The 230,686-nt window shown below is 42.4% G+C and carries 216 protein-coding genes, 1 tRNA gene and 5 pseudogenes (1 of these 222 cut by a window edge); 159 read left to right on the top strand and 63 right to left on the bottom strand.

Annotation, left to right across the window (positions count from 1 at the left end; all coding sequences use genetic code 11):
• Positions 1–324: the 3' portion of an Rrf2 family transcriptional regulator gene (locus WA279_RS15530; RefSeq protein WP_003235720.1), read on the top strand. It extends 78 nt beyond the left edge of the window; the window shows 324 of its 402 coding nt (coding positions 79–402); its start codon lies beyond the left edge, outside the window; the stop codon is at positions 322–324.
• Positions 325–391: 67 nt separating this feature from the next.
• Entirely contained in the window at positions 392–1,033 is a 642-nt protein-coding gene (locus WA279_RS15525; RefSeq protein ID WP_336155922.1) for an NAD(P)-dependent oxidoreductase, read from the top strand.
• Positions 1,034–1,067: 34 nt separating this feature from the next.
• On the opposite strand, the gene WA279_RS15520 is transcribed toward WA279_RS15525, so the two are convergent.
• Entirely contained in the window at positions 1,068–1,451 is a 384-nt protein-coding gene (locus WA279_RS15520) for a DUF5362 family protein (RefSeq protein WP_003227738.1), read from the bottom strand.
• Between the two features lie 144 nt (positions 1,452–1,595).
• Between WA279_RS15520 and mta the strand changes: the two genes are divergently transcribed.
• A complete protein-coding gene (mta, locus tag WA279_RS15515) occupies positions 1,596–2,369 on the top strand; it encodes a transcriptional activator Mta (protein WP_336155920.1) in 774 nt (257 codons plus the stop codon).
• Between the two features lie 23 nt (positions 2,370–2,392).
• Here the strand turns inward: mta and cls are convergent, their stop codons facing one another.
• Complete coding sequence (gene cls / locus WA279_RS15510; RefSeq protein WP_003243311.1) at positions 2,393–3,841, bottom strand: cardiolipin synthase; 1,449 nt, start codon at positions 3,839–3,841, stop codon at positions 2,393–2,395.
• Positions 3,842–4,083: 242 nt separating this feature from the next.
• Here cls and WA279_RS15505 point away from each other — a divergent pair, with 242 nt between their 5' ends.
• Positions 4,084–4,518 carry a DUF5392 family protein gene (locus WA279_RS15505; protein ID WP_268548866.1) on the top strand — a complete coding sequence of 145 codons (435 nt, stop codon included), beginning with the start codon at positions 4,084–4,086 and terminating at the stop codon, positions 4,516–4,518.
• On the opposite strand, the gene WA279_RS15500 is transcribed toward WA279_RS15505, so the two are convergent.
• From WA279_RS15500 to WA279_RS15490, 3 genes are all read right to left on the bottom strand, one after another.
• Complete coding sequence (locus WA279_RS15500; protein WP_003227748.1) at positions 4,515–4,646, bottom strand: hypothetical protein; 132 nt, start codon at positions 4,644–4,646, stop codon at positions 4,515–4,517. The two genes, WA279_RS15505 and WA279_RS15500, sit on opposite strands and share 4 nt — an antisense overlap.
• Before the next feature lie 157 nt (positions 4,647–4,803).
• Positions 4,804–5,322 carry a DUF5362 family protein gene (locus tag WA279_RS15495; RefSeq protein ID WP_336155919.1) on the bottom strand — a complete coding sequence of 173 codons (519 nt, stop codon included), beginning with the start codon at positions 5,320–5,322 and terminating at the stop codon, positions 4,804–4,806.
• Entirely contained in the window at positions 5,319–5,810 is a 492-nt protein-coding gene (locus WA279_RS15490) for a GNAT family N-acetyltransferase (RefSeq protein ID WP_077671153.1), read from the bottom strand. The genes WA279_RS15495 and WA279_RS15490 overlap by 4 nt, the downstream gene beginning before the upstream one ends.
• A 140-nt stretch (positions 5,811–5,950) precedes the next feature.
• Here WA279_RS15490 and spoIIQ point away from each other — a divergent pair, with 140 nt between their 5' ends.
• A complete protein-coding gene (gene spoIIQ / locus WA279_RS15485; protein WP_014481160.1) occupies positions 5,951–6,823 on the top strand; it encodes a stage II sporulation protein spoIIQ in 873 nt (290 codons plus the stop codon).
• A gap of 110 nt (positions 6,824–6,933) precedes the next feature.
• Positions 6,934–7,356 carry a VanZ family protein gene (locus WA279_RS15480; RefSeq protein WP_024573493.1) on the top strand — a complete coding sequence of 141 codons (423 nt, stop codon included), beginning with the start codon at positions 6,934–6,936 and terminating at the stop codon, positions 7,354–7,356.
• A 40-nt stretch (positions 7,357–7,396) separates the two neighbouring features.
• On the opposite strand, the gene bcrC is transcribed toward WA279_RS15480, so the two are convergent.
• From bcrC to amtB, 3 genes are all read right to left on the bottom strand, one after another.
• Positions 7,397–7,978, bottom strand: a complete 582-nt coding sequence (bcrC, locus tag WA279_RS15475; RefSeq protein ID WP_327846340.1) for an undecaprenyl-diphosphate phosphatase BcrC — start codon at positions 7,976–7,978, stop codon at positions 7,397–7,399.
• A gap of 180 nt (positions 7,979–8,158) precedes the next feature.
• Positions 8,159–8,509: a P-II family nitrogen regulator gene (locus WA279_RS15470; protein ID WP_003221829.1), complete on the bottom strand. Its 351-nt coding sequence runs from the start codon at positions 8,507–8,509 to the stop codon at positions 8,159–8,161.
• A gap of 11 nt (positions 8,510–8,520) precedes the next feature.
• A complete protein-coding gene (gene amtB / locus WA279_RS15465; RefSeq protein WP_003227757.1) occupies positions 8,521–9,735 on the bottom strand; it encodes an ammonium transporter AmtB in 1,215 nt (404 codons plus the stop codon).
• A gap of 280 nt (positions 9,736–10,015) precedes the next feature.
• Between amtB and WA279_RS15460 the strand changes: the two genes are divergently transcribed.
• The 5 genes from WA279_RS15460 (at position 10,016) to WA279_RS15440 (ending at position 15,753) form a co-directional block, all read left to right on the top strand.
• Entirely contained in the window at positions 10,016–10,480 is a 465-nt protein-coding gene (locus WA279_RS15460) for a hypothetical protein (RefSeq protein WP_003244424.1), read from the top strand.
• Positions 10,481–10,663: 183 nt separating this feature from the next.
• Positions 10,664–11,233 (top strand): hydrolase, encoded by a 570-nt coding sequence (locus WA279_RS15455; protein WP_003227761.1) that lies wholly within the window; start codon positions 10,664–10,666, stop codon positions 11,231–11,233.
• Positions 11,233–12,591 carry an MFS transporter gene (locus WA279_RS15450; RefSeq protein WP_133954626.1) on the top strand — a complete coding sequence of 453 codons (1,359 nt, stop codon included), beginning with the start codon at positions 11,233–11,235 and terminating at the stop codon, positions 12,589–12,591. Before WA279_RS15455 ends, WA279_RS15450 begins: the two co-directional genes overlap by 1 nt.
• Before the next feature lie 178 nt (positions 12,592–12,769).
• The gene (gene pucI, locus WA279_RS15445; protein ID WP_336155914.1) at positions 12,770–14,242 is read left to right on the top strand and encodes an allantoin permease; all 1,473 of its coding nucleotides are present in this window, start codon (positions 12,770–12,772) and stop codon (positions 14,240–14,242) included.
• A gap of 104 nt (positions 14,243–14,346) precedes the next feature.
• Complete coding sequence (locus WA279_RS15440; protein ID WP_336155949.1) at positions 14,347–15,753, top strand: right-handed parallel beta-helix repeat-containing protein; 1,407 nt, start codon at positions 14,347–14,349, stop codon at positions 15,751–15,753.
• Positions 15,754–15,834: 81 nt separating this feature from the next.
• Here WA279_RS15440 and WA279_RS15435 read toward each other — a convergent pair whose 3' ends face one another.
• Positions 15,835–17,025, bottom strand: coding sequence for an MFS transporter (locus WA279_RS15435; RefSeq protein ID WP_003227769.1), 1,191 nt, complete (start codon positions 17,023–17,025; stop codon positions 15,835–15,837).
• A gap of 21 nt (positions 17,026–17,046) precedes the next feature.
• Positions 17,047–17,460, bottom strand: coding sequence for a MarR family winged helix-turn-helix transcriptional regulator (locus WA279_RS15430; RefSeq protein ID WP_003227771.1), 414 nt, complete (start codon positions 17,458–17,460; stop codon positions 17,047–17,049).
• A gap of 224 nt (positions 17,461–17,684) precedes the next feature.
• Between WA279_RS15430 and WA279_RS15425 the strand changes: the two genes are divergently transcribed.
• The 5 genes from WA279_RS15425 to flhP all read left to right on the top strand — a co-directional run bounded on the left by WA279_RS15425 (position 17,685) and on the right by flhP (position 21,076).
• On the top strand, positions 17,685–17,795 hold the full coding sequence (locus WA279_RS15425; RefSeq protein WP_010886628.1) for a protein usd: 111 nt from the start codon (positions 17,685–17,687) through the stop codon (positions 17,793–17,795).
• Positions 17,796–17,809: 14 nt separating this feature from the next.
• Complete coding sequence (spoIIID, locus tag WA279_RS15420) at positions 17,810–18,091, top strand: sporulation transcriptional regulator SpoIIID (RefSeq protein ID WP_003221804.1); 282 nt, start codon at positions 17,810–17,812, stop codon at positions 18,089–18,091.
• 165 nt (positions 18,092–18,256) lie between these two features.
• Positions 18,257–19,258 (top strand): cell shape-determining protein Mbl, encoded by a 1,002-nt coding sequence (gene mbl / locus WA279_RS15415; protein ID WP_003227776.1) that lies wholly within the window; start codon positions 18,257–18,259, stop codon positions 19,256–19,258.
• 162 nt (positions 19,259–19,420) lie between these two features.
• The gene (flhO, locus tag WA279_RS15410) at positions 19,421–20,233 is read left to right on the top strand and encodes a flagellar hook-basal body complex protein FlhO (protein ID WP_336155912.1); all 813 of its coding nucleotides are present in this window, start codon (positions 19,421–19,423) and stop codon (positions 20,231–20,233) included.
• A 33-nt stretch (positions 20,234–20,266) separates the two neighbouring features.
• Positions 20,267–21,076: a flagellar hook-basal body complex protein FlhP gene (gene flhP, locus WA279_RS15405; protein WP_336155910.1), complete on the top strand. Its 810-nt coding sequence runs from the start codon at positions 20,267–20,269 to the stop codon at positions 21,074–21,076.
• A gap of 22 nt (positions 21,077–21,098) precedes the next feature.
• On the opposite strand, the gene rapD is transcribed toward flhP, so the two are convergent.
• Positions 21,099–22,163, bottom strand: coding sequence for an aspartate phosphatase RapD (rapD, locus tag WA279_RS15400; RefSeq protein WP_014478211.1), 1,065 nt, complete (start codon positions 22,161–22,163; stop codon positions 21,099–21,101).
• 191 nt (positions 22,164–22,354) lie between these two features.
• Between rapD and fabZ the strand changes: the two genes are divergently transcribed.
• Together fabZ and mscL are read left to right on the top strand one after the other, a co-directional pair.
• Positions 22,355–22,780 (top strand): 3-hydroxyacyl-ACP dehydratase FabZ, encoded by a 426-nt coding sequence (gene fabZ / locus WA279_RS15395; protein ID WP_003221796.1) that lies wholly within the window; start codon positions 22,355–22,357, stop codon positions 22,778–22,780.
• A gap of 72 nt (positions 22,781–22,852) precedes the next feature.
• Positions 22,853–23,248 carry a large conductance mechanosensitive channel protein MscL gene (mscL, locus tag WA279_RS15390; RefSeq protein ID WP_021445844.1) on the top strand — a complete coding sequence of 132 codons (396 nt, stop codon included), beginning with the start codon at positions 22,853–22,855 and terminating at the stop codon, positions 23,246–23,248.
• A gap of 46 nt (positions 23,249–23,294) precedes the next feature.
• Here mscL and WA279_RS15385 read toward each other — a convergent pair whose 3' ends face one another.
• Both WA279_RS15385 and WA279_RS15380 read right to left on the bottom strand, forming a co-directional pair.
• Positions 23,295–24,266 (bottom strand): histidine kinase, encoded by a 972-nt coding sequence (locus WA279_RS15385; RefSeq protein ID WP_336155948.1) that lies wholly within the window; start codon positions 24,264–24,266, stop codon positions 23,295–23,297.
• A 177-nt stretch (positions 24,267–24,443) separates the two neighbouring features.
• Positions 24,444–25,757: pseudogene (locus WA279_RS15380) on the bottom strand (sensor histidine kinase); the annotation flags it as partial.
• 806 nt (positions 25,758–26,563) lie between these two features.
• On the opposite strand from WA279_RS15380, the gene WA279_RS15375 reads away from it, so the two are divergent.
• From WA279_RS15375 to WA279_RS15365, 3 genes are all read left to right on the top strand, one after another.
• On the top strand, positions 26,564–27,640 hold the full coding sequence (locus WA279_RS15375) for a response regulator (RefSeq protein WP_336155907.1): 1,077 nt from the start codon (positions 26,564–26,566) through the stop codon (positions 27,638–27,640).
• Positions 27,641–27,959: 319 nt separating this feature from the next.
• The gene (locus tag WA279_RS15370) at positions 27,960–33,923 is read left to right on the top strand and encodes a SpaA isopeptide-forming pilin-related protein (protein WP_336155906.1); all 5,964 of its coding nucleotides are present in this window, start codon (positions 27,960–27,962) and stop codon (positions 33,921–33,923) included.
• A 103-nt stretch (positions 33,924–34,026) separates the two neighbouring features.
• Positions 34,027–34,665 (top strand): class A sortase, encoded by a 639-nt coding sequence (locus WA279_RS15365; RefSeq protein ID WP_227058209.1) that lies wholly within the window; start codon positions 34,027–34,029, stop codon positions 34,663–34,665.
• 139 nt (positions 34,666–34,804) lie between these two features.
• Here WA279_RS15365 and WA279_RS15360 read toward each other — a convergent pair whose 3' ends face one another.
• Positions 34,805–35,215, bottom strand: coding sequence for a YwpF-like family protein (locus tag WA279_RS15360; RefSeq protein ID WP_003227794.1), 411 nt, complete (start codon positions 35,213–35,215; stop codon positions 34,805–34,807).
• Positions 35,216–35,389: 174 nt separating this feature from the next.
• On the opposite strand from WA279_RS15360, the gene ywpG reads away from it, so the two are divergent.
• The 4 genes from ywpG to ywpJ all read left to right on the top strand — a co-directional run bounded on the left by ywpG (position 35,390) and on the right by ywpJ (position 38,055).
• A complete protein-coding gene (gene ywpG, locus WA279_RS15355) occupies positions 35,390–35,773 on the top strand; it encodes a DynA interaction protein YwpG (RefSeq protein ID WP_014478204.1) in 384 nt (127 codons plus the stop codon).
• Positions 35,774–35,849: 76 nt separating this feature from the next.
• Entirely contained in the window at positions 35,850–36,191 is a 342-nt protein-coding gene (gene ssbB, locus WA279_RS15350; protein WP_014478203.1) for a single-stranded DNA-binding protein SsbB, read from the top strand.
• Between the two features lie 224 nt (positions 36,192–36,415).
• Complete coding sequence (gene glcR, locus WA279_RS15345; RefSeq protein WP_003244075.1) at positions 36,416–37,192, top strand: transcriptional regulator GlcR; 777 nt, start codon at positions 36,416–36,418, stop codon at positions 37,190–37,192.
• Between the two features lie 5 nt (positions 37,193–37,197).
• On the top strand, positions 37,198–38,055 hold the full coding sequence (gene ywpJ / locus WA279_RS15340) for a phosphatase YwpJ (protein WP_336155905.1): 858 nt from the start codon (positions 37,198–37,200) through the stop codon (positions 38,053–38,055).
• Between the two features lie 125 nt (positions 38,056–38,180).
• Here the strand turns inward: ywpJ and WA279_RS15335 are convergent, their stop codons facing one another.
• Positions 38,181–40,949: a DEAD/DEAH box helicase gene (locus WA279_RS15335; protein ID WP_336155903.1), complete on the bottom strand. Its 2,769-nt coding sequence runs from the start codon at positions 40,947–40,949 to the stop codon at positions 38,181–38,183.
• The gene (locus WA279_RS15330) at positions 40,936–42,546 is read right to left on the bottom strand and encodes an SWIM zinc finger family protein (RefSeq protein WP_151870004.1); all 1,611 of its coding nucleotides are present in this window, start codon (positions 42,544–42,546) and stop codon (positions 40,936–40,938) included. Before WA279_RS15330 ends, WA279_RS15335 begins: the two co-directional genes overlap by 14 nt.
• A 203-nt stretch (positions 42,547–42,749) precedes the next feature.
• On the opposite strand from WA279_RS15330, the gene WA279_RS15325 reads away from it, so the two are divergent.
• The 12 genes from WA279_RS15325 (at position 42,750) to WA279_RS15270 (ending at position 52,079) form a co-directional block, all read left to right on the top strand.
• Positions 42,750–42,893: a hypothetical protein gene (locus tag WA279_RS15325; RefSeq protein ID WP_003242876.1), complete on the top strand. Its 144-nt coding sequence runs from the start codon at positions 42,750–42,752 to the stop codon at positions 42,891–42,893.
• A gap of 233 nt (positions 42,894–43,126) precedes the next feature.
• On the top strand, positions 43,127–43,873 hold the full coding sequence (gene tkmA, locus WA279_RS15320) for a protein-tyrosine kinase activator TkmA (RefSeq protein WP_336155901.1): 747 nt from the start codon (positions 43,127–43,129) through the stop codon (positions 43,871–43,873).
• On the top strand, positions 43,863–44,579 hold the full coding sequence (ptkA, locus tag WA279_RS15315; RefSeq protein WP_336155900.1) for a tyrosine-protein kinase PtkA: 717 nt from the start codon (positions 43,863–43,865) through the stop codon (positions 44,577–44,579). Before tkmA ends, ptkA begins: the two co-directional genes overlap by 11 nt.
• A 48-nt stretch (positions 44,580–44,627) precedes the next feature.
• Entirely contained in the window at positions 44,628–45,392 is a 765-nt protein-coding gene (locus WA279_RS15310; RefSeq protein ID WP_336155899.1) for a tyrosine-protein phosphatase, read from the top strand.
• A gap of 194 nt (positions 45,393–45,586) precedes the next feature.
• Positions 45,587–46,909: a UDP-glucose 6-dehydrogenase UglF gene (gene uglF, locus WA279_RS15305; protein ID WP_336155896.1), complete on the top strand. Its 1,323-nt coding sequence runs from the start codon at positions 45,587–45,589 to the stop codon at positions 46,907–46,909.
• A 203-nt stretch (positions 46,910–47,112) separates the two neighbouring features.
• Positions 47,113–47,898 (top strand): YwqG family protein, encoded by a 786-nt coding sequence (locus tag WA279_RS15300; protein ID WP_336155895.1) that lies wholly within the window; start codon positions 47,113–47,115, stop codon positions 47,896–47,898.
• A 69-nt stretch (positions 47,899–47,967) separates the two neighbouring features.
• Positions 47,968–48,075, top strand: a complete 108-nt coding sequence (locus WA279_RS15295) for a hypothetical protein (protein WP_335449769.1) — start codon at positions 47,968–47,970, stop codon at positions 48,073–48,075.
• A 216-nt stretch (positions 48,076–48,291) separates the two neighbouring features.
• Complete coding sequence (locus tag WA279_RS15290; protein ID WP_010332155.1) at positions 48,292–48,714, top strand: YwqH-like family protein; 423 nt, start codon at positions 48,292–48,294, stop codon at positions 48,712–48,714.
• A 9-nt stretch (positions 48,715–48,723) separates the two neighbouring features.
• Positions 48,724–48,984 (top strand): YwqI/YxiC family protein, encoded by a 261-nt coding sequence (locus WA279_RS15285; protein WP_014478191.1) that lies wholly within the window; start codon positions 48,724–48,726, stop codon positions 48,982–48,984.
• A gap of 18 nt (positions 48,985–49,002) precedes the next feature.
• Positions 49,003–50,868 (top strand): ribonuclease YeeF family protein, encoded by a 1,866-nt coding sequence (locus WA279_RS15280; RefSeq protein ID WP_336155892.1) that lies wholly within the window; start codon positions 49,003–49,005, stop codon positions 50,866–50,868.
• A 12-nt stretch (positions 50,869–50,880) separates the two neighbouring features.
• A complete protein-coding gene (locus tag WA279_RS15275) occupies positions 50,881–51,234 on the top strand; it encodes a hypothetical protein (RefSeq protein WP_014481129.1) in 354 nt (117 codons plus the stop codon).
• Between the two features lie 131 nt (positions 51,235–51,365).
• Positions 51,366–52,079, top strand: coding sequence for an endonuclease V (locus tag WA279_RS15270; RefSeq protein ID WP_336155890.1), 714 nt, complete (start codon positions 51,366–51,368; stop codon positions 52,077–52,079).
• 133 nt (positions 52,080–52,212) lie between these two features.
• On the opposite strand, the gene chrA is transcribed toward WA279_RS15270, so the two are convergent.
• The 3 genes from chrA to chrS are packed head-to-tail and all read right to left on the bottom strand — an operon-like array spanning position 52,213 to position 53,829.
• Entirely contained in the window at positions 52,213–52,749 is a 537-nt protein-coding gene (chrA, locus tag WA279_RS15265) for a chromate resistance efflux protein ChrA (RefSeq protein ID WP_021480764.1), read from the bottom strand.
• Complete coding sequence (gene chrB / locus WA279_RS15260; protein WP_335449762.1) at positions 52,746–53,339, bottom strand: chromate efflux transporter subunit ChrB; 594 nt, start codon at positions 53,337–53,339, stop codon at positions 52,746–52,748. Before chrB ends, chrA begins: the two co-directional genes overlap by 4 nt.
• A gap of 13 nt (positions 53,340–53,352) precedes the next feature.
• Entirely contained in the window at positions 53,353–53,829 is a 477-nt protein-coding gene (gene chrS / locus WA279_RS15255) for a chromate efflux transcriptional regulator ChrS (protein ID WP_014478181.1), read from the bottom strand.
• 214 nt (positions 53,830–54,043) lie between these two features.
• Here chrS and ggt point away from each other — a divergent pair, with 214 nt between their 5' ends.
• Positions 54,044–55,621, top strand: coding sequence for a gamma-glutamyltransferase (ggt, locus tag WA279_RS15250; RefSeq protein ID WP_336155889.1), 1,578 nt, complete (start codon positions 54,044–54,046; stop codon positions 55,619–55,621).
• A gap of 4 nt (positions 55,622–55,625) precedes the next feature.
• On the opposite strand, the gene WA279_RS15245 is transcribed toward ggt, so the two are convergent.
• From WA279_RS15245 to cotG, 3 genes are all read right to left on the bottom strand, one after another.
• Positions 55,626–55,961, bottom strand: coding sequence for a DUF4181 domain-containing protein (locus WA279_RS15245; RefSeq protein WP_014481121.1), 336 nt, complete (start codon positions 55,959–55,961; stop codon positions 55,626–55,628).
• A 177-nt stretch (positions 55,962–56,138) separates the two neighbouring features.
• On the bottom strand, positions 56,139–56,756 hold the full coding sequence (locus WA279_RS15240; protein WP_014481120.1) for a flavin reductase family protein: 618 nt from the start codon (positions 56,754–56,756) through the stop codon (positions 56,139–56,141).
• A gap of 173 nt (positions 56,757–56,929) precedes the next feature.
• On the bottom strand, positions 56,930–57,439 hold the full coding sequence (gene cotG / locus WA279_RS15235; protein WP_336155888.1) for a spore coat protein CotG: 510 nt from the start codon (positions 57,437–57,439) through the stop codon (positions 56,930–56,932).
• 142 nt (positions 57,440–57,581) lie between these two features.
• Between cotG and cotH the strand changes: the two genes are divergently transcribed.
• The 3 genes from cotH (at position 57,582) to WA279_RS15220 (ending at position 60,714) form a co-directional block, all read left to right on the top strand.
• A complete protein-coding gene (cotH, locus tag WA279_RS15230; RefSeq protein WP_014478176.1) occupies positions 57,582–58,670 on the top strand; it encodes a spore coat protein CotH in 1,089 nt (362 codons plus the stop codon).
• A gap of 128 nt (positions 58,671–58,798) precedes the next feature.
• On the top strand, positions 58,799–59,977 hold the full coding sequence (locus WA279_RS15225; RefSeq protein ID WP_077670996.1) for a spore coat protein CotH: 1,179 nt from the start codon (positions 58,799–58,801) through the stop codon (positions 59,975–59,977).
• Between the two features lie 59 nt (positions 59,978–60,036).
• On the top strand, positions 60,037–60,714 hold the full coding sequence (locus WA279_RS15220; RefSeq protein WP_106073337.1) for a DUF2642 domain-containing protein: 678 nt from the start codon (positions 60,037–60,039) through the stop codon (positions 60,712–60,714).
• Between the two features lie 56 nt (positions 60,715–60,770).
• Here WA279_RS15220 and WA279_RS15215 read toward each other — a convergent pair whose 3' ends face one another.
• Entirely contained in the window at positions 60,771–62,099 is a 1,329-nt protein-coding gene (locus tag WA279_RS15215; RefSeq protein ID WP_336155887.1) for an arsenic transporter, read from the bottom strand.
• Between the two features lie 210 nt (positions 62,100–62,309).
• Entirely contained in the window at positions 62,310–63,218 is a 909-nt protein-coding gene (alsR, locus tag WA279_RS15210) for an acetoin biosynthesis transcriptional regulator AlsR (RefSeq protein WP_003227859.1), read from the bottom strand.
• Between the two features lie 157 nt (positions 63,219–63,375).
• On the opposite strand from alsR, the gene alsS reads away from it, so the two are divergent.
• The 3 genes from alsS to WA279_RS15195 all read left to right on the top strand — a co-directional run bounded on the left by alsS (position 63,376) and on the right by WA279_RS15195 (position 66,544).
• Complete coding sequence (gene alsS, locus WA279_RS15205) at positions 63,376–65,088, top strand: acetolactate synthase AlsS (protein WP_251188357.1); 1,713 nt, start codon at positions 63,376–63,378, stop codon at positions 65,086–65,088.
• Between the two features lie 61 nt (positions 65,089–65,149).
• Positions 65,150–65,917 carry an acetolactate decarboxylase gene (budA, locus tag WA279_RS15200; RefSeq protein ID WP_024572687.1) on the top strand — a complete coding sequence of 256 codons (768 nt, stop codon included), beginning with the start codon at positions 65,150–65,152 and terminating at the stop codon, positions 65,915–65,917.
• 99 nt (positions 65,918–66,016) lie between these two features.
• Positions 66,017–66,544: an NAD(P)H-dependent oxidoreductase gene (locus WA279_RS15195; RefSeq protein WP_003242788.1), complete on the top strand. Its 528-nt coding sequence runs from the start codon at positions 66,017–66,019 to the stop codon at positions 66,542–66,544.
• 39 nt (positions 66,545–66,583) lie between these two features.
• On the opposite strand, the gene WA279_RS15190 is transcribed toward WA279_RS15195, so the two are convergent.
• The 8 genes from WA279_RS15190 to WA279_RS15155 all read right to left on the bottom strand — a co-directional run bounded on the left by WA279_RS15190 (position 66,584) and on the right by WA279_RS15155 (position 73,306).
• Positions 66,584–66,880, bottom strand: a complete 297-nt coding sequence (locus WA279_RS15190) for a DUF3892 domain-containing protein (protein ID WP_003227867.1) — start codon at positions 66,878–66,880, stop codon at positions 66,584–66,586.
• A 155-nt stretch (positions 66,881–67,035) separates the two neighbouring features.
• Positions 67,036–67,572, bottom strand: a complete 537-nt coding sequence (locus WA279_RS15185) for an SH3 domain-containing protein (RefSeq protein ID WP_336155886.1) — start codon at positions 67,570–67,572, stop codon at positions 67,036–67,038.
• An 81-nt stretch (positions 67,573–67,653) separates the two neighbouring features.
• Entirely contained in the window at positions 67,654–68,571 is a 918-nt protein-coding gene (gene rbsB / locus WA279_RS15180; RefSeq protein ID WP_336155884.1) for a ribose ABC transporter substrate-binding protein RbsB, read from the bottom strand.
• 12 nt (positions 68,572–68,583) lie between these two features.
• Entirely contained in the window at positions 68,584–69,552 is a 969-nt protein-coding gene (gene rbsC / locus WA279_RS15175; RefSeq protein ID WP_003227873.1) for a ribose ABC transporter permease RbsC, read from the bottom strand.
• Between the two features lies 1 nt (position 69,553).
• Positions 69,554–71,035 (bottom strand): ribose ABC transporter ATP-binding protein RbsA, encoded by a 1,482-nt coding sequence (gene rbsA, locus WA279_RS15170; RefSeq protein ID WP_327830305.1) that lies wholly within the window; start codon positions 71,033–71,035, stop codon positions 69,554–69,556.
• A 15-nt stretch (positions 71,036–71,050) separates the two neighbouring features.
• Positions 71,051–71,446, bottom strand: coding sequence for a D-ribose pyranase (gene rbsD, locus WA279_RS15165; protein ID WP_327828457.1), 396 nt, complete (start codon positions 71,444–71,446; stop codon positions 71,051–71,053).
• On the bottom strand, positions 71,443–72,324 hold the full coding sequence (gene rbsK / locus WA279_RS15160) for a ribokinase (protein ID WP_336155883.1): 882 nt from the start codon (positions 72,322–72,324) through the stop codon (positions 71,443–71,445). Before rbsK ends, rbsD begins: the two co-directional genes overlap by 4 nt.
• Before the next feature lies 1 nt (position 72,325).
• A complete protein-coding gene (locus WA279_RS15155; protein ID WP_015714821.1) occupies positions 72,326–73,306 on the bottom strand; it encodes a LacI family DNA-binding transcriptional regulator in 981 nt (326 codons plus the stop codon).
• Between the two features lie 783 nt (positions 73,307–74,089).
• Between WA279_RS15155 and pgsB the strand changes: the two genes are divergently transcribed.
• The 5 genes from pgsB (at position 74,090) to pgdS (ending at position 78,460) form a co-directional block, all read left to right on the top strand.
• Entirely contained in the window at positions 74,090–75,271 is a 1,182-nt protein-coding gene (pgsB, locus tag WA279_RS15150) for a poly-gamma-glutamate synthase PgsB (RefSeq protein ID WP_014478160.1), read from the top strand.
• A gap of 14 nt (positions 75,272–75,285) precedes the next feature.
• A complete protein-coding gene (pgsC, locus tag WA279_RS15145) occupies positions 75,286–75,735 on the top strand; it encodes a poly-gamma-glutamate biosynthesis protein PgsC (RefSeq protein ID WP_003227889.1) in 450 nt (149 codons plus the stop codon).
• Positions 75,736–75,753: 18 nt separating this feature from the next.
• Entirely contained in the window at positions 75,754–76,896 is a 1,143-nt protein-coding gene (gene pgsA / locus WA279_RS15140) for a capsular polyglutamate synthetase PgsA (protein WP_003243306.1), read from the top strand.
• A 14-nt stretch (positions 76,897–76,910) separates the two neighbouring features.
• The gene (edmS, locus tag WA279_RS15135; protein ID WP_003227896.1) at positions 76,911–77,078 is read left to right on the top strand and encodes an extrachromosomal elements maintenance protein EdmS; all 168 of its coding nucleotides are present in this window, start codon (positions 76,911–76,913) and stop codon (positions 77,076–77,078) included.
• 140 nt (positions 77,079–77,218) lie between these two features.
• Positions 77,219–78,460 (top strand): C40 family peptidase, encoded by a 1,242-nt coding sequence (pgdS, locus tag WA279_RS15130; protein ID WP_217000233.1) that lies wholly within the window; start codon positions 77,219–77,221, stop codon positions 78,458–78,460.
• Between the two features lie 33 nt (positions 78,461–78,493).
• Here pgdS and ywtE read toward each other — a convergent pair whose 3' ends face one another.
• On the bottom strand, positions 78,494–79,354 hold the full coding sequence (gene ywtE / locus WA279_RS15125) for a 5-amino-6-(5-phospho-D-ribitylamino)uracil phosphatase YwtE (RefSeq protein ID WP_251188352.1): 861 nt from the start codon (positions 79,352–79,354) through the stop codon (positions 78,494–78,496).
• A gap of 155 nt (positions 79,355–79,509) precedes the next feature.
• Positions 79,510–80,478 carry a polyisoprenyl-teichoic acid--peptidoglycan teichoic acid transferase TagT gene (gene tagT, locus WA279_RS15120; protein ID WP_014478157.1) on the bottom strand — a complete coding sequence of 323 codons (969 nt, stop codon included), beginning with the start codon at positions 80,476–80,478 and terminating at the stop codon, positions 79,510–79,512.
• 332 nt (positions 80,479–80,810) lie between these two features.
• On the opposite strand from tagT, the gene WA279_RS15115 reads away from it, so the two are divergent.
• Positions 80,811–82,184 (top strand): sugar porter family MFS transporter, encoded by a 1,374-nt coding sequence (locus WA279_RS15115; protein WP_038429742.1) that lies wholly within the window; start codon positions 80,811–80,813, stop codon positions 82,182–82,184.
• A 36-nt stretch (positions 82,185–82,220) separates the two neighbouring features.
• On the opposite strand, the gene WA279_RS15110 is transcribed toward WA279_RS15115, so the two are convergent.
• From WA279_RS15110 to gerBA, 3 genes are read right to left on the bottom strand one after another with little or no spacing between them, the layout of a single operon-like run.
• Positions 82,221–83,345 (bottom strand): Ger(x)C family spore germination protein, encoded by a 1,125-nt coding sequence (locus WA279_RS15110; RefSeq protein ID WP_327828466.1) that lies wholly within the window; start codon positions 83,343–83,345, stop codon positions 82,221–82,223.
• Positions 83,342–84,448 (bottom strand): spore germination protein, encoded by a 1,107-nt coding sequence (locus WA279_RS15105; RefSeq protein WP_336155877.1) that lies wholly within the window; start codon positions 84,446–84,448, stop codon positions 83,342–83,344. The genes WA279_RS15110 and WA279_RS15105 overlap by 4 nt, the downstream gene beginning before the upstream one ends.
• A gap of 6 nt (positions 84,449–84,454) precedes the next feature.
• Positions 84,455–85,906: a spore germination protein GerBA gene (gene gerBA / locus WA279_RS15100; protein WP_336155875.1), complete on the bottom strand. Its 1,452-nt coding sequence runs from the start codon at positions 85,904–85,906 to the stop codon at positions 84,455–84,457.
• Between the two features lie 264 nt (positions 85,907–86,170).
• Between gerBA and manA the strand changes: the two genes are divergently transcribed.
• Positions 86,171–87,121 carry a mannose-6-phosphate isomerase, class I gene (manA, locus tag WA279_RS15095; RefSeq protein WP_336155873.1) on the top strand — a complete coding sequence of 317 codons (951 nt, stop codon included), beginning with the start codon at positions 86,171–86,173 and terminating at the stop codon, positions 87,119–87,121.
• A 129-nt stretch (positions 87,122–87,250) separates the two neighbouring features.
• Positions 87,251–89,893 carry a beta-N-acetylglucosaminidase LytD gene (gene lytD, locus WA279_RS15090; protein ID WP_336155872.1) on the top strand — a complete coding sequence of 881 codons (2,643 nt, stop codon included), beginning with the start codon at positions 87,251–87,253 and terminating at the stop codon, positions 89,891–89,893.
• 59 nt (positions 89,894–89,952) lie between these two features.
• Here lytD and WA279_RS15085 read toward each other — a convergent pair whose 3' ends face one another.
• The 3 genes from WA279_RS15085 to tagA all read right to left on the bottom strand — a co-directional run bounded on the left by WA279_RS15085 (position 89,953) and on the right by tagA (position 93,351).
• Entirely contained in the window at positions 89,953–91,281 is a 1,329-nt protein-coding gene (locus WA279_RS15085; protein WP_276354165.1) for a phage baseplate protein, read from the bottom strand.
• A gap of 120 nt (positions 91,282–91,401) precedes the next feature.
• Positions 91,402–92,547, bottom strand: a complete 1,146-nt coding sequence (gene tagB, locus WA279_RS15080; protein ID WP_336155871.1) for a teichoic acid glycerol-phosphate primase — start codon at positions 92,545–92,547, stop codon at positions 91,402–91,404.
• A 33-nt stretch (positions 92,548–92,580) separates the two neighbouring features.
• Positions 92,581–93,351 (bottom strand): N-acetylglucosaminyldiphosphoundecaprenol N-acetyl-beta-D- mannosaminyltransferase, encoded by a 771-nt coding sequence (tagA, locus tag WA279_RS15075; RefSeq protein WP_003227919.1) that lies wholly within the window; start codon positions 93,349–93,351, stop codon positions 92,581–92,583.
• A gap of 400 nt (positions 93,352–93,751) precedes the next feature.
• On the opposite strand from tagA, the gene tagD reads away from it, so the two are divergent.
• The 5 genes from tagD (at position 93,752) to tagH (ending at position 101,171) form a co-directional block, all read left to right on the top strand.
• Entirely contained in the window at positions 93,752–94,141 is a 390-nt protein-coding gene (gene tagD, locus WA279_RS15070; protein WP_003227921.1) for a glycerol-3-phosphate cytidylyltransferase, read from the top strand.
• 160 nt (positions 94,142–94,301) lie between these two features.
• Positions 94,302–96,323, top strand: coding sequence for a poly(glycerol-phosphate) alpha-glucosyltransferase (gene tagE / locus WA279_RS15065; protein ID WP_251188344.1), 2,022 nt, complete (start codon positions 94,302–94,304; stop codon positions 96,321–96,323).
• Between the two features lie 11 nt (positions 96,324–96,334).
• Positions 96,335–98,575: a teichoic acid poly(glycerol phosphate) polymerase gene (gene tagF / locus WA279_RS15060; RefSeq protein WP_251188385.1), complete on the top strand. Its 2,241-nt coding sequence runs from the start codon at positions 96,335–96,337 to the stop codon at positions 98,573–98,575.
• Between the two features lie 165 nt (positions 98,576–98,740).
• Positions 98,741–99,568, top strand: coding sequence for a teichoic acids export ABC transporter permease subunit TagG (gene tagG / locus WA279_RS15055; protein WP_336155869.1), 828 nt, complete (start codon positions 98,741–98,743; stop codon positions 99,566–99,568).
• A gap of 19 nt (positions 99,569–99,587) precedes the next feature.
• Positions 99,588–101,171, top strand: coding sequence for a teichoic acids export ABC transporter ATP-binding subunit TagH (gene tagH / locus WA279_RS15050; RefSeq protein WP_336155867.1), 1,584 nt, complete (start codon positions 99,588–99,590; stop codon positions 101,169–101,171).
• 38 nt (positions 101,172–101,209) lie between these two features.
• Here tagH and WA279_RS15045 read toward each other — a convergent pair.
• A pseudogene (locus WA279_RS15045) lies at positions 101,210–101,840 on the bottom strand (UTP--glucose-1-phosphate uridylyltransferase); the annotation flags it as partial.
• A 506-nt stretch (positions 101,841–102,346) separates the two neighbouring features.
• On the opposite strand from WA279_RS15045, the gene WA279_RS20900 reads away from it, so the two are divergent.
• The 4 genes and pseudogenes from WA279_RS20900 (at position 102,347) to ggaB (ending at position 107,875) form a co-directional block, all read left to right on the top strand.
• Entirely contained in the window at positions 102,347–102,448 is a 102-nt protein-coding gene (locus WA279_RS20900) for an adenylyltransferase/cytidyltransferase family protein (RefSeq protein WP_009968268.1), read from the top strand.
• A gap of 890 nt (positions 102,449–103,338) precedes the next feature.
• Positions 103,339–103,668: pseudogene (locus WA279_RS15035) on the top strand (CDP-glycerol glycerophosphotransferase family protein).
• Between the two features lie 40 nt (positions 103,669–103,708).
• Entirely contained in the window at positions 103,709–105,049 is a 1,341-nt protein-coding gene (locus tag WA279_RS15030; protein WP_251188342.1) for a glycosyltransferase family 2 protein, read from the top strand.
• Between the two features lie 123 nt (positions 105,050–105,172).
• Positions 105,173–107,875, top strand: coding sequence for a poly(glucosyl N-acetylgalactosamine 1-phosphate) glucosyltransferase (gene ggaB, locus WA279_RS15025; RefSeq protein WP_336155865.1), 2,703 nt, complete (start codon positions 105,173–105,175; stop codon positions 107,873–107,875).
• A 149-nt stretch (positions 107,876–108,024) separates the two neighbouring features.
• Here ggaB and WA279_RS15020 read toward each other — a convergent pair whose 3' ends face one another.
• On the bottom strand, positions 108,025–108,243 hold the full coding sequence (locus WA279_RS15020; protein ID WP_119123078.1) for a hypothetical protein: 219 nt from the start codon (positions 108,241–108,243) through the stop codon (positions 108,025–108,027).
• Between the two features lie 221 nt (positions 108,244–108,464).
• On the opposite strand from WA279_RS15020, the pseudogene WA279_RS20895 reads away from it, so the two are divergent.
• Positions 108,465–108,539: pseudogene (locus tag WA279_RS20895) on the top strand (hypothetical protein); the annotation flags it as partial.
• A gap of 38 nt (positions 108,540–108,577) precedes the next feature.
• On the opposite strand, the gene galU reads toward WA279_RS20895, so the two are convergent.
• Positions 108,578–109,456, bottom strand: coding sequence for a UTP--glucose-1-phosphate uridylyltransferase GalU (gene galU / locus WA279_RS15015; protein WP_336155863.1), 879 nt, complete (start codon positions 109,454–109,456; stop codon positions 108,578–108,580).
• A gap of 246 nt (positions 109,457–109,702) precedes the next feature.
• Between galU and wecB the strand changes: the two genes are divergently transcribed.
• Entirely contained in the window at positions 109,703–110,845 is a 1,143-nt protein-coding gene (gene wecB / locus WA279_RS15010) for a non-hydrolyzing UDP-N-acetylglucosamine 2-epimerase (RefSeq protein WP_336155862.1), read from the top strand.
• Positions 110,846–110,884: 39 nt separating this feature from the next.
• Here the strand turns inward: wecB and tagU are convergent, their stop codons facing one another.
• Positions 110,885–111,805 carry a polyisoprenyl-teichoic acid--peptidoglycan teichoic acid transferase TagU gene (gene tagU / locus WA279_RS15005; protein WP_014478144.1) on the bottom strand — a complete coding sequence of 307 codons (921 nt, stop codon included), beginning with the start codon at positions 111,803–111,805 and terminating at the stop codon, positions 110,885–110,887.
• 183 nt (positions 111,806–111,988) lie between these two features.
• Between tagU and lytA the strand changes: the two genes are divergently transcribed.
• The 12 genes from lytA (at position 111,989) to WA279_RS14945 (ending at position 126,458) form a co-directional block, all read left to right on the top strand.
• Positions 111,989–112,297 (top strand): membrane-bound protein LytA, encoded by a 309-nt coding sequence (gene lytA, locus WA279_RS15000; RefSeq protein ID WP_003242772.1) that lies wholly within the window; start codon positions 111,989–111,991, stop codon positions 112,295–112,297.
• A gap of 23 nt (positions 112,298–112,320) precedes the next feature.
• Positions 112,321–114,438 (top strand): SpoIID/LytB domain-containing protein, encoded by a 2,118-nt coding sequence (locus WA279_RS14995; RefSeq protein ID WP_336155859.1) that lies wholly within the window; start codon positions 112,321–112,323, stop codon positions 114,436–114,438.
• 38 nt (positions 114,439–114,476) lie between these two features.
• Positions 114,477–115,967: an N-acetylmuramoyl-L-alanine amidase LytC gene (gene lytC / locus WA279_RS14990; RefSeq protein WP_336155857.1), complete on the top strand. Its 1,491-nt coding sequence runs from the start codon at positions 114,477–114,479 to the stop codon at positions 115,965–115,967.
• Positions 115,968–116,193: 226 nt separating this feature from the next.
• A complete protein-coding gene (locus WA279_RS14985; protein WP_003242561.1) occupies positions 116,194–116,853 on the top strand; it encodes a sugar transferase in 660 nt (219 codons plus the stop codon).
• A 55-nt stretch (positions 116,854–116,908) separates the two neighbouring features.
• Entirely contained in the window at positions 116,909–118,360 is a 1,452-nt protein-coding gene (tuaB, locus tag WA279_RS14980; RefSeq protein ID WP_015483771.1) for a teichuronic acid biosynthesis protein TuaB, read from the top strand.
• Positions 118,357–119,526: a teichuronic acid biosynthesis protein TuaC gene (tuaC, locus tag WA279_RS14975; protein WP_015483770.1), complete on the top strand. Its 1,170-nt coding sequence runs from the start codon at positions 118,357–118,359 to the stop codon at positions 119,524–119,526. The genes tuaB and tuaC overlap by 4 nt, the downstream gene beginning before the upstream one ends.
• 61 nt (positions 119,527–119,587) lie before the next feature.
• Complete coding sequence (gene tuaD, locus WA279_RS14970; protein WP_336155855.1) at positions 119,588–120,973, top strand: UDP-glucose 6-dehydrogenase TuaD; 1,386 nt, start codon at positions 119,588–119,590, stop codon at positions 120,971–120,973.
• A gap of 84 nt (positions 120,974–121,057) precedes the next feature.
• Positions 121,058–122,524, top strand: a complete 1,467-nt coding sequence (gene tuaE / locus WA279_RS14965) for a teichuronic acid biosynthesis protein TuaE (RefSeq protein WP_336155852.1) — start codon at positions 121,058–121,060, stop codon at positions 122,522–122,524.
• Between the two features lie 28 nt (positions 122,525–122,552).
• Positions 122,553–123,233 (top strand): teichuronic acid biosynthesis protein TuaF, encoded by a 681-nt coding sequence (gene tuaF, locus WA279_RS14960; protein WP_017695313.1) that lies wholly within the window; start codon positions 122,553–122,555, stop codon positions 123,231–123,233.
• A 23-nt stretch (positions 123,234–123,256) separates the two neighbouring features.
• Positions 123,257–124,015 carry a teichuronic acid biosynthesis protein TuaG gene (gene tuaG, locus WA279_RS14955; RefSeq protein ID WP_003242619.1) on the top strand — a complete coding sequence of 253 codons (759 nt, stop codon included), beginning with the start codon at positions 123,257–123,259 and terminating at the stop codon, positions 124,013–124,015.
• Positions 124,016–124,043: 28 nt separating this feature from the next.
• Positions 124,044–125,237 carry a teichuronic acid biosynthesis protein TuaH gene (gene tuaH, locus WA279_RS14950; protein WP_336155947.1) on the top strand — a complete coding sequence of 398 codons (1,194 nt, stop codon included), beginning with the start codon at positions 124,044–124,046 and terminating at the stop codon, positions 125,235–125,237.
• A gap of 144 nt (positions 125,238–125,381) precedes the next feature.
• The gene (locus tag WA279_RS14945) at positions 125,382–126,458 is read left to right on the top strand and encodes an MraY family glycosyltransferase (RefSeq protein WP_003227975.1); all 1,077 of its coding nucleotides are present in this window, start codon (positions 125,382–125,384) and stop codon (positions 126,456–126,458) included.
• Between the two features lie 72 nt (positions 126,459–126,530).
• On the opposite strand, the gene tagV is transcribed toward WA279_RS14945, so the two are convergent.
• Both tagV and WA279_RS14935 read right to left on the bottom strand, forming a co-directional pair.
• Complete coding sequence (gene tagV / locus WA279_RS14940; protein ID WP_047183275.1) at positions 126,531–127,706, bottom strand: polyisoprenyl-teichoic acid--peptidoglycan teichoic acid transferase TagV; 1,176 nt, start codon at positions 127,704–127,706, stop codon at positions 126,531–126,533.
• Positions 127,706–128,359 (bottom strand): YigZ family protein, encoded by a 654-nt coding sequence (locus WA279_RS14935; protein ID WP_003227979.1) that lies wholly within the window; start codon positions 128,357–128,359, stop codon positions 127,706–127,708. The genes tagV and WA279_RS14935 overlap by 1 nt, the downstream gene beginning before the upstream one ends.
• A gap of 216 nt (positions 128,360–128,575) precedes the next feature.
• Between WA279_RS14935 and degS the strand changes: the two genes are divergently transcribed.
• The 30 genes from degS to minJ all read left to right on the top strand — a co-directional run bounded on the left by degS (position 128,576) and on the right by minJ (position 154,690).
• Positions 128,576–129,733, top strand: a complete 1,158-nt coding sequence (degS, locus tag WA279_RS14930; protein WP_003227983.1) for a two-component sensor histidine kinase DegS — start codon at positions 128,576–128,578, stop codon at positions 129,731–129,733.
• Between the two features lie 82 nt (positions 129,734–129,815).
• Positions 129,816–130,505 (top strand): two-component system response regulator DegU, encoded by a 690-nt coding sequence (degU, locus tag WA279_RS14925; protein WP_003219701.1) that lies wholly within the window; start codon positions 129,816–129,818, stop codon positions 130,503–130,505.
• Positions 130,506–130,602: 97 nt separating this feature from the next.
• Entirely contained in the window at positions 130,603–131,448 is an 846-nt protein-coding gene (locus tag WA279_RS14920) for a DegV family protein (protein WP_336155849.1), read from the top strand.
• 105 nt (positions 131,449–131,553) lie between these two features.
• Positions 131,554–132,945 carry an ATP-dependent helicase ComFA gene (gene comFA / locus WA279_RS14915; protein ID WP_336155848.1) on the top strand — a complete coding sequence of 464 codons (1,392 nt, stop codon included), beginning with the start codon at positions 131,554–131,556 and terminating at the stop codon, positions 132,943–132,945.
• Positions 132,946–133,004: 59 nt separating this feature from the next.
• Complete coding sequence (gene comFB, locus WA279_RS14910) at positions 133,005–133,301, top strand: late competence protein ComFB (protein ID WP_003227989.1); 297 nt, start codon at positions 133,005–133,007, stop codon at positions 133,299–133,301.
• A complete protein-coding gene (comFC, locus tag WA279_RS14905) occupies positions 133,265–133,987 on the top strand; it encodes a comF operon protein ComFC (protein WP_014481051.1) in 723 nt (240 codons plus the stop codon). The genes comFB and comFC overlap by 37 nt, the downstream gene beginning before the upstream one ends.
• A gap of 73 nt (positions 133,988–134,060) precedes the next feature.
• Positions 134,061–134,480 (top strand): TIGR03826 family flagellar region protein, encoded by a 420-nt coding sequence (locus WA279_RS14900; protein WP_003227995.1) that lies wholly within the window; start codon positions 134,061–134,063, stop codon positions 134,478–134,480.
• Positions 134,481–134,560: 80 nt separating this feature from the next.
• The gene (flgM, locus tag WA279_RS14895) at positions 134,561–134,827 is read left to right on the top strand and encodes a flagellar biosynthesis anti-sigma factor FlgM (protein WP_014478128.1); all 267 of its coding nucleotides are present in this window, start codon (positions 134,561–134,563) and stop codon (positions 134,825–134,827) included.
• 15 nt (positions 134,828–134,842) lie between these two features.
• Positions 134,843–135,325, top strand: a complete 483-nt coding sequence (flgN, locus tag WA279_RS14890; protein ID WP_251188233.1) for a flagellar protein FlgN — start codon at positions 134,843–134,845, stop codon at positions 135,323–135,325.
• Positions 135,326–135,343: 18 nt separating this feature from the next.
• Positions 135,344–136,867, top strand: coding sequence for a flagellar hook-associated protein FlgK (gene flgK, locus WA279_RS14885; RefSeq protein WP_336155845.1), 1,524 nt, complete (start codon positions 135,344–135,346; stop codon positions 136,865–136,867).
• A 10-nt stretch (positions 136,868–136,877) separates the two neighbouring features.
• Complete coding sequence (gene flgL, locus WA279_RS14880) at positions 136,878–137,774, top strand: flagellar hook-associated protein FlgL (protein ID WP_015714797.1); 897 nt, start codon at positions 136,878–136,880, stop codon at positions 137,772–137,774.
• A 46-nt stretch (positions 137,775–137,820) separates the two neighbouring features.
• On the top strand, positions 137,821–138,396 hold the full coding sequence (locus WA279_RS14875; protein ID WP_014481045.1) for a DUF6470 family protein: 576 nt from the start codon (positions 137,821–137,823) through the stop codon (positions 138,394–138,396).
• Between the two features lie 20 nt (positions 138,397–138,416).
• Positions 138,417–138,848 carry a flagellar assembly protein FliW gene (fliW, locus tag WA279_RS14870; RefSeq protein WP_336155843.1) on the top strand — a complete coding sequence of 144 codons (432 nt, stop codon included), beginning with the start codon at positions 138,417–138,419 and terminating at the stop codon, positions 138,846–138,848.
• The gene (csrA, locus tag WA279_RS14865) at positions 138,842–139,066 is read left to right on the top strand and encodes a carbon storage regulator CsrA (RefSeq protein ID WP_033884178.1); all 225 of its coding nucleotides are present in this window, start codon (positions 138,842–138,844) and stop codon (positions 139,064–139,066) included. The genes fliW and csrA overlap by 7 nt, the downstream gene beginning before the upstream one ends.
• A 144-nt stretch (positions 139,067–139,210) precedes the next feature.
• Positions 139,211–140,050 (top strand): flagellin Hag, encoded by an 840-nt coding sequence (hag, locus tag WA279_RS14860; protein WP_070547858.1) that lies wholly within the window; start codon positions 139,211–139,213, stop codon positions 140,048–140,050.
• A 232-nt stretch (positions 140,051–140,282) separates the two neighbouring features.
• On the top strand, positions 140,283–140,612 hold the full coding sequence (gene flaG, locus WA279_RS14855) for a flagellar protein FlaG (RefSeq protein ID WP_009968250.1): 330 nt from the start codon (positions 140,283–140,285) through the stop codon (positions 140,610–140,612).
• 17 nt (positions 140,613–140,629) lie between these two features.
• Positions 140,630–142,126 carry a flagellar hook-associated protein 2 gene (locus tag WA279_RS14850; protein WP_336155842.1) on the top strand — a complete coding sequence of 499 codons (1,497 nt, stop codon included), beginning with the start codon at positions 140,630–140,632 and terminating at the stop codon, positions 142,124–142,126.
• A gap of 21 nt (positions 142,127–142,147) precedes the next feature.
• Positions 142,148–142,549, top strand: coding sequence for a flagellar export chaperone FliS (gene fliS, locus WA279_RS14845; protein WP_014481041.1), 402 nt, complete (start codon positions 142,148–142,150; stop codon positions 142,547–142,549).
• On the top strand, positions 142,546–142,887 hold the full coding sequence (fliT, locus tag WA279_RS14840) for a flagella biosynthesis regulatory protein FliT (protein WP_032726952.1): 342 nt from the start codon (positions 142,546–142,548) through the stop codon (positions 142,885–142,887). The genes fliS and fliT overlap by 4 nt, the downstream gene beginning before the upstream one ends.
• Positions 142,888–142,896: 9 nt before the next feature.
• Positions 142,897–143,274: a hypothetical protein gene (locus WA279_RS14835; protein WP_003244377.1), complete on the top strand. Its 378-nt coding sequence runs from the start codon at positions 142,897–142,899 to the stop codon at positions 143,272–143,274.
• 190 nt (positions 143,275–143,464) lie between these two features.
• A complete protein-coding gene (hpf, locus tag WA279_RS14830; protein ID WP_003228031.1) occupies positions 143,465–144,034 on the top strand; it encodes a ribosome hibernation promotion factor in 570 nt (189 codons plus the stop codon).
• Positions 144,035–144,201: 167 nt separating this feature from the next.
• Complete coding sequence (gene secA, locus WA279_RS14825) at positions 144,202–146,727, top strand: preprotein translocase subunit SecA (protein WP_336155841.1); 2,526 nt, start codon at positions 144,202–144,204, stop codon at positions 146,725–146,727.
• Positions 146,728–146,796: 69 nt separating this feature from the next.
• Positions 146,797–147,898, top strand: a protein-coding gene (gene prfB / locus WA279_RS14820; protein WP_010886623.1) for a peptide chain release factor 2 whose coding sequence is annotated in 2 segments (ribosomal slippage) — positions 146,797–146,868 and positions 146,870–147,898 — 1,101 coding nt in all. Because the reading frame shifts where the segments join, the coding sequence is not laid out codon by codon here.
• 165 nt (positions 147,899–148,063) lie between these two features.
• Positions 148,064–148,909 (top strand): YitT family protein, encoded by an 846-nt coding sequence (locus tag WA279_RS14815; protein ID WP_336155839.1) that lies wholly within the window; start codon positions 148,064–148,066, stop codon positions 148,907–148,909.
• A 48-nt stretch (positions 148,910–148,957) separates the two neighbouring features.
• Positions 148,958–149,296: a cytochrome c551 gene (cccB, locus tag WA279_RS14810; protein WP_021480707.1), complete on the top strand. Its 339-nt coding sequence runs from the start codon at positions 148,958–148,960 to the stop codon at positions 149,294–149,296.
• 233 nt (positions 149,297–149,529) lie between these two features.
• Positions 149,530–150,216 (top strand): cell division ATP-binding protein FtsE, encoded by a 687-nt coding sequence (gene ftsE / locus WA279_RS14805; protein ID WP_003228039.1) that lies wholly within the window; start codon positions 149,530–149,532, stop codon positions 150,214–150,216.
• Positions 150,209–151,099, top strand: a complete 891-nt coding sequence (ftsX, locus tag WA279_RS14800; RefSeq protein WP_015251119.1) for a permease-like cell division protein FtsX — start codon at positions 150,209–150,211, stop codon at positions 151,097–151,099. Before ftsE ends, ftsX begins: the two co-directional genes overlap by 8 nt.
• 139 nt (positions 151,100–151,238) lie before the next feature.
• Complete coding sequence (ctpB, locus tag WA279_RS14795; RefSeq protein ID WP_336155836.1) at positions 151,239–152,681, top strand: carboxy-terminal processing protease CtpB; 1,443 nt, start codon at positions 151,239–151,241, stop codon at positions 152,679–152,681.
• 383 nt (positions 152,682–153,064) lie between these two features.
• Positions 153,065–153,418: a swarming motility protein SwrAA gene (gene swrA / locus WA279_RS14790; protein ID WP_015251121.1), complete on the top strand. Its 354-nt coding sequence runs from the start codon at positions 153,065–153,067 to the stop codon at positions 153,416–153,418.
• 78 nt (positions 153,419–153,496) lie between these two features.
• A complete protein-coding gene (minJ, locus tag WA279_RS14785) occupies positions 153,497–154,690 on the top strand; it encodes a cell division topological determinant MinJ (protein WP_336155834.1) in 1,194 nt (397 codons plus the stop codon).
• Positions 154,691–154,737: 47 nt separating this feature from the next.
• On the opposite strand, the gene WA279_RS14780 is transcribed toward minJ, so the two are convergent.
• From WA279_RS14780 to WA279_RS14770, 3 genes are all read right to left on the bottom strand, one after another.
• A complete protein-coding gene (locus WA279_RS14780) occupies positions 154,738–156,072 on the bottom strand; it encodes an MFS transporter (RefSeq protein ID WP_336155833.1) in 1,335 nt (444 codons plus the stop codon).
• 30 nt (positions 156,073–156,102) lie between these two features.
• A complete protein-coding gene (locus WA279_RS14775; protein WP_336155831.1) occupies positions 156,103–156,672 on the bottom strand; it encodes a TetR/AcrR family transcriptional regulator in 570 nt (189 codons plus the stop codon).
• 75 nt (positions 156,673–156,747) lie between these two features.
• Complete coding sequence (locus tag WA279_RS14770) at positions 156,748–159,243, bottom strand: PEP/pyruvate-binding domain-containing protein (RefSeq protein WP_336155828.1); 2,496 nt, start codon at positions 159,241–159,243, stop codon at positions 156,748–156,750.
• A gap of 445 nt (positions 159,244–159,688) precedes the next feature.
• Between WA279_RS14770 and WA279_RS14765 the strand changes: the two genes are divergently transcribed.
• From WA279_RS14765 to hag (WA279_RS14750), 4 genes are all read left to right on the top strand, one after another.
• The gene (locus WA279_RS14765) at positions 159,689–159,919 is read left to right on the top strand and encodes a CsbA family protein (RefSeq protein WP_003228053.1); all 231 of its coding nucleotides are present in this window, start codon (positions 159,689–159,691) and stop codon (positions 159,917–159,919) included.
• A 185-nt stretch (positions 159,920–160,104) separates the two neighbouring features.
• Complete coding sequence (uvrB, locus tag WA279_RS14760) at positions 160,105–162,090, top strand: excinuclease ABC subunit UvrB (protein WP_336155826.1); 1,986 nt, start codon at positions 160,105–160,107, stop codon at positions 162,088–162,090.
• A gap of 7 nt (positions 162,091–162,097) precedes the next feature.
• Positions 162,098–164,971 (top strand): excinuclease ABC subunit UvrA, encoded by a 2,874-nt coding sequence (gene uvrA / locus WA279_RS14755; RefSeq protein WP_336155824.1) that lies wholly within the window; start codon positions 162,098–162,100, stop codon positions 164,969–164,971.
• Positions 164,972–165,309: 338 nt separating this feature from the next.
• Complete coding sequence (hag, locus tag WA279_RS14750; protein WP_050258599.1) at positions 165,310–166,149, top strand: flagellin Hag; 840 nt, start codon at positions 165,310–165,312, stop codon at positions 166,147–166,149.
• Positions 166,150–166,347: 198 nt separating this feature from the next.
• Here hag (WA279_RS14750) and WA279_RS14745 read toward each other — a convergent pair whose 3' ends face one another.
• Positions 166,348–166,578: a hypothetical protein gene (locus WA279_RS14745; protein WP_003235419.1), complete on the bottom strand. Its 231-nt coding sequence runs from the start codon at positions 166,576–166,578 to the stop codon at positions 166,348–166,350.
• 217 nt (positions 166,579–166,795) lie between these two features.
• Between WA279_RS14745 and yvlA the strand changes: the two genes are divergently transcribed.
• The 5 genes from yvlA (at position 166,796) to WA279_RS14720 (ending at position 172,876) form a co-directional block, all read left to right on the top strand.
• Positions 166,796–167,122 carry a protein YvlA gene (gene yvlA / locus WA279_RS14740; protein ID WP_336155822.1) on the top strand — a complete coding sequence of 109 codons (327 nt, stop codon included), beginning with the start codon at positions 166,796–166,798 and terminating at the stop codon, positions 167,120–167,122.
• A gap of 24 nt (positions 167,123–167,146) precedes the next feature.
• On the top strand, positions 167,147–168,244 hold the full coding sequence (locus WA279_RS14735; RefSeq protein WP_014478112.1) for a DUF4097 family beta strand repeat-containing protein: 1,098 nt from the start codon (positions 167,147–167,149) through the stop codon (positions 168,242–168,244).
• Positions 168,245–168,248: 4 nt separating this feature from the next.
• Positions 168,249–168,446 (top strand): PspC domain-containing protein, encoded by a 198-nt coding sequence (locus WA279_RS14730; RefSeq protein WP_003228065.1) that lies wholly within the window; start codon positions 168,249–168,251, stop codon positions 168,444–168,446.
• 1 nt (position 168,447) lies between these two features.
• The gene (locus WA279_RS14725) at positions 168,448–168,807 is read left to right on the top strand and encodes a phage holin family protein (RefSeq protein ID WP_003228066.1); all 360 of its coding nucleotides are present in this window, start codon (positions 168,448–168,450) and stop codon (positions 168,805–168,807) included.
• A gap of 199 nt (positions 168,808–169,006) precedes the next feature.
• Positions 169,007–172,876 (top strand): metallophosphoesterase, encoded by a 3,870-nt coding sequence (locus WA279_RS14720; RefSeq protein ID WP_336155820.1) that lies wholly within the window; start codon positions 169,007–169,009, stop codon positions 172,874–172,876.
• Between the two features lie 19 nt (positions 172,877–172,895).
• Here the strand turns inward: WA279_RS14720 and nagR are convergent, their stop codons facing one another.
• From nagR to nagA, 3 genes are read right to left on the bottom strand one after another with little or no spacing between them, the layout of a single operon-like run.
• Complete coding sequence (gene nagR, locus WA279_RS14715) at positions 172,896–173,627, bottom strand: N-acetylglucosamine utilization transcriptional regulator NagR (RefSeq protein ID WP_172849913.1); 732 nt, start codon at positions 173,625–173,627, stop codon at positions 172,896–172,898.
• 17 nt (positions 173,628–173,644) lie between these two features.
• Positions 173,645–174,373 carry a glucosamine-6-phosphate deaminase gene (gene nagB / locus WA279_RS14710; protein WP_336155819.1) on the bottom strand — a complete coding sequence of 243 codons (729 nt, stop codon included), beginning with the start codon at positions 174,371–174,373 and terminating at the stop codon, positions 173,645–173,647.
• Positions 174,370–175,560, bottom strand: coding sequence for an N-acetylglucosamine-6-phosphate deacetylase (nagA, locus tag WA279_RS14705; RefSeq protein WP_038829910.1), 1,191 nt, complete (start codon positions 175,558–175,560; stop codon positions 174,370–174,372). The genes nagB and nagA overlap by 4 nt, the downstream gene beginning before the upstream one ends.
• Before the next feature lie 181 nt (positions 175,561–175,741).
• Here nagA and hprK point away from each other — a divergent pair, with 181 nt between their 5' ends.
• Genes hprK through hprF form a run of 5 tightly spaced genes read left to right on the top strand, consistent with a single transcriptional unit; the run spans position 175,742 to position 179,607 of the window.
• Positions 175,742–176,674 carry an HPr(Ser) kinase/phosphatase gene (gene hprK, locus WA279_RS14700; RefSeq protein WP_003228097.1) on the top strand — a complete coding sequence of 311 codons (933 nt, stop codon included), beginning with the start codon at positions 175,742–175,744 and terminating at the stop codon, positions 176,672–176,674.
• 13 nt (positions 176,675–176,687) lie between these two features.
• Positions 176,688–177,497: a prolipoprotein diacylglyceryl transferase gene (gene lgt, locus WA279_RS14695; protein WP_336155817.1), complete on the top strand. Its 810-nt coding sequence runs from the start codon at positions 176,688–176,690 to the stop codon at positions 177,495–177,497.
• 23 nt (positions 177,498–177,520) lie between these two features.
• On the top strand, positions 177,521–178,438 hold the full coding sequence (locus WA279_RS14690) for a nucleoside recognition domain-containing protein (RefSeq protein ID WP_336155816.1): 918 nt from the start codon (positions 177,521–177,523) through the stop codon (positions 178,436–178,438).
• Complete coding sequence (gene ppaX, locus WA279_RS14685; protein WP_336155815.1) at positions 178,435–179,085, top strand: pyrophosphatase PpaX; 651 nt, start codon at positions 178,435–178,437, stop codon at positions 179,083–179,085. The genes WA279_RS14690 and ppaX overlap by 4 nt, the downstream gene beginning before the upstream one ends.
• A gap of 3 nt (positions 179,086–179,088) precedes the next feature.
• Positions 179,089–179,607 carry a heptaprenylglyceryl phosphate O-acetyltransferase gene (hprF, locus tag WA279_RS14680; protein ID WP_021480691.1) on the top strand — a complete coding sequence of 173 codons (519 nt, stop codon included), beginning with the start codon at positions 179,089–179,091 and terminating at the stop codon, positions 179,605–179,607.
• A gap of 19 nt (positions 179,608–179,626) precedes the next feature.
• Here the strand turns inward: hprF and pelC are convergent, their stop codons facing one another.
• Together pelC and WA279_RS14670 are read right to left on the bottom strand one after the other, a co-directional pair.
• A complete protein-coding gene (pelC, locus tag WA279_RS14675) occupies positions 179,627–180,292 on the bottom strand; it encodes a pectate/pectin lyase PelC (RefSeq protein ID WP_336155814.1) in 666 nt (221 codons plus the stop codon).
• A gap of 240 nt (positions 180,293–180,532) precedes the next feature.
• Positions 180,533–181,285, bottom strand: a complete 753-nt coding sequence (locus WA279_RS14670; RefSeq protein WP_336155813.1) for a C39 family peptidase — start codon at positions 181,283–181,285, stop codon at positions 180,533–180,535.
• A gap of 250 nt (positions 181,286–181,535) precedes the next feature.
• On the opposite strand from WA279_RS14670, the gene WA279_RS14665 reads away from it, so the two are divergent.
• The 22 genes and pseudogenes from WA279_RS14665 to WA279_RS14560 all read left to right on the top strand — a co-directional run bounded on the left by WA279_RS14665 (position 181,536) and on the right by WA279_RS14560 (position 204,151).
• Positions 181,536–182,711 (top strand): ATP phosphoribosyltransferase regulatory subunit, encoded by a 1,176-nt coding sequence (locus WA279_RS14665; RefSeq protein WP_336155811.1) that lies wholly within the window; start codon positions 181,536–181,538, stop codon positions 182,709–182,711.
• A complete protein-coding gene (gene hisG, locus WA279_RS14660) occupies positions 182,704–183,345 on the top strand; it encodes an ATP phosphoribosyltransferase (protein WP_015251138.1) in 642 nt (213 codons plus the stop codon). The genes WA279_RS14665 and hisG overlap by 8 nt, the downstream gene beginning before the upstream one ends.
• Positions 183,342–184,625 carry a histidinol dehydrogenase gene (gene hisD, locus WA279_RS14655; RefSeq protein ID WP_336155809.1) on the top strand — a complete coding sequence of 428 codons (1,284 nt, stop codon included), beginning with the start codon at positions 183,342–183,344 and terminating at the stop codon, positions 184,623–184,625. The genes hisG and hisD overlap by 4 nt, the downstream gene beginning before the upstream one ends.
• Positions 184,622–185,206, top strand: a complete 585-nt coding sequence (hisB, locus tag WA279_RS14650) for an imidazoleglycerol-phosphate dehydratase HisB (RefSeq protein WP_336155808.1) — start codon at positions 184,622–184,624, stop codon at positions 185,204–185,206. The genes hisD and hisB overlap by 4 nt, the downstream gene beginning before the upstream one ends.
• Entirely contained in the window at positions 185,207–185,845 is a 639-nt protein-coding gene (gene hisH / locus WA279_RS14645) for an imidazole glycerol phosphate synthase subunit HisH (protein ID WP_015251140.1), read from the top strand.
• A complete protein-coding gene (hisA, locus tag WA279_RS14640) occupies positions 185,842–186,579 on the top strand; it encodes a 1-(5-phosphoribosyl)-5-[(5-phosphoribosylamino)methylideneamino]imidazole-4-carboxamide isomerase (RefSeq protein ID WP_014481012.1) in 738 nt (245 codons plus the stop codon). Before hisH ends, hisA begins: the two co-directional genes overlap by 4 nt.
• A complete protein-coding gene (hisF, locus tag WA279_RS14635; RefSeq protein ID WP_187954041.1) occupies positions 186,576–187,334 on the top strand; it encodes an imidazole glycerol phosphate synthase subunit HisF in 759 nt (252 codons plus the stop codon). Before hisA ends, hisF begins: the two co-directional genes overlap by 4 nt.
• Positions 187,331–187,954, top strand: coding sequence for a bifunctional phosphoribosyl-AMP cyclohydrolase/phosphoribosyl-ATP diphosphatase HisIE (gene hisIE / locus WA279_RS14630; RefSeq protein WP_336155807.1), 624 nt, complete (start codon positions 187,331–187,333; stop codon positions 187,952–187,954). Before hisF ends, hisIE begins: the two co-directional genes overlap by 4 nt.
• A 263-nt stretch (positions 187,955–188,217) precedes the next feature.
• Complete coding sequence (locus WA279_RS14625) at positions 188,218–189,876, top strand: DUF2339 domain-containing protein (protein ID WP_336155805.1); 1,659 nt, start codon at positions 188,218–188,220, stop codon at positions 189,874–189,876.
• A gap of 129 nt (positions 189,877–190,005) precedes the next feature.
• Positions 190,006–190,743: a lipoprotein YvcA gene (locus tag WA279_RS14620; RefSeq protein WP_336155804.1), complete on the top strand. Its 738-nt coding sequence runs from the start codon at positions 190,006–190,008 to the stop codon at positions 190,741–190,743.
• Positions 190,733–192,636 (top strand): annotated as a pseudogene (locus WA279_RS14615) (DUF6792 domain-containing protein). The gene WA279_RS14620 and the pseudogene WA279_RS14615 overlap by 11 nt, the downstream one beginning before the upstream one ends.
• 14 nt (positions 192,637–192,650) lie before the next feature.
• A complete protein-coding gene (locus tag WA279_RS14610) occupies positions 192,651–193,010 on the top strand; it encodes a hypothetical protein (RefSeq protein WP_017695277.1) in 360 nt (119 codons plus the stop codon).
• A 164-nt stretch (positions 193,011–193,174) separates the two neighbouring features.
• Positions 193,175–194,944 (top strand): multidrug resistance ABC transporter ATP-binding protein/permease BmrA, encoded by a 1,770-nt coding sequence (gene bmrA, locus WA279_RS14605; RefSeq protein WP_076457539.1) that lies wholly within the window; start codon positions 193,175–193,177, stop codon positions 194,942–194,944.
• Between the two features lie 125 nt (positions 194,945–195,069).
• Entirely contained in the window at positions 195,070–196,524 is a 1,455-nt protein-coding gene (locus tag WA279_RS14600) for a tetratricopeptide repeat protein (protein ID WP_336155802.1), read from the top strand.
• Positions 196,525–196,904: 380 nt separating this feature from the next.
• Positions 196,905–198,314: a peptidoglycan DL-endopeptidase CwlO gene (cwlO, locus tag WA279_RS14595; protein WP_063334719.1), complete on the top strand. Its 1,410-nt coding sequence runs from the start codon at positions 196,905–196,907 to the stop codon at positions 198,312–198,314.
• A gap of 205 nt (positions 198,315–198,519) precedes the next feature.
• Positions 198,520–199,470 (top strand): thioredoxin-disulfide reductase, encoded by a 951-nt coding sequence (gene trxB / locus WA279_RS14590; RefSeq protein ID WP_336155800.1) that lies wholly within the window; start codon positions 198,520–198,522, stop codon positions 199,468–199,470.
• A 318-nt stretch (positions 199,471–199,788) separates the two neighbouring features.
• Positions 199,789–200,265 (top strand): 8-oxo-dGTP diphosphatase, encoded by a 477-nt coding sequence (locus tag WA279_RS14585; protein ID WP_010886622.1) that lies wholly within the window; start codon positions 199,789–199,791, stop codon positions 200,263–200,265.
• Between the two features lie 24 nt (positions 200,266–200,289).
• Positions 200,290–201,177: an RNase adapter RapZ gene (gene rapZ / locus WA279_RS14580; RefSeq protein WP_003243903.1), complete on the top strand. Its 888-nt coding sequence runs from the start codon at positions 200,290–200,292 to the stop codon at positions 201,175–201,177.
• Position 201,178: 1 nt separating this feature from the next.
• On the top strand, positions 201,179–202,132 hold the full coding sequence (mgfK, locus tag WA279_RS14575; RefSeq protein WP_336155946.1) for a gluconeogenesis morphogenetic factor: 954 nt from the start codon (positions 201,179–201,181) through the stop codon (positions 202,130–202,132).
• A 22-nt stretch (positions 202,133–202,154) separates the two neighbouring features.
• On the top strand, positions 202,155–203,105 hold the full coding sequence (whiA, locus tag WA279_RS14570; protein WP_003243775.1) for a DNA-binding protein WhiA: 951 nt from the start codon (positions 202,155–202,157) through the stop codon (positions 203,103–203,105).
• A 23-nt stretch (positions 203,106–203,128) separates the two neighbouring features.
• Positions 203,129–203,386 (top strand): HPr family phosphocarrier protein, encoded by a 258-nt coding sequence (locus WA279_RS14565; protein WP_003219835.1) that lies wholly within the window; start codon positions 203,129–203,131, stop codon positions 203,384–203,386.
• Positions 203,387–204,151 carry an arylamine N-acetyltransferase family protein gene (locus WA279_RS14560; RefSeq protein ID WP_336155799.1) on the top strand — a complete coding sequence of 255 codons (765 nt, stop codon included), beginning with the start codon at positions 203,387–203,389 and terminating at the stop codon, positions 204,149–204,151.
• A gap of 35 nt (positions 204,152–204,186) precedes the next feature.
• Here the strand turns inward: WA279_RS14560 and WA279_RS14555 are convergent, their stop codons facing one another.
• A complete protein-coding gene (locus WA279_RS14555) occupies positions 204,187–204,396 on the bottom strand; it encodes a hypothetical protein (protein WP_014665489.1) in 210 nt (69 codons plus the stop codon).
• Positions 204,397–204,542: 146 nt separating this feature from the next.
• On the opposite strand from WA279_RS14555, the gene psdR reads away from it, so the two are divergent.
• The 4 genes from psdR (at position 204,543) to psdB (ending at position 209,097) form a co-directional block, all read left to right on the top strand.
• Positions 204,543–205,256 carry a two-component system response regulator PsdR gene (psdR, locus tag WA279_RS14550; protein ID WP_003228163.1) on the top strand — a complete coding sequence of 238 codons (714 nt, stop codon included), beginning with the start codon at positions 204,543–204,545 and terminating at the stop codon, positions 205,254–205,256.
• On the top strand, positions 205,250–206,320 hold the full coding sequence (gene psdS / locus WA279_RS14545; protein ID WP_064671548.1) for a two-component sensor histidine kinase PsdS: 1,071 nt from the start codon (positions 205,250–205,252) through the stop codon (positions 206,318–206,320). The genes psdR and psdS overlap by 7 nt, the downstream gene beginning before the upstream one ends.
• Before the next feature lie 82 nt (positions 206,321–206,402).
• Positions 206,403–207,182, top strand: coding sequence for a lantibiotic ABC transporter ATP-binding protein PsdA (psdA, locus tag WA279_RS14540; RefSeq protein ID WP_003228167.1), 780 nt, complete (start codon positions 206,403–206,405; stop codon positions 207,180–207,182).
• On the top strand, positions 207,157–209,097 hold the full coding sequence (gene psdB / locus WA279_RS14535; protein WP_336155796.1) for a lantibiotic ABC transporter permease PsdB: 1,941 nt from the start codon (positions 207,157–207,159) through the stop codon (positions 209,095–209,097). The genes psdA and psdB overlap by 26 nt, the downstream gene beginning before the upstream one ends.
• 36 nt (positions 209,098–209,133) lie before the next feature.
• Here psdB and WA279_RS14530 read toward each other — a convergent pair whose 3' ends face one another.
• Positions 209,134–210,111, bottom strand: a complete 978-nt coding sequence (locus WA279_RS14530) for a 2-hydroxyacid dehydrogenase (RefSeq protein ID WP_336155794.1) — start codon at positions 210,109–210,111, stop codon at positions 209,134–209,136.
• Between the two features lie 383 nt (positions 210,112–210,494).
• On the opposite strand from WA279_RS14530, the gene WA279_RS14525 reads away from it, so the two are divergent.
• Both WA279_RS14525 and WA279_RS14520 read left to right on the top strand, forming a co-directional pair.
• Positions 210,495–211,088 (top strand): beta-class carbonic anhydrase, encoded by a 594-nt coding sequence (locus WA279_RS14525; RefSeq protein WP_010886620.1) that lies wholly within the window; start codon positions 210,495–210,497, stop codon positions 211,086–211,088.
• A gap of 18 nt (positions 211,089–211,106) precedes the next feature.
• Complete coding sequence (locus WA279_RS14520) at positions 211,107–212,699, top strand: SulP family inorganic anion transporter (RefSeq protein ID WP_336155791.1); 1,593 nt, start codon at positions 211,107–211,109, stop codon at positions 212,697–212,699.
• A gap of 26 nt (positions 212,700–212,725) precedes the next feature.
• Here the strand turns inward: WA279_RS14520 and WA279_RS14515 are convergent, their stop codons facing one another.
• Positions 212,726–213,046, bottom strand: a complete 321-nt coding sequence (locus WA279_RS14515) for a MazG nucleotide pyrophosphohydrolase domain-containing protein (protein ID WP_003242570.1) — start codon at positions 213,044–213,046, stop codon at positions 212,726–212,728.
• Positions 213,047–213,162: 116 nt separating this feature from the next.
• Between WA279_RS14515 and WA279_RS14510 the strand changes: the two genes are divergently transcribed.
• From WA279_RS14510 to pgmB, 10 genes are all read left to right on the top strand, one after another.
• Positions 213,163–213,738, top strand: coding sequence for a TIGR00730 family Rossman fold protein (locus WA279_RS14510; RefSeq protein ID WP_003228180.1), 576 nt, complete (start codon positions 213,163–213,165; stop codon positions 213,736–213,738).
• 205 nt (positions 213,739–213,943) lie between these two features.
• The gene (locus WA279_RS14505) at positions 213,944–214,894 is read left to right on the top strand and encodes a LacI family DNA-binding transcriptional regulator (protein ID WP_336155789.1); all 951 of its coding nucleotides are present in this window, start codon (positions 213,944–213,946) and stop codon (positions 214,892–214,894) included.
• A gap of 112 nt (positions 214,895–215,006) precedes the next feature.
• The gene (mdxD, locus tag WA279_RS14500; protein ID WP_336155788.1) at positions 215,007–216,794 is read left to right on the top strand and encodes a maltogenic alpha-amylase; all 1,788 of its coding nucleotides are present in this window, start codon (positions 215,007–215,009) and stop codon (positions 216,792–216,794) included.
• 78 nt (positions 216,795–216,872) lie between these two features.
• A complete protein-coding gene (gene mdxE, locus WA279_RS14495; protein WP_336155787.1) occupies positions 216,873–218,126 on the top strand; it encodes a maltodextrin ABC transporter substrate-binding protein MdxE in 1,254 nt (417 codons plus the stop codon).
• A 39-nt stretch (positions 218,127–218,165) separates the two neighbouring features.
• Positions 218,166–219,473 carry a maltodextrin ABC transporter permease MdxF gene (mdxF, locus tag WA279_RS14490; RefSeq protein ID WP_336155786.1) on the top strand — a complete coding sequence of 436 codons (1,308 nt, stop codon included), beginning with the start codon at positions 218,166–218,168 and terminating at the stop codon, positions 219,471–219,473.
• Complete coding sequence (mdxG, locus tag WA279_RS14485; RefSeq protein WP_336155785.1) at positions 219,474–220,310, top strand: maltodextrin ABC transporter permease MdxG; 837 nt, start codon at positions 219,474–219,476, stop codon at positions 220,308–220,310.
• 4 nt (positions 220,311–220,314) lie between these two features.
• A complete protein-coding gene (locus WA279_RS14480; protein ID WP_327828557.1) occupies positions 220,315–221,199 on the top strand; it encodes a DUF1189 domain-containing protein in 885 nt (294 codons plus the stop codon).
• Positions 221,177–223,450 carry a maltose phosphorylase gene (gene mdxK / locus WA279_RS14475; protein WP_336155784.1) on the top strand — a complete coding sequence of 758 codons (2,274 nt, stop codon included), beginning with the start codon at positions 221,177–221,179 and terminating at the stop codon, positions 223,448–223,450. Before WA279_RS14480 ends, mdxK begins: the two co-directional genes overlap by 23 nt.
• On the top strand, positions 223,443–225,128 hold the full coding sequence (gene malL / locus WA279_RS14470; RefSeq protein WP_336155783.1) for an oligo-1,6-glucosidase: 1,686 nt from the start codon (positions 223,443–223,445) through the stop codon (positions 225,126–225,128). The genes mdxK and malL overlap by 8 nt, the downstream gene beginning before the upstream one ends.
• Positions 225,125–225,799 carry a beta-phosphoglucomutase gene (gene pgmB / locus WA279_RS14465; protein ID WP_336155782.1) on the top strand — a complete coding sequence of 225 codons (675 nt, stop codon included), beginning with the start codon at positions 225,125–225,127 and terminating at the stop codon, positions 225,797–225,799. The genes malL and pgmB overlap by 4 nt, the downstream gene beginning before the upstream one ends.
• 61 nt (positions 225,800–225,860) lie before the next feature.
• Here the strand turns inward: pgmB and clpP are convergent, their stop codons facing one another.
• Complete coding sequence (gene clpP, locus WA279_RS14460; RefSeq protein ID WP_003228214.1) at positions 225,861–226,454, bottom strand: ATP-dependent Clp endopeptidase proteolytic subunit ClpP; 594 nt, start codon at positions 226,452–226,454, stop codon at positions 225,861–225,863.
• A gap of 269 nt (positions 226,455–226,723) precedes the next feature.
• Here clpP and WA279_RS14455 point away from each other — a divergent pair.
• Positions 226,724–226,799, top strand: a tRNA-Arg gene (locus tag WA279_RS14455).
• A 390-nt stretch (positions 226,800–227,189) separates the two neighbouring features.
• On the opposite strand, the gene cotR is transcribed toward WA279_RS14455, so the two are convergent.
• A complete protein-coding gene (gene cotR, locus WA279_RS14450) occupies positions 227,190–228,152 on the bottom strand; it encodes a sporulation hydrolase CotR (protein WP_336155780.1) in 963 nt (320 codons plus the stop codon).
• Between the two features lie 449 nt (positions 228,153–228,601).
• On the opposite strand from cotR, the gene WA279_RS14445 reads away from it, so the two are divergent.
• A complete protein-coding gene (locus WA279_RS14445; RefSeq protein ID WP_014478056.1) occupies positions 228,602–229,114 on the top strand; it encodes a DUF3231 family protein in 513 nt (170 codons plus the stop codon).
• A gap of 35 nt (positions 229,115–229,149) precedes the next feature.
• On the opposite strand, the gene WA279_RS14440 is transcribed toward WA279_RS14445, so the two are convergent.
• From WA279_RS14440 to WA279_RS14430, 3 genes are all read right to left on the bottom strand, one after another.
• On the bottom strand, positions 229,150–229,470 hold the full coding sequence (locus WA279_RS14440) for a QacE family quaternary ammonium compound efflux SMR transporter (RefSeq protein ID WP_021480661.1): 321 nt from the start codon (positions 229,468–229,470) through the stop codon (positions 229,150–229,152).
• The gene (locus WA279_RS14435; RefSeq protein ID WP_014480966.1) at positions 229,470–229,805 is read right to left on the bottom strand and encodes an SMR family transporter; all 336 of its coding nucleotides are present in this window, start codon (positions 229,803–229,805) and stop codon (positions 229,470–229,472) included. Before WA279_RS14435 ends, WA279_RS14440 begins: the two co-directional genes overlap by 1 nt.
• 81 nt (positions 229,806–229,886) lie before the next feature.
• A complete protein-coding gene (locus WA279_RS14430; protein ID WP_336155776.1) occupies positions 229,887–230,471 on the bottom strand; it encodes a TetR family transcriptional regulator in 585 nt (194 codons plus the stop codon).
• Positions 230,472–230,686 lie beyond the last annotated feature (215 nt).

Genomic DNA, 230,686 nt, shown 5'->3' with positions numbered 1-230,686 from the left:
ATTGCTGACAGTGTCAACACAAATCCGGTAGTTGTGCGAAGAATGATCAGCCTGCTGAAAAAAGCTGATATTCTCACATCACGCGCCGGGGTGCCGGGTGCAAGCCTCAAAAAAGATCCTGCTGATATTTCTCTTTTAGAAGTGTATCGGGCTGTCCAAAAGCAAGAAGAACTCTTTGCGGTTCATGAAAACCCGAATCCGAAATGTCCGGTAGGGAAAAAAATTCAGAACGCTCTGGATGAAACGTTTGAAAGTGTGCAAAAAGCGATGGAAAATGAACTGGCGAGCAAGTCATTAAAAGATGTTATGAATCATCTCTTTTAATCAAAAGGGATGACTTCTCACCGCTAACATGTAACTAAAATTGTTACAAATAAGGAGGAAATGAAAAATGAAAATTGGTATTATCGGCGCAAGCGGGAAAGCGGGAAACGAGATTTTGAAAGAAGCGAAAACAAGAGGCCATGAAGTGACAGCCATCGTCAGAAACGCTTCAAAAGTGCAGGAGCAGGACGTAGCGGTTTTAGAAAAAGATGTGTTTGAACTGACTGCGGAAGACATCAAGTCTTTCGACGCGGTCGTAAACGCTTTTGGAGCAGCACCCGGCCAAGAACATCTTCATGTTGAAGCAGGAAGAGCACTCATCAGCATCTTAAAGGACGCGAAGCACACAAGATTGTTTGTTGTTGGCGGAGCGGGAAGCCTGTTTGTTGATGAAGCCAAAACAACCCGTTTAATGGATACGCCGGAATTTCCGAAAGAATATTTGCCAACTGCATCAAATCAAGGCGAGAACCTGAAAGATTTGCAGCAGACAGACTCCATTTCCTGGACGTTCCTCAGTCCTGCGGCATTTTTTGATCCAGCAGGAAAACGGACTGGCTCTTACCAAAAAGGAAAAGACAATGTCATCGTAAATGCAAAAGGCGACAGCTATATCAGCTATGCAGATTATGCCATTGCCGTGTTGGACGAGCTTGAACATCCCGAACACAAAAATGAACGCTTCACAGTAGTAAGCGAAGCGGAATAATAAAAAACCCGGAGCCAGCTCCGGGTTTTTCTCATTAATAAGTGCTGTACGTATCGCTGAAAAGGCCATCAGCAATCCCAAGCATTAAAAAGATGAAGAAGGCGATAATCGCAAGAATGGATACAGCAATGCTTACGATCAAATAAATCCCTTGCATCTTTACGAATTTCGCGTAATTCTCCAGCATTAAGTCTTCAGACTGTCCGCTATTGTGTTCAGCCATTTGGCCTGCTTCCCTAGCTGACCTCATCAAAAAGATACCGGAAATAATTTGCAGTACGCCTGGCACGGCACCGATTAGAAAAAAGAACGCGCCTGAAAGCGCGGTAATTGCGCCCATAATAATAAATAAAATGCCTGTAGCTTTTCCCCATTTCGAAATGCTGATGAGGGTTTTGTTCATTGTTTCAGGATTCATGTATACTGGCTCCCCTTTACAAAAAAATACTCACTTTTCTTTTATACACTATTTGTGAGAAGTTTTGTATATAGAAAATAACATTTTGGGGATTGACCCTAACGTTGCGTGATTGTTTACGATAAAAAAGAGGAGGTGTTATGTATGAAATATCAAGTTAAACAAGTGGCGGAGATATCAGGCGTTAGCATTCGGACGCTTCATCACTATGACAATATTGAGCTTCTGAATCCTTCAGCGCTTACTGATGCTGGGTATCGTTTGTACAGTGACGCAGACCTGGAAAGACTGCAGCAGATTTTATTTTTCAAGGAAATCGGGTTTCGTCTGGATGAGATTAAAGAGATGCTGGATCATCCGAATTTTGACCGGAAAGCGGCACTTCAGTCGCAAAAGGAGATATTGATGAAGAAAAAACAAAGAATGGATGAGATGATTCAAACAATTGACAGGACGCTTTTGTCCGTTGATGGAGGGGAAACGATGAATAAGAGGGATTTATTTGCCGGATTAAGCATGAAAGACATTGAAGAGCACCAGCAGACATACGCTGATGAAGTCAGAAAGCTGTATGGAAAGGAAATTGCAGAAGAAACAGAGAAAAGGACATCTGCATACTCGGCAGATGATTGGCGCACGATCATGGCTGAATTTGATTCGATTTACAGACGAATTGCGGCGCGAATGAAGCATGGGCCCGATGATGCAGAGATTCAGACCGCAGTGGGGGCATTTCGCGATCATATTTGCCAATATCATTACGATTGCACACTCGACATTTTCAGAGGACTCGGGGAAGTGTATATCACTGACGAGCGATTTACCGATTCAATCAATCAATATGGAGAAGGTCTTGCCGCTTTTTTGCGGGAGGCAATCATCATTTACTGTGACCATCAGGAAAACCCCCGGCCGTAAAGGCCGGGGGTTTTTGGCGCATCTTATAAGATCGGCGACAACAGCCGCGAGACGGATTCTTTTATTCGAATCCACAACGGGCGCTGCAGATACTCCTCATAGGTGAATTTTCTGGATACTAGCAAATCTTCTTTAAAAGTTGAAACCAGTTTTTTAGCAATGGTGATATCGTATATAAATGCATTAACCTCAAAATTCAGCCTGAAGCTTCGGACATCAATGTTGGCTGTGCCGACTGACGCGATTTCGTCATCCACCACGATGGTTTTCGCGTGAATAAAGCCGTTATCGTAAATATAGACAGTGGCTCCGGCTTTCAGCAGATCGCCGATATACGAAAGTGTCGCCCAGTATACAAAGGCGTGATCGGGCTTGTTCGGAATCATAATGTTAACGTCAATGCCCGAAAGGCAAGCGATCCTTAAAGCATCCAGCAGGCTTGCATCTGGGATAAAATAAGGTGTTTGTATCAAAATGGAACGCTTGGCGTTTGAAATCATTTTGATGTAGCCATTTTTAATTTGTTCCCATTCCGAATCAGGGCCGCTTGTGACAATCTGCATCCCGACGTTGCCTTTTGGGCCGTAATCAGGAAAGTGATTTGGAATATATGTCAGCGTATGGTGATGAGAAGCTTGGTTCCAGTCAAGGATGAACCGTGTTTGGATGGCGTGCACGGCCGTTCCTTGCAGCCGGATATGCGTATCCCGCCAATAACCGAATTTCGGATTAAGCCCTAGATACTCATCTCCGACGTTAAAACCTCCGACGTAACCGGTCATACCGTCTATGATCACAAGCTTTCGATGGTTCCGGTAATTCAGCCGCAGGTTAATCGGCCTGAGCTTTGACGGGAAAAAGACCTCCACATGCCCGCCAGCCTCGCGAAGCTCTTTAAAAAACTTTTTTCTCAGCGTTCTGGACCCGAGTTCATCATAAAGCACTCTGACCTGAACACCTTCTTTTGCCTTTTGGATGAGAGCGTCCCGCAATTTTTTGCCTAATTCATCGCCTTTATAAATATAATACTGTAAATGGATATGATCCTTAGCCTTTGAAATGTCACTCAGCAGCCGCTGAAATTTATCCCGTCCATCTGTAATGACGTCAACTGAATTATCCTCTGTAAACACAGCATGGTTATTCATAATCAGCATATAAATTAAATCTTTGTTATCAAAGGTTGCCCGGTTATTGAATTGGAATTGCTTGGTTTCTAAATCTTCAAGCTGATGCTTCAGCAGCCTTTCAATTCCAATCTTTTTCCGGTCTTCCCATTGAAACAAATGCTTGCGTCTGAGATTATGGCCGAATAATAAGTATAAAATAAAGCCTAAAACGGGAATAAAGAAAAGAACAAGCAGCCACGCCCAAGATGCACTGGCATCGCGCCGTTCTTTGAAGATGACAATGATGGCCAAAAGAATATTTAAAATGAAAAAAAGTGATAAAAGGATGGAAGAAATACTCACTTTGTAACCCCGCTCATTCATATTTATCAAGAAGATTGCCATTAGTATTCCATGAATAACAGTGATCTGATTCCCATTACAAATTATAACACTCACATTTTAAAAGAATAAAGAGCGGCGATCCAGATTCTTCGTGAAAAATACGGGCAGATTTCTTTAAAACCAGCTTGCACCTGCGTTAAAATAAACACATATGATAACGTTCGTGAAGCTTGAAACATCAAATAAAGGGGGAGGATTATATGAACTTTTACAGAGTCGAACAAATGCCGGGGTTCATCAAAACAGAAATGCAAAAAATTCAGAAGGCCGTACAGCCTTTCATGAAAAAAACCGTCATTTACCGTTTTCTTGCTATTCCGCTTGCTGCATTCTCTCTCTTTAATTTAGCTGCTTTTCTATTTCATGCTTCAGCTGACAGGGAGTCCCTGATCAGCGCAGGCATATTCGCCCTTTTGGCGGCGCTCGGGCTCGCATTTTTTAAAGAGGCAGGCTATCAGCATAAACAAATCCAAAAAACGGTTCACATCTATATGCTGAACAGGATCAAAAAGAGCGAAATCCTTTCAGAAGAGCGGAAAAGCTCCTACGCACGACAAATAAAGGAAGAGCCATTTGCGATGCGGAGTTTTGTTGAATTTTTGACTGAGGAAGACAGACGCAAAAAAATGTTTTAAAGAAGATCTGCACCCGGATTGTTGAGATTTTCCAGACGATCCGGGTGTGTTTTTTTGCATGCAGACACCCGAAATAAAAAGTGCGGTTTCGGATTGATTCCGACTTCATCCGTTTTTTTGATATTCATTTCTGGGTAACAGCGTTGCTTTGTTGATTTCCTTACTAGAGATGTCTATTGTATGCTTGCTTCAGGATTTGGTGTTTACGCCGGCCTGCTTTGAATAGTCAAATAAAATAGGCATGGTTCCGTTTATATGGAACTCATGCCCTGTCCTGTCTCATCATTATTCAAACACCGGATCATCCTCATAATAATAAGAATCCGGATCATCATACGAAGGCGTGTTCTCAAAAGCAGCAATGCCGATTACCACCAACACGAAAATGGCTACAATGATCCCGATCAGGACAGTAACGATACTGGATGCTGCGTAAAACAGCTGCATTTTAATAAACGTTCCATAGTTCTCAAGCATGCTTTCACCCGCGGCGCCGGTAAGAGTTCCGTCGGCTTCCGCGGCTGCTTTTGCTGAGCGCATCAAAAATACGCCTGAAATAATGAGCAGTACGCCCGGAATGGCGCCAATCACTGTCATCAAAACAGAAAGAGTGACAAGCGATCCCATAATGATTAACAAGATGCCAGAAATTTTGCCCCACTTGGCAATGTCGGATAGCGACTTGACAGCGGAGGCGCTCAGCTGGCGGGTCTCCTGTTCAACAGGTGCAGTCTCCTGTTCAACAAGGCTATTTTCTTCATTATGATTTTCAATTTCGTTTTCATCTTTATCCAGACTAATCATGAAAGCTCTCTCCCTAAAATTTTTAAATCGTATCTTTTCCCGTCCATTTCGGCGATGCCGGGGAATAGTCCCCATTCTGCAAACCCGTGCTTTTCAAACAGCTTCAGGCTTGGTTTATTATGCCCGAAAATGAAGGCCATAAGTGAGCGGATGCCAAGATTCGGGGCAATGCGGAGCGCTTCTTGAAGCAAATATGATCCAACGCCTTTGCCGCGGCATGCTTCGTCAATGTATATGCTGACCTCCGCTGTTTTATTATAGGCTGGCCTTCCATAAAATGTTTCAAAGCTGATCCAGGCAGCGACGTTTCCGTTTTCGTCCTCGGCCACATAGAGCGGACGTGCCTCTGTATGTCCTAAAAACCATTCCATCCGGTCTTCAGGAGTTACCGGTTCGGTATCGGCTGTTACCATTCGAGAAGCAATCGTTGAATTATAAATCGCCACAACAGCCTCCAAGTCTCTATGTTCAGCAAGGCGCAATGTCATGTTCATATGTTTTTGGCACTCCTCTCAAAAAAATACATATTTTCGTTCAGTCTGTGCAAACTACATCTAAAAAAGTTTTTTTGGATAGGTTGTATATATTTTCAGAAAAGTGTTCAGAATGTTGCTGAGGTGATGAAACAATGAGAGAGGAAGAAAAGAAAACTTCTCAAGTCAAAAAACTTCAGCAGTTTTTTCGTAAACGCTGGGTGTTCCCTGCAATTTACTTAGTCAGTGCGGCCGTCATTTTAACAGCTGTCCTTTGGTATCAATCAGTTTCAAATGATGAGGTAAAGGATCAGTTGGCTGATAACGGCGGAAACTCCGCATATGACAACAACGACGATGCAGTTGAAGTAGGAAAGTCAATGGAAAATGTCGCAATGCCGGTTGTTGATTCTGAAAACGTTTCTGTTGTGAAAAAGTTCTATGAAACCGATGCCGCAAAAGAAGAGAAAGAAGCAGCACTCGTTACCTATAATAACACGTACAGCCTAAGCAAAGGAATTGACTTAGCTGAGAAAGACGGAAAAGATTTCGATGTCTCTGCTTCTCTGAGCGGTACGGTTGTTAAAGCTGAAAAAGATCCAGTGCTGGGATATGTTGTGGAAGTAGAACATGCCGACGGTTTATCGACTGTGTATCAATCTCTTTCCGAAGTAAGCGTTGAGCAAGGTGACAAAGTAAAACAAAATCAAGTGATCGGAAAATCTGGCAAGAACCTTTACAGTGAAGACAGCGGAAACCACGTGCACTTTGAAATCCGTAAAGATGGGGTCGCAATGAATCCGTTAAACTTTATGGACAAACCAGTTTCTTCTATTGAAAAAGCAGCAGCTGCTGAAGAAAAAGCTGCCACCCAAGAAACAGAAGAATCCATTCAGCAATCTTCCGAGAAAAAGGACGGATCAACTGAAAAAGGAACAGAAGAAAAATCCGGTGAGAAAAAGGATGATTCAACTGACAAATCTGGTTCTAAAGAAAGCAGCACAACAGAAGACACTGAACAGTCTTAATGAAGAAAACGTCTATCCTTGTGATGGGCGTTTTTTTCTGTTACTTTTTGCTTTGTTTTACCGTCTATGTAGTTACATGTAGGCACGTACGCTCTAAAGGAGGTTATGTCATGAACCGCCTATTGCTCGCAGGCTGGATCTTTTTTATCCTGCTTTCTGTCTGTACGGAAAGCTTCAGCGGCATGGTCGTATCGCAAACGGTGGCTTTTCATTTTCAGCCGCACCCTGATCTGTCTCAATTTTTAGTTATGGATTTTACTGAGCTTACTGTCCCTGAAGCGTTTATTCAAAAAATAGGACACGCGTTTTCCTTCTTTGTGCTGACATATTTGCTGTGGAAACAGCGTGGCAGCATAAGATCAGCTTCAGCCGGCTCATTTGCGTTTGCTTTTTTTACAGAAGTTCTTCAGCTCTTCTTCAGCAGGAACGGTTGTATTCGGGATGTGCTCATCGATGCTGTTGGTATTGGATTGTTTTATGGTTTATATGTGTTGGCGAAGCGAAGAAAACAAGAGATGTATGAGAAATATTAAAGCCGGCTGTCTTGGTTAAAGACGCCGGCTTTTGTCTTTCTTAGAAATTTTGATCGGTTGGTTTTTTCGTCAGTTTATTGATAATGGTTTCATAAATCCTCACGACCAAATCGACGAACGGGCGAAGCAGATCTGAAAATCTAAAGAAAAGGAACCCGATAATGATGGCGACAACGAGGCTGCCCAATACATCTACCGGATAGTGATGTCCCACCCAAATTCTCGAAAAGCCTGTCAAAAGCCCAAAAATGACAAGCGGCCAGCCGATTTTGCGGTTTCTGAAAAGCATCGCAATAGAAATCGCTAATGCACCTGTCGTGTGGTCACTTGGAAATGAAGCATCCGCAGCATGCGGAATCAGTGTATGCACTGTATGCGCAACGAACGGGCGCGGTTCGAAATAAACAAGCGTAATCAAATAGTTGATCACAAGGCCTGCAATTCCTGTGATGCCTGCGTATAGCACATGTTTTCTGCTTTGTGTGTTCCCGAACAGCCAGATTGCCAATAGGATAAGGGCATAGGCGACAATGGCATATTCCGTGATGAAGACCATAATGGCATCGAGAACTGAATTGTGATGAGATAGTCCATGGATTGCTTTAAAAATTTCGTAGTTCAAATAATCACCTTTTACATTTTTATATTTAGTAGACTAATCTTACTCATGAAAAGTTTCAAATAAAAATAGAGATTGTCTGAAATAACGGCGCTTGAAGAGAATTCGAACAGGAATCGCGGTTTCTGGGGGGATTCTGTGCACAAAAAAAGAGATCCGGAGTGTCCGAATCTCGTACCGATATTAAAGTGCTTCAGGTCCTTCTTCGCCTGTGCGGATGTTGATCGTATTGCTGATTTCATAGACAAATATTTTACCGTCACCTGGTGATCCCGTTTTCAGCACCCTTTTAGCGGTCTCAGTCACTTGATCAACAGGAACCTTGCTGACCACAATTTCTATTTTTAAACGCTCGTATACATTGCTTTCTATTTTTACCCCTCGATAGAGCTCCGTATGTGCTTTTTGAAGGCCGCAGCCGTGTACATTGGAGAAAGTCAGAGAGGTCACTCCGATTTTTCCGAGTTCCTGCTTCAGCTTTTCAAAATTTGCCGGACGCGTTACAATTTCTACCTTGAACATTTGACCGCTCATAGCGTCACTCCTCACATAGAATCTTGATATGCTTTTTCCCCGTGCATCGTTAAGTCAAGCCCAAGTGACTCTTCTTCTTCAGTTGCGCGAAGGGGAAGGAAGAGGCTTACAATTTTAATAATAACGAAAGTGACAATAAATACAAAAACATAAGTGGCGGCGATGGCGACGATTTGTTTCCAGATTAAGCTTGCATCACCGTAAAATAACCCATCTGCGCCCGCTGAGTTAACAGAGGTTGTTGCGAATAATCCTGTTGCGATTCCGCCCCATGTGCCGCCGATCCCGTGCAGGCCAAAGGCGTCAAGCGCGTCGTCGTATCCGAATTTCTTTTTAAGCGAGAATACTCCCCAGAAACAAACTGCCCCGCCGATGATGCCGATAATAATAGAAGCGAACGGTGTGACAAATCCGGCAGCCGGCGTAATGGCGACAAGCCCGGCGATTGCGCCAGATACCGCTCCGAGCATTGTCGGTTTTTTGTTAATGATCCATTCTACTAAGATCCAGCCGGCGATCCCGGCTGCAGCCGCGGTGTTTGTGTTGATGAACGCGTACATGGCTACACCATCTAAAGTCAAAGCGCTGCCGACGTTAAAGCCGAACCAGCCGAACCAAATCAAAGCTCCTCCTAAGAAGGTGTAAATGAGGTTATGCGGAGAAGACGCTGTGCCGTCTTTCCGTTTGCCGAGCACAATGGCAAGAACAAGTCCTGCCACACCGGAGGAAATATGAACAACATTGCCGCCAGCAAAATCGAGCGCTCCAAGCTGGCCGATCCAGCCGCCGCCCCATACCCAGTGCGCTACGGGTGTGTAAACCAAAGAGGCCCATAAAACCGAGAATAAAAGAAAAGCGCCGAATCGCATCCGCTCTGCGAAGGCCCCGGAAATAATCGCTGTAGTCAGAACGGCAAACGTCATTTGGAACATCATAAATAACGAGTGGGGGATGGTATCGCTGTAATCTCCCGGATCAAATCCGACCCCTTTGAGGCCGGCCCACTCCAGTCCGCCGATGATTGAATTGCCTGGTGCGAAGGCAAGTGTATATCCGAACAGCACCCAAACGATGGAAACGATGGCAATGGAAGAGAAACTGTGCATGGCAGTGCTCAGCACATTTTTGCTCTTTACCATTCCTCCATAAAATAACGCTAATCCCGGGGTCATCAGCCACACGAGTAAAGCGCAAAAGAACATAAAAACTGTATCGCCCATTTGCATGTCTCATTCCTCCGTATCTTTCAGAATAAAAAGCAATTATTATATTTCTTCATTATAGAGAAAAAAGAATGATAAAACATTTTCATGTAAGATTTCCTGACATGGTTTTTAAGGAATGTTATCGAGGGACGGAAAGAAAGGAGAACGGCATTTTTTACGATATAAGACTTTGTATCTATAAAAGAAGCTATTCATATGAGCTGAAAAGGGAATTGACATTAATTAGAATACTCTATACTGTATTAAGTGTACTACATCAAATAATACACTAGGGGGATGTATGATGAATAAAGGCGGCAGGCTGAGGAAAGCGGTACGCAAGTCGATTCCCGCGACGTTCCGATTGTTTTTAGCCTTTAATTTTTTCGTGTACGGTCTGGCGAAAGTGGTGATTGGCCAGTTTGGCGAGGTGACGCCTGAAATCGAGGCGGCTGCCGGGAAGGGGTTTACGATCGCGTGGACATTTTTCGGTTATTCTCATGTCTATGAACTGTTTATAGGTTTTGGTGAAATCCTGGCAGCTGTTTTATTACTAATTCCGCGAACGGCTGCATTAGGGGCGGTTATTTTTATGCCCATTATTGTGAACATCGTCTTGATTAACTATTGTTTTGATATTGGCGTGCAGGATCTTAGCACGATATTAATGGTTATGTGTCTTATCCTGCTTTGGATGGACCGCCGCAAATTCATGGGCATTTTCAGGCAGGAACCGATAGACAGCAGGCAGGTGATGAAGCGATGACGCCCCTTATGATTACTGTGCTTGCCGGTTTGTTCGTATGCACAACCTGTTACTACTACATAAAAGAAAAATCATGAGAAAACGCTCCTTCTGAGAATTTCACAAGCATCATAAAAGAACTTAGGCAGTGTGAAGAGTAAAATATGCAATGTGAGAAACACTAACAGTATCAGGAGGAGACGTATGATGAATACACTCAACATTGATTTTCAAAAAACAGCACTGGTTATCATTGATTTACAAAAGGGGATTGTGCCGATTGATCAAAGCGGCCAGGTTGTCCCGAACGCGAAAAAGCTCGTAGATGAATTTCGGAAACATAACGGGTTCATCAGCTTTGTAAATGTAGCCTTTCATGATGGAGCGGACGCCCTGAAGCCGCAAACGGATGAGCCTGCGCAGGGAGGTTCAGGGGAAATGCCGGCGGACTGGGCCGAATTTGTTCCGGAAATCGGTGTGCAGGATGGCGATTATACTGTGACAAAACGGCAATGGGGTGCTTTTTTTGGCACAGATTTAGACTTGCAGCTGAGACGTCGCGGCATTGATACGATTGTATTGTGCGGCATCGCAACGAATATCGGGGTGGAAAGCACAGCACGGGAGGCATTTCAGCTTGGCTATCAGCAGATTTTTATTACAGATGCCATGTCCACATTTAGCGATGAAGAGCATGAAGCCACACTGCGCTTTATTTTCCCGAGAATCGGTAAATCGCGGACAACGGAAGAGTTTCTGGAACAAGTGAAATGATGTTATCGAAAAAAAGCCGGGCTGTTTTTTTAACAGCGGTGGCTTCGGGAACAATGCTGAATCCGCTGAACTCGTCTATGATCTCTCTTGCGCTCCATAGCATCCAGCATGAGTTTCACCTCTCGTTTACAACGGTTTCCTGGCTGATTTCCTCGTTTTACTTGGCGAGTGCCGTAGCGCAGCCCGTAACGGGAAAGCTCGGTGATTTGATTGGGCGGAAACGCTTGTTTTTATTCGGGCTTATTCTTGTTGCGGTTTCTGCCATCGGGGCGCCGTTTGCGCCGACGTTTATGACATTATTGGTCATGCGGCTGTTTCAATCGGTGGGGAGCAGTGCGATTTATCCGTCAGGTGTCGGCTTGATTCGGAATCATATTCATGAGCGCCAAGCTTCAGCCTTGGCTGTACTCTCTATTTTTGCGTCCGCCATGACGGCGCTGGGGCCGACAGTCGGCGGGTTTTTGATTGTATGGGGAGGCTGGCCGGCGATCTTTATCGTTAATTTGCCGTTTATTATCCTCAGCTTCTTATTGGGCCTGTATATGTTCCCGAAAGATCAGAAAAAAGGGGCAGGAATCAAAACCATTATTCAGCATCTCGACATTCTTGGAATTGTTTTATTTGCCGGGGGAATCATTTTCCTTCTATCCTTTTTGCTGTCGTTCAGCACGTCGCCGCATGCGGTTGAAGGTGTGCTTGGCTTGCTTCTGCTCTGTGCGTTTGTCTGGCGCGAGCTGAAAACGGATAAGCCGTTTATTGATGTCCGTCTGTTTAAAACACAACGTAACCTGTCAGCCGTGTATGTTCAGTTTATTTTATTGAATGTTTTCTTCTATTGTTTATTTTTTGGTCTGCCAAGTTACTTTCAGGATGAAATGCATCTTTCTGTTCAAACGAGCGGCCTGTTTATGCTGTTTATGTCTGGAATGAGCATCGTTGTGTCACCTCTAACTGGCAAATGGATCGACCGATCTGGTGTCGTCAAGCCGATCTTTGCGGGAGCACTTTTGATGACGGCTGGAGCCGTGCTCTTAACCATCTTTTTTATCAATGTCCAGACCATCGGGAAAGGGCTCATTCTGTCGCTCTTGGGTATAGGCTACGGACTGGGCAATGTCGCGCTTCAGGCAGCGATGCTGAAAACGAGTCCTTCCAACATGGTAGGAACGACTTCAGGCCTGTTTCAAACCTGCCGTTACCTAGGATCGATTTTGTCTTCGGTGATCCTTGGCGTTCTTTTTGGTAAAGAAATCACGGCCGCCCATTTTGATATGATGGGAATCATTATGATTATCACGGGAGGAGCAAGCCTGTTAATGGCTGTGAGATTTGCTGCATTAATGAAAACTGCATCTTAAGAAAGAGACGGGCTCAGAGGTCTGTCTCTTTTTCTTGTTTAAGCTGTTCAAATACAAACGGGAAAATTGTATATCATAGCCAGTGTTATTGTCTGACTCTTCAGTTATATTAAGTGACATCTAATGTCAAAAAACATAACGTGATGACATATAGACAATGTGGAAAGGGGAGCCGGCTATGAAATTAAAAGAGAGTCAGCAGCAATCCAACAGGCTGAGCAATGAAGATCTGGTGCCTTTGGGACAGGAAAAACGGACGTGGAAAGCACTGAACTTTGCCTCCATTTGGATGGGATGTATACATAACATACCGACCTACGCGACGGTGGGAGGATTAATTGCGATCGGCCTTTCGCCTTGGCAGGTGCTGGCGATCATTATTACGGCATCACTTATCCTATTTGGCGCTCTTGCCTTAAACGGCCATGCGGGGACAAAATACGGGCTGCCGTTTCCAGTGATCATTCGGGCTTCTTACGGGATATACGGCGCGAATATCCCCGCGCTTCTAAGGGCGTTTACAGCTATCATGTGGCTTGGCATCCAGACCTTTGCGGGTAGCACGGCACTGAACATTTTGCTTTTGAATATGTGGCCGGGCTGGGGAGAAATTGGCGGCGAGTGGAACATTCTCGGCATTCACTTATCTGGTTTGCTTTCCTTTGTATTCTTTTGGGCCATTCATTTACTCGTATTGCATCACGGCATGGAGTCGATTAAACGTTTTGAGGTGTGGGCAGGGCCTTTAGTGTATCTGGTATTTGGCGGCATGGTATGGTGGGCCGTTGATATTGCCGGAGGATTGGGCCCGATATACTCTCAACCAGGAAAGTTTCATACGTTTTCAGAAACATTCTGGCCGTTTGCTGCCGGAGTTACTGGCATCATCGGCATCTGGGCGACATTGATCTTAAATATACCTGATTTTACACGGTTTGCTGAAACACAAAAAGAGCAAATCAAAGGACAATTTTACGGTTTACCGGGAACATTTGCGCTTTTCGCATTCGCAAGTATTACGGTGACCTCCGGCTCGCAGGTCGCGTTCGGAGAGCCGATTTGGGATGTTGTCGATATTTTGGCGCGGTTTGATAACCCTTATGTCATCGTCTTGTCCGTGATCACGCTCTGCATCGCCACGATCTCTGTAAATGTCGCGGCTAACATCGTATCGCCCGCTTATGATATAGCGAATGCCCTGCCGAAATATATCAATTTCAAACGTGGCAGCTTTATCACAGCGTTGCTCGCTTTATTTACGGTTCCGTGGAAGCTGATGGAGAGCGCGACAAGCGTGTATGCGTTTCTTGGCTTAATAGGCGGCATGCTTGGACCGGTGGCAGGCGTGATGATGGCCGACTATTTTATCATTCGCAAGCGTGAGCTCTCGGTAGATGACCTGTATTCCGAAACAGGACGGTATGTGTATTGGAAGGGCTACAATTACCGTGCGTTTGCAGCCACAATGTTAGGAGCGCTGATTTCGCTGATTGGCATGTATGTTCCTGTATTGAAAAGCTTATACGATATTTCTTGGTTTGTAGGTGTGCTAATCTCCTTTCTTTTCTACATTGTTCTGATGCGTGTTCACCCGCCTGCATCATTGGCAATTGAAACGGTTGAACATGCGCAGGTCAGCCAGGCTGAATAAGATCTATTTAGACGGTATATTTTCATATTTTTGAATGGTTTTCCATAAATAGAGCATTTATAATGGTTTTAGAAATCTATTCTAAAACGAAATGGGAATCGAAAATGAGAAAATGGTATTTTATTCTTTTGGCGGGTGTTTTAACGTCTGTCATCCTCGCTTTCGTTTATGATAAGACAAAAGCGAATGAGGAAGGATCTGGGGATTATCTGTATGTTTCGCCAAATGGCAGTGATCAAAATGAAGGAACAAAAGAAAAGCCGTTTCGTACATTGGCACACGCATCTGAGAAGGCTGCTGCCGGCACAACTGTCATGATTCGGGAGGGCACGTATCATGAGACCCTTGATGTAAAGCACAGCGGTACGGACGGAAAGTCTATCACGTTCCGAAACTATGAAAATGAAAACGTCGTGATTAGCGGTGAATCCGTTACGGACGCTGAATATGAAACACCGCTTATTCGTATTCACGATAAACATGACATTGCCATCAGCGGTTTAACAATTCAAGATCTTTCTGTTTCATCTGAGGAAGCAACTGCTATAGGGATTTATGTATCAGGGTCCAGCAGTCATATCGCCATTAAGGATAATCACATCCGGGGTATTAAGACAACTGCGGATGAAGGAAATGCTCACGGAATCGCAGTTTATGGGACTGGCAGCATGAAAGACATCCGAATCGAGGACAATACAGTTGAGAAACTGACGCTTGGAGCGAGTGAAGCAGTTGTGCTGAACGGTAATATCGACGGCTTCACAGTTGCAGGCAATGTGGTCCGCAACAATAATAACATCGGGATTGATCTAATTGGTTATGAGGGAACCGCGGATAAAAACGATTACGTGCGAAACGGAGTCGTAGAAAACAATACAGTTTATCAAAACTCGACTTACGGCAATCCTGCTTATGGAGATGAATACTCAGCGGGCGGGATTTATGTCGATGGAGGACACGATATCGACATTAAGAACAACACAGTTTACGATAACGATATTGGGATTGAAGCAACGTCTGAACACAAAGGAAAGTATGCAAATGCCATTCAGATCACAGACAACAAAGTGTACAACAATGCGTACACCGGTATTTCAATCGGAGGATATGACAAAAAGCGGGGCGGCACCAGCAATTCTCTGATTGCCCGTAATATTATGTACCGGAATGACACAAAGGGACTGTATGGCGGACAGCTGCTGCTGCAGTACGATACGAAAAACAACACAATTGAAAAGAATATATTGACGGCTGGTGATTCCAGATTATTTATCGGAAACGATTTTACAGAAAATGAAGGAAATACGGTCAATCATAACGTGTACCACAAGGAAGCGGATCAAGACGGCATATGGATGTGGAAAAAGAAAGAATATGATTCATTTTCGTCGTATCGAAAAGCAACAAAAAACGATCAGCAATCCATTTATGCCGATCCGATGTTTCGTGATGAACAGTCGTATGACTTTACGCTAGATCCTGATTCACCTGCGCGGCCTGTCATTGAATAATTGCTATAAGCGGCGTTCTCTTAGAGAGCGCCGTTTTTTATATGTAAAAAAGACTGCCGGGATTTCCCGGCAGCCTGAAATTTATTCTGCAATAGACACTTTTCCTTCAGCCTCTGCAGGTTTTTTCTGGCTCCACGTATAGAGAAGCAGAGCAATTAAAACGAACAGCCCCGCTGTTAAATAAATGGCAGAGAAGCCGGCAGATGCTACAAACAATCCGAATACATACGATCCTACAGCAATTCCGCTGTCAAAGAAGGTAAAGAACGTTGCCGTTGCAAAACCGGAGCGGTGAGCCGGAGATTTCTGAATCGCCAATGTTTGCATGCAAGGAACGATTGATCCGTAGCCAAGACCGATAACCGCCCCTGAAAGCAGAAGCATTAAGCCGCTATGTGTAAAGGACAGCATGCATAGTCCAACAGAGAAAATCAGGATTGATGGGTAAATGACAATGCCCGGTCCGACTTTGTCGAACAATTTCCCTGTGAACGGGCGTGCAATCATCATTGTCACCGCAAAGCAAACAAAGAAATATCCGCTGATATCCGAAAGGTCAACTGATTTGGCGAATACAGACAGATATGATGTGACTGTTGAATAACAGAAAGAAATAAACAAACCGACCGTCGCAATTTTGAGTGCGCCCTTTTCAAACATATCCGAGAACGCAAAACGGAATACAGTCGTGCCGCTGTCCTTACTTTGCGGCACTTTTATCAAGAACGAAACAAGTAAGCCCGCAACCATAAACAGCGCAAAGGCTGTAAAGAATACAGGAAAGCTTACCACTCTCATCAAATTCAGGCCAAGGAAAGGCCCGATCGCCATAGCGAGGTTCATAGACATGGCAAAGTATCCAAGCCCTTCACCGCGCCGTTTGGCTGGAATAATATCAGCGGCAATTGCACCTGTAACAGTCGTTAAAATGCTGAACCAAATCCCTTGGAAGAACCGCAATCCGAGCAGCAGGGAAAAGTTATGAATCGGCATATACAGAAAAGATGATAGGGCGAAGAGCGCCATTGATACAATCGCCATTCTTTTCTTCCCGAAACGCTCAACGATGGCTCCGGAGAAAGGCCGTGTAATGATCGCAGACAGAAGGAACAGGCTGATTAAAAGCCCGCCTTGTGATTCTGTGCCGCCAAGCTCTTGCAGTGTATAGATCGGCAATACAGTTAAAAATGTATAAAAGAACACAAACACAAATAAATTGACAAGCAGGACCATAATAAAATCCTTGGTCCATATCGCATCCGCTTTTTTCAAATGTATGTCACTTCCTTATTTTCATTGTTGTAAAAACATGCGGAATAAATGAGAAAAAGCTTCTTTGTCTTCATCCCGGAAATCAGCAAGCAGCTCTTCCTCGAATTTCAGCATTTTCACATTGATTTCTTCGTATTTTTTCTCGGCTTCTTTTGTGAGGACAACAAGTTTTTCCCGTTTGTCTTCACCTTGCCGTCTCTGAACCCAGCCGTTCTCCTCCAGGCGTTTGATCGTCCGAGTCACAGTCGGCGCTTCCACATTTAAATAGGACCAAATCTCTTTTTGAGTCATTGGTCCGATCGTACGCAAACAATATAAAACTGACCATTGAGATGAATAAAGGCCGAATGGCTCTAGCTGTTCATTGGCTTTCTTGGCAATCAGGCGGGCGCTTTGGTTGATTTGATGAATGAGGTGTCTGTTGACGTAGGACATGTCGGTCTCCTTCTAAAAAACTTACCTAAGTAACTAATTGCTTATTTCATTTTACAGGAGGGATCAATAGTTGTAAAGATGAAAATTTAGTGACGCGAAATAGTTCGCTGAATCTGAAAAAGTTCGTTTCACCCCTTGTCCTTATTGAGTTTTTAGCATATTCCCAAAAGAATGCTAATACACTGTTACAAACCTAACAAAGAGAGTGTTTGAGGTGAGGGATCGTGGGCATATTTCACAAACTTACTTTTAAAACCATACAACGAAGAAGCGGCATAATGAACGACTCTTTACAGAATACGGATCTCATTTCACACTTCTCACATCCATTTTAGGGAGGTCGAGTGGTGTGCACGATTACATCAAAGAGCGAACAATCAAGATAGGGAAGTACATCGTGGAGACAAAGAAAACCGTTCGTGTCATTGCGAAGGAATTTGGTGTTTCCAAAAGTACAGTACACAAGGATTTAACAGAGCGTCTGCCTGAAATTAACCCCGACTTGGCAAACGAAGTGAAAGAAATACTCGATTATCATAAATCCATCAGGCATTTAAGAGGAGGAGAAGCGACAAAGCTCAAATATAAAAAAGATGAAATTCTCGAAGGAGAGCCTGTTCAGCAATCGTAATCACCTGGCATTGCCTTCTTGAAATCGTTCATAAAACATCCGCAAAAAATTGTAAAGAACTTATTGTGCTTCCAACTTTTTTTCTATATTTTATGATAATATATATAATTAGGGCACAATGTGGATATTTACTGTGAAACAGATTTTCAAGGAGGATATAAATAGATGTTTGCAAGGGATATTGGTATTGACCTCGGTACTGCAAATGTACTGATCCATGTTAAAGGTAAAGGAATTGTTCTGAATGAACCTTCCGTTGTTGCACTTGATAAAAACAGCGGCAAAGTGCTGGCGGTTGGCGAAGAGGCAAGACGAATGGTTGGACGTACACCTGGGAATATTGTTGCGATTCGCCCGCTGAAAGACGGAGTTATTGCTGACTTTGAAGTAACAGAAGCAATGCTGAAACATTTTATTAACAAGCTGAATGTAAAAGGCCTGTTCTCAAAGCCGCGCATGCTCATTTGCTGCCCGACGAATATTACATCCGTTGAGCAAAAAGCAATCAAAGAAGCTGCAGAAAAAAGCGGCGGGAAACATGTGTACCTTGAAGAAGAACCTAAAGTTGCCGCTATCGGCGCGGGTATGGAAATATTCCAGCCAAGCGGTAACATGGTTGTAGACATCGGAGGCGGGACGACGGATATCGCGGTTATTTCAATGGGCGATATTGTCACCTCCTCTTCTATTAAAATGGCTGGGGACAAGTTTGACATGGAAATCTTAAATTATATCAAACGCGAGTACAAGCTGCTGATCGGCGAACGTACTGCGGAGGATATTAAGATTAAAGTCGCAACTGTTTTCCCAGACGCACGTCACGAGGAAATTTCCATTCGCGGACGGGACATGGTTTCCGGTCTTCCAAGAACAATTACAGTAAACAGTAAAGAAGTTGAAGAAGCCCTTCGTGAATCTGTCGCTGTTATTGTTCAGGCTGCGAAACAAGTGCTCGAAAGAACACCGCCTGAACTTTCTGCTGATATTATTGACCGCGGCGTTATTATTACCGGCGGAGGCGCACTCTTAAACGGCCTTGACCAGCTGCTTGCCGAAGAGCTTAAGGTACCGGTCCTCGTTGCTGAAAATCCTATGGATTGCGTAGCCATCGGCACAGGTGTCATGCTTGATAATATGGACAAGCTTCCTAAACGCAAACTAAGCTGATTTCACAAACCTCATTCTGAAAAAGAATGAGGTTTTTTTATGAAAAAGCCTTCACGAAAAGATGTTAAATGACGATAATAGGATAAAATACTGAGTTTTTATTATAGAACGAACGTTCCTATATGACAACTGGAAAAAATGCCATTTTTAGAGGTGGGAAATTTGTTAAAAGGATTATATACAGCAACATCCGCAATGATTGCCCAGCAGCGAAGAACGGAAATGCTTTCAAATAATATTGCTAACGCAAATACATCAGGATATAAAGCTGATCAAGGCTCTATGCGCGCGTTCCCTGAGATGCTGCTCAGCAGAATAGAATCAAAATCTCCGGCTGGGACATCGAGGACGGAAATCGGTTCCGTGAATACCGGAGTGTATATGCAGGAGCTCAAGCCTCTCTTTACACAGGGGAGCCTGAAGTCTACAGAACAGCCTACAGACATTGCATTGATCGAAAATCAAGTTCCGATGAATGCGGAAACCAATGAAAACGCGGCTCTTTTTTATCCGGTTCAAACAGCGGATGGAATCCGTTATTCAAAAAGCAGCACATTTTCACTAAATGAGAACAACCAGCTGACGATCAACGGACGCCCTATTTTATCGACGGATCGCCAGCCAATCACTGTTGATAATGAGAATTTCACTGTGTCTGAAAACGGTACTGTTACAACGAACGGACGCACAGCCGGCCAGATTGATGTCAGAATGGCGGAAGATGTCCGCAATCTCAAACGGGACGGAAATGATTTGTACAGCACGGCGGACGGTAATGATCTGCCAAGCGCAGCCGGAAATAATCAGGTATCCTATTCATTAAAACAAGGCGTCTCAGAGCTTTCAAACGTGGATGTGACAAGCGCCTATACAGAAATGACTGAAGCGTACAGATCGTTTGAGGCGAATCAGAAGGTTATTCAGGCTTACGATAAAAGTATGGATAAAGCAGCAAATGAAATTGGAAAAATTTAAGATAACGGAAGAAAAAAACGGGGGACATCAACTATGCTCAGGTCAATGCTAACGGCATCAACAACCTTAAACCAGCTGCAGCAGCAGATTGACACAATCAGCAGCAACCTTTCAAACAGCAACACAACCGGCTATAAGGCAAAAGATACGAATTTTTCTGAGCTTGTCAGACAGCAATTCGATCAGGTTGATGAAAAAAACGAGGAAGTGGCAAAAGCCCGAAAAACGCCGCCCGGCTTGCGCCTTGGCGTCGGAGCGATGATGAATTCACGCCTGGTCTCTGATCAAGGGAGCATTCAGAAGACGGATCGCGATCTGGACATCGCATTTACGTCTCCATACCAGTATCTTCAGGTAAATGTAAATGGAAACCGCCAGTATACGAGAGACGGGGCGCTGTATGTAACGCCGTCCGCTGCGAATGCCAACCAGCTGCAGCTCGTCACTGGAAATGGGTATCCCGTACTTGATGAGAACGGCAATACAGTGAACATCGACAGCTCAATGAAGAATATCACCATCAATAAGAACGGCACCTTAACCGCCTCTAATGGAAATGCGGTTCAGCGGTTTAACCTTGGAGTTGTCCAAGTGAATAACCCTCAAGAGCTGAAATCGGAAGGGAATAACCTTTTCTCTATTGATAATGCGGCAGCTTTTGAAGAGCTGAACGGCGCTAAGAGACAAAACATCGGCATGCAGCAGGGCTCACTTGAGATGTCCAATGTCGATATTTCAGAACAAATGACAGATTTGATCACGTCCCAGCGTTCATATCAGCTGAACAGCAGAACGATCACAATGGGAGATCAAATGCTCGGTTTAATCAATTCAGTCAGATAATAAGAAAATGGGCGTTTTTCAATCAGCCGCGCATGATAAAAAAAGCGGCTTTTTCGAAATCGTCCTTTTTTTTGTAGTATTCCGTAATATCTTCTAACAGCACTTCTAAATCCACCCACGCCTCGATTTTTTCTAATTCAAGCACATATTCGAGCAACTGCTCATAAGGGTCTTCGGCTGATGTGTAGAGGGCTTCAAGCGTTTTTAATTTTAAATAAATGGTTTGAATGTCTACCTTTTCAGATAATTCTTTTCCTTTTTGAAGGACGGCTTTAGCTTCTGTGATGTTCCCTGTTTTAAAAAGCGCTCTGACAGACTCGTACACACAATGAAGATATGAGACTGGTGAATTCATTTCAAATTCTTGATTCTTTAATACTTTTCTAAAGTAAAGAAGCGCTTCCTGGTCTTTTTTCTCGGTCGCTTTTAAAAAGCCAAGGTTATAATAAGCGTGGCATAGCAGGTTTTCGTCATGTAGTTGCTGGGTTTTCTTAATGATTTCTTTGAAAAGCTGTTCAGCTTTTTCATAGCGTTCTTGATCAATATAATTCACGGCGAGCAAAAGTTTACAGGTGATTACCTTTTTGATATAGCCGAATTGGTGCAAATAGATGTGTAATGCTTTTTTGACGTATTGGATGGAAAGCGGCGGTGATTTCATCAAGTAATAGGCGCCGGCGGTTTGATAATATAAATCAGCGGCTTCAAACGTATTTTGAATGGCGGCCAGGTACTGTTCAGCTTTTTTAAAATGATGTACTGCATGTTTCGGAGCTGTTTTTACCATCTCATATAACCCAGAGAAAAAATACAGATAATATTTCAATTCATCATCCATTTTGTCTTCCAGGCCATATAGGTCATCGAACAATGAATCGAGTCCGTTCTGGTTTTCAAAAAGCAGCTGATGGCGGGCCTGAAACAATTGATAACGCATCCAAAGTTTTGTGTTCTTTTTGATCTTCGGAAGGTGCTGGTCAATTTTCTCTTTCAGTGTGCAAACGTGATTCATTTTGCGTTTGCTCATTGCGGAATACCACTCGTCTAACATGTTTAGCATTCTTTTTTCAATAAACTTCGAAATCATTTTCCTACCTCTTTGCTATTGGTAAAATCTATAATTATCATATCATAACTTTTGACGGCTCTCATTGACAGTTGGTTACATTTTAGCGCGGTTGAAAAAGAGATTAATTCATAATATACTTTTCAAATGTACAGATTGGATCTTTGATGATTGCTATACATACTAATGCAGATGAAGGAGATGTCAAGACAATGCTTGATACTCAGCAAATTAAAGAAATTATTCCTCACCGTTATCCGTTTTTGCTTGTGGATCGGATTACGGAAGTTGAAGAGGGCAAACGGGCAAAAGGCTATAAAAATGTAACCGCTAATGAAGAGTTCTTTAACGGACATTTTCCTCAGTACCCAGTTATGCCCGGCGTATTAATCGTAGAAGCACTCGCTCAAGTCGGAGCTGTTGCGATGTTGATTAAAGAAGAAAACCGCGGCAGACTGGCTTTTTTTGCAGGCATTGATAACTGCCGCTTTAAAAAACAAGTCAAGCCTGGTGACCAGCTTCACCTTGAGGTTGAAATCATTCGTGCCCGCGGTACAATCGGGCGCGGAAAAGGCGTTGCCACAGTTGATGGCGAAGTCGTTTGCGAAGTAGAACTGACTTTTGCCCTCGGAGAATAATTGAAAAAAGGCAGATGGCCAGCGGCACATTTGTCTTTTTTTCTTTACAAATATAGAAAAGCAGGTGATTGTATGTGGAATGAATTTAAAGCCTTTGCCATGCGGGGGAATATCGTAGACCTTGCGATTGGTGTAGTGATAGGCGGCGCTTTCGGAAAGATCGTCACATCTCTAGTAAATGATATCATTATGCCTTTGGTCGGTTTGCTGCTGGGAGGGCTTGACTTTTCAGGCCTGTCGTTTACGTTTGGCGATGCTGTAGTGAAGTATGGAAGCTTTATACAGACGATTGTGAACTTCTTAATTATATCGTTCTCCATTTTTATCGTCATTCGGACTTTGAATGGGTTAAGGCGCAAAAAAGAAGCAGCAGAAGAAGAGGCTGCGGAGGAAGCGGTGGATGCGCAGGAGGAGCTGCTGAAAGAAATCAGAGACCTGCTGAAGCAGCAAGCAAAGTCGCCGGAATAAAAAAGATGCCGTTAGAAACGGCGTCTTTTTTTATCTCAATTTTCGTTTAAGTTCGTTCTATGTCCTTCAGTCCCGCGGGGCTTTCCGTTGTTTCAGCGAGATGAATGAGCATTGAGACAGAGGTGCCTGCATCCGGAGTGCTGCTGATCATCAACTCGCTGCCGCAAAAATGTTTCAGCCGCTGATTGATATTTTTCAATCCGACGCTGCGATTAAAATCCGTTGATAAGAGATCTATTTGTTTTTCCGGAGTTATCCCGGCACCGTTATCCTCTACTTTGATGTAATACTCATTTTTGCATTGTTTTTTAGCTGTCAGTTTGATCCATCCTCCGCCTCTTTTCTTGCTGACACCGTGAAGAACGGCATTTTCCACCAAGGGCTGAATCATTAAAGGCGGAAGGATAAAGTCAATGTCTTCATCTATATCGAAAAGAACCTCAAGCCGATTACCGAATCGCGTCTTTTCTATAGAAAGATAGGAATTGATAATCGAAAGCTCATGTCTGAAGGAACTGATGGCTGATGTATTTTGAAAGTCAAAACTCATTCTTAAATAGTTAGTAAATTCCTCTGTTACCTCCCGGGCCTTTTCAATATCCAAATGAGTGAGAGAAATAATCGTGTTTAATACATTATAAAGAAAATGAGGCTTGATTTGCGATTGGAGAAATGCCATTTCCATTCTAGTGGCTTGATTTGCTGTATGTTTCATCATGATCAGGTTTTGAATACGCGCCATAAATTCAGAGTAATGATAAGGTTTTTGCAAAATGTCATTCGCTCCGGCATGAAAAGCCTTGTATTTGTCATGGCCGATAATGGCAGCTGTAATGATCAGAACCGGAAGATCAACCATGCTGAATCGTTCGCGAATTTTCATACAGACTTCAAAACCAGTCATATCCGGCATCATCAAGTCCAAAATAACCAAATCAAGCTTCGTGCAAGAGATGATTTCTAATGCTTCCTTTCCGTTCTTCACAGCAATCACATTGTAGGGCACACCTTCAAGCATATCGCTCAAAATTTTTAAACTGTCAATGTTATCATCGACAATCAGGATGGTTGGAGCGTCAATATGCTCAGAGTAATAAGGCGTGCTAAATGAGATATCTGATAGATCTCTCTCGGATTGTAATTCAGGAAGGCGTTTTTTTGTTTCAGATACAGGTTCATTTTGGGCGATCGGCAAGGTGAAATGGAATGCCGAACCTTTTCCTTCTTCCGATTCGACCCAAATGTCTCCGTTATGGAGCTGAACCAGCTGTTTGACAATGCTGAGGCCAAGACCGGCACCATCGTCTTTATTCGTTTCGGCTTGCTGAAAAGACTCAAAGATGGTTTGGCGATCGGCTTCTGAAATGCCGCTTCCTGTATCCGCTACTGTCACTTTGATCATGTTGTCGTTCAGTCTTGAAGCAGAAAGTGTGATTTGGCCCTCTTTTGTATATTTGATTGCATTGTCTACTAAATTGGTTAATATTTGGCGGAAGCGGTTTTCATCTGCGAGCACTAAAGGAAGATCGTCAGGGATATGGTTCATCATATTCAAGTTTTTATGTCTCGATAAAAGATTGTAGAAATTCATTTCCGAACAAACTAAAGTATAAATATCAACAGGAACCGGGTGGATTTGAAGCATGCCTTGCTTTATTTTTTCTAAATCCAAGATGTCATTTACCAGATTGGACAGCCTGTAGCCCATGCGGATGACGAGCTGCATATTTTCTTTCTCTTCTTCTATCGTTCTTTTTCCTTTGCCGGCCAGCAGGGTCTGGCATATATTAATGATGCTGTTCAGCGGTGTTTTGAATTCATGTGATGTTTTGGCAATAAATTCATCCTTTAGCCGGTCACTTCTGAGCAATTTCCACGACAGCACTTCATTTTCACGGAATGCTCCGGCAAATTGCTGCGCCATCAGCAGAACGATCGCCAGTAAAGCGATAACTGTTGGCAGTGAATAAATCGAATTAAAGGAAAAAGCCGTTTTGCCGCTGTAAGCAGAAATGGTGGTTAAAATGACAAAAGCACTCATTGATATAGATGCAATAGTAAGATACAGACTTCCTTCCATTTTGCGGATCGCAGCAATCGTAAAAATATATGTAATATAAACCAGAGTCGAGACGGCTAGCACAGAATGTAAGATGTACGAGGTATGGCCGATAAAACCCACGGTTAAAAAATCTGTGACTAAGACCAGCCCGGAAGAAACAGTGGCAATGCGAATAAAACGCTTTGAAACAATCTCTCTGTAAGCAAAAAAGAGATAGAGAAATACCGCAATGCTGACGAGCACTGTAGAGATTGCCCTCAATGAATTTAGCAGTGAAAATGAAATTGACGGATAGAGGAGAAATATAATCCGCTCTTTTCCGATCATCAGAATAATGAACGAAAACAGAAGACACATAACAGAAAAAAACAACAAATGTTTATCTTTTTTTCTTTGCAGGAAAAAGCCTAGAAAATATAATCCGGTAATGAAAAAAGCTGTAATCATGATTGTATCATTAAGAAAGGAAATTTTGTTTTCCCGCACTATTTGCTCCTGGATGCCAAAAGTAATTGGCTTTGCGATTCCCCATCCCGGCGTTTTTCCGAAGTTCGAAAATTGTACGATAAGTTCATTGTCACCCTTGTGAAGCGTAAAAAAGCTCGTATATGGGCGGTTTTGTGCCGCAAAATCAGGTTTATTTGAAGGGTTGCCGCTTTGGCCAATGAATTGTCCATTAAAATAGATGCGATTGGCACTGTAAATAAACGACGTGCTGATCCCAAAAACCTGATTGTCTTGCTTTGATCTGATGGTCAGCTTGTACGTTCCATAATCCACATTGATACCCTGCTTGGTCAGTTTTACATTGCTGGGGACATCAACGAATAAGGGACCTTTTCCTTTTGCTGAGGCGATCTCTTTTGGTGACAGAATCTGATTTGGATACAATGTCCATTTTCCGTTCAGCTGTACATTCCCATCCTTCTGAAAATCCCACTTCTCCAGGTTCATGATCCCATGCCTTGCCGCAGGAAGCGTTGATCCGGAAAAATGGTCAATGGCTATGAAACCCATAAAGAATGCAGCGTAACCGAAAATAATCGAAGTAAAGATGAATTTTTCTTTCATATTATAGCTCCTTTATTCAAGCAGGCCCATTCTAAATTCCTACCTTTTTATAAATATTGTAAGTGCAAAATTTCAAAAACTACAATAGAAAGAAAAAGAATCCAGATAAAGGGGTTATTTGTCATGATATAATAGAAGTTATTTACTGATATCTCGATTTTACATATAGGGTGGGATGTTTTGTGAAAGCGTTAATTGTTGATGATGAGCACTTGGCATTGCTTCATTTTAAGAAAATGCTTGAACGAACAAACGCCTTTCAATCTATTATGGCGTATCAAGATCCGGTTGAAGCCTTAGAGCATCCTGAGACTCCTGCTGTAGATGCGGTGTTTCTTGATATTGAAATGCCGGGGGTAAACGGCATTGAGCTTGCTGAGGCGATTCAATCGATGAATGAAAACATCCAAGTCGTTTTCATCACGGCTTATAATGAGTTTGCTATCAAAGCGTTTGAGCTGAATGCCATTGATTATTTGCTGAAGCCTGTCATATACAAGCGGCTTGAGACAACTGTTGAACGAATCAAAACGAATCATATGCTCAGACAAAATGCAGAAAATAACGAGGCGCATTTTTCCATCCAATGCTTTGGGAGCTTGCAGTTTCATCAAACCTTAAAGGATGTCAAAACAAGCATTCCAGTCAAGTGGAGAACGTCGAAAGCACGTGAAATATACTTATTTTTGCTTCACAATCAAGGCCATGTGGTCAGTAAAGAAATGCTAATCGATCTTTTTTGGCCTCATTACGATGTTTCAAAAGCAAGCACCCAACTTTACTCCACTATTTACCAAATACGAAAATTATTCAGCCAGATCCCTTTCAGCCAAACTATCGAGAAGACTGATACTGGATATATTCTTCGGCTTTCAGGCGCAAAAATCGATGTTGTCGAATGGGAAAAATCACTAAAAGGGGCGCCGCCGCTCAATACGGCTACATTACATCTGCACATGGATATTTTCATGTCCTATCAAAATCATTACCTAATGGAGCACGGTTATCTTTGGGCAGAACCGGAAAAGACGCGTCTTTCCCAGCTTTGGCTTGGAAAGGCCTATGAACTGATCGATTATCATATTCATGAAATGAGCGATCATCAAGCGATGGACATTTGCCTGCAAGCCGAGAAAATTGAGCCATGCGATCATAAAATTATGCAATACAAGCTGCAGCTATTCAACAAAAACGGGAAGGTAGAAGAGGCGATAAAAGAATATCAGCGTTACAAACAAATGAAGGATCAAATTAATTAAAGAACTCCAAACCAGTATGTGTCGATTGCCTTTCGATGCACACTGGTTTTTTTGTGCACTTAAAGGGAAGGCCCTCGCCATATGTGTCTCCTGGGTGAAACTTCAACTTTCTCCAATTCACTTCAATCATACATGATTTCTAAGTTGTACAGAAATTGTATAGTTCCATTTCATACAATGTAGTTTGGTTCGGATGGCAAATCTTAGTTTTGAAACTCATTCGGTATTAGCAGTTCTTTTTGGGGGATGAGACATGATGTTATGGTCTCGCGGATCAATCGGCAAGTGAAAGATAGATAAGAAAGGGAGGAATGAAAAGTTGAGAACGAGGAGTTTTCCCTTAGGGCTGAAAAAAAGCGGGCGGATCGTCATGATCATAAGCCTTGCCATCTTTTTCTTCTTCAGCCAGATCGCCAGCTATACTCTTACAGCACAGGCTGTGGACGTAACGTCAAGTGACAGCCAATTCTTCGATTCGGTAACAGTTAAGGACGCCAAGGGCCAGATTGTTGACGGATCAAAAGGAAACGAACCGGCACTAACACCGGGGGACGAAGTGACACTGACATATGAATGGTCATTGAAAAAAGACAAAAAAGCAGATAGCGAACAGGATATCAATGTGGAGATACCTAAAAGCTTTACATTTGATAAAGGTGCAGAAGGTGAGATCAAATCTGCTGATCAGGTCATCGGCAGCTATCAAGTGCCGGCGGGCAGCAGCACCATGACAGTAAAATTAACAACTGCATCCGCGGATTCTCTTGATGCCAAGGGGACCATTACACTGCCAGCTAAGTTTACTGCAGATGTAAAAGAAGATGAACATACAGCAGCAGCCCTTTTTCAGCTAGGGGGAGGCAAAACCCAGCAGGTGATCATTCCTGTTAAGAAAGAGGAGACACCAGATGCCGAGGCGGAAGAGCCAAAAAACGACTCTTCTGATACTGCGGGTGATCAGAAAGGGAAAGATGACAAACCTGCACCTTCAGTCAGCAAGGATCAAAAAGAGGAAGAACAGCAGCCGTCAGATGACTCTAAGAGCGGCGAAGTCTCTAAGAGTGATGATTCAAAAAAAGTGTCATCCTCAAGTCAATCAGCTTTCAAAAGCTTGCAAACTGAAGAAAAACAAATCACGCAAAATATGTTAACTGGCGTGACGTTGACGGACGAAAACGGAAAGCCATATGACAAGGGCAATCGCGCCAATACGAATTCTCCGGTGAAAATTTCAATTGATTGGGCCATTCCCGACAATTTAGGAAAAACGATCAATGCCGGCGATAAATATGAATTTGATTTGCCTAAAGAATTTATTATGCATAATGACATTGTGAACCTGCCGTTAGGCGCCGGAGACACCACATACGGGACATTTTCTATTGATACGAACGGACATGTGGTGATGACATTTAACGGCGAGGTAAAAGACAGTTCTAATGTCAAAGGCACATTGGTTATCAATACGCAGTTCAACGAGAAAAAAATAACGGGTTCGACAACACAAAAGATTCCATTTCCTGTGAATGCCGATACTCCTGAAACAACAGTTTATTTTAAACCCAATGTGAGTAAAACCATTGATAAATCAGGTGTGCTGGATAAAGGCATCAACCCTGGTAAAGTAACATGGACGGTCGATGTCAATAAAAAGTTGGATCAAGTCAAAAATGCCAAACTCACGGAAAGCCTTCCAGATGGCGTAATCTACCGTTCAGTTAAAGTGTATGAACTCAATGTGAACATTGATGGTTCTGTCAGCAGAGGAAATGAAGTTTCTTCCGGCTACAGTGTTGATTCAAAAGGAAATGTCACATTTGACGGGACAATTGATTCAGCCTACCGCCTTGTATACGAAACCGACATTGACAATGGTGCGAAGCCGAGTGAAGGCGGAAATATAACGCTGACGAATAAGGCGGCATTCAGCGGAGATCATCTGGAACCCATTTCTGCAGAAGCCACTGTTGCAGCCAAGTATGGAAAAATGATCGCGAAATCATCGACCGGCTATGATGGAGAATCTCAAACATTCAGCTGGGCTCTTGCATACAACTACGGTGAGAAACAGATCGACCAATCCAAGGCCAGCATTAAAGATTCTTTTGGAACTGGCGATTTGCATCTCGTGAAAGATTCTTTGAAGGTTATTCCTATTACCTTTGGACAGAATGGCAGCGAGCAAGCGGGCACGCCTTTAAAGGAAGGCGAGGACTACACGCTCATCGATAATGGAAGCGGATTTGAAGTCAAATTTAATAAAAACGTAACGAGCGCTTACAAAATCACATATCAAACAAAGGTCAACAGCGGAGTGATCATTGATAAATCGACAACATACACCAACAGCGTTGTGACCGGAACAGGGGATTCAAAAGAGGCTTCCGGAATAGCCATTCAGCAAAACCTCATCAAAGGATATTCAAACGTAGATTATGAGAAGAAGACGGCTGATTGGACGATTACAGTTAATAAAAATAAATACTTGATGAACAATTGGACTTTAGATGACCAATTTGAAAGCGGCGGAATGGTTCTGCTTGATGAATCGTTCAAGCTTCAAGACACAACGAACAACAAAACATTGCAGAAAGACAAAGACTACACGTTAACAAAAAAACCTGATCATAAAGGCTTTACTTTGGCATTGATCGGAGATTATGCAAAAACAGACAGTCAATTTAAGATCACTTATACGACAACATTCAATGCCGATTATTCTAACGAAAGCGTTAAGAATACAGCTCAGTCGACATGGACTGATCAAAACGGCACTGAGCGCACGAATAAGGTATCAAGCGGTTTTACGCCGAATCATCAGACGACAAACAATGGTTTCAAGAACGGTTCATACAACGCGGTTTCAAAGGAAATCACGTGGAAAATCGGTGTCAATTATAATGGCGAGCCGACGAAAAACCCTTATATCAAAGATGCCATAACAGATCCTCAGCAATTTGTGCCAGGTTCCGTTGTCGTTAAGAGTTATAAGATCAATAAAAACGGCTCGATCACAGAAGGAGACGCGCTTGATCCTTCCAAGTATGATGTCGAAGAGCCTTCTGCGAAAAATGAACGCACGCTGACGGTACACCTTAAAACAGGCGATTCTGTACCATATCTGATTGAGTTTAAGGCATCACTCAAAGGACAGGTCATTGATCAGAATCAGTACACAAACAAGGCAACCTACTATAATGACGGTTATGCAGACCGCACACTGACGGGCTCTGTTTCAGTTACGAACGGAGGAAGTCTGGTTTTCAAAGGCGGCAAACAAAATGGAAGCTACATCGATTGGAACATCAATGTCAACTCCAGCCAATCAACGCTGGATGACGTAAAAGTTACTGATACGCCGGATGAAAATCAAATATTAGATGCGGATTCTTTTAAAGTGTATCAAGCAAAGTATGATGAAAACGGAGTGGTCAAAGACAGCAGCGGAAATCTGACCGCGGGAGATGTCGAGCTTCAAAAAGACAAAGACTACACGTTAGACATCAAAACGGACAATACAACAGGGGAACAATCGTTTGTCCTGACATTCATAGGCAGCTATAAACAAATTGACCGCGCCTATGTGATCAAATACCGGTCTTTGATTAACATAGCCGGCACGAACGGCCATGTTAAAAATAAGGTGTCCATTTCAGGAACAAATGTGAAGGAGCAGACTCAAGAAAACAGCAGCTCGATCTTTGTTGCCATTTCAAGCGGTGACGGTTCCGGATCCGGAGATAAAGGAAACCTGACGATTTTTAAGACTGGAGAGGACGATAAAGCTCTTGAAGGAGCAGAATTCCAGTTATGGTCTGAGGACTCCAAACAGCTCCTCCGCACTGGTACGACGGATGCCGGCGGGAAGCTTACATTCGGAAATATTCGCTACGGTTCCTATGTATTAAAAGAAGTAAAAGCGCCTGACGGATATACCATCAGTGATGCTTATGCAAAAGGAGTCTCTGTAAAGATAGACAGCAACTCCTCCAAGCCAGGAGCGCTGTACAAAGTCGTAAATCAACAGAACAAGGTGACGCTTATCAAACAAGACGAACAAAACAATCCTTTGGCAGGTGCTGTTTTCAAGCTGGAGAAAAAGTCAAATGACGGCACCTATACTCTCATACGAACAGATATCAAATCTGATAAAAACGGAAAAGTAGAAATGAACGGTTTGCCGGCGGGCTACTATCGCTTGACAGAAACACAAGCTCCTGAAGGCTTTATCGTAAATACAAAAGCGATTCACTTCTCAGTCGCAAAGAATGAAAAGAATCAAGTGTCCGACGTTAATTTAGGGAAAATGACCAACTATCAAGGAAAAGTCTCTCTGACGAAGGAGAATGCTGAAGGCCAGAAACTTGAAGGCGCAGTATTCAACATTGTCGATCAAGATGGAAAGGTCGTTCAAGAGAAGCTGACTTCAGATAAAGACGGTAAAATCGAGGCTTCGGGTCTTGCGCCGGGACGCTACGCCTTTGTGGAAACAAAAGCGCCAGCGGGTTATGTGCTGAATACAAAGAAGAAAGAATTTACCATCTCAGAATCTGCAGCAGGAAAGCCTGAAGCCGCAGATGCCGGAATCGCCGTTAACGATAAAGGCTCTGTTGAGTTGACGAAGGAAGATGCCGATGGCAAGAAGCTTGAAGGAGCCGTCTTTAAAATTATCGACAAGGAAGGCAATACGGTTCAAGAAGGACTGACCTCAGATAAAAACGGGAAAGTCGCAGCTTCAGGCCTTGCACCGGGACGCTACGCTTTTGTTGAAACGAAAGCGCCAGCGGGCTATGTGCTGAATACAGAGAAAATTGAGTTTGAGATCTCTGATTCCTTTGAAGGAAAGCCTGAAGCTACAGATGCCGAAATCGCTATTAACCATAAAGGCTCCGTTGAGTTGACGAAGGAAAATGCTGAAGGCAAGAAGCTTGAAGGTGCAGTATTCAACATTGTCGACGAGGAAGGAAATACGGTTCAAGAAGAGCTGACTTCCGATAAAGATGGAAAAGTAAAGGCTTCTGGCCTTGCGCCGGGACGTTACGCCTTTGTTGAAACGAAAGCGCCAGCCGGTTATGTGCTGAACACGGAGAAAAAAGAGTTTACCATTTCAGAATCAGCAGCAGGAAAGCCAAAATCCGCGGATGCCGGGATCGTCGTGAACTATCAAGGATCGGTTCAGCTGACGAAGGAAGATCAAGATGGAAAAGGCTTAGCAGGCGCGGTATTCAAAATCACGGACAGCAATGGGGAAACAGTGAGAGACGATCTAGTCTCAAAAGAAGGGGGCAAAATTGAAGTTGACGGGTTAGCGCCGGGAAGCTATCAATTTGTTGAAAAACAGGCGCCAGATGGATATCTTTTATCCGAAAAACCAGTGTCATTCACCATTAAAGCAGAATATGGCGGCAAACCTGAGCAAGTGAAAGCAACAGCGGTTAATACGAAGAACCTTGTTGTCCTCACCAAAATGGATCAGCATGATCAGCATAAAGTTCTGCAAGGTGCGGAGTTCAATTTGACAGATGCCAACGGCAAAGTGCTGAAGTCCGGTTTGGTTACCGATGACAAAGGACAAATCACGGTGCACGGCCTTAAAGCTGGCGAATATCAGTTTGTTGAAACAAAAGCGCCTAAAGATTATGAGTTGGACCAAACTCCTATATCGTTCAAGATCACAAACACAGACACAAAACCAGTCGAAATCACCGCGGAAAACATATTGGCACCAGGTGACGTAAATGTGAAAAAAGTGGATCAAGACGATAAAAATACCGTTTTGGAGGGCGCTGAATTCAAGTTATTGGACGAAAGCGGCAAGCCTGTAAAAACTGACGGGTATGGAAAAGAGCTTTCTAAACTCTGGAAAACAGATCAAAATGGGCAGTTCACTGTAAAAGGCCTTGCGCCGGGAAGCTACCAATTGATTGAAACGAAGGCTCCCGAAGGTTATAAACTTGACGAAACACCGATTGAATTCACAGTTGAAAAAGGACAGTCAAAAGCTGTTGAGATCGTAGTTTCTAATCAAAAAGTGAAAACACCAGCGCCTGATAAACATGATCATCCTGATAAACCTGCACCGGGTGGAAATGGAAAAGATGATGGAGATCATCCGAATACCAATGGTACAGATGGCAGCTCGGATGGTCAGTCGAACACAGACAAAACCCTTCCAAAAACCGGAGATACAGACAGCATGCTGACAGCAATGATCGGTATCCTGCTGCTTATGGCAGGCGGAGGCTTAGCTGTTGCCTCAAGAAAGAAACAAAGAAAAGGATAAAGTTGAAGGCACCTGATCATTGAAGAATCGATCAGGTGCTTTTTTGAAAAGTGAAAGTGACACGGAGCGTTTTTAGAAGGATGCATAAGAAAGGGTTTTTTGCATGTACAAGAAAATGATCATTACGGTGTTCATCCTTTTTGGACTGCTGCTGATCTCTTCTCCTTATATCAAAGGTGGAATTATAGCTTATCTTAGCAAAAGCCAGAGTGAATCGGCCTTAACTGTGGAGCAGCTGAAAAAAAATAATGAGAGAGAAGCGGAATTTGAATTTGATTCAATCGAGCCGCCTGAGTTAATGGATGCTGTAAAGGCCGGCTTTGATCACGATCAAAAAGCGGTTATCGGGCGGATAACAATTAAAAGTGTCGATCTGGAGCTTCCGATCGTAAAAGGCACAACCAATGAAAATCTTTTGATAGGGGCGGCAACAATGCGCCCGGATCAAAAAATGGGTGAGGGAAATTATCCGTTGGCGGGCCATCATTTGAAGCAAAAGAATCTTCTGTTCGGACCTCTGGAAAACATAAAAACAGGTGCCCAAATTGTCATCACGGATTTTAAAAAGGATTATATCTATTCTGTAACATCTAAAGACATCATATCGGAAATGGATGCAGATGTAGTTGAGGAGACAAACAAAAAAGAGATTACGCTAATCACATGTGACAAGGCTGTCAAAACTGAAGGGCGCCTTGTTGTGAAAGGGGAATTGGTTGATTCTTTTGGCCATACAAATTAAATATGGAAGAGTGAAAGCACGAAAAGAAAAGCTGCCGTTCAAAACGGCAGCTTTTTTCATGCAGAACATATCTATTCAAAATGTCTATTGTGATGCTCTTCGGTTCTGTGTCTGTTTTGGGGAACATGCCCTCTCATATTTATAACTTTTGTTTAAATGCCTCAATGAGTTTTGTTCCTGTATAGCCCTCTTTTACAAGGGACTCGAGAATGGTTTCAGTGCCCTGCTGTTTTCTTGTGACCATTTGTCCGTAGAGTAAAACCTGGATGCTTTCTTCCAGCTTGACGATATTTTTCACTGCTGCTGTCAGCTGGGCGGGGCGATTGCTTTTTTTCGTGATCGTTACAAATACTTTGGCTTCAGATTGGCTGTTTTGAAGCTGTTCAAAAAAAGACAGATGTTCTTTCTGTACAAGCGCCTCAATCAGCCAGTGATTTTCACCGTCTTCTTTATTTATAATCAGTCCGTCAATAAGGGGAAACTGTTCAATTGATTGTTCTTCCTTGTCCACTCGTTCCACATTCAGGTCAACCAGTTTAAAGGTTTTCATTTCTTCTCACCCCGATTACTTCCAAAGTTTTCTTGCCTTCCATTATAACATAAACGTTTTCGAGGAAAAAATCCTGCAATGTTGGAGCTAAAGAATTTTGTATGAGCGAAACATTTAATAATTTCTATTTTTTCATTATACTGTAACTGACTATGGATTACGGAGAGATGTGGTATGAATCAATTTCGTTTAAAAGAAATTTATATTGACGGCGCTCCTTCTGAAAGCCATTTGATTCAAAAGGAAGTAACATATATGTTAAGCCGTAAAGAAGTGTTTGAGGTTCATCTGAACAAAAAAGGAAGAATAAGTTTTTTATACGAAACACAAGATGGCATGGAGCAGTATAAAATCAAGCTGTCAATGCCGGAAAAAAAATTGAGCTTTCAGTGGTTTGCGTGGGATGGCTCTTCCTATGTGCGCATGAATACGCAAAACTGGCTGACAAAGCAAATCTTTTTCCGTTTTTTAAAAAGTACATATTTCTTCAAAGGAAAAAAGCAAAAGATGTTTTTAGCTGAAGGAAAAATGAAAACGAAAGATAAAAACAGAGGCTGAAAGCCATTTTTAAGCGTTTTTCTTTTCTTGTTGCATCATTTACAATACATACAACCGCAAGGAGAGGAGGAATCGCATGTTCAATCAGGTCATGCTTGTCGGACGTCTTACAAAAGATCCTGATCTTCGCTACACTTCCGCCGGTGCGGCAGTTGCACATGTTACGCTCGCGGTAAACCGCAGTTTCAAGAATGCTTCAGGTGAAATCGAAGCTGATTACGTCAATTGCACACTTTGGAGAAAAACAGCTGAAAACACAGCGTTGTATTGCCAAAAAGGTTCTCTCGTCGGCGTAAGCGGACGGATTCAGACAAGAAGCTATGAAAACGCGGAAGGCGTTAACGTGTATGTAACAGAAGTGTTGGCTGACACTGTTCGTTTTATGGACCCTAAACCCCGGGAAAAAGCTGCCGATTGACAACCCCTGCTCCTCCTGTTTTCTATCCATTCACTATAATCCGGATCTCCGCATCATCCCCTCAAAATTGACCAGTCGACCAGACTGGTTCTTTCTTTTTGTCTACTTAGGAAAAATTGGTTCTTACGACGCATTTTTACTTAAAAACACTTAATAACATTGAATGAAATTAAATAAAAACTTATAATTACTTATAAATGATTGCTGAGAAAAGGAATGAGGGCGTGTACCAAGAAGAAAGATTAGTAGCGATTTTGGATTTTTTAAAACAGCATAACCGAATTACAACGGAGCAGATCTGTACGCTCCTGCAAGTATCAAGGGATACAGCGCGACGAGATCTTGTGAAACTTGAGGAACAGAATGCCATCATCCGCACAAGAGGCGGCGCCATTTTGCCGACTGTGCATCAGAAAATTCAAAGCTATTCCGGCCGCCTGAAAACAGTGTCTGAGGAAAAAAATAAAATCGGCAGGCTTGCAGCATCGCTTATTCATGATGGTGATCGGGTGATTTTAGACGCCTCTACAACTGTTCAGGCATGTGCAAAGCATTTGAATGCGGTTGATTGTACGGTAATCACCAATTCCATTAATCTTGCGGATGTGCTGTCCGATAAAGAGGGAATTGAAATTTATCTGCTGGGAGGCAAGCTGGAAAAGGAGCACCGCTTTCTGTACGGGTCCTCTGTGATTGAAAAACTCTCAAGCTACCATGTTGATAAAGCGCTGATTGGTGTGGTCGGTATTTCCGAACATGGCATTACAATTGCGCATGAAGAGGATGGCATGGTGAAGCGGAAAATGATACAGCAGGCAAAGCAGGTCATCGCGCTTGCAGACCATTCTAAGCTGGGCAGCACCAGTTTTTATCAGTATGCGGAACTGAATGAAATCGACCTCTTGATTACAGACAGGCTGCCGAATCAGGCATTTTGTGACTTGCTTGACCGAAACGGCGTTGAGCTTCTCGTGACAGAGCAGGATGAAGGAAAGGACTGACAAACGTGAAATTAATTGCGATTGATTTAGATGGAACCTTACTCAACAGCAAGCATCAGGTAAGCTTGGAAAATGAAAACGCACTGCGGCAGGCGCAGCGGAACGGTATTGAGGTGGTGGTGTCAACTGGGCGCGCTCATTTTGACGTCATGTCAATCTTTGAACCGCTGGGGCTCAAAACATGGGTCATCAGTGCGAACGGCGCCGTCATTCACGATCCCGAGGGTAGGCTTTATCATCACGAAACGATTGATAAGAAACGGGCGTATGACATTCTCTCATGGCTTGAGTCGGAAAACTATTATTATGAGGTATTCACAGGTTCAGCGATTTATACGCCGCAAAACGGCAGAGAACTTCTTGATGTTGAGCTGGACAGATTCAGAAGCGCAAATCCGGAAGCGGATCTTTCTGTCCTTAAGCAGGCGGCCGAGGTGCAATACAGCCAATCGGGCTTTGCTTACATTAACTCCTTTCAAGAGCTGTTTGAAGCCGATGAGCCAATCGATTTTTACAATATTCTCGGCTTTTCTTTCTTCAAAGAAAAGCTTGAGGCAGGCTGGAAAAGATATGAGCATGCCGAAGATTTGACGCTTGTCAGTTCGGCTGAGCACAACTTTGAGCTTTCTTCCCGCAAAGCTTCCAAGGGGCAGGCGCTGAAGAGGCTTGCAAAACAGCTGAATATTCCGCTCGAGGAAACCGCTGCTGTAGGTGACAGTTTAAATGACAAATCGATGCTGGAGGCTGCGGGAAAAGGTGTAGCGATGGGCAATGCCCGGGAAGACATCAAATCGATAGCCGATGCTGTCACCTTAACCAATGACGAACATGGTGTCGCACATATGATGAAACATTTGTTGTAAGTATATGTGCTGCCACAAAAGCGCATCCTGTTGATAACCGGCGTAACGGATTTTTTGGAAATTCGGCGTGACGGCTATGAACGGAAAAAAGCTGGCTCTTTTAGAGCCAGCTTTTTTAGTCATGATTATTGCGCTGTAGCGCTTAATGTAAACAATTCTTCAAGCTCCTGTGTGGAAAGCTCGGTAATCCAGTTTTCACTTTGGATAATTTGATCGTTCAGGGTTTGCTTGGATTCAAGCATGACATCAATTTTTTCTTCGATTGTTCCCGTCGTAATCATTTTATGAACGTGGACAAAGCGCTCCTGGCCTATGCGGTATGCACGGTCAGTCGCTTGATTTTCAACCGCCGGGTTCCACCATCTGTCATAATGGATGACGTGATTGGCGGCGGTCAAATTAAGTCCGGTGCCTCCAGCTTTGAGTGAAAGAATCAGTGTCGGATATTCTTTCCTTTGAAATTTCTCAACGAGTGTATCCCGCTCTTGCTTGGAGAGACTCCCATTTAAAAATTGCACAGGTTCCCCGAACGTTTTTTCAAGCAGCCGCTTCATCATGTTCCCCATCTGAATGTATTGCGTGAAAATCAGGCAGCTTTCGTTTTGGGCGCGGATCGCTGTCATCAGTTCCAGCAATTTTTCGAGCTTGACTGATCTGCCGGCCAGCAGCTCGGTTTGCTCTTCCTTTAAATAAAGCGCGGGATGATCGCATATTTGCTTGAGCCGTCCAAGCATGCTGAGGATCAGCGCTTTTCGCTGCATGCCGGTCAGGGATGTCATATGGTCAAAAGTGTCTTTGACGAGCTGCTCATAAAGGGATGCCTGTTCGGCTGACAGCGGGATAAATTCTTTTTCTTCCAGCTTCTCAGGAAGATTAAGCGCGACCTCTTCATCCCGTTTCGTCCGGCGGAGAAGGAATGGCCGGATTAATTGCTGAAGCTGTCCGATTCTCTTTTCGTCCCGGTCTTTTTCGATCGGCAGCACATAGCGTTTATGGAAGCCGGTCAAACTGCCGAGGTAGCCTTTATTCATGAAGTCAAAAATAGACCACAGCTCAGTCAGTCGGTTTTCCATCGGCGTGCCGCTCAGCGCGATATGGTGAAGACCCTTCAGCTTCCTGATTGCGCGTGACTGCTTCGTATGCGCGTTTTTAATATTTTGCGCTTCATCAAGGCAGATCGTGTTCCATGTCACAGAAGAAAGCTCTTCAGTATCGGCATGTGACAGACCGTATGAAGTGAGCACCACGTCTGCGTTTTCATAATGCGCGGCGAAATCATCACCCTTTGGCCGGCGCGGCCCATAATGGAGCGCGACAGACAGATCAGGGGCAAAGGTTTGAAGCTCCCGCTGCCAGTTGCCAAGTACGGATGTCGGCGCAATAATCAAATGAGGCGTTTTTTGCCGGCCTATTTCCTTCACGTGAAGGAAATAGGCGATCATTTGAATCGTTTTCCCAAGCCCCATATCGTCAGCCAGACAGGCGCCAAAACCGCTTTCCCGCAGAAACAGCAGCCAGTTCATGCCGTATTTCTGATAAGGGCGGAGCGTTCCTTTGAAAGAAGGACTGACTTCGTGCTCCGGCAGGTTTTCCGCGGCAGTGAGCTTTCGAATCAGTGACCTGAGCTGTTTAGACAGATCAAACTGAATGCCGGCAAAAGCGGATGTATCAATCAGATCCGAATCCTCAAGTCCGCCATCCTGCTGATCCATTAGCTCGCGCGCCAGAATATCAGACATGTGGAGTCCCTCTGATTCTGCTTTTTCCATCAGGCGTTTCATCTGTTTGATAAACTGCGGATCGATTTTAACCCATTGCCCGCGGATATTAACAAGGCGCCTGTTGCTGGCGACAAGCTCATTAAATTCAGCCTCAGTCAGTTCAATTCCATTTGTCGCAAACCGCCAGTTGAAATCAAGCAGTGCATTCATGCCGACAAATGACTCGCCGCGCGGGGAGGACGACACCTTTGCTTTCAGCATCATGTTGTTGTCTCTGACAATCTGCCACCAGGATGGCAGGAGGATTTCTACCCCCATATCGACAAGCGTCTCACTTGCTTCTGACAGGAAGATCCAGGCTTCTTCCTCCGAGATCAGCGTTGTCCCAGAATCAAACGACAGCCACGGAACCGTTCTGTGAAAGCGGTCCTGCTCACGCGCGATTTTATCGCTGTACGCCTGCCACGATTTTTTGAGGCTTTTCAGTCCGTCAAAGAATTCTACAGCGCCGCTCTTTTTATCGCGTAAAAACATCTCGATCTTCCATTCGTCTCCGTCAAAGTCCGGTTCATTTAAGCGCAAGCCGACAGTAAATGGAGATTGGTCGTCAATCCAGCCAATGCCTTCTAGAAAATCCTCTTCATCAAGAAAATGGCCGCGGAATGACGTAACCGCAGGCGATTTCTCCTTGATATGTTCCCATTTCTCCCGCAGTTCATCGTCGTATTGGATGTAATCCTGTACGGCAGCGGAAAACCATTCCGCAGTAAAGCCTTCCAGTATATTATCGCGGTCCTTCCAGCGAAAAACACCGTTTGTCCATGCGTCATAGTCAGGCAGAAAATCGCCGTCCGCGATAAATTCATAGATGGTCGAGGCCGCCTCGATCAGCGGCTCCGTTTCTTCTGTAAGCTGCACGGAGCTGAATGAGTTGAACGAGTTTTTGCCGAGAAGCTCTACAGTCATCCATGGAGATAGCAGGACAGCAGTCGTCCCGATGAAGCTGACATCCTCTAGAAAAGTTCCGTAAAATGAGGATTCATGCCATTGGAACAAATGCTTTTTCATATGGCTGTAGGGAAGAGGCTGCTCATTCTCATCAAAGGCTGAGAGCGTAAATGACCCATCTTCCATTTGTTCGACGTGGATGAGAATTTCTTTAAGACTCGCCATCAATCAACTTTCCTTTCTGCAGTTCTTCTTGAAGCGCACGCAGGCGCTTGTAATGCGAGCTCAGCAGCTGAATATACCGCTCCCACACCTTCTGCTTTTTCGCTTTTTTGTACAGGGTGCGCAATTTTTTCAAATACCGGGCGGCTTCCTTGTACGAGCTGCGGTTCTTCTGATCAATGAAAAAAGCCACTTCTCTATGGTAAGCCGGTATAAGCGCCTCAGGGTCGCTCGCTGCAATTTCCTTGAGCATCATTTTATCCATTTCATTGATGGAAAAGCCGACAAGGCTATGAATTTCAATCCACTCGGCATAGCGTTTTTTTTCATATAAATGATGGCTGTATTCTGTGAACGTATACGGCAGACAGCCCGCGGCAAAGCGCTCAAACAGCGCTTGATCATTGGTTTGCTTCACATAGGCATTCAACAGAAGGAACAGCTCGCCGATCACATCGCGAATCTCTTTAAACGGCTTATCCAGCTTCGTATAACCCATCGCAATTGGTTCAATTTGCTGGTACCATATTTTAAGCCGTTTCCAGTCCTTCTTGGCAGTCATTTCACTCAGCCATTGGAACGTATAAGGGAGCGCTTCCGGCGGGAATTGATCCGCTTCCGCAAAAATAACGTCATCATTCTTTTGCAGGAATTCCAAATGCAGGCGCCCGAATTGCAATTCGGGAGAAAAACGCCGTCCAGCTTCTTTTTTCAATATCTCCTGTTCGCGTGCCACCCATTTTGGCCGCGACAGCAGCGCACTCCAAATTTCACCGAAGACGCGGATGCGTTCATATTGGAAAATTTCTTCTTTCAACAGCAAAGGTCGGATAACATCCGGTGTTTTATCCAAAAACGGATCAAGCGCAAAAGACAGCGCGTACGTTTTTAATTTATCAATAGAGCTGTAGATTGTATCCATCAGCTGTTCAACGTACGGATTGAGGGAATAAAAATCCTGTTCGGGGTTCAGCTTGCCCGCTTCAATCAATGTGAACATGCGAAGCCAAACCGCAATCGCGGAATGAATCTGGTACAGGCTTTTCAGCTCCGGCTTGTTCGGCGCATGTTTTTTTAATGCGGACAGGTAGCCGTAATAGAGGCCCTGCATGTTTTGGCTGCCTTCTGGCGTACGTGCCTGCCAGAGAGAAAACTCTGAATCAAAAAAAGCAAGCCAGCTTGAAAGCGATTCTTCATTAGGCAGCACCTTTTCCTGAAACTGGCGGCGGACGAGCTCTTTGCTTTCCTCAAGCTTTTCCCTCTCGAGCCAATACTCTGTAAAAGTACCCACTCGCTCGAACATTGCATATACATATAAAAACACAGCCAGCATATGGCGGCAGATTCTTCCGGACGGACATGAACAGCCGCTTTTGACTATGACAAACAAGTTCAATGTGACCCGCACAGGCACAACATCCTGCACGTAAGCCGTAACTTCCGTCGGACTCACTGCTTGTAAACGATAGACTGAATCCTGCCGATATAAAATAAGGGCTTTTTTGATCAGCTGAACATTTTCCTCATTGTAAGGAAGAAGTTCTTTTAACTGTTCAGCTGATGCCAGCACATCGTCTTTGGAAATCATATTCTGAAGCATGATTATCGCTCCTAACCGAGTCACGTAATAAAAAGATCCAATTTCTCTATTATATCGCAACACATCGGCCTTAAAAAGTTTTTCCTAAAAAAGGACATAAAAAATGGGATGTGTCGAATGATGTATTAGAGATTGCAAATTGATAACCAGCATCATATAATAATCGTGTTTTCAACTTAATGGAAGCTGAAAGGAATAAAAAGATGAGTGAAAAGAAATTGAATCAAGAAGAATTTCTGAAAATTTTGATGCATGCACATGAAATTGGTGAGCAGTCATCTGAGATGACGACGAAGGAAATGCTTGAAAATTTGATTTCTCATATTAAAAATGGATATGCAACATAAAAATCCCGCACGCCTTTAGCGGGATTTTTTTATGCGAGATGACGTGACTGCCCGAATAAGAGAAAATGAGACAGCGCTGTCAACACAGTAAATATAGCGCTTACATAAAAAGTGCTAACAAAACGTATTGTAAAAAAATGTCGAATTATGTCACGTGAAAAGCTGGAGAAATGCGGTTTCAACGTTGTATAATCGTAGATGGAAAAGGATGTTATAAGAGATTTGGAGGTATCATGGGAGAATCTACAAGCTTAAAAGAGATATTATCAACGTTAACAAAACGCATACTTTTGATTATGATTGTAACCGCAGCTGCCACTGCTGCCGGCGGACTCATTAGTTTCTTCGCACTTACACCCATCTATGAAAATTCAACTCAGATTCTGGTCAACCAATCGAAAAATGAACGAAAAGAAGTCCAATTTAACGATGTCCAAACCAATCTTCAGTTAATCAATACGTACAATGTCATCATTAAGAGCCCTGCCATCTTAGATGAAGTCATTAAAGAAATGGGCCTGCCGATGACATCCCAAGAACTGAATGACAAAATTACCGTATCCAGCGAACAGGACTCCCAAGTGGTCAACATATCAGTCAGGGATGAAAACGCGGAAACAGCGGCTCATATTGCCAATACTATAGCATCTGTTTTTCAAGACAAAATCACATCCATTATGAATGTTGACAATGTCAGCATTCTGTCAAAAGCCGAGGTTTCAGAACATCCGTCCCCCGTATCGCCAAAGCCGCTTCTAAACATTGCCATCGCGTTTGCGGCCGGATTGGCGGGAAGCATCGGACTGGCCTTCCTGCTTGAGCATTTGGATAATACGATCAAATCGGAAGAGCAGCTCGAATCCTTGCTGGACATACCTGTTTTAGGGACAGTTTCCACCATTGCGAATGAGCAGAAAGCAGCAAAGACCTTACAGGGTTTCCAATCTGAAAAAACGGGGAGTGGGCATTTTGGCGCTTAGAAAAAGCAGAGACTCGCGGATGCGGAGAAATGTCATTGCAATGACAGAGCCGAAATCCTTGAACTCTGAACAATATCGGACGATTCGCACGAATATAGAATTTGCTTCAGTGGACCGCCAGATGAAATCAGTCATGATTACATCGGCTTGTCCGGGGGAAGGAAAATCAACAACGGCCGCCAATCTGGCTGTCGTATTCGCCCAACAGGGAAAAAAAGTGCTCCTGATTGATGCTGATTTGCGGAAACCAACAGTACATACGGCCTTTTTTCTTGAAAATACGGTTGGCTTAACATCTGTTTTATTAAAGAAAATCTCAATGGAGCAGGCTGTACAAGCATCGTATGAAAAACATCTTGACGTGCTGACGAGCGGCCCGATCCCGCCAAACCCGGCCGAGCTTCTCTCCTCGAAGTGGATGAAGGAGCTTGCATACGAAGCGTGTGCGGCATATGATATGGTCATTTTTGATACGCCGCCTATTCTTGCCGTAGCAGATGCACAGATTTTAGGCAACGTGGCAGACGGTTCTGTTCTGGTTATTTCAAGTGGGAAAACAGAAAAAGAACAAGCCGCAAAAGCGAAAGAGGCGCTTGAAACGTGCAAAAGCAAGCTCCTTGGGGCGATTATAAACGGCAAAAAGCTTTCGAAGCACTCTGAATACGGATATTACGGAAACAAGGACAATTTCATGCAAAATAAATAACGTGCATCGTGCCCGTTATTTATTTTTGCGAAAAAAGGGGGCTAGGACATGATCGATATTCACTGTCACATTCTTCCCGCATTGGATGACGGGGCAGGTGATTCGGCCGACAGCATAGAAATGGCAAGAGTCGCTGTTCGTCAGGGAATCCGGACGATCATTGCGACACCTCATCATAACAACGGTGTGTATAAAAACGAGCCAGCCGCAGTCAGAGAAGCAGCAAATCAGTTAAACAAACGTTTAATCAAAGAAGACATTCCTTTACATGTGCTTCCGGGACAGGAAATCAGAATCTACGGCGAGGTGGAACAAGACCTTGCCAAACGGCAGCTGCTTTCGCTGAATGATACAAAATACATCTTGATTGAGTTTCCGTTTGATCACGTTCCCCGATATGCGGAGCAGCTTTTTTATGATTTGCAGCTGAAAGGATATATTCCGGTTATCGCCCATCCTGAACGCAACAGGGAAATTCGCGAAAACCCGTCTTTGCTGTATCATCTTGTGGAAAAAGGAGCAGCATCTCAGATTACTTCAGGAAGTCTTGCGGGGACCTTCGGCAAGCAGCTGAAAGCATTTTCTCTCCGGCTGGTTGAAGCCAATTTGATCCATTTCGTAGCCTCAGATGCCCATAATGTGAAAACGAGAAATTTTCACACTCAAGAGGCTCTTTATGTACTAGAGAAAGAATTCGGCTCGGAACTTCCTTATATGCTGACGGAAAATGCAGAGCTTCTCCTGCGGAATCAGACCATCTTCAGACAGCCTCCGCAGCCGGTCAAAAGAAGAAAATTGTTTGGTCTTTTTTAACAGCCGATTCTCATTTCACCACTTTCTTTTTGAGAGCGATATAATAGTGTATTGTATGGTTGAATCACATTTCAGAAATCTGTACAGGCTGTACCCGACAGGCTATGCGGGAGATCATTCGCATTCATGATAGGATGTTCTCATACGATATTACGGAAGCTGCAAAGCAGCAATTTAACTGTTGGAGGGAAACAATGAATATAACAGTCATCGGAACAGGCTATGTCGGTCTTGTGACAGGTGTTTCTCTTTCTGAGATTGGACATCATGTAACCTGCATTGATATTGACGCTCACAAGATTGATGAAATGAGAAAGGGCATTTCCCCCATATTTGAACCAGGTCTTGAAGAGCTGATGAGAAAAAATACAGCTGATGGACGGCTGAACTTTGAAACGAGCTATGAGAAAGGCTTGGCGCAGGCAGACATCGTTTTTATAGCGGTCGGCACACCGCAGAAAAGCGACGGGCACGCCAATCTGGAGCAAATTACAGATGCGGCCAAACGCATCGCAAAGCATGTCAAACGAGATACAGTCGTGGTAACGAAAAGCACAGTGCCCGTTGGGACAAACGATTTGATTAATGGGCTGATCACTGAACATCTAGCGGAGCCTGTCAGTATTTCGGTCGCATCCAATCCAGAATTTTTGCGTGAAGGGTCGGCGATCTATGATACCTTTCATGGTGACAGGATCGTGATCGGGACGGCCGATGAGAAAACCGCAAATACGCTGGAGGAGCTCTTCCGTCCGTTTCAAATCCCGATTTACCAAACGGATATCAGAAGCGCCGAGATGATCAAATATGCCTCAAATGCTTTTCTGGCCACTAAGATCAGTTTTATAAACGAAATTTCGAATATATGTGAAAAGGTCGGCGCCGATATTGAAGCAGTCGCGTACGGGATGGGACAGGATAAGCGGATCGGGAGCCAGTTTTTGAAAGCGGGCATAGGCTACGGCGGCTCTTGTTTTCCAAAGGACACAAACGCCCTCGTGCAAATTGCCGGCAATGTCGAGCATGATTTTGAACTGCTGAAATCGGTTATAAAAGTCAACAACAATCAGCAGGCGATGCTGGTTGATAAAGCGCTGAACAGGCTCGGCGGGGTGACGGGAAAAACGATTGCCCTTTTAGGCCTGTCATTTAAACCGAATACGGACGATATGAGGGAAGCGCCGTCAATTGTTATTGCAGACCGTCTCGCTGCGCTCGACGCCCGTATCAGAGCCTACGATCCCATTGCAGTTAGCCATGCAAAGCATGTTCTCCCGCAAGCTGTTGAATATAAAGAGACGATCGAGGAAGCTGTCAAAGGGTCTGACGCCGTCATGATTTTAACCGACTGGGCTGACATTAAACAATTCCCGTTAGCGGCTTATCAGGATTTGATGGAAACGCCGCTCATATTTGACGGCAGAAACTGCTACACATTGGATGAGGCTTTGGCTGCAGGAGTGGAGTATTATTCTGTCGGACGGAAGGCGGTAGTTCCGTCAGGTGCAATTCAATAGTTGAAAAAGAAAGGCTGGTTGCGCACCAGTCTTTTTTTCATCTATTGCGGGGTGCTGAATACATTTGCTACTATTTAACTATTGTTTGGAAAATTATACAGAAGTAGGGCTTCTTTAAACAATCGTTTGAAAAACATTAGAAGAAAACCAGAAAATAAAACCTTCCAAAAATAATTGGAGATGCCGGAAAAGGAGAGAATCTGATGAATCATTTGCCTGAAAAAATGAGACCGTACCGCGAATTGCTGGAGAAATCAGCGAAAGAATACGTGAAATTGAATGTCCGAAAAGGGAAAACAGGACGATATGACAGCAAAATTGCCGGTGATCCCTATTTCCCCAAGCATGAAACATACCCGACTGATGAAAATGGACAGCCGATGAAGCTTCTGGCACAGATTAATTTCTCGCACATTCCCCAGCTTGACGGCTACCCTTCTTCAGGTATCCTGCAGTTCTACATTTCTGTTCATGATGACGTCTATGGATTGAATTTTGACGATCGATGTGAACAAAAGAATTTCAGAGTGATCTATTTTGAAAATATCGTAGAAAACGAAGACGAGCTTGTTTCTGATTTTTCATTTATCGGCACAGGCGAATGTGATTTTCCAATTTTATCAGAAGCGGCAGTCGAGCCTGTGAAATCTTCGGAATGGGTGCTGCCTACAGATTTTCAATTTGAGCAGTATACAGGCATGGAAACAATGGAGTTCTTTGGCCAGTTCGGCGAGGATGAAGAAGATGTTTACAATGAACTGGCTGAAAACGGATTTGGCCATAAAATCGGCGGATACGCTTCTTTTACCCAGCATGATCCGAGGGAATACGCATATAAAGAACACACCATCATGCTTTTACAAATTGATTCAGACGATGATATCGATTCAATGTGGGGAGACGTCGGCATCGCCAATTTTTTCATCACACCTGACGATCTAAGGAAAAAAGACTTTTCAAACGTTCTGTATAACTGGGACTGCAGTTAATACAAGCTTTTGATCCAAAGGGTCACACCTGATGCCAATAGGATCAGAAGCGGAAATAATATAAGCCAAATGACAAAATCAGACGTGCCCGAACCGATGAAGAACATAAACATGAACAGAGGCAGATCAACAACATCTGCCTCTTTCAAGTGCCTTTATAACTATGACTTTAGGTGATTTCATTTTAAAAAACGTTTTCATTAGCTGTATAACGAACAAAAACAAGATCAAATACCTACATTCCAAGAGCGTTATATGCCTAAATTAAGCCATTTACCCTATTTAAGCTGCCTTCTGGCTATTTTAAAATATAATATATGGAAATAAAGTATGGAAAAGTCTATCTTCATCAGCCCCTCCATACGACTTTTTGAGTATTAAGAGGTGATTCAGATGGGTTATGAAAGTATGCTGGCGGATATCAAAAGTTCGCTCAACGGAAAAATTTCCGACGTGGAAGACAAGATTGAAAAGCTGAAAAAAGCAAAAAAGGACATAGACACACTGCAAGAAGAGGCAATCACTGAAATCAAAGAAATTGTAAAACCGGAATTGGGCAAGCATTGGACGGGAACAAAAGCCGATGATTTCGACAAGGGAAGAGAAGAGGCGAAATCGGAAGCATCTAAGATTGTGAATGATAAATATAACGAGTATATGGCTTCGATTCAAAGCAAAATATTCTGGCTTGAGACAGAGAAATTTGAGCTGAATTTGACAAAAAGTGCAGCGAATGCCGCAGGCGACCTTCTTGCTAAAGGAGAAGATTTCGTAGAAGAAGCAGGAAGACAAATTAGTAAACTAAAATGGTGGTGATCTTTTTTTATGTCAGAAATTAAGCTGAAGTACGACACAGTCATCAAAACATTAGATTCTGTCAAAGATGCGCTTGCTGACGTAACAATCGGCGCCGCGGGGTCCAATGGAAAAAATAAACTCGATTATACGAAAAAATATCATGAGCGTGAGGAGAACATCAAAACCATGCTCGGAGATTACAAAAAAGCGGTACAGAAAAATATCGAGGATACAAAGGATAACGTAGATTCACTTAAAGAGCAGGACGAGGCGATAGCGGTAAAATAGAACAGAAAGGGCAGTGCGATGAGTAAAGTATTTGAATCAAAATCTTTAATCGAAGAAGCGAAGAGCAGAAAAAAGCAATATGAGACGCTTGAGGAGCAGCTGAATACGCTGAAAAAAGCGTTTCAGGGAGTTGCAGATTTAGGCGACAATTTTAAAGGAAAAGGCGCGGACAATATTAAAGATTTTTTTCAGGGGCAGGCGGAAATCGTAGACAGCTGGCTGACGCTTGTCTCTGCTCAAATTGCGTTTTTAAACGGCATTTCAGGAGATATTAAAGATCAAGAACTCAATGATTCATATGTGGAAACTTCATTTTTGGATCATGAGCTGCCCAATGGCGACCTGAAAGCTTCAGAGATTGTCTCCGCTCATAAAGAAGAAATCGATTCTATTTTGTCAGGCATCAGCGATATTATTGATCTCGACATGTACACGCTTGACGACTATGCAGATAAGATGGGCGATGCCCAAAAAATCAGACGTGATACAATCACAGCTGTCGATAAGCTTGATGAATCCCTGACCACTGAATATCAAAATTTAGAATCTCTGGACAACGCAGTGCTCACCAAATATTCTGTTCTCATGCAGGCCACCAGCAATGGGAAGAGCGCATCCCCTATGTACTATGACAAAAAAGCCTTCCACAGCAATGAAGTCTACAAAAGCGTGATTGAAGTAGAAAATCAAGGAACAACCTATATTGATGCAAAAGCCCAGCAAGCAGAAGCAAGACGTCTCCAGGAAAAAGCCGAGGAAGAAGCAAACAAACCATGGTACGAAAAAACATGGGATGGAGTTTGCAACTTTACTGGAGAAGTCACTGGCTATTATGATTATAAAAGAGCAACTGAAGGCGTTGACCCGGTTACCGGAGAAAAACTCTCCACCGCAGAACGTGTGACAGCAGGAGCTATGGCCGCAGCCGGATTTATACCAGTCGTCGGCTGGGCAGGCCGCGCCTTCAAAGGCGGAAAAGCCATCTACAAAACCGGAAAAGCAGCTATCGCTGCTGAACACGCATTAGATGCCTACAAAACAGGCAAATCCTTAGACATTCTAAAAATGACAGAAATGGGCGCATACGGCCTTGTAGCATCAAACGGATTCTCAGAAGCCGTCACGGGACGGGATATGTTTGGAAACAAAGTGTTTGAGGAGAAGCGGAAGCAAGGGGCGCTCGAAGCGGCATTGAGCTTGGTTGGAGCCAGTGCATTGGCGAAACACATTGATAAAGGCATCCCGCTTGCAACCCATTCAAAAGTCCAAAAAGCTAACAAGACATTAGAAAAAGTAAAACAATTCAAAGTCCCAACAAACGTCCGCGTGTACGCAGAACGCCCTGTAACTCCGGATGGCTTCACATTCGGAATCCCGACAGTCCGTGTCGATGTGGAAAAGACGGCTGTTAAGGATCTTGGGATTGTGAAAATGGTTAGTGATGGCGGTCGTAAGGGAAGCTCTCATAGTCCTAACATTTCTAAAAATCACGATAAAGTAGCGCACGATGGATATTATGGTCGTAAAGAATTTAGAACGATGCTTAATAATGCTTCGTTTACTCCGCATGGCCATAAACATGTTAAAGCTAAAACACCTGAAGAAGCAAAACGTTTTAGTATGACAGGTAAAAAAGCTGCTCAGTACTTACCAGATGTGAATAACAAAGCTTTAGAAAAAGAGGCACTTCTAAAAGGTCATATTATTGATAATGGAAATAACAACTATTATTTCATTTATGATGCAGGAAAAACAGTCGGTTATGATCTAGGTACACCAACAAGCTGGATTAGAGCGGAGTTTTCTGGTGGTGAATATCATGGTCATCCGATTGCTGGAAGTCGATTAGATAAGTATTTAAAACAACTTGGTATTGATAAGTAATAGGAGGCTTTTATGAGAAAGATAAAAAAAATGCCAGAAATAAGTTTACAACCCTTAAGGATTCCAAAAGGATGGACCATAAATCAAAACAGTTTTAGAGAAATTGATCCGAAAAACCTAGCACCAGACGATGAAAAATGGTTGTTTTTTTCACAAGATTTAATGCAATTAACATACTCTCGTAAAAATTACTTACTTGATTTAGGTTGGTATCCAGATGCGGATGCTAATGGATTTTATCAACTAGTTATGATGCAAAATGAGGATTGGGATCAACCCATATATGAATTTCAGACAAATAGCCATATTGAAATAGTTAAAAATATAGAATTTATATTAAACAAAGTTACGAATAATGAAATGTAGTTAAACATTTAATTAGAACTATTAATAAAGTTTGCAGAACCTGGAGTTGTAAGTTTTCAAACAATTTTCAAAGTAAAAATGAATACAAAGAAAAACAGACACTAGTTAACAGGAGGTAGGATTGATTTTAGATGCATGTTAAACAAATACATTCTTTCAACCTAAACAGAGAAGAATTTGTAAAAACACAACAATCCCTTATCCATAAAATCAACCTATCCCCCTCCATCCACCTAGACTCCATCAACACCTGCGCAGGCGTCGACCTGGCCTATTGGGAGCAGGATGGAGAACCGTATGGGGTGTGCTGTATTATCGTGATTGACGCTGATACAAAAGAAATCATTGAAAAAGTGCACAGCATGGGGAGAATCAGCGTGCCGTATGTTTCCGGTTTTCTTGCGTTTCGTGAGCTGCCTTTGATCATCGAGGCGGCGAAAAAGCTGGAGACGGAGCCGGATGTCTTCTTGTTTGATGGCAACGGATATCTGCATTACAACCATATGGGCGTTGCCACCCATGCGGCTTTTTTTCTCAATAAGCCGACGATTGGGATAGCGAAAACCTATCTCAAAATCAAAGGCTGCGATTTCGTGACGCCTGAAAATGAAGTAGGTGCATACACTGATATTATCATTGACGGCGAGGTATATGGACGGGCGCTGCGAACGCGGCGGGATGTGAAGCCTATTTTCTTGTCTTGCGGTAATTATATTGATTTAGACAGCAGCTATCAGATCACGATGAGCTTGATCAATCAAGAAAGCAGGCTGCCGATCCCTGTCCGCCTGGCTGACCTTGAGACGCATGTTTTGCGAACGTTTTATCAGAAAAATCACGTGTAAAACTTGCAGACCGGTATCTGCAAGTTTTTTCAATGATTCCTATATACAGGACAATCTGTGAGAATGAGAGGAACCATATATCAAACGGCATTTCTGGGCCAAAATAAAAAAGCACCTTTCCAGGTGCTTTTTTCTATAAATGAGGGATCACAAGGCCCCCATATAAAAACGCCGCGATAATCAAAAATGCCGGATGCATTTTGAATTTTGTCATGGCAAGGAGCGAAATTCCCGCAATCACGATCGATTGGACCCAGCCGATCGCTTTGATGCCGTCTGCGCCGATTTGCCAGGTAAGAATGAGCATCATGACCGCGATGACAGGCTGGACGGACAGCGTCATGCCTTTGATGACAGGTGATTGGCGGAAGCGCTGGATGATGCGCAACAGGACGATCAATGCGAGCGCCGACGGTACGACGGTTGCGATCAGGGCAATTAGAAAGCCGGGCCACCCGCCTGCGCTGTAGCCGACATACGCAGCGATTTTCGTGGCGATCGGGCCCGGCAATGCGTTCGCAAGTGCGAGCATATTTGAGAATTGATCGTTTGAGAGCCAGCTGTATCTGTTTACGACTTCTTCAAACATTAGCGGGATAGACGCAGGTCCGCCGCCATATCCCAATAGGTTTGCGATAAAAAACGCCATAAATAAATAGATCGATATCATGAGGCTGACATTCCTTTATCTTTTGAATGTTTATTTGTGATTTTGTCTTTCAGTTTAAAATGAAACGCCCCGTACGCTAAGAAAATGATAATGACCAGGCCGGGATTGATCTGAAACGTTTGCAGGCCGATAAAAGCGATGATAAAAAACAGGATGCCGGTAACCCAGCCGAAACCTTTAAGCGCTTTTTGGCCAAACTCGTACGCCATGATTCCGAGCATTACCGCAATTACCGGCGTGACGGCACCGATCATACCTGCAACAATTGCTGAATGGCTTAACACATTTACAGCCGCAAACAAGCCCACCATCGCAAGACATGTAGGCAGAATGTGGGCGAGGGTCGCCACAACTGCACCTAATGTGCCTTTTAGCTTAAAGCCCAGATAAGCAGCCATTTTGGTGGCAATCGGTCCGGGAAGCGCATTAGCGATTGCTAATATTTCTCCGAATTCATCATCGTCAATCCATTTATACTTATTGACCGCTTCATGGCGGATCAGCGGAATCACGGAAGGTCCGCCGCCGAAACCTAATATGCCGGTGCGAACCATTGCGGCCGTCATATCCCGATAAGGATGGTTTTTCATTCGTTTCTCTCCTTTACAGCTTCATTCCCATACGGCTTTTGTATCGTTTGATCAGCATCTGGCAATCAACACTGACGACGCCTCGCAATGGATACAGCCGTTTTGTTAAAAATTCTTCCATTTCTTGATCGTTGGCAAAGATCCCATGCATATGCAGCTTGCTCGGGCCTGTCATGTGATAAAGGCTGGTGACCGCAGGCTCTTCCTCAAGCTTAAGAGCGACCTCTTCTAAAAATTGCGGTTCTACCTCGACATTGAAAAACACGGAAACATGAATGCCGATTTTAGCGGGATTGATGACAGCGGTGAATTTTTCAATAACACCGGCTTCAATTAATTGGTTGATACGGGCCTGGACGGCGACCCGTGACAAATCGACTCTTTTGCCAAGATCCGTATAAGAAATTCTGCCTTCTTCATGCAAAATCGTGAGAATTTGTTTATCAGTCTCATCAAGTACAAGGTTGGGGATTTGATATTCATGACTCAATTGCTCCACCTGCTTTCGTAGCCTTTTAGCCATCATTTTATCATAAAAAGTTACGTTTCGAAATAATAATTTTTCATTTGTTTTCGAAATGGATGCGAAAACATCTTATTATTTGCGAAAAGAAGAAAGTTCGTCAGTTTTTCTGCCGGATCAGTAGATGTGAAAAATCAGGCTCCCTATACTGAAGAAAATTTCTTAAAAAAGGGGACTTGTGATGAACAAATCTGTCATCGGTACAAAGCAAATGGTCGTCAGTCCGCATTACCTCGCTTCTCAAGCCGGAAACCGCATACTGGATAAGGGAGGCAACGCGTTTGACGCCGCTGTTGCGGTGAGTGCTTGTCTTGCGGTTGTGTACCCGCATATGACCGGACTAGGCGGGGATTCCTTTTGGCTGACCTTTCACCAGGAAACAAAGGCAGTAAAAGTCTACAATGGCAGCGGCCGTTCAGGAAAAAACGTAACGAGAGATGTATATAAGGGAAAAAGCGCGATTCCGCTGCGGGGAATTGACAGTGCCATTACCGTGCCGGGAATGGTTGATAGCTGGGATGCGGTCCTGAAGGAGTACGGGCGTCTGTCTCTTGCAGATGTATTGGAGCCCGCACGCGATTATGCCCAAAATGGGTTTCCTGTATCAGCTGATCAGTGTCGTCACACAGAAAAGAATATTGAACTGCTGGCTTCCACGCCTTACACGGCTGACATCTTCACGAGAAGGGGCAAAGCACCTGTCCCGGGAGAGCGGTTTGTGCAAAAAGAGCTTGCAGACAGTCTGAACTTGATTGCTGAAAAAGGAAGAAGCGCATTTTATGAAGGAGATCTCGCTCAGCGGATTGTCTCACATTTACAGAATAACGGCAGTTACATGACAATCGATGATTTTAAAGCGCATCGGGGTGAGTGGGCAGCGCCTGTATCAAGTGATTATCGAGAGTACAGTGTGTATCAGGCGCCGCCGAATTCTCAGGGATTTACCGGTTTATTAACACTGAACATTTTGGAAAACTATGATTTCACCCAAATCGAACACGGTTCATTTGAGTATTATCATGTGCTTGTGGAGGCGCTGAAAAAGAGTTTTGTAGATCGGAATGCCTTTTTGACTGACCCTGCGTTTGCTGACATTCCGCTTGAAAGGCTTTTAGATAAAAATTATGCGAAACGATTGGCGGGAGAAATCGGCTATCTGGCAGAACCGGCAGAAAGCAGGCCGGTGGGAAGTGATACGGCATATGCGGCCGTAATCGATGCGGATGGCAACGCAGTGTCATTCATTCAAAGCCTGTACTTTGAATTTGGCTCGGCAGTCACTGCCGGTGGTACAGGCATATTACTGCAAAACCGCGGATCATTTTTCTCACTGGATGAAAATCATGTCAACACGCTTGAACCGAGAAAGCGCACCTTCCATACGTTGATGCCGGCTATGGTCTGTAAAGGCGGAAAGCCAAAAATTCTGTACGGCACACAAGGCGGCGAAGGCCAGCCGCAGACCCAGACGGCCATCATTACCCGAATGCTGGACTACGGAATGCATCCACAGCAGGCAATCAGCGAACCGCGCTGGGTATGGGGCAGAACGTGGGGAGAGGAATACGAAGGTCTCAGAGTCGAGGGCAGATTCACAGACAAAACAATCCAAAAACTGAAAGACAGCGGGCATCTCGTGGAGGTTGTCGGTGACTATGATCCGCTGATGGGACACGCTGCTGCAATCAAAGTTGATGAAGAAGGCTTTCTCCAAGGCGGAGTCGATCCTCGGGGGGACGGAGCGGCTGTGGGGATTTAAATAACTATAGGGTACAAATATAAATCAAAAGCATAAACATAAGGGAGACCTCTACAATGTGGTACATATACTGTTTATCTTCAGGTCTATAATGCCACTCCATAAAAATTCGTATTGAGTCAATCACAATAAAAAATAAAAGAAGCAAATATTCAACTGGAAAAAAGGAGAGTGAAAACACAAACAAAATAAGTAAAGTGATTTCGATCCATTTGTGTGTATTGCTGACATGCTTATATCGCCAGCCGGATTTATCAATACCGTATTTTTTCTTTATAAAAAATTGAGAGGCGAGACTGATGGTAATAGCGATCAGCATTAAAATCCAAAAGTTTGTCATTCCAATTCCTCCTCATCTACCTTTATACGAAGAAAAAGGAAAAACGTTTCATAAAAGAACACCCCGAGCTTACTCTGGGTGTTCTTTTTTTTGATATTTTTTCAGTTATTTACAGGCGATATTTTGTAATCATAAGGTCTTTTTGACTAGTTTCTTCTATTTAAATAGTCCTTCTCTTCAGCTGGGACGAATCAGTGTGAATTCTTCCCCCAGCTTGGCATAGTGATTTCCCGCCAAGCGTGAGGCAGGCTTTAATTCATCCGTTAAAATATATCCCTTTTCTGCATCATACACCTTTTCATCTAGGTGGAAGCAGACAACCCTTCCGATGAGCAGATCTGCTGTAGTGATGCCTTGATCATTGTCAAAGGTAATATGCCGCTCTAATTTGCACTCAAAGCGAACGCGGGCTTCCTTAATGCCGGGAACTGAAACAGCTTTGCTTTCAACAGGATGAAGCGAGGTGCGTGTAAGCTCGCTTTCATCCGGCCTTAAGCTTGCAGCTGTTTCATTGATATCTTCAATGATGGCTTCATCACTGACATGAACGACAAATTCTCCGTTCTCCACTGCGTTTCGCGCTGTATCTTTTTGGCGTCCTTCCGTCCTGTTAACAGAAATACTGAGAAGCGGAGGATCTGAGCTGACGACGTTATAAAAACTGAAAGGCGCGGCATTGACCGCTCCTTCTGAAGAAAGTGTTGTCACAAATGCAATGGGGCGGGGAATAACGGTACCTGACAATAGCTTGTATGTGTCTTTGGCACTAAGCTGATCAGCTTGAAATATGTACATAGCAACAACCGCCTTTATCGTTAGGATACCTTGATTATAACGAAATGGTTTAAAGGAAACCAAATGATGCGGGTTGCATATGTTATGTCATGACATATATCTAATACAGGGCAAATAAAAAAATAGGCTTCCGTACCTCCGCCGGCAGCCTATTGAAACAATGAAAACTTAGATTATTTGTATTTCTTTTTGACTACCCAGCAATTGCCGTCTTTCCAGTATTCTTTTTTGCTGTCATAATCATCGTGTCTTTTGTAGTCGTCGCAGTGGTGGTGCGGTTTTTTGTAGTATTTCTTATGGGAACGATAAGATTTTTTGTGTGTACGGCATGACTTCTTATAGCTGCGAGATTTTTTCTTGTGAGAACAGTATGACTTTTTGTAGCTGCGAGATTTTTTGTAAGAACGGCAAGATTTTTTGTAGCTGCGAGATTTTTTGTGAGAACGGTACGATTTTTTGTGGCTGCGTGATTTCTTGTGAGAGCAGTATGATTTTTTATGGCTGCGAGATTTTTTGTGAGAGCAGTATGATTTTTTGTGACTGCGAGATTTTTTGTGAGTGCGGTGCGACTTTTTATGACTGCGTTTTTTTCCATGAGGCTCTTGGTATAAATAATCCTTTAAACCTTCTTTTTTTGCGGATTTCACCGCTTCTTTGATGTCAGAATGGGAATAGTGGCCCAATTTGAAATCCTCCTTTTAAAAATGATGTTAAGGATGAAGATCCTTACTACCCTCATAGTACGCGCGGTTTTAAAAAGTGTATAAGTGTTCCGCTGAGATCTTATAAAAAATAAAAGCCTAATATTTGTAAGGAGGATTATGGATGAAGAATCAATCCAATTTACCGCTTTATCAGCTGTTTGTTCATCCAAAAGATTTGCGTGAATTAAAAAAGGATATATGGGACGATGATCCGGTGCCAGCTGTGATGAAGGTAAATCAAAAAAGGCTGGATATTGATATCGCTTATCGGGGATCACATATCAGAGACTTCAAAAAGAAGTCATACCATATTTCCTTTTATCAGCCGAAAACATTCCGCGGCGCGCGAGAGATTCACTTAAATGCGGAGTATAAAGACCCTTCCTTGATGAGAAACAAATTGTCTCTGGATTTTTTCTCGGAGCTAGGGACACTGTCTCCAAAGGCAGAGTTTGTGTTTGTAAAGGTGAACGGGAAGAATGAAGGGGTTTATCTTGAACTTGAATCCGTAGATGAATATTATTTGGCGAAAAGGAAGCTGGCTGATGGCGCGATTTTTTACGCGGTGGATGATGATGCTAATTTTTCTCTGATGAGCGATTTGGAAAAGGAAACGAAGACGTCGCTGGAGCTTGGATATGAAAAGAAGACAGGGACTGTGGAAGATGATTTTTATTTACAGGATATGATTTTTAAAATTAATACTGTCCCTAAAGCTCAGTTTAAGTCAGAAGTGACAAAACACGTGGATGTCGATAAGTATTTGCGCTGGCTTGCCGGTATTGTATTCACCTCGAACTATGACGGGTTTGTCCACAACTACGCATTATACAGAAGCGGGGAAACCGGATTATTTGAGGTGATTCCTTGGGATTATGATGCGACCTGGGGCAGGGATATCCATGGAGAGCGGATGGCTGCCGATTATGTAAGAATTCAAGGATTTAATACACTAACCGCCCGGATATTGGATGAATCCGAGTTTCGCAAGTCCTACAAGCGCCTGTTAGAAAAAACGCTCCAATCTCTTTTTACGATAGAATATATGGAACCGAAAATCATGGCGATGTATGAGCGGATTAGGCCTTTTATCTTGATGGACCCATACAAAAAGAATGATGTTGAGCGTTTTGACCGGGAGCCGGATGTGATTTGTGAATATATTAAAAACCGTTCACAATACCTCAAAAATAATTTAAGTATTTTATGAATGTGTGAAAATAGGTATTCTGCTGAAAAAGCGACAATTAGGCGATTGAATTAGTTCAACAAATAAACGTGACACGTATATATGCAATATGTTTATCATCTATGTATAAGTGACTAGGAGGAACTTGAATGAGCAAGAGGAGAATGAAGTATCATTCAAATGATGAAATATCTTATTATAACTTTTTGCATTCAATGAAAGATAAAATTGTTACTGTATATCGTGGAGGCCCGGAATCTAAAAAAGGAAAATTAACTGCTGTAAAATCAGATTATATTGCTTTACAAGCTGAAAAAAAAATAATTTATTATCAGTTGGATCATGTGAAAAGTATTACTGAGGATACCAATAATAGCACCACAGCAATTGAGACTGAGGAAATGCCCGACGCTGACGATTTTCATAGCTTAATCGGACAATTCATGAACCAATCAGTTCAATTTAATCAAGGGGGTCCGGAATCTAAAAAAGGAAGATTGGTCTGGCTGGGAGATGATTACGCTGCGTTAAACACAAATGAGGATGGGGTAGTGTATTTTAATATCCATCACATAAAGAGTATAAGTAAACATGAGCCAGATTTGAAAATAGAAGGACAGACGCCATCAGGTGTCTTGGAAGCTGATGATTTAAGCGAGGTTTTTAAGAGTCTGACTCATAAATGGGTTTCAATTAATCGTGGAGGTCCGGAAGCCATTGAGGGTATCCTTGTAGATAATGCCGACGGCCATTATACTATAGTGAAAAATCAAGAGGTGCTTCGCATCTATTCTTATCACATAAAAAGCATCAGCTTAGGCCCAAAAGGGTCGTACAAAAAAGAGGATCAAAAGAATGAACAAAGCCAGGAAGACAATAATGATAAGGACAGCAATTCGTTCATTTCTTCAAAATCATATAGCTCATCAAAATCATCTAAACGATCACTAAAATCTTCAGATTATCAATCATCCAAATCTGGTCGTTCGTCACGTTCAAAAAGTTCATCAAAATCATCTAAACGATCACTAAAATCTTCGGATTATCAATCATCCAAATCTGGCCGTTCGTCACGTTCAAAAAGTTCATCAAAATCATCTAAACGATCGCCAAGATCATCAGATTATCAATCATCAAAATCATACAGCTCATCAGGTTCAAAGAGTTCATCAAAATCATCTAAACGATCACCAAGATCTTCAGATTATCAATCATCAAGATCACCAGGTTATTCAAGTTCAATAAAAAGTTCAGGAAAACAAAAGGAAGATTATAGCTATGAAACGATTGTCAGAACGATAGACTATCACTGGAAACGTAAATTTTAATAGATAATGGAGGAGCATCAGATTAAGTGATGCCCTTTTTCAGTTAAAGGAGGAGAATCGTGAAAGGTTTGAATCAATTCCTTAACACAGATGTTGAGGTTGTCATTTCAGGAGATACAAGGTTTGTCGGCACCCTCATAGATATCGGACAGGATATTTTTGTTATTTTTGATGGCTGCAATTATCTTTATATTCCCTTGTTGCATCTTCATCAAATGAACAAGGCGAAAATAATGACCAGTACTGAGAAGCCATTTTTGATCAATCCGGAAGATCCAATGATAGAGGCAGAAACTCAAGCTTTTTCATATAGAAATACATTAAACAAGGTCAAAGGCCAGTTTATTGAAGTTTATGTAACTGGGGGTCGATCGATCCATGGGTATGTTACAAATGTTTTAAACGATTATATTGTATTTTTCTCACCCGTATTTAAAATACTTTTTATATCTATGCATCATTTAAAATGGTTTACCCCTTATTCAACTGAACAAACACCGTATACTCTTGACAACTCACAATTGCCGGTCGTGCCTTCCAAAGTTCCTCTTGTGCGTAATTTTGAGGAGCAGATCAAAAAAAATATTGGTGAATTGGTCATATTTGATATGGGAGAGGTGCCAGAAAAAGTCGGACTATTAAAGGGTGTCTCTAATAATATCATTGAGCTTATTAACGCAAGTGGAGAGCCAGTCATTTGGAAGTTAAATCATCTAAAAACAATGCATCTTCCCTAGTGTATACAAAACTGCCCTCTTGAATAGCAGAAGGCAGTTTTTCGTTTCATACTGTGCTAAAGAAATAACCAACTGATCCAAAAATATAAACATGTTAACGTAAAAAGAACAGTCAGCGGAATGATGATAATGGTCGTTTTTATATATTCGCCCCATGAAATACTTTCATCATGCTGTTTTAATATATGCATCCAAATAAGCGTGGCTAAGGTTCCCATAGGTAATAATAATGAACCGATATCACTGCCGATAATATTTGCCAAGTAGATGATTTTTGTTGTTGAAGGATTCAGGGTCATTTCAGTTAAGGTAAAAGTACTGATCATTAACGCTGGATGGTTGTTAAAGAGATTAGAAAAAACTGAAGTAGAGATACCTGATGCGAAAGTTGCGTGGGCGAGGCTTCCAGAAACCACAGGTTCAAAATAATTCACAAGTAACTCAGTGAATCCAATATTATGCAGACCATAAATTAAGACATACATAGTAAAAGCGAATATAAAAATGTGCCAAGGCGATTTATATAACAAGTCTCTTGGGGAGGTTTTGAAATAAATCCATCTCCAGCTCAACAGGATAAAAGATCCGATGACAGCGACTAGAGGAACAGAAATACCGGTATATGATGCTGCAAATAGACTCATTCTGACGAGAAAAACAAATGCAAGCACAAACAACATGATTTTTGTTTGATTTTGTTCTGGTAAAGGAGCTGATGGCGAATGAAGAGGATGGTACCTTCTATGCCGCAGAGACTGAAAATGGCTCGGTATATCTGGCAGGTTCTTGGGAAGACGTTTATAAAAGAACATAAACAGCAGACAAGTCATAAAAATGAGTCCCATCATACTAGGGACAAACATCATGGCAGTGTGAAGATATAGATCCATTCCAATGATTTTGAGAGAAATTAAATTAACAATATTACTTACGCCAATCGGTGCGCTAGAGGCTGTGGCTATTAAAACACCGCTTAATAAATAAGGGACTTTTTGATGTTTTTTTAAACCTAAATATTTTAGTACAAGCAAAAGGATTGGAGTTGTGATCAAAATGCTCCCATCATTATTCAGGAAAATGGTCATGAGAAAGCAGAGCAAATTGGTTAGCCAAAAAAGCTTGATGCCTGAACCCTTGGATTGTTGGAGCAGTTTTGCAGCCACCCAATAAAAGAAACCAAAGCTTTCTAGTGCAATGGCCATAATCATAGTGGCAAGGATTGTAACCGATGCACCCGTGACTTTTGTTCCGATTTCCCCTAAGTCTGCCAATGACACACTTCCGCACAATAAAACCATTAAAGCGCCAAATGTGGCGGGGATAGCTTCATTTAGTCCTTTTGGTCTCCAGAAAATAAAAATCATTGTTACGAAAAAAGCGAGCAATGTGAATATGCCGGTGAACTCAATAATTTACTTCACCTCTCTATCTTTCATTTTTAAAATCAAACTAATGTCCTGCGCTTACTAATGTCCTTGCCAACTATTTGTACTGTATGTATACGTATACTGATATAAAGTTGTACTAAGCGATTATATTAAATTAATAAAATTTCCATAAGAAACCCAAAAGAAAAAAGAGATTGCAAGTATCGTTCATGTACCTGCATCACTCTCTTTAGTTCTTGTCTGCTGACAATTTGAAATATGAATAAAATGCTTTATAAGCGGATTATGATTGTCTTTGCGGTAAGCGATAACCCATTCGGCATTAAGCTGTATTTGGTCCATTTTTCGATAAGTAACATCCAAATTAAATAATTTTTTGGCTGAGGAAGGAACAAATGTCATACCAATTCCAGCGCTGACTAAACCAATCACCATTTGATATTCTGTGGCTTCCTGGACAATGTTGGGTCTGAAGCCCGCTTGTTCACAGAACTGAATAAAATCCATGTATAGAGTAGGCCATGCTTCTTTAGCAACAGTAATAATTGGTTCATCTCTTAAATCCTCAATCGTAATTGATTCCTTAGAAGTCAATGGGTGTTGCTTAGGCAAAGCTAAAACACAAGGGCTGCTTTGGGCGGTTTCGATATGTAAAGCTGTATGCTGTAAGGGAGGATGAAGTATACCAATATCAATGTTGCCCTTTAGTAGCTCCTCCTGCTGCCTAGACGAGGATATTTCACGCAGTTCTATTTTCACAGATGGGAATTTTTTACGATATTCCCGGACAATCGGCGGCAGAAATTCATATGTAGCTGATCCGACAAAACCGATTACGAGAAGGCCTTGCTCGCCGCGGGCCGTCCGCTGTGCCAGTTCAATTCCTTGTCCGATTTGCATCAATGCCATGCGGCAATGATTTAAAAAGATTTCTCCTGCTGCGGTAAGCTCGACAAATCGTTTTGTCCTTTTCAGAAGCGTAACTCCGACTTCTTCCTCCAGCTGTTTGATCTGCTGGCTGAGAGGAGGCTGCGTCATGTTCAGCCGCCGGGCAGCCTTTCCGAAATGAAGCTCTTCGGCTACTGCGATAAAGTATTGAAGATGGCGAAGCTCCATTCAATATGCATTCCTTTCCATAGGTTAATAATTCGTATTACATATTAATCATAAGGCGAATCGATATTGGAGGTCAATTTCCAAAGAGTGTATAGTGAAACTTATCACAAGATATTTAAAATTTTACGTTTAAAATGCATAATAAGGAGTGAGGGTGTTGACAAAAGCAACAAAAGAACAAAAATCCCTTGTGAAAAACAGAGGGGCGGAGCTTGTTGTTGATTGCTTAGTGGAGCAAGGTGTCACACATGTATTTGGCATTCCAGGTGCAAAAATTGATGCGGTATTTGACGCTTTACAAGATAAAGGACCTGAAATTATCGTTGCCCGGCACGAACAAAACGCAGCATTCATGGCCCAAGCAGTCGGCCGTTTAACTGGAAAACCGGGAGTCGTGTTAGTCACATCAGGACCGGGTGCCTCTAACTTGGCAACAGGCCTGTTGACAGCGAACACTGAAGGAGACCCTGTCGTTGCGCTTGCTGGAAACGTGATCCGTGCAGATCGTTTAAAACGGACACATCAATCTTTGGATAATGCGGCGCTATTCCAGCCGATTACAAAATACAGTGTAGAAGTTCAAGATGTAAAAAATATACCGGAAGCTGTTACAAATGCATTTAGGATAGCGTCAGCAGGGCAGGCTGGGGCCGCTTTTGTGAGCTTTCCGCAAGATGTTGTGAATGAAGTCACAAATACGAAAAACGTGCGTGCTGTTGCAGCGCCAAAACTCGGTCCTGCAGCAGATGATGCAATCAGTGCGGCCATAGCAAAAATCCAAACAGCAAAACTTCCTGTCGTTTTGGTCGGCATGAAAGGCGGAAGACCGGAAGCAATTAAAGCGGTTCGCAAGCTTTTGAAAAAGGTGCAGCTTCCATTTGTTGAAACATATCAAGCTGCCGGTACCCTTTCTAGAGATTTAGAGGATCAGTATTTTGGCCGTATCGGTTTGTTCCGCAACCAGCCTGGCGATTTACTGCTAGAGCAGGCAGATGTTGTTCTGACGATCGGCTATGACCCAATTGAATATGATCCGAAATTCTGGAATGTCAATGGAGACCGGACAATTATCCATTTAGACGAGATTATCGCTGACATTGATCATGCTTACCAGCCTGATCTTGAATTGATTGGTGATATTCCGTCCACGATCAATCATATCGAACACGATGCTGTGAAAGTGGAATTTGCAGAGCGTGAGCAGAAAATCCTTTCTGATTTAAAACAATATATGCATGAAGGTGAGCAGGTGCCTGCAGATTGGAAATCAGACAGAGCGCACCCTCTTGAAATCGTTAAAGAGTTGCGTAATGCAGTCGATGATCATGTTACAGTAACTTGTGATATCGGTTCGCACGCCATTTGGATGTCACGTTATTTCCGCAGCTACGAGCCGTTAACATTAATGATCAGTAACGGTATGCAAACACTCGGCGTTGCGCTTCCTTGGGCAATCGGTGCTTCATTGGTGAAACCGGGAGAAAAAGTGGTTTCTGTCTCTGGTGACGGCGGTTTCTTATTCTCAGCAATGGAATTAGAGACAGCGGTACGACTAAAAGCACCAATTGTACACATTGTATGGAACGACAGCACATATGACATGGTTGCATTCCAGCAATTGAAAAAATATAACCGTACATCTGCGATCGATTTCGGAAATATCGATATCGTAAAATATGCGGAAAGCTTCGGAGCAACTGGCTTGCGCGTAGAATCTCCAGACCAGCTGGCAGATGTTCTGCGTCAAGGCATGAACGCTGAAGGTCCTGTCATCATAGATGTCCCGGTTGACTACAGTGATAACATTAATTTAGCAAGTGACAAGCTTCCGAAAGAATTCGGGGAACTCATGAAAACGAAAGCTCTCTAGCACTCTGCGCATCACGACACTGTTTTATGAACAGCACTAAATAAAAGGAGTGAAGGGAAATATGAAACGAGAAAGCAACATTCAAGTGCTCAGCCGCGGTCAAAAAGATCAGCCTGTGAGCCAGATTTATCAAGTATCAACAATGACTTCTCTATTAGACGGAGTATATGACGGGGATTTTGAACTGTCAGAGATTCCGAAATATGGAGACTTCGGTATCGGAACCTTTAACAAGCTTGACGGAGAGCTGATTGGGTTTGACGGCGAATTTTACCGTCTTCGCTCAGACGGAACCGCGACACCGGTCCAAAAAGGAGACCGTTCACCGTTCTGTTCATTTACGTTCTTTACACCGGACATGACGCACAAAATTGATGCGAAAATGACACGCGAAGACTTTGAAAAAGAGATCAACAGCATGCTGCCAAGCAGAAACTTATTTTATGCAATTCGTATTGACGGATTGTTTAAAAAGGTGCAGACAAGAACGGTAGAACTTCAAGAAAAACCTTACGTGCCAATGGTTGAAGCGGTCAAAACACAGCCGATTTTCAACTTCGACAACGTGAGAGGAACAATCGTAGGTTTCTTGACACCAGCTTATGCAAACGGAATCGCCGTTTCTGGCTATCACCTGCACTTCATTGACGAAGGACGCAATTCAGGCGGACACGTTTTTGACTATGTGCTTGAGGATTGCACGGTTACGATTTCTCAAAAAATGAACATGAATCTCAGACTTCCGAACACAGCGGATTTCTTTAATGCGAATCTGGATAACCCTGATTTTGCGAAAGATATCGAAACAACTGAAGGAAGCCCTGAATAAAAGAAAAAAAGAAAGCCCCTTTTAGCAGGGCTTTCTTTTTATTTGGCTCTTTTCCTGATTTTAGATAAAATAACATCAAAACAGTAAAGGTGTGGTCTGATGAAAATATTGGTTTTGGCAGTGCATCCTCATATGGAGACCTCAGTTGTTAATAAGGCGTGGGCTGAGGAATTGAGTAAACATGACAATATCACAGTACGGGATCTTTATAAGGAATACCCGGATGAAGCGATAGATGTTGCGAAGGAACAGCAGCTGTGCGAGGAATACGATCGGATTGTCTTTCAATTCCCGCTATATTGGTACAGCTCTCCGCCGCTCTTGAAAAAATGGCAGGATCTTGTGCTGACTTACGGCTGGGCTTTTGGTTCAGAAGGAAATGCCTTGCATGGCAAGGAGCTGATGCTGGCTGTATCAACAGGGAGCGAAGCGGAAAAATATCAAGCGGGCGGAGCAAATCATTACTCGATCAGTGAGCTATTGAAACCGTTTCAGGCCACGAGTAATCTGATCGGCATGAAGTATCTGCCTCCATATGTGTTCTATGGCGTGAATTATGCAGCTGCAGAGGACATTTCTCACAGTGCAAAACGGTTAGCCGAATACATCCAGCAGCCTTTTGTTTAAAAGAAAGCCCTGTCCAACATACGGCAGGGCTGTATTAGTTTAAAAATCCGGCAGCTCAGACAGGTTATTTTCCTTGATGCCGTCCGGTTCACTTCGCAAAATGTCACGCCCGTATTTATGGAAGACATCAACATGAGCGAGTTTTCCTGATTTTGCTTCTGACAGCGCAGTAGGATAGTCGAGCTCTCTTCCTGTATTGGTTTTCACTGCGATAATATTGTCTTCCTCATTTCTTCTAACCGCAATAATTTCTTCTTTTCCAGATGGAACATTTTCCTGGTCGACAGTTGTTTGCCGGGCTTTATACGATTCATATGCTGCTTCAAATTGATCCATATTTACACCTCCGCTTTTTAGAGTGAACAAAAATGTCGATGATCATGTAAGGTTTCGACACAGCATACGACAATATTTCCTGAGAAATATCTTGGGAATGTGACAAATCAATTTATAATAAAAGGGATTCCGCATAAATGCGAAATCCCTCTCAGTTATTTTGTCATGTGTAAATCCTTTGTTTTCATATAACCTGTCGCACCGCCGTAATCAACGAATACCCAATCAAAATCAAAACCGCCTTTATTCGTTTTACTCCAGCCTAAAAAAGAAACGCTTGTGTCTGCTGGAAGAGTCTTAATGCTCTTTCCATCAGCGGATGTATATACTTTTGTTTTTGTTTTGGTTTTTACCGTTGTCGCTGCTTTTACAATGTAATGAGTGGATACAAATCCTATTTTTCCGTTTTTATACTGAACCTTTGCCCAGTCAGCATTTGAGAAGGAAATCAGCTTTAGGCTATCTCCTAAGTGCAGCGTATCGGCTTTCTGGCTTGATGCGGAAGCCTTCGTTCTGACATTTAGAGCCTCTGCTGATACCAAATAAGAATCAATCGGATAACTGTATAAATCATCAATGCTTACCGTTGTTTCTGGCTGTTGGGCATGGATCGTTCCAGCGCCCCCTGCAGCAGCCGCAGTCATTCCAGCCGCAAGTGCTAATGTTGAAAATATTTTTGTTGGTTTGTTCATGCCGTTCCTCTCCTCACGTAAGAGAAATAATTCATTCTATATCCCTATTCACGTTATCGCAGGTTCCTAAACATCAGACAATTATTTTTGTGTTTCTAGTTTGAGAGGCGCGGATATTGTTTTTTGCACTTTTTTTCCGTGCAAAATATCATCTGCTGCTTCTGTAGCCAATTTACCGATTAATTCAGGCTGCTGAGCGACGGTGGCTGACAGCTTTCCGCCTTTAATGGAAGCGAGCGCATCTTTATTGCCGTCAAAACCGATCACCAATATGTCTTTCCCCGAGCTGTTAATTGCCTCGAGAGCACCGAGCGCCATTTCATCGTTGTGAGCAAAAACAGCTTGGATATCAGGATGTCCCTGCAACAGGTTTTCCATGACAGTCAGGCCTTTCGTGCGGTCAAAGTCAGCTGATTGTTTTGTGACAACTTGGAGTTTTTGGTCTGCGATGTTATGGAATCCTGAGCCGCGTTCCCGTGTGGCAGATGCGCCGGGGACGCCTTCAAGCTCTGCCACCTTTGCTCCTTTTCCAAGTTTGTCGGCAATAAACGCCGCGGCCATTTCACCGCCTTTTACATTATCGGAAGCAACGAGGGTTTCAACTTTTCCTTGTTCGGCAGATCGATCGATTGTTACGACGGGCACACCGACTGCGTTTGCAGATTCTACTGCCGTTGAGATCGCCGAAGAATCAGTCGGGTTGATTAATAATGCATCAACACCTTGCTGAATTAAATCTTCCACGTCACTCGTCTGTTTCGATGAATCATTTTGTGCATCAACAATGATGACTTTCATTCCCCGTTTTTTAGCTTCTTTTTCGATACCCTTTTTTAATGAGACAAAAAAAGGATTATTAAGTGTTGAGACGGACAAGCCAATGGTGAATTCCTTTTTGTTCCCCGAGTTTGACGGCTTTGCCCATTGGGGAGGCTCAAGCGAACAGGCGGTTAACAAAAATAATGATAACGTTAAAATGACGGATACAGCCTTTTTCATGTGAAAACCCTCCTAAGCTGACTTCTTGCGGTCTAACAATACCGCAATTAAGATAACAATCCCTTTGACAACCAGCTGATAAAATGATGAGACGCCAAGCAGATTAAGTCCGTTATTAAGTGTGCCGATGATCAGCACCCCGATTAACGTGCCAACAATGCGCCCTCGGCCGCCGGAAAGACTTGTCCCTCCTAAGACGACTGCCGCGATAGCATCAAGTTCGTACGATTCCCCCGCAGTCGGCTGGGCCGAATGCAGGCGGGAAGTCAATATGGCACCTGCAAGAGCGGATAAAAGCCCGGCTAAAGAATAGATCATCACTTTCACGCGCGTCACTTTGATGCCTGAAATGAGCGCGGCTTTTTCGTTGCCGCCAATAGCGTACGTTCGGCGTCCGAATGGTGTTTTATGAAGAAGCACCCAAAGGATGACAAAGGCAAGAACCATCGTAATCGCCGGTACAGGAATGCCTAAAAAGTAACCGCGTCCGAACATCTGAAAAGCGTAGTTTGTGCCAAGTCCGGTAATCGGATTTCCATCTGTATACACTAGTGTCAGTCCGCGAAACACAGTCATGGTCGCAAGCGTGGCGATAAAGGGTGCCATTTTTCCTTTAGTAATCAATAATCCGTTGATCATGCCTAGTACGGCACCAATGATACAGCCAAGGATGATCGCGAGAACCGGATCGACACCGGACACAATCATCCCCGCAACTAAAGCACTGGACAGGGCAAGAATAGCGCCGACAGAAAGATCAATGCCGCCTGTCAAAATGACAAAGGTCATCCCGAACGCGATTAATCCGTTAATGGCGACCTGGCGAAGCAGGTTTAAAATATTCAGCGGTTCAAGAAAGCTGGGATTTAAAATAGATACAATGATAACGAGAATAAATAAACCAAGAAACGGGCCGAGTTTTTGCATGACTCCGTCGAAGTGAATCCGTTTTTGTTCTGTTTGCAGTTGTTCCGTTTTCATATTACCGCCCTCCCGTGGCAAGTGTCATAATTCGTTCTTGTGTTGCTTCTCGCGCATGGATCTCTCCGCTGATTCTGCCTTCATGGACAACGATAATCCGATCGCTCATTCCCAGAATTTCAGGCAGCTCTGATGACACCATGATGATAGCGACGCCGCGTTCGGTCAGCTCATTCATCAGCGTATAAATCTCTCGTTTGGCGCCAACATCCACACCTCTGGTTGGCTCATCCAAGATAAGCACTTTCGGTCCGATGCCGATCCACTTGGCTATCACCACTTTTTGCTGGTTTCCTCCTGATAAATGGCGTGCGTGCGTTTCCGGTGATGCTGTTTTGATAGTGAGGCGTTTGATTAACAGATCGACAAATTCAGCCTCCCGCTTATGATCAATGAGACCCTTTGGTGAGAAGCTGGACAGATTGGGCAGGGCAATATTTTCGCGGATCGAGGTGTCGAGCAGGAGCCCTTCATCCTTGCGATTCTCTGTAATAAAGCCGAGACCTTTTTTCACGGCTTCCTGCGGGTTCTTAATAGCCGTTTTTTTCCCAGCGATCCATATCTCACCCGTGTCCAGCCTGTCAACGCCGAACAGCGCTCTCATCATTTCTGTCCGGCCGGCTCCCATTAATCCTGAAACACCGACGATCTCACCGGAACGCACATAGAAGCTGACATCCTCAAAACTCCCTTTTACGGAAGCATTTTTCACCTCGAATACTTTGTCACCGAGAGAAGGAGTGCGTTTTGGATATCGTTCAGTCAGCTCCCGTCCGACCATTTTTTTGACGACTTCATCAAAATCAGTTTCTGAGATGTTTGTTGTATCTACCGTTTTTCCGTCACGCATGATGGTAATTCTGTCGCAAATCGCAAAAATTTCTTCCATGCGGTGCGAAATATAGACAATGGAGACGCCGTTCTTTTTTAACGCTGTAATGACCTCAAAGAGCTTGCTGATTTCACGTTCAGTCAACGCTGCGGTCGGTTCATCCATAATGATGACCTCGGCATTTGTCATAAGCGCTTTTGCGATTTCGATCATTTGCTGCTGTCCGACGGAACATTCGCCGGCTTCTTGATCAAGAGAAAGAGAGACGGAGAGTTTGTCAAATTGCTCTTTTGCTAACGCTTTCATTTTTCTTGTTTGTAAGACGCCCAGCTTGGAGGATATCTCTTTACCGATAAATAGATTCTCAAGAACGGTCATTTCCGGCCAGATATTCAATTCCTGATGGATAAAGGCTATTCCATGCTGTTCCGCTTCTTTTGGATTGGAAAAATACGTTTCGTTTCCGTTTATGCTGATTTGACCTTTATCTGCTTTGTGCAGTCCTGTCAAAATGTTCATAAGCGTGGACTTGCCGGCGCCGTTTTCTCCCATCAATGCATGTACCTCGCCAGGCACTAGCTGAAAGGAAACGCCTGACAGCACCTGGTTTTTTCCGAATGCTTTATGAATGTCTTTCATTTCAATCTGCATGTTTCATCCTCCTTTCTAGAAAAGCACACCCGCCTGCAGGATGCAGTTGGCATATGGTGTGAATTCTCCTGTTCTTATGACTGCCTTTGCTTCATTTGTCAGCAGCTTAAACTCCTCATGAGAAAGGTATTCAATCTCTTGTTCAGAGAAAAGATTTTCTAGAAATCTCGCATTCTCCTGATTGGATGCTTTTATTTCAGCTGCAGCAATGACTTTTTCGACCGCCATTTCCTCAGCCAGTACTGCCGCTGTATCTTGGAAAGCCGGAAGGCCCGGCTTCAGTGAAAGATCAATTTTCAAAACGCCGTCGGGAACAGGCAGTCCGGCATCCGCAATGACAATTTTATCAGTGTGGCCAAGGTCGGCTAAAATCTTGGCAAGATGGCTGTTCAGTATACCGTGTTTTTTCATGACAGCAGCTCCTCTACTTCATTTCTTGTCGGCATTCCGCCTTGGGCACCGAAGGAACAGACAGAAAGGGAAGCGGCACGATTGGCAAACCGCAATGCGGCTTCAATATCTTTTCCCTCAGCCAGGGCCACGGCAAAGGCTGCGTTAAACGTATCACCAGCTCCGGTTGTATCAACGGGATCAACAGGGAAGGACGGGATGAGCACTTCTTTGCTGCCAGCCGAATAGCGGACGCCTTGTTTTCCTTCTGTAATAAAGAGCTTTGCCGGATAAAGCGCCAGAGCTTCAGAAATGGTAAGCTCAGGGAATAAAATCGAAGCCTCGTGTTCATTCGGCGTCAGATAGGTAGCGTGATCAATTGTTTCCTGCTTGAGCGGGCGGGCCGGTGCCGGGTTTAGCATGATCGGGATATCGTGAGAATGGCAGTATTTGCACACCTCCTCAACCGTTTCTTCTGGGATTTCCTGCTGAATCAGCACCATATCGACCTTTTCAATCTGTTCGAGCACATTTAACGCATACGCTGGGGTGATGTCATCGTTCGCGCCTTTGACAACGACAATGCTGTTGTCGCCTTCAGCAAGCACAATATGAGCGGTTCCGCTTTCCGTATGTGTAACCGGTTCCATATAGTCAATGCGAACGCCGTTAGCTTTGAGATTATTCAAAATAGCTGTTCCATAATGATCGTCTCCAACCTTGCCGACCATAAACACTTGTGCCCCAAGTCTGGCTGCGGCAACGGCCTGATTTGCTCCTTTTCCGCCCGGCACAGTCTGAAATGACGTGCCAAGAACCGTTTCACCGGCTTTTGGGCGTTTGTCCGAGGTAACCACTAAATCCATAGAACAGCTACCAATCACACAAATATTACGCATCTTAATCTTCCTTTCTTGTCGTCTTTCTTCCTATATAGGTGACAGGCATTTGAATTGCCGTTTCTGCCAGCGGCTGTTTTTTGATGATACCCAAAAGCAGTTTGGCAGCTTCTCTCCCCATATCATATGCGGGCTGTTTAATTGTAGAAAGTGGCGGGAACAGAAGTCCGCTTTGCGGAATGTCATCATAGCCGATAATTTGAATGTCCTCCGGCACGTTTTTTCCGCGCCGCAATGCTTCATGTAAAACGGCAGCGGCTTGAATATCATTACTCGCGATCACACCATCTGTCGCTGGATAAGCGGCAAACAGCTCCTTCGCCATCGATTGTGCATCTTTAATTGAAAATGAAGCCGTCTCAATGACCTGAAAATCAACTTCAGCCTGCTTTAAGATTTCCAAAGCGCCGTTAAATCGATCTTGAGCGGTCGGCAGGTGAGCGGGTCCTCTCAAGAGCGTAATGCGCTGGCTTTTCCCGTGAATGATAGCCTGAGCGGCTAACTTTCCTCCTGTATAGCCGTCACTGGACACAGAAGGAGCCCCTTCAAGTGTTCTGTCCAGAAAAACAACTGGATAATTCATGCCGCTGTATTCCTCGAGATCCGGGTAATTTGTTGCGGCAATAATGCCTGCGACATGATTTTGCTTAAAGGTTTGAAGGTATTCAAGTTCTTTTTTCAATTCCTCGTCACTGTTGCCGAAAATAAGGCGATAGCCTTCCCGGTTCAATTCATCCTCCGCACCGCGGGCAAGCTGGGGGAAGAAAGGGTTTGTGATATCCGGGAGCAAAAGTCCGATCAGTCGGGATTCTCTTTTATATAGAGATCTGGCGACTTCGTTCGGGTAATAGTTCAGCTTCGCCATCGCCGCTATGACACGCGTTCGCGTTTCTTCGTGTACATAGCCGTTATCATTCAGGACGCGGGAAACCGTCGCAACTGAAACGCCCGCCGCTCCGGCGACATCTTTAATTGTAGCCAAAACAGCTCCTCCTTGTTTATGTAACCGTTTACATAGATAGATTATCATGAACAATCCGAAGTTAGCAATAAAAATATAAAAAGAAATCCACTTGTAAATTGTATATATAATTGAAAAATTTAAGGTTTTTACTCTTTTTTTGACAAAGTCTTCACAAATATGGATGAAGATTTCATGAACAAATATTAAGTTTTATTAAAATTGTTTCAAAGTCATGCGTTTAGACCTGTAAATGGTGAGAAACAGAAAAGACTATCATCCCAGAAAATGTTTAATTATGTTAGAGAATTCGGACTCGTATGTTTAGCGTTTTCATCTCGAACCTCCTTAGTCATTTTGGAATGGGCCTAATATTGCTTATTCCATGCAGAAAGGATGACATTATGACCTTGTCCTTAAGAAACGGGATAAAACTATTTTGTGTTCATAAGAACCGGAAACACGCATGATAGCAGGAAATGCTTGATAACACAGGCTGAAAAAAAGATTGATTTGAAATGCATATTAAATACAAACAGCAGGATGTGACTATACGTCCAGAAGGATATCAGGAGAAAAATGAAAGCGCATTCTCATCAATTTTTAAAAAAAGTGATAAGGTATAAGTCCTGCTGTTTTCCAAAAATAGAAAACATTTTGTAGGTATAAAATCTCTTTCAAACGAGAAGTTTGGCTTAGTCGATTAGGGAAGATTATGTTACATAATGCCGATTGAGAATTCATAGTGATTCTATATACTGATGAATGAATTTACAACAATATAGAAGGAGATGTCGAAAAGCAATGTGGTTACTCATTATAGCCTGTGCTGTCATACTGGTCATCGGAATATTAGAAAAACGACGACATCAGAAAAACATTGATGCCCTCCCTGTTCGGGTGAATATTAACGGCATCCGAGGAAAATCGACTGTGACAAGGCTGACAACCGGAATATTAATAGAAGCCGGTTACAAGACTGTTGGAAAAACAACAGGAACAGATGCAAGAATGATTTACTGGGACACACCGGAGGAAAAGCCGATTAAACGGAAACCTCAGGGGCCGAATATCGGAGAGCAAAAAGAAGTCATGAGAGAAACAGTAGATAGAGGGGCTAACGCGATTGTCAGTGAATGCATGGCTGTTAACCCAGATTATCAAATCATCTTTCAGGAAGAACTTCTGCAGGCCAATATCGGCGTCATTGTGAATGTTTTAGAAGACCATATGGATGTCATGGGGCCGACGCTTGATGAAATTGCAGAAGCGTTTACCGCTACAATTCCTTATAATGGCCATCTTGTCATTACAGATAGTGAATATACCGAGTTCTTTAAACAAAAAGCAAAAGAACGAAACACAAAAGTCATCATTGCTGATAACTCAAAAATTACAGATGAGTATTTACGTAAATTTGAATACATGGTATTCCCCGATAACGCTTCTCTGGCGCTGGGTGTGGCTCAAGCACTCGGCATTGACGAAGAAACAGCATTTAAGGGAATGCTGAATGCGCCGCCAGATCCGGGAGCAATGAGAATTCTTCCGCTGATCAGTCCGAGCGAGCCTGGGCACTTTGTTAATGGGTTTGCCGCAAACGACGCTTCTTCTACTTTGAATATATGGAAACGTGTAAAAGAAATCGGTTACCCGACCGATGATCCGATCATCATCATGAACTGCCGCGCAGACCGTGTCGATCGGACACAGCAATTCGCAAATGACGTATTGCCTTATATTGAAGCAAGTGAACTGATCTTAATCGGTGAAACAACAGAACCGATCGTAAAAGCCTACGAAGAAGGCAAAATTCCTGCAGACAAACTGCATGATCTAGAGTATAAGTCAACAGATGAAATTATGGAATTGTTAAAGAAAAGAATGCACAACCGTGTCATATATGGCGTCGGCAATATTCATGGTGCCGCAGAGCCTTTAATTGAAAAAATCCACGAATACAAGGTTAAGCAGCTCGTAAGCTAGGGGGAAATGCAGACATGTTCGGATCAGATTTATACATCGCACTAATTTTAGGTGTACTACTCAGTTTAATTTTTGCGGAAAAAACAGGGATCGTGCCGGCAGGACTTGTTGTACCGGGATATTTAGGACTTGTGTTTAATCAGCCGGTCTTTATTTTACTTGTTTTGCTAGTGAGCTTGCTCACTTATGTTATTGTGAAATACGGTTTATCCAAATTTATGATTTTGTACGGACGCAGAAAATTCGCTGCCATGCTGATAACAGGGATCGTCCTAAAAATCGCGTTTGATTTTCTATACCCGATTGTACCATTTGAAATCGCAGAATTTCGAGGAATCGGCATCATCGTGCCAGGTTTAATTGCCAATACCATTCAGAAACAAGGTTTAACCATTACGTTCGGAAGCACGCTGCTATTGAGCGGAGCGACCTTTGCTATCATGTTTGTTTACTACTTAATTTAATGTAAGGTGTGTCAAACGATGAAAAAAGAACTGAGCTTTCATGAAAAGCTGCTAAAGCTGACAAAACAGCAAAAAAAGAAAACCAATAAGCACGTATTTATTGCCATTCCGATCGTTTTTGTCCTTATGTTCGCTTTCATGTGGGCGGGAAAAGCGGAAACGCCGAAGGTCAAAACGTATTCTGACGACGTACTTTCAGCCTCATTTGTAGGCGATATTATGATGGGACGCTATGTTGAAAAAGTAACGGAGCAAAAAGGGGCAGACAGTATTTTTCAATATGTTGAACCGATCTTTAGAGCCTCGGATTATGTAGCAGGAAACTTTGAAAACCCGGTAACCTATCAAAAGAATTATAAACAAGCAGATAAAGAGATTCATCTGCAGACGAATAAGGAATCAGTAAAAGTCTTGAAGGACATGAATTTCACAGTTCTCAACAGCGCCAACAACCACGCAATGGATTACGGCGTTCAGGGCATGAAAGATACACTTGGAGAATTTGCGAAGCAAAACCTTGATATCGTTGGAGCGGGATACAGCTTAAGTGATGCGAAAAAGAAAATTTCGTACCAGAAAGTCAACGGGGTAACGATTGCGACGCTTGGCTTTACCGATGTGTCCGGGAAAGGTTTTGCGGCTAAAAAGAATACGCCGGGCGTGCTGCCCGCAGATCCTGAAATCTTCATCCCTATGATTTCAGAAGCGAAAAAACATGCGGACATTGTTGTTGTGCAGTCACACTGGGGCCAAGAGTATGACAATGATCCAAACGACCGCCAGCGCCAGCTTGCAAGAGCCATGTCTGATGCGGGAGCTGACATCATCGTCGGCCATCACCCGCACGTCTTAGAACCGATTGAAGTATATAACGGAACCGTCATTTTCTACAGCCTCGGCAACTTTGTCTTTGACCAAGGCTGGACGAGAACAAGAGACAGTGCACTGGTTCAGTATCACCTGAAGAAAAATGGAACAGGCCGCTTTGAAGTGACACCGATCGACATCCATGAAGCGACACCTGCACCTGTGAAAAAAGACAGCCTTAAACAGAAAACCATTATTCGCGAACTGACGAAAGACTCTAATTTCGCTTGGAAAGTAGAAGACGGAAAACTTACGTTTGATATTGATCATAGTGACAAACTAAAATCTAAATAAACGGAGTGATAAAGATGAAATTTGTCAAAGCCATCTGGCCGTTTGTTGCCGTAGCCATCGTGTTCATGTTTATGTCAGCTTTTAAATTCAATGATCAGCTGACAGATCAGGAAAAACAGAAGATTGATATGGAAATGAATAAAATCCAACAGCAGGAAGAACCGGTAAACGCCAATAAATAAATCAAAAAAGAGAGTGTCTGATGAGACACTCTCTTTTTATTTGCCCAGCATATTCATTCTGTAAAAATATCAAAAAGTCTCTTAACATATTCAAAAAAATACCGATGTTAAAACTGCAAAAAGAGGAGGAGATAATAAAAGTGAACACACTGGCAAACTGGAAGAAGTTTTTGCTTGTGGCGGTTATCATTTGTTTTTTGGTTCCAATTATGACAAAAGCGGAGATTGCGGAAGCTGATACATCATCAGAATTGATTGTCAGCGAAGCAAAAAATCTGCTTGGATATCAGTATAAATATGGCGGGGAAACGCCGAAAGAGGGTTTCGATCCATCAGGATTGATACAATATGTGTTCAGTAAGGCTGATATTCATCTGCCGAGATCTGTAAACGACCAGTATAAAATCGGAACAGCTGTAAAGCCGGAAAACCTGAAGCCGGGTGATATTTTGTTTTTCAAGAAAGAGGGAAGCACCGGAACTGTTCCGACACATGACGCCCTTTATATCGGAGACGGCCAAATGATTCACAGTACACAGTCAAAAGGGGTTATCATCACCAATTACAAAAAAAGCAGCTATTGGAGCGGAACTTATATTGGGGCGAGACGAATCGCTGCCGATCCGGCAACGGCTGATGTTCCTGTCGTTCAGGAGGCCGAAAAATATATCGGTGTCCCATATGTGTTTGGCGGAAGCACGCCGTCAGAGGGCTTTGATTGTTCGGGGCTTGTGCAATATGTGTTTCAACAGGCACTCGGCATTTATCTGCCGCGATCAGCCGAACAGCAGTGGGCAGTGGGCGAGAAGGTAGCCCCTCAGAACATAAAGCCTGGTGATGTCGTCTATTTCAGCAATACGTATAAAACGGGAATTTCACATGCAGGCATTTATGCGGGCGCAGGCAGGTTCATTCAGGCAAGCCGGTCAGAAAAAGTAACCATTTCCTATTTGTCAGAGGATTACTGGAAATCGAAGATGACGGGTATTCGCCGATTTGACAACCTGACAATCCCGAAAGAAAATCCGATTGTTTCCGAAGCGACGCTTTATGTCGGAGAAGTGCCTTACAAACAGGGCGGAGTAACACCTGAGACAGGATTTGATACAGCTGGATTTGTCCAATATGTATACCAGAAAGCAGCTGGTATTTCCCTGCCTCGATACGCAACAAGCCAGTACAATGCCGGAACTAAGATTGAGAAGGCGGACCTGAAGCCGGGAGACATTGTGTTCTTTCAATCAACAAGCTTAAATCCCTCCATCTATATCGGAAACGGACAAGTTGTTCATGTCACATTATCAAACGGCGTGACCATTACCAATATGAACACGAGCACATATTGGAAGGATAAATACGCAGGAAGTATACGGGTGCAATAAAAGAAAAAGACTCCAATCTCTGGAGTCTTTTCTTTATGCATATTGTCCTGAAAGCAGCTGATCTATAAAGTAGGCCACACCATTTTCGTCATTGCTTTTTGTGACAAAGGTGCTTTTTTCTTTTAATTCATCAATTGCATTTTCCATGGCGATACGGTGTCCGGCGACTTCAAACATGGACAAATCGTTTGGACTATCGCCGATCGCATAGATATCCTGTGTTTCAATTCCGTATATGTCAGCCAGCTTTGTTAACGCGCGTCCTTTTCCTGACGAGGCCGGCAGGATTTCGATAATATGTTTTCCTGAAGAGGTTTGCGCCAGTTTTTTATGATGCTTCAGTTCTTCCTTCGCTTGTTTCAGCTTGTCCATATCAAAGGAGAAGCAAAGAAGCTTATAAATGTTTTCACTCCCGTCAAAAACCGATTCGATATGAGGGATTGGTTTAATGCCAAACTGTTTGAATTGAGTCATGGCTCCCTGCCACAATTCATCCGTCTGCTCGTTTGGGTTTGCGCTCTTTAGAATGTCAAGCTCCGCCTGCAGCTTAGCTTCGCCGTCAAAAGGAGAAAGCAGATGGTCATCTGTATATACCTCAAAGTAAATGTTTTTTGAAAGTAAGTAATCAGCAATCGCTTTACCGGCTTCCTGATCCATTAATGTCCGGCTGATCAAACGGTAACCCGTGTCATGGATCGTGCCGCCATTAGCTGCAATGATAGGGATGTCCAAGTCATTCAGCAGCGCTTTTACATCAAATGTCGCTCTTCCCGTGCAAATGGTGACGAGGATGCCGGCATCAACGGCCCGCTTGATCGCCTCTCTGTTTTCCGCAGAAATGACGCTTTCTTTATTCAGTAATGTTCCGTCTAGATCAATCGCAATACATTTCATATGTAGGGGAACCTCCTTAAAAATGAAGCTGCTTCGTGTAGTATGTTCAGCTTGCCTGTGAAACATAATCCATATAAATTAAGGCTAATCGTTACTTTGATAATTTTCAACAAGGAAATATGTAAAACGGGATGGCGTAATCGCCATCCCGTTCATTATACACCTAAATCGTTTTGCAGCTCTTCTTTAACTTCCTGCAGCTTTTGCTGATTCAATTTGAAATAATAAACTCCGGCAGGTTCATAATCATAACCTGTCAGCTGAATAGACTCAACTGATTTCAATGAAGTGATGAACGGGAACAGGCCGATGGCATCTTTAAGAGATAAGTTCATTTTTAAATTTTGCCCCATCGTATCCACAATATCATCATAAGCCGGAATTGAGCTCAATGATTTTGATTTATCTATAATGGCGCTCAGCACTTCCATTTGTCTTTGCCCGCGTAAAAGGTCACTGTCCGCTTTACGTGTTCTTACGTAAGCGAGCGCTTCTTCCCCATCAAGCGTATGTGTTCCTTTTTGAAGGACGACTTTACCTTTTGTATCTTTTTTGATTTGCTGAATGACTTTATCGCTTTTTACAGTTACTTTGACGCCATTTAACTCGTTTACGACGTCTTCAAAAGCCGTGAAATTGCTTTCTACGACATAATCGACGGGAATATCCAGCATTTCTTCAACTGTTTTCACAGTCAAGTCAACGCCGCCGTAAGCGTGAGCATGTGTGAATTTATCATACCCGTGGCCTGGGATGTTTACATAGGCGTCACGCGGAATGCTCAGCATTTTAGCTGTTTTTTCTTTCCGATTAAATGTAACCAGCACATTCGCGTCACTTCTTGCCTGATCGACGGTCTCGCCGTTTTTCTCCCTGGCATCAATTCCTAAGAGCAATACAGAAAAAGAATCTTTTCCAGGATCAAATTCTTTGATCCGTTTTACAGATTGTTCTCCGCGTGCAAGGCTGACATGAGCTTCTTTAGAAGCATTGTTCAGCTTTACAAAAGCATAGGCGCCGACAGAGCCTGCCGCAATGACTAAAAAAGCCATTAATCCGGCAACGACTTTCACCCATTTTTTTAGTTTTCTTTTTTTCTTTCTGCGCTGTGATCGTTCTTCCATATATCAATACCTCACGTTTCTTTAATATTTGAAGCGTACCATTCTATTTGCCATGGGGCAACTACTCGAAAGACATTTTTCGATAAATATTCCTATATTTATAAGTTCTTGTTTTTGAAAATTGATAACGATGATGTGCTGAATCACCTTATATTGGACGCCACAGCAGGTAAAATGTTTCGGCGACATTGAAAAAAATACAAGTAAATGATTGGAAAACTTATGATCAGCAAAATAAAAAGGTTTAATGGCCGGAAAAAGAGGCTAAAAGATTTCTAAAAAAATCCCACAGACAATGTCATTGCAGCTGATGGAGAAAGGGAGTCATCTTTATGAAAAAGCAGTCAAATATATGGCTTTATTTTTTCGGAGCTCTTGGAGGCGCGTTATATGGCTATGATACCGGAGTGATTTCCGGAGCTATTTTATTTATGAAAAAGGAGTTAGGCTTAAACGCGTTTACAGAAGGTCTTGTTGTCAGCTCCTTGCTGGTTGGGGCGATATTAGGCTCAGGAGCGGCTGGCAAGCTGACTGACCGTTTTGGAAGAAAAAAAGCAATTATGGCGGCCGCGCTGCTGTTTTGTATAGGCGGTCTTGGTGTGGCACTGGCCCCAAATACGGGAGTCATGGTGCTGTTTCGCATCATTTTGGGACTTGCAGTCGGAACATCGACGACAATCGTGCCGCTTTATTTATCTGAACTGGCGCCAAAACATAAACGCGGGGCACTGTCATCACTGAATCAGCTGATGATCACGGTCGGCATCCTTCTATCTTACATTGTCAATTACATATTTGCCGATGCCGAAGCGTGGCGCTGGATGCTTGGATTGGCTGCTGTGCCGTCATTGCTCTTGCTCATTGGCATTTTGTTTATGCCGGAGAGCCCGCGTTGGCTGTTCACGAATGGCGAAGAAAGCAAAGCGAAGAAAATTCTTGAAAAATTGCGTGGCACAAAAGATATTGATCAGGAAATACATGATATAAAAGAAGCGGAAAAGCAGGATGAAGGCGGCCTGAAGGAGCTCTTCGATCCATGGGTGCGCCCAGCGCTTATTGCCGGTTTGGGACTCGCTTTTTTGCAGCAATTTATCGGAACGAATACGATCATCTACTATGCGCCAAAGACCTTTACAAACGTCGGATTCGGAAACTCCGCTTCGATTTTAGGCACGGTCGGAATCGGCACAGTCAATGTTGTCATGACATTAGTAGCGATTAAAATCATCGACAAGATTGGAAGAAAGCCGTTACTGCTATTCGGGAATGCGGGAATGGTGATCAGCTTGATCGTTCTCGCTTTAGTAAATCTCTTTTTCGATAACACTCCGGCTGCCTCATGGACGACCGTCATTTGTTTAGGCGTGTTTATTGTTGTCTTTGCGGTCAGCTGGGGACCGGTTGTCTGGGTGATGCTTCCTGAATTGTTCCCGCTTCACGTCAGAGGGATCGGGACCGGTGTTTCGACCTTAATGTTGCACGTTGGGACACTGATTGTTTCACTAACCTATCCAATATTAATGGAAGCGATCGGAATCAGTTATTTATTCCTGATTTATGCCGCGATCGGTATTATGGCGTTCTTATTTGTCCGATTTAAAGTGACAGAGACAAAGGGAAAAAGCCTTGAAGAAATTGAGCAGGATTTAAGGGACAAAAACGGACAGGGAGGAGCGGCCGGAAAACAGCAGACTGTCGGAACATAAAAAAGGGTGCGCGATCATGCGCATCCTTTTTTATGTTCATTTTCCTACTGTGCCGAAGTTAATGATTTTGAAGGAAATATCGTATGTAAAATCAGCCTCGGAAAATAATTCATCCCAATGTCCTTGTACTTTATTCCAGTAATCAGGGTATTGAATCCGGACGTGGTCTGATAAAAAGACTGGATCGGTTTTATACTCGTGCTGCAGTTTATCCATGACCTTCTTTACATCGCGTTCAAGCTTTTTCTCAAAAATATTCTCCAGCCTGCTTAAATAGCTCTTGCTAAAGGAGTTTTCTTTCGGGTTTTGGTCTTCTGTCAGGATGCCTTTCGTTTTAACAGAAATATGAAATTCTGGCTTTCCGTTTTTTATTACTGGCTTGATTTTCGTTTTCGACTTTTTAATCTCAAACGTAATCGGATGCCCTTTATCTGTCGTCGGCATGACGCCGCCTTTGATCGTCCCCATCACCCAAGAGAGCGTCTGGGTTTCGTCGGCAGACAAAAATCCGACGAGTTTGTTGCTGACTCTTTTGATAATGCCTGCACCGTCATACTTTGCTTTTCCCTTTTGGTTTTTTACGGCTTGAATAAGAAAGCTGTAGTGATTCTGGCAATAAAGAGAAGCTCTTCCGATGCGAAGAGGAACCATTATTTTTCCGTTATACCCGCTGTGATTCGTCAGATCAATCAGCTTTTCAGCAGGCATGGGCTGCTGCTGGTTTGGACTTCCCTCTGTAAACAGATCACCGGCTTTTCCTCTTGCCGCCATTAAATAACTGCTTCGCCTTAATTCGTCATCCCTTATAAAATGGTTGAAGACTTGATCAATGTTTTGATCCCTCATTAGCTTTTCTCCAAGTACGATCACTTTTAAATGGTCGCTATAAACAGGCGGGTCTTTAATGGCTACATCACTAACTGCTTCAAGAACCGTTTTCCCATAGGAGGTTACATTGACAAATTCGGGTTTTCCGGATGTTTGGCTGTTTTCACTTTGTGGAAGAAGGTTTTGATACGTTAATTTATACCGAAGGTCATCTGTCTGATCAATCGCCAGCCCTCTGGCGAAGGATAGTTTTTCAATATTCCTGACATCCCAGCATCCGCAGAGAACCTGCAGCAAGAGAAACATGACTGCGAGTTTTGTTATGGTCTTCATTGAAGCTGATCCCTCCCCAGTTTTTTCTGTATCCAGCTTAAAAACCAGATGAAAAATGGGATTATAATCACAATTAAAAAAGCATATCCGAGAAGTGTTCCGTAATAAAATACGTCATTCAGATTCTTGGGGTATAGCGTTATGAAAAATGTGACAGCCAGCATGGCGGTCAGCAACCAAGCATTGTTTTTATTTTTCAGTTGAAAAATTTCCGTTAATCCGATATGGGCGCCCTTGAAGGATCCGAGCATACAGGCAAATTGCTGAGCTGTCCAGGTCAGCTGTAAAAAGAGATCAAATCGTTCAATAAAAATACCCGGGACCTCTAATGCGTGAATAAGGGAAATGGTCGGCCACGTCACTGTTTTGGCCTCAGCTACAGTCATACAGCCAATCACAATGAACAAAGTAATGCTGTAGAACACTGTGGAGATTGCGATGCCCAAAGCGACAGCCTTTTTCGCTTGCTTTGGATCTTTCATAAATGGGACGAGATAAAAAATAATTTCAAATCCTGAGAAATATAAAAGTGTTTTTGGGAATGAAGATAAAAAACTTTGATAGCCTCCTTCAAAAACAGGCCGGATAAAATCAAGCTGGAATAAGCGAAAGCTGAACATCAGAAGTACCATAAAAATAATAAGCGTTATAGGAAAAATATAAGCGTATACCTTTGCAATTGGATAAACGCCTCCGCCTACATGATAAATGGCAACAGCAAGAAATAGAAACACCACAACTGACATTGGCGTATTTTTCAACTGAAAGAATCCGACGACCTCTCCCAATATTCGAGCTTGATAGCAAACAATTCCAATGAAATAAAGAGAGATAAACAAATTCAATAGAAGGCCAAAGAATTTCCCAGCTGCAATGCTGTTGAGCTTAAAAAGCGTTTTTCCGCTGTTTCTTTGAAGGAAAGGCAAAAAAAGCAGAGCAATGATTATAAAAATTACGCCCTGCAGCAGGATCATAAGCCAACCGCTCGGGCTGTTGGTTTCAGCAGCTGATCGGGGAAGGGTTAAGACACCGGCGCCGATCAGCGTGCTGCTTACCATTATCATCGTCTGCATAAATGTCAGCTTATGCTCTGTTTTTTTCATAGCTAATCACCTTTGTCTTATATTATCTTCAGGATCATTTTGAGTCGGTCTTCTTTTTAAGAACAACGTTGGAATACGGATGATGGTGTCCTTCAAATCCTGTCCAGGCTGTGCCATGATCGGAATGATGTAATCCTGCCCGAAGCTTTTCAGGCGCATTAAGTGGCCGATCACAAACAGGAAAACCATTATGACGCCGTACATGCCAAGCATTGCTGCACTTATCATTGCTGCGATGCGAATAATCCGCAGCGGAAAGTTATAGGCGTATGAAGGAACGGTAAAGGATGCCAGTGCTGTGACAGAAACGACAATGACCATCAGCGCGCTGACAATTTGCGCCTGTACAGCCGCCTGTCCGATGACAACGCCTCCGATAAGGCCGATTGTTTGGCCGATTGGCTTTGGCAGCCTTAAGCCTGCTTCTCTAATCAATTCGATCGTAAAGATCATAATAAAGGCCTCCACAAAAGGCGGGAATGGCACATTAAGCCGGCTGCCTGCAATTGAAATCGCCATTCTCGTCGGCAAGAGCCCGGTGTGAAAAGAAACGAGAGAAATATACAGACCCGGCAAATAAATGGTGATCAGGATGCTGGAATAACGAAGCAGGCGTACAAGTGACATTGCAATCCAGCGCTGGCTGTAATCATCGGGCGAATGAATAAATTCGTCAACCGTAGCCGGCACAATCAAAGCAAATGGCGTGCCATCTACTAATATGGATACTCGTCCTTCTAATAGAGCACTTTCGACCCGATCTGGCCGTTCTGTGCTTAATATCGTGGGGAAAATCGAGTATGGTTCATCTTCAATCAGCTGTTCAAGTGTCCCCGATTCCGGCAAATCATCTATTTTGACTGATTTCAGCCTTTTAAACACTTCTTTGACGACATACTCTGGGGCGATATCCTGAATATAAGCGACAGCGATTTTCTTTTTCGTCCTTTTTCCGAGTGTCATTTCCTTTATAACGAGATTAGGATCACCAGTCCGTTCACGCAAAAGCGCCGTATTTGTCCGCAGTTTTTCAATAAATCCTATTTTCGGACCGCGTTCAACAATTTCGGAAGACGGCTCTTCAAAACTGCGCGTTTTTACTGACAATGTGTCAAAAGCCAATCCTCCGCAATAGCCATCAGCGAGTAAAACGGCGTGCCCGGTAAAAATGAGCTGTTCTATTTCTTTCATTGTAGAGACAACGCTGTGGTGAAAGCCGAAAAAAAAGGCGGATAAGTCTTCAATCGAGCATTCCTTATGGGCTAACGCCTCTTTTTGTAAAGGAGAAATGACGTATTGCGCCAGCATTTTATTCTCTGTCAGACCGTCAATATACAGTAAACACGCCTTTTTTCTGCTATCTCCGAAAGCAAATGTATAAAACATTATATCGTCGTTTTGTCCCAATGTTTTTTTCAGTGTGTCTAAATTGTTCTGGAGATCAGAGTCGATTTGCATAGTTTCTCTCCTTCGTAAACAGATTGACGGTTTTTATTAATTTGTATCAAAAAAGGAGAATTATTCTTATCAAGGAAAAGGCTGAAACAAAGCTTCTTTTCGACGTGATATAATAGATAGGAAGCGTTTTCTTTGAAGGGGTAATGAAAAGATGATGCTTTGTACATATGTTGTCATCGAAAAAAGACAGCTTATACGGGCGTTTGTAAGAGGGGCGCACCGGGAAAATGATGATCAGTTATTTACAGGGGAGGGGTACGGATCATGACGCAATCACCGATTTTTCTAACGCCTGTGTTTAAAGAAAAAATCTGGGGCGGAACCGCTTTACGAGATAGATTTGGATACAGTATTCCTTCAGAATCAACGGGGGAATGCTGGGTCATTTCCGCTCATCCAAAAGGACCGAGCACTGTTTCAAATGGCCTGTATAAAGGAAAGACATTGATCGAGCTTTGGGAAGAGCACCGTGAAGTATTCGGCGGCGTAGAGGGGGATCGGTTTCCGCTTCTGACAAAGCTGCTGGATGTGAGGGAAGATACGTCTATTAAAGTTCACCCTGATGATTACTATGCCGGAGAATACGAAGAGGGTGAGCTCGGCAAGACGGAATGCTGGTACATTATCGACTGTGAGGAAAACGCGGAAATCATTTATGGGCATACGGCCCGATCAAAAACCGAACTTGTCACAATGATCAACAGCGGTGACTGGGAGGGCCTGCTGCGAAGAATCAAAATTAAACCAGGTGATTTCTATTATGTGCCGAGCGGAACGCTGCATGCATTGTGCAAGGGGGCCCTTGTTTTAGAGACTCAGCAAAATTCAGATGCCACATACCGGGTGTACGATTATGACCGTCTTGATAGCAACGGAAGTCCGAGAGAGCTTCATTTTGCCAAAGCGGTCAATGCCGCCACGGTTCCCCATGTGGACGGGTATATTGATGAATCGACCGAATCAAGAAAAGGAATAACCATTAAAACGTTTGTCCAAGGGGAATATTTTTCGGTGTATAAATGGGACATCAATGGCGAAGCTGAAATGGCTCAGGATGAATCCTTTCTGATTTGCAGCGTGATAGAAGGAAGCGGTTTGCTCATGTATGAGAGCGAAACATGTCCGCTCAAAAAAGGCGATCACTTTATTTTGCCGGCTCAAATGCCCGATTTTACGATAAAAGGAACTTGTACCCTTATCGTGTCACATATTTAAACTTAATCTCACTTCGAGATTAAGTTTTTTTTATTAGAAAATGGAAGTGATTCACCTATAAATGAAGCATGCGCGTGCCGATAAATAAACTAGTTTTATATACTCATAGAATAAGAAAGAGGAGAAGGAATGAAAAAGAGACTAATCGCACCTATGCTTCTATCCACCGCGTCCCTTGCCTTTTTTGCCATGTCTGGTTCTGTCCAGGCAGCCGCGTATACCGACTACTCACTATATAAAGTAGCGCCGTCGAATACGTTCAGTACAGAAAGCCAAGCCTCACAAGCTGTCGCCAAACTGGAAAAAGATACTGGCTGGGATGCATCCTATCAGGCTTCAGGCACAACAACGACCTACCAAATTTCCGCCTCAGGCATTCATAGCGAATCAGAAGCGAAAACAATACTGAGCGGACTCGCCAAACAGACATCAATTACAGGAACGTCAAGTCCTGTTGGAAGCAAACAGCCATATGTCACCATCTCGTCAGGTGCCATCTCCGGAGAAAAACAGGCCAACACTATGCTAGCAAAGCTGAAACAGGAGACGGGAGTGGCTGGCGCTGTAAAAGCTTACGGAGCAGCTCAGCCCTATATGAACGTCATGACATCAGACATTGCTGATGAGACAAAAGTCAAGGCGCTTATCCAGAGCCTGGCCAAGCAAACGGGGATTAAAAGCTCGTATCAGCCCATCACACACACGGTGTCTGTCACAACCATTCAGTCTGGCACAATCGTGGGAGACAGCAGAGCAGCGCAGATCAAAAACGCCTTCCAAAAGGAATCTGGGCTGCAGGCATCATTAAAGGAAACAGTGAAAGGACAAGCCTATTATACGTTCACAACTGCCGCCATTTCAGGTGAAGCGAATGCCAAGACTCTATTGCAGCAGCTGAAACAGAGCACTGGCATCACAGGTAGCTACAAGTCCATCAATCAAAAAACAACCGTTGAGTCATACAATGTCCAATCAGCTTATTTCAAAGGGCTGAATACAGTAAAGGACGCCATCAGCCAAATCAAGAAAAACACCGGCGTATCCGGCAGTTATCAACAGGTTGGAAAAAGTACATCATATACCGTGAATATGAAGGGGATAACAAAACAGCAGCTTCAAAAAGTAGACACTTTCTTTAAAAAGAAAAAATGGCATTACACGTCATCCAGCGTCAAAAAAACGGCAACGTCTGCAGCTTATCAAATCACGACGGCAAAGATTTTAGGCGAGCAGCAAGCAAACAAAGCAGCAGCTTTCTTTGCTCAGAAAAAAGTAAAAGCTTCAAAAACAGCAGCTGGATCAACAGTAGAAAATCAATATCAGCTCATCTCAGAAGAAACATCAGATCAAGCAAAAGTCACAAAGGGTTTGAACATATTAAAGAAAAATCAGCTGAGTGCTTCTGCGAAATCCGTCAAAAAACAAATAGCTGACACGTTTAAAATCACAACCGAATCTCTGCTTGATCCAACGAAAGTCAATCAGGCACTCACGTTTTTCAAATCGAATCATATATCAGCAGCAAGCCAGAAAACCGGACAGACAGCTGCGAGCAGCTATCAAATCACAACTGAAGCTATCATCAGCCAAGAAGAGATTGACCGCGTTTTAACATTTTTCAAACAAAATAAAATCGCAGTCACAACATCAAAAACAGGCCAGACTGCATATACACAATACAAAATCGTGACAACACAGCTCAGCAGCAAAACAGCATTGAACAATGGGTTAACCTATCTTAAATCGAAAAGTGTAACCCCGAGCTACACAACGAAAAGCAATACGCTTTATAAAATCAGCGTAAACGAGCAGTTCACAGGCAATGATACAGCTGCTGCGGCATCAACAAGGTTAAAACAATTATACGGATGGACATCTTCTATCGTGAAGATCAAAAACGGCCCGCAAATCATGAAAACAAATTACAATCTCTCGCTTCGTGATATGGTCCAAAAACAAATGACAGTAAGTCCGCAAACAGACGGAGCGGCTTACGTATCGCTCACGTACATTAATACAGCAACATCAACCGTTACGGCTGATGTACTAAATATCCGGTCAACGCCGGAAGTCAGCCCGACAAACGTGATCGGCCAATTTAAAAAAGGCGATAAAGTGAAAATCATCGGACAGATAAACGGCTGGGCTAAGATCAATTTGGGCTGGCGAAACGCAAGCAGTGATGAAGTAGTTCAATACGTGGATCCAAATAACTTTACCAGAGACAGCAAATACTACTTCCAATTTCTCAAGCTGTCACAGACAGCGGGCCTCAGCGTTACTGAGGTCAATCAGAAAGTGCTTGCGGGTAAAGGCATCCTGACAGGGAGAGCAAAGGCATTTATCGATGCCGCCAATCAATATAGCATCAACGAACTGTATTTAATCTCACACGCTCTTCTTGAAACAGGAAACGGGACATCCGCCTTGGCCAATGGATTAACCTATAACGGAAAAATCGTATACAACATGTATGGAATTGGAGCATACGACAGCAATCCGAATTACTACGGAGCCAAATATGCGTACGAACAGGGCTGGTTCACACCAGAAGCGGCCATTATCGGCGGAGCTAAATTCATAGGCTCATCGTATATCCACAACACAGCTTACAATCAGGACACACTGTACAAAATGAGATGGTCAGCTACAGCGACACATCAATACGCAACAGACATCGGCTGGGCGTACAAACAAGTAAACCGCATGTACAGCCTGTATTCATTGCTGGACGGCTATACACTTTACTTTGATGTTCCGGAATATCGATAAAAAACTTAGAAAGTCGCAAATAGGCTGTAGCTATTTAATAGCCACAGCCTATTTGTTTATCACACCTCAATCTTGTCCGCAACAATCATAAAAATACTCATTCTTGAAGCATTTGAGATGGCTGCATCATCGGGTCTGATTTTTGTACTCCCTTTCATAAAACCTATTTCAAGCACATTTGATTTTTCTCCGCCGGCAAAATACCAGGATCCCATTCGGATATCCTTTTGTTTTAAGCGGAAATCTCCTTCTATCGATTGATGCAGTAAACTAATATAGCGTTCATTTAATGTGACTTGCAAGTTTCCATCTGCATTGATAGTAATATTTCGGACTAAATTTGATGTGTAAGATGGTAAATAACCTGAAGTCGGAACCATCCATTTTTTGTTTTGAGCATTATACTCTAAAATGAAGGTTTGAATAAATGGTTGAAATCTTTCCGGAGGTGTATCTTGGTGCCCCACGGTTTTTAATAAAGGGGATCGAAGCATAGGTACATGATTCATGAAGTTTTCATAAGAATGGTATGCATAAATTCTGCTTATACGATTTCCTTCTTTTCCACTTGTAATTCCCACCATTAATGATTTTGCCCCAGTTTCAGGATTGGTGTACATACAGATCCCTTCCGGTTCACGGAAGTTATTCTCATATCTAGTGGACAAGTCTTTGCCAACAGTAATTTCTTTTTGCAGCACTATTTTATTATCGGAATCAAATACAGTTATGAGATTCGGATAGCTTTTGCTGTTTGTATCTCCTGTATACCAATATAAATAACCGTCATCTAAAAAGAAACCTTGTAAATAATGAAGTTCGTCAGGAATGTTAATAGTATAAAGAGGATTGTTTTTATTTGCTATTGCATCGTCCAGGTTAAAGATTGTCACCCACTGTTTATTATTATTATTTTTTGTATCGTATTGTCTAATTGCCAACTGTCTATTCTTCATATCAAGAGCAGGTGTAACCCTATGATCGAAAGGCATATTCGAGAATCGCTGAAGTTCTTTAGAATTTTCATCTAAAGTCGCGCCTGCTTTATATGGGAAACAAACTAATTCACTTTTATCTGTTTCGTTTGGTTTATCGTATAGTGACCAAATATAAATGGTGCCATTACGGTTTTCAATTCCTATATTTGTACCATGACCTCCATGTTTCAACAGCATGCTGTCTAATTGTAAACCTTCAAGAGATAAACGAGTTATGCGATAGCTTTGGGTGTTGTCTTTTCCTAATCCACTTGCGACTTGTGTTGTATAAATTTGGTGGTTTTTCTCATCGAAATTGAATGATTGAAGTACGGTTTTGTCTGCTACACGTAGTTCAGTAAATAATTTTGGCGTGATGTTGGTGAAATCAAACAGTTCTTTTCTTCTCATAAATTTACCACCTCTATTATTATTTGCTGCCATAAGCAACTAATTACATTAAAGCAAACATGCGTTCGGTAGTCAAGAGAAAAAAAGAACACTTGTTCTGTTTTGAACAAGTGTCATCATTTAGCTTATTAAATTTTCGATGAAATTCAATAAATTTTGGCTTGAATTCCCATCAGAATACTTATTCCATCTACCGGAAAAAACTTTTATTTTGGAATAATTAAATGGGGTTTGAATTTCATTTATTAATGATTCACTGTCATAGCAGGCTCTTCCAGGTATTATGGAAAGATAATTATCAACCAATCCCCGCTTCTGTTGATAAAGTTTTAAATCATAAGTATAAAAAAGAATGGGTTTATTTAAAATCGAAAATTCAAAGGGAACAGAAGAATAGTCAGTGATTAATATGTCTGCAGCCATGAGTAGATCAAACAAGGCATAGTTAGAAACATCTTTAATATAATCACTGGAATATTTAATATCAATATTGTTCTGAATGGCGGGATGCAGCTTAACAAATAAAACATATTCTTCTTTTAACTGATGAATTAATTGTTCTTCTGTAAAAGGCAATTGAATTGATTGCATATTATAATCTCTAAACGTCGGTGCATAGAGGATTATTTTTTTTCTTTGTATGTTTAGAGTATCTGAAATTTTTTTCTTGTTTTCTCGGTAATAAGGGTCTGTTAAAGGTACACCTATTTTTAATAATTGGTTATTCTTTATTCCAAATGATTTCTTGAAGATATTTGCCATCTCTTCTGAGCCAACAGTTAAATAATCATACGAACTGTATACTTTTTGGAACCTTTTAATATCAGTTTTCGTCCGTTGCATGTTTGTAATGTCTTCCAAACCAAATTTTTTGAGTGAGCCATTTGCGTGCCATACTTGGATACATTTCGTTTGCTTCCGCTTATTTAACACACTTGTTAATAGAAAGTAATTATCTGTTATGATCACTTTACTGTTAAACATTAGGTATACAGCTTTAATGAGATGGATAGGATTTTTTTCTTGTAATAAATATGCATCTACATTCGGGAAGCTCTCGGCAATAGAAGAGGCCTGTTGGGTATACAGGATGTTAAGTTTATAAGAGTATTGTCCTTGTTCATATTCCTCCAGAATCGCTTTTGCGTTTGCTTCGAATGAGATCAGGAGGGTCACTTTGCTTTTAGGTTTCACCCATTGCAGAAAAAAGGCGATTGCTGATAAAAAATACAAATAGCAATTCGCCAGTAGTGATCTTATTTTCATTTTTATCATCCATTTATTTAAAAGTTTTCGTTTTTATATCTGTTTTGTATGATCTTTTTCAGGCTTTGGATAGAAAGTTTTTTTGTTTTTTTCTTCTTTCAAGACCGTTAAAGCATATTTTGGGATGCTAAGCATTCTTTTCCATCGCCATGGATTCAAGATTAAGCGGTAGAACCATTCTAAATTTAAACGTATCATCCAGGAAGGGGCCCGTTTGACATTACCGCTAAATACATCAAAGCTTCCTCCTAGACCTATAGATACGGCTTTAGGGAACAAGTGTCTGTAGTTATGAATGAATTTCTCTTGATGAGGATACCCTAAAGCTACGAATACCATGTCAGGATTTGCTCTTGCAATTTGTTTTGCCACTAGGGTGCGATCTTGAACATAACCGTCTGAATAACCTGCGATTTTAATGTTTGGGTATTCAGAAGAAATTTTGGATACAACACCTTTTATAACATCTTTCTTCGCACCGTACAGAAATATGCGTTTTTTCTTCTTGTTAGCAACGCCAAGAAGTTCTTTAAAAACATCGTAGCCTGCGATTCGGGACTGAAGCCTGTTGTTAGTCAAACGTGACATCATGACTACACCGATCCCATCAGGCAAAATGAAGTTTGAAGAAGATAGTACATCAAAGTAGTCCCGATCTTTAATAGCTGCAAATGCAATTTCAGGGTTGACTGTGGAAATGACAGCACCAATCTTTTGATCAATATAATGTTTCTCTAGGTAATCGATAAATGATGTTAAGTTACTGTTAACATAAGGAATATTGTGAATAGTCTCTGTTTGCATGTCTGGCTCCTCCTTCCTTTAAGATTCTATTTATATAGTTAAAAACCGAGAGTTTCTAAAAGCAAAATCAAGCTACCTTATATTTTAACATAAATCTTCAACAAAGGATTAACATTATCTTTACATTAAATTTAAATATGTTTCCAATTTTACAATTGAATGAACGAATGAACAACAGACCTTGGTGCCAATGGAGTCTGAGTGTAATTACATATTTTGGAATGTTTTTCTCCTCATGAGTACTTAACCTTTTTTAGGCGGTATGCTATAATTAATGATCAGTGAAGACATACGAGAAATATGTCGATATAAGGAATACAAACAGGTTTTTTAGAATTTAATCGCTAACGTCAGTAGTGTTTTTAATAGTGTTTAACATTAGGAAGGAGCGTTTCTTTAAATGAAAAAAGTTATCACATATGGAACTTTTGATTTATTGCATTGGGGTCACATTAAATTGCTTGAGCGTGCAAAGCAGCTTGGTGATTATTTAGTTGTTGCTATTTCAACGGATGAATTCAATTTACAAAAGCAAAAAAAAGCTTATCACAGCTATGAGCACCGTAAATTAATTTTAGAAACCATTCGATATGTGGACGAAGTAATTCCGGAAAAGAATTGGGAGCAAAAAAAGCAAGATATTATTGATCATAATATTGATGTTTTTGTTATGGGGGATGACTGGGAAGGTAAATTTGACTTTCTCAAAGATCAGTGTGAGGTTGTTTACCTCCCAAGAACAGAAGGCATCTCTACAACAAAGATCAAAGAGGAAATTGCTGGTTTATAATTTAGGATCCTGATATCATTGGTTCAATATCTAATTAAAGTACTTCTTATTGAATAAGAAGTACTTTTTGATGCTTACATTGGTTTTTTGTGACTAAAGTATCCGGGTAGATATAAATTTCAATGATCATATATTCTAGATGCCGAAAGGGAGTAAAAAATTGTCTTTACATGCGGTGAGTGAATCTAATATAAAACAAATTCCTGACATGGATTATTATTTTATCTCTGGTGGACTGCCAAGTAATTATGGCGGTCTGACGAAATCATTATTATTGCGTTCAAAATTATTTGGAGAAGAGTGTAACCAAAACACCTTTTTCTTAACGTTTCGTTTTGATTTAGAGTTGTCTTCAAAAATTGATGAATTGTACAGCAACGGTAAGATTGATAAAAAATTCACAAGTGTTATTAATCTATTCGATGATTTTTTAAGTGTTAGAACAAATGGGAAAAGATCATACGAAGAAAGGATAGGTCTTGACCAGATAAAAAAGCAAGTTGGAATGGGGAAATTTGCAAAAACTGTGTCAAGATTATTTGGTAAGAAGAACAATGAAATGTCTGTAGTTTACTACGGAGATGGAGAAACTATCCGGTACGTCGACTATTGGAATGATAAAAACCAGCTCATAAAGAGAGAGGAATATACGAAGAACGGAAACTTAGTTCTCGTTACTCATTATGATGTGCAGCTAAACAAGATGTATCTGCAGGAATATATTAATGACCAAAATCAAGTGTATTTAGACAAACTCTATGTATGGAACAATGAAGAAAAAGATGTTCAATTATCTCATGTTATTTGGTACTCCCTTGAGGGTGAGATAAAAGTAAAAGATGAATCGGAACTGCGTCAATATTGGATAGAATATCTGCAAAAACAAAATGATAAACCTAAGTTGTTTTTAGTGGACAGCAGACCGCAAGACAAACATGTCTTTAAAGTGAAAAAATCACCTTCTTCCTATTACGGAGCAATTATTCATAACAAGCATTACGGCAGCAATAAATATCAAATTAAGGGTCGCTATAAAGAAGTATTTAGTCAGATGTATAATTTGGATGCTGTCTTTTTTATAACTGAGGAACAGCTAGAAGATTTTAAATTGATTTCAGGGGAACAAGAGACGTTTTTCTTTACTCCGCATACAATTGATAAGCCTCTTGATCCCGCTGTATTGAATGTGCCGAGTGAAAAATACAAAGCTGTCATTATTTCAAGACTTGCATCTATGAAAAATCTGATACATGCAGTAAAAGCATTTAGTCTAGTCGTGAAAGAAATTCCTGAAGCAAAACTTGATATATTCGGATCGGGTGAAGATTTCGAAAAAATAAAAAAAGAGATTGAAGATACCAAACTGCAGAATAATGTCTTTTTGAAAGGCTATACGGATAACCCTGACTCAGAGTTTCAAAAAGCTTGGCTAACCATTTCAACCTCTCATTTTGAAGGGTTCGGTCTATCAAATATGGAGGCACTGAGCAATGGATGTCCAGTTGTAACATACGACTATGATTACGGAGCAAGGAGCTTAGTTACTGACGGAGCAAATGGATATGTCATTGAACAGTATAATATAGAGAAATTGGGTCAAGCTATTATCTCTTTGATGAAAGATGAAAGTACTCATCAAAAATTTTCAGAACAAGCTTTTAAAATGGCTGAAAAATATTCAAGACCCAACTATATTGAAAATTGGGCTTTTGCTCTTAATCAGATGATTGAGGTGCGAATAGAAAGAGAGAAGTTCTCTAAAAAGGTTGGAAAAAAAGATCCTTCTATTAGTTCCTATACTGAGGATTTTGATAAAACTAAAATAGAAATTGACATTGAGAATTTTGATCATAATGATATTAAAAAAATAAGTTTAGTGGGCTTGGACAGAAAGAATAAGGCTGAAATTATTTCAACAAACTTACAAAATGATCAACTGTTTGTAATTGATCTCGAAAAAGATGTAAATATTGAAAAGGTAGCTGCCAATAAAACCAAAGTTATTGATTTTTATATTGTTTTCAATGCAAATGGCCATATTAAAACAATGCGAAGACTTTCGAGTGAAGAAACAAAATTGTCAGGAAACAGTATAGATACTCATAATGGCTATAGAGTAGAGCCCTATACAACAGTTAAAGGCAATTTCTCTTGGAGGGTCACGGAAATAAAAGAGAGTTAATATTTTGGGTAATGTCCTTAGTAGTTGACACTAATAAAAGGAAGCAAAAAGGAAAGAGCTTTTATACAGAGGAGCAGAAAAAAGTAATGATTGAAAACACTGTGATTAAATGTATTTTGAAAAGCTTGAAAAACAATTTAGGAAGTCTTGAATTGTTAATCTCAATTGATTCAGAACACCAATTTTTAGAGGATTACCAGTTATTTTTAAAGCTGAAAGAGAGACGTTCAGGAACGGAATCTGAATTTCCGCTTCAAAACACTGGCTCATTAGAGTATAAAGCTGAGATAAATGCTCATGTTTTGCCTATGCCTGTTGAAATGGGACAAACATATGATTTTTATGTCGAATTTCGAAAAAAATATGAAGATGCGGAGCAGGAACCACTCTTGAAGCGTCTTTCTGCTGAAGTAAATTCAATTGAGCGCGCCTTTCATGTCGATCAAACCACAGAACTTTTGATTTTACCTTATACAACTGATAAAGGCAACTTTTCTATTAAGGTGAAAAGAGAGGCCAAAATCATCAGATTTGATCAAATCGAGATTAGCTCTGAAGAAATAAGCATAACAGGTTATGCGGGGTACCTGAGTTCTGAAAATCAATATCGCATAAAAAACTTGAACCTTATTTTAAAAAAGGGTGGAGAAACACCTATTGAGGAAAAATTTCCAATCAAGCTAGAAAGAAAAACACATGGCCTGGAAAACATGAGAGCAGATGGTTTTGTTCCGGAACTGTATGATTTTGAAGTGAAAGTGCCTTTGAAAGAAATTCCTTTCTCAAATGAAAAACGTTATGTTTATCGTCTTTTTCTGGAGTATATATGCAATGACGATGAAGGAACGGATATTCAGTTCAACAGCACTGCTCTTGTTTTAGGAGATCGAAAAAACAAATTAAAAGGATTAGTAAGTATTATTAAAACAAACAACGCACCAGTTCGTTATGAAGTCTTTAAGAAAAAGAAAAAGCAGACTCTAGGTATCAGAGTAAACGACTATAGCCTGAAAACAAGGATTAAATACTTTATTAAAGGAAAGAAGAAGAGATTAGTATCAAAAATAAAAAAGATCACAAAAATGAGAAACAAGTTAATCACTAAAACATACAAATCTCTATTCATGATGGCTAGCAGAATGCCAGTTAAAAGGAAAACAGTCATTTTTGAAAGTTTTAATGGGAAACAATACAGTTGTAATCCGAGAGCGATTTACGAATATATGCGGGAAAACCACCCTGAGTATAAAATGTATTGGAGTGTAAATAAACAATATTCAGCGCCTTTTGATGAAAAGGGAATTCCTTACATTAATCGCCTCTCATTAAAATGGCTCTTCGCTATGGCAAGAGCTGAGTATTGGGTTGTTAACAGCCGGCTTCCATTATGGATTCCGAAACCTAGTCATACAACATATTTACAAACATGGCATGGCACGCCTTTAAAAAGACTTGCAATGGATATGGAAGAAGTCCATATGCCTGGTACAAACACCAAAAAATATAAAAGGAATTTTATCAAGGAAGCTTCTAATTGGGATTACTTGATTTCCCCAAATGGTTATTCAACTGAGATCTTTACACGGGCGTTTCAGTTTAACAAGACAATGATTGAATCTGGATATCCTAGAAATGATTTTCTTCATAATGATAATAATGAGGAAACAATATCATTGATAAAGAGTAGGTTGAATATTCCTCGTGATAAAAAGGTTATTTTATATGCCCCTACATGGAGAGATGATCAGTTCTATGCAAAAGGGCGTTATAAGTTCGATCTCGATTTAGATTTGCATCAACTTAGACAAGAGCTTGGAAATGAATATATCGTAATCTTAAGAATGCATTATCTGGTAGCTGAGAATTTTGATTTAGGTCCTTTTGAAGGATTTGCATATGATTTTTCTGCTTATGAGGATATTCGAGAATTGTATATGGTTTCTGATTTGCTGATTACTGATTATTCTTCAGTATTCTTTGATTTTGCAAATTTAAAACGGCCAATGCTATTCTTTGTCCCTGACATCGAAACTTACCGGGATAAGTTGCGTGGTTTCTACTTTGATTTTGAAAAAGAAGCTCCTGGTCCTTTGGTAAAAACTACTGAAGAAACGATTGAGGCTATCAAGCAGATCTCATCGCCTGATTATAAGCTTCCGGTTTCTTTTGGTCCTTTCTATGATAAGTTTTGCTATTTAGAGTCAGGACGTTCATCTGAAAAGGTTGTTAATACTGTATTTAAAGCTGAATAATTTAGGTTATTTTATAAAATGTATAGCTGTCGATATTTCGGCAGCTTTTTAGATACTTGTTGAGAAGTGAAAAAAAATGCAGGATCTGTTACAATAATCAGCGGTGCTTTCAAATTTTTAAACAGAAAGATTCCCAAAAACAATTAAGTCTAAGGAAGATAAAAAATGAATGATTTGTTGCGTATACTCAGAGAGCAAATAACGTCATTTCCTTTAATTTTAAGATTGGCGGCTTATGAAACCAAGTCTAAATATCAAATGAATTATTTAGGTGTCTTATGGCAGTTCTTAAATCCGCTTATCCAAATGCTGGCCTACTGGTTCGTATTTGGTATGGGGATTAGAAAGGGCGGTCCTGTGACAACCGGAGCGGGCGAAGTGCCTTTTATTATTTGGATGCTGGCAGGATTAATCCCATGGTTTTTCATCAGTCCAACTATACTTGATGGATCAAATAGTGTATTTAAGCGCATTAATATGGTGGCTAAAATGAACTTCCCGATTAGTTCTCTACCGTCCGTGGCCATTGCATCTAACTTATTTAGTTATATGATCATGATGGTGATTTATATCATTGTACTCCTAGTTAATGGTGTGTTCCCGAGTGTGCATTGGTTACAATATATTTATTACTTCATCTGTATGATTGCTTTTATGTTTTCGTTTAGTTTGTTTAACTCAACGATCAGTGTGCTGATTAGAGATTATCAATTTTTGCTGCAGGCCGTAACAAGACTTTTGTTTTTCTTGTTGCCAATTTTTTGGGATGTTAATGCGAAACTCGGTCAAAGCCACCCCGAATTAGTGCCTGTTCTGAAGTTGAATCCACTATTCTATATTATTGAAGGATTCCGGAACAGCTTCTTAGACGGAAAATGGTTTTTCCAAGACATGAAGTACACGCTGTATTTCTGGCTGTTCACATTCCTTTTATTGTTAGTGGGTTCTATTCTGCATATGAAATTCAGAGACAAGTTTGTTGACTTTCTTTAATACGTAAGGAGATTTTACGATGAAACTAAAAGTTTCGTTTCGAAATGTTTCAAAGCAGTATCATTTGTATAAAAAACAATCGGACAAGATTAAAGGATTGTTTTTTCCGGCTAAGGATAATGGTTTTTTTGCTGTGCGGAATGTCTCCTTTGACGTGTATGAGGGAGAGACAATCGGCTTTGTAGGGATAAATGGATCAGGGAAATCAACCATGTCTAACCTGCTGGCTAAAATTATTCCGCCGACCAGCGGTGAAATTGAAATGAACGGCCAGCCGTCGCTGATTGCGATTGCTGCCGGTTTAAATAACCAATTAACGGGCCGGGACAATGTCCGGCTCAAGTGTTTGATGATGGGGTTAACCAATAAAGAAATTGATGATATGTATGACAGCATCGTTGAATTTGCCGAGATTGGCGATTTTATTAATCAGCCGGTTAAAAACTATTCCAGCGGGATGAAATCGCGTCTCGGTTTTGCGATTTCCGTGCATATTGACCCTGACATTTTAATTATTGACGAAGCGCTTTCTGTAGGGGACCAAACGTTTTATCAGAAGTGTGTAGACAGAATAAATGAGTTTAAAAAGCAAGGAAAAACGATTTTCTTTGTCAGCCACTCAATCGGTCAGATTGAAAAGATGTGTGACCGCGTCGCTTGGATGCACTATGGCGAGCTTCGTATGTTTGATGAAACAAAAACGGTTGTCAAAGAGTATAAAGCGTTTATTGACTGGTTTAATAAGCTGTCGAAAAAAGAAAAAGAGACATATAAAAAAGAGCAGACAGAAGAGCGGAAGAAAGAAGATCCTGAAGCGTCTGCCCGTTTCCGCAAAAAGAAGAAAAAGCCGAAATCACTGGCCAATGCCATTCAAATTGCTATTTTGTCTATTCTGACTGTCTTCATGGCGGGAACGATGTTCTTTAATGCACCGCTTCGTACAATTGCTTCGTTTGGCGCTATTCCGCAAAATGAAGTGAAGAACCATCATGGCGATGCAAAGGGCAAGTCAGAGGAACGCTTAACTGCAGTCAATAAGCAAGGGTTTATAGCAAATGAAAAAGCGGCTGCTTATAAGGATCAGGGTTTGAAACAGAAGGCTGACGTTACACTGCCATTCGGTACAAAAGTAACGGTAGCTGCAAAAGGCAAACAAGCAGCGAAAATAAAGTTTGACGGGCACTCTTATTATGTGAAACAGAGCGCTGTTGCAACTAACATGAAACACGCTGAATTGCATGCCGCTGCATTTACGTCTTATGTCTCGCAAAACGCAGCATCTTCCTATGAATACTTTCTGAAATTCCTGGGAGACAGCAGCACCAGCATTCAATCGAAATTGAATGGTTATACTGAAGGAAATACGGCTGACGGCAGAAAAACGCTGAATTTTGATTATGAAAAAATCAGTTATGTACTGGAGAATGATAAAGCAACAGAGCTTATTTTTCATAACATTTCTCCTATCAACCCGGCGTCACTATCCTTGAGTGATAGCGATGTATTGTATGACAGCAGCAAGAAGCGTTTTCTTGTGAATACAGCTGATCAGGCTTTTGCAGTTGATAATGAAGAGCATACACTGACTTTGATGTTGAAATAAAAAAAGGCTATTGGATGAATGTCCAATAGCCTTTTTGTTTAGATTTCTTCTTTGTTTAGTAAACCTTCCATAAATGGAACGAGCTGATCGCGAAGTTCTTTATCCTGCATCGCAAATTCTAGAGTTGTCGTGATAAAGACGAGCTTTTCACCAACATCATAACGCTTGCCTTCAAAATCGTAAGCAAACACTCTTTGAATTTCATTCAGTTTTTGAATGGCGTCTGTGAGCTGAATTTCTCCGCCGGCGCCACCTGCTGCTCTTCTAAATACATGAAGATCTCAGGCGTGAATACGTAACGGCCTAAGATGGCAAGATTAGAAGGTGCTGTGCCTTTAGGCGGTTTTTCAACGAAGTTTTTCACCTGATAACGGCGGCCTTCACTTGTCAGCGGGGCGATGATGCCATAACAGTGTGTTTCATCTTCAGGCACTTGCTGAACACCGATAATAGAAGAAAGTGTTCTTTCATATTCATCCGTTAATTGGCGCAACCCTGGTGTGTCAGCCTGAACAATATCGTCTCCAAGCAGAAACGCAAACGGCTCATCGCCGATAAAGTTGGGCGCGAACCAGACAGCATGTCCGAGACCTTTAGGTTCTTTTTGGCGGATATAGTGAAAGAAACTTATCACTTTTTTCAGAAGTGTTCAGTTTTTCCTTTATCTAATTGATTTTCGTTTATATCATATCAACCCTCCTTTTCATCTATATATCTATAAAAAAACATGTGTAATTCGTAGTTTAGATAAAGTTCCTTAGCCTGATAAAGACTTCACTAAATTTTACCACGAAAATTTTTAGGAACTACGTATTACAATTCCTTCACGTTTTGACGATGAAGTAATATGAGGAGGGCGTACAAAATAAATGACGCAGCAGAAAGAAAATCATTACACTTAAAAACGCGACAAAAAGAATTGACTCTTCCGGAATAGAAAACTTGTTGTAATGAGTATAGATAAGATATCAGATCTGTAAAAAATACACATCAATGCAACGATATTGTCAAAAAGTGCTGAGGATTTACATTTTTAAAGAGCCTTAACTTTTATAGGAACATATGCTATTATTGTTTATTATTAATGGAACGTAAAAAATATGTCAAAATGATAAACAATCAGTTAAGGATTTTTGTTTTTTCTGGCACGCTAAGTTGGAAAAGGTTGGAAGGTGATGTTATCTAATGAAGAAAGTGATACGTACGGAATGTTTGATTTATTTCACTACGGACATATGAAGCTACTGGAAAGAGCAAAAGAACCTGGGATTACTTAATCGTACGATTGTCTACAAAGGAATACTATGAGGCCATTTACCTTACAAGAATAGCAGGCATTTCAACTACCCAAATCAGAAAAGATATGGCTAGTTTATAGAAGCACTAACTAAAAGAGGCTTGAAGTAAATTCAGTTGCTTCTTTTTTTCTTGTTTGCGTAAATATTAATCTTCACTCTTTAAGGAGTTCACTGATGAAATTTTTATTATAACCAATTGCAGAAGTTTACTAGTTAGAGTTTATTCAGTTTTGTTTAAAATTTTTGTCCTTCTGCCAAGAAACAATAAATTAATTTTATTTGAAAGCTATTCTGGAAACAGTTTAGCTACAATCCCCTACCAATTTACGAATATCTGCTATAAAAAGGTTTTCTCTTAAGTGGATTTGGTACATGGCTGCAGCTAAATATAGGATTGAAAACAGCTTGCTGCCTTTATGGATTCCAAAACCCTAAAACACATTGTATGTGCAAACGTGGATCGGCACTCTGTAAAAAACTAGATAATGATATGGCGAAGTGCACATGCTCGGAACCACAACTGAAAAGTATAAACAGAATTTCTGCAGGAAGCCAAAAAACGGGGTTATTTAATTTCACTAATGCTTACTCGACTAAACTTTCATACGTGCATTTCAAAAAGGAAATTTTGGAAACTGGTTATCCGAGAAATGACATTCTACATTATCAAATAAGGAATTAAAGAAAAATAATTTTATATGCACCAACTTTGCGGGATAATGAATTTTAAGAAAGCTGGCCAGTATAAATTTAACTTTAATTTGATTAGAGGAAATGAGAAGGGAACCTTGGAGACTCTATGGTTATTCCTTGTAAGAATGGTATTATCCAGTTTCAGAACAATTTAATTAGGGAAATATAAATATTTTTTGAACGATGTTTCTTTAAATAAAGATATTCGAGATTTATATTTAATTAGTGATTTATTGATTATGGATTATTCTTCTGTCTTTTTTGATAATATGAATTTTTAAAAAAACCTTGTATTTTTTGTGTATGATCTCCCGGCTTATAGAGACTGTATCAGAGGTTTTTACTTTAATTTTCAGCAAAAAACGCCAGGAAACTTGCTTCAAACAAGTGAAGAACTTATAGATACGGTAAAAGAGTTGTTACATAATCCTTATATAGATCATAACTATGAGGATTTTTATAATAAATTTTGTAATTTAGAAGAGGCAAGGCTTCTAAAAGAGTAATTGAAACGATCCTTTAACTTCTAAATAAAGAGGTACAAACATGTTTTCTATAATTATACCAATATATAATTCTGAAAATTATTTAAGATATTCAATAGAGAGTGTCCTTAACCAGTCAATTGGATTTAAGGAAAATATAGAACTGATATTAATAGATGATGGTAGTGTTGACAGCAGTCCTCAAATTTGTGAATCCTTTAAAAATCTATATCCTAATAATATTAAAATCATGAAAATTGAAAACTCTGGACCTTCTGCTGCAAGAAATTGTGGATTATCAAATGTAAGCGAAAGATCTAAATTTATTGGTTTTCTTGATTCTGACGATGCATTCTCTCAAAATGCGCTGCAAAGTGTTTATGATTTTTTTTGTGATTCCGAACATGTAAATATTGCGGTATTACCTGTTTATTACACAGGTGAAAAAGAAGGGGGACATAAATTAAATAATAGATTTGAAAAAGGAACAAGAGTTATAAATATTCTCAACGATTATAAAGCTATTCATTTTTATATTGGCGGCACTTTTTACAGAAGACATACACTAACTAGTACCGTCCTTTTTGATGAATCTATAAAGTTTTGGGAAGACGCTATCTTTTTTAACCAGTTATTACTGAAAGAAAAAAGATACGGAGCAGTTGCAGAAGGAAAGTATTTTTATAGAAAACGGAAAGAACAGGATTCTTTAGTTGATCGTTCATGGTTTAACAAAAAAAGGTACACATATTTGTTGAATGAATGTTACATGACTTTGTTGATGGATTCATTCAACAAATATGATATAGTTTTGCCTTATTTGCAATTTTTAATTGTATATCATATAAAACTGTTTTTATATCCGAACTATAGAGATGTTTATAAGTCTGTTTTAGATCAACAAGAACAAAGAGTTTTTGTTGATGATTTTATTAAAGTTTTAAAATTTATTGACCCGCAATTTATAAAAGAACAAGATATGCCGATGTACTATAAAGAATTTATGTTTCACTTATTAAAAGAAAATACAGAAGCTCTTGAAAATATAAAAAAAGAAAGAGTACTGCATAGTTCATGTACTGTTACTTCGGCAAAAATAAAAGGGCTTAGACTTGAATTAACAGGGCACTTTATTAACCAGTATTATGAGATGAAAGAAAATGACCGAGTATATATAAAATATTTTAAAAGATTAAAAAAATGCAAACGAAAAGAACTGAAAAAAACAATTGAAGTATGGGGATATAAATTAAGAGATTTTAGATATGCTGGTTTTGTTGTCGAAATACCGATTTGGGCCTTTGCATTTGACTTTGTACTAAAAACACCAAATGATTCTTTAGAACTTAACCATGTGAACATTTTTAAAAGTTTGCTTACAAGGGTTTTTAAAAAAAGGTAAGGAATGCTTTTCATACATTTTACTAAATTAAAATTGTTTTGCAAAAATTAGTACTCTCTTGTTTCTTACTTTTATTTACCCGAATTCTTATTCATATAAACATTATGTTAGGAGTAATCTTTTATGAACGAAAAAAGTTTTAACTATGATTTCAGTGTTATAATGCCGATTTATAATGTTGAGTTGTATCTCACTGAAGCTATAGAAAGTATCATTAACCAAACTGTTGGTTTTGAGAATATTCAGTTAATACTGGTGAATGATGATAGCCCCGATAAAAGTGAAATCATTTGTAAAGAATATGCTCAGAAATATCCCAATAACATTGTCTATGCAAAGAAACAGAATGGCGGAGTGAGCAGTGCTCGAAATTATGGTTTAAAGTATGCTGAAGGTAGATATATTCAATTTTTGGATCCGGATGATTTAGTTTCAGAAGGAACATTCGAAAATGTTTTAAACTTCTTTGACGAACATAAGAATGAAATTGATATTGTAGCAATCCCTATTTTTTTTGCAGAAGGAAGAACTGGAGAACATAATCTAAATAATAAGTTTTCTTCTACAAGAATTTTGGATGTAGAAAAAGAACCGCATCATATATTAACTCATTGTTGTTCTACATTTATAAAAAAAGATGCCTTGAAAAATATCAGGTTTGATGAAAATTGTAAAATAGGTGAAGATGCCAAACTAGTTAATTTAATCATATCGCAAAAGAAAAAGTATGGTCTGGTTAAAGAGGCAAAATACCATTATAGAGTTAGAGAAGATGGATCATCTGCCATGCAGACTGCTAAAGCAAATAAGAATTGGTTTAACCATTCACTTATCACTTTCTCAAAGAATTTAATCGATATTATAAAAAATCATGAACAGAAAATACCTTTATTTCTTCAATATATGGTTATGCATGATTTGAAGTGGAAATTATTGATTAAGGATATCAGTGAAACACCTTTAGACGAAAATGAATACAGTGAATTTTTAACATTGATTCGAGAAGTATTGTCGTATATTGACGACGATGTCATCATTGAAACAAAAAGTGTCAGCCATTTCTATTTATATCATGCTTTAAAAATAAAGCACGGTGAAAATTATAGTAGGTATGTATATGAAAGAGAAACTGAACAGGATTATTATTTATACAGAGAAGGTAAAATTGTTTCGAAATTATCGGATCAAACTTTAACTATTGAAATTTTAGAAGAAAATGAGGATTCCATTCACATAGAAGGCTTTTGGAGCTCGCTGTTTCATTCTAAAGGTTTTAAGTTTTATGCTAAAATTGGCGAAACAAAAATAAAAGCAAAGAATATAAAAAGACAGCATAATGATTATATAAGTTTAGGAGAAGTAATAAAAAAATATCCCGGTTTTTCAATAGATATTCCCAAAGGTCATCTAGCAGATAATCATCATATTGAATTTTTTATAACTAAGGGTGAAAAAAGGAAGTTGACAAAACTTCGTTTTTTCAAGTATTCAGGTTTGTCAAACGATTTATATAATACTTATGTAGCTAAAAAAGATTATATTTTTTATTATAATTATAAAAAATTAATGTTCAAAAAAAACAATTTTAAAAATAGATTTATAAAAGAGTTTCGTTTCTTAAAATCCCTACATAAATCAGGGGAAAAATCAAAAAAACGAAAATCAGCGATTAAGAAGGCACTGATGGCAAGAATGGTACACCATGTTTTCACTATTTTTAATAGAAAACCAGTATGGTTATTCATAGACAGACAAGACAAAGCTGATGATAATGCCGAGCACCTCTTTAAATATGCAATCAACAAGAATGATGGGGTAAAAAAATACTTTATAATAAAAAAAGATAGCAAGGATTACAACAGAATCAAAAAATATGGAAAGGTCATACCATACAGATCTTTTAGACATAAAATTTTAACCTTATCCTCTTCCAAAGTAATATCGACACATGCAGATATATGGGTTGTAAATCCATTTTTTAATATGGAGATTTATTTTAGAGATTTATTTAACTTTGAGTTTATCTTTTTACAGCACGGAATAACAATGGCAGATCATTCTGAATGGTTAAACAAATACAACAAGAATATCAAATTATTAGTCACTTCTGCCAAACCTGAATATCGGTCTATTGTGAAAGGGAATTACAACTATAAAAAAGAGAATATTTTGTTGGGGGGATTTCCGAGATACGATAATCTTAAGAAGAGTGAGGGAGAAAAGCAACTTCTAATAATGCCGACTTGGAGAAAAGATATTGTATTACCGAAAGATCAGGCAAAAGGAGTAAGACCGTACAACCCGAAATTTAAAGATAGTGAATATTTTTCTAGGTATAATGCTTTGATTAATGATGAACGGCTAATCGAATTTGCTAAGAAAAATAATTATAAAATAACTTTTTTTCCGCACCCAGATATTCAGCAACAGATTGTAGACTTTGAAAAGCATGAGTATGTGGAGTTTGCCGACTATAACAGCAGCTATCAAATGCTATTTAATTCTTCTAATATAATGATTACTGATTTTTCATCTGTTGCGTTTGATTTTGCATATGAGAAAAAACCTGTTATCTATTATCAATACGAAAAATCATACCATTTTAAACTTGATTATTATGATTATAAAAAAATGGGGTTTGGTGATGTAATAGAAGATCATAATAGCTTAGTTGATAAAGTTATCTATTATATGAAAAACAATAGTCGTATGGAAGATAAGTATAGAAAAAGAGTAGATAACTTTTTTGCATATACTGATAAAAATAATAGGAATCGTATTTATAAAGCTATTTTGGAATTAGATAATAATAAAGTTGCTAAGTGAGGTTGGTTTGTTTTATATTGACACTTCAAATGTTGGGAGAAGTTCTGCGAGACTTCTCTTTACTTTTTAAAAGTGAAAAAAACTCAACATTTGTTACAATATTCACTGGTACTTTTAAATTTCTTTAACCGAAAGATCCAAAAAATCAATTATTTTGGTGTATTATGGCAGGTTTTAAATCCCCTTATTCTAATGATGGCGTACTGGTTTGTATTTGGGATGCGCAACAGTAAGCTGGTCATAACAGGTATCGGAGAAGTGCCTTTTATCGTTTGAATGCTGGCTGGTTTGATTCCGTGGTTTTCTATTAGCCCGACAATTCTTGATAAATCCAACAGCGTAGTTAAAGGGATTAATATGGTAGCCAAAATGAACTTTCCGATCAGTTCACTGCCTTCTGTTGTAATTGCTTCAAATTTATTTAATTATTTTGTAATGCTGATTGTTTAGTCATTGTTCTTTTAGCAAGTGGTGTTTACTTAGCTTGCATTGAATACAATATATTTACTATTTAATCTGCATGTTTGTATTTATGTTTTCATTTAGTTTATTTAACTCTACAATCAGTGTGCTTGTCTGGGATTATTAATTTTTGCGGCAGGCCGTTGATCAGGTCTTCGCAGTCGATAATGAAGAGCATACACTGACTTTGATGTTGAAATAAAAAAAGGCTATTGGATGAATGTCCAATAGCCTTTTTGTTTAGATTTCTTCTTTGTTTAGTAAACCTTCCATAAATGGAACGAGCTGTTCGCGAAGCTCTTTATCCTGCATCGCAAATTCTAGAGTTGTTGTGATAAAGCCGAGCTTTTCACCAACATCATAACGCTTGCCTTCAAAATCGTAAGCAAACACTCTTTGAATTTCATTCAGTTTTTGAATAGCGTCTGTGAGCTGAATTTCTCCGCCGGCGCCAACCTGCTGCTCTTCTAAGTACATGAAGATCTCAGGCGTGAATACGTAACGGCCTAAGATGGCAAGATTAGAAGGTGCTGTGCCTTTAGGCGGTTTTTCAACGAAGTTTTTCACCTGATAACGGCGGCCTTCACTTGTCAGCGGGTCAATAATGCCGTAGCGGTGTGTTTCTTCTTCAGGCACCTGCTGAACACCGATAATAGAAGAAAGTGTTTTTTCATATTCATCCATTAATTGGCGCAACCCTGGTGTGTCAGCCTGAACAATATCGTCTCCAAGCAGTACCGCAAACGGCTCATCGCCGATAAAGTTGCGCGCGCACCAGACAGCATGTCCGAGACCTTTAGGTTCTTTTTGGCGGATATAGTGAATGTCAGCCAGGTTAGAAGCCTTTTTCACTTTTTCAAGCAGCTCGGTTTTTCCTTTTTCTTCTAGGTTTCTTTCAAGCTCAGGAGAGTAATCAAAATGATCCTCAATCGCACGCTTGCTTTTTCCTGTTACGATAATAATATCTTCAATACCGGCTTCAACAGCTTCTTCAATTATGTATTGAATGGTAGGTTTATCAACGATAGGAAGCATTTCTTTCGGCATTGCTTTCGTAGCCGGGAGAAAACGTGTTCCTAAGCCTGCTGCTGGAATTATGGCTTTACGTACTTTTTTCATTTAAAAGGCACCTTCCTTATGATCGAAAAAATTTATGGTTAAACTATTCTCTATTTACCCTTTTCATTATGTTTTTACACATTTTTATGATATCGGATAAACCATTTTTAAACAAGCTTTATCCTTAATATTAAAAACTTATATCATTTTATTTGAATCAAGAATGAAATGATTTAAAATGAAGCATTTTCATGTAGAATATGTAGTATGAATTTATTTACTATAGCAGAAAACCAGGTGACAAATATGAAAAAACTAAAAGTGATGACCGTTTTCGGGACCAGGCCTGAAGCGATCAAGATGGCACCGCTTGTGCTTGAATTGAAAAAATATCCTGAAATAGATTCCTATGTAACGGTAACTGCACAGCACAGACAGATGCTCGATCAGGTGTTAGATGCGTTTCACATCAAGCCTGACTTCGATTTGAACATTATGAAGGAGCGGCAGACATTGGCAGAGATTACGTCTAACGCACTTGTAAAATTGGATGAGTTGTTTAAAGATATCAAACCCGATATTGTGCTTGTCCATGGTGATACGACGACGACGTTTGCCGGAAGCCTAGCCGCTTTTTACCATCAAATTGCTGTCGGTCATGTGGAGGCGGGGCTCCGTACAGGGAATAAGTATTCCCCGTTTCCGGAAGAGCTCAATCGACAGATGACAGGGGCGATTGCTGATTTGCATTTTGCTCCGACAGACCAGGCGAAAGACAATTTATTAAAAGAAAACAAAAAGGCCGACTCTATTTTTGTAACGGGCAATACAGCGATTGACGCACTCAACACAACGGTTAGGGATGGTTACTCGCATCCTGTTCTCGATCAGGTGGGTGAGGATAAAATGATTCTCTTGACCGCTCACCGTCGGGAGAATTTGGGTGAGCCAATGGAAAATATGTTCAAGGCCATCCGCAGAATTGTAGGGGAATTTGAAGATGTACAAGTCGTTTACCCTGTGCACCTGAATCCTGTTGTCCGGGAAGCGGCTCATAAGCATTTTGGTGATTCTGACAGAGTGCATCTGATTGAACCTTTAGAGGTGATTGATTTCCATAACTTTGCAGCGAAATCGCATTTTATATTGACAGATTCGGGCGGCGTGCAGGAGGAAGCCCCATCTCTCGGGAAACCGGTGCTTGTTCTGCGTGATACGACGGAACGGCCTGAAGGAGTGGAAGCGGGAACGCTGAAACTTGCAGGTACGGATGAGGAAAACATTTATCAGCTGGCAAAACAGCTGTTAACTGATCATGATGAGTACAAGAAAATGTCCCAGGCTTCTAATCCGTATGGAGATGGAGAGGCTTCTCGCCGGATTGTGGAAGAATTGCTGTTTCATTACGGGTATCGGAAAGAACAACCGGATTCATTTACAGGCAAATAAAAAAGAAGCTTTGCACATTGTGCGAAGCTTCTTTTTGTTTTACTTTTCGAGGCTTTCCTTCAGCTCTTTTGTAATATCGGAAAGGGCGCTTTCATCAGCTTGGTAGTAGTAAATTCCATTGATTTTCGTGCCTGTACCTTTTAGTTCGTGCTGTTTAATATGTTTCCGCGCACCTTTGTAATCGGACTGGATATCCCACATGTTATCGAAGGTCAAGTTCGTTTTCACATTATCTTCAACAACTTTAAACATATCTCCGAATTTCGTGATGGAAGAAATATTAGCGCCTTTATTAATAATACCTTGGATGACTTGGCGCTGGCGGTCCTGGCGTCCGAAGTCGCCTCTCGGATCTTCTTTTCTCATCCGGGTATAAGCGAGCGCTTCTTTTCCGTTCAGCGTGATTTCTCCTTTGCCGAACGAATAACCGTCATAACTAAACGCGAATGTGCTGTTAACTGTAATGCCGCCAAGTGTATCAACAACGTCTCTAAAGCTTTCCATGTTCACTTTCACAAAATAATCAACCGGAACATCGAGGAAGTTCTCAACAGTGTCTACCGTCATCTGCGTGCCGCCGAAAGCGTATGAATGGTTGATTTTATCCATTGTGCCTTTTCCGATAATTTTTGTATACGTGTCACGCGGAATGCTGACCATGTCGGTTGTATTCGTTTTTGGGTTAACGGTCATATAAATAAGCGTATCGGCACGGCCCTTATCGCCGTCGCGTTCATCCACACCCATGATTAAGACGGAAAAAGGATCTTTTTTATTGATACTGACCTCTTTATCCCTCTTTTTCGATTTATCAATGCTTTCATGAATACTTGCCACGGTTGATGCTGCTTTATGCCATAAGTAGTATGCATAGCCGCCAGTTCCGAGTACAAGAAGTCCGATTATCGTTAAAATTGTCAGTAATAAAGTTTTTTTCTTTTTTCTGCGTTCGTTTCTCATCCTTTGCACCTCATCTGTTAAATTACTTTCATTATGAGTTAAATTTCCAATAAATACAACTCTATTTAATACAAGAATGAAATCCTAAAATAGTCGTTTTTTATAAAAAAAAGTTTCATTGTTTCTTAATTTTTCTTTAAAATATAAAATAGGTTGACGATAAAATATAATGAGGTGAAAAAAATGAAAAAATTTATTGCTTTACTGTTCTTTATATTGCTTCTTTCGGGTTGTGGGGTTAATAGTCAAAAGAGTCAAGGTGAAGATGTATCGCCAGACAGTAACATTGAAACAAAAGAAGGTACTTATGTAGGGTTAGCTGATACTCATACAATAGAAGTAACAGTAGATAATGAGCCGGTTAGTCTTGATATCACTGAAGAATCGACAAGTGATCTTGATAAGTTTAACAGTGGAGATAAGGTCACGATTACATATGAAAAAAATGATGAGGGTCAGCTTCTGTTAAAAGATATTGAACGTGCCAACTAAGATATAGGGAGGAACCTGAAATTTTGAAATCTTGCAAACAATTGATAGTGTGTTCACTTGCTGCAATCTTATTATTGATTCCATCAGTTTCTTTTGCAGCAGACTCAAACATCTCAGTTAAATTGTCAAATTATATTGGAAATAAATCTAGCATCAGTCTATCGCCAACAGGATTTTATAAAGTAACTGGGGATAATGTTGCAGTTACGGATCGTTTTGCAGGCGCTTCACGATACGAAACTGCGACTCTTGCATCCAACAGCCAGTGGAAAAATCCTAATACAGTGATATTGGTAAACCGAGATATTTTTATTGATGCATTGCCTGTTATTCCATTGGCGAAAAAACTGAACGCACCAGTTTTATTTACTCAGCCTGACACGTTAACAAAAACTACTGAAAGACAAATTGCTAAGTTTAACCCTGATAATATTTTAATCATTGGGGGAGCGCGAAGCATTTCAAAAGATGTAGAAAACAAGCTGAAATCATATGGCGCTGTGAAAAGGATAAGCGGAAAAAATAGATATGTCTTATCAGAAAATATTGCAAAGCAAATGGGCAGCTATGATAAAGCGATCGTTGTAACCGGAAGAGTATTTCAAGACGCTTTAGCCATTGCTCCATATGCAGCAGCACACGGATACCCTATTTTGCTTACAGAGAAAGACAAGCTTCCGGATTATGATTTGCCAAAACAAGTCATCATTATAGGCAGTTCATTTAGCGTCAGTGATAGTGTAGAAAACCAAATTAAAAAAACTTCAACTGTGCAAAGGATTCCTGGATCAACCAGATATGAACTTACGGCAAATATAATTAAGCAACTAAAGTTGAAGGCTGATAAAGTCGTAATGACGAACGGGACAAAATATGCAGACGTATTGATAGGCGCTTCGCTTGCCTCGAAGAAAAACAGCCAAATTTTATTTATTAAACAAGATAGCGTTCCGGCTTCGGCTAAAAGTATAACGAAAGATAAAGCCACATATGCATACGACTTTATTGGAAGTACCAGTTCAATTTCTGCTGAAGTTGAGAATTCACTTGCTGATGAATTTTATTTAGCTGACGGTAGCACCTATAATCTAAAAATCAACAGCGGAAAATTAAACCTTGAAAACATCAAAACTTACGGAAACTCCCTAAGAATTAAACCAGAAAACTATTCTACTTCAAACAGAATTAGTCTTGATGGAAAGCTGTATCTTGGCACGGTTAATTTCTCTATTGAGTCTACTAAATATATCCGACCAGTAAATGAGAATATTCCATTTGAGGATTACTTAAAAGGAGTAATTCCGAATGAAATGCCTGCTAGCTGGTCACTTGAGGCTCTTAAAGCGCAGACTGTCGCTGCAAGAACCTACTCAATAACAAAAACAGGAACTACTGTACCTGATACAACCGCTTTTCAAGTTTATGGTGGCTACAGTTGGAATTCGAATACCAATAAAGCGGTAGAGCAAACGAAGGGGAAAGTTCTGAAATATAATGGATCTCTTATAACTGCAGCTTATTCTTCCAGTAATGGTGGTTACACAGAAGCTAGTAATGAAGTGTGGTCGTCAAGTGTACCTTACTTGATTGCAAAAAAAGATACAAAGGATCCTCAAATAGGCTGGACGCTTACTTTGTCAAAACAACAGCTAGATACGAAATCTTTGGACTTAACGAAGCCTTCTTCTTGGTGGTCTTCAGCGACTGAAACTGATTCTGCAAGACTTTCCGGAGTTAAGAACTGGATCTTGAAAAATAAAGAAACAAGCGCTGATTCTGTCAAAATTGCAAGTATTGACGATTTAAGCTTTAGTGGAACGACACAAGGGCAGCGTGCAAAAACAGCATCGATGAAAGTGAAGTATTTTGTTAAAAGCAGTACTGGCTCCTATAACTTGAGCAAAATTACAACCATTAGTGTACCAACAAGTGAGTTAAGAACAATGATTGGAGCGACTGTATTTAAAAGTACTTATGTGACTGTAAAAAAAGATACTTCAAAGTACACAATCAGCGGTAAAGGATATGGTCACGGGATCGGAATGAGTCAATATGGAGCAAAAGCAAGAGCAGAAGCTGGAGATTCATATAGTTCAATTTTGAAATTTTACTATCCAGGTACAACTCTGACAAGTTATTAATTATTTTAGGATATAACGCCATTTAAGGAGGAAATCAATTGCGTTCTTATATAAAAGTCCTGACAATGTGTTTTCTGGGGCTCATACTTTTTGTGCCAACAGCTTTGGCCGATAACTCAGTGAAAAGAGTCGGGGGAAGCAATAGATACGGCACTGCTGTTCAAATATCAAAGCAAATGTATTCAACAGCAAGTACAGCTGTAATTGTTGGTGGGAGTTCTTATGCAGATGCTATTTCAGCAGCACCCCTTGCTTACCAGAAGAATGCGCCATTGCTTTACACTAATTCTGATAAGCTTTCGAATGAAACGAAAACAAGATTAAAAGAGATGCAGACTAAAAATGTAATTATTGTAGGCGGAACACCTGCTGTTTCTTCTAACACTGCTAACCAGATTAAAAGCTTGGGGATAAGTATTAAACGAATTGCAGGAAGCAACCGTTATGACACGGCTGCACGGGTGGCAAAAGCGATGGGTGCGGCTTCAAAAGCTGTTATTTTGAATGGCTTCTTATATGCAGACGCTCCGGCAGTTATTCCTTATGCAGCGAAAAACGGGTATCCAATTCTATTTACAAATAAAACATCTATAAATAGTGCGACAACGTCTGTGATAAAAGATAAGGGAATTTCGAGTACGGTTGTTGTAGGAGGAACTGGAAGTATCAGCAATACGGTATACAACAAGTTACCTTCTCCTACAAGAATTAGCGGTTCAAACAGATATGAGCTTGCTGCAAATATCGTACAAAAACTTAATTTATCAACAAGCACCGTATATGTAAGCAATGGATTCAGCTATCCTGACTCCATTGCAGGAGCTACACTGGCAGCTAAGAAGAAGCAATCTCTTATCCTAACAAATGGTGAAAATTTATCTACAGGAGCCCGTAAAATTATTGGAAGTAAAAACGTGTCAAACTTTACGATTATCGGAAACACTCCTGCCGTAAGCACCAAGGTTGCTAATCAGCTAAAGAATCCAGTTGTAGGTGAAACAATCTTTATTGATCCGGGTCACGGTGATCAAGATTCAGGAGCAATCGGCAATGGACTCCTTGAGAAAGAAGTCAACCTTGATATAGCGAAAAGAGTCAATACAAAGCTAAATGCTTCAGGTGCTCTTCCAGTACTGTCAAGATCTAATGATACTTTTTATTCTTTACAGGAGAGAGTAAATAAAGCAGCTTCTGCACAAGCAGATTTATTTATCAGTATACATGCAAATGCTAATGACAGCTCATCACCAGATGGAAGTGAGACGTACTACGATACAACATATCAAGCCGCAAATAGCAAGAGACTGGCTGAACAAATTCAACCAAAGTTAGCGGCTAATCTTGGAACGAGAGACCGGGGAGTAAAAACAGCTGCTTTCTACGTTATTAAATATTCTAAAATGCCAAGTGTTTTAGTTGAAACTGCCTTTATCACTAATGCATCAGATGCAAGTAAATTGAAGCAAGCGGTTTATAAAGATAAAGCTGCCCAAGCTATTCATGACGGCACAGTATCTTATTACAGATAATCGAAAGAGACAAATCTAATCGCAGATTTGTCTCTTTTTTATATGAAATGATTAAAACAAATAGTACTTGTATATAAAATAGTAAAAGAGTATTAACAACATTTATCAGAAAAAATACGTAATTCACACTTCTTAACATACCATTTACATCCAATTAACATCCGTCTGCTAAACTGACTGGCATAGGTCATCATAACATCCCAAACAAATCGTGAGGTGTGTGTCAGTGAGTGCAGAGAAAAGCATGAATGTGAGTCGTGAATTCTCAGTTCAGCAAATACATTCTTTTACATTATCTGAAAAGACGGCTCGTTATTTGGCAATAAAGCGCGTAATGGATATTTGGTTTGCGCTCATTGGGTTGGCGATTGCGCTGCCAATGATTGCGGTATTTTCAATATTGATTTGTTTGGAGACGCCGGGGCCTGCCATTTATACGCAGGAACGCGTAGGGAAAGGCGGGAAACCATTTAAGCTTTATAAGCTTCGTTCCATGAAAATAGATGCCGAGAAGTCTGGGGCGGTTTGGGCACAGAAGCAAGATCCGCGGGTGACAAGGATCGGAGCTTTTATTAGAAGAACGAGAATTGACGAGCTTCCTCAGCTGTTTAATGTGCTGAAAGGCGATATGAGTATGATTGGCCCTCGCCCGGAAAGGCCTGTATTTACGGAAAAATTCCAGAATGAGATTCCAGGCTTTACACAGCGTCTGGCTGTTAAACCGGGATTGAGCGGCTGGGCTCAGGTGAACGGCGGTTACGATATGACGCCGAAGGAAAAGCTGATATTTGATTTATATTACATTCGCAATCTGACTTTCACTTTAGAATTAAAAATTATGTTAAAAACTTGTAAAGTAGTTTGGACGGGTGATGGTGCAAGATAAAACAGAATTCCATTATTCACCATCAATCTGAGCTTAAAAAGAAGTAGGGAATATGATGCCAAGTATTACAAAACAAATCATGAGCGGTGCAAAGTGGACAAGTATTTCAACCATGTGTATTACAATCATACAAATTGTTCAGTTTGCCCTGCTTGGAAATATGATGACCTTAACAGAATTTGGGCTTGTCGGCATGATCACAACGGTTACAGTTTTCGCCCAGATTGTGCTCGATATGGGTTTTGGCGCAGCATTAATTCAGAGAGACGACGCGACGGAGCGCCAGCTGTCAACATTGTATTGGCTTAACATTATGACGGGCGTTTTGCTGTTTGTTCTTTTATATGTGAGCAGTCCTGTCATTGCGGGATTTTATCAAAGAGAAGAGCTGGTGTTTCTGGTTCGGATTCTGGCGATTATGTTTTTGATCGCGCCAATTGGACAGCAATATCAGTATATGCTGCAAAAGCAGCTGCATTTTAATACGTTAAGCAAAATAGAGATTTTTTCAAATGTACTGTCATTCGGATATTTAGCGATAGCGGTTTTTATGATGGATGCGATTTTGGCGTACGTGATTTCTCAAGTCCTGCTGCAGTCCAGTAAAGGGATTTTATATTGGGCTGTATACCGAAAAAAGTGGCATCCTGCTTTTGTTTTTGATTTGAGAGGCATGAAGGATTTCTTTTCTTTTGGAGCTTTTCAGCTTTCATCCCGTCTTGTGAACAGGCTGGGAGCAAATATCGACATGATTTTGATCGGCCGGTTTATTGGTGCTGAAGCATTGGGGATTTATAACCTCGCTTATCAGATTGTCACCATTCCGGTTTTGAAGATCAATCCGATTGTCACACGGGTGGCATTCCCTGTTTTCGCAAAAAACAAATATGAAAACAGCGTGATCAGAGAAGGCTTTCTGAATATGACAAAAATGCTGGCGCTTGTTTCGTTTCCGCTGTTAATCGGGCTCGTGTCTGTGTCAGACGCCTTTATCACAGCGGTTTTCGGAGAAAAGTGGCTTGCTGCTGTTCCGATCCTGAATGTTCTGGCCATTGTCGGGATACTAAGAGTGCTCATGAATCCAAATGGATCTGTACTGCTGGCAAAAGGAAGAGCTGACTTAGCGTTTTATTGGGATTCCGGCGTACTGCTGCTGTACGGATTATCACTGTTTGCAGCTGTACAGACGGGAAGCCTGCTGACAGTCGCATGGGTGTATGCCATTATCAGCGTTGTTAATTTCCTGATCGGGCGCTGGCTCCTGGCATATGTCATCAAGCTTAACCTTTCAGCTTATTTCCAGTCGATTATGAAGCCATTTCTGATTACTGCGGCGATGGGCATCATCGCGTTTGGTGTAAGCCTCAGTACCGAACACTTCAGTATGCAGGCAGAAATGCGGCTGGCCATTTCAGTTGCGGCCGGGGCGCTGTGCTATCTCTTTCTTTTGGTAAAAGCGTACCCTCAAACGAAAAACAAACTACTAAGAAAAGGGCGTTTGTCATGAAGATTTTGTGGATCACAAGCGTATATCCGAGCAGTATGAAACCCGGAGAGGGTGTGTTTCATGAGACACAGGTGCAAGAGCTGCAAAAACTCGGGCTTGATATCACTGTGATATGCCCACGGCCTTTTCATTCAGCACCTGTCCGCATGCTGAAAAAGACATATCGAAAAAAGGATGCCAGACCGGAGTATGAGATTAGAAAAGGGATACCGGTTTACCGGCCTTTCTATCGGGCAGTTCCCGGCCAGCTGAAGTGGGCGCAGCCTCATCGGAGAATCGCATCAGCCGTTTTAAAAACAATGAAACAGCGCGACCTATATCCGGATCTGATCCATGCTCATTTTGCCATGCCATCGGGCGGGGCTGCGGCAGTCGTGTCAGAGTCAGCGCAAATTCCTTATATCCTGACCTTGCATGGCAGTGATGTGAATGTCTATCCGCATTATAGCAAAGGAGCGTTTAAAGCCTTCAAGCGTGCCGTAGGTTCTGCGTCAGTTGTTTTAGCAGTCAGCCACAAGCTTCAGGAAGAAGCCAAAAAGCTTTCGGGCTTTGACAGCTCGGTTTTGCCAATTGGCATACAGCTCAGCCGTTTTCAGGAGAATGAGGAGACGAAAGAGGAAATCAGAGAAAGACTCGGACTCCCGCTTGATCAGCGTCTGGCTGTCTATGTCGGCCGGCTGGTCAGAGAGAAAGGCATTTTTGAACTGTCTGAAGCGATCGAATCGCTGCAGGACCCACCTCAGGCAGTCTTTGTCGGGGATGGTCCCGCAAAATCGACGCTGACGCAGAAGGGGCATATCGTCACAGGCCAAGTGCCGAATCATCATGTAAGAGACTATTTACTTGCGGCAGATCTATTCGTGCTTCCTTCTTACAGTGAGGGGATGCCGACTGTTGTGATTGAGGCGCTGGCGCTAAGGGTTCCTGTTATCTGTACGGATGTTGGCGGAGTGTCGTCTTTATTCGGAAAGCACCAACATCTGCTGATTAAACCGAAATCCGCTCAAGCCTTGGCGGAAGCGATCACTCGGTACGAACATGAGCAAATTTGGAAGCCGGAAGTAGCAGATGACTTGTATGAAACCGTGCAGGCTCAATTTGACGCAGGAAAAAACGCCAAGGCCTTGCATCATCAGTATCAGACGGTCACGAAAACGTCCGTTTAATCGTAAGACACTGCGACCAATATAAATAGGAAGATCATTTTACAGGAGAGGGTTGAGCGCTGTGAAAAAAATAGCTGTCATTGGAACAGGTTATGTAGGACTCGTATCAGGCACTTGCTTTGCGGAGATCGGCAATAAAGTTGTTTGCTGTGATATCGATGAATCAAAAATCAGAAGTCTGAAAAATGGGGTAATCCCAATCTATGAACCAGGGCTTGCAGACTTAGTTGAAAAAAATGTGCTGGATCAGCGCTTGACCTTTACGAACGATATCCCGTCTGCCATTCGGGCCTCAGATATTATTTATATTGCAGTCGGAACGCCTATGTCCAAAACAGGTGAAGCTGATTTAACGTACGTCAAAGCGGCGGCGAAAACAATCGGTGAGCATCTTAACGGCTACAAAGTGATCGTAAATAAAAGCACAGTCCCGGTTGGAACAGGGAAACTGGTGCAATCTATCGTTCAAAAAGCCTCAAAGGGGAGATACTCATTTGATGTTGTATCTAACCCTGAATTCCTTCGGGAAGGGTCAGCGATTCATGACACGATGAATATGGAGCGTGCCGTAATTGGTTCAACAAGTCATAAAGCCGCTGCCATCATTGAGGAACTTCATCAGCCATTCCATGCTCCTGTCATTAAAACAAACCTAGAAAGTGCAGAAATGATTAAATACGCCGCGAATGCATTTCTGGCGACAAAGATTTCCTTTATCAACGATATCGCAAACATTTGTGAGCGAGTCGGCGCAGACGTTTCAAAAGTTGCTGATGGTGTTGGTCTTGACAGCCGTATCGGCAGAAAGTTCCTTAAAGCGGGTATAGGATTCGGCGGTTCATGTTTTCCAAAGGATACAACCGCGTTGCTTCAAATCGCAAAATCGGCAGGCTATCCATTCAAGCTCATCGAAGCTGTCATTGAAACGAACGAAAAGCAGCGTGTTCATATTGTAGATAAACTTTTGACTGTTATGGGAACCGTCAAAGGGAGAACTATTTCAGTCCTGGGATTAGCCTTCAAACCGAATACGAACGATGTGAGATCAGCTCCAGCGCTTGATATTATCCCAATGCTGCAGCAGCTGGGCGCCCATGTAAAAGCATACGATCCGATTGCTATTCCTGAAGCTTCAGCGATCCTTGGCGAACAGGTCGAGTATTACACAGATGTGTATGCTGCGATTGAGGACACTGATGCATGCCTGATTTTAACGGATTGGCCGGAAGTGAAAGAAATGGAACTTGTAAAAGTGAAAACCCTCTTAAAACAGCCAGTCATCATCGACGGCAGAAATTTATTTTCACTTGAAGAGATGCAGGCAGCCGGATACATTTATCACTCTATCGGCCGTCCCGCTGTTCGGGGAACGGAACCCTCTGACAAGTATTTTCCGGGCTTGCCGCTTGAAGAATTGGCTAAAGACTTGGGAAGCGTCAATTTATAAAAAGAAAAAGTGTTACTTGGTTGAAGCTGCCGGCTGCTAGGCTCGGCCGCCGGCTCCTGAAACATCAGGAAAGGGGTTAAACATGTGAGTATCAAACGATCAGCGGTCCATACGCTAGCGTTACTGGCCGCTGCTATATTTGGAGTCGTCCTATTGCTGGGAGCCATCCATAAAGATATAGGTTTCATGCAGATGGCTGCTGTGCTTGCGGTGTTGGCAATTGGCCTGTTTTTACTGACGCTTGCAACCGCATTTACAACAAAAGAACGGCTCTTTATGGCTGTAATCTATATTTTGATCGGCTGCACTTTTTTAAATAATGCATTTTTTGCTATTCATCTTGGATTTTTCAGTTTGTTCCTTTACCGGCTTCTGCTCATTGCAGCGGGTTGCCTTCATATTTTCGGCATGGTTCGGAATCGAACCCATATTGAAAGATGGCATGGGCTGCAAGTAAAAGGGATATTGCTCTTTTTCGCCTTTTGGTTTATATATGGCCTTGTTTCTCTGCTGTGGGCCAAGTCGGTAACAGTTGGCCTCAAGTATTTAGCCTTATTGGCAATGGGAATTTTCTTCATTTATCTTATTGTCATGTACGTGCAAAAAATGGAGCGGCTGATGATTGTTTATGCCATTTGGCTGGTGATGACGGTATTTCTGATGATCATTGGTTTTTACAATCATATCACCCACCATCATCTTGCGAGTTCCACATTGTACAGCGGACCGGAGTATAAGCAGCATTATCCGACATCGGTCTTTTTTAATCAAAATGACTTTGCGACCTTTTTATCCATCAGCTTCTTTTTTTACATCACGATGATGAAAAACATTAAGAATGGATACATCAAGGCAATTGGCCTTGTGCTCTCGCTCTGTGCGTTGTATTTAATTTTTGCCACTGGTTCAAGAGCCAGCCTTCTGGGGATTTTTGCAGGTATTGCTGTCTACATTTTCATTGTATTGCCGCCTGTTTTAAAGAAAATGGCTATATGGCTGTCGGCGGCAGGAATTGCTCTTTTCGCAGTTCTTTTCGCCAGCAAAATCTATTCAAAGTTTTGGGAGCTGTTTCTGGCCCCGCAGACGCTGCATTCATTTCATGACAGGCTTCCATCAAATGTGGCTCGGGCAAATCTGCTGAAAAACGCTTGGCATTTTTTTCTTGATTCATACGGATTCGGAGTCGGAGCAGGAAATGTATCCTATTATCTTGAGCATTATGCTGTATATGATACTGACAATGTGGCAGAGGTGCATAACTGGCTTGTTGAAATTCTTGCTAATTTTGGCTTGTTCATCATGCTGGGATATCTGTCCGTTTATGCCTACCTCATATGGGTGCTTTACAAGTTTTATGAAAGAAAATTAGAAAATCAGTCAAAACTGATCACAGAAGGACTTATTACCGCTATGGTCAGTTTCCTGGTATCAAGTATCAGCCCAAGCTCTGTTTCAAATTTATTTTTCCATTGGGTGTTTATGGCGCTCGTCATCGCCGCCGTGAATGTGTTAAGGCGATCCAGACAAATACCTGAGCCGATGTACAGATAAACAGACTACAAAAAGCAGGGAGACTTATATGAACGATATATTGATAAGAATAGCCCGTCGCATAAAAAAAAATATTATTTGGATCATAGCGGTGCCAATTATATTAGGTGCGGCGGGGTATATCCTGCCGTCACAGATCGCTGATCAAAAGAGCTATACAGCTGAAGATACTTTGGCTGTGGGGAGCTATGATCATCCGGTTTATAACAGCACAGAAGAGATTCCGCTACTATTAAAGAGCGACTCCTTTTTGAAGGAGGCGCTTCCTGATGAAAAGGATGAAGATGTAGCAGAGATCAAAGAGAAGCTTACCATCAAAACGGAATCCAAATCGTTACTGACTTTAAGCTATAGCGACGAGGATAAGGATAGAACGGAATCTGTCTTAAACGCCATATCCTCCACCTTCCTCAAAAATGATCAAAAGCTGTATGCAGAAAGAGAAGCCGTCATCCGCAGCAGCATAGACGCGCTTGAAGGCGAGTCGGTGAGCGAGGATTCCAAAGTGGATAAAGAGAGATTTTTATATGAGCTCAAAAACACACAGCTTAACCTGAAAGCGGCAAGTGTTACTGATTCCGAAACCGTAAGTGAGACAGCAGGCGGCGGAATGTCTCCGAAAAAGAAAGCAGTTCTCGGCGTTATGATTGGCCTTACGATTGCCTTTATGTTCGTTGTCATTCCTGAATTTTTCAGGGAATCCTTTTAAAATCATACGATGGAGATGTGATCATGACCAATTGGAAACCTCTCGTATCTGTCATTACACCTTCCTATAATGCGCGTGACTATATTGAAGACACGGTTCATTCGGTATTAGATCAGAGCCATCCTCATTGGGAAATGATTATCGTGGATGATTGCTCAACGGATGGGACCCGCGACATTTTACAGCAGTATGAAAAAATAGACGAAAGAATTCATGTGGTGTATCTGGAAGAGAACTCCGGAGCTGCGGTTGCTCGCAACAAAGCGTTGGAACGCGCTCAAGGGCGCTACGTAGCATTTTTGGACAGTGATGACAAATGGAAAAAAGACAAACTGGAAAAGCAGCTTGAGTTTATGATGGAGCGCTCCTGTGCGTTTTCTTTCACGGGCTACAGCTTAATGGCGCAGGACGGGACCCCGCTCGATAAATTTATTCATGCGCCGGAAAGCCTGACGTACGATGACGCCCTGAAAAATACAATTATCGGCTGCTTGACGGTGATGATTGACAGGGAGCAAACGGGACAGATCCAAATGCCGAATATCAGAACGAGACAGGACTTAGCCACATGGCTGTCTCTTTTAAAAAAAGGATTTACTGCCTATGGAATGAATGAATGCCTGGCTGAATATCGGCTTGTCAATAACTCAATTTCCAGCAACAAATGGAAGGCTGCGAAAAAAACGTGGTTTGTCTACAGGGAGATCGAACGGCTTCATTTTATGAAAGCAACATGGTGTTTTGTTCAATATGCAAAAAACGCGGTGAAAAAAAGATTATAGCCGCAAACAGAGAGAAAAGGTGATGAAGGTGGAAACAAAAGAAGCAATCATTCATGTCATCGTTGCCACTGCTGAATGGGGAAAAGACCAATTGAGATACAGAAGGCACCGGCTGGCAGAATTTTTAGCTGCTCAGGAGGAAACGAAGGAAGTTATTTGGGTATGTCCGGCTCCGCGTGCCCAAGGGAAAGAGTTTCAGGAAGTCCATTCTGGCATCAGGCAATTCGCTGTCAAAGACCTGCTGCAGAAAAAAATGTTTCGTTTCGGACGATATACAGATGTCTTTTACAGACATAAGCTCTCCCCATTACTCGATGAGCTTACACCTGCTTCTGCAAACGGGGAACACTGCTGTTTATGGTACACGTTTCCGGGATTCCCGCTGCTGTCTTCGCTGTATCCTTGGGATGAGGTCATTTATGACTGCAGTGACTTATGGGCGGCGCCGATCAGCGGCCGATCAAATCTGCTGTCTGAATTCCGGCAAAAAGTCATTAAATCGGCAGAGCTGAGAATTATACAACGAGCAGATTCAATAACCTGTTCATCAGATTATCTTCACAAGGAAGTAGACAAAAAACTGACTGCAGGACGAGAAAAGGTTCATACTGTGGAAAACGGTGTGGAGTATGAGCTGTTTTCTGCAAATAAACAAGCTCCCGATCGCAGTATACTGCAGGGGAGAGAAGGAACAGTGTTAGGTTTTATTGGCGGGATTAAACCGAAGCTCGATTTTAAAATGATTGAAGCCGCCGCCCTGCAAAAGCCTGATTGGACATTTTTATGGGTTGGCCCGGATGCCACCAATGGTGACGTTTCGTTTCAAGAGCTGCTGAGGCTTCCAAATGTCATATGGACCGGCCCGGCAGATCCGAAAGAAGTTCCGCATTTTATGGAGCTTATTGACATTGGCATCATGCCTTATAAAAAATCATCGTATAATCAAGCTGTGTTTCCGCTGAAACTATTTGAATTTTTAGCGGCAGGAAAACCTGTCGTCGGCTCTAATCTTCCGTCAACCTCAAAAATGCAAAAGCCGTATGTATACGAATATGTAGAAGGTGATCATCCAATTGATTTTATAGCAGCTTGTGAAAAAGTTCTCGAACAAAACGGAGACGAAACCTATAAAGAAATGCGCCGAAACATCGCTCGCACACAAGATTGGAATTGCTTATTTAGACAAATTATGAAATATACAGGGATTCAAAAACATGCGTAGTCCTATAAATTGGGATGCGCGTTTTTTGATTATACGTGTTTCTTTTTGATGAAGCTTGTTATAATAACTAAGGAGAAGGTATAATGGAAGGAACGGTTCTCTATATAAATAAAGACTTCATTTAATTCCAAAGGAGACTTCTTTATGCTTGACGAACGCATGATTCGCATTGTTGTTGCGTTTATTGTCTCGCTGCTGACAGTTTTAATCATAACCCCAATCGTAAAAAGGATTGCGATTAAAATAGGTGCAGTTGACCAGCCCAGCAATCGAAAAGTACATGACAAAATCATGCCCCGCATGGGCGGGCTGGCCATATTTATCGGGGTGGTTGCAGGCGTGCTTGCATCCGGTATTTACACAGAAACAAGGATGACGGCAATTACAGTCGGAGCATTCATCATTATTGTGTTAGGTATTCTTGACGATAAATATCAATTAAGTGCAAAAGTTAAGTTTTTGATTCAATTAGGTGTAGCCATTATGATTGTAAGCACTGGCTTAAAAATGGACTTTTTCTCAGTACCTTTTTTAACAGAACGGTTTGAGTTAGGGTGGATGGCTTATCCGCTGACGGTATTATGGATTGTCGGCATCACGAACGCAATTAACCTGATTGATGGATTGGATGGCCTTGCTGCCGGTCTTTCTGTTATCGGCCTGTCCACGATCGCTGTCATGGCGCTATCCGGTGGAAAAGTGCTCATTCTGTCACTCTCATTAGTCGTTATTGCCAGCACGCTGGGGTTTTTGTTTTACAACTTCCACCCGGCAAAAATCTTTATGGGAGATACGGGATCACTTTTTTTAGGGTATAGTATTTCGATTCTTTCATTATTAGGCCTGTATAAAAGTGTCACATTGTTCAGTATCGTTATCCCGATTATTATATTAGGCGTACCGATTTTTGATACAACATTTGCTATCATCAGGAGAATATTAAACAAACAGCCGATTTCAGCGCCTGATAAGTCGCATATTCACCATAGACTGATGGCCTTTGGCCTTTCACATCGGATGTCGGTCTTAGTTATTTATTTGATTGGATTTATTTTCAGTATCAGTGCGATTGTACTTAAAAGTGCCACAATTTGGCTTTCTTTGTTTATTATCTTCATTTTAATTATTTTTATGCAAATCATAGCAGAAGTGACAGGACTCGTGAATGAAAAATTTAAGCCGTTTACAAAGTTTTATAAACGGCTGGTGAAAAGGAATTAAAAATTCCGGCTTATGTGCCGGAGTTTTTTTCTGCGCAAAAATGCCCGATCCTCTAAAAGGACCGGGCATTTTTTAATAGGATGAATCAGTTGTTGAATTCGTTGTACTGTTGTTTGAGCTTGTGCTGCTGTCATTCGAATAGCTGCTTCCGCTCGTCGTCCCATCAGTTGTTGTGCCAGTGCTGTCAGAACTGCTTGAGCTGTCAGTCCCGTCTGTTGCATTTCCGGTACCGGAAGTGCCAGTGCTTGTATCAGGAGTATAATCTAAATGCTCTTGAAGCGTTTTTCTGACTTTCTCGAGATTTGTAGCATCAGGTTCAAAGTAATATGTGTTGTTAGGCCCTAAATACAAATCAGAACCTGTAATACTCAATGTGTCGATTTTTTTGCTGGTAAAGCCGCTGTAAATCTGCTGAAGCGCTAAACCTTCAGTAATGCGAATATTGGTTTCAACGTTTTCGCTGGCTTTTTCTGCGATTTTATCAATTTTAGCAATGTTGCTTGCACTTGACATTCGGTCAATCAGCGCGTTTAAGATTTGTTTTTGTCTGTCATTACGGCCAAAGTCTCCGCGTTTATCCTGTTTTCTCATCCGGGCATATGCCAAGGCTTCTTCGCCGTTTAAATGCATCTCGCCTTTTTTGAAGTAAATCCGTTTGCTTTCGTCTACATCACTTTTTTCATCGAAATCGAAAGGCACGTCTACATCAATACCGCCGACTTCATTAATCACATCTTTAAATCCGTCAAAATCAACTGTGACATATTTATCAATCGGGATTTGCAGGAAGTTTTCAACAGTTTCAACTGTTTCATCTTTACCGCCTTTGCTGTAAGCGGCATTGATCTTCGTCTTGCTTCCCGTTGTGTCACCAGCTAATTGCACACGTGTGTCACGCGGAATGCTCAGCATTTTCATGGTTTTATTTTTGGGATCCAGGGTAACAACAATAAGAGAGTCTGATCTCCCTTTTTGTCCTTTAGTCGCGTAATCCTCTATTCCCATAAATAAAATAGAAAACGGTTTTTTCTTCATGTCTACAACTTCGTTGCGAAGATTTGATTTATTCCCGCGGGATAGGGCATCGTACGATTCATCCGCAGCGTTAATGGTTTTATAAAGTTTATACCCGCCAAGCCCTACAACTACCAATAGTGCAAGGGCGAACAATAACATAATTCTTTTTAAAATTTTCCTGCGTTTGCTCTTTTTCTTTTTTCGCACACGCACTCTAACGCGTTCAGCCATTATTCAGTCTCCTTTATGTGATTGACGGCTTTTTCAAGATACGTCAACTCTCCCTCTTTAATATCACTCTTTCCATTTGTCAGTTCTGTCATCCATTCAGAAAAAGCGTTTGTTTCTTTTTCTTCGACGTATGTTTCGAATTCAACATTTTCTGAATAATGGATTTCCTTTAACAGAAATTGTGACTCCCTTAATTCATTTTCAATCTTGCCAAGCCATGTGTAATCTGCAGAAGTATGCATGATTCGCATAAGCTTCCGTTCTACAACACCTATATGATTTAATCCTTCAGACACTGATTTCCCATAAGCGCGAATTAATCCGCCAGCACCAAGCTTAATGCCTCCGAAGTAGCGTGTAACGACGGCGCAAGTATCTTTCAGCCTGCGTTTTTTTAAAACCTCAAGCATCGGCACTCCCGCTGTACCGCTTGGTTCCCCGTCATCATTGGCTTTTTGGATATGATCATTCTCGCCAATAACATAAGCCGAGCAATTATGAGTCGCATTCCAGTGCTGTTTCTTTATTTTCTGTATAAATTCCTGTGCCTCTTGTTCGGTAGAAACACGGCTTAAATGACAGATAAAACGCGATTTTTCTATAACAATCTCGTGTTCTCCTGCTTCTTTCACAGTAAAATAGCTGTGCAGCATGCTAGCTGACCCTCCTGCTAAGCATAAAAGACTGCCTATACAAATTCGTACAGTCTTTAGAATTTTTGTGCGTATTTTGGTATCATAAAGAGTAGATAGTATATAAAAATGTTTTTTTCTAGAATATACGCATTCTTTCATTATAATTCGACATAATTTGCAGATCAATTACATTTATAATAAAAATATATGACAACGCCGTGACGGAGGGAAATTATGAATAAAACAAAGATGGATTCCAAAGTGCTGGATTCTATTTTGATGAAGATGCTGAAAACCGTTGACGGGAGCAAGGACGAGGTTTTTCAAATTGGGGAGCAGTCACGCCAGCAGTATGAACAGCTGGTCGAAGAACTGAAACAAATTAAACAGCAGGTGTATGAAGTGATCGAGCTTGGCGATAAACTTGAAGTGCAAACCCGCCATGCGAGAAACCGTTTATCCGAGGTCAGCCGTAATTTTCATAGATTCAGTGAAGAGGAGATCCGCAATGCTTATGAAAAAGCCCATAAGCTGCAGGTAGAATTGACGATGATCCAGCAGCGTGAGAAGCAATTGCGCGAACGGCGGGACGATTTGGAGCGCAGATTGCTAGGGCTTCAGGAAATCATTGAGCGGTCAGAATCATTAGTAAGCCAAATTACAGTTGTGCTCAACTACTTGAATCAGGATTTGCGCGAAGTTGGACTGCTTCTTGCTGATGCTCAGGCAAAACAGGATTTCGGCTTAAGAATTATTGAGGCGCAGGAAGAAGAGCGAAAAAGAGTCTCAAGAGAAATCCATGACGGACCCGCTCAAATGCTGGCGAATGTTATGATGAGATCGGAATTAATCGAGCGGATTTTCCGTGACCGGGGCGCAGAGGACGGATTCCAAGAAATTAAAAATCTACGCCAAAATGTTCGGAATGCCCTTTACGAAGTGAGAAGGATTATATATGATTTAAGACCGATGGCCCTTGATGACCTAGGCCTGATTCCAACTTTAAGAAAATATCTATATACAACCGAGGAATATAACGGGAAGGTCAAAATACATTTTCAGTGCATTGGAGAAACAGAGGATCAGAGGCTAGCGCCTCAGTTTGAGGTTGCGCTCTTCAGGCTCGCACAGGAAGCTGTGTCTAATGCGCTAAAGCATTCTGAATCTGAAGAAATTACAGTCAAAGTTGAGATCACAAAGGATTTTGTGATTTTAATGATAAAAGATAACGGTAAAGGGTTCGACCTGAAGGAAGCGAAAGAGAAGAAAAACAAATCATTCGGCTTGCTGGGCATGAAAGAAAGAGTAGATTTATTGGAAGGAACGATGACAATAGATTCGAAAATAGGTCTTGGGACATTTATTATGATTAAGGTTCCGTTATCTCTTTGACTATGATTTGTAAAATAGAGCCAAAAGGCATATTGACCGAATGCTAGAGTATATAGAACAATAATACAAGGAGGCGTGGCTTGTGACTAAAGTAAACATTGTTATTATCGACGACCATCAGTTATTTCGTGAAGGTGTTAAACGGATATTGGATTTTGAACCTACCTTTGAAGTGGTAGCCGAAGGTGATGACGGAGACGAAGCGGCTCGTATTGTTGAGCACTATCATCCTGATGTTGTGATCATGGATATCAATATGCCAAACGTAAATGGTGTGGAAGCTACAAAACAGCTTGTAGAGCTGTATCCTGAATCTAAAGTAATTATTCTATCAATTCACGATGACGAAAATTATGTAACACATGCCCTGAAAACAGGTGCAAGAGGTTATCTGCTGAAAGAGATGGATGCTGATACATTAATTGAAGCGGTTAAAGTAGTGGCTGAGGGCGGATCTTACCTCCATCCGAAGGTTACTCACAACCTCGTTAACGAATTCCGCCGCCTTGCAACAAGCGGAGTTTCTGCACACCCTCAACATGAGGTTTACCCTGAAATCCGCAGACCATTACATATTTTAACTAGGCGGGAATGTGAAGTGCTGCAGATGCTTGCAGACGGAAAAAGCAACCGCGGAATTGGTGAATCATTGTTTATCAGTGAGAAAACCGTTAAAAACCATGTCAGCAATATTTTACAAAAAATGAATGTAAACGACCGGACGCAAGCCGTTGTGGTCGCCATTAAAAATGGCTGGGTAGAAATGAGATAGTATAATAGGAGACTTGCCTTTTTCTAGGCAGGTCTTTTTTTAGGCTGCCGTTTCCCTTACAATAGAGTTATAAAGCAATAAGGCAGGTATCGAAGTTATGAATATTGCAGTCGTAACAGACAGCACGGCATATATTCCGAAAGAAATGCGTGAACAACATCAGATACATATGATCCCTCTCCAGGTTGTTTTTGGGGAGGAGACTTACCGTGAAGAAATTGAGTTGGACTGGAAAAGCTTTTACGAAGAAGTGAAAAAACATAATGAGCTCCCGACGACTTCTCAGCCGCCAATCGGCGAGCTGGTTGCGTTGTATGAAGAGCTTGGCAAGTCTTATGATGCGGTTATCAGTATCCATCTTTCCAGCGGGATCAGCGGAACATTCAGCAGTGCAGCAGCGGCTGATTCGATGGTCGACAATATTGATGTGTATCCATTTGACTCAGAGATCAGCTGCTTGGCTCAAGGCTTTTATGCCCTTAAAGCTGCTGAATTAATCAAAAACAGAGCATCATCGCCGGAAGATATTATAAAAGAACTGGAAGAAATGAAAAAAACAGTTCGAGCTTATTTTATGGTAGATGACTTAGCCCATCTTCAGCGCGGCGGGCGATTAAGCAGCGCCCAAGCCTTCATTGGTAGTCTTCTAAAGGTAAAGCCTATCCTTCATTTTGACAATAAGGTAATTGTGCCTTTTGAGAAGATTCGCACACGTAAAAAAGCAATTTCGCGAATTTATGAGCTTTTAGACGAAGATGCGAGTAAAGGGTTGCCTATGCGAGCTGCTGTTATCCACGCTAATCGAGAGGAAGAAGCAGCGAAAATCATTGAAGAGCTTTCTGCAAAATATCCTCATGTTGAATTTTATAACAGCTATTTTGGCGCGGTAATCGGCACTCATTTGGGCGAAGGTGCGCTAGGAATTTGCTGGTGTTTTAAATAAGGCCAAATCTCCGTTTTTAGAGCGGAGATTTTTTTATATTCTTATTTTAATAGTTGGACAGAAAATATTCATTCAGGCATACTGTCTCGAAAGGAGGCGTGCTATGTGAATGTGCCAGTTGAAAAAAACAGTTCCTTTTCAAAAGAATTGCAGCAGACGCTTCGAAGCCGTCATTTGCTCAGGACTGAGCTCTCATTTTCCGATGAGATGATTGAATGGCATATCAAGAATGGATATATCACTGCTGAAATTTCTATATCCATAAATAAACGGGGATATAGATGTAATAGGTGCGGCCAAACTGATCAGCGGTATTTTTCTTTTTATCACTCATCTGGAAAGAATAAGCTGTATTGCCGTTCCTGTGTCATGATGGGCAGAGTGAGTGAGGAGGTTCCTTTATATTCATGGGAAGAGGAAAATGAACCAAACTGGAAGTCAATTAAACTGACATGGGATGGCAAGCTTTCAAGCGGACAGCAAAAAGCCGCCAATGTATTAATTGAAGCAATATCAAAAAAAGAAGAGCTCCTCATCTGGGCGGTTTGCGGCGCTGGCAAAACAGAAATGCTGTTTCCTGGTATAGAATCAGCGTTAAATCAAGGGCTGCGTGTATGTATTGCAACACCTCGCACCGATGTTGTATTAGAGCTTGCTCCAAGGCTCAAGGCTGCCTTTCAGGGTGCTGACATTTCAGCGCTTTACGGAGGAAGCGATGACAAAGGGCGGCTATCTCCGCTTATGATTTCCACTACGCATCAGCTTTTGCGATATAAAGATGCAATCGATGTTATGATCATTGATGAAGTTGACGCTTTTCCATATTCTGCTGATCAAACCCTTCAATTCGCTGTTCAAAAAGCAAGAAAGAAAAACAGCACCCTCGTTTATTTAAGTGCAACACCTCCTAAAGAATTAAAAAGAAAAGCACTGAACGGACAGTTACATTCAGTTCGCATCCCCGCAAGACACCACCGGAAACCTTTACCCGAACCGCGCTTTGTATGGTGTGGAAACTGGAAGAAGAAATTAAACCGAAATAAAATTCCGCCAGCGGTGAAAAGATGGATAGAGTTTCATGTAAAAGAAGGGAGGCCTGTTTTTTTATTCGTTCCTTCCGTTTCTATTCTGGAAAAGGCTGCTGCGTGCTTTAAAGGTGTTCATTGCCGAACCGCATCTGTGCACGCGGAAGACAAGCATAGAAAGGAGAAAGTGCAGCAATTCAGAGATGGTCAGCTCGATCTATTAATCACAACAACAATACTGGAAAGAGGCGTCACAGTCCCCAAGGTGCAAACGGGTGTACTAGGAGCGGAATCACCTATCTTTACGGAAAGCGCACTTGTTCAAATTGCAGGAAGAACCGGCCGGCATAAAGAATATGCGGACGGCGATGTCATTTTCTTTCACTTCGGCAAAACAAAGAGTATGCTCGATGCAAGAAAGCATATAAAAGAAATGAATGAATTGGCAGCAAAAGTTGAATGTACAGACTAGCCATTATTTGAAAACGTGGTACAGTATACTCATATAACCGATGATGAGGAGCTGTAAAAATGCTTGTCAATTCAAAAGAAATCGTAATGAAAGAACTGCTCGACCGATATATGGACCAGCTTCATATGGCCTGTACTTGCCAAGTATGCCAAAACGATGTATTGGCACTTTCTTTAAACAAAGTGAGTCCATCCTACGTTACTGATTTTAAAAAGATCGCTTATACGAAAGCTGAGCTGGTAGATAAACAAAAAAACACAGCAATGCTTGTCATTTTGGCTGAATCTGCTGCCGTAGTTTCAGAGAGTCCAAGCGATTTATGTCAAACGAAGCAGGAGGAGGCATTCATAAACTGATCTGTTTATTATGTGATTCGCAATTTTCTCAAGATGTTACATGGAGAGCCCTTTTTTTACTAAAGCCTGATGAAAAGGTTTGTTATTCTTGCAGAAGCAAATTAAAGAAAATCACAGGACATATCTGCCCCCTGTGCGGCAGACCTCAATCTGTTCATGCCGTATGCAGGGATTGCGAGGTGTGGAGAACAAGGATCAGAGACAGTTTGCTATTGCGTCAAAACCGTTCAGTTTACACATATAATGATATGATGAAAGAAACGCTCTCCCGTTTTAAATTTAGAGGAGATGCAGAAATCATAAATGCATTTAAAAGTGATTTTTCTTCAACCTTTTCTAAGGTTTACCCCGATAAGCATTTTGTTCTTGTACCTATTCCGCTGAGCAAGGAAAGGGAAGAAGAGCGCGGATTTAACCAGGCACAGCTCTTGGCAGAATGTTTAGACCGGCCTTCCCACCATCCCCTCATTCGCCTGAATAATGAGAAACAGTCAAAGAAAAAGAAAACAGAACGCCTGCTGTCAGAGCGCATTTTTGATACAAAAAATAATTCAGCAGAAGGTATGAATATCATTTTAATAGACGATCTTTATACAACAGGCGCCACCTTGCACTTCGCAGCCCGCTGCTTATTAGAAAAAGGAAAAGCCGCTTCAGTGTCATCTTTTACCTTGATCAGAAGCTAAATGATTCTGTTTTTATGCCGATATAATCACTAGAAATTGACACAGGCATATTATCTAATAAGGAGAAAAAAAGATGGGAGAACTGGCGAATTGTCCGAAATGCAATGCTTTATTTTTAAAAACAAAGCTGCAAACCGTATGTCAGGCGTGTATTAAGGAAGAAGAAAAATCATTTGAGACTGTCTATAAATTTTTAAGAAAACAGGAAAACCGGCAATCAACTTTGAGCCGGATAACTGAGGAAACAGGTGTGGAAGAAGAGCTGATATTGAAATTCATCAGGCAGAAGCGAATTCAGATCACTCATCTTCCTAATTTGGCATACCCTTGTGAAAGGTGCGGGACATCGATTAGAGAAGGCAAGTTCTGCAAGGCTTGCCAGTCCGATATTAAGGATCAAATGGATCATTTGAACCACGAGGATGCTCTGAAAATCGAGAAAGAAAATAGTAAAAAAGACACATACTATGCCTATAATACCAAAAACAGCTGATTCCCTAAACTAACTGAAAACGCAGTCGATAAAAGGGTTAAGATTGTTTAAAGACTGCAACGGAAAGCGAGAGGAATCCTATGAAAATCAATCAATTTGGAACACAATCCGTTAATCCATATCAAAAAAATTATGATAAGCAAGCGGTGCAAAAAACTGCTGCACAGCCTCAAGATAAAATTGAAATTTCATCACAGGCTAAAGAAATGCAACATGCATCCGACGCAGTCACTGGTTCACGACAGGAAAAAATTGCGCAGCTTAAAGCGCAAATTGAAAACGGGTCATACAAAGTAGACGCAAATCATATCGCGAAAAATATGATTAATTTTTATAAAAAGCAATAAAAAAGGAGAAAGCCCATGTCAGCGAAGGCAATTATTGAACAATTGAAGCGACTTTGCGTTCTGCATGAGCACCTGCTCACGCTGTCTGAAGAAAAGACGGAAGCGCTCAAAGCCGGCAAAACAAAAGAGCTTTCTAACATTTTGACAAAAGAGCAAAAATATATTCAAGCGATCACGCAGACAGAAGATGACCGGATCAAAACAACTTCGGCCTTTCTCGGATATAGCGAAAATAATACTATTTCCGAATGTATCGCCAAAACCTCAGGCAGTGAAAAGGAAGAGCTGGAACAACTATACGAATCTCTTTCTCAAGTTCTCGGACGTCTGAAAAAAGTAAATGAGATGAATAGGCAGCTGACAAGAGACGCCCTGCAATTCATCTCTATTTCGTACGATATGCTGGTTCCTAAGGAAAATAACTTCAATTACAGCAAATCAATTAAAGCTGAGCTGCCGAAAAGCAGCAAAATGAAACTGTTTGATTCAAAAGCTTAGCAGAAAGGAATTCAGAAAATGACATCTACCTTTATGGGGCTTGAAACTGCAAGGCGGGCGTTAAGCGCTCAGCAGGCAGCGTTAAGCACTACTGCAAATAACGTGGCAAATGCCAATACTGATGGTTATACAAGACAGCGGGTCTCATTGGAGGCAACTGACTATTTCCCTGCTGTATCTAAAAACGCAGAAAAAACAGCGGGACAAATGGGTACAGGTGTTCAAGGAAAATCAGTTGAGAGAATAAGAGATATCTTTCTTGACTACCAATACCGTCTTCAAAACAACAGTGCCGGATACTATGACACGAAGGCCAAAGCGCTGTCCCAAATGGAAGGCGTTTTAAATGAAACAGATGACAGCGGCTTGAACAGTGTGCTCAATTCGTTTTGGAATTCTCTGCAGGAATTATCGAATAATACAAATGAAGAAAGTGCACGTTCTGTTGTTGCTCGAAAAGGACAAGCTGTAGCTGAAACGTTTAATTATATTTCTGAATCACTTACAAATGTCCAATCGAATTTAAAAGCAGAGCTAAATACAACTGTGTTGGATGTCAATTCTCTGCTTTCTCAATTAAACAGTTTAAATAAGCAAATTGCACAAGTAGAGCCGGTCGGGCTTCTTCCGAATGGCTTATATGACCAGCGAGATTTGCTGATCGATAAATTATCCTCAATGGTTGATATCAAAGTCAGCTACAACAAATCAGGCGGGAATGCACTTGCATCTGCTGAAGGAACTGTATCAATTGAAATCCTTGATAAAAATAAACAGTCGCTAGGAACTGTTTTGGACGGTAAAAATTACGAGGTTTCAGAACTTGCAGCCAACTATGATAATGAAACTGGGTTAGTATCAAGTATTTCAATCGGGGATACAGCTGTGCAGGCGGAGTCCTTTAGCAGTAAGGGATCCCTTTTAGGATTTATAGAGTCTTACGGGTATATAACAGCAGACGGCCAAGAAAAGGGCGTATACCCGGAAATGCTTTCTGATCTTGACAATATGGCGCTTGAATTCGCGAAAGCTTTCAATGAAGTGCACAGAAATGGTGTGACCAAGAGCGGTGAACAAGGCGGAGACTTTTTTGATTTTACTGGCGGTGAAACTGAACCTGCCAAGGGCGCAGCGGGCAAGATCAAAGTAGCTGACAGCATAATAGATTCAAAAGGCGCAAACATTGCTTTCTCACTGACTGGTGCAGCCAACGATAACGCAAATGCTACAAAATTAGCAAATGTTTTAACCGGTAAAATAACCATTAACGGTAAAGAAACTAGTGTTTTAGATTATTATGCGGGTCTGATTGGCGAGCTAGGGATCGAAGCTCAAGAGGCTAATCGACTGGCGTCTAATACAGAAAAACAGCTAAATGATGCTGACATAAACCGTCAGCAAATGAGCGCAGTTTCTTTAGACGAAGAAATGACGAATATGATTCAATTCCAACACGCATACAATGCAGCTGCAAGAATGGTGACTTTACAAGACGAATTGCTTGATAAAGTGATCAACGGCATGGGTGTTGGAGGAAGGTAGGTAGAGTCGCATGAGAGTAACACAAGGAATGATACAGCAAAACTCACTGAGATATATCGGTTCGAGCTACTCGAAGCTGGATAAACTCCAGTCGCAGATTTCTTCAGGGAAAAAAATCTCAAAAGCTTCCGACGATCCTGTAGTAGCAATGAAAAGCTTAAAGTATAATACGCAACTGTCTCAAGTGCAGCAGTACAAAAGCAATGCTTCTCAAGCCTTTACCTGGCTCGAAAACACAGAAACAAACATTACAGAAGGAATTGACATCTTGTCAAAGGTCAGAGAATTAGCGGTCGAAGCTCAAAATGATACAAACGGCGAGTCGGAGCGGCAAGCGATTGGCGTAGAGGTAAAGCAGTTAAAGGAACAGCTTTTAAATATTGCGAATACACAAGTGAACGGCAGATATATCTTTAATGGCACAAATTCAGATAAGCCTCCGGTTACAGATAACGGAGACGGAACTTATACAATTTCTGATACAGCTGATGTCGTAGTCAATATATCAAATAATATGTCATTGAAAGTGAATTCAGATCCAAAGTCAGCTTTTGGAGGCACTTCTGAAAGCGGGCAGAATGTATTTGAAATGCTTGATTCTTTTGAGAAAGCACTAAATTCTGGTTCGCTAGATGGCATGGACAGTGTTTTAGATGATATTGATCATTTTTCTGACGGCATGAGTGCTGAACGATCTGATCTTGGAGCGAGGTATAATCGTCTTGAACTGGTTAATACAAGACTGTCAGCTCAAGAAGAAACAGCTACAAAAGTGTTATCAGATAATGAAGATGTAGAACTGGAAGAAGTAATAACTGAATTTATTGCGCAGCAAAGCGTTCACAGGGCTACTCTGGCTGTTAATGCGCAAATTGTTCAGCCTACATTGATTGACTTTTTAAAGTAAGCGGCTCTTAGGAGTTCGCTTTTTTTATAGTTCAGGAGGTAGAGTGATGCAGATTCCCAGATTGATTATGCATAGTGTTCAAGGAAAAATTGGTTTAACAACGACGCCTGCCAGCTTAAAAATGGAGCAGCCTCAAGCTGATCTAGAGATCGAACAGCCGAGTGCGGAAATGGAAATATCGGTAACACCTGGAAAACTCACGATTGACCAGACACAAGCATGGGAAGAATTAGACAGAAAGCATGTTTTCAAGAGAATTGAAGAAGCCGCCCAACAAGGGCATGAGGATGTAATGAAGGGAATAGCGCGCACGGCAGAAGAAGGCGATGAGCTTATGAGAATTGAAAATAAAGGTAACCCAATCGCTTCGCAAGCAAGGAGGAACTCTGAGATGCACCAAATTCAATTAGGCGAAAATTATGCTCCTTCTCTTTCGAGGGTGAAAATACAATATACCCCGTCACAGCTTGATGTTCAGATTACGCCGCGAAAGCCTGTTATTCAGGCTGAGCCGCATAAGCCAATTGTTGAATATACGCCAGGAAATGTTAAGGTTGACATGCTCCAATACCCTGATTTAAATATAGATGTAGAATACCCGAAAGAATCACCCGAAAAGTAAAAAGAAAAGGATCGTGAACAATGATCATTCATACGAAGTACCATGGCCAAATGAACATAAAAGAAGAACAAATCATTCTTTTTGAAAGCGGGATTCCAGGCTTTTTAGAAGAAAAACAATTTGTCATACTTCCGCTTTCAGAAGACTCTCCATTCGTGGCACTGCAGTCCGTCACTTCAGAAAATCTTGCATTCATCGTCGTAAGTCCGTTTATCTTTTTTAAGTATTATGAATTTGACCTTGATGAATCAACTGCTGAACTTTTGGATATCGATAATATTCAAGACGTAGAAGTCATGACGATATTGACTATGGCAGAGCCATTTGAAAAGTCTACTGCGAATTTATTGGCTCCCATTATTGTGAATCGCAAGAACATGATGGCTAAGCAAGTCGTTTTACACGATTCCTCATATACGACAAAGCATCCGATTGGAGGAGAATCATGCTAGTTTTATCGCGGAAAATAAGCGAAGCGATTCAAATAGGTGCTGATATTGAAGTAAAAGTGATTGCGGTTGAGGGAGATCAAGTGAAGCTTGGAATTGACGCCCCAAAGCATATTGATATTCACAGGAAAGAAATTTACTTGACCATTCAGGAAGAAAATAACCGTGCAGCAGCGTTATCCAGCGATGTGATCTCCGCATTATCCTCACAAAAAAAGTGAGGATTTTTTTATTTTTGTATTAACAAAATCAGAGACAATCCGATATTAATGATGTAGCCGGGAGGAGGCGCAAAAGACTCCGCCAGTTACAAAATAAGGGCACAAGGACGTGCCGTAACAACATATTCAGGGAGGAACAAAACAATGAGAATTAACCACAATATCGCAGCACTTAACACACTGAACCGTTTGTCTTCAAACAACGGTGCATCACAAAAAAACATGGAGAAACTTTCTTCAGGTCTTCGCATCAACCGTGCGGGAGATGACGCAGCAGGTCTTGCGATCTCTGAAAAAATGAGAGGACAAATCAGAGGTCTTGAAATGGCTTCTAAAAACTCTCAAGATGGAATCTCTCTTATCCAAACAGCTGAGGGTGCATTGACTGAAACTCATGCGATTCTTCAACGTATGCGTGAACTTACTGTTCAAGCAGGAAACACAGGTACACAACAAGCAGAAGATCTTGGTGCAATTAAAGATGAAATGGATGCGCTTATTGAGGAAGTTGATGGCATTTCCGATCGCACTGAATTTAACGGTAAAAAGTTATTAGACGGATCTTCCGCTACTACTGGATTTACATTCCAAATTGGTGCAAATGCAGGCCAACAGCTTAACGTTAAAATCGCTGACATGGGAGCAGCTGCTCTAGGTACTACTGTTACAGTTGATAAACTTGACGTAACAGATTTTGCTACTACTTCTTTTGACAATCAACTAAAAGGTATTGATGAGGCTATTAACGCAGTATCAACTCAACGTGCTAAACTTGGTGCGGTACAAAACCGTCTAGAGCACACAATCAACAACTTAAGCGCTTCTGGTGAAAACTTGACAGCTGCTGAGTCTCGTATCCGTGACGTTGACATGGCGAAAGAAATGAGCGAGTTCACAAAGAACAACATTCTTTCTCAGGCTTCTCAAGCGATGCTTGCTCAAGCAAACCAACAGCCGCAAAACGTACTTCAATTGTTACGTTAATTTTAAAAAAGACCTTGGCGTTGCCAGGGTCTTTTAATTTATATTTCTATCTCCGAATCATTCCTCATCCTGTCACTAACTCATGATATAATAACCGGATTCTCTACTAACTTTTTATAAATGTATTTCCAAACAAGAAATCTAAAACAGAAGATTTTTTTCCAAAAATATGTGTAATCTTATCTCCTTTTAGTCGATATAAACGATAGATTGGGGCATAGGGGATGATCAATTGAACATTGAAAGGCTCACTACGTTACAACCTGTTTGGGATCGTTATGATACTCAAATACATAATCAGAAAGATAATGATAACGAGGTTCCTGTTCATCAAGTTTCATATACCAATCTTGCTGAAATGGTGGGGGAAATGAACAAGCTTTTGGAACCTTCGCAAGTTCATCTGAAGTTCGAGCTTCATGACAAGTTAAATGAATACTATGTAAAGGTAATAGAGGACTCTACAAATGAAGTGATCCGCGAAATTCCACCAAAACGGTGGCTTGATTTTTATGCGGCTATGACTGAATTTCTTGGGTTATTTGTAGATGAAAAAAAGTAGAATAGGAGTGGTTTGAGATGGTCACAAGAATAACAGGTCTGGCGTCAGGAATGGATATAGATGATATTGTATCAAAGCTGATGCAGACAGAAAGAGCGCCGCTTGATAAGCTGAAGCAAAAAAAGCAGACTCTTGAATGGCAGCGTGACAGCTATCGTGAAGTCAATACAAAAATAAAAGAATTGCAAGATTATATGTCTAAAAATACGTTGACATATCCTAGCACGTATCAGAGCAAAACTGTGACAAGCTCTAATGAGTCTGTGTTAACTGCTACAGGAAGCGCAAGTGCACCAAACTCTTCTTCTACTGTTGAAGTGGCAAGCTTGGCAACCGCAGCAACGTATAAGGCAAACAATTATACGGGATACACTCAAGGCGATTACAATTTGGCATTTAACGTTGTTGCGCCTGGCGAAACAACGGCAAAAACAGTGAACATTAGTGTGACGAGCGCCGATACGATTGATAATGTGATTTCTAAACTTAACAGCTCAGATCTGGGAGTATCAGCTTTTAAAGATAAAATTTGGAATGGTACAGAGTACGTAGAAACAATTGCGTTTTCTTCTAAAGCAACAGGTGCAGGGGGCAGTATACAGACAGCAGACTCTGCTACAGCTGACTTTATGTCCGGTCAGCTTGGTTTTTCTTTGGATGCTGATAATAAGCTCACTGCTTACAAAGAAGGCACAAATGCCAAAGTCACAATTAACGGCTTTGAAATGGAGAAGCTGACAAACAATTTCACGGTGAATGGTGTTACTTACTCGATTAAAAATACAACTGCAGCCACAGGCCCTGTTACCACATCTGTTTCTACTGATGTTGACGGGATTTATAACCAAATCAAAGAGTTTGTAGATAAATACAATGAACTGGTTGACAGCCTGAATGAAAAGCTGAAAGAAGAAAAATACCGAGACTATACTCCGTTGACAAGTGAACAAAAAGAAGCCATGTCCGATAAAGAGGTAGAGCTCTGGGAGGAGAAGGCGAAAAGCGGATTGCTTAGAAATGATTCCAGCATCAGCACCGGCACGAACCAAATGCGGACTGACTTTTATACTCAAGTTAATGCGGATGGGAAAACCTATCAATTGACAGAATTCGGCATAACAACCTCAAGTGCTTACCAAATGCGGGGTCATTTAGAGATTAATGAAGACAAACTGAAAGCCAAAATACAAGAAGATCCGCAAAGCGTTGCCGCCTTATTTACAAGCGGAACGAACAGCAGCGCCTATAGTGATAAAGGGATTATGAAACGCATCGGTGACACCCTGAAAAGTACGGTGAAGAGCATTGAAGCAAAAGCCGGCAACTCGACAATGGGAACCAATGATTATTCAATCGGTAAAAATTTAAATACGATCAGCACTGATATTACCAAAATGCAGGACCGGTTGACCACAATAGAAAACCGCTATTATTCAAAATTCAGTGCAATGGATTCTGCGATTCAAAAAATGAACGAACAAGCGTCCTATTTATCACAGCTTCTTGTACAATAAATGTAATTTGGAGGATGACACATGGCGATCCAAAATCCTTATACAGCCTATCAGCAAAATTCAGTGAATACGGCTACACCCGGTGAACTGACGCTTATGCTGTATAATGGCTGTTTAAAATTTATAAGACTTGCCTCTCAGGCCATTGAGAATGATGATATGGAACGTAAAAATGAGAATCTGATTAAAGCGCAAAATATTATTCAGGAATTAAATTTTACACTTAACCGTAACATAGAGCTTTCCGCTTCCATGGGTGCGATGTACGATTATATGTATCGAAGATTGGTACAGGCAAATATCAAAAATGATACGGGCATGCTGGCTGAGGTTGAAGGCTATGTAACAGATTTTCGCGATGCTTGGAAACAAGCCATTCAAAGTGAACGGAAGGACCGGCACGGATCAGGCGGGATCGCATGAATAACATAGATCAACTATACACTGAGACGAAGAGTATGCTGTCACACATACAAAATACGCCGGAAAGCGATGAGCTTTTAAAACAAATTGAAGACTTTGTGGCTAAACGGTCTGAACTGATTCAGGAGATATCTCTGCCGCTTTCAGAAGAAGAGCGAAAGCAGATGAAACTTATTTTGACATGGGATCAGCTGATTGTGAAGGAAATGGAAAGACTGAAGCAGTCAATCGCAACAGAACTTCAGCAGATGAAAAGAAAACGTGTGATGCATACGACGTATTTAAACCCTTATAACAACATTACGATTGACGGCACATATTATGACAAGCGTAAATAGGTGAGTGCCTTGAAGAGCATTGAAGATTATACGCTTTTATCAGCTTATTATCATCTTCTTTTTACCATTGAAGAAGGGTTGTGTTATTTGATAGAGGCTGAAGAGAATTTATCAAAAACAGAAGGGGATCGGATCTACCAAGATCTGATCCAAGCCTTTTTTTATTTGGATTCAACACATTCAACACTTCTCTTCATTATGGATTCACGGTGTGCTGAAATTTGTGTGAAAGCATTTGACCAAATTTTTGCGGAGTTTGATCAATTGGTCTCTTTCTCTTTTCCCTCTCATGAGTTCTGTGAGTATTTAAAGGAACATTTTCTGATTCATTATAGAAAATGGATGCTGTCTATTCATCAATGTATGGAACCCTTTTTAATCAATTAGGCGTATGTGAGGTATTTGTTTCGTTCAATCAGCATATACATATACCTCCGAACCGCCAATAACAGAGCAAATACAAACAAAATTCGACAAAGTTCACTGAATTTTCACAAAAGATTTATGTTTCAGCAGGAATTGTAAAGGGTAAAAGAGAAATAGATACATATCCTTAATAAAAGGGAGGCGTTCTTTGATGAACTACAACATCAGAGGAGAAAATATTGAAGTGACACCCGCGTTAAAGGATCATGTCGAGAGGAAGATCGGCAAGCTGGAGCGCTATTTTGACCATAGCGTGGATGCCGATGTGAACGTCAACTTGAAGTTTTACAATGACAAGGAGTCTAAGGTTGAGGTTACGATTCCGATGACAGATCTTGCGCTTCGGTCCGAGGTGCATAACGAGGATATGTACAACGCAATTGATCTCGCAACAAACAAACTGGAACGTCAAATCCGTAAGCATAAAACGAAAGTAAACCGTAAATTCCGTGAGCAGGGCTCTCCAAAATATTTATTGGCAAACGGTCTTGGCTCTGATACAGATATTGCGGTTCAGGATGACATAGAAGAGGAGGAGAGCTTGGACATCGTCCGTCAGAAACGCTTTAATTTAAAGCCGATGGATAGTGAAGAAGCGATCTTGCAAATGAATATGCTTGGCCATAATTTCTTTGTTTTCACAAATGCGGAAACAAACCTTACAAATGTCGTGTACCGCAGAAATGACGGGAAATATGGCTTAATTGAACCGACTGAATAATGAAGAGAAGCCTTCCGTGATGTCCGCGGAAGGTTTTTGTTTTTCTTATTTGCAAATTCTTTGGAAATAACAAAAGGTATGATATGATAATGAGAGGTATACATGGACTAGTAAATTATTTATACATGCCTCTAAAATAGGCATGTGAAGATAGAGGAGCGTTATAAATGCTTGGAATTTTAAATAAAATGTTTGATCCAACAAAACGTACGCTGAATAGATACGAAAAAATTGCTAACGATATTGATGCGATTCGCGGAGACTATGAAAATCTCTCTGACGACGCGTTGAAACATAAAACGATTGAATTTAAAGAGCGCATTGAAAAAGGGGCAACAACGGATGATCTTCTTGTTGAAGCTTTCGCTGTTGTTCGAGAAGCTTCACGCCGCGTAACAGGCATGTTTCCGTTTAAAGTCCAGCTCATGGGGGGCGTGGCGCTTCATGACGGAAATATAGCGGAAATGAAAACAGGGGAAGGGAAAACATTAACGTCTACCCTGCCTGTTTATTTAAATGCGTTAACAGGTAAAGGCGTACACGTCGTGACTGTCAACGAATACTTGGCAAGCCGTGACGCTGAGCAGATGGGGAAAATTTTCGAGTTTCTCGGTCTGACTGTCGGTTTGAATTTAAACTCAATGTCAAAAGACGAAAAACGGGAAGCTTATGCCGCTGACATTACTTACTCTACAAACAATGAGCTTGGCTTCGACTATTTGCGTGACAATATGGTTCTTTATAAAGAGCAGATGGTTCAGCGCCCGCTTCATTTTGCGGTAATTGATGAAGTTGACTCTATTTTAATTGATGAAGCGAGAACACCGCTTATCATTTCTGGACAAGCTGCCAAATCCACTAAGCTGTACGTACAGGCAAATGCTTTTGTCCGTACGTTAAAAGCGGAGAAGGATTACACGTACGATATCAAAACAAAAGCTGTACAGCTTACTGAAGAAGGAATGACGAAGGCGGAAAAAGCGTTCGGCATCGATAACCTCTTTGATGTGAAGCATGTCGCGCTCAACCACCATATCAACCAGGCCTTAAAAGCTCACGTTGCGATGCAAAAGGACGTTGACTATGTAGTGGAAGACGGACAGGTTGTTATTGTTGATTCCTTCACGGGACGTCTGATGAAAGGCCGCCGCTACAGTGAGGGGCTTCACCAAGCGATTGAAGCAAAGGAAGGGCTTGAGATTCAAAACGAAAGCATGACCTTGGCGACGATTACGTTCCAAAACTACTTCCGAATGTACGAAAAACTTGCCGGTATGACGGGTACAGCTAAGACAGAGGAAGAAGAATTCCGCAACATCTACAACATGCAGGTTGTCACGATCCCTACCAACAGGCCTGTTGTCCGTGATGACCGTCCGGATTTAATTTACCGCACGATGGAAGGAAAGTTTAAGGCAGTTGCGGAGGATGTCGCACAGCGTTACATGACGGGACAGCCTGTTCTAGTCGGTACGGTTGCCGTTGAAACATCTGAATTGATTTCTAAGCTGCTTAAAAACAAAGGAATTCCGCATCAAGTGTTAAATGCCAAAAACCATGAACGTGAAGCGCAGATCATTGAAGAGGCCGGCCAAAAAGGCGCAGTTACGATTGCGACTAACATGGCGGGGCGCGGAACGGACATTAAGCTTGGCGAAGGTGTAAAAGAGCTTGGCGGACTCGCTGTTGTCGGAACAGAACGACATGAATCACGCCGGATTGACAATCAGCTTCGAGGTCGTTCCGGACGTCAGGGAGACCCGGGGATTACTCAATTTTATCTTTCTATGGAAGATGAATTGATGCGCAGATTCGGAGCTGAGCGGACAATGGCGATGCTGGACCGCTTCGGCATGGACGACTCTACTCCAATCCAAAGCAAAATGGTATCTCGCGCGGTTGAATCGTCACAAAAACGTGTCGAAGGCAATAACTTCGATTCGCGTAAACAGCTTCTGCAATATGATGATGTTCTCCGCCAGCAGCGTGAGGTCATTTATAAGCAGCGCTTTGAAGTCATTGACTCTGAAAACTTGCGTGAAATCGTTGAAAATATGATCAAGTCTTCTCTCGAACGCGCAATTGCAGCCTATACGCCAAGAGAAGAGCTTCCTGAGGAGTGGAAGCTTGACGGTCTAGTTGATCTTATCAACACAACTTATCTTGATGAAGGTGCGCTTGAGAAGAGCGATATCTTCGGGAAAGAACCGGATGAAATGCTTGAGCTCATTATGGATCGCATCACCACAAAATATAATGAGAAGGAAGAGCAATTCGGCAAAGAGCAAATGCGCGAATTCGAAAAAGTTATCGTTCTTCGTGCCGTTGATTCTAAATGGATGGATCATATTGATGCGATGGATCAGCTCCGCCAAGGGATTCACCTTCGTGCTTACGCGCAGACGAACCCGCTTCGTGAGTATCAAATGGAAGGCTTTGCGATGTTTGAGCATATGATTGAATCAATTGAGGACGAAGTCGCAAAATTTGTGATGAAAGCTGAGATTGAAAACAATCTGGAGCGTGAAGAGGTTGTACAAGGCCAAACAACAGCTCATCAGCCGCAAGAAGGCGACGATAACAAAAAAGCAAAGAAAGCACCGGTTCGCAAAGTGGTTGATATCGGACGAAATGCCCCATGCCACTGCGGAAGCGGGAAAAAATATAAAAATTGCTGCGGCCGTACTGAATAGTTCGCCCCGGCAAGTTTACTGACCGCGGCGCCTGCAGGCGCCTGCGGATCTTTTAATGAGGTGAATGAAATGGAATTATCAGAAATCAGAGCAGAGCTCGAAAATATGGCTTCTCGTTTAGCGGACTTTAGGGGGTCTCTTTGACCTCGAATCAAAGGAGGCCCGCATTGCTGAGCTAGATGAACAAATGGCTGATCCGGAATTCTGGAATGATCAGCAAAAAGCTCAAACGGTTATAAATGAAGCAAACGGTTTAAAGGATTATGTCAATTCGTATAAAAAATTGAATGAATCCCACGAAGAATTACAAATGACTCATGATCTTTTGAAAGAAGAGCCGGACACTGATCTCCAGCTTGAGCTTGAAAAAGAACTAAAATCATTAACAAAAGAGTTCAATGAGTTTGAGCTTCAGCTTCTTCTCAGCGAACCGTATGATAAAAATAACGCGATTTTAGAACTGCACCCTGGTGCTGGCGGTACAGAGTCACAGGACTGGGGCTCTATGCTTCTTAGAATGTATACAAGATGGGGAGAGCGCCGCGGCTTTAAAGTAGAAACACTCGATTACCTTCCAGGTGACGAGGCTGGAATCAAGTCAGTGACATTGCTCATCAAAGGACACAACGCTTACGGGTATCTCAAAGCAGAAAAAGGTGTCCATCGTCTTGTGCGGATCTCACCATTTGATTCATCAGGCCGCCGCCACACATCTTTCGTTTCATGTGAAGTCATGCCTGAATTTAACGATGAAATTGATATTGATATTCGTACGGAGGATATTAAAGTTGACACGTACCGTGCAAGCGGCGCGGGCGGACAGCACGTCAATACGACGGATTCAGCCGTTCGGATTACTCACTTGCCGACGAACGTAGTTGTGACATGCCAAACGGAGCGCTCACAAATTAAAAACCGTGAAAGAGCCATGAAAATGCTGAAGGCCAAGCTGTATCAGCGCAGAATTGAAGAACAGCAGGCAGAGCTGGATGAAATTCGCGGTGAACAAAAAGAAATCGGCTGGGGCAGCCAAATCCGTTCTTATGTATTCCATCCGTATTCCATGGTAAAAGACCATCGGACCAATACAGAAATGGGGAACGTCCAAGCTGTAATGGATGGTGACATTGATACGTTCATTGATGCCTACCTCCGTTCTAAGCTTTCATAAGCTGAAAAACACACCTGATGCATACGGGTGTGTTTTTTTATTCCTTATATCCTTGATTTCACTGCTGCTTTAGCATATTACCACTGTATTTGGGTGTTATTTACATCTAATCAGGGAAGGATTAAAATGCTATCGGAGAGCATTGGAAGAAACGGAGGATATATGATGGACGTACGGAATAAAACATTGTGGATTTTGCGGGATTATGTATACATATTGTTAGGAGCAGCGATTACGGCCGTGTCCTTTAATGTATTTTTGCTTCCGAACAAGATTGCCGCCGGCGGTGTCAGCGGGATCAGTACGATTTTGCAATCATATGGTTTTGAAGCAGCGTATGTACAGTGGATTATTAATATCCCTTTATTTATTGCTGGCGTCATTTTGCTCGGCGGGAAATTTGGGCTAAAGACGCTTGCAGGTTCTGTGTTTTTGCCGCTAGTAGTGTTTTTGGCAAGGGATATTCAGCCCGCCACTCATCATGAACTCTTGGCGGCGATTTTTGGCGGTGTCGGGATAGGTATCGGAATTGGTATTGTGTACTTAGGGAAAGGTTCGACGGGAGGTACAGCCTTGGCTGCACAGATCATTCATAAGTACTCCGGTCTGTCATTGGGGAAGTGCCTCGCCATCATTGACGGAATGATCGTTGTTACGGCTATGATCGTATTTAATATTGAGCAAGGCTTATATGCCATGCTTGGCGTCTATGTGTCCAGCAAAACCATTGATGTTGTACAAGTCGGCTTTAATCGTTCAAAAATGGCGCTCATCATTACAAAGCAGGAGCAGGCTGTCAAGGAGGCTGTCTTACAGAAGATTGACAGAGGCGTGACAAAAATTTCTGCAGTCGGCGGATATACTGACGATGACCGTCCGATTTTAATGTGCGTGGTTGGGCAAACTGAATTCACCAAATTGAAACAAATCGTCAAACAGATTGATGAGTCAGCTTTTGTAATTGTAGCAGACGCGAGCGAGGTGCTGGGCGAGGGTTTCAAACGCGCTTAAACGAGGTTATAATATGGAAGAGATCGTAAAGGAGTTGTGCTTCTCAACATGAAATCAAAGTTATCGATACTAATGATTGGATTTGCGCTTTCTGTTCTGTTGGCTGCCTGCGGATCAAACGATGCAAAAGAAGAGAAGGCAGACACCGGCAGCAAGACGGAAGCCACTGCATCTGAAGGGGAAGAATTATATCAGCAAAGCTGCGTAGGCTGCCACGGCAAGGATTTAGAAGGTGTGTCAGGGCCTAATCTCCAAGAGGTCGGAGGCAAATACGATGAACACAAAATTGAAAGCATTATTAAAAACGGCCGCGGCAATATGCCAAAGGGGCTTGTAGAGGATAACGAAGCCGCTGTTATTGCCAAATGGCTGTCAGAAAAAAAGTAAGATAAAAACATCCTTGCCGAGTGCCGGCAAGGATGTTTTTATGCCTTGACAATATGAATGAAAAGAAACTGTAATAGTATTATGTCTAAATTTGACGTATAATGAAGTGTATTGAAAAAGGGAACTTTCAGATTTTTCATCTTTTTACAAATGAATGGGTCATAAATTGTCGAATGCATTCGAAGAGTATGACCGTGTGATAGATAAAATGATATAAAAGATTAGGTGATTTCATGATAGAGATGAAGGAAGTATATAAAGCCTATCCGAACGGCGTAAAAGCGCTCAATGGGATTTCTGTTACCATTCATCCCGGCGAGTTTGTGTATGTTGTTGGTCCGAGCGGAGCAGGTAAATCTACTTTTATTAAAATGATTTACAGAGAAGAAAAACCGACAAAAGGACAAATTTTAATCAATCATAAAGATCTCGCGACAATTAAAGAAAAAGAGATTCCTTTCGTGCGCCGCAAAATCGGCGTTGTCTTTCAGGATTTCAAGCTTCTACCGAAACTTACTGTTTTTGAAAATGTGGCATTTGCCCTTGAAGTGATTGGAGAACAGCCGTCTGTCATTAAGAAACGGGTGCTTGAAGTGCTTGATCTCGTGCAGCTGAAGCATAAAGCGCGACAATTTCCTGACCAGCTTTCAGGCGGGGAGCAGCAGCGTGTATCTATTGCAAGATCAATTGTGAACAACCCTGATGTTGTCATTGCTGATGAACCGACAGGAAACCTTGATCCGGATACGTCCTGGGAAGTCATGAAGACGCTGGAGGAAATTAACAACCGCGGGACAACAGTCGTGATGGCGACACATAATAAAGAAATCGTAAACACCATGAAGAAACGTGTCATTGCAATCGAAGATGGTATCATTGTGCGTGATGAGTCAAGAGGGGAGTATGGTTCATATGATTAAAATTCTCGGGCGCCACTTGCGTGAGAGTTTTAAATCTCTCGGGAGAAACACATGGATGACATTTGCATCCATTAGTGCTGTAACCGTTACGCTGATTTTAGTCGGCGTGTTTTTAGTGATTATGCTGAATTTGAATAACATGGCCACGAATGCTGAAAAACAAGTTGAAATCAAAGTGCTGGTTGATCTGACTGCAGATCAGAAGGCACAGGACAAGCTTCAGAACGATATTAAGGAACTGAAGGGCATTCAGAGTGTCACTTTTTCATCTAAAGAAAAAGAGCTTGACCAGCTGGTTGACAGTTTTGGTGACAGCGGAAAATCCCTGACAATGAAGGATCAGGAAAACCCGCTTAATGATGCGTTTGTCGTCAAAACGACAGATCCGCATGATACGCCGAACGTGGCGAAAAAGATCGAAAAAATGGATCATGTTTATAAAGTCACTTATGGAAAAGAAGAGGTCAGCCGTTTGTTTAAAGTGGTCGGCGTTTCCCGCAACATCGGAATCGCGTTAATTATCGGCCTGGTATTTACGGCGATGTTCTTAATTTCCAACACCATTAAAATTACAATTTTCGCAAGAAGAAAAGAAATTGAAATCATGAAGCTTGTCGGTGCGACAAACTGGTTTATCCGCTGGCCGTTTTTCCTTGAAGGATTGCTGCTAGGCGTATTCGGTTCTGTGATTCCGATTGCACTGGTGCTGAGCACTTACCAATACGTCATCGGATGGGTCGTTCCAAAGGTTCAAGGATCATTTGTCTCTCTTCTTCCTTATAATCCATTTGTATTCCAAGTTTCGCTAGTGCTGATTGCAATCGGCGCAGTAATTGGAGTATGGGGAAGTCTGACTTCCATCCGCAAGTTTCTGCGAGTATAAAGTGAAAAAGCCGTCCCGCTTTCGGGACGGCTTTTCATTTGCCTTCTTTTTCTTCTATGATTACATGAAATCTCCATCCTTTACATATACTATCTCTAGGTTTTGGTAAAGACAGTCTGGCATACAGGAGGAGTAAAGGATGAATCAAAAAATAATGGCTGTGATAGCAGCAGGGAGCATGCTGTTCGGAGGCGCCGGTGTATATGCGGGAATCAACCTGCTTGAGATGGATAAGCCCCAGACTGCAGCAGTTCCCGCGACGGCCCAAGCTGACTCTGAACGGGATAAAGCTATGGACAAAATCGAAAAAGCGTATGAGTTAATTTCGAATGAGTACGTAGAAAAAGTAGATAGAGAAAAGCTGCTCGAGGGAGCCATCCAGGGAATGCTGTCTACGCTAAATGATCCTTATTCTGTTTACATGGACAAGCAGACAGCTAAGCAATTTTCTGATTCTCTTGATTCCTCATTTGAAGGCATCGGGGCTGAGGTTGGCATGGAAGACGGCAAAATTATTATTGTTTCCCCATTCAAGAAATCGCCAGCGGAAAAAGCCGGGTTGAAGCCTAATGATGAAATTATCAGCATCAATGGAGAATCGATGGCCGGCAAGGATTTAAACCACGCTGTGTTAAAAATAAGAGGAAAAAAAGGGTCCAGCGTTTCAATGAAGATTCAGCGGCCTGGAACGAAGAAGCAGCTGTCATTCCGGATCAAGAGAGCTGAGATTCCGCTCGAAACGGTTTTTGCATCAGAGAAAAAAGTACAGGGGCATTCTGTCGGATATATTGCCATCTCTACTTTTTCTGAGCACACCGCAGAGGATTTTGCAAAAGCGCTGAGGGAGCTTGAGAAAAAAGAAATAGAAGGACTTGTCATTGATGTACGCGGCAACCCGGGCGGATATCTTCAAAGTGTGGAAGAAATTCTTAAGCATTTCGTTACAAAGGACCAGCCGTATATTCAGATTGCTGAACGCAATGGGGATAAAAAACGTTATTTTTCAACATTGACCCATAAAAAAGCGTACCCTGTCAATGTGATTACGGATAAAGGAAGTGCCTCTGCATCAGAAATTCTTGCCGGCGCATTAAAGGAAGCTGGCCATTATGAAGTTGTAGGCGATACGTCTTTTGGAAAGGGAACGGTTCAACAGGCTGTGCCAATGGGGGACGGCAGCAACATCAAATTAACGCTTTACAAGTGGCTGACGCCAAATGGAAACTGGATTCATAAGAAAGGAATTGAACCGACCATTGCGATTAAGCAGCCCGATTATTTTTCCGCCGGGCCTTTACAGCTGAAAGAGCCGCTTAAAGTGGACATGAACAATGAAGACGTCAAGCATGCGCAGGTATTGTTAAAAGGTCTCAGCTTTGATCCGGGACGTGAGGATGGCTATTTCAGCAAAGACATGAAAAAAGCGGTTATGGCTTTTCAGGATCAAAACAAACTGAATAAAACCGGTGTGATCGACACTCGCACTGCAGAGACATTAAACCGGCAGATAGAAAAGAAAAAATCAGATGAAAAAAATGATTTGCAGCTTCAAACAGCATTGAAATCATTATTTGTCAATTAAAGGAGATGGTATTCCATCTCCTGTTTCTTTGTGCTTAAAGAGATTATGGATCATAAGTCACATAAAAAATGAGTTTTTGACAAGAAATTAAAAAAATTTTCACAAATAAACATTTATAAAGGACTGTTATTACCCGATATCAATATATGAGAGAGACTTTCTAACGAGTTAATATGCATTTAAAATGAAACTTTTGCAAGTTGCCTAGTCTTTGTTTACTTCATACAATATAAGAAGGTTCTAAAAAGAACAGTAATCAGGTTAATGGCAGCTGAACGACAGGAATTTAAAGAGTAACGTTAGCGAGAATGCTTGTTAGCACTCCAGTACTGCTGCTTATACTGGCCCGTGCTTATCTGTATAAAGAAAATGGGGGTTCACAATTGAAGAGGGCAAGTATTGTGCGTGAAAAAAAATATTATGAATTAGTGGAACAATTAAAAGACAGAACACAAGACGTAACATTTTCAGCTACAAAAGCACTAAGTCTTCTTATGCTGTTCAGCAGATATTTGGTCAATTACACCAATGTCGAATCAGTAAATGACATTAATGAGGAATGCGCCAAACATTATTTTAACTACTTAATGAAAAACCATAAGCGATTAGGAATTAATCTGACAGATATAAAAAGGTCGATGCATCTAATCAGCGGGTTATTGGATGTGGATGTAAACCACTATTTAAAGGATTTTTCACTATCGAATGTCACGCTGTGGATGACGCAAGAGAGATAAACTCTCCTGAGGATATCCAAGCCATTTAATATTTGATAGAATATGAGTAACATGTTTGGCTTGAGGCGGTGAGAGATAGTGTCTGTTCAATGGGGAATTGAACTGTTAAAAAGCGCGGGCCTGTTCTTCTTACACCCGCTTTTCTGGTTTTTTATCATCATAACCCTGGCTTTCGGCTATGTAAGAATCAAACGGGAACGAAAAACCTTTCATACAAGAATAGCAGATATTTATGATGATCTGAAATTTACATATACAAAGGGACTGATTCCAGGTCTTCTTTTGTCAGTTATTTTAGGTGGACTCGGAATATCGATTCCTCTCGGTTTACTTGCGATTATTGCCGTTATCACTGCAGCGGCAGCGTTCACTCTTCGCGCAAACTGGATGTCTGCTGCATATATCGTCAGTGTGAGTATGCTGATAGGTTTTGGACTGCAAATATATCAGGCGGAGCCCTTTCTGGAGAGATTTCCGCAAGGGTTTGTAGTTGTTTGGCCGGCTGTAGCTGTGTTTCTAGGTTTGCTGATTATCACTGAAGGAGCGGTTGCTTATCGTTCTGCGCATGTGAGAACATCACCGGCACTTGTCGTAAGCAGCCGCGGTTTGCCGATCGGACAGCAGCTGGCAAACCGGGTTTGGCTTTTGCCGCTGTTCCTTCTCGTGCCCGGTAATGGTTTAGAATCGCACCTTAGCTGGTGGCCCGTGTTTACTGTTCCCGGCGGCTCATTCCATTTTCTATGGATTCCTTACTTTGTCGGATTTGGACAAAGGGTACAGGGATCGCTGCCTGAAACGAGTATAAGGATCACAGCGAAACGCGTTTGTATTCTCGGTCTTGCCGTCGCAGTTCTCGGTGCAGTGAGCTTACTGTGGACGCCGCTTGCGGGGGCAGCGGTCTGTACTGCTTTGTTAGGGCGCATTTTTCTGTCCATAAAGCAAAGAGTGAATGATAACGCGGCTCCGTTTTATTTCTCGAAAAGGGATCAGGGCTTAATGGTGCTTGGGATTATCCCCAATACGCCGGCTGAGGATCTAGAATTGAAAATCGGGGAAATCATAACGAAAGTCAATGGCATACCGGTTAAGAACGTTTCTGATTTCTATGAAGCGCTTCAGCATAATCGTGCATATGTGAAGCTTGAAATTATCGGTTTGAATGGAGAAATTCGTTTTGACCAGCGAGCTTCTTATGAAGGAGAACATCATGAATTGGGCATCCTCTTCGTAAAGGATGACCGTGAAGACGAAGCAGTCGCTTCTGGATCATAAAAGGCAGCCCGGCACCGCAAGAAGATGCGATGCCGGGCTGTTTTGTGTTACGCTGAGTTTTTTTCTATCCGTGCCGTTTCATCAGATTTGATGCCCAATGAAACAAAAACGCCGATGATGGATACAGCAAAGAGAATCATAAATAGGGTGTGATATCCCGAAATCAGGCCAATTAAGGCTGATGAAATGATGCTTCCGAAATAACGGAAGGTCGAGAAAATCCCGGATGCCACTCCTGACATACCGGGGTCTACTGTGGCTAGGGATGAAACCTGCATGCTGGTCAGACCGACTCCGGAAGCGAGCCCGCCAAGGATAAGAGAGAGCATGAGGAACAAGACAGAATGCGAGCTGCTTAACAGCAAAAATAATAGATTCGCACCAGCCATCATGGCAAATGAAAGAAAAATGATTTTTTTTGCTCCCCATTTGTGATGGAGCTGCGCGCCCACCCAGTTGCTGGCTGACATGAAGATCGAAAATACAGAAAGCGCCATCCCGCTGTTAGACGTATTAAGCCCAAATTGGTTCGTCATAAATAACGGCATAATCAATAAGACGGCATACATCATCAAATTGCTTAATAAGACTGATAGATTCGCATTTGTAAAGGTTGAGCTTTTAAACAGTGCAAAGTCAATGATGGGGTGCTGGGTACGTTTTTCTCTTCTGAAAAAAAGCGGAACAAAAAGAAGTATCAATACACTGTATACCGCATATCCCCATGGAGCCTCATTTTTCGTCAGCAGGATAATTGAAACGATGCTGCCTGCAAGCAAGAGAGAGCCGATGATATCCAGCGGCGCGTCAGATTTATTTTCTTTATATTGAGGAAACATCGTTAATGCCGTAAATAAAGCAATAGCGAGGAACGGGATGTTGACCCAAAAAATCGAATGCCAGCTGAAGCTGTCAATCAGTATAGAGCCGATAAAAGGCCCGAGTGCTGCACCAAGTCCCGCGCCCAGTCCGAAAAATCCAAACACTTTCGGTAGACGTTTTTCAGAAACAACATGCCGGATAATGGCAATGCTGTTTGGCGTAAGCAATGCCCCGCCGACAGCCTGCAATGCCCGAAAAACAATTAACAGGAGCAGACTCGGTGAAAGGGCGCAGCCTAGTGATGCGATTAGAAAAAGGCCGACTCCCCATAAGTACATTGTTTTATTGCCGTACATGTCACCGAGCTTCCCTGCAATCGGCTGTGTGACTGCCATTACGATTAAATAAACGGTAACCACCCAAGTGATGCTTGCGATGGACTCGTTATACGTATGGGAAATAGATGAGAGCGCGACCGCGATCATCGTTGAATTAATGGGAGCCAGAATGGCCCCCAATAATAGCGAGACGATCAGCGCCCATTCTTTTCTTGAGCTCATTGGGATCCTCCTTTTTATTATGCCAAGGAGTTAATCAGCAGAAATTCCTTTGACAAATAGAGCTGTGCTGTGCTCCAGCATTTTTTCCTGGGGCATTGATATGACCCGGTCTCCTAAGTGGAGACGGTGAATGAAATAACCGAAGATAATCGACATGAACACGTCGGCATGCTCCGCTTCATTTCCTGTCTGAATAACCCCTTTCTCACCCATTGTTTTGAGATAATCAACCAATAGCTGTTTCATAGATTGGGGATATTCAGTGACGTGGTTAATGACATCCTGAAACATGGTCGGTTCACGAAAGCTGATTTTAATGATATCTTTTCTATGTTCGAGCTCCTCCAAGAGACAGGTTCCGATATGAAGCAGGTCTTTGTACAAATCCCCTTCTGTTTGTTCCAAAATGCTGCCTCTGTTTGAAGAATGCTGAGAAAGCAAAGCCTCAACTAGTCCTTGTTTGTTTTTAAAGTTCCTGAAAATCGTCGCTTCACTTACATTTGCTTTTTCTGCAATTTCTTTTGTAGTTGTTGCGCGATATCCTTTTTTGACGAGCAGCTGCATGGCAGCGTCTAGGATTCTCTTGTTTGTCGGTCTCAATACGTTTCACCTCACGAGTATACTGGCAGGACAAGTATACACCCGCCCCGCTTGTATAAGAAAGAGGGGGACGCATCAGGACCGGCTGACAACTGTGATTTTGCCGCTGCTTCCGTCAACAGTGATGATGTCACCGTCTCGCAGTCTTTCGGTTGCCGTGCGTGTGCCGAGAACGGCTGGAATGCCGTATTCACGGGCAATAATCGCAGCGTGAGACAAAATGCCGCCTGTGTCTGTAATAATCGCTTTGGCGTCTTGAAACAGGCTGGTCCATAGCGGTGTGGTCATCTTGCAAACGAGTACGTCCCCAGGCGCAAATTGAGAAAATTCATTGGCGTCCCGAATGATTTTCACCGGACCTGTCGCAATACCGCTTGATGCCGCAATGCCAAAAATATGATTCTCTGTGTTTTTTTCATCCTCTATCACAGCGCCGACAATTTCTTCAGCTGCTTTGAGCTGTTCTTTTGTCGGGGTGCCGAGGTAGGCAGGGGCTTGGGCCAGCTCATACTCATGAAAAATCTGTCTGCGTTTTTCAGCCTTTTCTTGCAGGGATACAGGGTGAAGAAGCGCTTGTTCCACTTCGTCATCATATAAGAACCAAAGGTCCTCACGATCTTGAATGACACCGTTTTCCGCCAGCAATTCACCTATCTTCAGCAGAAAGATTCTCGCCTTGGCATCCAGCATGGCGTCAATATAAAAGTGGTGGTCATCTTTTATATTTGCAGAGTTCAGTGTCCATTGATAATAGCGGTCAAATTCGGTGCGTAAACCGGGATCTTCTATGTTTTCCAAGAATTCATTGTATAATTTCTCTCGTTTTTCTTTCGTTTTCTGAAATTCATTGTCAAAATGATAGCCATTACGGACATAATTTTGAATATTGGCCAGAGCGAAATACGGATTTTCCACCCAGATTTGTTCAATCAGATCATGACTTTTAACAGATCTCCATCCGTATTCTTGCAAGAATTCATGGACGTTCTTCAGGAAGTGTCTTCCCTCATCTGTTTGTTCCAATTTCTCCTGGAGTTGTTCAGGCTTGTTGTTTTCAAAAATGGCCAGAAGGTTCGGGTTCTCCTGAACTTCCATAGAAAATAGCCATAAGCAACGGTCCGTTTCCAGTGATTTGTTCATTTTTCCTGTCAGCATCTCGTAAAAATGAGCGTTTTCGGACTCTCCTTGAATGTCCTGATACATCGCTTGCAGTTTGTTTGTTAAAAGGATTTGCGGGAAAACGATATTGAAGTGCTCTTCATAAGCCGTGAGATAAAAGGCTTTTAGTTTTTGAAAAGCATCCAGTGCGCTTTCTGCGGTATGCTCAGTTTGTGCGAGCTGGTCCAGTGTCCGGTAAAAAGGGAGGTATGTGTGATTGATGATGTCATACATATGCTCCGATAAAATCGGGAAAAGCTCTTTGCCGCAGTCTTCAGAAGGAGGCTGCTGTCCGCCTTGGTTTTTGGAATAAATATGTCCGCGATAAAGTTTTACTTCATCAACAACTACACCAATCGGAAACTTTTGCATGCTCTTCTTCAAGCCATATTCCAATGCCGGCACGATGAAGGATGAAAATAACGGACTCACCGGACCTTCAATATTAGACTCCATGTTAAGCCAGAAATCATTCATATCAGTGTCGGTAATCATGAAGCTGCGTTTTTCTTCTGCCGCCTTTTTGTCCTGATCAATAGTTGTAATCGGGCGAGCTTGCAGAAGGTATATTTGATGATCAGCAATTCCAAATTCTATATCGACAGGATATCCGTACAGGTCTTCGGTTTTTTTTGTGATTTCAGCCAATTCAATCACTTGTTCATCTGTAAGGCAAAAACGGCTGCGCATGTCTTCACTCGTTTCTTTTTCAGCAATTCCTTCTGCCGCAGACTCCATGTAGATTTCCTTTGCACCTATTTCTTTCTGAATCTCAAACGAAGATTTATTAACAATGAACGTGTCTGGGGTAACACTTCCTGAAACAACAGCTTCACCCAACCCGTAGCTGGCGCTGATTAAAAGCTCTCTATCATCATGGGTAACAGGGTTGCGGCTGAAGATAACACCTGACATTTCTGAATCGATCAGCCCCTGAACGACTATTCCCATTAACGGCTCTGCGATTTGATTGTTCATTTTTTTCTTATAGCTGCTGACCCGCCCAGAAAAAAATGAGGCCCAGCATTCTTTCACTTTAGCCAGAAACTCTTCCTCTGTTTTGATATTTAAGTAGGTTTCATATTGACCCGCGAATGAGGCGCCTTCTAAATCTTCCGAGGCAGACGAAGAACGCACGGCTACGGATCGATATGATTCTCTAAGCTTATAAAAGGAACTAGTCAGCTCATTTTTCAGCTCATCCGAAAATGTTCCGGAAATGATCCCGCTTTCGACGTTTTCACTAGTCTCTTGAAGCTGGTTGTCCTCCATAAAACGTGCGAGCGCATTCGTTTGAATAATAAACCCGTCCGGAACAGGAAGACCGTGTTTGGTCAATTTAATCAAATTCATTCCTTTTGCTCCAGCCAGCTGGCTGGACTCTTCTGCCTGGCGAAATAAAACAGAATACATATTTGAAACCCCTCTTTTCTTCATTCATTTTGTTTTTCTCTCTAGTCTTTTTATTGCGGAGCCTGTGTTTAAAAAAATGATAGTAAACACTATCATTCAATTGTAGGTTTTCAGGAAAATGCTGTCAAACGCAGAAAGTCCTAAATAAAATGAATAGTTAAGTTGGTTATATTATCCTGAAAAATGCGGCCGTACTGGTACTGTATGCCTATTTTCTCTTATTCTCGGAATCTGGCGGCGGACTTGATGATGTAATAAAAAAAGTGCCGCTGATTAGAACAGCGGCACCATGGAATAAGTTTTGACCGGCACCAAAATGCAAATATGGTGATTGATTTTGGCTGAAAAGGGGTATGGTGTAGTAGAGGGAGCGAATGCACGATTGTCCGATTCTTCATTTTTTACTATAATCAGATCAGATGAAGAATCCTGAGGAGGGTTTTTGTTGATTACAAAAGCCGTTTTTGCATTGTTTTTCCCTTTTATGCTTGTTGTTCTATTTACTAGAGTCACCTTTAATCATTATGTGGCGATCGCTTTAACAGCTGCATTGCTGTTTGCCTCTTATTTAAAAGGCTATACAGAAACGTATTTTATTGTAGGATTGGATGTTGTGTCTCTTGTGGCTGGGGGACTGTATATGGCCAAAAAAGCTGCAGAGAAAAAAGAAGAATAAATCGGACATAATGAATATAAAGACTGAATACCTGCTTTTACGATTTAAAAGCAGGTTTTTTATACACAAAAACAGCTGGAAATAAAAAACCACCGAACTTTAGTTCGTATTTTTAGTGATTTTGCTTTCCATTGTGTTACTATATCTATAGGAAGATTTCGTTAAAGAAACGGAGGCTTATTTTTGTGAAAGATCGCTTTGAGTTAGTCTCGAAATATCAGCCCCAGGGAGATCAGCCGAAAGCCATTGAAAAGCTTGTAAAAGGAATTCAGGAGGGCAAGAAGCATCAGACTCTGCTGGGTGCGACAGGAACTGGGAAAACATTTACGGTGTCTAATTTGATTAAAGAAGTCAATAAGCCGACTCTCGTGATTGCCCATAACAAAACCCTTGCTGGACAGCTTTACAGTGAGTTCAAGGAATTTTTTCCGAACAATGCTGTCGAGTATTTTGTCAGCTACTATGATTATTATCAGCCGGAGGCGTATGTGCCTCAAACGGATACATTTATAGAGAAAGACGCTAGTATTAATGATGAAATTGATAAACTGAGACACTCCGCCACATCAGCTTTGTTTGAGCGCAGAGATGTCATTATTATTGCGAGTGTATCTTGTATATATGGCCTCGGTTCCCCTGAGGAATACCGGGAAATGGTCGTGTCACTGCGGACTGAAATGGAAATTGAGCGCAACGAGCTGCTCAGAAAACTTGTAGACATCCAATATGCCCGCAACGATATCGACTTTCAGCGCGGTACATTTCGTGTGCGCGGGGATGTAGTGGAAATCTTTCCGGCATCCCGTGATGAGCATTGTATTAGAGTTGAATTTTTCGGTGACGAAATCGAACGGATTCGGGAAGTGGATGCGCTGACAGGAGAAATTCTCGGCGACCGAGATCATGTTGCGATTTTCCCGGCATCCCACTTCGTAACGCGGGCCGAGAAAATGGAGAAGGCGATTCAAAATATCGAGAAGGAGCTTGAGGAGCAGCTGAAGGTCATGCACGAAAACGGAAAGCTCCTTGAAGCGCAGCGTTTAGAGCAGCGGACAAGATATGATCTTGAAATGATGCGTGAAATGGGTTTCTGCTCCGGCATCGAGAACTATTCAAGACATTTGACTCTGCGGCCTCCAGGTTCAACGCCGTATACGCTTCTTGATTATTTCCCAGACGATTTTATGATCGTGGTGGATGAGTCGCATGTGACAATTCCTCAGGTGCGCGGCATGTTTAACGGAGACCAGGCGCGGAAACAGGTGCTCGTGGATCACGGCTTCCGGCTTCCATCAGCGCTTGATAACCGTCCGCTTCGTTTTGAGGAATTTGAAAAGCATATGCACAATATCGTGTATGTATCAGCAACACCAGGGCCGTACGAGATTGAACATACAGATGAAATGGTCGAACAGATCATTCGTCCGACGGGGCTTCTTGACCCGCTTATTGACGTCCGTCCAATCGAAGGTCAGATTGACGACTTGATCGGCGAAATTCAAGCAAGAATCGAGCGGAATGAACGGGTGCTTGTGACAACTTTGACGAAGAAGATGTCAGAGGATCTGACCGATTATTTAAAGGAAATCGGCATTAAAGTAAACTATCTGCATTCTGAGATCAAGACGCTTGAACGGATTGAAATTATCCGCGACCTGCGCCTTGGCAAGTACGATGTGCTTGTCGGCATCAACCTGCTGAGGGAAGGTTTGGACATCCCCGAAGTATCCCTTGTTGCGATTTTGGATGCGGATAAGGAAGGTTTCCTTCGTTCGGAGCGGTCGCTGATCCAGACCATCGGACGGGCAGCGAGAAATGCGGAAGGCCGCGTCATTATGTACGCCGATAAAATAACGAACTCTATGGAAATTGCGATTAATGAAACAAAACGCCGCCGCGAGCAGCAGGAGCGGTTTAACGAAGAGCACGGCATTACGCCGAAAACGATAAATAAAGAAATTCGCGATGTCATTCGTGCCACAGTAGCAGCTGAGGATAAAGCGGAATACAAAACAAAAGTCGCGCCGAAGCTGTCGAAAATGACGAAGAAAGAACGCCAGAAAGTCGTTGAACAGATGGAGCATGAAATGAAGGAAGCCGCCAAGGCGCTTGACTTTGAAAGAGCCGCGGAGCTTCGCGATTTACTTTTAGAGCTAAAAGCGGAAGGATGATGAACAAATGGCTATGGATCGGATAGAGGTGAAGGGAGCCAGGGCGCATAACCTGAAAAATATAGATGTAACGATTCCGAGAGATCAGCTTGTTGTTGTCACGGGTTTGTCCGGATCAGGTAAATCCTCCCTTGCCTTTGACACGATATATGCTGAAGGACAGAGACGGTATGTCGAGTCGCTGTCTGCTTATGCCCGCCAGTTTTTAGGGCAAATGGATAAGCCTGATGTGGATGCAATTGAGGGGCTCTCTCCCGCCATCAGCATTGATCAGAAAACAACGAGCCGCAATCCGAGGTCTACTGTCGGTACGGTAACTGAGATTTATGATTATCTGCGTCTTTTATATGCGAGAGTAGGGAAGCCTCATTGTCCGGAGCACGGAATTGAGATTACATCCCAGACCATCGAGCAAATGGTGGACAGAATTCTGGAATACCCGGAACGGACGAAGCTTCAGGTGCTGGCGCCGATTGTCTCGGGCCGAAAAGGCGCTCATGTCAAAGTGCTTGAACAGATTAGAAAACAAGGCTATGTCAGAGTCAGAATTGACGGCGAGATGGCTGAGCTTTCCGACGATATCGAATTAGAAAAGAACAAGAAGCATTCCATTGAGGTAGTCATTGACCGGATTGTCGTGAAAGAAGGCGTGGCAGCCCGGCTGTCAGATTCATTGGAAACGGCGCTCCGTTTAGGTGAAGGACGGGTTATGATCGATGTCATCGGTGAGGAAGAGCTGATGTTCAGCGAGCATCATGCCTGTCCGCACTGCGGATTTTCAATTGGTGAGCTTGAGCCGCGTCTGTTTTCGTTTAACAGTCCGTTCGGGGCGTGTCCGACGTGTGACGGTCTCGGAATGAAGCTTGAAGTGGATGCCGATCTTGTCATCCCCAATCAAGATTTGTCATTGAAAGAGAATGCGGTCGCCCCTTGGACACCGATCAGCTCACAATATTATCCTCAGCTGCTTGAGGCAGTCTGCACCCACTACGGGATTGATATGGATGTGCCGGTCAAAGATTTGCCGAAGCATCAACTGGATAAAGTGCTGTACGGCAGCGGAGACGACCTGATTTATTTCCGATATGAAAATGATTTTGGACAAATACGCGAAGGTGAAATTCAATTTGAAGGCGTATTGCGCAACATTGAAAGACGCTATAAGGAGACAGGCTCTGATTTCATCCGTGAGCAAATGGAGCAGTATATGTCTCAGAAGTCTTGTCCGACGTGCAAAGGCTATCGGTTAAAGAAAGAGGCGCTTGCCGTATTGATTGACGGTCGCCACATTGGAAAAATTACCGAGCAGTCTGTAGCCGATGCACTTGCCTTTTTCAAAGACCTTACCCTTTCTGAGAAGGATATGCAGATCGCCAATTTGATTTTGCGCGAAATTGTGGAGCGCTTAAGCTTTCTGGACAAAGTCGGCCTCGATTACCTGACATTGAGCAGGGCAGCGGGTACATTGTCCGGGGGAGAGGCGCAGCGCATCAGGCTGGCGACTCAAATTGGCTCGCGCTTATCCGGTGTGCTATATATTTTAGATGAGCCGTCTATCGGTCTGCATCAGCGTGATAACGACCGCTTGATCAGCGCTCTGAAAAATATGAGAGACCTCGGGAACACGCTGATTGTTGTCGAACATGATGAGGACACGATGATGGCAGCCGATTATTTAATAGATATTGGACCGGGTGCCGGCATTCACGGCGGGCAGGTGACATCTGCGGGTACGCCGGAAGAAGTGATGGAAGATCCAAACTCATTAACGGGCAGCTATTTATCAGGGAAAAAGTTTATCCCATTGCCTCCTGAAAGAAGAAAGCCGGACGGACGTTACATTGAAATTAAAGGTGCTTCAGAAAACAACCTGAAAAAAGTGAATGCCAAGTTCCCGCTTGGGACGTTTACAGCAGTTACAGGTGTTTCTGGTTCAGGAAAGAGTACACTCGTTAATGAAATTTTGCATAAGGCGCTGGCGCAAAAGCTTCATAAAGCGAAAGCGAAGCCCGGCAGCCATAAAGAGATTAAAGGTTTGGATCATTTAGATAAAGTCATTGACATTGACCAGGCGCCAATCGGAAGAACGCCGAGATCCAACCCTGCGACATACACCGGTGTATTTGATGACATTCGTGATGTATTCGCGCAGACAAATGAAGCGAAGGTCCGCGGCTATAAAAAAGGCCGTTTCAGCTTCAACGTGAAGGGCGGACGATGTGAAGCCTGCCGCGGCGACGGGATTATTAAAATTGAAATGCACTTCCTTCCTGACGTATACGTTCCATGCGAGGTGTGTCACGGCAAACGCTATAACCGTGAAACGCTTGAAGTGACGTACAAAGGAAAAAGTATCTCTGATGTGCTTGATATGACGGTTGAAGATGCTCTTTCTTTCTTTGAAAATATCCCGAAAATCAAACGCAAGCTCCAAACCCTTTATGATGTTGGTTTAGGTTATATTACGCTCGGCCAGCCGGCGACGACCTTGTCAGGCGGAGAAGCGCAGCGCGTGAAGCTCGCGTCAGAGCTGCACAAACGCTCGACCGGACGCACGCTCTACATTTTAGATGAGCCGACGACAGGTTTGCATGTCGACGATATCGCCAGGCTTCTTGTCGTGCTGCAACGGTTGGTAGACAACGGAGACACTGTACTGGTTATTGAGCATAACCTTGATATCATTAAGACGGCCGATTACATTGTGGATTTGGGCCCGGAAGGCGGAGCCGGGGGCGGAACCATTGTCGCGTCAGGAACGCCTGAGGAAATCACTGAAGTGGAAGAATCGTATACAGGCCGTTATTTGAAGCCTGTTATCGAACGTGACAAAACACGCATGAAATCGCTCTTGAAAGCGAAAGAAACAGCTACATCTTAAAACCCTCTGTTAAGAGGGGACAGCTTGTCAGCAAGTCCATCCTTGGGCTTAGCAGGCAAGCTTTTTCTTTACGGCATAATAGGTTTAGAATCGTCTTTGGGTAAAATTTCTTTGGGAAAACGCCTAAACATTTACAAATTGCTGTCGATATATGAATTGAAAGGCGAATGATGATTTCCAAATTAAGCAGACAAACCCTATTAAGGGGCTTAAAGGCATCCTTAAGCAATAACTGAATCTACATAGGTTAGAAGCTTTATTGGAATCTGATACGCCAGAAATCAAAGAAAAGGAAGTCTTTGATTTCAAAAACATATACACATGGAGGTATTTTTTACATGAGAATCAACCACAATATTGCAGCGCTTAACACATTAAACCGCTTGTCTTCAAACAACAGTGCGAGCTCAAAAAATATGGAGAAACTTTCTTCAGGTCTTCGCATCAACCGTGCGGGAGATGACGCAGCGGGTCTTGCGATTTCTGAAAAAATGAGAGGACAAATCAGAGGTCTTGAAATGGCTTCTAAAAACTCTCAAGACGGAATCTCTCTTATCCAAACAGCTGAGGGTGCATTGACTGAAACTCATGCCATCCTTCAACGTATGCGTGAACTTACTGTTCAAGCAGGAAACACAGGTACACAGCAAGATGAAGATCTTGGTGCGATTAAAGATGAAATGGATGCGCTTATTGAGGAAGTTGACGGTATTTCAAATCGTACTCAATTCAACGGAAAGCAATTGTTAGATGGAACTGAAACTAATGGTTTCACATTCCAAATTGGTGCGAATGCTGGTCAACAGCTTAACGTTAAAATTGATAGCATGGCAGCAAAAGACTTAGGTAGTGATACTGTTAAATTGAATACTCTTGATGTAACAAAATTTGATACTACTTCTTTTGATGATCAGCTTAAAGGCATTGATGCAGCCATCAATCAAGTTTCTACTCAACGTGCTAAACTTGGTGCGGTACAAAACCGTCTAGAGCACACAATCAACAACTTAAGCGCTTCTGGTGAAAACCTGACAGCTGCTGAGTCCCGTATCCGTGACGTTGACATGGCGAAAGAAATGAGCGAGTTCACAAAGAACAACATTCTTTCTCAAGCTTCTCAAGCGATGCTTGCTCAAGCAAACCAACAGCCGCAAAACGTGCTTCAATTGTTACGTTAATTTTGAAAGGCTATCTCTTTCTGATAGTTACAGCTTGCCGACAGAGTCCATTAACTGGATGTGCCGGCAGGCTTTTTTTGTTACAATCATTTTGTGACAGCCAGGGAATCACTTGTTTTTTCAAAACAAAAAAGGCAAGATATTGTCATCTAACCTTTAGCTTTGTTTCAGTTATAATGAATGATATGTTTTCCGCAATTACAAAGTCTTCTTATACAGCTGCTTACTTACACTCATTAAATCTTGAACAATATGCGTGTTGCTGCTGTCGAGCAGCACTTTTATATATTGGATATCGTGAGAGATCGGGAAGGGTCCGTGAATCTGCTCAAGCTCGGCGATCATTTCACGATTCATTCTTTTTTGTTCATGAATCAGCTTTAACACTGATTCTTGTGTTACTGTATAGTCACTGGGATCTTTCTCCATTGCTTGTCCAGCCTCCTTGGTTGCCGTAAGCTTTTTACATATTGTAATCGGTATAGCCGGAAGATTCTACTTCTAAAACTTTTTAAAATCCAATTTCCGTAAATCGGAGCATGTCTAAAGAATGAATTTGAAACCTGAAGAGATTTTAAACGTATAAATAAGTAAAACGTCCCTGATCTTTTGTCATGGACAATTCACAATAGGAGTGTGGAATGAATTGAACCGTAATCAAGCTATTATTGCATCACTTTGTTATTTCAGTGTGTTCATTGCGCCAATCATTGTGCCGATTGTCGCATATTTTGTTGTAAATGAGAAAGAAACAAAACGCCATGCGATACGCTCTCTTATTTCTCACATTGTTCCGTTTGTCGGCTGGCTGTTCCTTTTTATTGCGCTACTTGGCGGAGCCGTTGCGATTGATGGAGACAGCTTGCTTCCTGTATTTGTAATCATCGGGGGAGCGGCTATTTATTTCTTGGTTGTCATTGGCATTATCATTTGGAATGTGATTCAGGGCATTAAGGTCCTGCGTGCAGCATAAGTAGACAATGGGGAGGAGATCGTAATGAAGCAAGAAAAGGAACGAATCCTTAAGCTTGTTGAGGAAGGAAAGCTTACAGCACAAGAAGCTTTGACACTGATTGAAAAGCTTGACAGCGACTACAAGGAAAAAGAAGAGAAAATCACAGCGCTCTCAGTTCACGTTCATGACGAGGAAGAGCCATTTACAACGGCAAAAAAAGAAAGCGGCAAGCCGTCTTTAGGAGCCAAGCTGTTTGACTGGATTGATTCTGCTGTGAAAAAGGTCAAGGAAGTTGACCTTGATTTAAACTTTGGCCATGCGTATGATGTTCAGCACATTTTTCAATTTAAAGATACTGACTTTTCCAGTGTTGAGCTGCAAATTGCCAATGGCAGCGTGAATATCGTCCCTTGGGAAGATGACGATATCAGAGCGGAATGCCAGGCGAAGGTATATCGCGCTGACAGCCAGGATGCGGCGAGACACGCATTTCTTCAGCATATTGAATGTGAAATCAAAGGTAATAAGTTTTTTATCCGTACTGAGAAAAAGACGATGAAAACGAATGTCACTTTGTATATTCCTCAGAAGGAGTATGATAAGATTCGAGTGAAGCTGTTTAACGGTCCGGTCAGAGGGGAACATTTACATGTAAAAGAGTTCTCAGCGAAAACGACAAACGGCGTGCTGTCGTTCTCGCACTTAACAGCCGAAAAAGCCATAGCTGAAACGGCCAACGGGCAAATTAAGCTCGCAAGCCACAGCTGCGGAACGATAGAAGCGGAAACCATTAACGGATTGATCGATCTTCGAGGGAAAAGCGAATCCATTGACGTTCAAAGCTTTAACGGAAATATTGCGATTAACGTAACAGAATCAGACTGCCGCTCCATTTATGCAAAAACAACGACTGGAAGTGTGGAGCTTGCGATTCCGGACGATCTCGCAGTGAAGGCAGAGCTGAAAAGCAATCTTGGTTCGCTGTCCCATGAATTAATGGATGTTGAGATGCTGAAGGAAAAAAATGATACCATTCAAAAAGAAATGATGTTCACTTCAAATCAGGCACATGATCAAAACATCACCGTCTTCTCAGAATCACTAACAGGCGCCATCAAACTAAAGTACTCACAGAGGTGATCGAATGAATAAGCTTTATCGCTCAGAAAAAAATAAGAAAATCGCCGGTGTTATCGGAGGTCTCGCGGAATATTTCAATTGGGACGCATCACTCCTCAGAGTCATAACTGTCATCTTAGCCATTATGACAAGTGTCTTGCCGGTTTTGCTCATTTATATCATTTGGATTTTTATCGTCCCGTCAGAAAGGGATATGAAATGACATGGTAAAATGGGCAGTCAGCATTTTAGTCAATGCATTGTTATTAATCGTCATTGATGGATATATTGACTCCATCCATATCAGCAGCATTGGGGCAGCGATTATCGCCAGCCTCATTTTATCGATCTTAAACGTGCTGATTAAACCGCTTTTAATTATCTTTACACTGCCGGTCACCATGGTGACGCTTGGGCTCTTCTTGTTTGTGATTAACGCCATCACGCTTATGATGACCGCGTCCATTATGGGTGACAGCTTTCAAATCGACGGCTTCGGCACAGCGATATGGGCATCCGTTATCCTGTCGGTCTTCCATTTGCTGATTCAAAAAGGCATTTTAGAGCCGCTTAGAAAAAAATAAAAAAAGCTGCCCGCAAAGGCAGCTTTTTTACATGTTCTGCAGCCTCCTTAAAAAATTGTGAAGTGAAGTGTTCGCTTTTTGTCAGCAGTCCCGCGTATATGTCGTATACCATCTGCTTTGTCAGATTGGATATTGTTTAAAAATGAACTCATAAGCTTCCCTGTTCAGACGCAAAATACATGAAAAGGGAGGTGCTTTGATGAGGAAATACACGGTTATTGCTTCTATATTACTGTCTTTTCTTTCCGTTTTGTCTGGCGGCCATCATGAATCGAAAGCTTTTCCTGTTGTACAGCAGGAACTATTTCAAACGCCTCATTACATACCCTTGCTTGAAAATCCTCCTCAAATTGATGTGAAAGCTGAAATGAGAAACAATCTAATGATTGAGGCTCAAGTTCGCGATAATTCGTATCAAGCATTTTCCGCCTTTCTTTTTTATAAACAAAGTAATGAGCTGGGCTACAAAATGGTGCCGATGGACCCGACCCCAGGAGCGGTCCGCAAGTTTTTGGCACAAATTCCGAAACGTTTGATTTGGAACAGCGAGCTTGAGTATTACATTGTGATGTCGAATGGGAAGCAGCGGGTTGAGTCGGAGACGAAGAAACTGAAGCTTGAAGGATACCAGGCTGACCTTGCCCATATTCCGGAGCTTCTGATCACAGAGCTGGCGGTTGATACGAAGAATATAGGACGCGCAGACGGTTATGAATTTATTGAGATTTTTAATACGACTGACAGAACGATTGATTTTAAAGACTACCATATCCGTTACCGCTACCCAAAAGAAGGGCCTGACTCCGATCTGATTTGGAGACCTGATGAAAGGATCTTGATACCATCCGGCGAAACGTTTGTCGTCTGGCTGAAGCCTGCCGGGCATCCAGAATTGACGTCAGAGGATTTCAATCGTTATTATCAGACACAACTAAAAGAAGGAAAAAATCTCGCGGTGATAGACGAGACAGAGGGTATGGCCAATACGAGGCCGCGGGCCGTTGTGATATCAACGAATACAGGAAAGGACATTTCGGTTGCGCATTATCGGAAACATGCGCTGCGCCGGCTGTCATCAGTGCTTTATAAGTATCCGTTGAACGGAACCGCAGAACTTCTGAACATTTCAATCGGGGAAAAGAATCCGTCTCCCGGAACCGTATTACAGGCACAGGTGCCCGAGCAGAAACGGAAAATCAAGCTCGATAAAGAAAAGCCGGTCATTGAGGATTTGACTGACCGCAAGCCTGTCCGCCCTGCTGAAAGCATTGAGCTGCGGGCTGACATACGGGACCGAAGTCTAGTGAAAACAGCGGCCTTTTACTACCGGACGGATGAGAACAAACCGTTTAAGCGAATTCTTGCTGAAAAAGACCGCAACGATAATCTCTTCCATTATATTGTGTATTCGCCTGAATTGATCGGGAAGGATCAGCTAGAGTATTATGTGGCGGCCGGGGACGGGATCAATGAAGCGAGAACGCCGGTCAAAATGATTGATATTAAACAAACAAGCAAGTCGCACGGCCTGCGGATGAATATTGAAAACAGAGACACGCTGTCGGGAACCCAGTTTCTCAAAGCCACAACAGAAGGGCGAGCTGACCGCATTAAGCTATGGATTGACGGGAAAAAACAAGTGACAGAGCCCGCGATGGAAAAAGAAGTATATTTTGCATTCGATACGAGGAAAACGAACCTTTATTTTAAAAACGCGGTAACGATGGAAGGCAAAGTGCTGAAGGTGTTCGATGATACAACAAATAAATACCGCACCTATTCTGTTCAATTGCCAGAGACACTGCTTCGGAAAGGGAAGCAGCTGCAGCGTATTACGATACGATCGGGTTCGAAGGTGTCTCCGTTTGATACGGCTGAAAACCGTGATGACTTCTTAGTCAAAAACGCCCGATTGGTGTTATCGGATGGAACGGTGATCAGGGATCAGAGGGTGTCCCCTGAGAAGGAACTCTTTATTGGCGATAATCAGCGCTCGAATAAAAGCTGGCAATTTCAGTTCAATCTGCCTGACGGACTATTTACATCACAGCTGCTGGAGTGGGACACATCAAAGCTTTCTGAAGGCGCTCACCATATTCAAGCAAGCGACGGCAAGGAATATGTCAGCCTGGTTGTACGGGTAGATAATTCAGGACCTCACATTGAGCCGAATATCACCGAGGGACAAACGTATAAAGGAAACCTTATCCTGCAGGCGGATATGTATGATAAATGGAGCAAAATTGAGGAAGCGGAAGCGTCTTTAGATGGAGAAAGTATTACACTCCCATATCATACGTCATCTTCTGACCTTTTGCCGGGAAAACATTCTCTAAAAGTGACAGCAACGGATCTCGCGGGCAATAAAACAGTGATTGAGAGGATATTTAAAACCGAACGAGAGCATCCGGACCAGCCGGAGGTTATAGACAGCGAAGCCGACACGCATAAGGCCAAGCTTTCTGTACGGGTGAAAGATCCGACGAATGATGCCATGGATGTTGGTTTTTATAGGGGATTTCAATATACAGCGCGCAATCATGTGAAAATATTTAAGCACGCGTCACTGACTGAACCGCCGAAAAGCTTTGTGCCGGAAAGGGAGACCCCATTTACGAATAAAGAATTGGAGCGGGTATCAGCTGTTGATGGAAAAACAGTATCGACAGAAAACAAAGAGCTTTTCCCTTATCATCGCTTTGAAGTGACGGTTGATCCATCAATTGATGAGAATGATCTGGCTGAAGCAGTCTGGAAGGGCAGTTCTTTGCCGGGGAGAAAGGTGACGATGTATGCTTGGAATTATCGGACAAACGAATGGCAGCCAGTTGACAGCTTCGTCGCGAAGGATGACAAACCGTTTACGCTGAAAGCGTCTGTGATTGCCGCCGATTTTGTACGGGAGTCGAAAATGAATGTGATTGTACAGGATGAAATTCCCCCTGCGAAGGATATGTACACATTTGTCTGGATGTCTGATACACAGTATTACGCCGAAAGCTATCCGCATATTTTTGATAAACAGACCGAATGGATAAAAGATAATCAAAAGCAGCTCAATATCAAATATGTGTTCCACACGGGTGATATTGTAGATGATTCCGCTGATATCAGACAGTGGAAAAACGCTGATCGGTCAATGTCCGTTCTGGATAAGAGCGGAATTCCTTACGGCGTGCTGGCCGGCAACCACGATGTCGGGCATAAGGACGGCTCCTACAGGGCGTTTGGCAAATATTTTGGCAGCGATCGTTTTGATAAAAAATTGCATTATGGCGGTTCCTATAAAAACAACCGCGGACATTATGACCTGATTTCTAGCAACGGCAATGATTATATCATGCTGTACATGGGATGGGGCATTACGGATGAAGACATCACGTGGATGAATCAGGTGTTGAAGAAACACCCTGACCGGATGGCAATTTTAGCTTTTCATGAGTATTTGCTGGTCAGCGGAAACAGAAGCCCAATCGGAGAGAAAATATTCAAAGAAATCGTAAAGCCGAACCCGAATGTCGTGATGGTGTTGAGCGGGCATTATCATAGTGCGATGAGAAAAACAGATGAGCTGGATGATGATGGTGATGGGAAACCGGATCGTCTTGTGCATCAAATGCTGGCCGATTATCAGGGCGGGCCAGAAGGCGGTCAAGGGTATTTGCGTTTGCTTCAATTTGACCAGGCCAATGACATGGTGCACGTATCGACGTATTCTCCGTATGTAAAGGATAAGAATTACTATGATACGGATACCTATGGCAACAAGGATGAATTTTCCCTTTCGCTTGATTTGAAGCCAAGAATCAAAAAGGTGGAAACGGATTATTTTGAATGTAACGTATATACCAATGAAGAGCTCGGAAAACGGGAGCAAGTGAAGAGCGGGGATACAGCTGAATTCCGCTGGGATCATCTTGAACCGCAGTCTGTTTATTATTGGTACATTATAGTGGAAGACAGTTTTAACGGCAAAACGAAATCACCGATCTGGAAGTTCAAGACGAAAAAAGAAACATATCGTCCGGCACCAGACCAGTTTGATTTTCGCCATGTCTCCAATCCTTAAAAAGGGTTGGAGGCTTTTTTTATGAAAGACGATCCATATAGTGGACAAATGTATAACGGTCGCCTCTGTATACGGATTTTGCATGCTCAAAAGCAGTTCCGTTCTGCAGATATGTTGTTCGTTTGATTAATAGGACCGGCGCTCCCTTTTGAATACCAAGAATGTTCGCTTCTTCCGTGGTGGCAGCACTTGGCTCAAGCTCCTGTTTTGCACGGGAAATCGGTATGCTGTTATACCTTTCAATATGATCATAGATCGACGACTGAAAATGCGATTCGTTCAATTCACCCGCAAGCTCAAACGGAATATGTGAGGACTCAATCGCCATCGGAATATCATTTGCCAGCCGCACCCGAGTGATTTTATGGATAGAGGAGGGGTGCCCGCAGCCTAATATAGCCGCGAGCTCCTCAGTTGAATCAATAAGCTGATAATCAATGAGCCTGCTGCCCGGTGTCATCCCGCGGTTTTTCATATCCTCGGTAAAGCTTGTCAGCCCTTGAAGTGCTTGTTCCATTTTTGGCTTGCTGACAAAGGTGCCCCGCCCCTTCAGGCGATAGAGCAAGCCTTCATTAACTAAATTAGAAAGCGCCTGGCGAACTGTCATCCGGCTGATCCCGAATTGTTCGGCATATTCGCGCTCAGAAGGAAGAGGCATATCCGGCTGCAGTTCTCCGCTCTTAATTTGGGTTTTTAATTGCTCCATAATCTGATAATAAATCGGAATAGGCGATTGTTTATTGATATTCATAAGTCAGCATGTTCCTTTCAAGGTCTTAATGACGCGGCTTCACGATCAATCAAAACCGTGACATCGGAATGCAGGTGCAAAGCAGATGCGGGAAAATCTTCGCTGATGTTTCCTTCTAACAGTTTACGAACAGCTTCCGCTTTACTTTTTCCAGAAATAAGCAGCAGAATGCGCTTGCTTGAGAGTATCGTTCGAATTCCCATTGTCAGTGCTTTTTTCGGCACGCTGTCTATGGAAGGAAAATATCTGGCATTCGCTTGGCGGGTTTGCTCATTTAATGTCACAACATGAGTTCGCGACTTGAAAGAGGTTCCCGGTTCGTTAAAGCCGATGTGTCCGTTTCGGCCGATGCCGAGAAGCTGAATGTCAGTGCCGCCGAGGGACTCGACTAGCTGTTCATACCGTCTGCATTCGGCTTCCAAATCGTCTGCATTTCCATTGGGAATAAAATGCCGGCTAGGCTTGCTGTCGATATGCTGAAATAAACGGTCATTCATATAGAAGTGATAGCTGTTCGGGTCATTGCTTGAAAGTCTGGCGTACTCATCCAAATTAACTGTAGTGACGTTTTGAAATGAGAGATTCTCAGTTTGGTGCAGGCGGATCAGCTCGCGATACGTGCCTTCCGGTGTGCCGCCCGTCGCTAACCCGAAAACGGCATCAGGTTTTTCTTTGATTGTATCTGCCATTATTCTGGCTGCTTTTTGGCTTAGCTCTTCATACGTTTGACATTCCATTACTTTCATATCTGGTCAGCCTCCTTGGATATAAATGCAATGTTTCCGCGGCAAATGGTGAGAATCACCTCGCAATCACTGCTGACAATCACCAAATCTGCATCTTTTCCCACAGTCACACTGCCTTTTCGGTCAAAGATGCCCAACTGTTTGGCCGCGTTTGCAGAAGTTATATTAGCTATATCCGTCCAAGAGCAATTTGTAAACTCACGCATATGCCGTGCGCCCTCGTTCATTTTGAGGATCGAACCGGCAAGGGTTCCGTCTGAAAGAAGAGCTGTTCGTCCTCTTACCGTCACACTTTGGCCGCCGAACTCATATACGCCGTCTTTCAGTCCTTTTGCCCTCATGGAATCGGTAATTAAAATGAGCTTGCTGCTGCCTTTCGCCAAAAAAGCAAGCTTTGCAGCTAAAGGATGGGAGTGGATGCCATCGGCTATTAGCTCTGTCACAAACCCATCATGGGCCAGCGCCGTTCCGATCACTCCGGGTTCTCGGTGATGAAACGGGCTCATCGCGTTGTACAGATGGGTCATATGGCTCGCCCCTGCTTTTGCGGCATCCGACAGCATTGCGGAATCGGCATCCGTGTGCCCCATGGACGCGATAATCGATTCGTCTTTCAAATGGCGGATCAGTTCAAAATGCTGATCCTCCTCCGGCGCAAGTGTAACAATTTTGATCAGTCCGCCCGCCTCCTGCTGCCACTTTTTGAAAAGCGCAACATCCGAAGGCCTAATCCACTCCTTTGGCTGCGCTCCGGCTCTTTTAGGCGAAACAAAGGGGCCCTCTAAATGAATGCCGAGCAGTTCTGCACCTAATAAAGAGGACTCTTCAGCCGCTTTCCACTCTCTTGCGTTCACCAAAGCTTGAGAAATGTTCCCATGCTCTTGGGTAATCGTTGTGGCTAAAAAGCTCGTCGTGCCTTCTTCGGGAAGTCTTGACGACATGATGTCGAGCGCAGAAAAGCTTGCATCCATCGTATCTGCGCCATAGCCGCCGTGGATATGAATGTCAATCATGCCGGGAAGCAAAACGGAATTTGCAGGTGCTTGAATCTCTTTTGAATATGACTCCTTGGGCCGTTCTGTTGAGACTGTGCTGATTTTTCCGTCATTGATTCCGACATAGCCGTTTTTGATTACTTCATTTTCTGTCACGATCGCAATGTCTTTGATAAGAAGACTCTCTGCCATAGATGATCCGCCTTTCTGGAATTTGAATACCTTTATTTTACTCTTTTTCAGACTAGTGATCTAGACCAGCTGAGGTGTTTTCCCCCCTTTTATAAAATCTGTTTTAGGTTCAAGCCTGAAAGTGATAAAATGAAAGTATTGTGAGCAAGCTCGGGGCAGCCCGGAACAGGAGGAACATATCGTGGCAAAGGTTCGCACAAAAGACGTAATGGAACAGTTCAATTTGGAATTAATCAGCGGAGAAGAAGGAATTAACCGCCCGATTACAATGAGTGACCTATCAAGACCAGGCATTGAAATTGCCGGATATTTTACATATTACCCGAGAGAGCGCGTGCAGCTTCTCGGAAAAACAGAGCTTTCTTTCTTTGAACAGCTTCCTGAAGAGGAGAAAAAACAGCGAATGGATTCTCTGTGCACTGATGTAACACCAGCTATTATTCTTTCTAGAGATATGCCCATCCCGCAGGAGCTGATTGACGCCTCCGAGAAAAATGGGGTGCCTGTCCTCAGATCGCCGCTGAAAACGACAAGACTGTCAAGCCGTTTAACCAACTTCCTTGAGAGCAGGCTGGCGCCTACCACAGCAATTCATGGCGTTCTTGTCGATATATATGGTGTCGGCGTGCTGATCACAGGAAAGAGCGGCGTCGGAAAAAGCGAAACAGCGCTGGAGCTTGTGAAAAGAGGGCATCGCCTTGTTGCCGATGATTGCGTTGAAATACGGCAGGAGGATCAGGATACTCTTGTGGGAAACGCTCCGGAATTAATTGAGCACCTTCTTGAGATCAGGGGCCTTGGCATTATCAATGTGATGACGCTATTTGGCGCTGGCGCGGTCAGAAGCAATAAACGAATCACGATTGTCATGAATCTTGAACTCTGGGAGCAGGGCAAGCAATACGACCGGCTCGGACTTGAGGAAGAGACCATGAAAATCATTGATACAGAAATTACAAAACTGACGATTCCCGTCCGTCCAGGCCGAAATCTTGCAGTCATCATCGAAGTGGCAGCAATGAACTTCAGATTGAAGCGGATGGGGCTGAATGCCGCTGAACAATTTACCAACAAGCTGGCGGACGTCATTGAAGACGGTGAACAAGAAGAATAGGAGTTGGCGTTAAATGAATGAAGCGATAGAACCACTCAATCCGATAGCTTTTCAGCTGGGGCCGTTAGCCGTCCATTGGTACGGAATCATTATCGGTCTCGGCGCTTTGCTCGGGCTGTGGATTGCGATGAGGGAAAGTGAAAAACGGGGGCTGCAGAAAGATACGTTTATTGATCTTGTCCTGTTTGCCATTCCGATTGCGATTATTTGCGCGCGAATTTATTACGTTGCCTTTGAATGGGACTATTATGCGGCACATCCGGGAGAAATCATTAAGATTTGGAAGGGCGGCATTGCCATTCATGGCGGATTAATCGGCGCCATTTTAACGGGTTATGTGTTTTCGAGAGTGAAAAAACTTTCGTTCTGGAAGCTTGCGGACATTGCCGCGCCCAGCATTTTGCTCGGCCAGGCGATCGGCCGCTGGGGAAACTTCATGAATCAGGAAGCGCACGGCGAGGCTGTCAGCAGAGCCTTTTTAGAAAACCTGCACCTGCCTGAATTTATCATCAATCAAATGTACATCAATGGGCAGTATTATCATCCTACTTTTTTATATGAATCACTATGGAGCTTTGTCGGCGTCATTGTTTTACTGCTGCTGCGCAGAGCGAATTTGCGTAGAGGCGAGATGTTCTTGATCTATATCATTTGGTATTCAATCGGAAGATACTTTATTGAAGGAATGCGGACTGACAGCTTAATGCTGACTGATTCACTTCGCATCGCTCAGGTGATTTCAATCGTATTGATTGTTTTGGCTGTGGCAGCCATCATCTTCAGACGAATCAAGGGATACTCGAAGGAGCGGTACGCGGAGTAGACGTCAACAAAGGGGGATGAGGGATGAAGAAGATCTTTCTTGCCGGTCTTGCAGCAGGTTTTCAAACAACATGGACGCTGGGTAAAGTGATTTTCCCGGTAACGCTATTGGTCACTTTGCTTCAGCATACCCCTGTCATGGATTGGCTTGTACGGCTGATCACATCGGTAATGAGTCTCTTCGGGCTTTCTGGTGAAGCGGCCATTCCGCTTGTACTGGGAAATATGCTGAATCTGTATGCGGGAATTGCCGGGATTTTAACATTGGATTTATCTGTGAAAGAAGTCTTTATTTTAGCTGTTATGCTTTCTTTCTGTCATAACTTGATTATCGAATCGACAGTTGCCGCAAAGGTTGGTATCAGAATTGGCGTCATATTGGCCGTGCGCATCGGTTTGGCCGCTGTGTCAGCCATCGTCATCAACCTCATTTGGCATGGCGGACAGGAAACGGCGCAGTACGGTTTTATCGCTGCGAAGAGCGCCGCGCCAGACAGCTGGCTAGGAATGTTGGCAGAAGCATTAACGAAAGCCGGACTTGGTGTTTTGCAGCTGGCGGCAATTGTCATACCGCTGATGATCATCATCCAGTTTTTAAGAGATTTAGGCTGGCTGCATCGGTTCTCCAGGTGGCTGTCTCCGTTTACGCAGCTGCTTGGCATGAATAAAAATACGTCTATGACGATGGTGGCGGGACTGACGATTGGTCTGGCCTACGGAGCGGGTGTCATGATCAAAGCTGTCGAGGATGACGGCGTGAGCAGGCGGGATATGACATTGGCATTTATATTTCTGGAAGATACACTTGTCTTTATTCCGCTCGGCATACCGGTCTGGCCGCTTCTTTTGATTCATGTTACCACAGCAGTTCTGCTGACAAGGGCTATTGCGCATACATGGAAAAAGTGGAAACCCTCAGCGGTTGGAAAGGAAGCAATATGAGTGACAAACAAGTAACGACGATTCTGTTTGATTTAGACGGAACGCTTATTAATACGAATGAATTAATTATCGCGTCCTTTTTGCATACACTGGAGCATTATTATCCGAGCAAGTATAAACGAGAAGATGTCCTTGCATTTATCGGGCCGTCTCTTTTTGAAACGTTCTCTTCGATGGACCCTGATAAATACGAGGATATGATCGCTATGTACAGAGCGTACAATCATGACATGCATGATTCACTCGTGACTGAATATGAAACGGTATATGAGACCCTGGATGCATTAAAAAAAGCCGACTTTACATTAGGAATTGTGACAACAAAATTAAGAGATACTGTCAATATGGGCCTCAAGCTCACGGGAATCGGCGAATTCTTTGAAACAGTTGTCACCCTTGATGATGTGACGAATGCAAAGCCTGATCCCGAGCCTGTGCTGTTAGCGCTGAAACAGTTAGGAAGCAAGCCCGAGGAAGCCATTATGGTCGGTGATAATTACCATGATGTGCTGGCAGGGAAAAACGCCGGAACAAAAACCGCAGGAGTCGCATGGACGATTAAAGGGCCGGAAACGCTGGCGAAGCATGAGCCGGATTTTATGCTTGAGAAAATGAGTGATCTATTACAAATCGTTGGAGTGAAGTAATCTGTGAGAAAAACAGATCGTCATCCGGTCTCGGGAGCCAACTCACTGTGGCATGTCTATCAAACGGTACCTTTTTTAAAGGTCGTCAAAAATTTCATTGTCATTCAAATTGCGAGATATACGCCGTTTATAGGGATGAAAAACTGGCTGTACCGTACATTTCTGCGGATGAAGGTTGGAAATCAGACATCCTTTGCCCTCATGGTGATGCCAGATATCATGTTTCCGGAAAAGATCTCAGTCGGAACAAATACAATCATCGGGTACAATACGACCATTCTAGCCCATGAGTATTTGATTCACGAATACCGGATCGGCAAAGTTCTGATCGGAGACGAAGTGATGATTGGTGCCAACACGACCATTCTGCCCGGGGTGAAAATAGGAGATGGCGCAGTTGTGTCCGCCGGAACACTTGTCCATAAAGACGTGCCTGCCGGCGCATTTGTCGGCGGAAATCCGATGAGGATCATCTATACGAAGGAAGAAATGCAAGAAAGATTGAAAAAGTCCGCTGAATAACATCAGCGGACTTTTTTTGTTAAAATTGAGTGTTGTTGTTTTCGTAAATATGCTGAACACCAATCCATTTTTGACCGACATTAGAGTAGCGTGTATTTGTCATTCTGACCGTGCTTGTTTTGCTGTCCGTCCGGAATATCGCTTCCTTCATGTTTGTGATGGTGCACTTATCGATGATCACATCAACGTGGAAGGTTGAACCGCCAAGCTGTCTTATGAACTTTCCGCCATTGTCCGCCGTGAAGTTTTTCACTGTGAATGTACTGGCTTTATTGATTTGGAATATCTTATCTGACGCTTTTTGAGCAGAACCGCCGTCGATCGTCACTTTTCCTTCCTTCTTCACCGTTAACGCATCCTCACCAACATCTTCCCATTTCACATTCTGAATGTTAACGTTTCCATAAGTGTGCACGCCATCAGCGGCAGGGGAGCCAAGCACCACATTTTTTAGGGTTGCTCCATCCTCCACACGAAAAACAGGGTCTTGGTTTTCTGACTGGCTTCCGTCGCCTAATTCTTTCCCTGCCACAAACCGCTGTCCTTTCCCGTCATATGTTGTATTTTTTGGTACGATAATTGTTTCGTGCACCACTTTGTCTGCTGCAAAAGCGGTTGATGACTGAAACTGGCTGAACCCCATAACCAAACCGAACATAAATAGGATAGACACGATTTTTTTCAATGATAAATCCTCCCCGGATATCTTTCATTTTTTGCAAGAGAAGCGTCAGCGACTTGCACCGGCTTCTCTCACATAGATCGGGGCAAGGCTGAATCTGCTTTAATCATAAAAACAGACAGCCTGAAAGTAAAGACAATTTTGGGTGAAAAATGGAAAATGAATCGATCTTACCGATTGAAACAAAAAGCATGAATATTGTCGTATTTGCTCAGGATAGAGCATAGTGCGGCTTTCAGGTGTTTACTTTTGAATAACTACGGCCTGGCTGCCCATTTGTTTCCATGCTTTTTCAAAGCTTGTTTTATCGGTTTTTCTGTTTTTATAGCCATACGGATCATTGAGATACACATATTTATCATCATATCCCGTAACGGCGACGCTGTGTTCGCTGTACGTAATCTCTATCGTTCCGTTTGGCGTTTTCCATGTCTGCATGTTGTCAACTGGCGTAAAGTTGGCTGTCGTAATAACCCAAACTGGATTTCCTTTTTCAAGCTGTTCATAAACAGCAGAAATGCTTTTTCCAGTCAGATCAGACACTTTGTCTCCCGCATAGGTTTTCGCCAGCTGATAGATCGGTCGATGGTAGACACCGAGACCAGGGCCATTCGCCATATCCCCGACAAATCCGTCATTCGGATCACCCTTTAATCCGCTGCTGTATGTCAAAGGCACTGTGGCAACCTGATTTGCCAGGGTGTTTTTTGTCACGTCGTATCCCGCGAAATTCAGCACCATCGCAAGGCTTGTTACTTCACAGCCGTTATAGAGCCGGGGTGCGTCCATTTGATTGTAAAGGATGACATCCAGCGGTTTTGCGCTTCCCTTCAGCTCCTTTTTGCTATTCGCAGCTGAGTCTATATCGCTATCAGAAACCACTTTTTTAAGGCTGTTCAAAAAAGGAATATCTATATCTTTTGCATCTATTTTAAGTCCGAAAAAAATAACGCCTGAAAGAATCATCAGGACACATAGAGTTCGCAGTGTTTTCATCTTTATCTCCTTGTTCTCTATTTGATTTGTATTATAGCATGCCAAACATAAAGAATTTGAGATATTACGTACCTTTAATACATTATTCATGAATTTTTCATAATGAGGAGAAGGATATTTGAACTAAAAATATCCTTACTGAAGTTAAGCGTTGATTTTCATTCTTTCATCTGCTAACATATTATCATATTAGCGAACTAAAGGATTCGGAATTTTCCTTCATAAGATAACAGCGGAGGTGCTCGGGTTGATGTTTATGTTTGAAAAACCGCACGGCATGAGAGATACACTGCCCGGTTTATACGAAACGAAAAAAAAGGTGAGACGATCGTTAACCGATTTGATTGATAAATGGGGATATCAATTTATGGAAACGCCGACACTGGAGTTTTACGATACCGTTGGCGTCCAGTCAGCAATTGAAGAGCAGCAGCTGTTTAAGCTACTTGATCAGGACGGCAAGACATTGGTGCTTCGCCCGGATATGACGGGGCCGATTGCAAGGGTGGCGGCATCGAAGCTTCTGAAACACGGTCATCCGCTAAGAGTCGGCTATGCGGCAAATGTATTCAGGGCTCAGGAGCGTGAAGGCGGACGTCCGGCTGAGTTTGAGCAGGTCGGAGTGGAGTTAATCGGTGACGGCACGACGAGCGCGGATGCGGAGGTTATTGCTTTAGCCGTCGGTGCATTGAAAAACGCTGGGCTGGCATCCTTTAAAATTGCCATCGGCCATGCCGGCATTGCGGATGCTTTGTTTGTTGAGGTGCTCGGGAACGTTGAACGAGCTGATGTGCTGCGGAGGTTCTTATATGAAAAGAACTACGTCGGCTACAGAGAGCATGTCAAGTCTCTCCCGCTTTCCTCCATTGATAAAAGCAGGCTGCTTGAGCTCCTTGAACTGCGGGGCGGTATAGAAGTATGCGGACGTGCCGAAGAAATCGTCGATTCTGCGCAAGGAAAAAGCGTGGTTGATGAGCTGAAGGCGCTCTGGGACATTCTTGAGGATTACGGATGTACGGAAAATGTCCGCCTGGATCTGAATATGGTCAGCCACATGAGCTATTACACAGGGATTTTATTTGAAGTGTACGCCGAGAATGTCGGTTTTGTCATTGGAAGCGGTGGCCGTTACAACAAGCTGCTGGGCCATTTTGATTCACCTGCACCGGCAACAGGCTTCGGGCTTCGGATCGACCGGCTGATTGAAGCCCTTCATATGAAAGAAGAACCTTGTGATATAGACGCTGTTATTTTCAGCAAAGAGCAGCGGGCGCAAGCTATCGCTTATGCGAATGAAGAACGCATGAAAGGGAACAAAGTGGTTCTTCAAGATTTATCGGGAATAGAAAATATCGACCAGATGACAAAATCTTTTGCAAACGTCACTTATTTTATCGGTGCCAGAAAGGAAGAGCAAAATGGGTAAGTTACTCACAATGGCGATGCCAAAGGGCCGGATATTTGAAGAAGCGGCAGGGTTGCTGAGGCAGGCAGGCTACAGGCTCCCTGAGGAGTTTGAAGATTCGAGAAAACTGATCATCGATGTGCCGGAGGAAAATCTTCGATTCATATTAGCGAAGCCGATGGACGTAACCACGTATGTGGAGCATGGCGTGGCAGACGTCGGAATTGCGGGCAAGGATGTCATGCTGGAGGAGGAACGCGATGTGTATGAGGTACTGGATTTAAAAATCAGCAAATGCCACTTAGCTGTCGCCGGACTTCCGAATACAGACTGGAGCGGCGTAGCGCCAAGAATCGCGACAAAGTATCCGAATGTGGCTTCCAGTTATTTCAGAGAGCAGGGAGAACAAGTCGAGATTATTAAGCTCAACGGTTCAATTGAACTGGCTCCGCTCATTGGGCTTGCAGATCGGATAGTGGACATTGTTTCCACAGGACAGACACTGAAAGAAAATGGGCTTGTTGAAACGGAGCACATTTGTGACATTACCTCTCGCTTTATTGTTAACCCGGTAAGCTATCGCATGAAAGACGATGTGATTGACGAAATGGCATCCCGCCTATCTCTCGTTGTGGAAGGAGAGACGGCAAAATGAAGATCAAAACCATCAGCGGAGCGGAACGGCTTTCTCTCAAGCGTTCCATCGATGCCGGAACGGATGAGCAAAGAAAGACGGTCCGGTCCATTATTGAAAATGTTAAAGCAAACGGTGATCAGGCGGTTCGCAGCTACACGGCGAAATTTGACGGTATCGAAATAGACAGCCCGCTGGTCACACAAGAAGAATTTGAGGAGGCATACACCTCACTGGATCCACGTCTTCTTCAGGTGATTAGGCAGGCAATCGAAAATATTAGGGAATATCACGAAAGACAGCTGCAATCCTCCTGGTTTTATCACAGAAAGGACGGCACAATGCTGGGGCAGAAAGTGACGGCGCTGGATTCCGCCGGTGTATATGTGCCGGGGGGAACGGCCGCATATCCTTCATCTGTTTTGATGAATGTGATTCCGGCGCTTGTAGCGGGCGTTGAAAGAATCGTTCTCGTCACGCCTCCGGGAAAAGACGGTCTGCTGTCTCCTGGAGTTTTGGTTGCTGCAGCCGAGCTGGGCATAAAAGACATTTACAAAATGGGCGGCGCTCAGGCGATTGCGGCGTTAGCATACGGAACAGAAACCATTGAACCGGTGGATAAAATCACGGGTCCGGGCAACATTTATGTCGCGCTTGCCAAACGGGAGGTGTTCGGTGATGTCGATATCGATATGATTGCCGGACCGAGTGAAATCGTCGTGCTGGCAGATGAAACAGCGATTCCGAGCGAAATTGCAGCCGATCTGCTGTCACAGGCGGAACACGATAAGCTCAGCTCATGTGTGTTTGTCACAGATTCCATGGCGCTGGCCGAGGCGGTTTCAGCCGAGGTGAGTAAGCAGCTGAAAACCTTGCCGCGTAGAGAAATAGCGGGAGCTTCAGTGAGAGATTACGGTTGTATATATGTGGCGGAAACAATGGTGGAAGCGATTGATACTGTCAATACACTCGCGCCAGAGCATTTAGAAATCATAACACAGTCTCCGGAAGCTTTGCTGGGCAGTATCAAACATGCGGGTGCAATTTTCTTAGGCAGATACAGCCCTGAGCCTGTCGGTGATTATTTTGCAGGACCGAACCATGTGCTTCCGACAAACGGAACAGCCAGATTTTCAAGTCCATTAAACGTAACTGATTTTCAAAAGAAAGCGAGCATTATTTCTTACAGTCAATCAGCCTTTGAAGAACATGCCGAAAGCATCGCGGCTTTTGCCAGACTGGAAGGGTTAGAAGCCCATGCCAGATCAATTGAAGCGAGAGAACGGAGGATTTCTAAATGAGAAAAGCGGAACGTGTCAGGAAAACAAACGAAACAGATATTGAGCTGGCATTTACAATAGACGGCGGGGGACAAGCGGATATCAAAACAGATGTGCCGTTTATGACACATATGTTGGATTTATTTGCGAAACATGGCCAATTCGATCTTTCCATTAACGCAAAAGGCGATGTTGATATTGATGATCACCACACGACTGAAGATATCGGCATCTGCTTAGGGCAGGCGCTGCTCGAAGCGTTGGGCGATAAAAAAGGAATCAAACGCTACGGATCGGCGTTTGTGCCGATGGATGAGGCACTTGCTCAAGTTGTGATTGATTTAAGCAACCGGCCGCACTTAGAAATGCGGGCTGACTTCCCGGCTGCTAAAGTCGGAACTTTCGATACGGAGCTTGTACATGAATTTTTGTGGAAGCTGGCGCTCGAAGCTCGAATGAACCTGCACGTCATCGTTCATTATGGCACAAACACCCACCACATGATTGAAGCCGTTTTTAAAGCACTGGGACGTGCGCTTGATGAAGCGACAACGATCGATCCGCTAGTTAAAGGAATACCGTCAACGAAAGGGATGCTGTAAATGATCGGCGTGATAGATTACGGAATGGGGAATTTATACAGTGTCTCAAAGGCGCTTGAACGTGTCGGCGTGCCGTATTTTGTTTCTGAAAAGCCGGAGGAGCTGAAAGAAGCTGATGCCTTCATTTTGCCGGGAGTCGGTTCATTTGGAGACGCGATGGACAATTTGCGCTACACGAAGCTTGATCAATTGATTCACGATATGGTCTCAGAGGGAAGGCTGCTTCTAGGGATCTGCCTCGGCATGCAGCTTTTATTTGAAGAAAGCGAAGAAAACGGCACCGCTTCAGGACTCGGGCTGTTAAAAGGAAAAGCAGTCAGGCTGAAAGCAGAAGATGAAAAAGGAAACAAGCTGAAGGTTCCGCATATGGGCTGGAATCGTCTTTCCTTTCATAATGAATCTCCGCTGCTGACTAAAACAGAACAAGGCTACGCTTACTTCGTTCATTCTTATTACATTGATGGGATGGAGGAGAACGCGCTTCTGGCAAGCGCCGATTATGGTGTGCGAGTGCCTGCTGTAGTTGGAAAAAGGAACGTCTTCGGCGCCCAATTTCATCCAGAAAAAAGCAGCACGGTCGGAATGTCTATTTTAACCCAATTTACGAAAATGGCAGCAGAACAGAAGGTGAAAAAATGAGTGCTTTTACATTATATCCGGCAATTGATATGAGAAACGGCAAATGTGTCCGCCTTGTTCAAGGGGATTATAATAAGGAAACGATATATGGCGATTCACCGTACGACATGGCTGAGTTATTTGCGAAAGAGGGTGCCGAATGGATCCATCTCGTTGATCTCGACGGGGCCAAAGAAGGGAAAAGAGTGAATGACCGCCATGTGATTGAGATTGCGCAAAAGCTGAACCTGAAAGTCGAAATCGGTGGCGGGATCCGTTCCGAAAAAGACGTCTATGAATATTTATCAGCAGGAGTCGATCGGGTGATCCTGGGAAGCTCAGCAGTTTCTAACCCTCCGTTTGTCAAAAAAATGCTGAAACAATATGGCGAGAAAATTGCAATCGGACTGGATGCGAGAAACGGTTTTGTTTCAACAGAGGGATGGCTGGAAACATCAACCCTTAAGGCAACTGAACTGGGCAAAGAGCTAGCCAATGAAGGTGCGGAAGTCTTTATTTTTACTGACATCGCGACAGACGGAATGCTGTCAGGCCCCAATGTTAAAAGCACGGTCGAGCTTGCGAAGGAAACGGGTAAATCGGTGATCGCTTCCGGCGGAGTCAGCTCCGTCACGGATCTCGAAGCCCTCGCCCGCTATGAGGCGGACGGCGTCTCTGGAGCAATCATCGGAAAAGCGCTGTATACCAATCAGTTTACGCTGAGTGAGGCGCTTGAAAGGGTGAAGCGCAAATGATCACAAAACGGATTATCCCATGCCTTGATGTCAAAGAAGGACGCGTTGTCAAAGGAATTCAATTTCTCGAATTGAAGGATGCCGGTGACCCAGTTGAACTCGCCGAAGTGTACGACCGGGAAGGTGCGGATGAACTTGTTTTTCTTGATATCTCCGCCTCACATGAAGGACGAAAGACGATGATTGACGTTGTGGAGCAGGTTGCCGCGAAGCTTGCGATTCCGTTTACAGTCGGCGGCGGCATCAATCAGCTCAGCGATATGAAAACGATACTGCGTGCCGGAGCGGACAAAGTGTCGGTGAACACGGCAGCTGTTCTTCGCCCTGAGCTGATTGCAGAAGGAGCCGAGTTTTTCGGTTCGCAATGCATCGTTCTTGCCATTGATGCCAAGTATGACAAAGAATCTGACACATATAAGGTCTATACGCACGGCGGCAGAAAGAAAACAGATTGGGAGGTCACCGCGTGGGCAAAAGAAGGCGTCAAACGCGGGGCAGGAGAAATATTGCTGACAAGCATGGACTCCGACGGTGAGAAAAAAGGCTTCGACCACACGCTGACAAAGCTTGTTTCCGAAGCTGTCCCCGTCCCTGTTATCGCTTCGGGAGGCGCGGGAAACGCACAGCATATGCTTGAGGCTTTTACAAAAGGAGAAGCTGACGCCGCGCTGGCCGCCTCAATTTTTCATTATAAAGAAACATCGATTAAAGAAGTGAAATCATACTTGAAAGAATACGGGGTGAATGTGAGATGAAACAGGCAGATGAACTGCGTTTTAACGAGGACGGATTAATTCCTGCCATCGTGCAGGATGCGGCAAGCAAAGAAGTGCTGACCCTTGCGTATATGAACAAGGAATCGTACGAAAAAACGCTGGAAACGAAGGAAACATGGTTTTACAGCCGCTCACGCCAAGCCTTATGGCATAAAGGAGAAACCTCAGGGAACACGCAAGCCGTCAAAGGTATCCGGTATGACTGCGACCAGGACGCATTGATCGTACTTGTAGAGCCATCCGGCCCGGCATGCCACACTGGCAGCTACAGCTGTTTTACGAAGGAACAAACAGAAGAACAGGCCGCAGGCCGATTCGGCATCATGAACGAACTGGAGCGTGTGATAGCGGAACGCCAAGCGGAGATGCCTGAGGGAGCTTATACTACTTACCTTTTCCGCGAAGGCGTCGATAAGATGTTGAAAAAAGTCGGTGAAGAAGCATCCGAAGTCATCATCGCCGCGAAAAATCGGGACCACGAGGAACTCAAATGGGAAGCGGCAGACCTGCTGTATCACCTGCTTGTCCTGCTCAGAGAACAAGCCTTGCCGCTGGATGATGTGCTTGATGTATTGAAAAAACGCCATTCTGAAAAATAAAAGGATTGGAGCTGTTCATATGTCAGCTCCTTTTTTATGTATTTGTTGCAGCTGAACCATTTGTCTTGTCCTAATAGAAGAAATGAAAAAACCAATCGAATTTCCTATTTAACAAAAATTTCCCATGATGTAACATGACTAAGAATGAAAATCCCAAATGGATATCAGGTCTTTAGGATTATTTTATACAAACCGGTCAGGATAGTAAGGAAAAGACATAGTATGAAAAAGCGGCTGCTAATTATTCGAAAAATGAGGAGAGAATGGTGAACGAAAAAATTGATGAACTGAACAAAAAAGTTGGACGTTTGGAACAAGAACTGGAAAGTGTCAAAAGGGAGATCGCGTATCTCGCTGCTGGCAAGAAAGAACAAGCAGTAGTCAAAACGGAAGAGCATCCAAAAATCAACAAGGAAACCGAAGTTCCACAAAAGACGCCGGCTCCGCGAAAAGAGAACCGCACTTTAGAAAACATGGCGGGAAATTGGCTTCCGAAGATCTTTATTTTTGTTTTTCTTCTTGGTATGATTTGGGCATTTGTGGCAGCTGCAGAAAAAGGCTGGATCAACGCATATATGAGGGTAGGGGCAGGACTTATTGTCTCTATTGTGCTATATGTTCTCGGTAGCAGGTCACATAAGAAAAATGCCAGTGTATTGGGCATTTCATTATTGGCGGGCAGTAATATTGTCTATATTGTTTCTTTGTTTGCGGGTAACATGCTGTACCAGATTATACCGACGCCGCTTACAATGATCCTTCTTGCTGCAGGCGTTGCGGGCGGTGTGTACATATCAAGAAAATACCGATCACAAACGCTAATCGCCATTATCGGCGCAGGTGTTTACTTGTATCCTTTTTTATTTGGCGGGAAACAAGGAAATGAATACATCTTTTATGTATATGAGTCATTGGTTTTCGCAGGCTTAATATATGAGACAGTTAAACAAAAGTACAGCGTGGCATGGAATATAGCAAACTATGCTTTTATATTAGCGATTTTTGCTTTCTTATCATTTACAGATACGCAGGTGACCGGTTGGACACTTGCTGTATTTATCCTACAGCAGGCGATTACGATCCTATCAGCCTTACGATCGAACAGCCAATTTAAAAAAGCTGTCTATCTCACAGCTGTTACAATCGGAGCTTTTGTCGTTTTCATTATAGGGGTTGTCCTGTACATGAAAAACGATACAGCCTTATACGCTTTTTATACTGCTGCATTTGTGTTTTACCTGTTGTTAAGCTTATGGAAAACTAAAGAATTTGCCGAAATCAAACATACATTTTTTCTCATTTCTATGATTTATTTTAATGTATTGGCAGCGGATGCATTAGCTGAAAATGTGAGCTTGCTGTACATCATATTCACCTTACAAGGAATCATGATGTGTTACGTGTCATACCGCAAAAAAAGCTGGTTGATCGGCATTGCCGGAGTGATTGTATTATTACAGGCAGCTTGCGGCCTCATACAATACCCGGCACGTTCATTACACGTTCTCAGCATTGTCTCTTGGCTGCTGCTGATCAGCTCACTTTTTGGCGGCTATCTGTATTCGAAGAAAATACATTATAAACAAGTCACAACTGTTGTTTCGTCCGCTGTTTCATTGCTGCTGCTTGTATTCTTCAGCAAATTATCCATATGGATGTCGGATAGGATTGACGGCGTATCAGTAAACGTCGGAGTATCCCTGTCTTGGTTTATATTTGTCATTGTGATGTATGCTGTTTATTACGCAACCAAAGACAAGACATGGAACCGAATTGGGCTGATCTTTTTATTCATTACACTTGCCAAAATAATTTTAATAGATTCTGCTTCGATTGATATTGTTTGGAGAGCGGTCTTATTCATCTTGTTAGGGGTCATTGGCCTGTTTATATCCAGAGTATTTTATTCGAAAAAAGAGTAACAATCATGTCTGGTCAAGACTGCCGATAGAATGCGGCGGTCTTTTTTCAGTATGATTCTATATTGTAATACGGCTAGAACTAAATAATATGTTGTAACAATCTATCAGTTAAACCCGTGGAGGTTCGTCATGAAAAAAATCATCTTGCTTTGCTTCTGCTTATTACTTACTCTGACAGGAGGATGCAGTATGAACAACAATGAAAAAAACAACACAAAAGACAATAAAACAGAAGCCTTAAAACCAAAAGACATGGATCCAAAAGACCTGCCGCAAGTTCCGGCGTTTCAGGACGAGAAAACGAGAGAGTACATGGTGTCAACGAAAGAAGAAGAGCCGGGGTATTATTTGCTTGAATCTAAGCTGAAAGGGTTTAGGATGTTGTTTCCGGAGGATGGGGAGTATCTCCCTGATTATTCTGCGTCAAATGGAGAAAATAGTGAATCGATTGGGTTTCAGAGCTATAATGAAAAATCAAATATTCTCTTAGATGCGCAAATAAGCTACTATAACAAATCTTCTTTTATTAATGATCCAGAGACAATGCTGGACCAAATTAGTAATGAGAATGGTTACAAAGGAAATTTTAAGAAGCAACAAACTGACGGAAAAGTAGTTTACGCAGCAACAAAAAAAAGCAATTTTAAAAACAGTGATCGTAAATATAATTTTTCCTATCGTTATTTTGGATATATAAAATCCAATGAAGAAGAGTATCTGGGGATAGTATATTCTTTTATAGTCCGCTGTAAAAAAGATGATAAACCTTGTACTTTGGATGAAGCTCGAGCAAAAGAAAAAACTGATAAACTAATTAATTCTATAACCTTTTTAAGAAATAACAAGGAGGTTAGAGATGGAAAATAAGAATGTTTTCGCAAATGAAAATGTAAAGCTCCGTTTAATTAACTTAGAGTATGCCTATAAAGAAAAGTTTGCATCGAACAATCCGGAAAAAGTAAAAAAAGCCAAAGAAGAGTTTGAAACTGAAATACGGAGGATCTATAAAGAAGAAACTAACTCTGAGCTTCCTAAAGAAATAGAGATATATACTTCACACGAACTTATTCAAGAAAATAAGAACATAGATAAACGGATTAAAGATTCTGGTTATGATGGTACAGCGATTTATATAAAGGAAAAGAAAAATGATATAGAGCAGCTTCATATTATTTCTGAGGGGAGTGCTGATAACGCAGATTGGTCTTATAGCTTCTTTGGTTTGTTTTTAGGTATTGATGATAACCAATACAGAGCTACGAGAGAATTTGTAAAGAATTCAAAGAAAAAAGCAGGTAACTCCGAGGAATTAAGAACATTTGCGCTAGGACATTCTCTTGCTAATAATAACCAAGTATTAGCTCAATTAATTGATGGGGAATTTGATGAAGTATATGGAGTGAATGGGGCACAAATAAGTATCGACCAACTTTTATTAGCTGATAGAAATTTGGTGGATTTTTTATTAAATAAATATGATCTTAGTCGTCAAGAGCTTAAAGAGCTTCCGCGAGAACAGCTAAAAAAACAATCACCCAATACTACAATGACAAAGGCGTCACAGCAAACATCACCCAGCGTATTTCTAAAGATGACCCGCTCTATGGCGTCAGCGGAAAGGCCGATTTTATTACATTTGGCAATGTAAAGATGAAAGATACAAATACAGATGTCAAAGGAATCAGAAGTATTATAGATAAGATTCCTGATGAGGAAGTCCGTTCTATCCAAACTTTTTTACGAAAGTATTCGGATGAATATAAAAAAGGCGGGCTAAACGGATTTGTCATGGCTTCGACCGGGATAGATGCAGAGCTTGTCGGCAGTATATTTAGTGCTGATGGAAATGTGGCGAAAGGGAAAATAGTGAAAGACCGGTTTGGTGATATACAGGTAATGGTTAAAAATATCGGGGAAAAAATGCCGGCCTTTATTAAATTCTTTCATACTATCTTGAATAATAGCGGAACAGTTGTGGATCAGCTTGAAGAGAATGGGTATATTGATGAGGCGCAAAGGAAGAGTATCAAAAAACAGTTAAAAATTGTTAATAGTAAGATAGGCGATATAGAAATTCAATATCAACAGTTAAAATACGCGCTTTCTACTAATAATGTAGTTGCAATTGTTTATTATGTCTGTGAGTTAATAGGCAGTGTTAATGAATTAAAAGATGCATTTGAAACACTCGACACAGAAACAAAAGACGCACTAAAACTTATCGTCGACGGCCACAGTATCGTTCAAATGCTCAACGCCTTGTCAAAGGAAAAAGGCTTCAGCTATAAAGGCTCCGATATTTATTTTACAGGGAAGAGCGGCTCGGGAGAAACGATTCAAGTCAATCTCTCATCCGCTGTCAGAATCTATCAAAACGGTATGAAAATCGTTGAAGATATGGAAGATGCGATTTCTAAGTACCAGAAGGTTTACAGTCAGGAAATCGATGAAGATTTCATAGACAAAAAGCAGGCGATCATCACGGCGATTCATCATATGGAAGAAAATCCTTCGCATTATGCCTTCGATCTTCAATTCCGGCTTGCAGCTGGTTTCAGCCACACATTCGATAAATTGGAGAAAATCTCTGTTCATGAATCATTCCACACAGGTGCGCTTCCTGCTAATGATGGAATTGTTGCTGAATTAAAAAAACAGACAACAGAAAAAAGAGATTTTATCAAAAATATCCGCGAGAGTATTGAAAAGCTGTTTGAAAAAGAAGAAATGATTTCACAGTTATTTGATTTTCAGCCTTAGGAGGAATATGAAGAGTGACTTCCTTATTTTCAGAAAGTGAAACAGAAATTGTATCAACGACCTATATGTTTCTTACCCAAGATGAAATGAAGGGGAAAGCGGGCACCCTCAATCAACCGATCAACGACTTTCTCAGCCTGACAAAGAAATTTGAGTCTTCATTAAAAGAGGAAATCAAAGGGCAAAAAGGGTTGATTGTAAAAAAAATAAAAAAAGAGCTTGAGTCTAATAGCGAAAAACGAAAAGCTGCCCTTGAGATGATAAAAGAAGAACATACCGCAAAAGTTGATCGGTACAAAATGATAATAGAAGACCTGCGACAGCAGGATGTAACATTGACTTACAGAAAAAAGAAGCCTGTGAAAGATGTCTAACATAAAAATCTCCTATTCAAACAATGAGTGGGAGATTTTTATTTTGATCACGGCAAAAATATACTGAAAAAGTCTTTCTCCATTGATATGATTGAGAAAGAGTAAAAATCATCCTTTTGCTATGACTTTTCACCTTTCTGAACGCTGAAACAGGAGGAAAATATATGCCAACCAAGAAACAAAAATCTAAAAGTAAATTGAAACCCTTTTTTGCCTTAGTAAGACGGACCAATCCTTCTTATGGAAAGCTTGCCTTTGCGCTTGCCCTCAGTGTTGTAACGACACTGGTCAGCCTGCTCATTCCATTATTAACAAAGCAGCTTGTCGATGGTTTTTCTATGTCAAATCTGTCGGGGACGCAAATCGGTTTGATCGCGCTGGTGTTTTTCGTTCAGGCGGGTTTAAGCGCTTATGCCACCTATGCGCTTAACTATAATGGACAAAAAATCATTTCCGGGCTGCGGGATTTATTATGGAAGAAATTAATTAAGCTGCCTGTCTCTTATTTCGATACAAATGCTTCCGGAGAAACAGTCAGCCGTGTAACGAACGATACGATGGTGGTCAAAGAATTGATTACAACCCATATCAGCGGATTTATTACAGGCATCATTTCTGTCATTGGATCATTGACAATCTTGTTTATTATGAACTGGAAGCTGACACTGCTTGTGTTAGTGGTCGTTCCGCTGGCCGCTCTTATCCTAGTGCCGATTGGAAGGAAAATGTTCTCCATTTCACGGGAAACACAAGATGAAACGGCCCGTTTTACAGGCCTGCTGAATCAAATTCTCCCGGAAATCAGACTTGTTAAAGCTTCAAATGCGGAGGATGTCGAATATGGGCGCGGGAAAATGGGGATTTCCTCATTATTTAAGCTTGGCGTTCGTGAAGCTAAGGTTCAATCACTTGTCGGCCCGCTTATCTCACTCGTGTTAATGGCAGCACTTGTCGCAGTCATCGGATATGGCGGCATGCAGGTATCTTCAGGCGAGCTCACGGCCGGAGCGCTCGTGGCTTTTATTTTATATTTGTTTCAAATTATTATGCCGATGGGCCAAATTACAACATTCTTTACACAGCTGCAAAAATCAATCGGTGCAACAGAACGAATGATTGAGATCTTGGCAGAGGAAGAGGAAGATACAGTGACAGGAAAACAAATTGAAAATGCGCATCTCCCTATCCAGCTTGATCGCGTGTCTTTTGGATATAAGCCTGATCAACTGATCTTAAAAGAGGTCAGCGCTGTCATTGAAGCAGGTAAAGTCACAGCGATTGTCGGTCCGAGCGGCGGGGGGAAAACGACGCTGTTTAAGCTGCTTGAACGTTTTTATTCTCCGACTGCAGGGTCCATTCGGCTGGGGGACGAGCCGATTGATACTTATTCGCTTGAATCGTGGCGGGAGCACATCGGGTATGTATCGCAGGAAAGCCCGTTAATGTCCGGGACAATCAGAGAAAATATTTGCTACGGGTTAGAACGAGATGTGACGGATGCTGAGATCGAAAAAGCCGCGGAGATGGCATATGCGCTCAATTTTATAAAGGAGCTGCCGAATCAGTTTGATACAGAAGTAGGCGAACGCGGCATTATGCTGTCAGGCGGACAAAGGCAAAGAATCGCGATTGCGAGAGCGCTTCTCCGTAACCCAAGCATTCTTATGCTCGATGAAGCTACCTCAAGTCTCGACAGCCAATCTGAAAAATCAGTTCAGCAGGCGCTGGAGGTGCTGATGGAGGGCCGCACAACGATTGTTATCGCTCACCGCCTATCTACCGTTGTAGATGCGGACCAGCTTTTGTTTGTTGAAAAAGGGGAAATTACCGGTCGTGGAACACACCATGAGTTAATGGCTTCTCATGGCCTTTATCGGGATTTTGCTGAACAGCAGCTGAAAATGAATGCAGACTTAGAAAACAAAGCCGGGTAAATTTTGGTCGAATCAGCCAATAAAAAAGAGGAGGGATTTTCCCAATCCTTCCTTTTGAACTATTGAGGGGCTTACGATTTATGGTATACTACTGACGGTAATATTGTATAAAACGGAGGGTAGTTGTGGGAAAACACACTTCTGAACATAAAAATCACGCACAAATTGTCCAGCTGCTTCAAGATGGACAATATTTTTTTCATAAAGGCTTGAAAGCGTATAAAGAGCGCAATCTAAAACGGGCAAGCAAACTGATTCAGCGCGCGGTTCATTTGGAGCCGGAGGATTCAGAGATGCTTTCACAGCTTGCGGTCATTTATTCGGAAATGGGCCAGTATCAAGAGTCGAACGATCTTCTTGACTATATCATGGCAAATCTGGAGGCCGAAATGCCGGAGTGCCATTACTTTAAAGCGAATAACTTTGCCCACCTGGGGCTCTTCCAGGAAGCTTATAAAGAAGCGGCCGCTTATTCTGATGCGGACCCGGATGGTGAATTCGCCGAAGAAAACGATAGTCTGCTTGATTTGCTCGATTTAGGAGACGACGGCATTGAGGATTCGTTGTATGATCAGGATGAACTGCTGGTGAAACAGGATCGGGCAAAGTCATTGCTGGAAAGCGGCCAGCTTGCTGAAGCGGTTGCGGCGCTTGAGGAAATCACAGCTGAATATCCGGAGCTTTGGTCAGCATACAACAATCTCGCGCTTGCCTATTTCTATTCAGGAAACGTTGTAAAAGCGAAGCAAACCGCTTATGAAGTGCTTTCTCATAATGAAGGAAATCTTCACGCCTTATGCAATCTTCTCGTTTTCTACTATTATGAAAGAGAAGACGAAAAAGTGGCGGAATTGAGTGATCAGCTCTCCAATGTCTATCCGATGCTAATGGAGCAGCGTTATAAATTGGGTGCTACTTTGGCGCTTGTCGGCCGCTACGAGATCGGATATAAATGGCTCAAATCATTATATAAAACCGGCTTTGAAGGTGACGACACCTTCTTTTACTGGCTTTCATGCTCTGCTTATTTTACGGGACATACCGACTTTGCTGAGACGATCTGGAGAAAAGTCGAGTCGCAATATCCCGGCGAAGACCGCCCGGCGCCTTGGATTGAGCGGAGGGAAGCTCTTCCTTCATCTGTGGAACAGCGTCTCGCAGCCTATTATATCAGCAGCACAAAGGGAGAAACAGAGCATCTTGAAGCGGTAATACGCTCAAAGAGAATTACCGCTCCTTTTGAAAATCATTTTGTAAAGCTGCTTTTGAATGGAGACTCTGCGGCAGCTGACGTTTCAGAGGATGCTCTTTTCGCCTATCAAACGGTCAAATTATTAGAGCAAGCTGAAAAAGAAGAGATGAAATCAGAAGTCATGAGCTGCTGGGTTTTCCATGTCATCCAGCAAATTCGTGCAGCTGCTCCGTTGAAGAATGAGAAAGGCTGGGCAGCAGCCATCTGTTATATTTGGAAGGAAGCCCATGGCAAGCAAGACACGAAAAAAGACACAGCGGCCCGATTCGGCATCTCTCCGGCAACGTTGACGAAATATATGAAATATATTGATGATATTCTAGAATAGTAAATTTTAAAGAGTCGATTTATTTAATCGACTCTTTTTTTGTTTGATAGATTATATTAAGAAAATAATATCGACAGTTTTTTTACACGCTTAAGAAAAATGACAAATGATGTGTGACTTGACATCTGTTTGAAACATAAATGTAATAAAATTTATCGCTAATTTGTCGAAACTTGATGGTATAATGATTCTCGTACATAAGGAATTAGTGTTTTTTACATATGATGTGAAATAAACGCTATACAACCAGAATAAGAGATGCACAGAATAATTAACCATAAACAACCATCATTCCTCGTAGAGTATGAGGAACGAAACTTGATGTTCAAAATACGATTCCAAATGAGGACAGGTTCACAGTAAAAGGGAGGATATGAAAAGTGAGAAAGAGTTTAATTACACTTGGTTTGGCTTCCGTCATCGGGACAAGCAGTTTTTTGATCCCATTTACAAGTAAAACTGCATCGGCGGAAACATTAGATGAAAAGAAACAAAAAATCGAAAGCAAGCAATCTGAGGTTGCTTCCAGCATTGAAGCGAAGGAAAAAGAATTAACTGAGCTTCAGGAAAATCAATCAAAGATTGAAAAAGAACTGAAAGACATTAACGCTAAGGCGCTTGATACAAGCAACAAGATCGAAGATAAAAAAGAAGAAAATGATAAAACAAAAGAAGAAATCAAAAAACTGAAAAAAGAGATTAAAGAAACAGAAGCACGTATCGAAAAACGCAATGAAATCCTGAAAAAACGCGTTCGTTCTTTACAGGAAAGCGGCGGATCTCAAGGATACATAGATGTTCTTCTAGGATCAACAAGCTTTGGTGACTTTATCTCTCGTGCGACTGCGGTTTCATCTATTGTGGACGCAGACAAAGATTTAATCAAACAGCAAGAGCAGGATAAAGCGAAGCTCGAAGATTCTGAAGCGGATTTGAATGACAAGCTGAAAGAAGTTCAAGCTGCATTGGCTAAATTAGAAACAATGCAAAAAGACCTTGATAAACAGCTTAATGAAAAAGACAAGCTTTTCGACGAAGCAAAAGCAAGCCAGAAGAAAACGGCTAAAGCGATTTCTGAATTAAAATCAGAGGCGTCTGAACTTGCAAATCAAAAAGCAAATACTGAAGCTGAACAAGCACGCATCAAAAAAGAACAAGAAGCAGCGGCTGCTTTGATCAAAAAGCAGGAAGAAGCACAAAAAGCATCTGATGAAACACAAACAGATGACAGCCAAACGGCTACAACTGAATCAGCAAAAGCAAGCTCATCTGATGATTCTTCAGACAATTCTTCTAACGGTTCATCAAACAGTTCGTCTAACGGCTCATCTTCTAAGAAGAGCAGCGGCTCAAACAGCAATTCAGGCGGCACTGTTATCAGCAACTCTGGCGGAATTGAAGGCGCGATCAGCGTTGGTTCAAGCATTGTAGGACAATCTCCGTACAAGTTTGGCGGCGGACGCACTCAGTCTGATATCAACAACCGTATTTTTGACTGCTCATCATTCGTACGCTGGGCATACGCTTCTGCAGGTGTTAACCTTGGACCTGTCGGCGGAACAACAACTGATACGTTAGTTGGCAGAGGACAAGCTGTCAGCGCATCGGATATGAAACGCGGAGACCTTGTGTTCTTTGACACTTACAAAACGAATGGACACGTAGGAATCTACTTAGGTAACGGTACATTCCTAAACGACAATACTTCTCACGGTGTATCTGTTGACTCAATGAGCAACGTTTACTGGAAAAAAGCATTTAAAGGCGTTGTAAGACGTGTTGTTCAATAATAAATATGACAAGGGCCTTCTATAAACAGAAGGCTCTTTCTTTATTAACATATACCCTTTTCGAATACATTTAATCGTGTTGAGCAAAAAAATAGCGTATCACCATGAGATTTTATAGGATATGGGTAAGGAATACGTTTGATGGGGATTCTTATCTTATAAGAAAGAGCCCAAACTTGAAAAGATGGTTTAAGGAGTGAATAGTGTGTCAGAAGAAAAAATTTATGACGTGATTATAATCGGCGCGGGCCCTGCTGGGATGACGGCCGCTGTATACACATCAAGAGCGAATTTATCGACATTAATGATTGAAAGAGGAATTCCTGGCGGACAAATGGCCAATACGGAAGATGTAGAAAACTATCCTGGATTCGAAAGTATCCTTGGACCTGAGCTTTCTAACAAAATGTTTGAACACGCCAAAAAATTCGGCGCTGAATACGCTTATGGCGATATTAAAGAAGTCGTTGACGGCAAAGGGTACAAAGTAGTCAAAGCCGGTTCAAAAGAATATAAAGCCCGTGCTGTCATCATTGCTGCTGGTGCGGAATATAAAAAAATCGGTGTGCCTGGCGAAAAAGAATTGGGCGGTCGCGGTGTATCTTATTGTGCAGTATGTGACGGCGCTTTCTTTAAAGGCAAAGAACTAGTCGTTGTTGGCGGCGGAGATTCCGCGGTTGAAGAAGGCGTATATCTGACTCGTTTCGCTTCAAAAGTAACAATTGTTCACAGACGTGATAAACTCCGTGCTCAAAGTATTCTTCAAGCGAGAGCATTTGATAATGAAAAAGTTGACTTCCTATGGAACAAAACCGTGAAGGAAATTCATGAGGAAAACGGCAAAGTCGGTAACGTAACGCTTGTCGATACGGTAACCGGTGAGGAAAGTGAATTCAAAACAGACGGCGTATTCATTTACATTGGCATGCTTCCTCTGTCTAAACCGTTTGAGAATCTGGGCATTACGAATGAAGAAGGCTACATCGAAACAAACGACCGCATGGAGACAAAGGTTGAAGGAATTTTCGCTGCCGGAGACATTCGCGAAAAATCACTGCGCCAAATCGTAACGGCTACAGGAGACGGAAGCATTGCGGCACAAAGCGTACAGCATTATGTCGAAGAGCTTCAAGAAACGCTGAAAACCTTAAAATAAAAAGGGCTGTCATACGAGTTTCACATTACGTTACTGGGTTTTAATTCCGCTGTAACACATGTGTAATGCTTTTCGGTTATGATTAATAAAGTAATTGACCCCCTTTTTATAATGAATACACTTTTTTGGCACGGATTCTCCAGTTATCCGTGTCCTTTTTTTGTCCATAAATAAAAGATGAATGCCAGTTACAGCAAAATCATCTGAATTAAGGAATGAATATGCTGTAAAATAGAAGAAAAGATTGTCAATGTCTCTTCATTGTGGGAGGCATCTTGAAGCGGTATAATAAAGAGACGATGACAGGACGAAGGTTAGGTGACGTACTTGCAAAGAGTGACAAATTGTGTGCTTCAGACGGATGACAAAGTTCTTCTGCTTCAAAAGCCGAGACGCGGATGGTGGGTCGCGCCGGGAGGCAAGATGGAGAGCGGAGAATCAGTCAGAGACTCCGTCATCAGAGAGTACAGAGAAGAGACTGGTATTTATATCATAAATCCTCAATTAAAAGGCGTTTTTACCTTTATTATTAAAGACGGTGACCACATTGTCTCCGAGTGGATGATGTTTACGTTTGTCGCTGATTCATATACAGGGCAAAACGTATCAGAATCAGAGGAGGGCAAACTGCAGTGGCACGATGTCAATGACATTCAGAACCTGCCTATGGCCCCTGGAGACGGCCATATCCTTGATTTTATGATGAAGGGACAAGGGCTGCTGCACGGCACATTTACGTATACACCGGAATTTGAGCTGCTCAGTTATCGTTTAGACCCGCAGCACATCAAATAGAAAGACAAGTCAGGGGGGAGAAAGATGAGTGTTAGTGAATCACATGATATTCAGCTTGTCATTATAACCGGAATGTCGGGAGCGGGGAAAACTGTCGCGATCCAAAGCTTTGAAGATCTCGGCTATTTCTGCGTCGATAATCTTCCGCCTTCATTGCTTCCGAAGTTTTTAGAGCTGATGAAGGAATCAAATTCGAAAATGAGCAAAGTTGCGCTCGTGATGGATCTGCGCGGCCGCGAATTTTTTGACCGGCTGATTGAAGCGCTGGATGAAATGGCCGAAAATCCGTGGATCACACCGCGAATTTTATTCCTGGACGCGAAGGATTCCATTCTCGTCACAAGATATAAAGAAACGAGACGTTCGCATCCGCTGGCAGCGACTGGCCTGCCGCTTGAAGGCATCGCGCTGGAACGAGAGCTGCTTGAGGAATTAAAAGGCCGCTCTCAAATCATTTACGATACGTCTGACATGAAGCCGCGTGATTTGCGTGAAAAAATCGTGAAGCACTTTGCGACAAACCAAGGAGAGACATTTACCGTAAATGTCATGTCATTTGGTTTTAAATACGGTATTCCAATTGATGCAGATCTCGTCTTTGATGTCAGATTTTTGCCGAATCCGTACTATATCGAAAGCATGCGGCCGCTGACTGGCAAGGATAAAGAGGTTTCCTCTTACGTCATGAAGTGGAATGAAACACAAAAGTTCAATGAGAAATTAATTGATCTGCTAAGCTTTATGCTTCCATCTTACAAAAGAGAAGGAAAAAGCCAGGTTGTCATTGCGATCGGCTGCACAGGGGGCCAGCACCGCTCTGTGACATTAGCCGAGAATTTAGCTGATTATTTCAAAAAGGATTACTATACTCATGTTACTCACCGGGACATTGAAAAGAGAAGCCGGAAATAAGATGGGACAAAAGCCGAAAATTGCCATCTTTGGCGGCGGTACAGGTCTTTCTGTATTGCTTCGGGGCCTAAAGCAAAAACCTGTTGACATCACGGCCATTGTAACAGTTGCCGATGATGGCGGAAGCTCTGGCCGTCTGAGGAATGAACTGAAAATTCCGCCTCCCGGAGACATCAGAAATGTGCTTGCCGCTTTATCCGATGTGGAGCCGCTTGTTGAAGATCTTTTTCAGCACCGCTTCAATAAAGGGAATGACTTAACAGGCCATTCTCTCGGGAATTTGATTTTGGCAGCGATGACAAATATAACCGGTGATTTTTTTCACGCTGTCACTGAAATGAGCAAGGTGCTGAATGTAAGAGGAAAGGTTTTGCCGGCTGCCAATGCCAGTGTCGTTTTGCATGCTGAGATGGAAGACGGCCGCGTGGTCTCAGGCGAGTCAACGATCCCAGAATACGGACAGCGTATTAAGCGTGTTTTTCTCACGCCTGAACAAATTGATCCGCTGCCGGAAACAATAGACGTGATCAGGGAAGCGGATTTGATTATTATCGGCCCGGGAAGCCTCTATACAAGCATTCTTCCCAATTTGCTCGTCCCAAAAATCGGGGAAGAAGTGATAAAGGCGCCGGCGAAAAAAGTATACATTTGCAACGTGATGACTCAGCCCGGCGAAACGCTCCATTACACCGCTGCTGATCATGTGAAAGCGCTCAATCAGCATATGGGCTGCGGTTTTATTGATACGATATTAGTGAACAGTGAAGACATTCCCGACGAAATAAAACGTAAGTACGAAATGGAATCGGCGCGTCCTGTTGATTTTGATATCGAAGAGCTGAAAGCGATGGGGCTTGAAGTCATCAGAGATCAAATTGTAACGTATAAAAATGACGTAATACGTCACGATACACATAAAGTGGCCTCTCTTCTTGTTGATTTACTGAAAGAATGAAGCCTTGAAATGAGGTGGCTATATGTCATTTGCATCAGAAACAAAAAAAGAATTAACGAATCTGGAAGTGAAGGACTGCTGCATTAATGCCGAGCTGTCTGCACTCATTCGGATGAATGGAGCTTTATCATTTACAAACCGCCATCTCGTACTCGATGTTCAAACCGAAAACGCGGCGATTGCCCGCCGCATCTATACATTGCTGAAAAAACAATATGATGTGTCGGTCGAGCTGCTGGTCAGAAAGAAAATGCGGCTGAAAAAGAATAACGTCTATATTGTGCGTTTTTCAGAAAATGCAAAAGCGATCTTAGAGGATTTAAAAATACTCGGGGAGAATTTTGTGTTTGAACGAAGTATTTCGAAAGAGCTGGTCAAAAAGAGATGCTGCAAGCGTTCTTATATGAGAGGAGCATTTTTGGCAGGAGGTTCGGTCAATAACCCGGAAACCTCCTCGTATCATTTAGAAATCTTCTCTCTTTATAAGGAGCATAACGATTCATTATGTGACCTGTTAAATGAGTTTCAGTTAAACAGCAAAACGCTTGAACGGAAAAAAGGCTACATTACCTATTTAAAAGAGGCTGAAAAGATTACAGAGTTTCTGAACGTAATTGGCGCTCACAATTCGCTTCTGCGATTTGAGGATGTCAGAATCGTCCGGGACATGAGAAATTCGGTCAACCGCCTCGTCAATTGTGAAACAGCCAACTTAAACAAAACAATCGGCGCATCGCTGAGACAGGTGGAAAATATTAAATACATCGATGAAAGAATCGGCCTGGAGGCGCTGCCTGAAAAACTTCGGGAAATTGCGCAGCTGCGGATTGATTATCAGGAAGTGACGCTGAAAGAGCTGGGGGAAATGGTAGCAAGCGGGAAAATCAGCAAATCAGGGATCAATCACAGGCTGAGAAAACTTGACGAAATCGCAGAACAGCTGCGGACAGGGCAAACCGTCACTTTAAAATAACCGTAAAGAAAAGGGGAGATCTTATGGTTCAACAGAAAGTGGAAGTTCGATTAAAGACAGGACTGCAAGCACGTCCTGCTGCTTTGTTTGTACAAGAAGCAAACCGGTTTACGTCAGATGTGTTTCTTGAGAAGGATGGGAAAAAAGTAAACGCCAAAAGCATTATGGGGCTGATGAGCCTTGCGGTAAGCACAGGCACTGAGGTTACCTTGATTGCCCAGGGAGAAGATGAACAAGAGGCGCTGGAGAAGCTGGCTGCTTACGTTCAAGAAGAAGTTTAGGTGATAAAAATGAGTGACTTTCTAAAAGAGTGCTTTCAGAAAATCGGCTGGGAGAAAGACCATGTCAGCTTTGGCGATCTTCCCCTTTTTCTCAAAGCAATGGCATACCGTTTTCCATTCGAAAACCGTGCCGTACTTGCAAAAGAGAATTATAAGATCACAAAAGAAGAGCTATGGCGACGTCTGCTCAAAGCTCAGCACGGCGGCCTATGCTACGATCTAAATGGTTTCCTTTATTTTGTCTTGCGTGAGGCCGGGTTTCATGTGAAGCTCATTCGAGGAACGGTTTATGCAGGCAATCAAGAGGGATGGGCGCTAGAAGGGACGCATGCTGCTGTATGGCTGTCTGCCGAAAACGGTGATTACCTCGTTGATATCGGCTTCGGCATCAACCTGGCGCTCCAGCCGATACCGCTTTCCGGAGAAACGGTACAGTCACCAGTCGGGTCATTCCGAATCAAAAGAGAAGAGACAGAAAAGGGCAGCCATGTTCTGCTGATGGACAAGGGAGAAGGCTGGCAAATCGGGTACGCCTTTACTCTTGAAGAGAGTGATCTCGGTGATTTAGATAACATGAAGGACATCATTCACTCTCATGAAAAATCTCCTTTTAACAAATCCCCGCTTGCCTCAAAGCTGACGCCGAGCGGAAGGATGGTCATGTCAGAGCGCCATTTTACGATTCATGAAAACGGCAGTGACATTCAAAAAAGTGACATTGGCCCTTCAGAATTTGAAGAGAAATTAAATACTCATTTTTTGTAACGTGAAAAGCTTGCAGGTTATCTGCAAGCTTTTTCTTATGAACAAGTGTAGATTGCTGTATCAAATGCGTCTTCTGGGATATACAGTTTTCCCTTTTCATATTTATAAGGAATTTCATTCTCTTTAAAGCACTCTTTGGTATAGTCAGTTAGTGTATCCCCAATTTCTATATATTTCCCGGTATAGTTGGGCTGACATGCTGAAAGAATTGACGTAATTGCCAGAAACAGCATGATTTTCTTCATCACGACACCTGCCTATTATGAAATTTTTACCTTTATCATTCTATCATAACGAAAAGAAAAAGACCGATTTACTATTCCGCACATGCTATAATAATTTTGGAATCTTCTAGAAAAATCATCGTGATGTACATATAAGGGGGATCAACGTGTATCGGATTTTGCTTGTGGAAGATGATGAGCGGATTGCTTCTTTGCTAGGCGGTCATCTTCAAAAATACGGATATGAAGTGAAAATTGCTGAACAGCTGAATGATATAAAATTGGAATTTGCAGAAATGAAGCCTGATCTTGTGCTGCTTGATATCAACCTGCCTTTTTTTGACGGGTTTTATTGGTGCAGGCAAATCCGTACCATTTCCAATGCACCGATTATCTTTATATCGGCACGGACCGATGAGCTGAATCAGGTAATGGCGATTGAAAATGGCGGCGATGATTATATCACAAAGCCGTTCCATCTAGAGGTAGTGATGGCCAAAATCAAAAGCGTCCTGCGCCGCACATATGGTGAATACTCGCCCTCTTTGCCGCAGGAATCAAGAATAGTGGAGCTTGGCGGGCTAACGATTTATCCTGATCAAAATGAAGCGGAGTGGAACAGCGTCCGGATTTTGTTTTCCCAAAAAGAATTCCAGCTTCTCTCGATTTTTGTGAGGGAGCATAAAAAAATTGTCTCTCGTGATGAACTATTGGAGGCGTTATGGGATGACGTTGATTTTGTCGATGACAATACGTTAACGGTCAATGTCAACCGGCTGCGGAGAAAACTGGAGAATGCAGGACTGAAAGATTGCATTTCCACAATCAGAGGACAAGGCTATCAATTTCAAGTCAATCGGAAGGATGAAGCGGAGTGTTAAAGACTTATCTCATCGACCGCTTAGCCATTATTCTATTTTCATTATTAGGGATAGGGTCCGCCATGCTGATTGCGTATTTAAGCATTGTAGAGAGCGGCGCAGAACCTTCCAAAGAAAATATGATGTACATATGGATTTTGCCCGGTACTCTTTTAGCCGCAGGTTTTGCTGCTGATTATGTTCGGCAATTTTCCTTTCTCACATATGTTAAAAAGCTTGCAGAACAAGCCTCTTCTTCGAATGACATCGGACAGTCTTTGAAAGCCCGAAAGCCAAGAACAGGAGAGCAAGCGCTTTGGACGAAAATGATCAACGCACTCGGGCAGCAATACGAAAGCAGGCTCTCACAATATATCAATCAGCAAAAACAGCATTATACCTTCACCAACCAATGGGTCCACCATATGAAAACACCGGTATCCGTCATTTCCTTAATGATTCAGGAAGGAAAAAACGGAACCTCATCCTCTTTTCCGACGTTTTTAGAGGAGCTGGAGGATGAGAATGAGAGATTTCGCCACGGTCTTGATATGATGCTGCAAACGGCCCGGCTGGAGGAATTTGCATTTGATGTAAAGCCGCAAACCTTTGATTTGGCAGAAATGGTTCGTTCACTGATCAATCAGGAAAAACGTCAGTTTATTAAACGGCGCCTTTTTCCAACATTACATGTGCCGCCAAATGCCGTTCAGATTTCCAGTGATCAAAAGTGGCTTTCCTTTGTTGTCGAGCAAATCCTTTTCAACGCCTTAAAATATTCAAAGCAAGGTGTGGGAGACTCTATTACAATCCGGATTGAAACACAGGGACATGAGACGCGATTGTCGGTTGCCGACGAAGGAATCGGCATACCGCCGCAGGATCTGCCGCGGATTTTTGACGCGTTTTTTACCGGAGAAAACGGACGAACCATGAAAGAGGCAACTGGAATGGGCCTTTATTTAGCAAAACAGGTGTGCAGCCGTCTCGGCCATAAGCTGTATGCGGAATCAAAAGAAGGGGCTGGCACTGTGATGACCATCGTGTTTTCAAGTGACACCCTCGTGAATGTGACAGCATTGTAAGGTTGGGGAGCGGAATTGCAAGAAAGTTCGATGGGAGGATGCTGACTTCCTTTTTATAATAAAGAAAAAGGAGGAGCAGAACATGAACGTGTTGCAAACAACGAACCTATCGAAAACGTACTATTCAAATAAAGGAACAATATCATACCAAGCGCTCAGCGCCTTTGATCTCAGTGTGTCAAAAGGAGAATTTGTCGGGATTATGGGGCCGTCGGGAAGCGGAAAAACCACGCTTTTGAATTTGCTGGCTACCATTGATAAGCCGACCCAGGGCGAGATGATGATCAACGGCATTCAGCCGAAAACGTTAAAGGACCAAGAGCTGGCTTTGTTTCGCAGAAGAGAACTCGGCTTCGTCTTTCAGGACTTTAATCTGCTTGATACGCTGACGATTCGTGAAAATATTCTCTTGCCGCTCGCATTGGATAAGGTAAAGCTGAGAGAAATGGAAGCCCGATTGGATGAACTGGCGGATACGCTGCAAATCAAGCATATTCTCGATCACCGCACATATGAGGTGTCGGGCGGACAGCAGCAGCGGGCAGCCTGTGCCAGAGCGATTATTCACAATCCGGCGCTCATTCTTGCCGATGAACCGACAGGAAACCTCGACTCAAAATCGGCAAAGCAAGTGATGAACACACTGGCTCAGCTGAATGAGGAAAAGGAAGCGACGATTCTGTTGGTTACGCATGATGCCACAGCAGCAAGTTTCTGTAAACGAATTGTTTTTATTAAAGACGGACGTTTCTTTTCAGAGATTCACAGAGGAACAAACAGGCAGGTGTTTTATCAAAGTATATTGGATACCTTGAGTGTGTTGGGAGGCGATTTTCATGAATTTGAGAACTATCGCCCGTAAAAACATTCTTGGGAATCTGCAACGGTATGTGGCCTACTTTTTAAGCTGTGTGTTTGCCGTTTCGGTGTTTTTTGTCTTCACATCATTTATTTTTCATCCTGATGTCAATGAAGACAATATATATGGCGGAAGCCTTGTCAAAACATGCTTGAGCGCAGCTCTTGTCGTCATCATTGTGTTTTGTATATTTTTCATCACATATTCCAATTCAGCGTTTTTGCAGGCAAGAAAGAAAGAGTTTGGGCTGCTGACACTGTTTGGCACATCAAAGCAGCAGCTTCGCAAGATGATTTATTATGAGCAGTCACTTATTTCTCTTGCGGCGATTGCGGCCGGCATTGGAGCAGGCCTGTTATTTTCAAAACTGTTTTTTATGATCATGACATGGATGCTCAGCGTGAAGGTGCCGATTTCGTTTGCCATTGTGCCGAAAGCGTTTGTGATGACAATTGCCGGCTTTCTCATCCTGTTTCAGACGCTGCTCATTTTATCACTGGGACGGATTCGGAAGCTGGAAATCATTGAACTGATTAAATCGGCCAAAAAGCCGAAAAGTTTGCCGGTTTATTCGAAATGGCTCACTGTATTGTCTTTGCTATGTCTTGGCAGCGGTTATTATCTATCTGCAACAGCCAATGCAATTGACATGATGTTTCGGGTATTTCCAATTTTGATTTTAGTGTTAATTGGCACGTATTTCTTTTTTACACAAAGCAGTGTGGCGTTTTTCCGCATGCTGTACCGAAAGAAACACAGCTTCTACAAAGGCACAAATATCATTGTGCGTTCCAACATGATATTCAGGCTGAAGGATCATGCACGCATGCTGTTTTTAACCTCTGTCATTACAGCGGTCATATTAACAGCTACAGGTGTCATCTATATGTTTTATTCCGATTTACAAAGGCAGGAGGAGCAAAGCATTCCTCAGTCTGTTTCCTGGGTGGAAAAGGATGCTTCCCGCTTTCAGGTCATGAAGCCTGAGACGGCTGAGAATACATTGAAAAAAGCTCATGCTGTTATCAAGTATAAGGTGGATGCCACAGGGATTCCTGTCACTTTTCAGTCAAACTTGCCGTATGGAAATAAGAAGATGGAAGCGGAAGCTTTGCTGATTTCAGAAAAAGTCTATAATCAAATCGCAAAGGAAAAAGGGTTCCCAGTTATTCATTTACAAGAAAACGAAGCATTTATTAATGTTTCTTTTCAAATGATGGTGAAAGACACATTTGGAGAAGGGGAAACAGCAGCATTTCATATGAAGTCAGGAAAAACCCTTTCCTACGTCATGAAAAAGCAGCAAAACAAAGGGATATTGATGTCTGTCGATGGAGTCAGCCGTTTATTGGTTGTCAGCGAAAAGAGCTTTGACAGTCTGTCACAGGATGTGCCGCTGAAGGAACAGATGAGATTGGTAGGTTATGAGCTTGAGCATTGGCAGGAGACGGTGGATGTCTCTGAAAAGCTTGAAAATATGGTGCCGAAAGAACATACATCTGATTTTCAAACACGTGCTCCTAGTTATCAAATTGTGAAGCAGGGAGTTGCATTAATGCTGTTTATTGGTCTGTTTGTCAGCGTGCTGTTTTTTATCGTGCAAGGAAGCATGCTGTATTTGCGGATGTTTACGGAAATAGAAGATACGAGAGTGCAGGTGTTAGCGTTAAAAAGGATAGGGGTTACGGACAAAGAGATTCACTCGATCCTTGGAAAGCAAATAGGATTTTTATTCTTCATCCCATTTATCGCAGGTACGATTCACGCCGGCTTTGCGTATGCAGCGTTAAGTAATATGCTGAATTCCAATTTATTTCTTGAGGCCGTAATTGTCATCTTCATTTATTTTGTATTCCAGGCTGTTTATTATATCGTCACCCGCCATATTTATAAGCGTGCTGTTCTTCAGCGTATGTAATAGAAATCCGGTCTGTTATCAGACCGGATTTTTGATTTATTGAAATTCTCTTGTGAGATTTTTCGGTGTTTGTCCTTGAATGGCTGCAATCATATTTTCGGCGGCCTGTTTGCACATGTTGAAGCGCACTTTAGCTGTTGCTGAACCGATATGAGGAAGCAGCGTGACATTATCCAGCTGCAGAAGCGGATTATCTTGGGTGACAGGCTCTTTTTCGTATACATCTAAGCCGGCTCCCCTGATCCAGCCTTCCTGAAGAGCGCGAATCAGTGCTTTTTCATCGACTGTCTTTCCCCGGGAAATATTGACGAAAATTGCTGAATCCTTCATCAACTTAAATTCGCGTTCTCCTATCATGTGATAGGTTTCATCAGTCAGCGGCGTAATGAGAAGAATAAAATCAGATTGCTCCAGCAATGTATCAAGCTCTGCATATTTAACGCCGATGCTGTCTTCTGTTTCTTGTTTGCGATGTCGGTTATGATAAAGCACTTCCATATCAAAACCAAATTTGGCGCGTCTCGCTGCTTGTTCTCCAATTCTGCCCATGCCGATAATGCCTAACGTTTGATGATGAACATCAATTCCGAAAAGCGCTTCCTCTTCCACGGTTCCCCATTTTCCTGCTCTGACAAAACGGTCCAGTTCGGCAACACGTCTGGCGGAAGACAGAATCAGTGAAAAAGCCAGATCTGCAACTGTGTCATCCAGTGTATAAGGTGTATGAGTGCCGACGACTCCTCTTTCTTTCATTGCTTCTATATCGAAGTTATCGTAGCCTACTGATTGGTTGCTGACCACTTTGAGCTTAGGCGCGTGTTCCAGCAACTCACGATTGATTGACGGCCCGGAAGTCCCTGACGTTAAAATTCCGTCCGCATCTTTTAATTTTTCAAATAGCACGTCACTCGGAAGCGTATCCCCCTGCCATACTTCATAACGGCAATGTTCACCGATGAATGCTTCAATCTCTTCAGGAATCGGTTTTGTGATAAATACAAATGGTTTCAACAAGGCTCCCCCTTTATGGCTGTTGTCTGTTTCATTATATCGGAAATAAATAGATGTTAAAAATATAGCTGCGTTCTTTTTATTTTCTGGTTCTTTTGAACTTAAAATGAAGATCGAACAGCTAAATCTGCTTAAAAAAGTTTTTTAATTATCAGAATTCACCCATATTTTTTGTCAGACAAATCATCAATATGCGAGCTGCAGCCGGATTATAGGATTCATTAAATATAAATTTTATTATCTTTGAAAGATATAAATGTTTATGTTTTGATTATACAGTCCAATTATAGTGTCTTTTTCTGAAAGCCTTTTCTTGGCTTATTCCTATGCTATAATTCCTTACTGTAAGCTGGGTAAGAAGGCTTGCAAAATCATATGGATGGGAGATGAATCAAATGGTTTCTTTAACATCAATTTTGGAACACAATCAGCGGTTTGTCAGTGAGAAGAAGTATGAACCGTACAAAACGACAAAGTTTCCTTCGAAAAAGCTCGTCATTGTCACCTGTATGGATACAAGGCTTACAGAACTTCTTCCGCAAGCAATGGGGCTTAAAAACGGTGATGCTAAAATTGTAAAAAACGCGGGAGCCATCGTTTCTCACCCATTTGGAAGCGTGATGCGAAGCATACTGGTCGCGATTTATGAATTGCAGGCTGAAGAGGTATGCATTGTCGGCCATCATGAATGCGGAATGTCAGGGCTGAATGCGTCCTCGATTCTTGAGAAAGCAAAGGAGCGCGGGGTGGAGGATAGCTGCCTGAATTTGCTGACGAGTGCCGGACTCGATTTGAAAACGTGGCTGACTGGTTTTCACAGCGTGGAAGAAAGCGTTTCCCACAGTGTGAACATGATTAAGAACCATCCGCTGCTTCCGAAAAAGGTGCCGGTTCACGGGCTTGTCATTCACCCTGAAACAGGAAAACTTGATGTGGTCATTAACGGTTATGAAACTGAGCTAATAAACAATCACTCATAAGGGAGGTTATAACAAAATATGCGATTCTCAGGGAGATTCAAAGGATACAATTTACAGAAATTTCAGAAAGACTTAATTGCAGGTATCGTAGTAGGTGTCGTGGCAATTCCTTTAGGAATGGCGTTTGCCATTGCCTCGGGAGTCGAGCCCGAATACGGGCTGTACACTGTTGTTATAGCGGGGATTTGTATCTCTTTGTTCGGAGGATCTAAATATCAAATTGGCGGTCCGACAGGCGCCTTTGTCCCGATACTGTTCGGCATTATCGTGCAGTACGGATTAGAGAATCTGCTGATTGCGGGGTTTATGGCAGGGGTAATGCTGGTGCTGTTTGGGCTGTTTAAGCTCGGAAAAATAATGAAATTCGTGCCCAAACCCGTTATCGTCGGTTTTACAGCCGGAATTGCCGTGCTGATCTTTACGGAACAAATCGCTAATTTTCTCGGATTGAGAAATGTTGAAAAACATGAGAACTTTCATCACAACATGTTTGAAATTGTGCAGCAGCTCGGCACCTTTAACGTGTATGCCATTTTGACAGCTGTGATCGGGCTCGTCATTTTGCTTGTATCCGCCAAGGTGATGCCTAAAGTGCCGGGCGCTTTGTTGGCGCTTCTTATTTCCACAGTGATCGCGGTTGTCTTTTTCCCTGACCGCATGGCAACGATCGGGTCAACTTATGGAGAAATCCCCCGCCATTTGCCTGAATTTCAGTTTCCTGAGCTTACTTTGGATAAAATGGTTATGCTGTTTCCGGCTGCGCTTGTCATCGCGCTTCTTGGAGGACTTGAGTCGATTTTGTCCGCAATGGTCGCTGATAACATGAAGGGCTCAAAGCATGACAGCAACAAGGAGCTTGTCGGCCAGGGAATTGCGAATATGGCAGCGCCCCTGTTTGGCGGAATTCCGGCTACAGGAGCGATTGCCAGAACGGCGACCAATATAAAAAACGGAGCGGTTTCCCCTGTTTCCGGCGTCGTTCACGGTGTAGTGGTTCTCCTTGTCCTGCTTGTATTTGCACCTTATGCGTCCCATGTGCCGCTCGCCAGTATGGCACCGATTCTCATGGTGGTCGCATGGAATATGAGTGAGCGCAAGGAAGTCGCAAACATGCTGAGATTGAAAAACGCTGATTCCTTTATTTTGGCGGCGACCTTCGCCCTTACGGTTCTGTTTGACTTAATCATCGGTGTGGCAACCGGATTGCTGCTTGCATTTGTGTTCTTTATCAGAAGAATGAGCGAAGCGACCCGCATCCACAATCAGGAATCGCATCCTGTTCTGGCGAAGAGAGAAGATCCATCTGTCAGCATGTATGCCATAGAAGGGCCGCTGTTTTTCGGATCAATTGATTCCCTTGAATCGTCATTGCTGGAGCATGTACAGAAAAAACCGAAAACCCTCATTCTGCTCATGAATAAGGTGCACTATATGGATACGTCAGCTGAAGCGGTGCTTGGGAACATTATGAATCGAATTAAGCGCCACAATGGAAAGCTGATGATTGTAGGATTGCAATCGCAGCCGAAGGAGCTGCTGCATAAAACAGGCCTTTTTCACAAAATAGGAAAGCAGCATTTCTTTGATCACCATGATGAAATCACAGGTTAAAAAAAGCGGCCATCGCGGCCGCTTTTTTATGCATGCTCAAATCGTTTTGTCAGTTTTTCTTGGTGGGCCTTCATGACGTCTTCTAAAGAGACACCATACATATCAGCAAGAATGGCGATATTTCCGATGACATCTCCCATTTCTTCAATCAATTCTTGTTTTTGCTCAGCGCGTGACGATTCTTTCTCATCCGGCCGGTCTCTGCCGATTTCATACGCCCTGACAGCCCGGGCCAGTTCTCCGGCTTCCTCCATTAAAAAGCCGACGCGAATAAAAGGTCCGTATTCTGTCCAGCCTCTTTTTTCGTAAAACTCTTTCATCCATTTTTCTGCATCAGCCAGCTGCAACCTCATCACTCCTGCATTCTTTATGTATTTCATATTGATATTATCACATGAAGATGGGACAATATATAGTGTGTTTTTGAATGTTTAACACGATATATAGATGCGGAGATGACAAGATGAAAACCATTTGTGTATTTGCGGGATCAAACCCTGGGGGAAATGAAGCGTATAAAAGAAAAGCGGCAGAGCTTGGCGTGTATATGGCTGAGCAGGGAATCGGCCTTGTCTATGGGGGCTCCCGCGTCGGCTTGATGGGAACGATTGCCGACGCGATTATGGAAAACGGCGGAACTGCAATCGGGGTCATGCCGAGCGGTTTGTTCAGCGGGGAGGTTGTCCATCAGAATCTGACTGAGCTGATTGAAGTAAACGGGATGCATGAACGAAAGGCTAAAATGAGCGAGCTGGCGGACGGCTTTATCTCGATGCCGGGCGGCTTCGGTACATATGAAGAATTATTTGAAGTGCTGTGCTGGGCACAGATCGGCATCCACCAAAAGCCAATCGGACTGTACAATGTAAACGGATATTTTGAACCAATGATGAAAATGGTGAAATACAGCATTCAAGAAGGGTTTTCTAACGAATCGCACCTAAAACTGATTCACAGCTCGTCACGGCCGGATGAGTTAATTGAGCAAATGCAAAATTATTCTTATCCGATTTTAGAAAAAAAGTGGACAGAAATTTAAAAAAGAGACTTTCTCGTGGAAGTGGAGAGAATGAGTCTGCCACCTAGCGTATGAATTCATGAAAAATCGAGTGTTTTTAACAAAGTGAGGTTTCCTTAAGGGAAATCTCTTTTTTATTTCTCTTTTGCCTGCATCGTATATTTAGCAGTAATAGAGGACTTTATCACTAGTTTGGATAATAAGCACAGATAAGGAGGGGATGAAAATGGCAACATTGTCAGATGTAGCGAAAAAAGCAAATGTTTCGAAAATGACGGTATCACGAGTGATCAATCACCCTGAGACGGTGACAGATGAATTGAAAAAGCTTGTTCATTCTGCGATGAAAGAGCTGAATTACATCCCTAATTATGCGGCGAGAGCGCTCGTGCAAAACAGAACACAGGTTGTGAAACTATTGATACTTGAGGAAATGGATACGACAGAACCATATTACATGAACCTGCTGACAGGAATCAGCAGGGAGCTGGATCGCAATCATTATGCTCTCCAGCTTGTGACAAGAAATTCTCTTAATATTGGCCAATGTGACGGCATTATTGCCACCGGCTTGAGAAAGAACGATTTTGAAGGTGTAATAAAAGCGTTTGAGAAGCCGCTCGTCGTATTTGGACAAAATGAAATGGGCTATGACTTTATCGATGTGAATAACGAGAAAGGCACTTTTATGGCAACCCGCCATGTTATGGGGCTGGGGGAGCGGGAAGTTGTCTTTTTTGGCATTGATTTAGATGAGCCTTTCGAACGTGCAAGAGAACAGGGGTATATACGGGCGATGAATAAAACCTTTAAAAAATCGAATATGTTTCGGATCGACAACAGTTCTAAGAAAAGTGAATGCCTTGCAAGAGAACTGCTGAAATCCATGGACAATCAGGCTGCATTTGTCTGCGCATCTGATCGAATCGCGCTCGGCGTTATTCGTGCGGCGCAATCCCTTGGAAAGCGAATTCCAGAAGACGTTGCGGTTACCGGGAATGACGGTGTGTTTCTTGATCGCATCTCCTCGCCGCGCTTGACTACGGTCAGACAGCCTGTTGTTGAAATGGGGGAAGCCTGTGCGAAAATGTTGCTGAAAAAAATGAATGAAGACGGTGCTGCACAAGGAAGCCTATTTTTTGAACCAGAGCTAATTGTACGACAATCAACGCTGTAAGCGCCTTATTCTGTTATCGGTAACAGGGTGAAAAGGATTGTTCCCACAATTTCATCATGATACTTTCAAACTATGAGCCGGCTTCAATAAAACGGAAATCAAAGGGGGAAACATGATGGAATATGCAGCGATTCACCACCAGCCATTCAGCACAGATGCTTATTCTTATGATGGGCGGACTGTGCATATCAAGATTCGGACGAAAAAAGGTGATGCAGATCACATTCGATTCATTTGGGGTGATCCCTATGAGTACAACGACGGCAAATGGTCGGCAAACGAGCAGCCGATGAGAAAAATTGCTGCAACAGAAATGCATGACTATTGGTTTGCTGAAGTGGTGCCGCCATTTAGGCGTTTACAATATGCGTTTGTTGTAACAGACGATCATGAAGACATCTTTTTCGGAAGTTCGGGTGTATGCCCTTATAACGAAAAAACACTGGAAACGATTCATTATTACTTTAAATTTCCGTTTGTTCACGAGGCTGATACATTTCAAGCGCCTGAATGGGTCAAGTCAACGGTTTGGTATCAAATTTTTCCGGAACGTTTTGCAAATGGAAGAGAAGACTTGTCACCGAAGAATGCATTGCCGTGGGGGAGCAAGGACCCGGGCGTCAATGATTTTTTTGGAGGGGATTTACAAGGAATTGTTGACAAGCTTGATTATTTAGAGGATTTAGGGGTGAACGGCATTTATCTGACGCCGATCTTTTCCGCGCCTTCTAATCATAAATACGACACGCTGGATTACTTTTCTATTGATCCGCATTTCGGGGATCCAGAGATTTTTCGTACATTGGTCAGCCAGCTTCATCAGCGGGGGATGAGAATTATGCTAGATGCGGTTTTTAACCATATAGGAAGCGCGTCTCCGCAATGGCAGGATGTCGTCAAAAACGGAGATCAATCCCGCTATAAGGACTGGTTCCATATTCACTCTTTTCCCGTCACAGACGACAATTATGACAGGTTTGCTTTTACAGCTGATATGCCGAAGCTAAACACGGCTAATCCCGAAGTGCAGAAATATTTGCTTGATATTGCTTTGTACTGGATTCGCGAATTTGACATTGACGGCTGGCGTTTGGATGTCGCAAATGAAGTGGATCACGTGTTTTGGAAGACATTCAGGCAGGCTGTATCAGCAGAAAAGCCTGACGTTTATATTTTAGGTGAGATCTGGCATTCTGCCGAACCCTGGCTTAGAGGGGATGAATTTCATGCGGCGATGAATTACCCTTTTACAGAGCCTATGATTGAATATTTTGCTGACCGGACGATCCCAGCCTCACGTATGGCCTACCGTGTCAATGCACATTTGATGAATGGAATGAAGCAGGCCAATGAGGTGATGTTTAATTTACTGGATAGCCATGATACAAAGCGCCTTTTGACCAGATGCCGCAATGATGAGAAGAAAGCACGCGCGTTGCTGGCCTTTATGTTTGCCCAGACAGGCTCACCATGCATCTATTACGGGACGGAAATCGGGCTGGACGGCGAAAATGATCCATTATGCCGGAAATGTATGGTTTGGGAAAAGGAGAAGCAAAACCAAGACATGCTGCAATTTATGAATCGGTTAATTGCTTTACGCAAGCAGGAAAGCACTTTATTGACTGAAGGACATCTTGAGTGGAATCTGCTGGACGACAAAAATGATTTTATTAGCTTTTCGCGGACTCTTGATGAAAAAATACTGATTTATTTCTTTAATCAAGGGAATGTGGTTCAACACGTCAGTTTACGAGAGTTGAATATTGATAGGAATAAGAAAATCTGTGATGCATGGACAGAGCAGCCGCTTCATCATCACGATGTCATTACCGTTCAGCCGGGAGAATTTTTGATTTTGAGTGCTGCCGCCCCCCGTATAACATTCTGTTATCGGTAACAAATCAAAAGTTGTTGTAACCGCTTTCTATATGACAATACAATTGTTATAGTTTCGTAAATAGAAGGGGGAAAAGAGATGGTTCTTTTAAAAAAGGGGTTCGCCATATTGGCGGCATCATTCCTGGCAATCGGCCTTGCCGCCTGCTCAAATTCAAAAAATCCAGCAAGCGCTGATGGCAAAAAGGTGCTGACTGTGTCTGTCGAAGAAACGTATAAAGAATACATTGAAAGCATAAAAACAAAGTTCGAAAAAGAGAATGATGTCACAGTAAAAATTATTGAAAAGCAAATGTTCGAACAGTTGGAGGCGCTTCCCCTTGATGGCCCGGCGGGTAATGCGCCTGATGTTATGCTTGCTGCATATGACCGGATCGGCGGTTTGGGACAGCAAGGACATTTGCTTGACATTAAGCCATCTCATACAAAAAGCTTTGGTGATAAAGAAATGCAGCAGGTGACAGTTGACGGCAAAGTGTACGGAATGCCGCTAGTCATTGAGACACTTATTTTGTATTACAATAAAGATCTTTTAAAAACAGCGCCAAAAACATTTAAAGACCTTGAAAAGTTAACGGAAGATCCTCGATTCGCGTTTGCTTCGGAAAAAGGAAAATCAACCGGATTTTTAGCAAAATGGACTGACTTTTATATGTCGTACGGCTTATTGGCTGGATACGGCGGATATGTGTTTGGAAAAAACGGCACAGATTCCGGGGACATCGGCCTGAACAATAAAGGGGCTGTAGAAGCGGTGAAATATGCGGAGAAATGGTTTGAAACATATTGGCCGAAAGGAATGCAAGACAATTCAAGCGCAGACGACTTTATTCAGCAGATGTTTTTAGAAGGCAAAGCGGCTGCGATCATTGGCGGTCCTTGGTCAGCTGCCAACTATAAAGAGGCTAAATTGAACTACGGAGCGGCTCCCATTCCGACATTGCCAAATGGAGAAGAATACGCCCCTTTTGCTGGCGGGAAGGGCTGGGTTGCCTCGAAATATACAAAAGAGCCCGAGCTGGCTGAAAAATGGCTTGAGTATGCTGCAAATGATGCCAATGCTTTCGCTTTTTATGAGGATACAAACGAAGTTCCGGCCAACACGGCTGCAAGGAAGAAAGCCGATGAGCAAAAGAATGAACTGACGTCAGCTGTGATTAAACAATATGAAACAGCAACGCCGACTCCAAATATTCCGGAAATGGCTGAAGTATGGACAGGAGCGGAAAGTTTAATTTTTGATGCAGCTTCAGGAAAAAAATCGACACAAACATCAGCGAATGATGCTGTAAACGTCATAAAGGAAAATATTAAAGAAAAGTATGTGAAATAAAACGGCGGGATAGCGTCCGGAAGAATAGAGGGCGGAAAAATGAATAAACATCACACACTTGCAAAGCAAAAACGAAAGGCAGGGCTTTTATCGATCATTCCAGGACTTGGGCAGATTGCGAATCAGCAGTTGTCAAAGGGGCTCTTATTTCTTGCCATCACAGGCTTGTTTGCTTTTGAATTATGCGTTTTCGGTATACAGGCGCTAACCGGATTGATGACATTGGGAAGTGTTCCCGGTGAAGATCACTCGCTGTTTATGCTGATTGAAGGCACGCTGCAATTGATCGTGACAATGATTTTCCTCATGTTCTATATCTTTAATATTCATGATTCGCGTAAGACCGCCGCAATGAAAGCGGCGGGTTTGGAAGTCAATACAACAGTCAAGGATATGATCTGTCATGCGGGCGATAAAGGGTTTCCATATCTATTTACACTGCCGGCATATATCATGATGGTGTTTGTGATTATTTTTCCGGTTTTGGTGACTCTGTTTGTTGCATTAACAAACTATGATTTTTATCATATTCCGCCTAATCGTCTGATTGACTGGGTCGGGTTTAAAAATTTCTTGAATATTTTTTTCCTTGGCTCCTATCGTGAAACATTTGTGAATGTACTGGGCTGGACGGTTATCTGGACAATCTGTGCAACAACGCTGCAAATCATTTTAGGGATTGTGACGGCACTTTTCGTCAATCAGGATTTTATAAAAGGCAAGCGGATATTTCGAATGATTTTCTTATTTCCATGGGCTGTTCCGGCTTTTATTACAATCATGAGTTTTTCCAACATGTTTAACGACAGCATAGGAGCGGTGAATGCACAGGTGATTCCACTATTCAATCACCTGCCGTTTGTAGAGCTGCCTGCGATCGCGTGGAAGACCGATCCTTTCTGGACAAAGACAGCCCTCATTATGATTCAAACGTGGCTCGGCTTTCCATATATTTATGTCATGGTAACGGGAGTGCTTCAGGCGATTCCAGGTGAATTGTATGAAGCGGCAAAGATTGACGGGGCCACTTTTATTCAGCGTTTTCGGCATATCACATTTCCGATGATTTTATTTGCGACAGCACCCGTGATGATTACTCAGTATACGTTTAATTTCAATAATTTCTCGATCATCTATTTATTTAATGAGGGAGGGCCAGGCAGTGCGGGAGCCGGGGCCGGGTCGACCGATATCTTAATTTCGTGGATTTATAAACTGACAACAGGCACATCACCCCAATATTCCGTTGCGGCGGCTGTGACCCTGTTAATTTCTTTCATTGTCATTGGAATTTCACTGATTGCTTTCAAAAAATCGAATGCTTTTGGCAATGAGGAGGTTATGTAGGTGAACGCGAGCACTGCCAGAATGCTTAATAAAATCTGTACGTATTTCTTTTTGACGCTTTTAAGTATTGTCATTATATATCCGTTGCTGATTACGGCATCATCAGCCTTCCGTTTGGGGAATTCGGCGGCTTTTCAGCTCGATTTTTCGGGTTCTTGGACATTGGATCATTTTAAGCGGCTATTTGACGAAACACTTTATCTCAATTGGTACAGCAATACACTTGTCATCGCGCTATCGGTCATGGTTTTGCAGGTTACAATCGTGACACTTGCCGGGTACTCGTACAGCCGCTATCGGTTTGCAGGCAGAAAAAAGAGCCTGATATTCTTTTTAATCATTCAAATGGTGCCGACAATGGCGGCGCTGACTGCTTTTTATGTCTTGGCGATGCTAATAGGCGCACTCGATCAATACTGGTTTTTAACAGCGATCTATATCGGCGGCGGAATTCCGATGAACACGTGGCTGATGAAAGGTTATTTTGATACTGTGCCGAGAGAAATTGATGAAGCCGCGCGAATTGACGGAGCGGGACATCTAAGGATTTTCGCTTCAATTGTTCTGCCGCTTGTTAAGCCAATGCTCGCGGTACAAGCGCTTTGGGCGTTTATGGCACCGTTTGGCGACTATTTGCTGGCGAAATTTCTGCTTCGCTCACCGGAAAGGCTGACCATCGCTGTAGGATTACAATCCTTTATTTCTAATCCGCAGCAGCAAAAAGTAGCTCTATTTGCGGCTGGTGCCATCCTTGCCGCACTGCCGATATGCGTTCTATTCTTTTTTCTCCAAAAGAACTTTGTGTCCGGTTTGACAGCCGGCGGAACAAAGGGGTAATTCAATGAAGAATCTGGAGAATAAAAGCTTTATCATCCGCTGCCTGAAAGCGGCTGCATCTCCATCAGGTGTTTGCCGCTACGGGAATACCTTCAGCTGGCTGCAGCTCTCTTTTCTCTTTCTGTTTTTAACGGCCTGCTTAATGACGCCGTTAGCGGTTTCGTTTGTGAAAATGGATCGCTTCAGCGTTGCATCTTTCATGCCGTCAGCGATTCAAGGAGTTAATGATCAATTTGCTGATCAATTGCAGGGTTTTCAAATCAGGAACGGAAAACTAACAGGCGGGAAGAGCTCTGAGAGGATTGAAGATGGGCAGAATGTGATGGCGGTCGATATGAAGCATGAATATGATACGAGCGGTGAAAATGGGCGATTGAAAGTAACTGGATTTGAAAACGCCATCATATTTCAACCTGATCAACTGATGATCACCGATCAAAACGAAACGGGGTTTTCTGTTGGCTATGCGAAAATGGACGTTAAGCTCGAGAAGCCAAACGCCCATGATGTAGAGGTTTTGATCGATACATTATGGTTGGCACAGTATAAGCCGATGATCATGATGCTGGCATATGCGGTAATCTTTATGATCCAGCTTTTGTTAACGTTTGTTCTTGCCGGAGGCCTCTGGATCACAAAAATATCAAACATGGTCTCTATTGCATCATTCAAGGAAGCGGCCTCTATAGCGATTTGCGCCTCGGCACTGCCGGCATTTGCGGCAGCTGCTAGCGGCATGGTTCATTTTGATTTGATTACCGTATTGATGATCCATTCGTGTGGCGTTACTTTGATGATCTCTTTTGCATTTAGATATTTGACCAAAACCCGCCGTGATAATGGAAACTTACATTCGGGAGGAAATGATGATAAATCAGCGGTTATTTGAGATTGATGAATGGAAAATCAAAACAAATACATTTAATAAGGAGCATACACGTCTGCTGGAAAGCCTGACGTCTCTTGCCAATGGCTATATGGGGGTCAGAGGGAATTTTGAAGAAGGCTATTCAGGCGACAGTCACCAAGGCACATATATTGCAGGCGTGTGGTTCCCCGACAAAACGCGAGTAGGCTGGTGGAAAAACGGGTATCCAGAATATTTCGGAAAAGTGATCAATGCGATGAACTTTATGGGCATAGGCTTATATGTTGACGGTGAAAAAATCGATCTCCATCAAAACCCAATCGAATCATTTAAGGTAGAACTCAATATGAAAGAGGGGATTCTGCGGCGAAGCGCTGTTGTCCGCATTCAAGATAAAACCGTCAGAATCAGGTCAGAGCGGTTTCTTAGCCTGGCTGTAAAAGAACTCTGTGCGATTCATTATGAAGCGGAGTGCCTGACGGGAGATGCTGTCATTACGCTTGTTCCTTACCTGGATGGAAACGTGGCAAATGAAGATTCTAACTACCAAGAACAGTTTTGGCAGGAGGAAGCGAAAGGTGCTGATTCTCACAGCGGCCATTTAGCGGCAAAAACGATCGAAAATCCATTTGGAACACCGCGCTTCACGGTATTAGCCGCAATGGCAAACGAGACGGAGGGTTTTGTCCATGAAAGCTTTAAAACGACTGAAATGTATGTCGAGAATCGCTACAGTTATCAAACGAAGGCATCATTGAAAAAGTTTGTGATTGTCACGACTTCACGTGATTTTCGTGAGGAAGAGCTTTTATCGAAAGCCAAGGAGCTTTTGGCGGATGTGGTTGAGTACGGCTATGAAAACGCAAAACGGAGGCACACTGATCGATGGAAGGAAAGATGGGCAAAAGCGGACATTGAGATTAAAGGAGATGAGGAGCTACAACAAGGAATCCGCTACAATATCTTTCAGTTATTCTCGACATATTACGGGGGCGATGCCCGTTTGAATATCGGGCCGAAAGGATTTACTGGCGAGAAATATGGAGGTGCAGCATATTGGGATACTGAGGCGTACGCCGTTCCGATGTATTTGGCGACAGCCGAGCCGGAGGTGACGAAAAACCTGCTTTTGTATCGCTATCATCAGTTGGAGGCTGCCAAACGAAACGCGGCAAAATTGGGGATGAAGGGGGCACTTTATCCGATGGTGACGTTCACAGGTGATGAATGCCACAACGAATGGGAAATCACCTTTGAAGAAATTCACCGCAATGGCGCGATCTGTTATGCGATCTACAATTATATCAATTATACAGGCGACTGTGACTATATGGAAGAATACGGGATAGACGTACTTGTGGCAGTCAGCAGATTTTGGGCCGACCGTGTTCACTTCTCGAAACGAAAATACAAGTATATGATCCATGGCGTCACAGGGCCGAATGAATACGAAAACAACGTTAACAACAATTGGTATACGAATGTCATTGCGGCTTGGACGTTGGAGTATACTCTACAAAGTCTCGAAAGTATCTCAGCGGAGAAACGCCGCCTTCTGGATGTGCAGGAAGAAGAATTGAAAGTCTGGAGAGAAATCATCCAGCACATGTACTATCCGTATAGTGAAGAACTGCAAATTTTCGTTCAGCATGACACGTTCTTGGACAAAGATCTGCAAGCAGTTGATGAATTAGATCCAGCGGAGCGGCCTCTTTATCAGAAATGGTCATGGGACAAGATTCTCCGCTCCAATTTTATTAAGCAGGCAGATGTTCTCCAAGGCATTTATCTTTTTAATGACCGTTTTACAATAGAAGAAAAACGGCGAAACTTTGAATTTTATGAGCCGATGACTGTTCATGAATCAAGCCTATCGCCCTCTGTCCATGCAATTCTCGCAGCCGAACTCAAGCTGGAAAAGAAAGCGCTCGAATTATATAAGCGCACAGCAAGGCTTGATCTTGATAATTACAATCATGATACGGAAGAAGGCTTGCATATTACTTCAATGACGGGTAGCTGGCTGACAATCGTACATGGCTTTGCAGGCATGCGCACCGCGAATGAGACGCTGTCATTTGCTCCGTTTTTGCCGAAAGAATGGGACGAATATTCATTCAACATCAATTATCGAAACCGATTAATCAATGTGACGGTTGACGAAAAGCGCGTTATTTTTGAGCTTGTAAAAGGTGAGCCGCTGCACATGAACGTCTATGAGGAACCAATTGTCCTACAGGGACGATGTGAAAGGAGAACGCCTAATGAGTGAATGGTGGAAAGAAGCTGTCGTTTATCAAATTTACCCGCGCAGTTTTTATGATGCCAATGGAGATGGATTCGGGGATTTGCAAGGTGTGATTCAAAAGCTAGATTACATCAAAAACCTCGGGGCGGATGTCATCTGGCTCTCCCCGGTATTTGATTCCCCGCAGGATGACAACGGATATGATATCAGCGATTACAAAAACATGTACGAAAAGTTTGGGACAAATGAAGATATGTATCAGCTGATTGATGAAGTCCATAAACGCGGAATGAAAATCGTCATGGATTTGGTCGTGAACCACACGTCGGATGAGCATGCCTGGTTTGCTGAAAGCCGCAAGTCGAAGGACAATCCTTACCGGGATTATTATTTTTGGAAAGATCCTAAACCGGACGGCTCAGAGCCGAATAATTGGGGATCGATCTTTTCAGGCTCAGCGTGGACATACGATGAAGGAACAGGGCAGTATTATTTGCACTACTTTTCGAAAAAACAGCCTGATTTAAATTGGGAAAACGACGCCGTTCGCCGGGAAGTTTATGATGTAATGAGATTCTGGATGGATAGAGGCGTTGACGGCTGGCGGATGGATGTGATCGGCTCTATTTCTAAATACACCGATTTTCCGGACTACGAAACGAATCACAGCCGCAGCTATATTGTCGGCCGTTATCACTCTAACGGCCCACGTCTTCATGAGTTTATTCAAGAGATGAACAGGGAAGTGCTTTCTCATTACGACTGCATGACAGTCGGAGAGGCAAACGGCTCTGATATTGAAGAGGCGAAAAAGTACACAGATGCAAGCAGGCAAGAGCTGAATATGATCTTTACATTTGAACATATGGATATTGATACAGAACAAAACTCGCCAAATGGGAAATGGCAGATCAAGCCGTTTGATTTGATTGCTTTAAAAAAGACGATGACAAGGTGGCAGACCGGGTTAATGAATGTCGGCTGGAATACCCTTTATTTTGAGAACCATGACCAGCCGAGGGTTATTTCCCGGTGGGGCAATGACGGGAAGCTGCGTAAAGAATGTGCGAAGGCATTTGCAACGGTTCTGCACGGCATGAAAGGAACGCCGTTTATTTACCAGGGAGAAGAAATCGGCATGGTCAACAGCGATATGCCGCTGGAGATGTATGATGATCTTGAAATAAAGAATGCATATCGTGAACTAGTCGTCGAAAACAAAACGATGTCAGAAAAAGAGTTTGTCAAAGCCGTGATGATAAAAGGAAGGGATCATGCGAGAACACCTATGCAGTGGGATGCCGGAAAACATGCGGGATTCACAGCCGGAGACCCGTGGATACCGGTAAATTCCCGCTATCAAGATATCAATGTGAAAGAGTCCTTGAAAGATCAAGATTCGATTTTCTTTTACTATCAGAAGCTCATTCAATTACGAAAGCAATATAAGATTATGATATATGGCGATTATCAGCTGTTGCAGGAGAATGATCCGCAGGTCTTTTCTTACCTTCGAGAATATCAAGGGGAAAAGCTTCTTGTCGTTGTGAATTTATCGGAAGAAAAGGCTCTGTTCGAAGCGCCTCCAGAACTGATTCATGAGCGTTGGAAAGTGCTGATTTCAAACTATCCGCAGGAGCGGGCTGACTTAAAGAGTATTAGCCTCAAACCTTATGAAGCTGTGATGGGCATTAGTATATGAAAGCGGTCATTTTTGATTTAGACGGAGTGATAACAGATACGGCTGAATATCATTTTCTCGCTTGGAAGCACATCGCAGAACAAATCAATATCCCCTTTGACAGAGACATGAATGAAAGGCTAAAAGGAATCAGCAGAGAAGAGTCACTTGAAAGCATATTGATCTTTGGCGGTGCGGAAACAAAGTATACAAATGCGGAGAAACAAGAACTTATGCATCGGAAAAATCACGATTATCAAACGCTGATCGGCAAATTGACGCCGGAAGATCTTTTACCGGGGATTGGCAGGCTCCTATGTCGATTGAAAAACGAAAATATAAAAATCGGGTTAGCATCTTCAAGTCGCAATGCTCCTAAGATTTTAAGACGTTTGGCAATTATCGATGATTTTGATGCCATTGTTGATCCGACGACTCTTGCGAAGGGGAAGCCTGATCCTGACATCTTTTTAACAGCTGCAGCGATGCTCGATGTTTCCCCTGCTGATTGCGCGGCAATAGAAGACGCAGAAGCCGGCATTTCTGCAATCAAATCTGCGGGGATGTTTGCGGTTGGTGTCGGTCAAGGACAGCCGATGCTTGGTGCTGATCTAGTTGTGAGGCAGACGAATGATTTGACGCTTGAGCTGTTACATGAGGGATGGGAGCAGTATAGAATAAAAAGTGTTTAAGGGAGTCAATCCCTTGAAATGAAAAAACCTGCAAGAGACGCAGCTCTTGCAGGTTGTGTTATTACTTTTTGTCTTCTGTGTGAGTCAAAATTTTGTCAATCAGGCCATATTCAAGCGCTTCTTCAGCAGACTTGAAGTTATCACGGTCTGTGTCGCGTTCGATCACTTCAAGCGGCTGGCCAGTACGTTCAGCTAGGACTTTGTTTAATTTGTCACGAAGCAAGAGAATGCGTTTCGCGGCAATTTCAATTTCTGTCGCCTGACCTTGCGCACCGCCAAGTGGCTGGTGAATCATGACTTCACTGTTTGGAAGCGCATAGCGTTTGCCTTTTTCGCCGGCTGCAAGCAGGAACGCGCCCATTGACGCAGCCATACCGATACAAATTGTAGATACCTTCGGCTTAATAAACTGCATGGTATCATAGATCGCCATACCGGCTGTAATAGAGCCGCCCGGGCTGTTGATGTAAAGAGAAATTTCTTTTTCAGGGTCTTCTGCTGCTAAGAATAAAAGCTGTGACACGATGGAGTTCGCAACGTTGTCATCAATCGCAGATCCAAGCATGATGATACGATCCTTTAATAGACGAGAATAAATGTCATACGCTCTTTCCCCGCGGTTCGTTTGTTCAATGACTGTAGGTATTAAATTCATAATGCTCCTCCTTCACCTTTTAGGTAAGTATGTAGTTACATGATACATTTTTGGTCAATAAAGGTCAAACAAAAAGCTGGCCTGATATGCAAAGTCGTCTCTTTTTCCCATTTTCCCCAAAAATACAGGGGTTCAAACCATCGTATGTCAGATTGCCAATTAAGATGCTTTGTCTATTTAAAAAACGGCCTCTCGAAATAGAGGGTTGTTATTTGAATGGAATTATCGTATAATTAGTTGTGCTGACGTTCTCATAACGCAGTCATTCTGCGCTCGTAGCTCAGTTGGATAGAGCGGTGGTTTCCGGTACCACGTCTGTCGGGGGTTCGAATCCCTCCGAGCGCGTCCAATAGAACAACAGGAAAGACAAGGGTTTGGCGATTTGCCGCTCTTGTCTTTTTTGTGTGAAAAAAGAGGCATAGTAAACCTTCGAGTTTTGAAATAAACTTCAAATCAATCATTCCACGATTTGAACCACCATTTTTAAAAGAGGCATTTTGAATTTATTTATTTGTCTTATTGGCTTTGAATAACACTTAAAAAGAAATCCGGTTCTTACTGATACTTTACAAAAATATTGTTTACTTGTTGGAATCCAAAGAGACATTACACTTGTAAACAACTTTATTGTCAAAACAAGAAGAAAAAAATTCTTTTTACCCATTGCCTGTATTTATTTTGAGAATCTTCTCTCGGACAAAATTGGATAAGCGAGAATAGTTTTAAAATAAAAATTTATTTGCTCCCCCAGTTCTTCTCTATAAATTGAATCGCAGGCTGTAAGTTGGTATTGTTCGCAATTTCAATGACAGCGGGAACGACGGCAGGGTCCGTTTTGGAGAAGTTCGGAATCCGCGGATCTAACCGGAAAAAACGATCTCCCAGAAGATTCGCGCTGACCATGGATTCATAGTACCCATTACCGCCAGCAATCATCTGAAGAAATGGCAGTAAAGGTTCATTAGGCGACCTGTCCAAAAGAACTCCCCAATTTGGAGGAAGGTTCTTCAGATTTTCGGGGCGGATGTTATCTGCACTTACCATTCCCCATCCCTTCGTATCTCTTCTTAACCGGGTCGGGGCTTCACCTGTTCCGATGGACAATACCGCAATTTGATCCAATGGCACGTTGGCTTTACCAACTGCAAACGCGATACTGGCTGTACTAGGGTTCGTTGCTACTACATACCCATCCACATAGTTTTGATAGGCCCGTTGCGTCGCAGGAGCACCGCTACTCCGCAGTATGACATCACTCACTTTTTCATTTAAATAGGGAGAGCCGGGAAAATTGTGAAATAAGACAGGAGTCCAACGGTCCAGTTTTTGAGAGTATAATTTGAATGATGGGACAACAATTCGTTTTCTTAAATCTATAAGTTGAAGATCTTCCGGGAAAAAATTTCTTACCGCTTTAATAAAACCGGAATAGGGTAATTGTTGGTTGAAAACAGGTCCGCCTGGCCGGGAAATGCTGAATGCGGGCAGGATTTCATCCTCAAAATACTGAAGTGTTTCCCTCGGAGATCTTCCGCTTGCTAATGCAAGGGCAGTAAATGAACCGATTGAATTTCCCGAAAATACATGGGTTCGACTAATTAACTTCGGGTTTTGCCTAGCCAATCTGTTTAACAGTTGTAAACTTAAAGCACCTAAGGTACCGCCGCCGTCAAAGGTCATAATCCGATATTTTGCCAAAGCTGGTTTCTCCTTTCTAAATTAAAACTATCATTCAGTATATGTTTATCTAGAGTCTGTTGTATGGATGAATGAACATCTCTTGTCCTAATCATTCAATTTCATCATGCATTATCCCATTTTTATCTCACTTTTCTTTTTACTTCGATCGAATATTTACACGGAAAAAATCTGTACATGGCTCTAAAAACGATAAGAAAAAAGATTCTTGTTGGAGGGTTTGACAGGAAGATTGCTCAAAAGCTTATGAAAAAATTAGAATCAACTGGTTGAGAAAAAAGGCTGTTTAGCAGGCGAACATAAAAAGAGGAAAGACAAGAGGTTTGGCATTTTGCCGCTCTTGTCTTTTTTGTTTTGTTTCATAAATCTCTCCCGCTGGAACATAAATTTTCCTCCTACCGGGCACGTTATGGAATGTGTGCGATATTGAATTTGCGAGGAGGATGAACATGGGTATTTTAAGCGGAAATCCGCAGGATGAACCGATGCATTATGGTGAGGTATTCGGCTTATGGAGTTATGTGATGGCGGGCAATAAAATGGTCGGCAATTACCAAATGCTATTGAATCATGTCGGTGATGACGACCTGAAGAAGCTGCTTCGTGAGTCCATTGAGAAGTGCCAAGATGAAATCAAACAGGTCAGCACGATCCTGAAAGAAAACGGGGTGGCGCTGCCGCCGGCTTCTCCTGAACCGCCGACAGCAGATCTTAACGATATTCCGCCTGGCGCACGGTTTCTCGATCCGGATGTGGCGGCCTCCGCGGCAGCACAAAATGCCGCAGGTCTTGTGACATGCAGCAAAATGATGGGGCAATCGATTCGTGAGGATATTGCCATGATGTTTGGGCAATTTCATATGTCGAAAGCGGCAACCGGCGCAAAATACTTAAGGCTGCTAAAAAACAAAGGCTGGCTTATCCCGCCGCCGCTTCATCTTCAAAAACATCACGAAGCTTAATGGCAAAGGCATATACAGCTGTATATGCCTTGATTTTATGAAGATGACGTAAGACGCAGGCCGATGACGCCGGCTAGGATAAGGCAAAGTGAAATCACCTGTGAAAGCTGAAATCGCTCCTTAAACCAGATGAGCCCGACCGCCGAAACACCAATGCTTCCAATGCCAGTCCAGACGGCATATGCGACTCCGGCAGGCAGGACCATCATCGCTTGGGAAAGACAGTAAAAGGATAAGCCGAATCCAACAGTCATCACAATGATCGGCCATTTTTTTCTTGTTCCGTCTATATATTTCATGGCAATGGCAGCTATAATTTCTTCTATGCCGGCAATCACTAATAAAAACCATGCCATTATTGTTCACCTCCCGGCTGAGATTTGCTTTCTTTCGTAAATAATTTCATTCCTAAAATGCCAGCCAGCAATAAAGCTAAAAAGAACATTTGGGCTGCTGAGAAGGATTCGCCCAGAACAATTCCAGTCAGATATGTTCCGACGGTTCCGATTCCCACAAACACAGTGTACGCCGCGGCCATCGGGATTTTTTGATAAGAGCGGATCAACAGGATAAAGCTGACCGCGATTAAGATAAAAATGATGATCCAATCCAAAAGCGAATCAGCATGTTTGAGGGAAGAGGCCCAAACAACTTCTAAAAGCCCTGCAATAAAAACAAGAACCCAATTCAAATGAAACACCTCTCTAATTTATGAATGAACGTCAGTCATTTTTAGGGCGTTAAAAAATGAGCGGTGTTACCCAGTCATTTTTTAAGCAGTACCTAAACTTCGTTTTAAGAAAGTAAAGATTTCCTTTTTATACACTTCAACATTTTCATCTTGTTCAAATCCGATATAGAATCGTTCCGCAGTGTTCTCGACCAAGTTGATAATCGTTCTGGCCGTCCATTTTGAATTGATTTCTTCCGTTACCTCAAGGTTTGCAATGGCCTTGTTGATGATTTGTTCAAGCCAGGAATAATAAGGCTGATAGATCGTTTCCCATTTTTCCATGGAGTGGTCGATCGCAAGCCCGGAATAACAGAGGACAATAATATCCTTATGGCGTTCTGTAATGAGAAACGTCTCATCAATTAATATATCTAAAACGGTCCAAAAATCCTCGTCCCCATGCAGCCTATCTTTGATTTGATCAAGTGTATGGGTGAGGAGATTTTCTGCAATGGCCGGTATGAGGGCATTTTTAGATGAGAAATACAAATAGAATGTTCCTTGGGCAGTGCCGGCCTTTTTGACAATATCAGAAATAGAAGCCTTGTCGAGGCCTTTTTCAGAAATGACTTCTATGGCAGCCTGCAGAATTTTTTCATATTTGCCCGATGTTTGTTTTGGCATGAGGAACACCTCCAATAATGACTGACTCTCATTCATTTTATTGCGTGTATGTATGTTTGTAAAGAATAAAGAAGCAAGAAACCTCTTGCTTCAGCTTGTAGAGAAAACGGTGTTTTTTTCTACAAGCTTTTTTGTTTTGTGCTGTTTCTTTACATATTCATCTGATTTCAGGTGCAGAAAAAGCACTCCCACATGCCTAGCCTTGCTTGGCTAGG

The organism is Bacillus sp. 204(2023) (assembly GCF_037027505.1).
In the GTDB taxonomy this organism is placed as follows: domain Bacteria; phylum Bacillota; class Bacilli; order Bacillales; family Bacillaceae; genus Bacillus; species Bacillus subtilis.
This window is presented reverse-complemented; position numbering and strand designations above follow the sequence as displayed.

What these genes read in the sequence shown, in the direction of transcription:
- mdxF (WP_336155786.1), top strand. Translation starts at nt 218,166, where the DNA reads ATGAATAAACATCACACACTTGCAAAGCAAAAACGAAAGGCAGGGCTT.
- edmS (WP_003227896.1), top strand. Translation starts at nt 76,911, where the DNA reads ATGAAATTTGTCAAAGCCATCTGGCCGTTTGTTGCCGTAGCCATCGTG.
- csrA (WP_033884178.1), top strand. Translation starts at nt 138,842, where the DNA reads ATGCTAGTTTTATCGCGGAAAATAAGCGAAGCGATTCAAATAGGTGCT.
- galU (WP_336155863.1), bottom strand. Translation starts at nt 109,456, where the DNA reads ATGAAAAAAGTACGTAAAGCCATAATTCCAGCAGCAGGCTTAGGAACA.
- tuaF (WP_017695313.1), top strand. Translation starts at nt 122,553, where the DNA reads ATGAACGATATATTGATAAGAATAGCCCGTCGCATAAAAAAAAATATT.
- WA279_RS15030 (WP_251188342.1), top strand. Translation starts at nt 103,709, where the DNA reads ATGTTTTCTATAATTATACCAATATATAATTCTGAAAATTATTTAAGA.
- WA279_RS14430 (WP_336155776.1), bottom strand. Translation starts at nt 230,471, where the DNA reads ATGCCAAAACAAACATCGGGCAAATATGAAAAAATTCTGCAGGCTGCC.
- rapD (WP_014478211.1), bottom strand. Translation starts at nt 22,163, where the DNA reads ATGATTTCGAAGTTTATTGAAAAAAGAATGCTAAACATGTTAGACGAG.
- cccB (WP_021480707.1), top strand. Translation starts at nt 148,958, where the DNA reads ATGAAATCAAAGTTATCGATACTAATGATTGGATTTGCGCTTTCTGTT.
- tagB (WP_336155871.1), bottom strand. Translation starts at nt 92,547, where the DNA reads ATGAAAATAAGATCACTACTGGCGAATTGCTATTTGTATTTTTTATCA.
- ftsX (WP_015251119.1), top strand. Translation starts at nt 150,209, where the DNA reads ATGATTAAAATTCTCGGGCGCCACTTGCGTGAGAGTTTTAAATCTCTC.
- hpf (WP_003228031.1), top strand. Translation starts at nt 143,465, where the DNA reads ATGAACTACAACATCAGAGGAGAAAATATTGAAGTGACACCCGCGTTA.
- comFC (WP_014481051.1), top strand. Translation starts at nt 133,265, where the DNA reads ATGTCAAACGAAGCAGGAGGAGGCATTCATAAACTGATCTGTTTATTA.
- WA279_RS14935 (WP_003227979.1), bottom strand. Translation starts at nt 128,359, where the DNA reads ATGCTGCACAGCTATTTTACTGTGAAAGAAGCAGGAGAACACGAGATT.
- flgN (WP_251188233.1), top strand. Translation starts at nt 134,843, where the DNA reads ATGTCAGCGAAGGCAATTATTGAACAATTGAAGCGACTTTGCGTTCTG.
- ssbB (WP_014478203.1), top strand. Translation starts at nt 35,850, where the DNA reads ATGTTCAATCAGGTCATGCTTGTCGGACGTCTTACAAAAGATCCTGAT.
- uglF (WP_336155896.1), top strand. Translation starts at nt 45,587, where the DNA reads ATGAATATAACAGTCATCGGAACAGGCTATGTCGGTCTTGTGACAGGT.
- WA279_RS14780 (WP_336155833.1), bottom strand. Translation starts at nt 156,072, where the DNA reads ATGAGCTCAAGAAAAGAATGGGCGCTGATCGTCTCGCTATTATTGGGG.
- whiA (WP_003243775.1), top strand. Translation starts at nt 202,155, where the DNA reads ATGTCATTTGCATCAGAAACAAAAAAAGAATTAACGAATCTGGAAGTG.
- hisA (WP_014481012.1), top strand. Translation starts at nt 185,842, where the DNA reads ATGAGTGCTTTTACATTATATCCGGCAATTGATATGAGAAACGGCAAA.
- lytD (WP_336155872.1), top strand. Translation starts at nt 87,251, where the DNA reads ATGAAAAAGAGACTAATCGCACCTATGCTTCTATCCACCGCGTCCCTT.
- tagT (WP_014478157.1), bottom strand. Translation starts at nt 80,478, where the DNA reads ATGGAAGAACGATCACAGCGCAGAAAGAAAAAAAGAAAACTAAAAAAA.
- spoIIQ (WP_014481160.1), top strand. Translation starts at nt 5,951, where the DNA reads ATGAGAGAGGAAGAAAAGAAAACTTCTCAAGTCAAAAAACTTCAGCAG.
- WA279_RS15105 (WP_336155877.1), bottom strand. Translation starts at nt 84,448, where the DNA reads ATGAAAAAAACAGAGCATAAGCTGACATTTATGCAGACGATGATAATG.
- ppaX (WP_336155815.1), top strand. Translation starts at nt 178,435, where the DNA reads ATGAGTGACAAACAAGTAACGACGATTCTGTTTGATTTAGACGGAACG.
- alsR (WP_003227859.1), bottom strand. Translation starts at nt 63,218, where the DNA reads ATGGAGCTTCGCCATCTTCAATACTTTATCGCAGTAGCCGAAGAGCTT.
- WA279_RS15325 (WP_003242876.1), top strand. Translation starts at nt 42,750, where the DNA reads ATGAGTGAAAAGAAATTGAATCAAGAAGAATTTCTGAAAATTTTGATG.
- wecB (WP_336155862.1), top strand. Translation starts at nt 109,703, where the DNA reads ATGAAAAAACTAAAAGTGATGACCGTTTTCGGGACCAGGCCTGAAGCG.
- WA279_RS15240 (WP_014481120.1), bottom strand. Translation starts at nt 56,756, where the DNA reads ATGTACATATTTCAAGCTGATCAGCTTAGTGCCAAAGACACATACAAG.
- mgfK (WP_336155946.1), top strand. Translation starts at nt 201,179, where the DNA reads ATGGGACAAAAGCCGAAAATTGCCATCTTTGGCGGCGGTACAGGTCTT.
- mdxK (WP_336155784.1), top strand. Translation starts at nt 221,177, where the DNA reads ATGATAAATCAGCGGTTATTTGAGATTGATGAATGGAAAATCAAAACA.
- flgK (WP_336155845.1), top strand. Translation starts at nt 135,344, where the DNA reads ATGACATCTACCTTTATGGGGCTTGAAACTGCAAGGCGGGCGTTAAGC.
- WA279_RS15275 (WP_014481129.1), top strand. Translation starts at nt 50,881, where the DNA reads ATGAGAAAGATAAAAAAAATGCCAGAAATAAGTTTACAACCCTTAAGG.
- WA279_RS15280 (WP_336155892.1), top strand. Translation starts at nt 49,003, where the DNA reads ATGAGTAAAGTATTTGAATCAAAATCTTTAATCGAAGAAGCGAAGAGC.
- WA279_RS14670 (WP_336155813.1), bottom strand. Translation starts at nt 181,285, where the DNA reads ATGAAAACACTGCGAACTCTATGTGTCCTGATGATTCTTTCAGGCGTT.
- flhP (WP_336155910.1), top strand. Translation starts at nt 20,267, where the DNA reads ATGCTCAGGTCAATGCTAACGGCATCAACAACCTTAAACCAGCTGCAG.
- WA279_RS14720 (WP_336155820.1), top strand. Translation starts at nt 169,007, where the DNA reads ATGAGGAAATACACGGTTATTGCTTCTATATTACTGTCTTTTCTTTCC.
- WA279_RS14510 (WP_003228180.1), top strand. Translation starts at nt 213,163, where the DNA reads ATGAAAACCATTTGTGTATTTGCGGGATCAAACCCTGGGGGAAATGAA.
- WA279_RS15500 (WP_003227748.1), bottom strand. Translation starts at nt 4,646, where the DNA reads ATGAATATCAAAAAAACGGATGAAGTCGGAATCAATCCGAAACCGCAC.
- psdB (WP_336155796.1), top strand. Translation starts at nt 207,157, where the DNA reads ATGAATTTGAGAACTATCGCCCGTAAAAACATTCTTGGGAATCTGCAA.
- mscL (WP_021445844.1), top strand. Translation starts at nt 22,853, where the DNA reads ATGTGGAATGAATTTAAAGCCTTTGCCATGCGGGGGAATATCGTAGAC.
- ywpG (WP_014478204.1), top strand. Translation starts at nt 35,390, where the DNA reads ATGAATCAATTTCGTTTAAAAGAAATTTATATTGACGGCGCTCCTTCT.
- ggt (WP_336155889.1), top strand. Translation starts at nt 54,044, where the DNA reads ATGAACAAATCTGTCATCGGTACAAAGCAAATGGTCGTCAGTCCGCAT.
- WA279_RS14565 (WP_003219835.1), top strand. Translation starts at nt 203,129, where the DNA reads ATGGTTCAACAGAAAGTGGAAGTTCGATTAAAGACAGGACTGCAAGCA.
- tagU (WP_014478144.1), bottom strand. Translation starts at nt 111,805, where the DNA reads ATGAGAAACGAACGCAGAAAAAAGAAAAAAACTTTATTACTGACAATT.
- ftsE (WP_003228039.1), top strand. Translation starts at nt 149,530, where the DNA reads ATGATAGAGATGAAGGAAGTATATAAAGCCTATCCGAACGGCGTAAAA.
- hisG (WP_015251138.1), top strand. Translation starts at nt 182,704, where the DNA reads ATGGGTAAGTTACTCACAATGGCGATGCCAAAGGGCCGGATATTTGAA.
- tkmA (WP_336155901.1), top strand. Translation starts at nt 43,127, where the DNA reads ATGGGAGAATCTACAAGCTTAAAAGAGATATTATCAACGTTAACAAAA.
- tagV (WP_047183275.1), bottom strand. Translation starts at nt 127,706, where the DNA reads ATGGCTGAACGCGTTAGAGTGCGTGTGCGAAAAAAGAAAAAGAGCAAA.
- WA279_RS14520 (WP_336155791.1), top strand. Translation starts at nt 211,107, where the DNA reads ATGCGATTCTCAGGGAGATTCAAAGGATACAATTTACAGAAATTTCAG.
- fliT (WP_032726952.1), top strand. Translation starts at nt 142,546, where the DNA reads ATGAATAACATAGATCAACTATACACTGAGACGAAGAGTATGCTGTCA.
- hisB (WP_336155808.1), top strand. Translation starts at nt 184,622, where the DNA reads ATGAGAAAAGCGGAACGTGTCAGGAAAACAAACGAAACAGATATTGAG.
- WA279_RS14620 (WP_336155804.1), top strand. Translation starts at nt 190,006, where the DNA reads ATGAAAAAAATCATCTTGCTTTGCTTCTGCTTATTACTTACTCTGACA.
- WA279_RS15085 (WP_276354165.1), bottom strand. Translation starts at nt 91,281, where the DNA reads ATGAGAAGAAAAGAACTGTTTGATTTCACCAACATCACGCCAAAATTA.
- pgsA (WP_003243306.1), top strand. Translation starts at nt 75,754, where the DNA reads ATGAAAAAAGAACTGAGCTTTCATGAAAAGCTGCTAAAGCTGACAAAA.
- tagD (WP_003227921.1), top strand. Translation starts at nt 93,752, where the DNA reads ATGAAAAAAGTTATCACATATGGAACTTTTGATTTATTGCATTGGGGT.
- WA279_RS15290 (WP_010332155.1), top strand. Translation starts at nt 48,292, where the DNA reads ATGGGTTATGAAAGTATGCTGGCGGATATCAAAAGTTCGCTCAACGGA.
- WA279_RS14850 (WP_336155842.1), top strand. Translation starts at nt 140,630, where the DNA reads ATGGTCACAAGAATAACAGGTCTGGCGTCAGGAATGGATATAGATGAT.
- lytA (WP_003242772.1), top strand. Translation starts at nt 111,989, where the DNA reads ATGAAAAAATTTATTGCTTTACTGTTCTTTATATTGCTTCTTTCGGGT.
- WA279_RS15285 (WP_014478191.1), top strand. Translation starts at nt 48,724, where the DNA reads ATGTCAGAAATTAAGCTGAAGTACGACACAGTCATCAAAACATTAGAT.
- WA279_RS15195 (WP_003242788.1), top strand. Translation starts at nt 66,017, where the DNA reads ATGAAAATATTGGTTTTGGCAGTGCATCCTCATATGGAGACCTCAGTT.
- WA279_RS15335 (WP_336155903.1), bottom strand. Translation starts at nt 40,949, where the DNA reads ATGGCGAGTCTTAAAGAAATTCTCATCCACGTCGAACAAATGGAAGAT.
- budA (WP_024572687.1), top strand. Translation starts at nt 65,150, where the DNA reads ATGAAACGAGAAAGCAACATTCAAGTGCTCAGCCGCGGTCAAAAAGAT.
- clpP (WP_003228214.1), bottom strand. Translation starts at nt 226,454, where the DNA reads ATGAATTTAATACCTACAGTCATTGAACAAACGAACCGCGGGGAAAGA.
- WA279_RS15310 (WP_336155899.1), top strand. Translation starts at nt 44,628, where the DNA reads ATGATCGATATTCACTGTCACATTCTTCCCGCATTGGATGACGGGGCA.
- WA279_RS14625 (WP_336155805.1), top strand. Translation starts at nt 188,218, where the DNA reads ATGGTGAACGAAAAAATTGATGAACTGAACAAAAAAGTTGGACGTTTG.
- hag (WP_050258599.1), top strand. Translation starts at nt 165,310, where the DNA reads ATGAGAATCAACCACAATATTGCAGCGCTTAACACATTAAACCGCTTG.
- WA279_RS15190 (WP_003227867.1), bottom strand. Translation starts at nt 66,880, where the DNA reads ATGGATCAATTTGAAGCAGCATATGAATCGTATAAAGCCCGGCAAACA.
- rbsA (WP_327830305.1), bottom strand. Translation starts at nt 71,035, where the DNA reads ATGCAGATTGAAATGAAAGACATTCATAAAGCATTCGGAAAAAACCAG.
- rbsC (WP_003227873.1), bottom strand. Translation starts at nt 69,552, where the DNA reads ATGAAAACGGAACAACTGCAAACAGAACAAAAACGGATTCACTTCGAC.
- WA279_RS14770 (WP_336155828.1), bottom strand. Translation starts at nt 159,243, where the DNA reads ATGTATTCTGTTTTATTTCGCCAGGCAGAAGAGTCCAGCCAGCTGGCT.
- WA279_RS14900 (WP_003227995.1), top strand. Translation starts at nt 134,061, where the DNA reads ATGGGAGAACTGGCGAATTGTCCGAAATGCAATGCTTTATTTTTAAAA.
- degS (WP_003227983.1), top strand. Translation starts at nt 128,576, where the DNA reads ATGAATAAAACAAAGATGGATTCCAAAGTGCTGGATTCTATTTTGATG.
- uvrA (WP_336155824.1), top strand. Translation starts at nt 162,098, where the DNA reads ATGGCTATGGATCGGATAGAGGTGAAGGGAGCCAGGGCGCATAACCTG.
- WA279_RS15490 (WP_077671153.1), bottom strand. Translation starts at nt 5,810, where the DNA reads ATGACATTGCGCCTTGCTGAACATAGAGACTTGGAGGCTGTTGTGGCG.
- hisIE (WP_336155807.1), top strand. Translation starts at nt 187,331, where the DNA reads ATGAAACAGGCAGATGAACTGCGTTTTAACGAGGACGGATTAATTCCT.
- WA279_RS20900 (WP_009968268.1), top strand. Translation starts at nt 102,347, where the DNA reads ATGTTATCTAATGAAGAAAGTGATACGTACGGAATGTTTGATTTATTT.
- WA279_RS14945 (WP_003227975.1), top strand. Translation starts at nt 125,382, where the DNA reads ATGCTTGACGAACGCATGATTCGCATTGTTGTTGCGTTTATTGTCTCG.
- tuaB (WP_015483771.1), top strand. Translation starts at nt 116,909, where the DNA reads ATGCCAAGTATTACAAAACAAATCATGAGCGGTGCAAAGTGGACAAGT.
- pgsB (WP_014478160.1), top strand. Translation starts at nt 74,090, where the DNA reads ATGTGGTTACTCATTATAGCCTGTGCTGTCATACTGGTCATCGGAATA.
- WA279_RS15225 (WP_077670996.1), top strand. Translation starts at nt 58,799, where the DNA reads ATGAGCAAGAGGAGAATGAAGTATCATTCAAATGATGAAATATCTTAT.
- ctpB (WP_336155836.1), top strand. Translation starts at nt 151,239, where the DNA reads ATGAATCAAAAAATAATGGCTGTGATAGCAGCAGGGAGCATGCTGTTC.
- mdxD (WP_336155788.1), top strand. Translation starts at nt 215,007, where the DNA reads ATGATGGAATATGCAGCGATTCACCACCAGCCATTCAGCACAGATGCT.
- WA279_RS15450 (WP_133954626.1), top strand. Translation starts at nt 11,233, where the DNA reads ATGTTATCGAAAAAAAGCCGGGCTGTTTTTTTAACAGCGGTGGCTTCG.
- nagR (WP_172849913.1), bottom strand. Translation starts at nt 173,627, where the DNA reads ATGAATATCAATAAACAATCGCCTATTCCGATTTATTATCAGATTATG.
- WA279_RS15295 (WP_335449769.1), top strand. Translation starts at nt 47,968, where the DNA reads ATGACAAAATCAGACGTGCCCGAACCGATGAAGAACATAAACATGAAC.
- hisH (WP_015251140.1), top strand. Translation starts at nt 185,207, where the DNA reads ATGATCGGCGTGATAGATTACGGAATGGGGAATTTATACAGTGTCTCA.
- WA279_RS14525 (WP_010886620.1), top strand. Translation starts at nt 210,495, where the DNA reads ATGAATCAAATGGTTTCTTTAACATCAATTTTGGAACACAATCAGCGG.
- WA279_RS14725 (WP_003228066.1), top strand. Translation starts at nt 168,448, where the DNA reads ATGGTAAAATGGGCAGTCAGCATTTTAGTCAATGCATTGTTATTAATC.
- WA279_RS14505 (WP_336155789.1), top strand. Translation starts at nt 213,944, where the DNA reads ATGGCAACATTGTCAGATGTAGCGAAAAAAGCAAATGTTTCGAAAATG.
- bmrA (WP_076457539.1), top strand. Translation starts at nt 193,175, where the DNA reads ATGCCAACCAAGAAACAAAAATCTAAAAGTAAATTGAAACCCTTTTTT.
- WA279_RS15430 (WP_003227771.1), bottom strand. Translation starts at nt 17,460, where the DNA reads ATGTCCTACGTCAACAGACACCTCATTCATCAAATCAACCAAAGCGCC.
- tagA (WP_003227919.1), bottom strand. Translation starts at nt 93,351, where the DNA reads ATGCAAACAGAGACTATTCACAATATTCCTTATGTTAACAGTAACTTA.
- WA279_RS15480 (WP_024573493.1), top strand. Translation starts at nt 6,934, where the DNA reads ATGAACCGCCTATTGCTCGCAGGCTGGATCTTTTTTATCCTGCTTTCT.
- hag (WP_070547858.1), top strand. Translation starts at nt 139,211, where the DNA reads ATGAGAATTAACCACAATATCGCAGCACTTAACACACTGAACCGTTTG.
- WA279_RS15470 (WP_003221829.1), bottom strand. Translation starts at nt 8,509, where the DNA reads ATGAGCGGTCAAATGTTCAAGGTAGAAATTGTAACGCGTCCGGCAAAT.
- WA279_RS15460 (WP_003244424.1), top strand. Translation starts at nt 10,016, where the DNA reads ATGATGAATAAAGGCGGCAGGCTGAGGAAAGCGGTACGCAAGTCGATT.
- tagH (WP_336155867.1), top strand. Translation starts at nt 99,588, where the DNA reads ATGAAACTAAAAGTTTCGTTTCGAAATGTTTCAAAGCAGTATCATTTG.
- comFB (WP_003227989.1), top strand. Translation starts at nt 133,005, where the DNA reads ATGCTTGTCAATTCAAAAGAAATCGTAATGAAAGAACTGCTCGACCGA.
- mta (WP_336155920.1), top strand. Translation starts at nt 1,596, where the DNA reads ATGAAATATCAAGTTAAACAAGTGGCGGAGATATCAGGCGTTAGCATT.
- chrA (WP_021480764.1), bottom strand. Translation starts at nt 52,749, where the DNA reads ATGATATCGATCTATTTATTTATGGCGTTTTTTATCGCAAACCTATTG.
- WA279_RS15185 (WP_336155886.1), bottom strand. Translation starts at nt 67,572, where the DNA reads ATGAACAAACCAACAAAAATATTTTCAACATTAGCACTTGCGGCTGGA.
- WA279_RS15330 (WP_151870004.1), bottom strand. Translation starts at nt 42,546, where the DNA reads ATGCTTCAGAATATGATTTCCAAAGACGATGTGCTGGCATCAGCTGAA.
- nagA (WP_038829910.1), bottom strand. Translation starts at nt 175,560, where the DNA reads ATGGCAGAGAGTCTTCTTATCAAAGACATTGCGATCGTGACAGAAAAT.
- fliS (WP_014481041.1), top strand. Translation starts at nt 142,148, where the DNA reads ATGGCGATCCAAAATCCTTATACAGCCTATCAGCAAAATTCAGTGAAT.
- WA279_RS14920 (WP_336155849.1), top strand. Translation starts at nt 130,603, where the DNA reads ATGAATATTGCAGTCGTAACAGACAGCACGGCATATATTCCGAAAGAA.
- chrB (WP_335449762.1), bottom strand. Translation starts at nt 53,339, where the DNA reads ATGAAAAACCATCCTTATCGGGATATGACGGCCGCAATGGTTCGCACC.
- manA (WP_336155873.1), top strand. Translation starts at nt 86,171, where the DNA reads ATGACGCAATCACCGATTTTTCTAACGCCTGTGTTTAAAGAAAAAATC.
- WA279_RS15110 (WP_327828466.1), bottom strand. Translation starts at nt 83,345, where the DNA reads ATGAAGACCATAACAAAACTCGCAGTCATGTTTCTCTTGCTGCAGGTT.
- WA279_RS15245 (WP_014481121.1), bottom strand. Translation starts at nt 55,961, where the DNA reads ATGACAAACTTTTGGATTTTAATGCTGATCGCTATTACCATCAGTCTC.
- fliW (WP_336155843.1), top strand. Translation starts at nt 138,417, where the DNA reads ATGATCATTCATACGAAGTACCATGGCCAAATGAACATAAAAGAAGAA.
- WA279_RS15115 (WP_038429742.1), top strand. Translation starts at nt 80,811, where the DNA reads ATGAAAAAGCAGTCAAATATATGGCTTTATTTTTTCGGAGCTCTTGGA.
- WA279_RS14815 (WP_336155839.1), top strand. Translation starts at nt 148,064, where the DNA reads ATGGACGTACGGAATAAAACATTGTGGATTTTGCGGGATTATGTATAC.
- rapZ (WP_003243903.1), top strand. Translation starts at nt 200,290, where the DNA reads ATGAGTGTTAGTGAATCACATGATATTCAGCTTGTCATTATAACCGGA.
- mbl (WP_003227776.1), top strand. Translation starts at nt 18,257, where the DNA reads ATGTTTGCAAGGGATATTGGTATTGACCTCGGTACTGCAAATGTACTG.
- WA279_RS15270 (WP_336155890.1), top strand. Translation starts at nt 51,366, where the DNA reads ATGCATGTTAAACAAATACATTCTTTCAACCTAAACAGAGAAGAATTT.
- WA279_RS14445 (WP_014478056.1), top strand. Translation starts at nt 228,602, where the DNA reads ATGGGTATTTTAAGCGGAAATCCGCAGGATGAACCGATGCATTATGGT.
- rbsB (WP_336155884.1), bottom strand. Translation starts at nt 68,571, where the DNA reads ATGAAAAAGGCTGTATCCGTCATTTTAACGTTATCATTATTTTTGTTA.
- fabZ (WP_003221796.1), top strand. Translation starts at nt 22,355, where the DNA reads ATGCTTGATACTCAGCAAATTAAAGAAATTATTCCTCACCGTTATCCG.
- rbsK (WP_336155883.1), bottom strand. Translation starts at nt 72,324, where the DNA reads ATGCGTAATATTTGTGTGATTGGTAGCTGTTCTATGGATTTAGTGGTT.
- secA (WP_336155841.1), top strand. Translation starts at nt 144,202, where the DNA reads ATGCTTGGAATTTTAAATAAAATGTTTGATCCAACAAAACGTACGCTG.
- WA279_RS14480 (WP_327828557.1), top strand. Translation starts at nt 220,315, where the DNA reads ATGAAGAATCTGGAGAATAAAAGCTTTATCATCCGCTGCCTGAAAGCG.
- rbsD (WP_327828457.1), bottom strand. Translation starts at nt 71,446, where the DNA reads ATGAAAAAACACGGTATACTGAACAGCCATCTTGCCAAGATTTTAGCC.
- WA279_RS14440 (WP_021480661.1), bottom strand. Translation starts at nt 229,470, where the DNA reads ATGGCATGGTTTTTATTAGTGATTGCCGGCATAGAAGAAATTATAGCT.
- WA279_RS15455 (WP_003227761.1), top strand. Translation starts at nt 10,664, where the DNA reads ATGATGAATACACTCAACATTGATTTTCAAAAAACAGCACTGGTTATC.
- WA279_RS14875 (WP_014481045.1), top strand. Translation starts at nt 137,821, where the DNA reads ATGCAGATTCCCAGATTGATTATGCATAGTGTTCAAGGAAAAATTGGT.
- WA279_RS15520 (WP_003227738.1), bottom strand. Translation starts at nt 1,451, where the DNA reads ATGAATCCTGAAACAATGAACAAAACCCTCATCAGCATTTCGAAATGG.
- WA279_RS15300 (WP_336155895.1), top strand. Translation starts at nt 47,113, where the DNA reads ATGAATCATTTGCCTGAAAAAATGAGACCGTACCGCGAATTGCTGGAG.
- hisF (WP_187954041.1), top strand. Translation starts at nt 186,576, where the DNA reads ATGATCACAAAACGGATTATCCCATGCCTTGATGTCAAAGAAGGACGC.
- WA279_RS15440 (WP_336155949.1), top strand. Translation starts at nt 14,347, where the DNA reads ATGAGAAAATGGTATTTTATTCTTTTGGCGGGTGTTTTAACGTCTGTC.
- flgM (WP_014478128.1), top strand. Translation starts at nt 134,561, where the DNA reads ATGAAAATCAATCAATTTGGAACACAATCCGTTAATCCATATCAAAAA.
- malL (WP_336155783.1), top strand. Translation starts at nt 223,443, where the DNA reads ATGAGTGAATGGTGGAAAGAAGCTGTCGTTTATCAAATTTACCCGCGC.
- tuaC (WP_015483770.1), top strand. Translation starts at nt 118,357, where the DNA reads ATGAAGATTTTGTGGATCACAAGCGTATATCCGAGCAGTATGAAACCC.
- cotH (WP_014478176.1), top strand. Translation starts at nt 57,582, where the DNA reads ATGAAGAATCAATCCAATTTACCGCTTTATCAGCTGTTTGTTCATCCA.
- tuaG (WP_003242619.1), top strand. Translation starts at nt 123,257, where the DNA reads ATGACCAATTGGAAACCTCTCGTATCTGTCATTACACCTTCCTATAAT.
- nagB (WP_336155819.1), bottom strand. Translation starts at nt 174,373, where the DNA reads ATGAAAGTAATGGAATGTCAAACGTATGAAGAGCTAAGCCAAAAAGCA.
- WA279_RS15360 (WP_003227794.1), bottom strand. Translation starts at nt 35,215, where the DNA reads ATGAAAACCTTTAAACTGGTTGACCTGAATGTGGAACGAGTGGACAAG.
- WA279_RS15385 (WP_336155948.1), bottom strand. Translation starts at nt 24,266, where the DNA reads ATGCTTGAAGGTGTGCCCTACAATGTGATTGCTGTGAAGAACGGAAAG.
- WA279_RS15505 (WP_268548866.1), top strand. Translation starts at nt 4,084, where the DNA reads ATGAACTTTTACAGAGTCGAACAAATGCCGGGGTTCATCAAAACAGAA.
- tagG (WP_336155869.1), top strand. Translation starts at nt 98,741, where the DNA reads ATGAATGATTTGTTGCGTATACTCAGAGAGCAAATAACGTCATTTCCT.
- pgmB (WP_336155782.1), top strand. Translation starts at nt 225,125, where the DNA reads ATGAAAGCGGTCATTTTTGATTTAGACGGAGTGATAACAGATACGGCT.
- mdxE (WP_336155787.1), top strand. Translation starts at nt 216,873, where the DNA reads ATGGTTCTTTTAAAAAAGGGGTTCGCCATATTGGCGGCATCATTCCTG.
- WA279_RS14730 (WP_003228065.1), top strand. Translation starts at nt 168,249, where the DNA reads ATGAATAAGCTTTATCGCTCAGAAAAAAATAAGAAAATCGCCGGTGTT.
- flgL (WP_015714797.1), top strand. Translation starts at nt 136,878, where the DNA reads ATGAGAGTAACACAAGGAATGATACAGCAAAACTCACTGAGATATATC.
- amtB (WP_003227757.1), bottom strand. Translation starts at nt 9,735, where the DNA reads ATGCAAATGGGCGATACAGTTTTTATGTTCTTTTGCGCTTTACTCGTG.
- gerBA (WP_336155875.1), bottom strand. Translation starts at nt 85,906, where the DNA reads ATGCAAATCGACTCTGATCTCCAGAACAATTTAGACACACTGAAAAAA.
- WA279_RS15495 (WP_336155919.1), bottom strand. Translation starts at nt 5,322, where the DNA reads ATGATTAGTCTGGATAAAGATGAAAACGAAATTGAAAATCATAATGAA.
- hisD (WP_336155809.1), top strand. Translation starts at nt 183,342, where the DNA reads ATGAAGATCAAAACCATCAGCGGAGCGGAACGGCTTTCTCTCAAGCGT.
- lgt (WP_336155817.1), top strand. Translation starts at nt 176,688, where the DNA reads ATGAATGAAGCGATAGAACCACTCAATCCGATAGCTTTTCAGCTGGGG.
- WA279_RS14745 (WP_003235419.1), bottom strand. Translation starts at nt 166,578, where the DNA reads ATGGAGAAAGATCCCAGTGACTATACAGTAACACAAGAATCAGTGTTA.
- WA279_RS14735 (WP_014478112.1), top strand. Translation starts at nt 167,147, where the DNA reads ATGAAGCAAGAAAAGGAACGAATCCTTAAGCTTGTTGAGGAAGGAAAG.
- WA279_RS14665 (WP_336155811.1), top strand. Translation starts at nt 181,536, where the DNA reads ATGTTTATGTTTGAAAAACCGCACGGCATGAGAGATACACTGCCCGGT.
- WA279_RS15365 (WP_227058209.1), top strand. Translation starts at nt 34,027, where the DNA reads ATGTACAAGAAAATGATCATTACGGTGTTCATCCTTTTTGGACTGCTG.
- ywtE (WP_251188352.1), bottom strand. Translation starts at nt 79,354, where the DNA reads ATGAAATGTATTGCGATTGATCTAGACGGAACATTACTGAATAAAGAA.
- ggaB (WP_336155865.1), top strand. Translation starts at nt 105,173, where the DNA reads ATGAACGAAAAAAGTTTTAACTATGATTTCAGTGTTATAATGCCGATT.
- WA279_RS15525 (WP_336155922.1), top strand. Translation starts at nt 392, where the DNA reads ATGAAAATTGGTATTATCGGCGCAAGCGGGAAAGCGGGAAACGAGATT.
- psdA (WP_003228167.1), top strand. Translation starts at nt 206,403, where the DNA reads ATGAACGTGTTGCAAACAACGAACCTATCGAAAACGTACTATTCAAAT.
- pucI (WP_336155914.1), top strand. Translation starts at nt 12,770, where the DNA reads ATGAAATTAAAAGAGAGTCAGCAGCAATCCAACAGGCTGAGCAATGAA.
- WA279_RS14690 (WP_336155816.1), top strand. Translation starts at nt 177,521, where the DNA reads ATGAAGAAGATCTTTCTTGCCGGTCTTGCAGCAGGTTTTCAAACAACA.
- tagF (WP_251188385.1), top strand. Translation starts at nt 96,335, where the DNA reads ATGTCCTTAGTAGTTGACACTAATAAAAGGAAGCAAAAAGGAAAGAGC.
- WA279_RS14555 (WP_014665489.1), bottom strand. Translation starts at nt 204,396, where the DNA reads ATGAAGAAAATCATGCTGTTTCTGGCAATTACGTCAATTCTTTCAGCA.
- pgsC (WP_003227889.1), top strand. Translation starts at nt 75,286, where the DNA reads ATGTTCGGATCAGATTTATACATCGCACTAATTTTAGGTGTACTACTC.